Genomic DNA, 225,460 nt, shown 5'->3' with positions numbered 1-225,460 from the left:
TCCACTATCGACATATCAACTTGATCGAACCTAACGATCGAGATTATGCAGGTTTCCGATATGCCTATTTCAAGGCATGGAGTTTTGCAGTCGAGGTTGCGTTCGAGCGCCTCTTCCGCTTTGGCAAATTTTCATTGAGAGAAATTCTTCTCATGTCCAAGACCTTTATCGACCATATCAAGACCCGCCGCACGCAATATGCCCTGGGCAAGACGTTGCCCAAGAGCCAGGAAGAGATCTCACTGCTGATCCAGGACGTGATCAAGCACGTACCTTCCTCCTTCAACTCGCAGAGCTCGCGCGCCGTGATCCTGTTCGGCAAGCAGAGCGACAAGTTCTGGCACCTGACCAAGGAGATCCTGCGCAAGATCGTGCCGGCCGACAGCTTCGCCTCGACCGAGGCCAAGATGGACAGTTTCGCCGCCGGCGCTGGCACCGTGCTGTTCTTCGAGGACCAGAATGTGGTGAAGAACCTGCAGGAGCAGTTCCCGCTCTATGCCGACGCCTTCCCAGCCTTCTCCGAGCAGTCCGGCGGCATGGCCCAGTTCGCCGTGTGGACGGCGCTGGCCGAGCATGGCATCGGCGCCAGCCTGCAGCACTATGCACCGCTGGTCGACGAGGCCGTGCAGAAGGAATGGCATGTGCCGACGTCCTGGAAGCTGCGCGCCCAGATGCCCTTCGGCTCCAACGAGCAGCCCTTCCCCGAGAAGAACTTCATGAGCGACAACGATCGCTTCAAGGTCTACAGCTGAGATTCGTCGATACGGGCTGGCGCCGTGAACCGGCGCTATGAGCGAATGATTGCGAGATCGTCAGGCCCGGCCTTGTGCCGGGCCTTGTCACATCCAATGAAAAGCGTGTGGGTGGCCTTGATCCACGCCCGAGAAACAGGCTACAAGATCGCAGCAATCGCTACGCGGGTGTAGTTCAGAGGTAGAACGTCAGCTTCCCAAGCTGAATGTCGTGGGTTCGATTCCCATCGCCCGCTCCAAAACCCCCTTTAAAGATCAACAGCTAAACGACTATCGCGCATTTGGCGAAAGCAGGTTGAACAAGGGCCCAGACGCAAAAGGCACCCCTCCAACCCGAAGATCGAGGGGGCGGATATGCCGCTGTCCGCACGGCAATGAGCTATCGTCGACGCGGCGGAAGCTTTGGCTGTGCGTTGGCCTTTTCCGAGGCCAAGGAAGGCGCTGCAATCTTGGCGACTGATACCCTGGTCGTGCCCGTCTCGATCATCCCGACGGCCTTGGCGGCTCCGTAGGAAAGGTCGATCATGCGACCCCGCTTGTGAGGGCCTCGGTCGGTGACGCGGACGACAACGCTCCTGTGGTTCTTGAGATTGGTAACGCGCAGCTTCGTTCCGAAAGGTAAGGAGCGATGGGCCGCAGTCAGTCCTGCTGGATTGAAGCGTTCTCCGTTTGCGGTACGATATCCCTTCAGCTCCTGGCCATAAAAGGATGCCGTGCCTAGGGTTTCTGCATGTCCAGAGACCATAGCCATGAATATAATGATCATGGAAAAGCTGAAAATTCCGCTTATGATACGCATGCCCATCCAGTCAATTCCTTCTGTAATTGACGATTAATTACGGTAGGAATCGAATGGTTTCGATTTTATTACCTGCCAGTTGCGACCACTAACACGGCTCAAGAACTGCGAGGAGGTCCCCCCTAAGTCAAAATCACTACGGAACCTCGAAAGGACGCCAGCGTTTGTGAACTGGGGGTCTGCATTCAAGGGAGTAACCGAGTGAACAGCACAACGGACAAGGTCAAGGGTATCGCCAACAAGGTGGCGGGTTCGGTGAAGGAAGGCGTCGGCAAGGCGGTGGGTAATCAGGAGATGGAAGCCGACGGCGCGATTCAAAAAGCCAAAGGAGAGGTCCAGGAGGCCAAGGGCAAGGTCAAGGACGCGGTCAAGTCGGTAATCGACAAGGCGTGAATCCCAGACAATCCGATAGATGCAAAGGTGAATGAATGGATCGTCCCGAGGTTGGTTGGATCGCCGCGATAATCATTGGCGGCTTGGCCGGTTGGCTGGCTGAAATGTTCATGAAGAGCAATACCGGCGTCCTCATGAACATCATTCTTGGCATCGTAGGTGCGGCCCTCGCCAGCTTTCTGCTGGGCTTGCTAGGCGTGGGCTTCGGTGGGTGGCTGGGCTACCTTATCGCCGGCTTTATTGGCGCCTGCATCCTCATTGCCCTCGCGCGAATGCTCAGCGGTTCTCGCGTCTGATGCTCGAGGCCAGATGGGGCAAACGCCACCCCATCTGGCCTCTCTCGCGGCATACGACGGAAGATGCGCCTCGGCAGCGCCGAGCTTTTCCATTCAGCCTTGAAACGTCAGCATCGTATCGTTGCGGCCTTGACTATTTCACCCCCGGGTGTTACCGGTAAGTAACATCGATGGAGAATCAGAAGGCTTTCGGGGGAAGGGGGTTCTCGCCGATTCAAACGGCTCCAACAGCCGCCCAAACATGGATCTTTTCGCCTGCATTGCGCATGTTTGAGTATGCGCCCACTAGGCAAGGGCCAGGTCGTTTCTTATTCAATAACGAAATAATATTTAATTTTTAGCTTGCGTGAAATTTCATCGCGCTTGTGGAGCATAAAACCTCCTCTTTGGAAGCTTTATCTCCGTATATTTTCGAAAGATTCCAGAAATGAAGATTATCATCACGTCTATATTTCTACTTCTTAGCGCCGTTACGGCCATCACGCTCACCTCGGTCTCGGCTGAACCTGCCGGCGACAACACGGCCATTACGCATGGGCAGGCCCACGAAGCCACGCCGGACACGCGTTTGCTCGCCTGACCAGCCAACGCCCTCCGGATCGGTCCAGCAGCCGGAGGGCGCTCCTTTAGCCGAATACCGCTTTCGTCAGCTTGTCCCGGTCGTAATTGGCCCCGCACAGCACCACCACATTGACCTGTTCGCGGCAAGCGCTCGCAACCTTGGCGAATCCCGCCAAGGCCAGGCCGGCAGAGCCTTCCACCAGCATGTTTTCCTTGAAGGCGAGATCGCGGAGTGCTGCGACGATTTCCTCTTCCGTGCAGATGATCGTCTCATCGACCACCGACATTGCGAGACCAAGCGTCATCGTCTCCTCGGCGACACCGCCGGCGACGCCGTCGGCCAGCGTCTCCAGGTGCTCGGTCTCGACCACCTTGCCCGCCGCCATCGACATGGCGAAGGCGCAGGAATTGCGGGCTGCGATCCCATAGATGCGCGCGCCTGGCAGGAAGCTCTTCAACACGCTGCCGATCCCACTGATCAGCCCGCCCCCGCCCATCGCGATGAAGACATTGTCGATGGCGGGGTGCTGGTCGAGGAGTTCCAGCCCGATGGTGCCCTGCCCGGCCACCACATCGGGATCGTCATAGGCCGAGATATATTCATGACCCTTGTCACGGGCGAGCTCGAGCGCATGCTGCTCGGAATACCAGGTCTCGGCGCCGAACAGCCGCGTCTCCACGCCATAGGAACGGATACGGGCGAGCTTGGCGGCAGCGACCGTTTCAGGCAGTACCACGGTGAGGTCCCGCCCGAAGGAACGGGCAGCCTGGGACGAGCCGATGCCATGATTGCCGGACGAGGCCGTGACGAGATGGCGTCCCGGCGCCATGGCCGAAATCTTGGCGCTGGCGCCGCGGATCTTGAAGGAGCCCGTGAGCTGAAAATTCTCGGCCTTGAAGAAGAGCTGGCTGCCTGCTTCGGCGCCGATCTGCCGCGACGGCAGCAGAGGCGTTTCGTAGATATGGGCCTTGATGCGCTGGCGCGCCTGCACGGAGCGGGCGGCCGAAGCCAGAACGTCGGGGTTCATGACAGTCTACTCCTTGGCTGACACCCGATATCCAGATCAGTGCCGCGCGATCTGGTGCAGGAAATCCCGGGTGCGGGGATGCTGGGGATTTTCGAAAAAGGCCTTGGGTTCGGCGCTCTCGACGATGCGGCCACCATCGAGGAAGACCACGCGGTCGGCCACATTCCTGGCAAAGCCCATTTCATGGGTCACCACAACCATGGTCAGCCCCTCGCGCGACAGATCCACCATGACATCGAGCACCTCCTTCACCATTTCGGGGTCGAGGGCGGAAGTTGGCTCGTCGAACAGCATCACCTTGGGCGCCATGCAAAGCGCCCGGGCGATGGCCACGCGCTGCTGCTGGCCACCGGAGAGTTGGCCGGGGTAGGAAGCGGCCTTATCGGCGAGGCGCATGCGCTCCAGCATCGCCATGGCGAGATCAGCCGCCTCCTTGCGCGCGAGGCCGCGCACGCGGCGCGGTGCCAGAATCAGATTTTCCAGCGCGGTTTTGTGCGGGAACAGGTTGAACTGCTGGAACACCATGCCGACCTCGCCGGCGAGGTCGAGCACATTGGTGCAATCGGGCGCAAGATGGTGGCCAGCGATGCGGATATCGCCACCACTGCGCGTCTCCAGGCCATTGAGGCAGCGGATCAGGGTCGACTTGCCCGAGCCCGACGGACCGCATAACACCACCCGCTGGCCCTCCCCCACCGACAGGCTGACGCCCTTGAGCACGGTGTGGGGGCCATAGGCCTTGGTGAGATTGGAGGCCAGGATCATGGCGCGGCCTCCGCGGCCTGGCGGGAGGGCGCGCTCGCCTTGGACGACCCGAAGCCGGTCGAACGGAACAGCGCGCTCTCGCCGGCCCGGAAGATCAGGCTGAAGGCAAAGCCGACCAGGAGATAGACGAGGCCGGCGACGATGAACACTTCGAAGGGAGCATAGGTCTTGGCGGTAAAGGCACGCGCCGCGCCCGTCATCTCCATCACGGTCACGGCGCTCGCGAGCGAACTCGCCTTCAGGACGAGGATGAGCTCGTTGCCGATCGATGGGAAGATCGCCCGGTAGGCCTGAGGCAGCACAACATCGATAAAGGTGCGCCGGCGCGACAGGCCGAGCGACACGCAGGCCTCGAACTGCCCGGCCGGTATCTTGCGGATGCCGCCGGCGATCACCTCGGCGACATAGGCCGAGGAATTGATGCCGATCGCCAGGATGGCGCAATAGACGGGATCGCGCAGAACAGGCCACAGCACGCTGTTGCGAACCGCGGGAAACTGCGCCAGGCCGTAATAGAGAATGAAAAGCTGCACCAGCAACGGACTGCCGCGCAGCAGGAAGGTGTAGAGCCAGGTCGTCCCGCGCAGCAGGCGGAACTTCGAGACCCGGCCCAGGGCGACCGGCAGCGCCACGAACTGCCCGACCGCAAAGGCAGCCAACGTGATCAGCAGCGTCAGCTTGAGCCCGGTCAAAACGACGGGAATGGCGCGGAGCAGCATTTCCAGGGACATGTCGCCTCCTAGAGCAAAGCGCGTTCATGAACGCTTGTTTGCTCTAACTCTTTGTTTCGACGCGCTTTGCGGTTCCAGATGACTCCGTCAAATCGCAAAACGCTTTACCGCATCCAGGTCAGACGGCTGTTTCCGAAGCTCAGAACAGCGGTCGAGACGGTGGTGATCAGGATAAAAAGGGCCGCGACGATGAGATAGAAGGTCATCGGCTGGTGGGTGGCACCGGCCGCCACCACGCCCTTGCGCATCAATTCCTCCAGCCCGACGATGGAGACAAGCGCGCTTTCCTTCAGGATCACCAGCCACTGATTGCCGAGGCCGGGAAGCGCGTGGGAGAACATCTGCGGCAGGATGATCTTGCGGAACAATTGGCCCTGCTTCAGGCCGAGGCTGCGCGCCGCCTCCCATTGGCCCAGAGGAATGGTCTGCAGGGCGCCGCGCATGATCTCGGTCAGATAGGCGCCCGACACGAAGGACAGCGCCGCGATGCCCGCCGCCAGCGCGCTGACCTCGACATAGGCTCCGACCAGTCCGGTGAGCAGCACCGTCCCGCCATAGAACACCAGGAAGATCACCAGGAGTTCCGGCAGGCCACGAATGACGGCCACATAGGAGGCGACCAGCCAGCGCAGGGGCTTGGGACCCGAACTCCAGGCGAAGACGGCTGCTATGGCAAGAACGAACCCCACCATGAAGCTGCCGACAGCCACTTGCAGGGTGACGAGAAGCCCCTGGAGGAGTTGCGGGAGATAGGCTGAAACCACGGACATGGAAGAGATCTCGCTTCGGGAGCACGTTGGAGTGCCCGTCCCCCTCCCCTGAAGCGGGAGGGGGCGTGCATTACATTGGCTCTAGGCGGTGCTCAGCGGCGCCGGCGGGTACGCTCATTTCTTCTTGAAGGAGACGTCGTACTTGAACCACTTCTCCGAAAGCTTGGCGACCGTGCCGTCGGCAAGCATGGCGTTGACGGCCTCGTCGATCCGCTTCTTCAGATCGTCCCGGCCCTTCTTCAGGGCAATGGCCTGCCCCCGGCCGAACTCGGCATAATCGGCACTGGTGATCAGCGGACCGGCGATGGTGATACCGCTGTCCTTGCGGGACGACATCATGCCTTCCCAGGCGGAGCGCTCCATCAGTCCGGCATCGAGGCGACCGGCCACGATATCGTCGGCGACCTGCTCGGCCCGGTCATAGAGACGGACGTCGGCACCCTTGAAGTGAGCCCGGATCACGGCCTCGTGGGTCGAACCCGTCTGCGCGCCGATCACCTTGCCGGCCAGCCCTTCTTCGAGGGCCTTGGTATCCTTGGCCTGGGCCACGGGGCTCCCCGCAGCGACGACGATGTTGTTGGGCGCATCGGCATAGGGCGCCGAAAAATCGACCTGCTTCTCGCGCTCGTCATTGATCGACAAGCCCGACATGATCAGATCATATTTGCCGACCTGCAGCCCCGGTAGAAGGCCGTCGAAAGCCTGGTTGCCCCAGCTGCAGTCGGCGCCGATGCGCGTGCAGACCTCGTTGCCGATGTCGCGATCGAAGCCGACGATCTCGTTGGCGGCATCAACCGACTCCCAGGGCGGAAAATCCGCGCTGGAGGCGATGCGCAGGCTCTCCGCCTTCGCGGCCGAAACGCTCAGCAACGCGGCGAGCGAAACCATCAATAGTCTCTTCACGGCAGTCCCCTCTCAAAACAAACTTGAACGGATGTGGGCGTGGCAGCCGCCCGCCAAGACGATGAAAAACGCCCTCACATCACCAGATCGGGCACCCTCTGCAGGGCGGTCCTGGCGATGGCGATGTCCTGGGTGGCAAGACCGGTGAGGTCGGCAATGGTGATCGCGTCGCTCGAACTGCGGCCCGGCTTCGATCCGTTCAGGATGGCACCGAGTTCGAGGCAGTCCTCCTGGCGGAACAAGCCGTCCTGGAAGGCGGTGGCGAACTCGCCATGGTCGAGGCTCTGGCTGGCGAGATCGGCCACCAGCAGATCGGCCCTTGCGATCAGGGCCGGATCCAGTTCCTGCTTGCCAGGCGCATCCGCCCCGACAGCGGTGACATGGGTGCCGGGCGTGATCCATTCGCTCGCCACATAGGGTGCGGTCGCGGGCGTGGTGGCGATGATCACGTCGGCCGAGCGGCAGGCTTCCTCCAGATCCGCGGCCTGCGACACCTGGATGGCGGAGCCGGCGAATTCGGCGACGAGTTCTCTTGCCTTTTGCGCCGAGCGCCCCCAGACGAGAAATTGCACGGGGCGCTTGGCCAGCGCCGCGGCGGCGCGGATCTGGAAACGCGCCTGCGTGCCGGTACCGAGCACGGCAAAGACCTCGCTGTCCGGACGGCAGAGAGCGAAGGTGGCGACGGCGCCACCGATGCCGGTGCGCAGATTGGTGAGCCAACCCTCGTCGTTCAGGATGGCGACGGTGGCGCCGGTAGCAGCTGAAATCGCGATCATCATGCCGCTGCTGGACGGCAAGCCACGCTTGGGATTGTCATAGAAGCCGGAAGCGATCTTCACCACGAAGATCGGATCGCCGGCGATATAGCCATATTTGATGTGGCAATCGGCATTCTGCGCGCGCAGCTCGAGATAGCCGACCGGCGGCACGTTGGCCCGTCCGTCCGCCACGGCGACATAGGCATCGGTGATGGCTGATATGGCGGCGGCGTCGATCGAAACCAACTCCTGGAGCTGGGCCAGCGAAAGGCTAATCATTTTTCATTTCTCAAATATTTGTAGACGGTCGCGCGCCCCATGCCGAGCACGCGCGAAATATAGGCGGCGGCATTCTTGCCGCTGAACGCGCCGCTCTCGGCGAGCGCGACGACCAGGTCCTTGCGGTCGGCATGGGTCATCGCCGAAATCGCGACATTGCGCCCATGCGTCCATTGCCGGATGAACTCGTTGATTCTTTCGTGCCAGTCCTCCTTGAACAAGGCGTCCGGCCGATAATGCGGCTCCGGCACACGCACGAGCGCCGACAGCGTCTGCATGACGGCGTGGAAATCGGAGACGTTGACATTGATGCACATCACGCCGAGCGGGCTGCCCGCCTCATCGCGCAGTACGACGGTAATCGATTTGAGAGCCCGGCCATCCCAATTGACCTTCTCATAGGGACCGATCACCGGATTGTGGCTGTCGAAGTCGACCTCATGCAGCAGCGAGGGTTCCCCGGGGACGCGCTTGGAGAAATTGCCGGCAAAATAGACGGCCTTGTCGGTGGAGAGCTCGTGCAGCACCACTTCGACATAAGGCTGAAACAAAGCAGCGATGGCGTCGCAGATCGGGCGATAGCGATGAAGGCTGTCCATTTGATCCGAGCAGGCTCCCACCTCAATCCTGGCGGCCACTGGCGGCCACCTCCAGCCTCTTCCAACACCTAGGGTACTGGAAACAAAAAGTCTACAGAAGATTATTTGTCTACGATAGAGCTTGCTCGGCCGTTGCCACCAACAAGCGGACGCCGGTGCCTATGATGGCATCGTTGAAATCGTAGTCGGGCTGGTGAAGCCGGCCATGCTGCTCCGACGGACCATTGCCGATCCAGGCATAGGCGCCGGGCAGATGCTCGAGGAAGGCGCCGAAATCGTCGCCCGCCATGGTCGGCACGCCGACATGCAAGGCCGGGCTTCCGGGCAATGCACGCGCAGCTCGCCTCATGATCTCGGCTTCGGCCGGTGTGTTCACCACCGGCGGGCTCGGCAACTCGTCGAAGCCGATCTCGACCTCGGTCGAGGCGATCCTGGCGGCCGACTGAGCGATCTCCTCGATGCGCGTCCTCAGGAGAGCCAGAATGTCGGGGCGCAGGCCGCGGAAAGTGCCGGCCAGCGTAGCTTCGCGCGAAATCACGTTCTGAGCAAAACCACCCTGGAACGAGCCGACGGTGACGACGGCGGCATCGAGCGGATTGATGGCCCGGCCCACTGCCTGCTGGATGCCGGTGACGAAATGGCTGCCGGCCAGCACGGGATCGCCGGTCATGTGCGGCATGGCGGCGTGGCCGCCAGGCGCCTTGAACGTCAGGGTGAACTCCCCGGCCCCGGCCATCACCGGGCCGTCATGCACCACCACCTCGCCGGCCGGCACATCGGGCCAATTGTGCAGGCCGAAAATATTGCGGACGGGGAAGCGCTCGAGCAGGCCGGCATCAAGCATGAGTTGGGCGCCGCCATAGCGCTCTTCCGCCGGCTGGAACACCAGATAGACCGTGCCGCGGAAACGGCGGGTCTGCGAGAGATGGGAAGCCGCGCCCAGAAGCATGGTCATATGCCCGTCATGGCCGCAGGCATGCATGGCACCTTGTATCTGCGAGCGATGGGCGAAGCTGTTGTGCTCGTCCATGGCGAGAGCATCCATATCGGCGCGCAGGGCCACGCCCGGCCCCTCGCCGCTGCCCTCGACGACACCGACGACGCCATAGCCGCCGACACCGGTATGGACGGGAATTCCCATTTCGGTCAGGCGCTCGGCGACGAAGGCCGAGGTCCAGGCTTCCTCGCGGGAGATCTCCGGATGGCGGTGCAATTCGTGCCGCATCGCAATCAGGCGGGGCATGGCGTCGTCGACAATATCGGTCATCGCTGGAATCGTCCGTCAAATGGCAAGCATAGACGAACTAGTCCACAATGAATGTTTTGTCTATAAGTACGGGAGACGGTGATGCTGCCTCCACGGAGGCGGGCGCGAGATCGGTGTGCCGGCCCTGCTCCATCGGCATACCGATGGAGCAGGGCCGGCATATCGGATTTCGCACGCCTCACCCGCGCAGGCGCTTGCCGTTCTCGTCGAAGCGCAGGGTCCGTGCCGGATCCGGCGTGGCGTAGATGGCGGCACCCGGCTCAACCTGATACTCGCCCGAGAGACGCACCGTGATCGAGCCGGCCTTTTCGGTGTCGAGATAGAGATAGGTATCGGCGCCCAGATGCTCGGCATAGACCACAGTGCCCTTCCAGTCGCCGGCCTCGCGGCTGACGGTGACATGCTCGGGCCGCACACCGATGGTCTTCACGCTCTCGCCGAGGCGTCCGCCGTCGACGAAATTCATCTTGGGCGAGCCGATGAAGCCGGCGACGAAGGTGTTGTCAGGATCGTTGTAGAGCTGCATGGGCGCGCCGACCTGCTCGATATGGCCGCCATTCAGCACCACGATCTTGTCGGCCAGAGTCATGGCCTCGACCTGATCATGCGTCACATAGACCATCGTCGCCCTGAGGCGCTGGTGAAGCTGGGCAATCTCGATGCGGGTGTTAACACGGAGCGCTGCGTCGAGATTGGACAAGGGCTCGTCGAACAGGAAGAGCTTGGGCTCACGCACCACGGCACGGCCGATGGCGACGCGCTGGCGCTGGCCGCCGGAGAGCTCGGAGGGCCGGCGCTCGAGATAAGGCTCGAGAGCGAGCATGGTCGAGGCCTTCTTGATGCGCCTGTCGATCTCGGCCTTGTCTTCGCCAGCCTGCTTGAGGCCCAGACCCATATTGTTGCGCACGGTGAGGTGGGGATAGAGCGCATAGCTCTGGAACACCATGGCGATGCCGCGCTTGGCGGGCGGCACGTCATTGACGGGCTGGCCGTCGATCTTCACGGCGCCAGAGGTGGTGTCCTCCAACCCCGCGATGATGCGCAGCAGGGTGGACTTGCCGCAGCCCGACGGCCCCACGAAGACGACGAACTCGCCGTCTTTCACGTCCAGATTGATCCCCTTGAGGATGTCGACCGAACCGAACGACTTCTTCACATTCTCGATATTCAGCGAACCCATGATACTTCCCCTAAAGGTTGACGGTGGGGCGCATGCGCGCTTCTTCATCCGCTCGATGCGGACCACGAAAGAATTTCATTGCAGATTGGGGGGAGGCCGGATGCCCTTAAGCCGGCTCGTCACCGTGCCGTCTCGCGCTGAGCGGGGCGGCATGGCGTGGAGCCAGGCTCTACTTGACGGCGCCCGAGGTGATGCCGCGGATGAGCTGCCGCGAGAAGATCACATAGAGCACCAGCACCGGCAGGATCGCGAGTGACAGCGCCGCCAGTACGGCATTCCAATTGGTGACGAACTGCCCAATGAAGACCTGCGTACCGAGCGTGATGGTCTTGGTGCTCTCGCCCGGTGCCAGGATCAGCGGGAACCACAGATCGTTCCAGATCGGGATCATGGTGAAGACCGCAACCGTTGCCATGGCCGGCCGCACCAGCGGCAGGACGAGGCGGAAGAAGATACGGTATTCCGACAATCCGTCGATGCGACCGGCGTTCTTGAGATCGTCCGAGACCTGTTTCATGAACTCGGACAGGATGAATACGGCCAGCGGCAGACCCTGCGCCGTATAGACCAGGATGAGGGACGTCAGCGTGTTGACCAGACCGCTGGCGACCATGAGCTGCAGGATGGCGACGGTGCCAAGCCTGATCGGGATCATGATCCCAAGGGCCAAATAGAGGCCCATTAGCGTGTTGCCCTTGAAGCGATATTCGGCGAGCGCAAAGGCCGCCATGCCGCCAAGCAGCAGCACGAAGAACAGGGAGACCACCGTGACGATCATGCTGTTCTGGAAGTAGAGGAAGAAGTCGCCCTGGGCGAGCACGGTCTTGTAGCCGATGGCGTCGAAGGTGGCCGGTCCCGGCGGTGTCAGAGGCGAGCGGAAGATCGCATCCCTCGATTTGAAGGAGTTGATCAGGACCAGGATCACCGGGAACAGGGCGATCGCTGTGTAGACGATCAGCACCGTATGGGCGGCGATCGAACGGGCCGGAGAGTGCGTGGCTTTGCTCATGTCGATCTCCTCAGAACTGATACCGCCGCAGCCGTGTCTGGATGGCGAACAGATAGACGCACACGCCGGCCAGGATGATGAAGAACATCATGGAGGCGATGGTGGCGCCCATGTTCGGATCGCCGAGCTGCAGCTGGAAGCCGAAGAAGGTGCGGTAGAGAAAGGTGCCGAGAATGTCGGTCGAATAGTTCGGCCCGGCCAACGCTCCCTGCGCCGAGTAGATCAGGTCGAAGGCATTGAAATTGCCGACGAAGGTGAGGATCGAGATGATGCCGATCGAAGGCAGGATCAGCGGCAGCTTGATCTTCCAGAACTGAGCAACGCCGGTGATGCCGTCCATCTCGGCCGCCTCGACCACCTCCTCGGGGATCGATAGCAAGGCTGCATAGATCAGCATCATCGGAATGCCCACGAACTGCCAGACCGAGACGAGGCCGAGCGTGGTCAATGCATAGGCTTCCTTGCCGAGCAGCGGCGTGAACCAGCTCTTGAGGCCGATCAGGTCCAGCATCGAGGGCGCCACGCCCCAGAGCGGGGAGAGGATCAGCTTCCACACGAAGCCGACGATCACGAAGGACAGCACGGTCGGGATGAAAATCGCCGTGCGGTAGAAAGCCGCGAAGCGCAGCTTGGGATGGGAAAGCAGGGCCGCCAGCACGACGCCTATCGGGTTCTGGACCACCATGTGGATGAGGAAGAACCAGCAATTGTTGCGCAGGGCATTCCAGAAGCTCGAGGCCCAGCGCGGGTCGCCGAACAGCGTGCGGAAATTGTCGAGTCCCGCGAAATGCGACACACCATCGACGGTCCGGAACAGCGAAAGCTGCAGGGTGCCGATCAGCGGCAGGATCATCACGAGCGTGTAGATGATGACGGCTGGCGCCAGAAAAATCGGAATGTGCCAGCGAAACGCTTTTCTATTTGGTGAATCTTCGAGAGACATTGCAGCAATCCTCGCATGTGCGTTGCTGTTGTCGGAGACGGCGATGATGGAGGGGATGGCCGCGCCTTCTCGAGGCGCGGCCGAAGCAAGCTCTACTTAGCCGGCTTATACCAGCTGTCGAGACCCTTCTGGAGCTTCTCGGCAGCGACTTGCGGCGTGTCGGTGCCGTTGATCACATTGGCGGATTCGACCCAGGTCTCGTTCTCGAGATTGGGCGTGCCGCGCGACAGGATCTTGTAGGTTGAACGGATGGTCGACCTGCACTTGCCGCGCCAGGACACGAATTCCTGCGCCAGGGGATTGTCCAGCTTCACCTCGCTTTTGGCGAGACTGAAGAAACCCGGCAGCGCATTGGCATAGAGCGTGGCGAATTCCGGCGATGCCATCCAGGCCAGCAGCTTCTTGGCCGCTTCCGGATTCTTGCTCTTGGCGTTCAGGCCGAAACCGATGTCGTTGTGGTCGGAGATGTAGCAGGGATCACCAGCCTTGCGCACGGGCGGCGGGAAGGCGCCCATCTTGAACTGCGCCTGGGCGCCGAAGGGGGAGATCTCCCACGAACCTGCCGGATAGATGGCGGCGCGGCCGAGGGTGAACAGGTTCTGGCTGTCGGGATAAGTCTGCGCCTCGAAGCCGTCGCCCAGATAGGACTTCCACTTGGCCAGCGTGACGAAGGGCTCGACCCAATCGGCATCCGTCAGCTTCTGCGTGCCCTTGATCAGCGCCAGGCGACCGTCCTCACCCTTCCAATAGGTCGGGCCGATGTTCTGGTAGCCCATCGTGGCGGCTTCCCAGAGATCCTTGGTGCCCATCGCCATCGGGATATAGGTTCCGTCGGCCTTGATCTTGTCGAGCGCAGCGAAGAACTCTTCCTCGGTCTGCGGCGGCTTGAGGCCGAGCTTGTCGAAGGCTTCCTTGTTGTAGATGAAGCCGTGGATCACCGAGGCCACGGGCACGCAGAAGGTCGTTTTGGCGTCGTCGGTCTGCCAGGCGGCCTTGGCGGTGTCGGTGAAATTGTCCATACCCTGGAGAGCCGACAGATCCGTCAGATGCCCCTTCTTGTAGAGTTCGAGGGAAGCATCGAAGGGGCGGCAGGCGATCACATCGCCAGCCGAACCGGCATCGAGCTTTGCGTTCAACGCGGCATTGTATTCCGGCGGCGCCGAGGGCGTGAAATTCACCTTGACGCCGGGATTGGCCTTCTCGAAAGCGGGGATCAGTTTTTCCTGCCAGATGGCAAGGTCGTCATTGCGCCAGCTTTCGATCGTCAGCGTGGCGTCCTGCGCCGAAGCAGCCGTCGCCGCGAGAATGGTGGAGCCCAGGAATAGGGCCATCAAAAGTCGCTTCTTCATCCGTCTTCCTCCCTGTACCGGCCACTGCCAGGGCCGGCTCTGGTCGACTTGGGGGTCTCCAGCCCCAGCGGAACGCACGCTTTGCGCTGCCCTTCCGGCCGGCAACTGGCCTGTTGCCCGGAGGCCGATGAACTGCGCGACCGCAGCCGCCGCCTGGTGGCGCCAGCCTAGGCCCGGCACCGCCCCCTCCGATGGCCAGGACAATACCAAATAAATACCACTTGTCCAGAGGTCTTATGGCACTTTTCTCATCAAATTGCTTCAAATTGCATAATGCATTGATTTTGCTTAGTTTAATTTTTTTACCGCAATCACCACTTGACGAGTGGTAGCTTATTGGTATTGTCTTCTCATAAGGAGAAGACGGCGATGATGGTCCTTGGCGTCGATGGTGGAGGAACAAGCTGCAGGGCTGCGCTCGCAACAGCGCAGAGCCAGATCATCGGTCGCGCCAAGGCCGGGCCGGCGAACATCCGCACGGATCTGGACGGGGCCTGCGAGAACATCATGGCCGCTGTCCACCAGGCCTTCGCCGATGCGGGCCAGGATCCGGCTGGCATCCCCGACACGCCCATCGTGCTCGGCATGGCGGGTGCCAATATCGCCATCTATGCCACCAAGCTGCTCGCCCGCCTGCCCTTCCGCCATTGCCGCATCGAAACCGATGTCCTCATCGCCCTGGAGGGTGCGATCGGGGCGGGAGACGGCGCAATCGGCATCCTGGGGACCGGCAGCCATTATCTGGCCCGGCAATCGGGACAGGCACGCTATCTTGGCGGCTGGGGCCTCGCTGTCGGCGACCAGGGAAGCGGGGCGCGGATCGGACGCGACCTGCTGGAGGAGACACTGCTCGCCCATGACGGTATCGCCCCCCGCTCGCCCCTGGTCGAGGCGGTGCTGGCCGCCCACCACGACGATCCGCAGGAGATCGTCGAGTTCACCAAGACCGCCCAGCCGCGCGACTTCGGCACCTTCGCGCCGATTGTCTTCGACCATCTCGACCGTGGCGACCCGACTGCGGCCAGGATCGTCAATCGGGCCATCGCCGCGGTCGAGGTTTCGCTGGATGCCCTCGGGCTTGCCAATGCGACGCCCCGTTGCTTATTGGGCGGGCTGGCAACGCTGATCGGACCTCGCCTTTCCGCAAAACACCGGGAGCGGCTCGTACCGCCGCTGCAGGACGCCTTGGGCGGCGCAGTATCCATGGCTGCCCGACTATTCGGCCTCGAGCGGTCATTGTCGGATGGCAAACAAGGACTGATCCAGCCATGATCGCCAGAGCGTTGAGTCACGCCGAACTCTTGCCCTCCTTCAAGGGACAGGTCCGAGATTTCGGCTCGGAAAGGCAAGCCATGAGTGACGCCATCGACCTCATCTTCCGCTCCCTGGCCGATGCCAAGGGCAGCAATGCGCCGCTCTACCTGCAATTGCGCAAAACAATCGAAGAAGCGGTCCGGGACGGCGTGCTGACGCCCGGCGACGCACTTCCCTCCGAGCGGGACATTGCCGTCAAGGCCGACATCTCGCGTGTCACGGTGCGCAAGGCGCTGCAGAACCTGGTGGAACAGGGGGTGCTGATCCAGCGCCACGGCTCCGGCACCTTCGTGGCGCCCCGGGTCGAACGTGTCGAGCAATCCCTGTCACGCCTGACCTCCTTCACCGAGGATATGGCGCGGCGCGGCAAGCAGGTTCATTCGGTGTGGCTGGAGCGAGGCGTCTACGTCCCCTCGCCGCAGGAGACGATGGTGCTCGGCCTGACGGCCAACGAGATGGTGGCCCGCGTGAACCGCCTGCGCTTTGCCAATGAAACCGCCGTGGCGATCGAGCGCGCTTCCATCGCCGCTTCGCTGCTGCCGAATCCGGAAGAGGTCGGCTCTTCGCTCTATGCCGCCCTCGCCGAGCACGGCAACAAGCCGGTGCGCGCTGTCCAGCGCATCTCGGCCGCCAATCTCGGGCCGGAGGATGCCCAGCTCCTGCGCATTTCTCCAGGTGCCGCCACGCTCAATATCGAGCGCGTCTCATACCTGCCCGGCGGCAAGGTGGTTGAATTCACCCGGTCGATCTACCGGGGCGATACCTATGATTTCGTAGCAGAATTGCGGCTGGCCGAGCCCAGCGAAGGAGAAACATCGTGATGTCCGAAACCCATATGCGCCGCGAGGTGCTGGAAATTCCCCAAGCCGTCGCACGGCTGTTCGAACAATCGGCCGCTGAGATGGAGCGGGCAGGCACTGCGCTGAAGGACGTCGATCCACATGTCCTGGTCACCGTGGCCCGTGGCTCTTCCGACCATGCCGCCTCCTTCCTCAAATATGCGGTCGAGCTGACCACCGGCGTGCCGGTCGCCTCGCTCGGCCCTTCGATCGCCTCGATCTATGAGGCACCGCTCAAGCTCGCCGGCGCCGCCAGCCTGGCGATTTCGCAGTCGGGCAAGAGCCCCGACATCGTCGCCATGGCAGAGGCGGTGCGTCGCAGCGGCGCGGTCGCCATCGCCCTCACCAACACGGCAGGCTCGCCCCTGGCACTTGCGGCCGACCATGCGATCGACATCGCCGCCGGCACCGAGAAGAGCGTTGCCGCTACCAAGACTTTCGTGAATTCCGCCGTGGCCGGGCTCGGCGTCCTCGCTCATTGGGCCGGCGACAAGGCGTTGCTATCAGCCCTCCACGACCTGCCTCGTCATCTCGAGCAGGCCGTCGCCTGCGATTGGACCGCCTTTGCCGATGCCCTGGAAGGCACCTCTTCGGTCTTCGTCCTCGGCCGCGGGCCGGCCCTGGCAATCGCCAACGAGGTGGCGCTGAAGTTCAAGGAAACCTGCTCAGTGCACGCGGAAGCCTATAGCGGCGCCGAGGTGATGCATGGACCGATGGCGCTGGTGGGACCGGGTTTCCCGGTGCTGGCCCTGGCGGCCCGCGACAAGGCGGAAAGCTCGATCATCGGCGCCGCCGACGCCTTGGCCGCCAAGGGGGCAGCCGCCTTCATCACCGCCGACGGCGCCCACCAGGCCACCCGCCTGCCCTTCGCGGCCACCGGCCACCCATTGACCGACCCGCTGGTGCTAATCGCCTCCTTCTATGCCTTCGTCGAGGCCTTCGCCCGTCGTCGTGGCCTCAATCCCGACGAGCCCCGCAATCTGCGCAAGGTCACGGAGACGGTATGAGCACGCAATCGGCCCTGCTGGCCCCGCGCATCTTCGACGGCGAGGGCTGGCATCAGGATGCGGCCGTGATTGTCGATGGCGAGCGCATCGAGGCGATCGTGCCTCGCAGTGCCGTCCCGGCGGGCATCGCGGTCGAGACGGTGGAGGCCGGCTTCATCGCGCCCGGCTTCATCGACCTGCAGGTCAATGGCGGCGGCGGGGTAATGCTGAACGACCGCCGCAACGCCGAGACCATCGGCACGATCTGCGCAGCCCATGCGCAGTTCGGCACGACGGCCCTGCTCGCGACCCTGATCACCGATACGCCCGGTATCACCGCAGAGGCCCTCGAGGCCGGTGCGGAGGCCGCACGACGGAAGGTGCCGGGTTTCCTCGGCTTGCATATCGAGGGACCGCATCTCGCCGTTTCGCGCAAGGGCGCGCATGACCCGAAACTGATCCGCCCGATGGAGGAGACCGATCTCGCCAGGCTGGTTGCCGCCAGAAGCCGGGTTCCCGTCCTGCTCACGACGGTGGCCACGGAGTCAGTGACGCCGGCCCAGGTCCGTCGCCTCGCGGAGGCCGGCCTGGTCGTCAGCCTCGGCCATTGCGATGCCGAATATGGCGATGTGGTCGCGGCGACGGAGGCCGGCGCTTCCATGGCGACGCATCTGTTCAACGCCATGAGCCAGATCAAGAACCGCGAGCCGGGACTAGCCGGCACCGCGATCGCCCTTGGCGGCCTCTCCGCTGGCCTGGTGGCCGACGGCATCCATGTCGATCCCATCACCATCGACATCGCACTACGGGCCAAGAGAGAGCCCGGCCGGATCTTCCTGGTCACCGACGCCATGGCCACGATCGGCACGGACATGCAGCAGTTCACGCTCAATGGCCGGGTGATCAAGCGTGAGAACGGCCGCCTGACGCTGGATGACGGTACTCTCGCGGGTGCCGACCTCGACATGATTTCGGCCGTGCGTTTCGTGCATGAGAAGATCGGTGTCGATCTGGGCGAAGCCCTGCGCATGGCCTCGCTTTACCCGGCCATGGCCGTGAGCATGGATCGGCAGTATGGCCGTCTGCGCCAGGGCAGCAGATCCGACATGGTGGTGCTGACCGATGAGCTGGCGATTGCTTCCGTCTGGATCGGAGGGGCGGCCGCTTTTCGATCGAAAACACAGCACTGATATAATAGAGCATCGACCCGCACAGGGGCACCTTCTGAAGTTATAAATCAGGAGGTGTTCCTATCTTTATTTTACTCTCGGATTTTTTCAATAAACCTATATTATTTGCTATTGTTACCTTTACGGTAGATGGATGCATCTGCTTGTTGTTCGACTCAACAAATTTCTCAGATGATATATTTCGTATCACGCCCATGTCACAGCCCACCGTCATAGGGAAGGCAATTATTGGACTTGGCATTGGATGGTTGAATGAGCGTTCCTTCGGACCCGCTCGAAAGCGGAGACGGCTCGGTCGTCACGCCGCTTCTCACGAAATTTCGCGGCCTGACTTCGCCGGAGCATCGGCAATTTGCCGTAGCCGAATTCGAATTTGCGGATGGGGCCATCATCCGAATTCCAATCGCCAGCGACGCGGTCGCCTCCTTCAATGACGCGCTGGTGGTGTGGATGTCGAAAGGCAATCCGACCGGTGTGGTCGTGCATTAGCCATCTCATCGAAAAGCCCGAGGACTTTTCGGTCAAGAAAATGCGTCAAAACAAAAAATTGGAACAAAACGCATCCCTGGTGCCTAGAGCAGAGCGCGTTTAGACGGAAACGCTGTTTTGCTCTAGCTCTCTGATTCGGCGCGTCTTTGCGATTCTCGGTGATTCCACCAAAGCGCAAAACGCTTAAGGCTTGCCTTCAGCCATGCAGATGTCGCCTGCCCCATTTGCGTTCGGACAGCTCCGCATTGCAGCGTTCCTGCTTCCTATGCCAGAGATATCCCGACAGGATGACAGCGCCAATGGCCACATCGGCGGCCAGGATCTTGAGCAGGGCCGGCATCCAAAGGGCTGCCAGCAGCGCACTGACATCGATAGCAAGACTGGTCATCGGAACAACTCCCTCGATCGTCCCAAACCAGCCACAAACCTACGCCCCGACCCCGGCATTTTGATGTCGTAAACCATGAGGGCTGGAAAAATACCTCACAGCCCGCCGAGGAAGCTGGCGAGATTGTCGCCGAGCGCGTCGCAGACATAGCCGCCCTCCTGCACGATCGCCATCGGCAGCCCGAGGCTGGCAATACGGGCGGCAATGCGGACAAAGCCCTTGGTGGTCACCGTCAATTCCTGGAAGGGATCGCCCTCGAAGGCGTCGAGGCCGAGCGCCACCACCAATGCGCCTGGCGCGAAGGCAGCAATACGCTCCAGAGCCACATCGAGCGCGGCAAGGAAGCCCTCGTCCCCCGTCTTGCGCGGCAGAGGCAGATTGAGATTGTAGCCGAGCCCCTCGCCTTCGCCGCGCTCGTCCGAGTGCCCCCAGAAGAAAGGGTAGAAACGGATGGGATCGGCATGAACCGAAACGGTGAAGATGTCGGGGCGGCCATAGAACATGCCCTGGGTGCCGTTGCCGTGGTGCAGGTCGACATCGAGAATGGCGACGCGGTCGTAGCGGCTGCGCAGGGCCTGGGCCGCGATGCCGCTGTTGTTGAAGAAGCAGAAGCCACCGGCAAGATCGGCGAAGGCATGATGGCCCGGCGGACGGCAGAGAGCATAGGCTACATGCTCGCCTGCCAGCACCAGGCCGGCCGCATGATAGGCCGTGTGGGCGCTGGCCAGGGCCGCCTCATAGGTTCCGGACGAGATCGGGCAGGCCGTGTCGGCCATATGATAGCCCGCCTGCCCCACGGCGGAAGCGGGATAGGCCCCGTTGCGGCGATCGGGATGGATATTGGGGATCACCTCGGCCGAAGCCCCATCGATCTCGCGCCAGTGCGCATGGATATGGCGCAGGAAGTGAATGTAGTCGGGCTTGTGCACGGCTGCGACGGGCGCCAGCCCCGCATCGTCGGGGGCGACCTGTGTCAGGCCGGCGCCAAGGGCAGCCTGCAGCAGGATGTCACAGCGGCGCGGTATTTCCGGATTAGGCCGCTGCGTACCGCTCGATAGGAAGAAGGTCGGATCGTGGCGCCTCTGGGTTTCGCTGAATACGACTTTCATGCCCGATATTCCTCCCTCGGCTGCGACTCGATCCGCCCCTGTTTAGCCGATTTGGCTGTGACCGGCGAAACTGCCGTGCAGATCAACCGATGCGAAAAATAGACAGCATTTCCCCGAGGGCTTCCTTCATGCGTCCGAGTACGGGTTTCCTTGCGCTGCTGGCCCTCGGCTGCGCCATGCTGGTCTTTTTCGAGACGCGAGGACACTATCTGGCACGGCTGATCGACAGCCGGTTTCCCTGCCATCAGAATCCCGCCAATTCGGCACCCTGCTATGTGACGACGAGTCTCACCGTCATCGTCGCAGCCGCTGCCATCGGGCTGGCGGCCCTGGCCGTGGTGCTGGTGCGGGCCCTGATAGCCCGCCGCTCCTGACGTTCGGTCAATAGGTGGCGCGGCCGCCGGAAATGTCGAACACCGCGCCGGTGGTGAAAGAACATTCCTCGCTGGCGAGCCAGGTGATGATGGCAGCCAACTCCTCCACGGTGCCGAAACGGCCCATCGGAATCTTCGACAGCATGTAGTCGATATGGGCCTGGCTGACCTGCTGGAGGATCGGCGTATCGACCGTCGCCGGCGTGATGGCGTTGACGGTGATGCCTTCCTTCGACAATTCCTTGCCCAGCGATTTGGTGAGCCCGATCACCGCCGCCTTGGAAGAGGAATAGGCCGATGCCGTGGGATTGCCTTCCTTGCCGGCGATGGAGGCGACGTTCACGATGCGGCCATAGCCATGCTTCTGCATCAGCGACGCAACGAAGCGGTTGCAATAGAACAGGCCGTTGACATTGATGTCATAGACCCGCTTCCACTCCTCGATCGGATAATTGACCAGCAACTCGTTCTTGCCGGCCACGCCGGCGGAACAGACCAGGACGTCGATGCGGCCGAGTTGGCTTTCGGCCTGCTGTGCCGCCTTCTCGACGGCGGCAGGATCGGTGATGTCGATAGCGATGCCATGGGCCCGCGGCCCCAGCGCCTGGCGCACCGTCTCGACGCGGGCGGAATCCACATCCCAGATCGAGACCGAGCCGCCCTCGGCCACGATGCGCTCGGCCGTCTTGAGGCCAATGCCGGAGGCCCCGCCGGTGATGATGGCGCCGCGGCCCTCGAAGCGAATGATCGTGGTCATGCCGGTCCTTCCCCTGCCTTCCAAATGCCGGCCATCCTGCCGGCGCCTGCGTGTTTCCCGAGGCAATCGGGTGATATCGGATTATTTGTCAGACAACAAGAGAGCGAGGTTTCGAGAATTTGTAAACTTGACTGACAAGTTTCTTACGTCACTATTCCGCGCAACCAAACGCAGGAAGGACGAGGCATGGCATCTCCCCGCATCAAGCAGGTCAGGACCTATCTGGTCCGCAGCGAGGGTGGCGGCGATTATTTCAGCCAGAAACAGGGGCATTGGCTGATCGACACGCTGATCGCCAATCCGATGTCGGGCTATGCCGATTACAAGGCCTCGCGCACCAGCTGGGGGATCAATGTCATGGGCTCGATCGTGGTGGAGATCGAGACAGAAAGTGGCCATGTCGGCCTCGCCACGGGTTTTGGCGGCGAGCCGGCGTGCTGGCTGATCCAGCACCATTTCCGCCGCTTCCTCGATGGCGCCGATCCGCGCGACCTCAATCGCCTCTGGGACCAGATGTTCCGGGCCTCGATGTATTACGGTCGCAAGGGGCTGCCGCTCGCGACCATCTCCGTGGTGGATCTTGCCCTCTGGGACCTGATCGGCAAGCTGCGCGAGGAGCCGGTCTACAAGCTGATCGGCGGGCGCACCAAGGAGGAGATCCGCTTCTATTGCACCGGTCCGCGGCCGGAAGCGGCCCGCCGGCTCGGTTTCTGGGGCGGCAAGGTGCCCCTGCCCCACGGCCCGGCCGACAGCATCGACGGCCTGCGCGCCAATGTCGCCTTCCTCGCGGCGCATCGCGAAGCGGTCGGCCCCGACTACCCTCTGATGGTGGATTGCTACATGGCGCTCGACGTGCCCTATGCGATCGAGCTCGCCACCGCCTGCAGGGACCTCGACATCTATTGGTGGGAGGAGGTGCTGCATCCCGACGATATCGACGGCTATGCCCTGCTCAAGAGAGCTTTGCCGGCAACCAAATGGACCACGGGCGAGCATGAATATTCGCGCTACGGCTTCCGCAAGCTGATCGAGGGCCGTCACATCGACATATTGCAACCCGACGTGATGTGGGTCGGCGGTCTCACCGAATTGCTGCGAATCTCCGCCCATGCGAGCGCCTACGACATTCCGGTGGTGCCGCATGGCAGCGGCCCCTTCAGCTATCACTTCGTGATGTCGCAACCCCATTCGCCCTATTGCGAATATGTCGCCAACAGCGCCGATGGCCAGGATGTGTTGCCGGTGTTCGGCCCCCTCTTCACCAATGAGCCGGTGCCCCGAAACGGGCGTCTCGACGTTTCCGGCACGCCCGGTTTCGGCCTCACCCGCGATCCGTCGGCAGTACTGGTGGAAGCCGGGACATAGCGGGGCATGCGCCGTTCTGCTTCAGCGCTTGCCCTCGGGCTGCCAATGTGATCACAGTCAGCGATGAGCACCGATAGTCTCGCTGCCGTCGAACCGGCCGACACCGCGACCAATCCGCTACACCAGCAGGTCTACAGGACGCTGCGTGAGCAGTTGATCATCGGCAATTTCCATCCCGGCAAGAGCATGAGCCTGCGCGGCATCAGCGACATGCTGGGCGTGGGCGTGATGCCCTGCCGCGAAGCCATCCGCCGCCTGGCGGCCGAGAACGCCCTGGAAGTCCAGCAGAACAGGCGGGTCTGCGTGCCGCATCTCACCGTGGCCCGCTTCGAGGAGCTGATGAGCGCGCGACTCGCCCTCGAACCCCTCTGCGCCCGACGCGCTCTGCCTTTTGTCGACGGCGACAGGCTGGAGCGCATGATTGCCCATGACGAGACGATGAACCGGAACTACAAGACCGGCAACGCCGACGTCTACATGCTCGCCAACTATAACTTCCACTTCGAGCTCTATCGTGCCGGCAATTCCGACGTGCTGGTGCCGTTGCTCGAAAGCGTCTGGGTGCAGTTCGGCCCGTTCATGCGCACCATCTATGACGTGGTCGAAGGCGCCGAGATCATCGACAAGCACAAGATGGCGATCGAGGCGATCCGCCGGAACGACGCGGATTCTCTGCGCACCGCTATCGAGGCCGACATTCTCGATGGCATGTACCTGTTGCGTCATACGCTCGGCCTGGGAGCGAACTGAATCAGCCCTTGCGCTCCTGCAGGATGTTGCCGCCATCCACCACCAGCACGGAACCGTTGACGTAGCTCGCGCCGTCGGAGGCCAGAAACGCCACCGCTGCGGCGACCTCGTCAGGCGTTCCCGCCCGGCCCAGCGGCGTAGCGCGGGCGGCAACGCGCTCTTCCTCCGTGGAGGAGCCCGTCTCGATCCAGCCCGGAGCGACCGCGTTGACGGTGACGCCGTCCCCCGCCACTTCCAGAGCGAGGGCGTGAGTCAGTCCGACCATGCCCGCCTTCGCCGCCGAATAGGCCGCCTCGCCGGGATTGGAGACATAGGGGCCGGTGACCGAGGCGACATTGACGATGCGCCCATGGCGCTTCGCGATCATGGCGGGCAGGAAGGCCCGGGTTACCAGAAAGGCGGTGTTCAGGCTGACGTCGATGCCGCGATTCCATTCGGCCTCGTCGAGATCGACGAAGCGCTTCTGCACGGCCGGCTTCAGCACGCTGCCCATGCCGGCATTGTTGACGAGGATGTCGACGTCGCCGGCGGCTGCCCGCAATCTGCGTACTTCGTCCACCCGCGTGAGATCGGCAACGGCCGCCCAGGCTTCGATGCCCTCAGCCTCCAGTTCCGCCGCGCGGCGATAGATCCGGTCGCTCGAGGCCGTGATCGCGACCGACAATCCCGCTCCCCCGAGGGCCCTGGCGATAGCGAAGCCGATTCCGTCGGAAGCCCCGGCCCCCGTCACTAGGACGGAGCGTGAGCGGACGAAAGATCCCGAAGCCATCTCACCCTCCCGCCTGTTCGAAGCCGGTCAGGACGTTGACGGCGTTGACCCCGAGTGCACCGATGGCGTAGCCACCTTCCATCACGAACAGGGTCGGCAGGCCGAGCGCCGCGATCCGTGCACCGATTTCGCTGAAATGCTGGGTATCGAGCTTGAACTGCGAGATCGGATCGTCCTTGTAGGTATCGACGCCGAGGGAGACCACCAGGGCCTGCGCATCGAAGGCCTCGATCTTGCGGCAGGCATCCCCGAAGGCTGCGGACCATTCCGGCCATTGCGTGCCTGAAGGCAGGGGATAGTTGAGGTTGAAGCCCTCGCCGGCTCCTTCGCCACGCTCGCGGGCATAGCCAAGATGGAAGGGAAACTCGAAATCGGGATCGCCATGCATGGAAGCGACCAGCACGTCGGCCCTGTCGTAGAAGATCTCCTGCGTGCCGTTGCCGTGATGATAGTCGACGTCGAGCACCGCCACGCGGGAGCGGCCGGCATCGCGGAAACGCTGCACGGCGATGGCGGCATTGTTGAGGTAGCAATAGCCGCCGAAGAAGTCGCGTCCCGCATGATGGCCGGGCGGACGGCACAGCGAGAAGGCCGTGCGCTCGCCGGCGAGCACGGCATCGGCGCCGGCCAGTGCGGTGTCGGCGGCGCGCTTGGCCGCCTGCCAGGTGGTGGCGGTGATCGAACCGGCCATATCGAAGGAATAGTAGGAAAGGCGGGCATCGAGGCCGCTCGGCGCCTTGTCGATGGGGGGCATGGAACGGTGGCGCCAACTATAGGGCCAGACCTCGCCATCGCGGCCGGCCGCCTGCCATTCCTCATACACGCCCTTGAGGAAGTCGACGTAATCGGGCGTGTGGATACGCTTGAGCGACGCGATCTCATAGTCCTGCGGGGTCAGCACCGGCCCGAGGCCCACTTCCTTGACCCGCGCCAGGATGATCTCAGCGCGTTCTGGCTTTTCGAAAGTCTCGACGATCTTGCCGAAGGAAAGCTCCATGCCGCTGTGATGGAGATGGTGGTCGGTGGTGTAGAAGGTCTTCATGCCATAAGCTCGGGTTCAATAGCCTGCGGTAATGCCGAAATCGATTGGGAGGGCGGCGCCGGTGATCGGCGCAGCACCGGGCTGGCAGAGATAATGGATGAGGCCGGCAATCTCTTCGGCCTTGATGAAACGGGCGCTCTCGCCCTGCGGATAGTTGCCGAGCAGGCGGCGCTTATAGGCATCGGGGTCGCCGCCGCCATAGGTCGCGGCCTGGTATTCGATCATTGGCGTGGCGACGTCGCCGGGGCAGATCGCATTGACGCGGATGCCCTGCGGCGCGAGCTCGAGGGCCAGGGCCTTGCTGAGCAGCACCAGCCCGCCCTTGGAGGCGCAATAGACGGCCGCGCCTTTGTTGCCGACCAACCCCGCATCGGAGGCGATGTTGACGATCACGCCGCGAGAAGCGGCGAGATGGGGAATGGCCGCCGAGATCAGGAAGAACGCGCCCTTGAGGTTGACGTCGAGCACACGGTCCCAATCCTCCTCGCCGACCGACGTGGCGGGCCCTTCCAGCCAGACGCCCGCCGCATTGACGAGCACATCGAGACGGTCGGCCTCGGTCGCCTTCGCCACCGCCTCGCGGCAGGCCTGGGCGGAGCGCATGTCGAGCGCCAAGGCGAGCACCTCGGCACCCGCATCCACCACCTTCGCCCGAGCCTCTTCGAGACGCGGGCCGGGAAGATCCGCCAGGACCACGCGCGCGCCATCCTGGGCAAAGCGCAGGGCCGTCGCCAGACCCATTCCACCGGCGCCGCCGGCAATCAGAACGTTCCGCCTGGCCATCTCAGACGATCTCTCCATAAAGCTGCAGCTCCAATGCGGTGATATCGGCGGCAAAACGCCGGTATTCAGCCCGTTTGAGCGCCAGCAGCACGTGATGAAGGCGCTCGCCCAGCGCTTCCTTCAGGAAGGCGGAGCCTGCCGCCGCCTCGATGGCGCTGCGCCAATCGGCCGGCAGGGCATCGTCGGCCGCGCTCGCATAGGCGGAGGCCGGGGCCCCCGGATCGCGCTGGGCGGCAAGGCCGCGGCGAATGCCCGCCAGCACGACGGCGCCGACCAGATAAGGATTGGCATCGACCCCGGCGGCACGCTGCTCCAGGTGCCGGCCTTCCGGCGAGCCCGCGGGAACGCGCACGGCGACGGCCCGGTTGTTGACGCCCCAGCTCGGCGCCGTCGGCGCATAGCTCTGCGCCGCGAAGCGTCGCCACGAATTGAGGTGGGGCGCGAAGACCAGCATGCTCTCCGTCATGGTCTCCAGCAGACCGGTGATGGCGTGATGCAGGGCCGGCGCAAGCTCCCCATTCCGGTCGGCGAAGAGATTGGCACCGTCGCGGCCTGTCAGGCTGGCATGGGCGTGCATGCCCGAACCGGCGCGGCCGGCGAAGGGCTTGGCCATGAAGCAGGCCTTCATGCCGTGGCGCACGGCGAGCGCCCGCAGCAGCCGCTTCAGCATGATGAGATCGTCGGCGGCGCGCAGCGCATCCTCGCGATGGCGCAGGGTCAGTTCGAACTGGCCCGGCGCATATTCGGAGATCAGCGTCTGCACCGGCAGGGCCTGGGCCTCGGCGGCGCGATAGACCGCGTCAACGAAAGGCTCGAGACGGTCGAGCTCGTCGACGCTGTAGACGTGGATGCCATCAAGCCTTTCGCCGGTCAGCGGCATGCGGAGCGGCTGAGGCCGGCCATTCGCCGTTTCGCGGTCGAGCAAATAGAACTCGAGTTCGAAGGCCGCAACGGGCTGCCTGCCCTCGGCCTGCAGCAGAGCCTGCTGGCCGGCCAGGGCATGACGAGGGTCGGCGGCCATCGGCGAGCCGTCGAGCTCGAACAGCGACAGGCGCACCTCGCCGCGCGGCGGCGAGGTCCAGGGCAGCGGCACCAGAGAGCCGGCGATCGGCCAGGCGCGCCTGTCGGCATCGCCATCCGACCAGACCAGGCCGGTTTCCTCGACATCCTCGCCGGTGACGTCGAGGCCGAGAATGGAGCCGGGCAGATGCCGGCCACCACGGAACAGCGGCAGCAATTCCTCGCGCCGGATGATCTTGCCGCGGGCAATGCCGTTGATATCGATCAGCACCAGATCGAAGGCGCCGATCTCGGGGTGATCGGCCAGGAAGGCCTCGGCTTCGGCGATATCGGCCGCCTGGGCCGGCCGCGTCGACAGGGCGTCGGCCATCACGCCGCCTCCCCGGCCTGGCAGAAGCGGGCGAGGATCTCGCCATAGGCGGCAACCAGCGCGCGGGCTTCCGCCTCGGCCAAGGCCGGGCTGACCAGGATCATGTTGTGGAAGGGGGTGAGCAGGAAGCCGCGATTGAGCAGGGAGAGATGCAGGCCCTCCTCGATGACCGAGGAGGCGGCTTCCCGGGCCTCAGCCGCATTGCGCACCGGCTCTGAGCTGAACACCACTTCCAGCCGGGCGCCGACGCGGGTGACATGCCAGGGCAGCCCCTGCGCCCCTATGGCCTTGATGAGGCCCGCTTCGATGATGTCGGTTCGCGCGGCCATGGTGGCATAGGTCTCGGCCGTCATCACCTTTTCGAGGCTGGCCTTGAGGCAGGCCAACTGCAGCGCACTGCCGGACAAAGTGGTGCCGATGCCGGAATGGCCGTGGCTGTCGCGCGCGCGCCGCGCGCGGTCGAGGCCCTCGGCCACTGCGGCGCTCATGCCCCACACGCTCACCGGCACGCCGCCACCGATGGGCTTGCCCATCACCATCAGGTCCGGCTCCAGGCCGTGGAGCATCGTGTAGCCACCGAGGCCGGTGGAAATCGTGTGCGTCTCGTCGATCAGCAGCAGCGTGCCATGTTCGCGCGTCAGCCGCCGCAGCGTATCGTGGAAGCCGGGCGCAGGCAGGATCATGCCGCAATTGGTCATCACCGGCTCGGCCAGCACGCAGGCGACCTCGCCCGAAGCCAAAGCCCGACGCAGCGCCTCCTCGTCATTGAAGGGAATGGCGATGGTGGTCTCGCCGAGATCGACCACCTGTCCCAGCAGGCTGCGGCGGGAGAAGGTGCGTCCGTTGACGAGATCGACCAGCGTGTCGTCGACGGCGCCGTGATAGCAGCCATCGAAGACCAGGATCTTGCGTCGCCCTGTCACGGCCCGCGCCACACGGATGGCGAAGCGATTGGCATCGCTCGCCGTGGCACCGATCTGCCAATGCGGCAGGCCGAAACGGGCGGCCAGCAGTTCGCCGACGATCTCGGCATCGGCGGATGGCAGCATCGTCGTCAGGCCGCGATGACCGACGGCCCTGAGCACCTCCAGGATCGGCTCGGGCCCATGGCCGAACATGGCGCCGGTATCGCCGAGGCAGAGATCGACCACTGCATTGCCGTCGATGTCGGTGAGGTGCACGCCGCTCGCCTGCTCGATCACCATCGGGAAGGGCATCGGCCAATCAAGCATCCAGTGCATTGGAACATTGTCGAAGAGGCCCTTGCCCTTACGCTCGGCCATAGCCTGCGCCTTGGGACGGCGCTCGGCATAAAGCTGCAGTTCCACCGGCAGCAGGGTCCGCACCCGCGCCTCGATGGCTGCATTGTCGATCGGCGTGCTGGACACGAGAAACCTCCGCTGGATGGATTGGCGCGCCGCTCATCGCCTAGTGATGCCGCGCTTGATTGTGATCACAATCAGCAGAAAAATCGACGATATGTCAACAAATTTTGGGATAATTTTATATACTGTGATCACACTTTAATTGTGAGATCGACATTTCCTCCGCGGACAGCTCGCAGCAAAGCCCGGCCTGGAGGTCGAACGGCCCTCGGGCGCAACCCAGCCGGTCACGCTCTTCGGCGATCTACGACGGAAAGTCGGGGGCAGCCGTCTGGCCAGCCCGCCCGCTCAGGCGTGCGGCGGCAGGGACGCGCCGTCCATGCGCGTCTTCAGCCAGTCGCGCGCCCGGTAGTAGCGCAGCGTGAGCTGGGGCCCGAAGCTCATATAGAAGGGCGCCTTGTGCAGAGGCTCGACCTTGAGCGAAAGATCCTGCGCCGGCACGTCCAGCGCCCATTCCGAGAGGATGCCGCCGAGCATGCTGCCGGTGGGTACGCCTCGCCCCGAAAGGCCCGTAAGGGCGACGATGCCGGGCGCCAGGCCGTAGAGACGGGGAATCGTCCTCGCCTGCATGTCGAGCTCGCCGAACCAGAAATATTCCCAGCGGATCTCCTGCTTGATCTGCGGATGCAGCCATTTCAGGCGATCGCTCATCACCTGGTGCGTATAGGCAAGGTCACGCCCGCGTCGCCCCATCGGGAACATCGAGGCGACGATACGGCCCTCGGCATTGTATTTGTAGACATAGATGTCGCCGCGGCCGTCATGCATGGTGGTATTCTCAGGCAGGACGGAGCGGCGCTCCTCCTCGCTGAGCGGCTGTGTCGCCGCCACGAAGACGCGCATGATCTTGAAGCTCTGGTCGAGCTTCGGCCAGCCCTCCACCGTATAGGCGCCGGTGGTGAAGATCACCTTGTCTACAACCACGCTGCCATCAGCGGTGTGGGCCACCCAGCGCGTACCTTCGCGCGTGACGTTGGTCACCTTCGAGCCCGTATGCAGCACGCCGCCTTCCTGCTGCACCGCCCGCGCCAGGCCACGCGCATAGCCGAGCGGATTGAGATGGCCCGCCTCACCGTGGAACCAGCCGCCGTGGAAACGCGGGCTGCCGGTGATCGCTTCCACTTCCGTCTTGTCGACGAAGCGGGTGCGAGCGCCGACGGCGTTGTACTGCTCGACCTTGCGCTTGATGGCGTCGATGGCACCAGGCCGAGCGGCCGCCTGGACATAGCCGTTCTGCTGCCACTCGCATTGGATCTGGTAGCGCTCGATCATGGCGCTGACACGGGCATTGGCCTGGGTCTGCCGGGCGATCAGCCTTTCGGCCCAAGGCTCGCCGAGCAGCCGGCGCAATTCGGGCAGGCTGAAATGGGTGAAGGTCGGCGTACAGTGCCCGGCATTGCGGCCGGACCCGCCGAAACCGGCTTGCTCGGCCTCCAGCAGCACCACACTGACGCCCTTACGCACCAGTTCGAGCGCGGTGGTGAGGCCGGTATAGCCGGCACCCACGATGCAGACATCGGCCTGGACACGCCCGGTCAGCGGCATGGTCTGCGGCGCGGGAGCGGCCGTCGCATACCAGAGCGTCGCGTCGAAGGGAGAGAATTTCGACATGGCCACTCCTCAGTTCAGGTCGCTTCGGGCATCGAGGGCATCGCGCAACCCGTCGCCGATGAAGTTGAAGCTGGTGACGGCGAGCGTGATCGCCACGCCCGGCACGATGGCGAGCCAGGGCGCATTGGCCAGATATTGCTGTGCCCCGTTGAGCATGTTGCCCCAGCTCGGCAGCGGTGGCTGGATGCCATAGCCCAGAAAGCTCACATAGGCCTCCAGCAGGATGGCACGGGCCACCGTCAGCGTTGCCGCCACGATGATCGGGCCGATGACGTTGGGCAGCAATTCCCGGAACATGATCCAGCTGTTCGACAGCCCCACCATGCGCGCGGCCAGGACGAAGTCGCGTTCACGCAGCGAGCGCACTTCCGCCTCCACGATGCGCGCCACTTCCATCCAGCTGGTGACGGCGATGATCACCGTGATCATCAGCGGGCTCGGCTTGATGAAGGCCGCCAGCGTCAGCAAGAGGAAGATGCTCGGGAAGGAGAGGAAGGCATCGACGAAGCGCATGAGGGCCGAGCCGGCCAGGCCGCCATAATAGCCGGCGGTGACGCCGATCACCGTGCCGAGCGCCGTGCTCAGCAGCATGGCGAAGAAACCGACCAGCAACGAGATGCGCCCGGCCATGAACAGGCGGGCGGCAAGGTCGCGGCCGAGCGGATCGGTGCCGAAGATGTGGTAGCCGGTGAAGGGCGGCGCGAAACGAGCTCTCAGATCGATGAAGAGCTCGTCATAGGGCAGCAGGCGCGGACCGAGGATGCAGGCCAGCGTCAGGATGACGATCATCGCCACGCCCACCATGGCGAGCCTGTGCCGGCAAAAGCGCCGCACCGTGCGGTTGCGCCACCAGCGCGGCTTCGGAGAGGGCGATGCGGGGGAAAGGGTTGCTGAGGCCATCACTATTCTCCCTAACCGAGCCGGATGCGGGGATCGACGAAGGCGACGAGCAGATCGGCGATCAGATTGCCGATGAGCACCAGGATCGCCGAGAACATCAAAAGCCCCATGATCACCGGATAGTCGCTGTAGCCCAGGCTATCGAGGAACAGCCGGCCCATGCCCGGCCAGGTGAAGACGGTTTCCGTCACCAGCGCCCCGCTCAGGATGGTGGGTATCTGCAGGCCGGCCAGGGTGATCATCGGCAGGAGGGCGTTGCCGATCACATGCTTGACCAGCACGCGGCGTGGCTTCAGCCCCTTGGCCTTGGCGGTACGCACGAAATCCTGGTTGATCACATCGAGCGTCGCCGTGCGCATATAACGGCTCCACACCGCCACATTGACCAGCGCCAGCACGATGCTGGGCATGATGAGATGGATGGCATAGTCGGCGAAACTGCCGTCTCCCACCGTGAACATATTGCCCGCCGGCAGCCATTTCAGCTTGAGCGAGAAGAGGTAGATCGCCACCAGACCGAACCAGAATGTGGGGATGGAGAGCGCCACCATCGCGCCTACCGTCGCCAGCGTGTCGAACAGCGAATAGCGCCGCGTGGCGCCCATCACGCCGATCCAGGTGCCGAGGATGACGGAGATCAGGGTGGAAAAGCCCATCAGCAGCAGGGTGGCGAAGAGATGCCCGCCTATGATGGCGAGCACCGGCTGGCCGTCGCGGTAGGAGCGGCCCCAATCACCCTGCACGAGACGCCAGAGCCAGTCGAGATACTGGATCGGCAGCGGGCGATTCAGGCCCATCTGCTCGGCGATGCGATCAAGCGCCTCCTTGGTCATGCCCGGCGTGAGCGTATATTGGGAAAGCGGTCCGCCGGGTGCCAGGGTAAGCACCGCAAAACCAATGACCGAGACCAGCAGCAGCAGGATAAGGCTCTGCCACAGCCGGCCAGCGAGATAGCGCAGCATGGGATCGTCTCCACTCGGCCGGCCTTATGGGCCGGCTGTCAGCAGGGTGGCGGGCCAGGCCAACCACTTCGGGTTAACGCGGAGGCACCACTACCCTCCCCTGGAGGGGGAGGGTCGGCCTGAAAGGCCGGGGTGGGGTGAAGAGCGCTGACGTGATCATGCGAACAGGCCGCTAAGCGAAGAACCACCCCACCCCGAGGCTTTGCCTCGACCCTCCCCCTCCAGGGGAGGGTAAGACGGCGCTCATTTACCCGAGGCAGTTGCCCTGGGTGGCAGGCCTATTTGACCCAGTGCCAGGTGTTGACGTTCCAGCTGTCGATACGGTTGTTGATGTTGGGCAGGAAGCCTTCCACCCCCTTCTTGCGCCCGCGGACGGTGGCGTATTGATACATCGGCAGGAAGGGCAGGTCGGTCCGCATGATCTCCTGGATCTTGAAATAGAGCTTCCTGCGCTCCTCCGGCACGAAGAGATTGCCGGCCTCCTTCAGGAGCCTGTCCACTTCAGGATTGGCATATTGCCAGGTGTTCTGGCCGTTGCCGCCCTTGGCGCCGCTCGAGGTGGACATGAAATAGTCCGAGGTGTCGGGATCGGGGCCGGTGAGGAAGTTCAGGCCGACGACGACGCTGTCGAATTTCGACATCATCCAGTAGTCACCCCACATCACGGCTGGAGGCAGGTTGGAGATCGTCATCTCCACGCCGACATCCTTGAAGGACTGCTGCATGAATTGCTGCGCCTGCTCGCGCAGATGGTTGCCGGCCGTCGTCGAATTGCTGAACGACAGGCGCACGCCATCCTTGGCGCGGATGCCGTCGGCACCGGGCACCCAGCCCGCCTCGTCGAGCACCTTCTTGGCCTTTTCGGGGTCGTATTCCTGCTTGGGCAGGTCCGGATTGTAATAATAGGACTGCTGCGGCATGTAGGATTCGGTCGGAGTCGGCAGGCCGTAATAGAGCGCCTCGATGATCGTCTTCTTGTCCAGCGCATGATAGAGCGCCTTGCGGACGGCCGGATCCTTGAACTGCGGACGCTCCATGTTGAAGGCGACCGACTCGATGGTGCCATTCGGCACCACGGTGACGATCTTGCCCTCGAGGGTCTTGGCCTCCTCATAATGATCGGCCGTGATCCATTGCAGGCCGACCAGGTCGACGTCCCCGGTCTTGAACTGGGTGTACATCACCGTCATGTCGGGGATGTATTTGTAGACGACACGCTCCAGATAGGGCCCCTCACCGAAATAATCCTCGTTGGCGGCAAGCTCGATATAGTCGCCGGCAACGCGCTTGCTCCACTTGAACGGCCCGGTGCCGACCGGCGCATTGTTGAAGGGTGCCGTGTTCTTGTCGGCCGCCTCGCTCAGGATGTGCTTGGGCACGATAAAGGTGGAGGCCAGGATCGAGGGGTAGGGCGCGAAGGCCTTTTCCATGCGCCAGGTGATCTCGGTGGGCGACACCACCTTGATGTCGCGCACATGCTCATGGCCGGTGCGCCGCCAGCTGCGGAAGTTCGGGTCGACCATCAGTTCCAGCGTGAACTTGACGTCCTCGGCCGTGAAGGGCTTGCCGTCATGCCATTTCACGCCATCGCGCAGTTTCACCTTCCAGCTGAGACCGTCGGCGGAAATGCCGCCATTCTCCACGCTCGGCACCTCGACGGCGAGGGAGGGCGTGAACTTACCTTCGGGGTCCACGTCGAACAGCGGATTGAACACGCTGTAATGGATGCCCTCGTCCACTTCGATGTGGAGCAGATGCGGATTGAAGACGGTCGGCTCCTGCGAGAAGCTGATGACCATCTGGCCCGACGGCTTGTCCTTGCCGGCCGCCAGGGCCTCCTCCCGCCCGAGCAGGGCCGGCATCAGCAGCGCCGAGGCGCCCGTTGCTGCCATCAGGCCGAGAGCCTGCCGGCGATTAGGATGGGGGAACTGGTTTCGCTCTTGTTTCGACATGATGGGTTCCTCTGGAGAGTGACGAATTTTTTTATGATTGTTGCAGTCGTTTGCCGGTTCGGGACAGCCCCGAGCCGGCGGCTCAGAACCCGCTGATCAGCTCGATCTTTGATCCATCCGAGAAGCGGGAGAAACGGAAATTGGCTGGGTCGACCAAGGGCGGCCGACCCGTGACGAGATCGGCCATCAGCTTGCCGGCTGCCGGGCCGATGCCGAAGCCGTGGCCGGAAAAACCAGTGGCGATGTGAAAGCCGGGTATGGCCTCGACCGGTGAGATCACCGGCACAGCATCCGGCGTGACGTCGATATAGCCGGCCCAGCGCTGGGCGATCTCCGCCTTGGCAAAGACCGGGAAGGCCTTGGCGAGATTGGCCAGGGCGACGTCGGTCAATTCCTTCGCCGGCTCTGGATCCAGCACGCGGCAACGCTCGAAGGGGCTGACCTCGTCCATCGCCCATTGCTTGGGCACACGGGCTTCCTCGAAGAAACGGCCCCCGACCCTCAGATTGAGCGAGCGCCACTCCTTGCGCAGGGCCGGCAGGAAGTCGAAGAAGAAGCGGAAGCTGTTGGGCACGATGTCAACGACGTTCTCGTGCCCGGAGGCAATGGTGTAGCCGCCATCGGCACGCTTGCGCACGGCGAAGCCGTTGGACCAGATCGCCGGCCCCGGCCCGCCTTCGAGCGGCTTGGTGCGCAGGACCGAATTCTTCACCTGCAATTGCGGCAGGCGAATGCCGAAACGGCCCGAGAACAGGCTCGACCAGGCTCCGCCGGCCAGGACGACGGCGCTGCAGGCGATCGGGCCACGTTCGGTAACGACGCCGCTGATCGCTCCGCCCGATGTCTCCACGCCGCGCACGGCGCATTCGGTCAGGATGGCAGCACCCTTGCGCCGGGCGGCCTCGGCGATCAGAGGGGCGGCGCGCTGCGGCTCGGCCCGCCCGTCCTCGGCCGTAAACAGAGCGCCCTTGATGTCCATGGTCGTGCCGGGAAACATCCGCTTGTATTCGGTGCCCGAGATCATGCGGGAGTCGAGCTGGTAACCGTCGAGATTGCGGTTCCAGCGCTCGTGGTCGGCATATTCCTTGTCGTTCTCACAGGTGAACATGATGCCGGCGCGGGTATAGCCGGTGTCTCCCTCGACCCGCTGGTCGAGCGTCTTCCAGATCCTCAGCGCCTCGGCCATCAGCGGCACTTCACGCGGGTCACGACGCGAGATGCGCACCCAGCCCCAATTGCGGCTCGACTGCTCCTGGCCGATACCGCCCTTCTCGCAGAGCGCGACCTTGAGGCCGCGCTCGGCCAGTTCGAGCGCCGTCGAGGCGCCGATGATGCCGCCGCCGATGACGACGACATCGACCTTGGCGGGGAGCGTCGCATCGCCTTGAACGGGTATGACAGTGGGGCCGGGCATGTCAGTAGGACTCTTCGAGCTGGCAGTTGATGGTGAATTCGGCGACGCTGGCTTCGTTGGGCAGTTCGATCAGCATGGCAATGATGCGGGCGAGATCGTGCGGCGAGGTCATCTTCTCGGCGGCGCGGTCGGTCAGGCCGAGGGCCATGTCGGTGGCGACGAAGCCGGGGCAGATCGCGGTGGCGCGGATGCCGCGCTCGAAGCCCTCATGGCGGATGCCGTGCGCCAGTGCAACGGCCGCATATTTGGAGATCGAATAGAGCCCGGCGCGCGAGGATTTGACCCGCTTGCCTGACAGCGAAGCGATGACGATCACCCGCCCGCTCCCGCTTTCGGACAGCGCCTGCCAGGCTGCCTTGGCCAGACGCCGCGGCGCCTTGACGTTCACGGCCAGCATCGCGTCCAGGTCCTCGTCCTCGGCCTCGATGACGTTCTTGGGTATCATGATGCCAGCATTGGCGATAACAGCATCGATGCGCCCGAAACGCTGCAGGGCCGCCTCGGCCCAATCGGCCTCCGCCTGGGGATCGACAGCGTCATAGGCCTGCAAATGGACGTGGTCTGGATCCGCCCAGGTGGGTTGCTCCGGATGCCGCATGCCCAGTGAGAGCCGCCATCCCCGACGCGCGAGCTCGGCCGCCGCCGCCTGCCCTATGCCCCGATTGGCGCCCGAGATCAGGGCTACCCTCTGCTCACTCATGCCACTTGTCCTTCCTTGTCGGCACCGTTCCGAGGCGGCATGCCCACGAAACGGCAATAGGCCCGCTTCAGAATGTCCATCACCTGTCTCTGCTCATGCTCGGGAATGAAGTCGAAGAAGCGTTTCGACTGCTCCATCGCCAATACGCGCACCTTGGCGGCGAGCTCCGCGCCCGCCGGCGTGATGTAGAGTTCGTGTGCCCGGCTGTCGTTGGACGAGATCCTGCGGGTGAGCAGCCCCTGCTCTATCATGTGGTCGACCAGCCGCCCCATGGCGGAGCGGTCCTTCATCACCAGATGCGCGATCACCGAGGGGCGGATGCCGGGATGGCTGTCGACCAGCAGCAACGTGGTGACCTTACCGGTGCCCTTGGCCACTTCGAGCCCGTCGAGCCATTCGTCGAGGTCGCGCGACACGGCCAGGCTGATCACCCGGATATAGAAGCTCAGCGTATCCTCGAGCACGTCGAGGTCGATATGCTCGGGTAGCGTCGGCGGCTTGGCCCGTGTTTCCTTCATGCGGCAGGCTCCCATTCGCTGCCCGGAATGGCTGCCACCAGGCGCTTGGTGTAGTCGTTCTGCGGCCTGCGGAAGACCTGCGCCGGCGGCCCGGACTCGACGATCCGGCCCTTGAACATCACCGCGACCTCGTCGCAGATCTGGCTCGCGACGCGCAGATCATGGGTGATGAAGATCATGGCCAGATGCATCTCCTTCTGGATGCGTGCCAGCAATTGCAGGATCTGGGCCTGGATCGAGACGTCGAGCGCCGAGACCGCCTCGTCGGCGATCAGCAGGACGGGATCGAACATCAGCGCGCGGGCAATGCCGATGCGCTGGCGCTGGCCGCCGGAGAATTCATGAGGAAAGCGGTCATAGGCGCCAGCGTCGAGGCCGACGCGGCCGAGCAGGCCGACGGCCTTCTCCTTGGCCTTGCCCGCGGCCATGCCCTGCGCCATGGGGCCGACGGTGAGGATGCGCCCGACGGTGTGGCGGGGATTGAGCGAGGCATAGGGATCCTGGAAGATCATCTGGATGCGCGGACGCAGCGGCCGGAACTCGTCCTCGCGCAAGGGCGCGATGTCCCGCCCTTCGAACAGGATGCGGCCCCCATCGCTGCCCATCAGCTTCATCAGCACGCGCCCTAGCGATGACTTGCCCGAGCCCGACTCCCCGACGAGCCCGAGGGTGCAACCTTGCCGGACAGAGAAACTGACATCGTCGACGGCACGCACCGGCGTGCCCTTGGCGAAGAAGCGCCCCTGGCCCTGGTAGGTCTTGCTGATCCCATCGGCCTCCAGGATGACAGGGGGCAGTGCGGCAGGGATGGCATCCTCGGCCACCATGCGCGGCACGGCCGCGATCAGCGTCTTGGTATAGGGGTGCTGCGGGTCACGCAGGACCTGGGCAGCCGTGCCCTGCTCCACCAACCGGCCCTTTTCCATCACCACGACGCGGTCGGCAATTTCGGCCACCACGCCGAAATCATGGGTGATGAACATCACGCTCATGCCCTTGCGGCGCTGGATCTTGCGGATGAGCTCAAGGATCTGGGCCTGGGTGGTAACGTCGAGCGCCGTGGTCGGCTCATCGGCGATCAGCACGTCCGGATCGAGGGCCAGGGCAATGGCGATCATCACGCGCTGGCGCTGGCCGCCGGAGAGGCGAAAGGGATATTGATGGCGGATGGTGGTGGGATTGGGCAGCCCGACTTCGCCGAGGAGTTCGACGACCTTTTGCTGCCGCGCGGCCGGCGTGCCCACGCCATGGGCCTCCATCGCCTCGGAGATCTGGTCGCCGATGGTCATCAGCGGATTGAGCGCCGAGAGCGGATCCTGGAAGATGATCGAGACAGCCCGGCCCCTAAGGTCTCGCAGCTGTTCTTCCCGGGCCGCAAGCAGGTCCATGTTTTTGAACAGGATGCGCCCGCCCGTCACCGTCAGCGATGTCGACAGCAGGCCCATGATCGTGTTGGCGGTAACGGATTTGCCCGAGCCGGACTCACCGATGATGCAGAGGATCTCGCCGGCCTTGAGCTCGAAGGAAATGTCCTCGACGGCGTAGGGCCGTTCCATGTTGCGCGGCAGGCTGACGGTGAGCTTGTCCACCGACAGGATGGTCGCGCCCGGGGCTTTCGGCTCGGCGTCGGAGACCAGCATCGTGACCATCCTTCCCAATCACCGGCGGGGTGCTTGTACCCCGTCCTCGATATAGTGGACGATTACAACTAATTTTGTCGGCAGCGCCAAGCGGAAATTTCAGGCAGCGAAGATGTTGCGCTGCCGCAAACCGGGGCAGGCCGATCAGGCGGCCTTGGCCTGGATGCCGGAGAACGAACCTGGCAGCAGGCGGAAATAGGCCAGCCCCTGCCCCGCACCGCGCGCCACCAGGAAACCGATCAAGGCGAGCCACAAGCCATGATTGCCGAGGGGCTGCAGCAGCCACCACAGCCCGAAATAGCAGGCGAGCGCCAGCGCCATCAGGTTGCGCATGGCGCCGTTCCAGGTGGCACCGACATAGACACCGTCGAAGGTGAAGGCGAGCGCGCCCGCGACAGGCGTGACGGCGGCATAGGGCAGGAATTGCCGGGCCAGCTCGCGAACCGAGGTACTGGTGGTCATGAAATCGATGAAGGCCCCGCCCGCCACGAACAGCAGGGCTGACATGCCGATCGCCAGCGCCAAGCTCCAGATCACCGAATAGCGCACGGCCTTTTCGAAGGATGGCCGGTTGTTGGCACCGATCGAGCGCCCGCTGAGCTGTTCGGCCGCAGTGGCAATGCCATCGAGAAAATAGCCACCGACCAGGAAGAAATTGTTGAGGATGGCGTTGGCTGCCAGCGTCACATCGCCGGCCAGCGCGCCCTGGCGCCCAAAGAAGACGAAGGCTGCCAGCAAGGCGAAAGTGCGCAGCATGATGTCACGGTTGATCGCGATCATGCGCACGAATTTGGCCTTGTCGAAGACCAAGGTTCTGGGCACACCGAGCCGCCCGCCGAAATGAGCTGCGACCACGGCGAGGCCAGCGACGACGCCGGCCGTCTCCGCCAGGGTGGTGGCCCAGGCCGTACCCGCAACGCCCCAGCCCATCCCCAGCGTGAACACGACACAGAGCAGGATGTTGACGAGGTTGATGCCGATCTGCAGCAGCAGGCCGGTGGTGGTCCGGCCCAGCCCGATCAGCCAACCGAGCACGGCATAATTGGCAAAGGCGAAGGGCGCGGACCAGATGCGGATGGCGAAATAGATCTCCGCCGCATGGGTCACCTCGGGCGAGGCACCGAGCAGCGGGAAAGCGACCGCCGCAATTGCGCGCTGCAATGCCACCATGGCAAGGCCGAGCACGGCGGCCATCACCAGCGCCCGCAGGAACACCGCCCGCTGCTCCAGCCTGTCGTCGGCGCCGACCGCCTGCGCCGTCAGGCCGGCGGTGCCCATGCGCAGGAAGCCGAAGCCCCAGAACAGGAAGTCGAACAGGAGGGCATTGAGAGCCACCGCCCCGAGCAGGGCCTCGCTGCCGATCTGGCCGATCACGGCGGTGTCGACCAGCCCGAGCAGTGGCGTGGACAGATGCGCCAAGGTCATCGGCGCGGCGATGCCGATGACGATGCGGTGGCTGACGGGGACGGGACGAACGGGGGTATCGGGCGAAGCGACAGGCATGGGCGGTGATTTTCCTCACGCCTTGGTAGCCTCAATCAAGAGTCATTCCAAGGTGTTCGCCCAAGCCCGATTGCCGTTCCGGTCAGGTACCGCTTCCGGGAGCCGATTGCGCCAGGTGCAGCGCCCCCTGCCCCGCATCGTCCTTCTCGATCTCCTCGGTGAGTTCACGGCCCCGCGTCTCAGGCAGCAGGGCGATGGCGAGGAGCACGAAGAAATACGCGCTGACCGCGGTGACGGCCATGGCATCGCGCAGCAGGAGGACGCCACCTGCCGTCATCAGGCCGATGACCGTGGGAAAGAAGGCACCGGCGGCCCGGCCGAAATTATAGGCAAAACCCTGGCCGTTGCCCCGGATGGCGTTCGGAAACAATTCGGTGAAATAGGGCCCGAGCGCGCTGTAAATTCCCAGAGCGGCAAAGCCGAGCACGAAATCGAGCGCAAACATCACCACCCCGCCACCCGGCAGATAAAGGAAAGCCGGTATGAAGATCCAGTTCAGCAGGGCAAAGAGCAGGAAGTTGCGGCGGCGGCCGATGGCGTCGCACAGATAGGCGGCGACGATATAGCCGACGAAGGAGCCCACGGTGAGAACGAACATGTGATAGCCCACGCCCACCGTGGAGATTTCCCGTACCGTCTTCAGGAAGGTCGGCAGCCAGATCACCATGGAAAAGCCGCCCGCCTGCACGCCGAAGGCCAGGAACGAGGTCAGGCAGGTGGTGCGGAGATAGCGCCGGTGGAAGATCATGAACGGGCTGGCGGGCGCTTGCCCGGCCTTCACCCTCTTCTCCCTCGCCGCCAGAAAGACAGCGGGCTCGGGGACGCCGCGCAAGGCAAGCAGGACGAGAATGGCCGGCGCCGCGCCGAGCCAGAACATCCAGCGCCAGGCCTGCGTGTCCGGCAGGGTCGCGAACAGGATGGACGAGAGAACCGCCGCAATGGCATAGCCGATCGCATAGGCGCTCTGCACGGTTCCCACCGCCTTGCCGCGATATTCGGAACGGATGATCTCACCCATCAGGACCGAGCCTGCAGCCCATTCGCCGCCGAAGCCGATGCCCGACAGGATGCGGGCGGCGAGCAACTGCTCGAAGGAGTTGCAAAAACCGCTCAACACGGTGAAAAACGAAAACCAGAGGATGGCGAGCTTCATGACGCGCACGCGCCCGATCCGGTCGCTCAGGATGCCGGCCGCCCAGCCCCCGATGGCGGAGGAGATCAGGGCCGAGGTTCCGAGAAAGCCAGCCTCGGCATTCGTCATGCCCCACACTGCGATCAAAGTGGGGATGAGAAAACTGTAGAGCTGGGTGTCAAGCGCATCGACGGCCCATCCGCCGAAACAGGCATAGAGCGTCTTGCGCTCGGTACGATCGAGACTGGTAAACCAGGCGAACATGCATTCCTCCCTGCTTCCGGCCTTGTGTTGAAGGCTGCGCGTCCAGCTCAGTTGGCAGGCGCGAGCGTGGGGCCGGTTATGTCGGTACGCGTGGATCGGCGCGGCGCAGGCGCCCGCATTCGGGAACCCGAAGGCGCCACAGGAGCAGAACGCTGCCCTGGGGCGCTGCTCAGGCTGCCCGGAGGACGAGTTCCTCCAGGCCGAGCACACGCGCCGTATTGGTCGAAATCATCCGGCGGATCGCCTCGTCGGAATAGCCGAGCTCCAGGCACAGCCGGACGCCGCGCCGGAACCCTTCCAGCGGGCTGAACACACCGACCTGTCCGAGATCCGAACACAGGATGGTGCGGTCGATACCGGCCGCCTCGATCTGCTGGCGAAGATCCTCCGCCGAGCGGGTCTTGAACTTGGATCCTTCCAGAAACATGCAGAGCGAATGCTCCACATAGGCACCCATGGCGGCGATGCCCTTCACATCCTCCAGGCTCGCGCCGACGATGTCCTCGGGGTGCGTGAAAATCAGGCGCTCGACACCGCGGCGCTGGGCTTCCTCGAACAGGATCCAGGTCTCGCTGACATGCAGGTGGCCGCTGGCAAGCGCCATGCGGTTGCGGGCGATGACGTCCAGGACGTCCTTGACCTCATCGAGCACCTGCCTGTTGGCGTCGAGGACCGGGACCGCCCGGGCCGGCCGCATCTTCTGGGTCGAGGCCGGATGCGACCAGGAGGATGTCTTCTCCCATTCGAGATGATTCTCGGCGGCCAAGGTCGGCATCCAGACGACCTTGCCGCCCATCGCCGCCGTATGCTCGACGGCATGGGGGTTGATGCCCCCCACCACATTGTTGAGCACGATGCCGGAAAAGACCTTTGTCGTCAGTTCCGGATGGTGCCGGGAAATCAACGCCGCCGTCGCCACGCCGGCATAGTCATGGTCCTTGGTGACCACCGCCGCAAAGCCCGCCTCCGACATCTGGCGGGCCAGTTCCAGGTGGTCGAGGCCGCGCGGCGCGATCGAAGGCCCGCTATGCACATGGGGATCGATCGCACCCTTGAGCAGCGCGTCGATGCGCTGGGTATCCCCGGTCGATCCGGTATCGATGGTCAGTGCATCCATGGTCTTGGCTCCCTAGAGAAAAGCGCGTTCAAGAGTGAACGCCTATTTGCTCTAACTCCTTGTTCCGACGCGTCTTTGCGATTCCCGGTGATTCCACCAAATCGCAAAACGCCTTGGGCCTGCCGGCTCTGCCGTGCGATCAATGGGCTAAGAGAGGATGCCAGCACCCTCAGCCGGCATCGGGTAGTCGGCGGCGTTCAGCACCCAGCCGGGCTTCAGCGAGAAATCCAGGCGCGGCGGGCAGAAGATGTCGACGAGCTGGTTCACCCCGGCCAGCATGCCGCGGGAGGTATGGATGGCCGGCGGCGGGATCACCATCACCGAAGGCGCTTCGCAATATTCGTGCTGATCGTCGCGCCAGGCGTTGAGATCCGTGGTCCAGGGCCAGCGCAGGTGATGGGTGAAGGCGCCCTCCAGCGCGAGGGAGATCTGTTCGAAATCATCATGATGATGCGGCGAGAGCTTGGTCACGTCGCGCGGCCCGTGTTGCACCGGCAGGACATTCACCATCATGGTCGAGCCGCGCCAGATGCGCCCGAACCGCCCCGGCTCGTCCGGCACGTCGAGCGAATAGACATGCAGCTGGGGCCCACCCTGCGCCTGCGGCCAGGGCTGGAACGGCCCGACATTGGGATGCGCCGTCTCATAGGATGCCGCGTTCACGCAGCGGGCCGCGAGATCCTCGGCCCTGGAGGTGAACAAGCGCACGACCGCCCCCGATCCCATGATCCGGATCGTGCTCGGGCCGGGCGGAACGAAGGCGATGGAATAGCCCGGTACGCGCGCCTTGCCGTCGGCGGTCTCGACCTCGGCGCTCACGCCCGCCTCGGGCAGCAGCAGCACATATTCGTCGGCCTGTGCGGCGCGGCGGAAGCAGGCACCATCCAGCGCTTCTGTATAGGCAACCACGCAATGCTGGCTGCGGATGAGCCAGCTGCGGCCATTGGCATCGTACTCCTGGGGCGCGGCCTCGTAGAACTTACCGCAATCGGCACCGGCGAACTCGGTCGCCGCCGGCGCGGCGTGGACCGATGCCAGCGTCGAACGCGGATCCGAAGCGTCATACATGGCAACCTCCCAGCGGGACCCGACGCACTTTACGCTGCATCGATCGACTCGCTCTCATTGTTTCGTTAGTTGAAACGACGTTCTATTTATTTTTGAGACAAAGTTCTCCCTTGTCAAGAGGGCCACCAACGGCCGTCAATCGAGCACGTAGCCCAACGCTTCGGAAACCTGCTTTGCGGCCCTGACCGTTCGCTCGATCTGTTCGGCGGTGGGCGTTTCGGTAATGAACTGCACGGAGTCGACGATCGCCAGCGTGCCCACCAGGGAGCCGGCGGCATCGAAGACGGGTGCTGCCAGCGCATTCAGGCCGATCAGGATCTCGTTCGGTGCGGTGGCCCAGCCGGCCTGGCGCACGCGCTCGATCTCCTTGCGCAGGCCGCCGGGCGTGACGATCGTCGCCTGCGTACGGCGCTCCAAGCGCATGCCGAACACGGTGGCCCGCAAGGCATCATTGCCGAAGGCCAGGGCGATCTTGCCCTGGGCCGAACTGTGAAAATCGAGCAGAGATCCCGGCCGGACGCCGATCTCGACTGTGGATTTGCCCGGAACGGTGGTGAGTACACGCACCCCATCCGCTTCCAGCTGGGCAATCACCGCGGAATGGCCGAGACTGTCGCGCAATTCCCGCAGGGCCCGCGCGCTGGCCGAGACGATATCGCGCCCCTCCCCCACGGCCCGCCCCAGCTTGATCAGACGACTGCCGAGTTGGTAGCGCTCGGTCTCCGGCAGTTGGACGACGTAGCCGTGCTGCACCAGCGTCTGCAGATAGCGCCAGATCCGGCTCTTGGTGGTTTCCAGCGCGACGGCCATCGCCGACACGCCCATGGGCCGCCCCTCCTCCGCTAGCAATTCCAGGATGCGCATGGCCAGAACCACCGCCTGCACGCCGTCGCCACCCGGGCCGCTAACACGAGGCATTCTTCATTCCCTCACGAGGAAGGGCACATCTGCCCATTGACATGGGCGCCCTTTGAGTTGAACCTGATTATAGAAACGATGTTTCGACTAACGAAACAAGAGAAAACAATCCCATGCCTGCCAACAGCCTGTCACACCCCACAGACAATTTCCGCCAGCGCCTGCTTTCGCAAAAACCCCTCCTCGGATCGTTCATCAAGACACCGACCGTCCATGCAACCGAAATCCTCGGCGATCTCGGTTTCGACTTCGTTGTCGTGGACGAGGAACATGCCCCGTTCGACCGCGGCCAGACCGAACTGGTGCTGCTGGCAGCGCGCGCAGCCGGCACCGCCGCGATCGTCCGCGTGCCCGAGATCAGCCGCATCCTCGGCGCGCTGGACGACGGAGCGGCAGGGGTCCTCGTCCCGCACATCTCCTCCGCGGCCAAGGCCCGGGAAGCCGCCGAGGCCTGCCGCTATCGCGGTGGCCGGCGGGGCTTTTCCAATTCGCCGCGCGCCGGGCGCTATGGAGGCCTCGGCATGTGGCAGCATGTCGATCGACAGGACGCACATGTCAGTCTCATCGCGATGATCGAGGACCCGGAAGCGCTGGCGGAGATCGACGCCATCCTGGCCACAGAGGGCCTGGATGCCGTCTTCATCGGGCGGGGCGATCTTACGGTGGCGCTGCAGGCTGAGAGCACCGACGCGCCTGCCGTCCAAGCCGCCGTCGAGACGATCTGCACTGCGGCCGGACGGGCCGGCAAGCCCGTCTGCATGATGGTAGCCAGTGCGGCCGAAGCGAGGCGCTACCATGCCCTCGGTGCCTCCGCCTTCATCATGGCCTCCGACCAGGCCTTCATGCGCAAGGCAGCGGCCGAAAGCCTGGGTAGCTTTTCCAAGGAATTCGCCGCGTAACGGCACGCAGCGGCAACGGCTCTCGCAACTCTATTTGCGCCCGCCGGAGGGGGCGGATTTCAAGAGGCGCAGCACGAGCCAGATCGGAACCACGATCACCGCTCCGAGCAGGAAATAGCCGAACAGGTCCTTGATCATGCCGAAGCCCTGCGCCGACAGGCGCTCGAGGAAGTGCCGGAGCCTGGCAAGGAGTTCCCAGGGGGTGAGGTCGAGCCAGGCCAGCACGAGGCCCACGGCGACGGAAACCACCACCAGCTTGATAATCGTGCCCATCACCGAGCCGCCCATGAACTTCTCCAGCCCAGCCATACCTAATCTCCTGCCGTACCAGCCCCTATTTCGGGCGTGACGGCCCCGCGGTCAAGCAGGGCAGTGAGGCTTTCCAGCCTGTCCGCCTCGCTCGGCGGCTTGTCCCAGCGCAAGCGTGCCAGCCGAGGAAAGCGCATGGCGACGCCGGATTTGTGGCGGCTGGAACGCGCCAGTCCCTCGAAGGCAACTTCCACCACCAGGCCTTTCTCGGCGGTGTGGACAACCTCCCTCACTGGCCCGAAGCGGTTCACCGTGTTGTTGCGGACGAAACGGTCGATGTCGCGCAATTCCTCGTCGGTGAAGCCGAAATAGGCCTTGCCGACCGGCACCAGCTCCTCACCCTTCCACACACCGAACGTGTAGTCGGAATAGAAGGAGGAACGCTTGCCATGGCCGCGCTGGGCATACATCAGCACAGCGTCGATGCGGAACGGCTCGCGCTTCCACTTGAACCATAGCCCCTTCGGCCGGCCGGGCACATAGAGGCTGTCGCGCCGCTTCAGCATCAGCCCCTCGACCGCTTCGGCGTCAGGACCGGCCCCAGCGCTAGCGGGATTTTCCCGGGCCAACGCCAGGGCTTCCGGCCCGGCGAAGGCGACCAACGGCGAAAGGTCGAGGCGTGGCGAAGCCAGGCGTGCCACGAAAGTCTCCAGTCGGGCCCGCCTTTCGATGAAGGGACAATCGCGCAGATCCTCATCCCCTTCGGCCAGCAGATCGTAGGCCCTGATATGGGCGGGATAGTCGGCGACCAGCTTAGGCGTCACGCTCTTGCGGTTGAGCCTCTGCTGCAGGGCATTGAAATTCTCGATGCGGCCGGCACCATCCTCGCCGAGCCGCCGCACCAGCAATTCACCATCGATGGCGCCCTCGAAATTGAGGGCCTCGACGAGATCGGGAAAGGCCGGGGCAATATCCTCGCCGGTGCGGGAGTAAAGGCGCAGCACGGGTCCATTTTCAGTGAAAGCGCCGACGGCCTGGACGCGGATGCCGTCCCATTTCCATTCCGCGACATGGCTGTCCGGCAGGATGGCCGCAAGATCGCCCTCTTCCAGGGCATGGGCCAGCATCACCGGCCGAAACGGGGCGGGGTTGCCGCTCTCGGGCCGCTCGCCCCTGCCTTCCGCCCAGGCGAACAGCTCCTGATAGGGTGGCTGCAGGCCTGGCCAGGCCAGCTCGATGTCGTCGGCCGAGAGCTTGCCCAGCGCCGCAACGGCGCTCTTGGCGAGACGGGCGGAAGCGCCGATCCTCAACGCTCCGGTGATGAGCTTGAGGAATGCCCAGCGCCCCTTCTCGTCCAGCGCGTCGAGATGGCGGGCGATCAGGGCAGGCATTTCCGAGCGCCCGGCCTGGCTCAGAGCCTCCACCACTTCCGACAAGGTAGGCGCATGGTTCATGCCCGGCCGGGCCGGCCACATCAGCGCGATGGTCTCGGAAAGATCGCCGACATAGTCGTAGGACAGCGCAAAGAGTTCGGGATCGGCCCGTTCGCCGATCAACTCGCGCAGCAAGGCCGGCTTGGCGTTGCGGAAGGACAGCGCCCCGGTGATCGCCGCAAGCGCATAGCCGCGGTCCGGATCGGGCGTATCGCGGAAATAGCTCGTCAGCAGCCGCAGCTTGGCGTTGCGGCCCGGCTCATAGGCAAGGCGATCAAGCAGTTCGGCGAAGCGGTTCATGCCTCCTCCGCCTCCTCGTCGCCATAGCCGATCATGTGCAGGGGCTGGGCCTTCAGCCCCTGGCTGCCGGCCCAATGCACCAGTGCATCTTCCTGGCCGTGCGTGACCCAGAGCTCCGAGCAGCCCGTCTCCAGGATCGAGCGCTGCAGATCGGACCAATCGGCATGGTCGGAGATCACCAGCGGCAGTTCGGCGCCACTCTGGCGCGCCCGCGCCCGGATGCGCATCCAGCCCGAAGCGTAGACGCTGAGGGGATCCGGCATCTTGCGCGACCAGGCTTCCTGGGCCGCACTGGGCGGACAGAGCACGATGGCACCAGCCAGTTCGGCAGGCTTGACGTCGCGCACCAGTTGCAGCGTTCCGAGTTCGATGCCGAAGGCTTCATAGAGGCGCGTGACCTTCTCCATGGCGCCATGCAGATAGATCGGCGCCTGATGACCGGCCTGGCGGGCCATGGCGATGATGCGCTGGGCCTTGCCGAGGGAATAGGCGCCAACGAGATGGGCCCGCTCGGGAAACAGAGCCAGCGACCCGAGCAGCTTGCCGATCTCCTGCCGGGGATCGGGATGGCGGAACACCGGCAGGGCGAAGGTGGCTTCCGAGATGAAGACATCGCAGGGTACCGGCTCGAAGGGCAGGCAGGTCGGATCGGCCTGGCGCTTGTAGTCTCCCGAGGCGACGATGCGCAGGCTCTTTGCCTCGAAGGCAATCTGCGCCGAGCCCAGCACGTGGCCGGCGGGGTGAAACGTTACGCTCACGCCGCCGAGATCGAGCTTCTGGCCGAGAATGGCGGTCTGGCGCGTTTCGCAAAAATCCTCGCCATAGCGCGCCGCCATGATCGCCAGCGTCTCGGCGGTGGCCAGCACCTGGCGATGACCGGCGCGGGCATGATCGGAATGGGCGTGGGTGATCAGGGCCCGCTCGACCGGCCCGATGGGATCGACATGGACATCCGCCAGCGGGCAATACAGCCCCGACGGCGTCGGAATCAGCAAGTCAGAAGGCCGCATCGCGAGAACATAGGGTGAAAGCGGAACGGGGCCAAGGTGCGGGTGCCAGGAGGTGTGTGCCAGGAGGTGCGTGCCAGCGTCCTCCGGTTTTCAGGCTGGCATGGCCACGCCGAGCGCTTGTCCCGCCACTTCAAGTCCTGTCACTCCAAGTCAACTTGATTTGCTGTATCACTCGGGGGCAGTCCGGCACCGTGCCTATCTGGGGAGACAGACCGATGCCTCCCCCAAGGCCATCATCGCTCAGGTCACCAATCCATTGTGTGAACTGTTGCTCATTGCCGACATGAATCCGAACTCGAAGACCGGCTCAAGCCCAGCCTCGACCAGGGCGTCCATGAAGGCATATCTCGCGGCTTTGACTTTCCCCCCGTCGATCAACGCTTCAAGGCAGGCGCCTCGGGCAACCACATAGAGAGCTTCACCCATCTCAGGCCACCGATTGTCGAGAAAATCCAGTGCCTGCTGAACCGATCGGATCACAACCGTCCGATTGTGCCCGAGCTTGAACGAGACAGGATGATGGAAGGCAACTTCCGACATTTCACACCTCAACTAGTCCAATAAGTGTATGGCCGTTCGAAGCCGAGACAGAGATTTGAACCCGCAGCGCCGATTTCAAGGCGAATTCCCAAGCGCCGTCGGAAGCGGGTTTTTCTCCCCAAATTACGGATAAAATCAAAATATGCCCAACAGCTATGACGACAGCAGCAACGCTCCAAACCTGGTTGGGTTCCCGAGCATGCGTGGAAAGCGAAGGCCGTCATGACCTGCATGGTCGATGCCTTCGGGACACTGCGGTGCATCACCGGCGGTGGCAGCCCGAACAGGCAGCGGCTGGCCTGCCATCCTCGCCATATAGCGCGCCTGCCGGCTCAGCGCCCCCTTGACGCATCAAATATGAGGCCGAAGCTTGAACGTCTGACCGCGCGGCGCCTGAGTTTCCGGGCGATCCATTACTGATGCAGCGGCTCGCAGTTGGTGCGCCCAGACGTCACGCAATTCAACAGGTCATTGTCGGCCTTCAGGGTTTCGAAGACCCAAATACACGCAGCGAGCAAGAGTGCCACGAACACGAGCACCGCGATTTTACGAAGGTCATCAGGGTCCATAGGCGGGCGTCCAATCTCCGCACCAATAGGCTCCGGCTCGCCAAAAACCACAAGCGTCCCCCGCCAAGAAGCGGGAAAATTGAGCACGATCCGCCCTTCCTCAACTTTCTCGGCACTCCCATCCACAAATGATGAACAAAATGCGGCGTCACCATCATGTGGAACAGGATGACATCGCCCCGCCCATGCGATACCGGAGAGGGCAACCATGGAGATCCCTTCCAGATGCTGTTCAACCGGACGCCGACGCTGGCCAAGGCCCAATCGCGGGTGCCATCCGCAAGCAAATATCTTGTCGGCGCCGGCCTGGTGGCGGCACTGGCTCTCGTCTTCACTACCCATGTCAGCGCCGCCGAACGGATCGCCCCCAAGGTGATGGTGATCACCATGTTCGGCGAGGAAACCAAGCCCTGGCTCGAGGCCCGGAAACTGACGACGAAAATCAAGGTTCCCGGCCTGTCGCGGGAATATCCCGACGTCGCGTGCGATACCGACGGCCTGTGCGTGATGACGACGGCCATGGGCTATGCCAATGCGGCCAGCTCGACGGCAGCCCTCGTCCTCGGCGGCAAGTTCGACCTGAAGCAGACCTATTTCCTGATCGACGGCATTGCCGGCGTCGATCCCAAGGACGGCACGCTGGGATCGGCGCTGTGGGCGCGCTATGTCATCGATGGCGGCCTGCGCCACGATATCGACCCGCGCCAGATCCCCGCCGATTGGCCCGACGGCATGCTGCCCCTTGGCGCCGCCAAGCCGAGCGACAAGGCAGGCTGGAGCGCCGGTACCGAGGTCTATGCGCTCAATCCGAAACTGGCGGAAAAGGCCTTCGAGCTGACCCGCTCCGTCGAACTCGCAGACGGCAAGGACGCACAGAACTATCGCAGCCGCTATCAGGACGAAGCCGCCCGCGACAAACCGACAGTGAAGCTGTGCGATACCGTCTCGATCGACACCTATTGGCACGGATCCAGGATCGGCGAGGCCATGGAACGCTGGGCCAGGCATGCCACCGACGGCAAGGCGAATTACTGCACCACGCAGATGGAAGATAATGCCACGCTGACCGCCCTCAAGCGCGGCGCCGAAGCCGGCCTGCTCGACTTCGACCGCATCGCCGTGCTGCGCACCGCCTCCAACTTCGATCGCGAGGCGCCCGGCCAGAGCGCGGCAGAGTCGCTCAGCGCCAAGTCCGGCGGCTTCGGCCCGTCGGTTGCCAATGCTTATCGTGTCGGCTCGACCTTCGCCGACGCGGTCCTCAAGAACTGGCCGTCATGGTCAGCCGGCAGGCTGTAGGCGTCTTTTGGCGCTTCCAGGGACGTCGTCGTGCTCGCAATTTTGATGAGAGCTGCCGGCATCACGAACTCTACATGGCCCGACAGGCCGTTCTGTCCGCTCGGCTTTCTCCCGCAGCCCCACCATGCTCAAAGCCCGTTCCTCCGGCAATGCCATCGCCGACCGCCGTTTCGCCTATGCCATGGACTACAAGACCGGGGGCGATCCTGCATCGGCCGCCGAACTGGTGGCGCAGGCCCTTGATGAGGCGCCTGGCTGGGCCGCCGGCTGGCTGACGCTTGGCGATCTCAACGAGACACTCGGCCGTCTGAAAGAAGCCATCGAGGCCTTCCGAAGGTCCCTTTCCCTCGACCCGACGGATGAAGCAGGCGCTGGAGCACGTCTGGCCCGGCTCGGCGAGATGCCGGCCAATGGCGCGATGACGCCGGCCCATATCGCCGCCCTGTTCGACGAATATGCGCCGCGCTTCGAGCGCTCCCTGGTCGACAATCTCTCCTATCGTGGCCCTGCCCTGCTGCGCATGGCATTGGACGGACTTAGCCGACAAGGGCCGTTCGAACGCGCACTGGATCTGGGTTGCGGCACCGGTCTTGCGGGCGAGATCTTCCACCCCTACTGCCAAAATATCGTCGGCGTCGACCTCTCCGCCGCCATGCTTGCCAAGGCACGTGCCAAGCAGATCTATCGTGAGCTGGAACGAGCCGATATCGCCGATTTTCTCCTCCGGCAGGACGCGGGCAGCGCCGACCTGATCCTGGCCGCCGACGTGTTCATCTATCTCGGTGACCTCGACACCATTTTCCGGCAAGCCGCGCGCGTGCTGGTGCCCGGCGGGCTGTTCGCCTTCACGGTCCAGAGTCAGGACGGCCCTGCCGCCTTCATTCTCAATCACGATCTGCGCTACGCCCATTCGCGTGAAGGCATCGAGAGCTGGGTGGCCGCGGCCGGCCTGCAGCCACGCCATCTCGATGACGCCTGGGCTCGCACCGACCGAGGCGTTCCGGTGCCGGGCCTGGTGGTCGTGCTGGAACGCTGACCGGTCCGCAAGACAAGAAAACTTCGGCGCCACTCCTGGTACGTCGCGCGCCTTGGCAAAATTACTTCCCCAACGTAAGGATGGCTCGGGGGACTTGGTTGCTTGCCAACCAACGGAGAGTCATGCGCTTGAAGGGGGCACTATGTTTTCGAGAATTTCCGCGGTTGTCCTGGCGGGCCTTGCCTGTGCGAGCTGTGCAACCAGCGGTGGTCTGCAGACCCTGACGAGGACGGCTGACCAGACGCCGCGCGGCCGGGTCGTCAAGGACACCACTCGCATCACCGACGGCATCCTGGCCGGCAATCTGATGGTGTCGAATTTCTATTATGTGAGCCGGCCCCAGGCGGTGACGACGCCGATCCTGCGCGACATGGACATCCGGGCTCGCCGTGCCGGCTGCCTCGACGGCAATGTCCCTGTGCGCAGCAGCGTCAGCGCTCGCTGGGGCACCTATACCTCGGCCTATCGCATCATCACCCACTACGACTGCGATTGAACACCGGGCCGACGACCGACCCGCTTCAAGCGGGTTTTTGCGGAATCCGCCTCTGGTCTCCGGAGAAAGAGCATGTACTCGAAAATTCTCGCTATAGCCGTGGCAAGCCTCAGCCTTGCCAGTTGCGCCAGCCGAAGCGACCTGAACCTCATCACCCGCACCTCTCAGGAGACTTCGCGGGGCGACGTGGTCAAGCGCATTTCGCGTATTGGCGATGGTAGTCACGCTGGAGGGCTCATGGTCTCCAATTTTTACTATTGGCGCAGACCTCAACCCATCACACCCGCCATCATGCATGACCTGGATGCACGTGCTCGCCGGGAGGGGTGCGAGGGGGCACGCCCTCCCATCCGCTACAGCATCACCAATGATCCAGGCGCCTATGGCGAGGCCCATGCTATCATGGCAATCTATGATTGCCGCTAGCACCTTCAGGTCGATAGTGGACATCTGACCCCGGCAGGCCAATATCTCCGCAGGAATCGGCGATAGCGGCATGAATGAACAGATCGGGACGCGAGAGACAGGAGATCTGGGCTCCAGCTCGCCGCTCCCAACCCTTCCGGCGATCTTCGCAAACTGGTTTGCGGCCCGCGGCTGGACGCCGCGACCGCATCAGCTTCAGCTCGTCGAGAAGGCGCGCAGCGGGCGCTCGGCCCTGCTGATCGCCCCCACCGGCGCCGGCAAGACCCTGGCCGGCTTCCTGCCGAGCCTGATCGACCTCGCTCCTCGTCGCGCCAACGCCCCCTCTGCGCTCCACACGCTCTACATCTCGCCGCTCAAGGCGCTGGCCGTCGACGTCGCCCGCAACCTGGAGCGCCCGGCCGGCGAGATGGGGCTGCCCATCCGCATCGAGACTCGCACCGGCGACACGCCCCAGGCCAAGCGCCAACGCCAGAAGCGCGACCCGCCCGATATCTTGCTCACCACCCCCGAACAGCTTGCTCTGCTGCTGGCGAGCCGGGAGGCTGCCGACCTGTTCGGCGGTCTCAAGCGTGTGGTGCTGGACGAACTCCACTCTATCGTCACCTCCAAGCGCGGCGACCTGCTTGCCCTCGGCCTGGCGCGCCTGCGGTATTTCGTGCCGGATCTCGAAGTCGTCGGCCTCTCGGCCACGGTGCGCGACCCGGATGAACTCCGGCGTTGGATCGTGCCCCAATCCCCCGGCCACCAGATTCTGGGGGCCGACCGCCCAGCCATGGCCGACCTGGTGATCGCCGAAGGCGGTGCGGCGCCGGTGCTCGACATCCTGGAAACGGCCGAGCGTCTGCCCTGGGCCGGCCACACCGCCCGCCACGCCATGGCCGAGCTCTACGCCCTGATCAAGACCCACAAGACCACGCTCGTTTTCGTCAACACCCGCATGCAGGCCGAGTTCGTGTTCCAGGAACTCTGGCGGGTGAACGAGGAAAGCCTCGCCATCGCGCTCCATCACGGTTCGCTGGAAGTCGGCCAGCGTCGACGTGTCGAGGAAGCCATGGCCGCCGGACGGCTCAAGGCTGTGGTGTGTACCTCTACCCTCGACCTCGGCATCGACTGGGGCGATGTCGATCTCGTCATCAATGTCGGCGCGCCCAAGGGGGCCTCCCGCCTCCTCCAGCGCATCGGCCGTGCCAACCATCGCCTGGACGAGCCCTCGCAGGCGATCCTGGTGCCGACCAACCGCTTCGAGGTGCTGGAATGCAAGGCAGCGGTCGATGCCGCCAAGGCCGGCGAGCAGGACACGCCGATCGCCCGCACCGGCGCCCTCGACGTGCTGGCTCAGCACGTGCTCGGGGTTGCCTGCGGTGCTCCCTTCGACGCCGATGCGCTCTATCGGGAAATCGCCTCGACCGAAGCCTATGCTCAGCTCGACCGTTCGACCTTTGACGACGTCCTCGCTTTCGTGGCGACCGGCGGCTACGCCCTGAAGACCTACGATCGCTTCGCCAAGATCCGGCGGGGCAAGGATGGCCTCTGGCGCATCGCCAATCCCATGGTGGCGCAAGCCTATCGGCTCAATGTCGGCACCATCGTGGAGGAAGCCCTGCTCAAGGTGCGCCTTTCCAACAGAGGCCCTCGCGAGCCGACCCGCATGGCCGCCGACAAGCCGACGCCGTATCTGCCCTGGTTCATGGATCCCAAGGCTTCCGGCCCGCCCAAGCGCAAGCCGGGCGAAACATCGGCCCGGCGCGGCTTCGGACGCGTGTTGGGCGAGGTGGAGGAATATTTCGCCGAGGGACTTTCGGTCGGTGACACCTTCCTGTTCGCCGGGGAGATCCTGCGCTTCGAAGGCATCCAGGAGGAGGATGTGCTCGTCACCCGCGCGCCACCAGGCCGGGACCCGAAGATCCCCTCCTTCGCCGGTGGCAAATTCCCGCTTTCCACGCATCTGGCCGCCCGCGTCCGTTCGATACTGGCCAATCCCGACAGCTGGCCCGCCCTGCCCGATCAGGTCGCGGACTGGCTGCGCCTGCAGCGCGACATCTCCCGGATGCCGCCGGCCGGCGACCTCCTGGTCGAGACCTTTCCGCGCGGCAACCGCCATTATCTCGTCTGCTATCCCTTCGAGGGCCGCCTCGCCCATCAGACGCTCGGCATGCTGCTGACCCGCCGGCTGGAACGGGCGAAACTGAAGCCGATGGGCTTCGTCGCCAACGACTATGCACTGGCGGTGTGGGGCGTTTCCGACATGCACAGGGCCGCGATGGACCAGTTGTTCGACCAGGACATGCTGGGCGACGACCTCGAGGAATGGCTGGCGGAATCCGCCCTGATGAAGCGCATGTTCCGCACCTGTGCCATCATTTCAGGCCTGATCGAGCGCCGCGCTCCCGGCAAGGAGAAGACCGGGCGCCAGATCTCCGTCTCCACCGACCTCGTCTATGACGTGCTGCGCCAGCACGAGCCCAACCACATCCTGATGCGCGCCGCCTGGGAGGATGCGCGCACCGGACTGCTCGATCTCCAGCGCCTTTCCAGCATGCTCTCGCGCATCAGGGGCCGAATCATTCATAAGAGGCTCGATCGCATCTCGCCCTTGGCGGTGCCGATCATGCTGGAGATCGGCCGGGAGCCGGTTTACGGCGAGGCGACGGACAGCGTCCTCGCCGAGGCAGCGGATGATTTGATCGCGGAGGCCATGGTTGGACGGCAGGATCGAGCCGACGATAGAGGAAGCGCCTGAGATGATCCGGCGGGACGAAGCCGTGCTCGGCGTCGCCGGGGTGGAATTCCTCGCCACCGCCGACGGCGCGCTGGTCTGGCCCGAAGAAAGCCTGGTCGTCGTATCGGACCTGCACCTTGAAAAGGGCTCTTCCTTCGCCGAACGCCGCGTATTGCTGCCGCCCTACGATACCGCCGAGACCCTGAAACGCCTGGCGCGGCTCCTGTCTCGTTTCAGTGCAAGGCGGCTGATCTTCCTCGGCGACAGTTTCCACGATCGCCGTGCCGATACTCGCCTCGCCTCGCGCGACCGGGAAGCGCTACAGCGTTGCATCCACGGGCGCGAAATATTCTGGATCGCCGGCAACCATGATCCCGATCCCCCAACCGACCTTGGCGGCACGGCAACGCCGGAACTGGCCATCGGGCCGGTGCTGTTTCGACATGAGCCATCGGCAAGAGCCGAGCCTGGCGAGATCGCCGGTCACCTGCATCCCGTGGCCCGGGTAGCCACGCGCGGCCGCTCGCTGAGACGGCGCTGCTTTGCCGGCGACGGCAGGCGTGCCATCCTGCCGGCCTTCGGCGCCTATGCCGGCGGGCTGAACGTGCGCGACGCCGCCTTCGCGCCACTTTTCCCCGACGGCTTCACGGCCCATTTGATGGGCGACGAGCGCGTCTTCGCCTTCCCGAGAGCGCGCTGCCTGGGCGGGTGAGAGGGTGCCACTTCCTTCTCCCCTTGCGGGAGAAGGCTGGTTGCGCCTCATTTTGCTGGAATAACGCCCCTCAACAGGGATGATGCCCGGTCCTGCCCGCCTCGGCTGCAGCGCGTTGCGACGGCGACAGGCGCGGCTCGAGCTCGGCCAGCTTCATCAGGGCGTCCGCGTCACCCGCCGCCGCCGCAAGCGCGAGGAAGCGATAGGAAACGGCAAGATCGCGCGGCGTGCCGAGGCCCCGGGCTGCCAGCAGGGCGTAATTGTACTGACTGCCGACATGGCCCTTCTCGGCGGCCTGATGGAACCAGCGAGCGGCCTGTTCGTAATCGGGAGCGCCCATCACGGCGCCATTGGCATAGAGCACGGCAAGATTGTACATCGCGTTCACCGAGCCATGCTCGGCCGCGCGCTGATACCACAGTCCCGCCAGCACGGCGTCCTGACCGACCCCCCTGCCCTTGTCATAGGCCAGCCCCAGCAGGAACAGCGCCTGCGTATAGCCCATCTGGGCCGCCTGGCGATAAAGCCCGGCCGCCTTGGCGAGATCCTGGGTGGAGGCCTCGGGCCGATCGAGCCGGCGGGCCTCCTCGAACCAGGCTAGAGCCTGCCCGGCCTGTTCCGGCTTGGGAATGGTGATTGCCGGCCGCACCTGCTGAACCGCCGACGTGCTCAGGCGCGGTATCGGCCGGTTGCCGCTGGGAGCAGCGCCGGCTTTTCCACCCTGCAACGCGCCCAGCATCATGGTCACGGCCGCCAAGCCTAGCAGGATCGGGCGCTTGTGCCGCTTGTAGAAAGGTTCATCTCCGGTCACGGGATCGTTCTCCTCGCGCGTGATGGCCCCCTCGGCCTCATTTGCAGCACGCGCCGCCCGCCGGGCTGCGGCGATGAAGGCGCTGCGCGTTCCACTCGACGGCAACGGGCTGCCCGCCCCGAGGGCGGAAACCTGGCTGGGGCGGCCGATATTTTGGGGTGCCTCTGCGGATGAACTCCGGGATCCGTCGCCCGCAAGGGATCGCGGCAGATCGTCGGACCATGAAATGTCATCGGGCCGCTCGCGGCCGAACAAGGGCGCGATGCCGGACATGTTGGGCGGCCCGACGATGACCGATCCACCCCGGCTCCTGACCATGTCTTCGACTGCGGCCAGACTGTTGCCGAGTTGGTGCAGCAGCGATTGCAAGGCTTCGAGGGCCGTGCGCGTATCCCGGACATCGTCCTGCTGATATTGGCGCAATTCGCTATAGAAACGCTGCAGTTCTTCCGGCAAGGCCGCCAAAGCCGATCCGGCCAAAGCCTCACCAAAAGTTTCCCGCAATTGTGCGGCGCCAAGCGTTCCGCTGCCGAGCCCTTCGATGCTCCCCGCCATCGCCGTGATCTGCCGCTCCAGGGCGGAGAAGGCCGCCTCGTCGATGACGCGCCCATCCAGGCCTTCGAGCTTGGTCATCAGCCCCGTCAGCGACGCATTGGTCGAGGATTGCACATCGTCGACGGCCTGGCGCAGGGCATCGATCTTCTCGTGAAGATCGTGCACCCCCTCAGGCTGGCGAACAAGATCGCCAAGGCGGGCGCGGATGTCGGCCGTCTCACGCTGAAGAGCGGCCAGTACGGCCGGGTCCTGGGCCTGACGCGTCAGCAGATCGAGCTTCTTGTCGAGACGAGCGAACTGCTCGGGGGAGCGGATGTCGGCGATATGCCGGTTGAGATCCGCCATTTCCGTACGCAGGCCGGCGAGATCTTCCTGGCCGGGCGCGACGGCGGGATGGCTGCGGCGCAGTTCGGCGACCTCGCGTGTCAGCGCCGCGATCTGTTCGCTCAGATCGTCACGGGGCGCCGGCGAAACCGATGGTGCGGACGCAGACGGACCGAGCTTGGTGGCCATGCCGGCGATGCGCTGCTCCAGATCGCGTGCCAAATCGTCAAGACCATCGGTATCATCGACAGGCGCCGTAGTCGTGGGTCGAGACGCGAAACCGTCCACGAGGGCATCGACCAGGGTGGCCATCTGGGTCTCGCTCTGCTCCTGCCTGTGGATAAGTTGCTCGATCAGCCCCGCCATTCTGGTTTCGCTTGCTCGGATATGGCGCGCGAGCACGGACGCGCTGACCTCTACTGTCTGGATCCTGCGTTTCGGGTCACTCGAACCACTACCGGCATACCTTTCCTGGCTGGCTGCCAGCTTCCGTGCAATCGCAGCCAAGGGCGATTCCGGGAGATCGCTCTGCGTCTCGAAAAGAGACGGTTCATGCAGTTTTTGCTCGGCAACGGTCGATTTCAGCCATTGAGCAAGCGTCATGCCCGAGCGCCGTGCCAGAATGGCGGCAGCCTCGCGCGTCTGGGAATCGACGCCCTCGACACTCCATGACACTGCTTGGCTCATTTAGCTTCCCGTGCCGGCGAACGGCCTGATTCTCACGCCTCTGCCGTCCTCCGCCCCGGAAAACCGGGCCGGAAACACGGAAAGAGGGCGGCACGCAGTGCCCGCAGCAGCAGCTTTCGCGCAACAGGGTAAATATCCCCTTAACCGTCACTGCCCTAGCGCTCTTCCTGGCAGCAACAACATTGTAGAGCATCCAAAGCGCTTTTTTTACTAAAAACCCTACCACCCAAGCTCCCGAGCGGACAGGAAAGTGGGGTACCGTGCAAGAACCGACATTAGACTTTGCGACAAGGCTAGAATTCTCTTGATGCCCGTGTTGTTCGAAACGCTTAACGCGCGCTAATTTAATACGTTACCCTTGAAAGGAAGCAGAGCGGGGGCTATGATCTCCCTGCTGGAGATCTAGGCGTTCGCTTGGTAATATATTAATTGCTGACGCCCCCCGGATTTCGTATTATGGTACCTGTTGCAACGAACGAGTAGCGGCGCTGCTAGCCTGTAACGGGCGCGAGAGAGAGACCATGTCAAAGTTGGAAGCCAGGTCGGCGACAAACACAAAAGGCCAACCGGTGACGGTATTCGTAGCAGAGACAGAAAACGCCACGAATAGTACGGTCACCTATACAATAGGTGACCTTGCGCGAGAGTTTGGCGTTACCTTGCGAACCTTGCGCTTCTACGAGGACAAGGGCCTTCTCAATCCAACGCGCGACAACCTGACTCGGCTTTATAGTGCACGTGACCGCGAGCATCTGCAACTTATCCTTAAGGGTAAGCGGCTGGGTTTTACCCTGGTGGAAATCGGCGAGATGATCGCCCATCATGGGGAAGGCAAGACGGCAAGTCTCGACATCAGCGCCAGCACCGTCCGCGAGCAGATCGAGCATCTGGAGCGCCAGCGCCGCGAGATTGACGAAGCCTTGGCTGAATTGCGTCGCAGTTATGAGGGATTGGCCAACGCCCTGCCGCGCTAAGTGGTCGCACTCACCCGTCGGAAGTACCTGATCGGCGGCACAGGTTTCCTTGTGTTTGCTGGCCTTGGCTTATGGGCCCTCTTCCTATCCGAGCAGAAGGCTACCAGCGTGATCGGCAAGCCGTTCATGTTGACGGATGCCGATGGCAGAGCCTTCGACTTCAAGGAATTGCAGGGCAAGCCGAGCCTGATCTATTTTGGCTTCACGCACTGCCCCGACATCTGCCCAACGACCCTGTTCCTGCTCGCGCAGGTGATGAAGAAGCTGGGACCGGACGCCTCGCAGATCAACACGCTCTTCATCACCGTCGATCCCGACAGGGACACGCCCGAGCAATTGAAGGCCAGCCTTTCCACCTATGACCCGCATCTGCGCGGCCTGACGGGCGACCCAGCACAACTTGCCGCGGTACGCGACTTCTACAGCATAGAAGCAAGAATTTTGCCGGGAACAGGCAAGAATTACAATATCGATCACACCAACACTGTCCTTGTACTCGACAAGGATGGCCGCCTGCGTTCGAGCTTCGACTTGCACGCGTCGTCGGACGAGGTGGTTGCGCTCCTGGAAACTGTCATGCAGGGTCGATAGAGTGCGAGATCAAGGGTCGGCCTTGCGATGGATCGCCATGGACGGATCCGGCATTCCCGACCCAAACAATGATCAGCCCCGCTGCAATAGGAATTCGACCTGTTGAAATTCGGCGCCCTCTCGACGCTTCTCCTCGGATTGATGCTCGCCATATCAGCCTATGGCGACGCCAGGGCCGCCTCGACCACCACCGGTCCCTATGGCCTGTGGGATCCGCACCGGCGCCCCGAGCGGCCAGACCTGAAATCGGTGCGCCGGATCCGCTTCCTGACCGAGGACGATTTTCCGCCTTTCGACTTCCAGGGGTCGAGCGGCACTCTGGAAGGCTTCAATGTCGACCTTGCCCGCGCGGTCTGCCGGCAGCTGAAACTGTCCTGCACCATCCAGGCCCGGCGCTGGGACACCATCGTCGCGGCCCTGGAAGAGGGCCAGGCAGATGTCATCGCCGCCTCGCTCGTGCCGAGCAAGGAAGCCCGCGAGCGGCTGCAGTTCTCCCGCCCTTATTACATGCGTCCTGCCCGCTTCGCCATGCGGCGCAAGGATCCGCCGCCGGTCTTCACGCCGGAGGGGCTGGCTGGCCGCCATATCGGCATCGTCGCCGACACGGCGCATGCCGCCTACGCCAAAGCCTATCTCAAGACCGCCAATCTAGTGTCCTTCGTCAATGACGCGGCGCTGCGTGAAGCCCTCAAGCGCGGGGAGATCGACCTGATCTTCGCCGACGGCATCGGCCTGTCGCTCTGGCTCAACGGCTCGGACGCCGGCGATTGCTGCAGCTTCGTGGGCGCGCCCTATCTCGACAGCCACTTTTTCGGCGATGGCATCGGCATGGCCCTGCGACGCGAGGACGGCGATCTCAAGCAGGCGATCGACTATGCCCTTTTCCAGATCTGGGAGCAGGGCATCTATGCCGATCTCGTACGCCGCTGGTTTCCTGTCGATCCCTTTGCAGGGCTTCCGTGACGTAAACGGAAACTTATGCGCCCCCGCTGTTACCGAAAAGACTCACTTTGACGTCGAAGCTGGGGAAAACGCACACCGCGTCAGCAGGACTCTTGCGCTGGAGTCACTGCCTATTGTAGTTAAGGCTTCGTTAAGCACGACATCTCGTGCGGCGTCTCGTAACTCCTGTCAGCTCATGGCGTGCATGCGCAACGATGTTTTGTCGACATCGAGGCTGATGGGAAAGGATTCGGCGTAGCGAATTCGGGCGAAAACAAGGCGGAAGGCAGGAGAGGCTGATGCACTGGACAGACGAGCGGGTAGAACTTCTGAAAAAGCTGTGGTCAGAAGGCCTGTCTGCTAGCGCCATTGCCACAGAACTTGGCGGTGTCACGCGTAATGCCGTGATCGGTAAGGTGCATAGACTCGGCTTGTCTGGCCGGGCCAAGGCTCCTGCGCCGGCGCCACAGCGCCGTATCAAGCCCACCCGGGCTCCTTCGCACCCTCTCCGCACCCAGACTTCCGTGCCCGTGGTGCGGGGCAACACCGCCCTTGCTCCGCAGATGATGCCGCTTGTCGCCATCGAGGAACGTCCCGAACCTACGCTGCGTCCGGTCGAGGAAGTCGTCATCCCGATGTCCGAACGCGTCACCATCATGGAACTGCGCGAGCATATGTGCCGCTGGCCGCTGGGCGATCCCGGCCGCGAGGACTTCCGCTTCTGTGGAAGCCGTGTCGGGCCCTCGGGTCCGTACTGCCTCCATCATGCTTCGATCGCCTACCAGCCGGTGCTCGACCGCAGGCGCGATCGCGACAAGGAGCGTCGCGCTGCCCGCGCCTGATCTTCGCATCCCATCCTATCCATTCGAAGGCAGGGTTTTCCCTGCCTTTTCTTTTGCGGGGTACCAGTACCTTTCCCAAAGGGAAACCCTTGCTTTTGCAGGTTCATTAGCCTAAGGGCCAGCCTGCCCCCAAACTCTTGTTGCGCGGCGTTGCAAGACAACACACCGGAACCGGAGCAATGACACGGAATGCGGATGGGGCTTCCCCCGACATCGCGGCAAAAAGCGTAGCCATCGACGGCAACACACTGGTCGCCTGGGGCTTCAAGCCCGGCAAATGGTTCAGCCAGGGCTTGGCCGAGGCCAATCGCCTGCGCCGCGCTGGCGCGGATGACGACGCCATCTTCATCGCCCTGCAGGGCCTGCAGCCGGTCGAGACACTGCTGCGGACCAATGGCTTGCCCTATGGCGTCTTCCTGGATGCCGAAGGCGAACTCGAACGCGCCAACCTCGCCTCGGTAACCGCGCATATGGACGCGCTCATGCGGGTGCCGACTATCGTCGCCGGCGCTGTGATGCCGGACGCTTGCCCGTCCGGCACCGCCCTCGGGACAATCCCGGTCGGTGGCGCGGTGGCGTGCGAGGATGCCATCCATCCCGGCTTTCATTCCGCCGACATCTGCTGCTCGGTGGCGATCACCGTGTTCGCACGCAAGGACGATCCCAGGCGTATCCTCGACGCTGTCCAAGCCGTGACCCATTTCGGTCCCGGTGGGCGCAAGACGATGATCGTCCCGGATTTCGCGCCCGGCATCGACGCCACGTTGCAGGCCAATCCGTTCCTGCGCGGGCTCGGCAACATCGTGACAGGCCATTTCGGCTCGCAGGGCGATGGCAATCACTTCGCCTATGTCGGGCATCTGCGTTCCAGCGGCCAGCCGGCATTGGTGACCCATCATGGCTCGCGCGGGCTCGGCGCCCAGCTCTACAAGCGCGGCATGGCCGCAGCGCGCAAGCACACGCAGATCGTGGCACCGCGGGTGCCGGCCCACAATGCCTGGCTGAAGGCCTCGAGCGCGGAAGGGCAGGCCTATTGGCAGGCCCTGCAATTTGCGCGGAGCTGGACCAAGGCAAGCCATTTCGCCATTCACGATCATGCCGCCAGGTCGCTGGGCAACGCCGTGGCCGACCGGTTCTGGAACGAGCATAATTTCGTATTCCGGCGCGACGACGGGCTCTATTATCACGGCAAGGGCGCAACGCCTTCCTGGGCCGGCTTTTCGCAGGATGATGATGGCCGCACGCTAATCCCGCTCAACATGGCCGAACCGATCCTGATCACGGCGCATCGCGACCGCAAGGAGGCCCTCGGCTTCGCTCCACATGGGGCGGGCCGCAACCTCAGCCGCTCGGCCTTTCTGCGCCGTGAAAAGCCGGATCTGCCCGAGGGTATCGACGTGCGCTTCTACTGCGGCAAGCCGGATCTGTCCGAACTGCCGCAGGCCTACAAGAATGCCGCCTCGGTCCGGGCCCAGATCGACAAATACGGGCTCGCCGAGGTGATCGACGAGGTCGTGCCCTATGGCTCGATCATGGCCGGCGACTGGGAGCAGGACGCTCCCTGGCGCAAGCGGGGCTGAGCGAAGCGGCGGTACCTCACCGCCGCTTCCATCCATCACAGGCTGTTGAAGAAGGCGATCTCGTCGGCAAAGGCTTCGTGTGCCATCGGAAAATCGAAACCCTGGAAGACATGGCAGCCGCCCGGCCATAGCCTGAGCGTCGTATGGCTGCCGGCTGCCTCCCAGCGCCCCGCCATGAACACCGTGTCGTCGAGCAGGGCGTCATAGGTGCCGACAGAAAACAGGGCCGGCGGCATGCCTTCGAGATTGCCGTAGAGCGGCGAGACATCGGGCGAGCGCAGATCGACGCCGTCGGGCACGCAGGCCCGCACGAACAGTGCGATATCGCGCGACGTCAGGATAAGTCTGCCCCTGTCGAAATTGCGCGCGCTTGGAGTCATGCCGAGATCGTAGCAGCCGGCAATGAGATTGGCGCCGGCGAAGGGCCTGAGGCCATGCCGATCGCGCAGGCGCTGCAACGTCAGCGCGGAAAGGTGGGCGCCGGCGCTCTCGCCGCCGATGAAGAAACGTTCGGTGCGGAAGCGCTTGCGCCCCTCGGACACCAACCACAAGGCCGCCGCCTCGCAATCGTCCGGCCCGGCGGGAAAGGGATGTTCGGGCGCAAGGCGATATTCGACGGAGATGCAGGCCATGCCGGTGGCCTCGGCGATCTTCTCCAGCGTCTCGTCCTGGAAGTCGGACTGGTTGAACATCCAGCCGCCGCCATGGATGTGCATGTAGACCCCGGTCGGCACTTCCGGCGCAATGATGCGGATCGGCACCTTGCCCTGCCGGCCCTCGATTTCCAGCACCTGCGCCCGCGCGCTCTTGCCCTGCAGCGGGAAGATCCCCTTGCCCTGGCGCCGGGTCTCGCGGATCAGTTCGGGCGGAAAGGACCACAAATCCGGCAAGGCGCTCATCTTGGCGATGATATCGGCATTGAGGGCCGCCGTGGTTTCGGCCACGGCATCGGGAGCAAACACGGCAGGATCGACAGAGGGCATGAGCTTGAATCGCTTCTTTAGAATGTTTTGCAATTTGCCGAAATCAACGAGAATTGCCATGATAATTATTCAGGTGATTCCTGAGCTAAAACAATAAGCTCCGGTTCTGAAGGAATTCGTTCCAACATGGCCGCCATAGGCCGCTACAATGTGACACAGGGCAGTTACCTTGCCATTTAGCATCAAGTTCCCTATTTGTTCCAAGTCGTGCCAATGCTGAAACGTCTCCGCGACCCCATTCATGGGCTGATTACTTTCGACCTTGATGACGAAATTGACAGGGCGGCTTGGCGCCTCATCGACACACCGGAATTTCAACGTCTACGTCGAGTGAAGCAACTCGGTGTATCTGAATTTACATTTCCAGGCGCCACCCATACAAGGCTCGCTCATTCTATTGGTGTCTTTTATATTGCGCGCCTTCTTATGAAGGTTGCTGAGCGTTATGTTCCTCCGGATAAACAGAAGCCACATCGCAAACGGACTGCCCTAATTGCAGCGCTGCTTCATGATCTTGGACATGGCCCATTTAGTCATGCATTTGAGAATGCAGAAAAGGCACGAATTAAAGAGCGGGACGGCCTTTACAAGGACCATGAAGTTTGGACGGCTGAACTAATTCAGCGAAAGGATGGCAACATACGGCAGGTGCTAGCTGATCAATTTGGGAATCAAGGAGCAATTGCCGATGACATCGCTGATCTGCTCATGGGTAAGACTCAAGATCTCTATTCTGCTGTCGTTTCGAGCTCATTCGATGCCGACCGCCTCGACTATCTGAGACGAGATCGCATGATGACCGGCTCGGGGGCTGGCGCGATCGATTTTGATTGGTTGCTCGACAATTTGCGAGTGGTGGATGTGTCGCCAGATCTGGACGAGGATGCAGATGAAGCTTCCAGTACCGTCATTCAGACCTTTGCCTTTGAGGAAAAGGCTCTACAGGCGGTAGAAGGCTTCATACTGGCGCGGTTCCATCTTTATTCACAGGTCTATCTGCACCGCACCACGCGTGGCATCGAACAGATGCTTACGATGTTTCTTTTGGAATTCGCGCGGGAGGCCGCAAAGGGGAGCAAAGCAAAGTTACCCGTCCATAAGGATCATCCGCTTCGAGCATACTACCGTGATGCGGCGCCCGAACTCCGGCGATATGTAGCTCTGGACGACACCGTGGTCTGGAGTGCGTTGGAGATATGTGCGACTGATGGAGAAGGAATGATTCGTGATTTCGCAGACAGAATTTGTTCCCGAAAAATTTTGAAAGCTGTCTCGATCGATACGGTGAACCCGCAACTCGCGGATGTCGCGAGGCGCAAGTTCATTGAGAACGACATGAAGGATGAGATCGGTAAGACGGTGTTCCCTGATCGTGCTCCGCTTTCCATATACAAGGACCCGACTCGCGAAACCGTGTCGCCGCACAAGCGCGTTTACATCCGGCGAGAAGGTGGCCGAACTGTCGATATCACCTCGCTTTCCAAGCCAATTGCCGCACTTTTTGAAAGCCAGGACATTCTTCGTTTCTATTTCCTTAACCAAAAAGATCTCACAAAAATTCAGAAGATCACGGGGGAAAACAATGCCGCAACTTGACGAAATCGTCGTTAGCGCTGTCGCATTGTCCGGCGGTAGCCTTGTCGGACGCATCCGGCTGCAAAAAATAATCTATCTTCTCGATCAGCTCGGCCTCAGCAGTGGCGCACCGTTCGAGTATCATCACTACGGTCCCTATTCCGAAGCTGTATCTGATGCTGTCACAGACGCCAAATTCTGGAGCCGGCTTGAAGAAGCTACTGTTTTTAGAAAATCGGACGGGGCACCTTACAGCACGTTCAAGACGGAGGCAGTTGGAGACATGCCCGCTCTTGGCGGGATTGATACTGATCGTGCACGCACGCTTCTGATGCGCTTCGCTGGCGTGAGCTCGACCGTTCTTGAATTAGCTGCAACCGTTCACTGGCTCGCCTTTAACGAGAAGGTTGCTGACTGGCGCGCCGAGATCGAAGTCAGAAAGGCCGGCAAGACGGATAATGGCCGTCTGGAAAAGGCGGTGACTCTCTTGAAGGAATTGGGTATAGCTCCAGCTGGCGCATGACGTCCCTCCTGCTCCAGATATTGCCGGTATTACAATTTAACTTCGCGCCGCAGGCTGGGGCTTCGACCATGGATACTGCGCTTCAGCGCCTCTGGGTTGGCTTACTATCAAACTCGCGCCCCCAAGCTGCAGCGGCCCCATGCGCCGCGGCAACTCAACCTCTTCTCATCAGGGCGGAAAACCGCTATCCCTAGCACCTTGATAGGTGGCTATAGCGAGACCATGATTCCTGACGAGACCGAAAGCAAACGCCCGCAGAAACCGCATGGTGATGCCGGCTCCAGGGACACGCGCGCCAAGAACCTTCCGGCAGAGACCCTCGACCTCCCGACAAAGACCGTCTTCATCAAGTCCTATGGCTGCCAGATGAACGTCTATGACAGCCAGCGCATGGCCGATACGCTGGCACCGCAGGGCTACGTCGAGACCTCCAGCCCCGAAAATGCCGACCTCGTCATCCTCAACACCTGCCATATCCGCGAAAAGGCGGCGGAAAAGGTCTATTCGGAGATCGGCCGCCTGCGCGTGGCGCGCGACGAGCGCCGCCGCCAGGGCGGCGATCTGAAGATCGCCGTCGCCGGTTGCGTCGCCCAGGCCGAGGGCCGGGAGATCATGAGGCGCGCGCCCGCCGTCGATCTCGTGGTCGGGCCCCAGGCCTATCATCGCCTGCCGGACCTGCTCGCCAAAGTATCGACAGGCTTGGCCGATGGCACCAGCAAGCCTGTCGACACCGACTTCCCGGTCGAAGACAAGTTCGCCATCCTGCCCGCACCACGCCGGGAAAAGACCCTGGCGCGCGGGCCTTCCGCCTTCGTCACGGTGCAGGAAGGCTGCGACAAGTTCTGCACCTTCTGTGTGGTGCCCTATACGCGCGGTGCCGAGACCTCGCGGCCGGTCGCCGCCATCGTGGCAGAGGTCGAGCGCCTGGCCGAGGCGGGCGTGCGCGAGATCAGCCTGCTTGGCCAGAACGTCAACGCTTATCATGGCGAGGGGCCGGATGGACGCGACTGGACGCTCGGCCAACTCGTGCACCGCCTGGCCCGCATCGAGCCGGTGGTACGCCTGCGCTACACCACCTCTCATCCCCGCGACATGGACGACAGCCTGATCGAGGCCCATCGCGACCTGCCGGCGCTGATGCCTTTCCTGCATCTTCCGGTGCAATCGGGCTCGGACCGCATTCTGGATGTCATGAATCGCAAGCATACAGCAGCGGACTATCTCAAGCTCATCGAGAAGATTCGGCATGCCCGGCCCGACATGGCATTCTCCTCCGACTTCATCGTCGGCTTTCCCGGCGAGACCGATGCGGATTTCGAAGCGACCTTGCGGCTGATCGAAGAGGTCACTTATGTCTCGGCCTATTCGTTCAAATATTCGCCGCGTCCGGGCACACCGGGCGCTACGATGACCGACCAGGTCGACGAAGTGGCGAAGGCCGCGCGCCTCGCCAGGCTGCAGGCGCTCACCGAAGGCCAGCAGAAGGCCTTCAATCAGGCCAGCATCGGCCGCACCATGGATGTGCTCTTTGATCGCAAGGGCAAACGGCCAGGCCAGATCGCCGGCCGCACCCCCTATCTCCAAGCCGTGCAGATCGAGGCGGATGACAGCCTGATCGGTACGGTGGCGCCCGTCGAAATCACGGCCACGGGTGCCTGGTCGCTGCACGGCATACTGGCCGGCGCTGGATTCAGGGAGGCCGTTGCTTGAAGGTGGACGAGGAACGACGGACACACATGACAACGCAAACCCCATCCCTGCCGACGACGGACGCACCTGCGGAAATCGTCACGGCCTTCGAGGACAATCGCCTGGCCACGCTTCTCTTCGGCCAGCATGACCAGAACCTCGCCTTCATCGAGCGCAAGCTCGGCATCGAGGCGACGGCCCGTGGCAATCATGTCGCCCTGCGCGGTGCCAAGGACAGCGTGGAACAGGCCAAGCGCGTGCTGGAGAGCCTGTATCAACGCCTGCGCTCGGGCCAGCAGATAACGTTGGGCGATGTCGACGGCGCGCTGCGTATGGCTGGCTCGCAGGGTGTGCTGTTCACGCCGGAAGGCAAGCCGAAAGTGGCGCCGACCGGCGGCGCGGCCTCTGTCGGCACCCGCAAGAAGACGATCGCCGCCCGTACGCTGGCGCAGGACGCCTATATACGGGCGCTGCAGAAGCATGAACTCGTCTTCGCCACCGGTCCCGCCGGCACCGGCAAGACCTATCTTGCCGTGGCCCACGCTGCGGCGCTGATCGAGAAGGGCGAGGCCGACAGGCTGATCCTGTCCCGCCCCGCCGTCGAGGCGGGCGAGAGGCTCGGCTTCCTGCCCGGCGACATGCGCGAGAAGGTCGACCCCTATCTGCGCCCGCTCTATGACGCGCTCTACGACATGATGCCGCCTGAGCGCGTCGAACGAGGGCTGACCTCGGGCATGATCGAGGTGGCGCCGCTCGCCTTCATGCGCGGGCGCACGCTCGCCAATTCGGTGGTGCTGCTGGACGAGGCCCAGAACTGCACCTCGATGCAGATGAAGATGTTCCTCACGCGCCTGGGCGAAGGCTCGCGCATGATCATCACCGGTGATCCGACCCAGATCGACCTGCCTCCCGGGCAGAAATCGGGGCTGATCGAGGCCGTCGACCTGTTGAAAGACATACCCGAAATCGCCATTTGCCGATTCAACGCCGCCGACGTCGTGCGCCATGAACTGGTCGCCAAGATCGTGCGGGCCTATGAGGCCAGGGATTCGACCAGGCCTTTGGACGCTAGCAAGCCCTCGGGCGAAACCAAGTCATGAGTGACGCCGCCATCACCATCGAGATCGCTATCGAGAGCGATCTTTGGCAGGACCCCGATGCCATCGAGGCCTTGATCACGCGTGCAGTGGTCAAGAGCCTCGACGTCGCGGAGCTTGCGCATGCGCCGGGAGCCGAACTCTCGATCGTCCTGACCGACGATGCTTCGATCCGCGTCATCAACGCCGAGTGGCGCGGCAAGGACAAGCCCACCAACGTGCTGTCCTTCCCACAGGCTGTGGGAGACGCAATCGAGACGGCGCCGATGCTGGGCGACATCATCTTTGCCCATGAGACGATCGCGCGGGAAGCCGAGGAAACCTCCACGAGCTTTGCCGATCATCTCAGCCACCTCACCGTGCATGGCCTCCTGCATCTGTTCGGCCATGACCATTTGACCGATGCCGAGGCCGAGGTGATGGAGGCGCTGGAAGTGCGCATTCTCGCCGAACTCGGTATCGCCAATCCCTATGCCGACGCGCCCTTGTTGCGCGAAGCGAGCTAGAGGCTGTTATGGACCGTGGATGGGATTTTGATGAGGTCAAGACTGGCTGGATGGGAGGAGCAAGCGCTGCCAAGACTTCTGTCTTGGCAAGCGAAGCGACGCTGCAGGCGGCCAGTCTTCACCTCACCCCGCAGGAGCGCGGCGCTTTTGGCCGACGAGTACGTCCGATATCGTAGCAAGCCGAAAGGCTTGCGTCCTCACCCTCCCACGCACTTGCTTTGCAAGTGCGGACATCCTCGGCCAAAATCGCTCACGTCAAAACCCCATCCACGGTCCATAACAGCCTCTAACACACAGAGCCATGTCCGACAGCAACGATCGAAGTAGCAGCCAACCCAGCGCCTCCCAGGAGCCCCAGCACGAAGGCCTGCTGGGACGGATCAAGTCCGCGCTTGGGCTGAGATCCCAGCCCTCCATCCGCGACGATCTTGCCGATGCACTCGAGAATTCACGCGCTGCGGAAGATTCCAGCTTCTCCCCCGAAGAGCGTGCCATGCTCAAGAACATCCTCGGCCTGCGCGGCAAGCGTGTCGACGATGTGATGGTGCCGCGGGCCGACATCGTGGCCGTGCCGCTCGACATTTCGCTGGGCGACCTGCTCAAGGTATTCCAGACGGCGGGCCATTCGCGCCTGCCCGTTTATAACGAGACGCTGGATGATCCGCGCGGCATGGTCCACATCCGCGATTTCGTGGCCTGGCTGGCGTCGCGGGCCGCCATCGCCGCGCGGCGGAGCCGCAAGGTCCGCGAGAGCGACCTCGCCAAGGACGGCGAGACCGCCAAACCCTCGCCCAGGGAGGCCGCCCTCGCCTTGGGCAACATTACCCTCTCGACGCCGCTGAGCTCGGTGAAGTCGCTGACGCGCAACGTCCTGTTCGTGCCGCCTTCGATGCCCCCCATCGACCTTCTCGCCAAGATGCAGGCCACCCGCACCCAGCTCGCTTTGGTGATCGACGAGTATGGCGGCACGGATGGCCTGGTCTCGATGGAGGACATCGTCGAAATCGTGCTCGGCGACATCGAGGATGAGCATGACGAGGATGATGGCGACATGATCGTCGCCTCGGGCGAGGGCATCTTCACCGCCGATGCCCGTGCCGATCTCGACGACGTCGCCGCCGCCATCGGCCTGGAGATGCATGAGGACGAAATCGAGGCCGACGTCGATACGCTGGGTGGCTGGCTGGTGACGCTGGCCGGCCGCGTACCGGTGCGCGGCGAGATCGTGCAGGGGCCGGGCCAGCTCGAATTCGAAATTCTCGATGCCGATCCGCGCCGGGTGAAACGGGTGCGCATCCACACGGCCGGCAGCGGCATCGTCAGGCCGCGCGATGGGCGCAAGCGCGAGAAGAAGCTGACGCCTGCCGGCGATGAAGCGGCCATTGCCACCAATGGCGAGCGGAGCCCGGCGAGCGAAACCAGCGGCGACGGCGCCACGTGATCGCTGCGCTTGCGTCTCGCCTGGCCGGGTTGAAAGGCTGGCGCCGCATGGCCGTCGCCTTCCTGGCGGGCGCCCTGGCGGCGCTGGCCATGGCGCCCTTCAATGCCTTTCCGGTGCTGGCCGTCAGCTTTCCGGTCGCGATCTGGCTGCTGGATGGCATCGTCTTCCCGCCGGAGAACCCGGCTCCCGGGTTCTGGCGCAGCATCGGCGCGGCGGCCCGGCTCGGCTGGTGCTATGGTTTCGGCTATTTCCTGGCCGGGCTGTGGTGGATCGGCAATGCCTTCCTCGTCGATGCCGATCAGTTCGCCTGGCTGCTGCCCTTCGCCGTGCTGCTCCTGCCTGCCGGCCTTGCTTTCTTTCACGCGGCCGGGTTTGCCCTGGCGCGCCTGCTGTGGTCGCAGGGCAATGCCCGCATCCTCGCCTTTGCCGCCGCAATGGCTGCCTGCGAATGGCTGCGCGGCCATATCCTGACCGGCTTTCCCTGGAACCTGTTCGGCTACGCGCTCGCCGAGGAGCTTCATCTGGCGCAGAGCCTGTCCCTGATCGGAGCCTATGGGCTCACACTCGTGGCGCTCGTCCTGTTCTCCACGCCGGCGGCGCTGGTGCGGCGGGGTGGTTGGCGCTGGCCGGTCTTGTCCGTCGCCATTCTGGTCGCGATGGCCGCCTTCGGCGTGTGGCGGCTTGGCCAGCACCCCACCGGTTTCGTCGACGGAGTGCAACTGCGCATCATGCAGCCCGATCTGCCGCAAGACGCCAAGTTCAATCCGGCCCTGCGCAATGAAGTGCTGACGCGCTATCTGGCCTTGTCACGCCAACCGGCCGCCGACGGCAGTGACGGCCTTGCCAAAACAACCCATCTGATCTGGCCTGAATCGGCCTTCCCCTTCCTGGTGGCGCAGGATCCCGAAGCCCTCAAGGTGCTCGGGGACCTGGTTGCACCCAAGGCCGTGCTGCTGACGGGCGCCGGCCGGGCGGAGGAGAATCTCGACGACGGCGGCTGGCGCTTCTTCAATTCCCTGCATGTCATCGACGCCACCGGCACCATCATCGGCAATTACGACAAGGTGCACCTCGTCCCCTTCGGCGAATATCTGCCCTATCAGTCCGTGCTCGAATCCCTCGGCTTCGAGCAATTGACCAAGCAGCGCGGCGGCTTTTCGACGGGTCCGGGCTTGCGCACGCTCGATATTCCCAACGCGCCGCCCGCCGGCATCCTCATCTGCTATGAAGCAATCTTTCCGGGCGAGGTGATCGATCCGACCAACCGCCCCGGCTGGCTGCTCAACGTCACCAACGATGCCTGGTTCGGCATCACCCCGGGTCCCTACCAGCATTTCGCCGAGGTAAGGGCTCGCGCGATCGAGGAAGGGCTCCCCCTGGTCCGCGCCGGCAACAATGGCGTTTCCGCGGTGATCGATCCGGTGGGGCGCATCGTCGCCAGCCTGCCGCTGGGCACCAGCGGCGTTCTCGATTCGCGGCTTCCCACCACCCTGCCACCGCCGGTGTTCGCCACGGCCGGCACCGGCATTGTTACCGCATTGTTTCTGATTGCCTTAATCGGCGCCGGCCTTGGTTGCTTGAACCGACGCCGACAGCCCCGATAACACATATTTGTTACAACCGCGCCAAGCGGAAGGCGCGAGACCGACTGGATTTTCCCGCATAAGGAGGTATAGTCTCCCTGCTGGTTGCAGGATGCATTTGAACTACTTCAGATTGCGCCGCCGCAATTGTATCTCTGGCGCGCCGCGCTTCCGCCACGTTACGGCCGCAATTCATTTTCAAATTCGTCACTGTATTTTCAAATATTTGCTAGTGACCTGGAGTTAATATTATGATCAAGAAAGTTCCTAATCCCATTGATCAGCACGTTGGCAGCCGCGTCCGTATCAGGCGCGTCTTGGTGGGTATGAGCCAGGAGAAGCTCGGCGAGGCGCTTGGCCTCACCTTTCAGCAGGTACAAAAATACGAAAAGGGTACCAACCGCATCGGTGCGAGCCGGCTGCAGCAGATCGCCTCGATCCTGGGCGTCACCATTTCCTTCTTCTTTGAAGGCCTGCCGCCAGAAACCGGCTCCGTGCATACGGCTGAGCATGCCGGTGAGAGCGACACCTCCCATGTCATCGAGTTCCTGTCGACCACGGAAGGCCTGCAGCTGAACAAGGCCTTTGCCCGCATCAAGGATCCGAAGGTGCGGCGCCGGGTCGTCGACCTCGTCTCCACGCTCAGCCAGGAACACGCCGCCTGAGCCGCGAAGCGGCGCCCATCGGCGCCCTTTGGTTTCGATGCGCCCTGTGCGGTTTGGTGATGCCACCAAACCGCCGTACGCGGCGGAAAATCGCTCCAGCGTTCCTTTAAACGAACAAAACGTACGATTTGCCGCTTGACGGCGAAGCCTACCCTCGCCAAAACGGGACGATACCAAGTTCCATTTTGGCGTGGAGAAACATTCGTGTCCCGTTCCGACTATTTGTTTACCAGCGAGTCGGTCGCTGAAGGCCACCCCGACAAGGTCTGCGATCGCATCTCCGACGAAATCGTCGACCTGTTCTATCGCGAGGCGGCGAAGACCGGAATGGATCCCTCCCAGGTGCGCGTCGCCTGCGAAACCCTCGCCACCACCAACCGCCTGGTGATCGCCGGCGAATATCGCGGTCCCGACACCATCACCAAGGGCAAGATCAAGAGCGCCGCCCGCCGCGCCGTCAAGGCGATCGGCTATGAGCAGGAAGGCTTCCACTGGAAGAAGGCCAAGATCGAGGTCCTGCTGCACGGCCAGTCTCCCGATATCGCCCAGGGCGTCGACATTTCCGGCAACAAGGACGAAGGCGCCGGCGACCAGGGCATCATGTTCGGCTATGCCTGCCGCGAGACGCCGGAATTGATGCCGGCTCCGATCTACTACGCCCACAAGATCCTCGAGGACATCACCAAGGCCCGCAAGTCGGGTGACCTCGGCATGCTCGGCCCCGATGCCAAGAGCCAGGTCACGGTGAGGTATGAGGGCGGCAAGCCGGTCGGCGTGACGCAGATCGTGCTCTCCACCCAGCATCTCGACGAGACTCTGACCTCCGGCGACATCAAGAAGCTGGTTGAGCCCTATATCCGCAAGACCCTGCCGGAAGGCTGGATCGGCAAGGATACGGTCTGGCACGTCAACCCCACCGGTAAGTTCGTGGTCGGCGGTCCGGACGGCGATTGCGGCCTGACCGGCCGCAAGATCATCGTCGATACCTATGGCGGCGCAGCTCCCCACGGCGGTGGCGCCTTCTCTGGCAAGGACCCGACCAAGGTCGACCGTTCGGCGGCTTATGCGGCACGCTATCTCGCCAAGAACGTGGTCGCCGCCAAGCTGGCAGACCGCTGCACCATCCAGCTCGCTTACGCCATCGGTGTGTCCGAGCCCCTGGCTATTTATGTCGACCTGCACGGCACCGGCAATGTCGCCGAGGAGAAGATCGAGAAGGCTTTGCGCGACGTGATGAGCCTGACGCCTCGCGGCATCCGCGAGCACCTCAACCTCAACAAGCCGATCTATGCCCGCACCTCCGCCTATGGCCATTTCGGCCGCAAGTCGGCCCGCGACGGCGGCTTCTCCTGGGAGAAGACCGACCTCGCCGACGCGATCAAGAAGGCCGTGCGCGCCTGATCCGAGGCCGACAATAGACACAAAGCCTTTCCCGCTCGCCGGGAGAGGCTTTTTTCATAGCGCTTTGCTTCGGTGGGTATGGGTCGTGACTGAAGACGACAAGCACAAGTTCGGCGACGGTATGGATGCCCCGTCTCGGGGCCATGGCGCTTTCTTCGGCCGCCGCAAGGGCAAGACCTTGCGGCCGGGGCATGCAGACCTGATGTCCGGCGCGCTGCCGCATTTGCGCCTCGACCTGACCGCCCCGGCTCCCGCCGACCTTGCCGGCCTGTTTCCGGGGCCTGTGGATGACGTCTGGCTCGAAATCGGCTTCGGCGGCGGCGAACACCTCACCCAGCGTGCCGGCGAGAACCCGAACATCGGCTTCATCGGCTGCGAGGCCTATGTCAACGGCACCGCCAAGATGCTGGCCCAGATCGAGCAGAACGGGCTTGCCAATATTCGCCTGTGGGACAACGACGCCAAGCAAGTGGTGGATTGGCTGCCGGCCGGCTCGATCGGGCGCATCTATCTGCTCTATCCCGATCCCTGGCCCAAGCGCCGCCATCGCAAGCGACGCTTCCTGGGCGAGGAAATGCTGACGCATCTGGCCCATGCTCTCAGGCCTGGGGGCGAACTGCGTTTTGCCACCGACATTGACGACTATGCCGCCTATGCCCTGGCGCGCGTGGCACGCTCGTCCGACTTCGAATGGACGGCCGAGCGCCAGGCCGACTGGCTGACGCCCTGGGACGGCTGGCGCTCCACCCGCTACGAAGCCAAGGCATTGCGGGAGGGCCGGCGCGGCGCCTATTTCACCTTCAGGAGAGTTTAGGTCTTCCCGGGGACCACCCCAGGCGGGCTGCCTCTATTGGGCTGTCAGCCGGGCCAGCACGCCTTCCAGGGCGGCATCGAAAGCCCCGTCTCCTCCTCCCTTGAGAGGCCGGTCGAGTTGCCCCGCCAGCAGGAGATGGGCATAGCCGTGCACGAGCGACCAGACATGCAGCAAGGTGTCGAGCCGCTCGCCCTCGAGCGGGCCTTCGCCCGCCCTGGTTACCAGGCGAATCGCGGTCTCGAGCTCGGCGAAGGCCTCCTGCCCGGCAGCCCTTAGGGCCGGATCCTCGATGTTGAGCCGATGCCGGTTGAAGGTGAGCCGGAACCTCTCCGGATATCGGCGGGCGAAGGCGACATAGCCGCGGCCGATCGCCCGCAATCGGGCCTGGGGCTCGTCGATGCCAGCGCGGGCCTCGCGCATGAACAGCGTGAGCGTTTCGAATCCTAGCGCCGCTACCGCGGTCAGGAGACCGGCGACATCACCGAAATGATGCGCGGGAGCGGCATGGGAGACGCCCGCCCGCCGGGCGCATTCGCGAAGGGTGAAGCCCTCGACACCCCGTTCGGCCAGGACGAGTTCAGCCGCGAGGAGCAGCGCGGCCCGCAGATCACCATGATGATAGCTAGCCTTGTGCGCCGTCGATTCCTGCTCCACTTCGTTTTCGCTCCGCATCATCAACACCACCGCGCCGCACCGTAGGGTCGGCATCACTATCCATCACGATCTTGACAATGTCAAAATTGCTGCCATCCTTATCTTGACACTGTCAAGTTGGAGATGCCGACATGACTCTCGATCAAGCTTTCACGCTCGACAACGTCTTTTCCTGGGCTGGCATCCTCGCTCTCTGTGGCTGGATCGTCCTTGCCCTCTCTCCCTTGCGTCCGGCCCTGGCCCAGGCGATTGCCGGCAGAATCATTCCGATCGCGCTTGGCCTTGCCTATGCCGCCTTGCTCCTTCGCTTCTGGGGCGAAGCTGCAGGCGGCTTTGGTTCTCTCAGCGATGTCGCCGCGCTGTTCGGCCATCGCGGCCTGCTCCTGGCCGGCTGGCTGCATTACCTCGCCTTCGACCTGCTGATCGGAGCCTGGGAGGTGCGCGAGGCGAAACGGGCCGGAGTGCCGCAGCTGGCCGTCCTGCCCTGTCTCGCCCTCACTTTCCTATTCGGTCCCGTCGGCTTCCTGACCTTCCTGGCCCTGCGCAACGTCTGGCTCCGCGGCTTCTCCCGCCGTCAAGGAGAACCCGCATGACGACGAACATCTCCAGCCTGCGCCTTGCCTGCCGTCCCCATGCGCTTGCCTGGAGAGTGGCGGATGATCTGCTTCGACGCGAGCGCCGGCTGGCGCGCGGCGGCTTCGTCATCCTGGCGCTGATGGTCCCGACCCTCGCGGCCCTGATGATCGACGACAGGATGCTCAACGGCATCTCCGTTTGGATCAAGCCGCTGAAATTCCAGCTCTCGGTCGGCCTCTATCTCCTGACCGTGGCCTGGTTCGTCGGCGCCTTGCCGAAACAGGCACGCCACGGGCGGGCGGTGCGGGTCCTCGTCGTCCTCGCTTTGGCAGCGAGCACGTTCGAGATCGGCTACATCATGCTGCAAGCGGCGCAGGGCCTCGCCTCGCACTACAACGTGGCCGATCCCTTCCACCGGCTGATGTACACGTTGATGGGCATCGGCGCGGTGACGCTCACGGCCGTGAGCCCTGCCTTGGCAGTCTTGCTGCTGCGACACCGCCCGCAAGCCTGGTCGACCGCCTTCTGGTTGTCGGTCCTGCTCGGGCTAACGCTCACTTTCGTGCTCGGCGCAGGCTCGGGCAGCGTTCTTTCCGCCGGCAATGGCCATTGGATCGGCGGCGCGCGCACGGACGCGACGGGCGTGCCGATCTTCGGCTGGTCGCGTACGGGCGGCGACCTGCGGGTGGCTCATTTCCTCGGCCTGCACGTCTTGCAGATCATGCCCGTCCTGGGCCTGATTGCAGAGCGCTGGGCCAGCGGCCGCATTGCCGCTGTCATTGTCTGCGCCGCCGCGCTCGCCTATGGAGCAGTCACGCTCTTCGTCTTCGTGCAGGCCTTGCTGGGCCTTCCCTTCATACCTGCGTGAGAACGAGCGAACGGCTCACTTCTTGCGGCCGAACCAGCCCTTCTTTTCCGGTTCGGCGGGGGCTTCCTCGCCTTCCGGCTTGGGCGAGATCGCCTGGCCGAACTTCTCGAAGAAATCGCCAGCGAGTTTCTTGGCCGTGCCATCGATCAGGCGCGCGCCGAGCTGGGCGATCTTGCCGCCGACATCGGCCTTGGCGTCATAGTGAAGGATTGTAGCCTCTTCGCCATCGGCCTCGAGACGCACGGTGGCGCCGCCCTTGGCAAAGCCGGCGACGCCGCCCTGGCCTTCGCCGGAAATGGTGTAGCCATTGGGCGGATCGAGGTCAGACAACGTCACCTTGCCGTTGAAGGTGGCCTTGACCGGCCCGATCTTCAGCACGGCCTTGGCGGTCATCTCGGTCGGCGAGACCAGTTCGATCGCTTCGCAGCCCGGAATGCACTGTTTGAGGACCTCGGGATTGTTCAGGCCCTCCCAGACCTTCTCGCGCGAAGCCTCGATGCGCTGCGAACCGCTCATATCCATGGAACTGCTCCTCCCGGGCCATATGCCCCTTTGCTTCATAGATCATGACCGACGGCCGCGGAGCAAGACAGGGATGTAAAATTGCTGCTGCCTGCTGTCGTCGCTCCCCACTCCCGTAATCCAGCCGCAACCCTTGTTTCCTATCGATGAGCCACAACAAGGACATTTCGAATCATGAATCGGAACACATCGCTTCGCGGATGGGTGGCCGTGGCACTCTGCGCCCTGGGTCTGCTGCCACCGAGCGGTCTCGCTTTCGCCCAGACGTCCCCGATTGCCAGCGGCGGCGAGACCGTGGCAGTTGCCGGCATCGAAAACATCCTGATCCGTCATGCCAATGCCAAGGGCAACCTCATCCTGCTCACCGGCGGTGACGGCCGGCTCGATGTCGGGCCCAACGGCCAGTTTCGCAGCGGTGCCGACAATGTGCTCATCCGCAACCGCGACGCCTTTGCCGCCAAGGGCTATAACGTCCTGCTCGTGGACAAAGGCACCAACCTCGCCACAGCGGTCGAAACCATGGCAGGCCTCAAGCGGCCCGTCACGGTCGTGGCCACCTCCGCCGGCACGCCCCGGGCCGCCGAAGGCTTGGTAAAGGGCGCCAAGCCGGACCGACTGGTACTGACCTCAGCTTTCCTCAGCAAGGAGTCCGGTCCCTCCCCGAGCGTCATGGCCATACTCGGCTCCCCCAGGCGGCTGCCTCCCACCCTCGTGGTGCATCACCGGCAGGATGGCTGCCGCTTCACCAGGCCGGCCGGCGTCGCGCCCTTCCAGGCCTGGGCCGGCGAGCGGGTCACGGTGAAATGGCTGGAGGGCGGCCTGCAAACCGGCAATCCCTGCCGGTCCCGCGCGCATCATGGCTTCAACGGCCAGGATACGGAGCTGGTGGCGCTCATCACCTCATTTGCCGGGCAATAGCGCCTTCGGGCACGTCATTCGCCGAAACCGAACGCACCTTCGGGATCCATGGCCTGATGCAGCCGTCCTGCTGCCAGGCGGGCGAGCTGCAGGGTCAGGACCTTGCGCGTCGGCGCCGCAAGGCGCTGCTCGGGAGCGTCCCGCAGCAATGTGCCGCCATAGGCGTCGGCCACGATGCTGCCGGCTTCCTCGGGAAGCAGAGCCAGTGGGAAATCCGGACCGACGGCGAAGAACAGCCGGTCGCAATAGGTGAGATAATCAGGCCATTTGTGGTCGACCTGGAAGTCGATCACCGAGGACTTGATCTCCACGATCCAGATCTCGCCCTTGCGGCCGACGGCGAGCAGATCGGCGCGGCGGCCATTGGGCAGCGTCACCTCTGGTACTGGCGTCAGGCCGTATTGGCGCAGGAGCCGGCTGGCACCGCGCTGGATCGTCAGGGCCGCGGCGGACTGGCGGCCGTCTAAGGGCAGGACCGGCAAACCGCTCATCATCGTCCCGCCTTCTCCCGCCGCCTTTCCACCGAGGAGGCGATCCGCATGGATTCGCGATATTTGGCGACGGTACGCCGGGCAATGTCGATGCCGTCCTTGCGCAGCAACGCAACGATGGTGTCGTCGGAGAGGATGGCATTGGGTGCTTCGGCATCGATCATCTGGCGGATGCGATGGCGCACCGCCTCGGCCGAATGTGCCTCCCCCCCTTCGGCATTGGAGATCGAGGCGGTGAAGAAATATTTGAGCTCGAACAGGCCGCGGGCCGAGGCGATGAACTTGTTGGCGGTAACGCGCGACACCGTCGATTCATGCATGCCGATGGCATCAGCCACGGTCTTGAGATTGAGCGGACGCAGATATTGCACGCCGAGGGAGAAGAAGGCGTCCTGCTGGCGCACGATCTCGGTGGCGACCTTGAGGATGGTGCGTGCGCGCTGCTCCAGGCTGCGGGTCAGCCAGTTTGCCGTCTGCAAGGCCTCGGTCAGGAAGGTCTTGTCCGTCTCGCTACGAGCCGTCCGTGCCACGCGGGCATAGTAGTTCTGATTGACCAGCACGCGCGGCAAGGTGTCGGGGTTCAGTTCCACCATCCAGGTCCCGTCCGGTGCGGCGCGCAAGAGGACGTCGGGCACCACCGGCTGAACCGGCGTGGAGCCGAAGGCCAGGCCTGGCTTGGGCGTGAGGCCACGCAGTTCGGCGATCATCTCCGTCACGTCCTCCTCGTCGACACCACATAGGCGCCGGAGAGCCGGGATGTTGCGCTTGGCCACCAGCTCCAGATTGTCGAGCAGTGCGGCCATGGCCGGGTCGAACCGATTGCGCTCCTTGAGCTGGAGCGCCAGGCACTCCTTCAGCGAACGAGCCCCGACACCGCTCGGCTCGAAGCCCTGCACGATGGCGAGCACGGCCTCCACCTCCTGGAGCGCCGCCGCCAGGCGTTCGGCCAGATCGGCCAGATCGCCGACGAGATAGCCGCTCTCGTCGATCATATCGATGATGAAGCGGCCGATCAGCCGGTGCCTGGGATCCCGAGTTGCCAGATCAAGCTGCGTCTCCAGATGATCGGCCAGCGAAATACCGGCCGCGGCCATGCTCTCGTAATTGACGTCATCGTCACCGCCATGGCCGCCCGCACCGACATTCGACCAGGACGAGACATAGGGATCGCTCCCGGCTAGCTGCTCGATCGCCGCCGGCGCTTCCTGCCTGTCGGCGGGCCGCTCGTCGGGAAAGACATTGTCGAGATCGGTGCCGAGCCCCTGCTCCATCGCCTCGCGGGAGGGCGCCATGTCATCTTTCAGCCAATCGCCCGCGGCGGGATCGACAGGCGCTGTCGCAAGCGTCTCGGGTTCGCGCGAGATCTCACCATCGGCGCGCTCCAGGATCGGGTTGCGCTCCAATTCCGCGTCGACATAGGCCGTGAGATCGAGATTGGACAGTTGCAGAAGCTTGATCGCCTGCATCAACTGCGGCGTCATCACCAGCGACTGGGTCTGGCGGAACTCAAGCCTTTGCGACAACGCCATGAACGCGGACGATCCTGATTATCAGTCTTGTTGCGGGCAGCATCCTGCATGGACGGCGGCCAGAAGCAAGTTTCACGCCAGATTTTTCGGCAGGCAAGCCGACAAAAAGAGGAAGACCGGAGGCACAACCTGACGCCGAGGGCGATGAAAGGCGTGGAAGGCGCATTATGATGCCTTACCCCGGCCGAGAAATCGGCTAGGTAAGGGCAGAATGTGAAGAAGGGGAACTCCGATGGAAGGCGTGATAGTCGTCGATCACCCGCTGGTGCAGCACAAGCTCACTTTGATGCGCGACAAGAATCGCTCGACCAAGGGGTTCCGGCAGTTACTCAACGAGATCGGGCGCCTGCTCTGCTACGAGGTCACCCGTGACCTGCCGCTGGAAATGGTCGAGATCGAGACGCCCCTGACCAAGATGCAGGCGCCGCGCGTGGCCGGCAAGAAACTGGTACTGGCGCCGATCCTGCGTGCCGGCGAGGGTTTCCTCGAAGGCATGCTGGACCTCGTGCCCTCGGCCCGCGTCGCCCATATCGGTCTCTACCGCGATCCCGCCACGCTGCAGGCCGTGGAATATTACTTCAAGGCCCCGCCTGATGTGGCGGAGCGCCTGGTGATCGTGCTCGACCCGATGCTGGCCACGGCCAACTCCGCCGTCGCTGCCATCGAGCGGCTGAAGGCCCGCGACGTCAAGGACATCCGCTTCGTCTGCCTGCTCGCCGCCCCCGAGGGCATCAAGCATCTGCGCGAGGCCCATCCCGACGTGACGATCTGGACGGCGGCGATCGACAGCCATCTCAACGACCACGGCTATATCGTGCCGGGCCTGGGCGATGCCGGCGACCGCATCTACGGGACGAAGTAGGCGGGAATACCTGGCGCGCTCCAAGGACGTTCCTGGGGCGTTTCCTTGATCAGCCCTCAATTGATTGCCATCCTCGCCGAGTTCACCCTGTTTCCACGGCGGCCCCATGCGCATTCTTCTGATCGAGGACGACCCGATGATCGGAAAGGCGCTGCTGCAGGCACTCGGCGATGCCGGCATGGCGGTGGACTGGGCCCGGGACGGTGCCGACGGCGAGGCCGCCCTGCAACGCCACGGCTATGGTGTAGTCCTGCTCGACAACGGCCTGCCCGGCAAGAGCGGCTTTGAATTGCTGCGCGATCTCAGGCGGGCCGGCGACACCACGCCCGTCCTGATCATCACCGCCAGGGACGACCTCGACCATCGCGTCGACGGCCTCGACCTCGGCGCCGACGACTATATCGTCAAGCCTTTCGAAATGCGCGAGCTGCTCGCCCGAATTCGCGCCGTACTGCGTCGCCGCCATGGCGGCCAGGCCGTCTCCACGCTGGTCCATGGCGATCTCGAACTCGATCTCGAAAGCCATCGTGTCACCTATCGCGGCCAAAGCCATGTGCTGACCGCACGAGTCTTTTCCCTGATACTGGTGCTGATGGAGCGTCCCGGCGCGATCGTCTCGCGCAGCCAGCTGGAGGAACGCCTCTATGGCTGGGGCGAGGAGGTCGAGAGCAACGCCGTCGAGGTCTTGATCCACTCCATCCGCAAGAAATTCGGCAAGGACATCATCCGCAATTCGCGCGGAGCGGGCTGGATGATCGAAAAGGACGCTCCCTGATGTCGTTGCGCTGGTCGAGCCTTACAGCCATCGCCGCCGTGCTGCTGGTGGTCGGCATCGGCGCGGCCCTCGCCTCCTACTTCGCCGTACGGCGTGAAGCCCATCGCTTTCTCGACAAGCAGCTGCAGCAAGTGGCCGTCTATGCCCTGGAAGCGCGCAATCTGCGCCCCGCCATCAAGAGCACCCGCAACCGCGAGGACGATCTGCTCGTCCAGGTCTGGGATGACGCCGGCGCGCCGATGCGCTCGACCAATCCCGCCATTGCCATTCCGCGCGGCGAAGGTACCGGCTTCTCGAACGAGATCGTCGCCGGGCATGAATGGCGGGTCTACACTCTCGCCGAGGGAGAACGCACGGCTCAGATCGCCCAGCAAATCGAGGCACGTACCGAGCTGGCCGAGCATGCGGCCCTCGGTGCCGTTCTGCCGATCATCATTCTCATCCCTGTCGCCTGGCTCTTCCTCGGCCTGGTCATCTATGTGGTGATGAAGCCGCTCGGCCGCATCGCGGCGACCCTGTCGGAGAGATCCGTCGCCGATACCATGCCCATCCCCGTGACGGGCGTGCCTTCGGAGGTCCTGCCGCTCGTTGCTGCGATGAACCGCGCGCTATCCCGTCTGCAGCAGACGCTGGAACGTCAGCGCCGTTTCATCTCCGATGCCGCCCATGAGCTGCGTACCCCGCTCGCCGCTCTCACCCTGCAGATCGGCAATCTCAGGCCTCTTGCCCGAGGCAAGGAACTGAACACCAGGCTCGACGACCTGGAGGCAGGCGCCAGGCGCGCCACCCATCTCACCAACCAGATGCTGCAGCTGGCCCGCCTGGAATCCGGTGCCAGCGGGCAGCAACGCACGCCTGTCGATCTCGGCGCACTGGCCGAGGCTTGCGTGGCCGATCTCGAGCCGATCGCCAAGGCTGGGGGGTTGCATCTGAGCTTGCGGCGAAACAGCGAGGTTCCCCTGGCCGGCGACACCAGGCAACTACGGACACTGCTCACCAATTTGATCGAAAACGCCCTGCACTACACCCAACCGGGTGGCGAAGTCACGGTCGAAACCATCGACGAAGGGCGTGGGATACGCATCACCGATACCGGGCCGGGGCTCGATCCGGACCTGCTCGGACGTGTCTTCGAACGCTTCTTCCGGGCCGCGCCGCAGCACGTCGAAGGCACCGGATTGGGGCTGGCGATCGCTAGATCCATCGCCAACGGCCATGGTATCGCCCTCTCTCTGGCCAATCGGGTGGATCGCAGCGGCCTGGTGGCCGAACTCCTGGTCTCGGCTCACCTGGACGGCGAGATCGCGAATGCCCCGACAGGGGCCTGAAATATGCCGCGGCCAGGCTGGTCGTGAGCTTCCTTCGTTGCCACATAATCGGCATATCCGGTTTGGTGATTGGAGCGATCATGAGTGCGGACTGGCTTGATACCATCGGCATCGCGGTCGAGCGCCGCGACATTGCCGCCGGCCTCACACAGGTGCCGGCATCCCCCTTCCATCGGCTAGGCGTTCATGTCGGCAGGCCGGTCAACGCATCCTGCCGCTGCGACGGCCAGCGCCACATCCGAATCCAGTCCGACGGCGATATCGACATCGTTCCGGCAGGATTGGATGGCGAGTGGGAGGATGACGCCGATTGCACCATCCTGCGCCTATGGGTAAGCCCTGCCCTCCTGCGCAAGGCTGCCGAGGACCTGGAGATCGATTCCGACCGCGTCAGGCTGATACCGCGTTTCCAGTGCCGCGACTCCAGGATCGAATATATTGCCAAGGCCCTGGCCGAGCCGGCGCGGCAGATCCCGACCGACCGCCTGGTTGCCGAAGGCCTCGGTTCCGCCCTTGCCGTCCGCCTCATCGACGGACATGCGAGGCTGGCCGCCATTTCGGCAAGACAGACACTGTCGGCAAGGCAGCGCAATCGTCTGGTCGAATTCATCGAAAGCCACCTCGAACACAATCTCTCCCTCGCGGTGTTGGCGGGGATCGCCGGCATCAGCGTGCCGCACCTCAAGGTCCTGTTCCGGCGCTCGTTCGGCCTGCCGGTGCACCAATACGTTATCCGGCGCCGGGTGGAGCATGCCAGGCAATTGCTCGCTGATGGCGAACTGCCGATCAGCCAGGTCGCCCTGAGCGCCGGCTTTGCCCATCAAAGCCATCTCGCTCACGCCATGAAGCGCGTCCTGGGCGTGACGCCGGCCGGCCTCGTCCGCCTGAGGCGGGAGCGAGCGGCCTGACCGCAAAGAGCCCTTTTTCCATCCCTTTCTGCTCCTCGCCATCCCTTTGCGTGCGACGACACCTGCCGAAACGGCTTCCAATCGCGCCTCGACAGCAAGCGAGGACAGACACGATGTTCGTCATTCTGGGCGCCAACGGCAAAGTCGGCCGCCATTCGATCGAAGCGCTCCGCCGGCTCGGCGCACCGGTGAGGGCCGTCATTCGAAACGCAGGCCATGCGGCGGCCCTGCAAGCCCTCGGCTGCGACATCGCCATGGCCGATATCCATGACGGCGAGGCCCTGCACCACGCCCTGCGGGAGGCGCAGGCGGTTCAGATCATCTGCCCCATCAGCCCGCGCAGCGACGATGCCAGCGCGGAGATGCAGGCCTCGATCGAGGCGATCAGCGCAGCCCTGGCCAACGCCGGTCCGGGATCCGTGCTGGCGATTTCCGACTATGGCGCCCATCACACCCGCGATACCGGCATTGCCCTGACCTTCCACCATCTGGAAGCGGCTCTTCGCGGTCTGGGCCTGCCCTTGACCCTGGTAAGATCGGCCGAGCACATGCAGAACTGGGCCCGCCTGTTACCGCGGGCGATCGAAACGGGCGTACTGCCAAGCCTGCACCATCCCGTGACCAAGCTGTTCCCCACCATCTCGGCCGCCGACCTCGGAGAGATTGCCGCCCAGCTGCTGACGACCGGCGCCAAAGACGGGCTTCGTATCTTTCACGCGGAGGGCCCGGAGCGCTACAGCACGGCGGATGTCGCCTCGGCGCTGGCCACCCTCACCGGCCGGGAAATCGTGGCACGGGCGCTGCCGCGCGCCCAATGGCTACCCGCGCTGGCACAGGGCGGGCTGAGTACGAGCTATGCCCAGCTCGTCGCCGACATGTATGATGCCCACAATGCCGGACGCATCGACGTGGAGGCGGCCATCGGGAATGTCAGGCGCGGCGACACCGGCCTGCACCAGGCCCTGGCGGCCATGCTCGGCCCCCCTAAGTCTACCCTAATTCCACAGGGCTAGAACACGCCGACGACAAGTGGTCGGAGGCGAAGGTTGAGCAACGGTTCTGCGTATGAAATCCCTTTCGGGCGCCGCGCAATGAGCACCGCCCGGTTGCGGAGTGCTCTCCTGACTGCGGTTCTCACCTGTGTTGCCCTCCTGGCCGTCGGCGCAACCTATCTCGGCCTGCAATATCTCGGCGGCAATTTCCACACCGTGGTCGCCGGTGAGCTCTATCGCTCGGGTCAACCCACGCCCGGGCGGCTCAGGCACTATGTCCGCGAGGCGGGCATCCGCACGGTGATCAATCTGCGCGGCAGAAATGCCGGCACCGCCTGGTACGATGCCGAGATCGCCGAATCAGCCCGGCTCGGCGTCACGCATGTCGATTTCGCCATGTCAGCGTCACGCCAATTGAGCGGCCTCCAGGCGGACGCCCTGGTGCAATTGCTGCGCAATGCGGAAAAACCCATCCTGATCCATTGCGAAGGCGGCGCGGACCGCAGCGGCCTGGCCGCCGCCCTCTATCTCGCCGCGATCACGAAGGTGAGCGAAGCGCAGGCGGAAAGCCAGATGTCGCTGCGCTTCGGGCATTTCTCGCTGCCTTTCCTGCGCAGCTACGCCATGGACGACACCTTCGAGAACCTCGAGGCCAGCCTGGGCTATTCGAAGAGCTGAGCCGGCTACACCCACTCGCCCTTGCGCATCAGGGGTTCGGCCTTGCCGTCGGCACCGATGCCGTCAATGTCGATCTCGCCCGAGCCGATCATCCAGTCGATATGGATCAGGCTGTTGTTGGCGCCGCGCGCTGCCAGCTCTTCCGGGCTGAGCGATCCGCCATTGACGAAGCATTGGCTGTATGACTGGCCGAGCGCGATATGGCTGGCGGCATTCTCGTCGAACAGCGTGTTGTAGAACAACAGGCCGCTCTGGGAGATCGGCGAGGAAAACGGCACCAGCGCCACTTCACCGAGATGACTGGCCCCCGCATCGGTCTCCAGCACCTTGGCGAGCACGTCCTTGCCGCTTGCGGCGTCGGCATCGACGATGCGTCCCTCCTCGAAGCGCACGGCAATCTTGTCGATCAGCGTGCCCTGATAGGACAGCGGCTTGGTGGAGGAGACATAGCCGCTCACCCGGTCGCGATGCGGCGTGGTGAAGACTTCCTCCGTCGGGATATTGGGATTGCAGGTGATGCCGTTCTTGGCCTTGGACGAGCCGCCGAGCCATTCATGCCCATCGGCGAGGCCGATGATGAGATCGGTGCCCGGCCCGGTATAGTGGAGGGCGGCATAGCGCTTGTCGTTCAGATAGGCGGCGCGGGCATGCAGGTTGTGATTATGCTCCGCCCAGGCGGCGACCGGGTCATTCGAATCGATGCGGGAGGCGGCGAAGATGGCGTCCCACAGCCTGGCGACGGCAACCTCCTCCGGCTCGTTGGGAAACACGGCCTTGGCCCAGGCCGATGACGCGTAGGAGACGATATTCCAGTTGATGTCGAAGCCGACGATGCGCTTCTGTGCCGGCTTGTAGGCGGCCGAGCGCGCTTGATTGGCCCGCGCGATCCTGGCCGGATCCTGGCCTGCCAGCAGCGAGGGGTCCTCGCCGGCGATGGCGAGGCGGGCGGCGCCCCGGTCGAAGGCCGCGGCCATGCCGTCGAACAGCCAGCCCGAGGCAGTGTCGAAAGCGGCATCCGGCGCGAAGCGATAGCGCGCCAGCGTCGACTCTTCGTCGGAGAACAGGGTGGTGACCAGGCTCGCACCGGCCTTGTACGCGTGCTCAGTGATCCGTCTCACAAGCGGCAGGGCCTCGATCGAGGCCGTCATCACCAATTCCTGGCCGGGCGCGAGACCGAGGCCGACCTTCACGGCCGTCTCGGCAAGCTTGTCGAGACGCTTGGAATGGCTCTCGGAGGAAATGGACATGGCAAACCTCAAAAGGGGAACAATCGAGCGCGCAGACCATCAATGATGCCCCGCGCCGTCAAGCCCTTTGTCGGCACAACCGACAAGAGAGGAAGATTAGGCCAGTCCACGACGGTCTGGAACTTGACAGCTCCGGCTTTCGCGCGGCATTTGCGGCAAGATTGTGTGAGGATACGCCATGGAAATCGCCCGCCTGCAGACCGTGATCGACGCCGCCTGGGAAGACCGGGCCCAGTGCAATTTCGAGACCAAGGGCGAAGTCCGGGCAGCCGTCAACCATACGCTCGGCCTGCTCGACGAAGGCAAGCTGCGCGTGGCCGAGAAAGTCCCCGGCGCGACCGGCCGGGAATCCTGGCATACCCATCAATGGCTGAAGAAGGCGGTGCTGCTCTCCTTCCGCCTCAACGACATGACCACCATCGCGGGCGGCCCGGGCGGCACTCTGTGGTGGGACAAGGTCCCCTCCAAGTTCGAGGGCTGGAGCACAACGGAATTCCGCCAGGCCGGCTTCCGCGCGGTGCCCAATTGCGTGGTGCGTCACTCGGCCTATATCGCGCCCGGCGTGGTGCTGATGCCATCCTTCGTCAATCTCGGCGCCTATGTTTCCACCGGCTCCATGGTCGATACCTGGTCGACCGTCGGCTCCTGCGCCCAGATCGGCAAGAACGTGCATCTGTCCGGCGGCGTCGGCATTGGCGGCGTGCTGGAACCGCTGCAGGCCAATCCGACCATCATCGAGGACGACTGCTTCATCGGCGCCCGCTCCGAAGTGGTCGAGGGCGTGATCATCGGCGAAGGCTCGGTGATCTCGATGGGCGTCTATATCGGCGCATCCACCACCATCATCGATCGGGCCACCGGCCAGATCTACAAGGGCTATGTGCCGCCCTATTCAGTGGTGGTTTCCGGCAACCTGCCGGGCAAGCCGCTGCCGGACGGCCGCCCCGGCCCCTCGCTCTATTGCGCGGTGATCGTCAAGACGGTCGATGCGCAGACGCGTTCCAAGACCAGCATCAACGAATTGCTGCGCGACGGAAACCACTGAGCCTTGGAAGCTCCCCGTTTTACCCTCCCCAGGAGGGGGTAGGGTCGGCCTGCAAGGCCGGGGTGGGGTGAAAATACGCAGATCTTGCCGCAATTGGTGACAACTCATTTTTACGGAGAAGTCACCCCACCCCGACGCTTCGCGTCGACCCTCCCCCACCAGGGGAGGGTAAAGGGAGCCCCATGACCGATCTCACCTTCGACCCCCGCGATCCTGTCGCGCTCACCCAAGCCCTCATCCGCTGCCCCTCCGTCACGCCGGCGGAAGGCGGTGCCTTGACGCTGCTGGCCGATGTGCTGCAGGCAAACGGCTTCACCACCCATCTGGTGCCGTTCAGCGACGAGGACACCCCGGATGTCCTCAATCTCTACGCGCGCATCGGACCACCAGACAAGCCGGCCCTGATGTTCGCCGGCCATACCGACGTGGTGCCGCCGGGCGACGAGGCACGCTGGCGCCATCAGCCCTTCTCGGGCGACATCGTCAACGGACAGCTCTATGGGCGCGGCGCGGTGGACATGAAGGGCGGCGTCGCCGCCAGCGTCGCGGCGAGCCTGCGTCATCTCGACATCAATCCCGACGCGCCGATCGCCTTCCTGATCACCGGCGACGAGGAAGGCCCAGCCATCAACGGCACCGTGAAACTGCTGGACTGGGCCGTCGCCAAGGGCGACCGCATCGGCCATTGCATTCTCGGCGAACCGACCAACCCCGACGCTCTCGGCGACATGGTCAAGATCGGCCGGCGCGGCTCGCTGTCAGGCATCATCACCGTGCATGGCAAGCAGGGGCATGTCGCCTATCCGCATCTGGCCATGAATCCCGTGCCGCAGATGGTGCGCCTGCTCGCCGCCCTCACCCAAAGCGAGCTCGACCATGGCAGCGACCATTTCGACGCCTCCAATCTCGAGGTGGTGTCGGTGGATGTCGGCAATCCCGCCTTCAACGTCATTCCCGCCGACGCTCGCGCGACCTTCAATATCCGCTTCAACGACCGCTGGACCCGGCAAAGCCTGGAAGAGTGGGTGCGGGCCAAGCTCGACGGCGCCGCGGGCAACGAGGTCGCCTATGACCTCGTCTTCGAGCGCTCGGCTTCCGAATCCTTCTTCACCCCGCCCGGTGCCTTCGTCGATGCGATCGTCACGTCGATCGAGGCGGAAACCGGCCGCCGGCCGGTGCTGTCGACCTCCGGCGGCACCTCGGATGCCCGCTTCATCAAGAATGTCTGCCCGGTGGTGGAATTCGGCTTGGTCGGCAAGACGATGCACCAGATCGACGAACGCGTCGATATCCTCGACCTGGAGAGCCTGACCCGGATCTACCAGCGCATCCTCGGGCAGTATTTCGGGTGATTTGGAGCACGGACACCACAGCCCCATGAAGTCATGGGGCGATGTCCGCTCCTGAAACCGGCGCGCTGGCGGAAAAGAGCGGACATCACGATATGCTGTGCATATCGCTGAGCTGTCAGCGCTCCTCTTCCACGCTCCTTTAAAGAGCCTTCACCGTCGGCCATGGCGCGTCCACGCGCCTGATCGGATTGGCAAGCGGCAGCCCGAACGGCTCGGCCGAAATCTCGAAGACGTCACCCGGTTCGGTCACCACGCCATCGGAGACGCTTAGCGTCGCCGTGCCGTAATAATGCACGTTTACATGCCCGGGCTGGCGGAACAGCTGGTATTTGAAGTGATGGCCCTCGAGGTTGGCAATGGTGTGCGACATGTTCGCCTCGCCGGTGAGGAAGGGCTTTTCCCAGATCACCTTGCCCTGGCGTAGAATGCGCGAGGTGCCGCGGATGTCGGCAGGCGCCTCGCCGACCAGAAGCTCCGGCCCGATGGCGGAGACGCGCAGCTTGGAATGGGCGAGATAGAGATAGTTCTGCCGCTCGGTGACGTGGTCGGAGAATTCGTTGCCGAGCGCAAAGCCGATGCGCCAGGGTGAGCCGTCGGGGCCGTTGACATAGATGCCGGCCAGTTCCGGTTCCTCGCCGGCGTCGAGGGCGAAGGATGGCGACGGCAAGGCACCTTGCGGGGGAATCAGCGTCGAGCCATCGCCCTTGTAGAACCATTCGGGCTGCACGCCTTCCTTGCCCGGCGCCGGCCGGCCGCCATCGAGCCCCATGCGGAACATCTTCATCGAATCGGTGGCCTTCGACAGGTCAGCCAGATCCTGATGCATCTTGTCGCGCCCCTCGGCGCTGCCGAGATGGGTCAGCCCGGTGCCGGCAACCATGACATGGCTGGGATCAGGATGGTCGATCGGCGCCAGTATCTCGCCGGCGGCAAGCGCAGCCGCAAGGTCGACAGTTCCCCCCAGGCCTCGCCGCTCGATTTCGGCCCGCAGGCTGTGACCCGAAGCGATCGCGGCATTGGCAAGGTCCAGTACCGACTCAATATCGCGGATGAGGCGAGAAACACCATCGTTTGTGGCGACGACAGCGCGCCGACCCTGATGGCGCAATTGGGCAAGACGTAAGGGAGTGGGAGACACCAGGCACATTCCTCAGACAAATTCGCAGAGGCGCATCATAGAAAGCATTCGACAGAGCGCAACGGTAAAATAGCGGCGGCGATCAATTGGCGGAGCAAGACGATCGGGCGAATTCTGATGCCCGGACAATATTCGGGGCCAGCGCTGACCCGCGCGGTTTTGATTTTGTTTAGGACGTGCAGAAAAACAATTGCATCCCTGCTCAAATTGCGTTCAATTTGGGAACGGATCGTGTCGAATCTGCCAGCCGGCAAGTGGTGGTCCTCCCTGCACGGCAACAGTGGCAGGCGACCGAACGGGCTCCAGCGATGCGAATCCGCCAGGGTTTTTGCAGATGTTTATTCTAGATACTATGTTGAAGCGCCTGATTAAAAAGGGTGCACTTACGGTTATTGATCCCGAAGGCCACGTTCATACCTACGGATCTGATCAAGGTTTTTCCAGCACGATACGAATCGAGGACAAGGCGACAGCCTGGAAGCTACTCACCAACCCGGAACTGGAGGTCGGCGAAGCTTTCATGGACGGCCGGCTCGTCATCGAGAAGGGCGACGTCTATGAGATGCTTGCCCTGTTCATGCAGAATATCGGCTGGTCTGTTTCGATCGGGCCATTGAGCAACATTGCCTCCGCTGCTCGCAAGATCGGCCGGCGCATTGCTCAGTATAATCCGGCCGGAAAGTCGAAGAACAATGTCGCCCATCACTACGATCTGAGGGACGAATTGTTCGACCTCTTCCTGGATGTGGATCGGCAGTATAGCTGCGCCTATTTTCCCAGCCTCGACATCACGCTGGAAGAAGCGCAGGCATACAAGAAGCGGCATATCGCCGCCAAGCTGCTGCTGAAACCAGGCGTGAAAGTCCTCGACATCGGCTCGGGCTGGGGAGGCATGGGCCTCTACATCTCCGAGGTGACCAAGGCGGATGTCACCGGCATCACCCTGTCGGAGGAGCAGCACCGGGTTTCCAACGCCCGGGCTCAGGCCGCCGGCATCGCCGACCGTGTGCGCTTCGAACTGATCGACTACCGCGCTCTCGACCGGAAATTCGACCGCATCGTCTCGGTCGGCATGTTCGAGCACGTCGGCGTCAATCATTACGATGCCTATTTCCGCAAGATCGCCGCGCTGTTGAACGATGACGGCGTGGGCCTCGTGCATGCCATCGGTCGGTCGGACGGGCCCGGCGCCACCAATCCGTGGATTCAGAAATATATCTTCCCGGGCGGCTATTCGCCGGCGCTGTCGGAAGTCTTGCCGGCAATCGAACGCGCCGGCCTGATCGTCACCGACATCGAGATCCTGAGGATCCACTATGCGGAGACGCTCAAGCATTGGCGCGAGCGCTTCAACCACCACCGCGACCAGATCCGCTCCTTCTATGATGACCGCTTCTGCCGGATGTGGGAGATGTATCTGGCGGCCTCCGAGGCCACCTTCCGGTGGGGCGGCCACATGGTCTTCCAGATCCAGGTGGCCAAGTCGATCAACGCCGTGCCGCTGACGCGTGACTATATAGGCGACGCCGAACGCCGATTGCCGCTCGATCTGCAGCCGGTTCCCGCGCCGGCCCGCGAGGCGGCCGAGTAGGCGCAGGAGCATCATCCGCCGCCGCTGGATCGGATGATGCTCGGAATTAAAAAAAGGCAGACGCGTCCTTCCGATCCAACCGGATCGAAAAGACGCTCTCGCAACCGATTATCGATGGCGGGTCGCCAGAGCATAAACCCAAAGAGTTGCACGACTTTTTGGACAAGACTATGCGTTCAAGCAGAGACTTGATGAACATGATCCGATCGTCTTGATCGGATCATGTTCCAGAGAACGCCATTCAAGCCATTTACAAGAAGAGGCGGGTCTTCGGGCCCGCCTCTTCTTTCCGCTCTATGAAACAGGAAGCCGCGATCGAGCTTCCGGAAAGCCGTTATGACCCAGTCCGAACAGGCCAGTTCCGCACTGAGCCCCCACGAGATACGCTCGATCATCATCGGCGTGCTGGTGGCGATGTTCCTTGCGGCGCTCGACCAGACCATCGTCGCCACGGCGATGCCGACGATCGGCCGTGTGCTCGGCGATTTCGAGAATCTGCCCTGGGTCGTTACCATCTATCTGCTGACCTCGACGGCGGTGACGCCGCTCTATGGCAAGATGGCTGATATCAACGGCCGACGCGTAACGCTGCTGGTGGCGATCGGCACCTTCATGGCGGGCTCGATCCTGTGCGCCCTCGCCCCGACCATGCTCACCCTGATCCTGGCGCGGGCCCTGCAGGGCCTCGGCGGCGGCGGGCTGATCTCCCTGGCACAGACCATCATCGCCGATATCATTCCGCCGCGGGAACGGGCTCGTTACCAGGCCTATTTTGCTACCGTCTTCGTCGCCTCGAGTATCGCCGGGCCTGTGCTCGGCGGCTTCATGGCCGAAAAGCTCCACTGGTCGGTGATCTTCTGGATCAATCTGCCGCTCGGCCTGCTCGCCTTCGGGATGACGAATTCCGTGCTCAAGAAGCTGCCGCGCCATGAAAGGCCGCATAAGCTCGATTTCCTCGGCGCGGGGCTGATGGCCGTGGCGACCATCGCCCTGCTGCTCGCCCTCAGTCTGGGCGGCCCGCATTATGCCTGGACCTCGGCGCCGATCCTCGGGCTGTTCGGCCTCTCGGTCCTATTCTGGATCGCCTTCGTCATTCGCCTGCGCACCGCGCCCGAGCCGCTGATCCCTACCGAAATCCTCGCCAATCCGGTGGTGGCGGCAGGTACCATCGCCGCCTGTTTCGGCATGGGCGTGTTCATCGGCATGACGATCTACATGCCGATCCTCCTGGAAGGCGTCTATGGGTTGACGGCCAGCCAGTCGGGCCTGGCCTTGATACCGATGATGGTCGGCACCGTCACCGGGGCAACGCTGTCTGGCCGCTTGATGGCGCGCATAACGCACTATAAGCGCCCGCCATTGGTCGGTCTCGCCGTCTCGACCCTCGCCTTCGCCCTGATCTCGATCAACCCGCAGGCCCTCCCGCTGGCGGTGCTTGAAATCCTGCTGACGTTAGCCTCGCTGGGCATCGGCACCATGCTGCCGGTCACCACGGTTGCGATCCAGAACGCCGTGCTGCAGCATCAGATGGGCACGGCAACCGGGGCCATGAACTTCTTCCGTTCGCTCGGCGGCGCCTTGATCGTGGCGGTGTTCGGGGCGATCGTGATGGGAGGCCTGCCGGCTGACCTCGCCGCCAACGTCACCATCGAGACGCTGGCGACATCGATCGCCGTGGCCGGCAGCGATATCGGCTCGGTGTTCCGCTGGGTATTCCTGGCCGCCGCGCTCGGATCGCTCGCCACGCTCTGCGCCCTGTTTCGCATGGAAGAGCGGCCGTTGCGGACCAAGGTCGAGCCGGCTTCGATGGCGATGGAGTGACCGCCCGAGCGCTGTGCGGTCTCGTGGAATCACCGGGAATCGCAAAACGCGCCGACGCACATTCGAAAGCAAAGAGCCATTTCCGCCTGAACGCGTTTTGCTTTCGTGCCAATCGCCTCTTTTCATGCCCGCAACATGCTGTAAAAGCGCTTCCAGTCTCTTTCGGATCCCCCAGCCATGAGCCCTAATTTGAGCGTCCACGACAAGGCCGAAATCCTTTCCGAAGCCCTGCCCTACATGCAGCAGCACGACGATGCCACCATCGTCGTCAAATATGGCGGCCATGCCATGGGCAGCGAGCAGGTTGCCCGCGACTTCGCCCGCGACATCGTGCTGCTCGAACAGGCCGGCCTCAATCCGGTGGTGGTGCATGGCGGCGGCCCGCAGATTTCGGAAATGCTGGAACGTCTTGGCATCAAGTCTGAATTCGCCGCCGGCCATCGCATCACCGACGCCGCCAGCGTCGAAGTGGTCGAGATGGTGCTGGCCGGCTCGATCAACAAGCAGCTCGTCGGCTTCATCAACGCCGCCGGCGGGCGTGCCGTCGGGCTATCAGGCAAGGATGGCCGCATGCTCACCGCCAAGAAGGCGACGCGCACGGTCTACGATCCCGATTCCGCCATTGAGAAAGTTGTCGATCTTGGCTTCGTGGGCGAGCCCGACAAGGTCGACACCACCGTGCTCGACCAGATCATCCATTCCCAGATCATCCCCGTCCTGGCACCGGTGGCGGCGTCGGATGATGGCGGCACCTTCAACGTCAATGCCGACACCTTTGCGGGCGCCATCGCGGGGGCGCTCGGCGCGACTCGCCTTTTGCTGATGACCGACGTGCCCGGCATCCTCGACAAGGACAAGAACCTGATCGAGGAAATCGACGTGGAAGGCATCCGCCGCCTGATCGCCGACGGCACCATCACCGGCGGCATGATTCCCAAGGTCGAAACCTGCATCTATGCGCTCGAAAAGGGCGTCGAAGCGGTTGTCATCATGGACGGCAAGGTGCCGCACGCCGTGCTGCTGGAACTTCTCACCAATCACGGCGCCGGCACGCTGATCCGGCGCTGAGGCGCTTCGTCAAGTCCTGGGAGAGCGGACATCACGACATGCTTTCATGTCGTCGAGATGTCCGCTCTCCCAGGAACCGGCAATCCATCCTTAACTTTGCCACCGGATGCTGCGATAAGGATGGTAGAGACGAGCATGGATCAGAGCGTAGCCACAATCAGGGAAAAGCTGTCGGCGGATTTCGCCCATGTCGACACATGGGTCTTCGATCTCGACAATACGCTCTACCCCCACCACGCCAATCTGTGGGAGCAGGTCGACAACCGCATCACCACCTGGATGGCGAATTACTATGGCGTCGATGGCCTCACCGCGCGCGGGCTGCAGAAATACTACTATCAGCGCTATGGCACCTCGCTGCGCGGCCTGATGATCGATGAAGGCGTGGACCCCGCGCATTTCCTCGAATTTGCCCATGACATCGACCATTCGCCGCTGGAGCCCAACCCGCTGCTCGGCACGGCGCTCAGCCTGCTGCCCGGCCGCAAGCTGATCTTCACCTCCGGCACTACCCGGCACGCCTTGAACATCGTCAAGCGCCTGGGTGTCGAGGAGCATTTCGCCGATGTCTTCGACATCGTCTCAGCCGACTATCTGCCCAAGCCCGCCGCCGACACCTATGCGAGCTTCTTCGCCCGCCACGACGTCGACCCGGCCCGTGCTGCCATGTTCGAGGATCTTTCGCGCAATTTGATCGTGCCGCATGATCGGGGCATGCGCACCGTGCTGGTCGTGCCCAAGCACAATGCCGAGATCGTGCGCGATGCCTGGGAAATCGAGCGCGTCCAGGCCGAGCACATCGACTACATCACGGACGACATTGCCGGTTTCCTGACCGATCTGTCGGCTTCGCTCTGAAGCACCGCTGCTGGCAATCTACCAAATAATACCGAAATAATCGGCTTGCCCGCTTGGCGAGGGCGCCCGCCCGTTGCATTGTCGGCCGGGTCAGGCCGCTCCGGCTTTCCCTCAGGGCGGCTTCCACCGCACGGGGTTGCATGATGCCCTTACCTCAGCCCGATATGACAGGCCTCCTCATTCGTATCCCACGCCTGATCCGGGCCCTGCTCGTCGCCGCTTTAGCCAGCAGCGGCATCCTCCTGCTGGCAAGCGGCGCGCAGGCGGCCGTCCGGGGCTATGCCACCGCCAATGTCAATCTGCGTGCCGGACCCGGCACCCAATATCCGGCCGTCACCACCTTGCGTCCAGGCGAATCCGTGCTCATCCATGGCTGCCTGAGCGACCGATCCTGGTGCGATATATCGGTGCGCGGAGAGCGGGGCTGGTCGGCGAACAAATATCTGTCCGCTGCGGCGAACCGCAATGTCGGTATCGGCGCGCTGGCGATCCCGGCCATCGTCTTCAGCTATGCCTATTGGGACCGCTATTATGCGCGGCGTCCCTGGTACAACACCTGGTGGGGCCATGGCCGACCGCGGCCGCCGCATCACGGGCCGGGCTGGCGCCCGCGTCCGCCCGTCATAGGCCCGCCCGGGACACGTCCTCCGGTGGTCCGCCCTCCTGGCGTTCGTCCACCTGGCGTTCGCCCGCCCGGCGTCCGGCCACCTCATCATGGCGGCCCGCGTCCGAAGCCGGTCTTCCGCCCCGGCCGGCCGGGAAGGCCGATCGGCAGCACGCGGCCGATTATTCCGCAATGAGGGCAGCGTCACTCACCCGGGGTGGTGGCTGTCGAAAAAAAGAACGCAATCCTTGTCATTGCCGGGCTTGACCCGGCAATCCAGTCTAGCGCTGTGAATGCCGGACGTCTGGATGCCCCGGTCAAGTCCGGGCATGACAAACACTGATGCTTCTATTGTTGCAAATCAGAGGCTTCAATCAGCCACGAAGCGCTCACGCATCCGCGTCGAAACAGGCGCGGATGCCTTCGCGATAGGTCGGATAGCGTAGCGCATAACCCAGCTCCTCGCGGACCCGGCGGTTCGAGACGCGCTTGTTCTCGCCGTAGAAGGAGCGGCCCATCGGCGTCATCTGCGCCTCGTCATAGGCGATCTCGGCCGGCGGCGCCACGCCGAGCAAACCGGCCGCGTAGGTGACTACATCCTGGGGGGGCGCCGGCTCATTGTCGGTGACGTTGAAGGCGGGCCCGGCGTCGGGTTTCTCCATGCCGGCCGCAACCGCACCCGCGATGTCCTCGACATGAATGCGGTTGAACACCTGTCCCGGCTTGACGATGCGCCGGGCAGTGCCCCGCTTCAAATTGACGACGGCGTTGCGTCCCGGCCCGTAAATGCCGGCCAGCCGGAAAAGCTGCACCGGCACGTCCCTGCCACGGCCAAGATCGAGCCATTCCTTCTCGACATCGACCCGCATGGCATTGCGCTCCATGGTCGGGCGCAGCGGCGCGGTCTCGTCGATCCAGGCGCCCCCGGCATCGCCATAGACCCCGACGGTGGAGAGATAACCGATCCATTGCAGCTTCGGTGCCTGCCGCAGGGCGGCACCGAAATGCCGCAATACGGAATCGCCGTCATCATCGGGGGCGATGGACGTGAGGATATGCGTCGCCTCGGCAATGGCGGCATCGACCGCCGGCGAGCCTGCCAGGCCGTCATAGGCCAGACGCGTGGCACCAGGCAGCTCCGGCAATTTCTCGTGGGGCGCCGACGAGCGGAAGGTACCAGTGATCTTGGCGAAGCGGTCGCCGTAGCGAGCTGCAAAATGCGAGGCGGTGTAGCCGAGGCCGAAGATCAGGAGATTCATGCAATACATTCCCGCCGTTTCGGGGGGCGGGTCTTCAGACCCGCCAGTCTCCCTTCCGGCCTCACGATAAAGGCGGGTCTGAAGACCCGCCCCTCATTACTGTCCGAGCCCGTCGAAGAAATCACGGACCTTGGCGAAGAAACCGGCGCTTTCTGGCTGTGTCTCCTTCGACGACTGCTCGTCGAACTCCGCCAGCAATTCGCGCTGGCGGCGCGTGAGATTCTTGGGTGTCTCGACAAAGAACTGGACATACATGTCGCCATGCTCGCGCGCACGAAGCACCGGCATGCCCTTGCCGCGCAGGCGCACCTGCCGCCCGGTCTGCGTACCTTCGGGCACTGCCACCTTGGCTTTGCTGCCATCGACGGTGGGCACCTGGAACTCTCCGCCGAGGGCGGCCGTCACCATCGAAATCGGTACGCGGCAATGTAGATCCGCGCCGTCGCGCTGGAAGAATTCGTGCGAAGCCAGCGACAGGAAGATGTAGAGATCGCCCGAAGGCCCGCCCCGCGCGCCGGCCTCGCCCTCATTGGCGAGACGGATGCGCGTGCCGTCCTCCACGCCGGCGGGAATATTGACCGAAAGGGTGCGCTCGCGCGTGGTGCGGCCGGCACCGCCGCAGGAAGGACAGGGATTGTCGATGACCTCGCCACGGCCCTGGCAGGTCGGGCAGGTGCGCTCGATAGAGAAGAAGCCCTGGGTGGCGCGCACGCGGCCATGGCCGGCGCAGGTTCCGCAGGTCTTGGGCTTGGACCCAGCCTTGGCACCGGAACCGGAACAGGAATCGCAGGTGACGGATGTGGGGATCTTGATGGTGGCGGTCTTGCCGTTGAAGGCCTCCTCCAGCGTGATCTCCATGTTGTAGCGCAGATCCGCGCCGCGCTCGCGCCCGCCCGAATTGCTGCGCCCGCGGCCGCGCCCGGCCAGATCCTCGAAGATATCGTTGAAGATGTCGGAGAAGGAACCGAAGCCACCGCCTGCGCCGAAACCGCCGCCTCCGCCTCCCATGCCGCCCTGCTCGAAGGCGGCGTGCCCGAAGCGGTCATAAGCCGCGCGCTTTTGCGGATCCTTCAGGGCTTCATAGGCCTCGTTCACTTCCTTGAACTTGGCCTCGGCATCCTTGTCACCGGCATTGCGGTCGGGATGGTGCTTCATCGCCTGCTTGCGGAAAGCAACCTTGAGTTCGACTTCGGTTACTTCGCGAGTAACCTCGAGCACTTCGTAATAGTCACGCTTGGCCATCGGAATCGCTCAAAGCACCCCAGCGAAGGCGTTTTGCGATGGTGGAATCACCGAGACCGCAAAGACGCGTTGAAATAACGAGTTCGAGCACTGTGCGTTTCCGCTGGAACACACTCTGCTCTGGAGGTGTGCGAAAGCCCCCGCCATATCCGATGCAGACCTTTCGGCCTGCATCGTTTGGCGAGGGCTCGCACAAGATCGTCGAAGATTACGCACGCTTCTTGCTGTCGTCGACTTCCTCGAAGTCGGCGTCAACAACATCGTCATTCTTCGTACCGGCTTCGTCGCCCGGGGCGCCCGCGGCCTGCTGCTGATAGAGGGCTTCGCCCAGCTTCATGGCAGCCTGCTGCAGATCGTTGGTGCGGGTCTTGATCAGCTCGACATCCTCGCCTTCCAGCGCGGACTTGAGCGCGGTAACCGCTGCCTCGACGGTCGACTTGTCGGCCTCGGAGATCTTGTCGCCAAGCTCCTTGATCGACTTCTCGGCCTGGTGCACCGCCGCATCCGCATGGTTGCGGACCTCGACGAGCTCGCGCCGCTTCTTGTCTTCCTCGGCATTGGCCTGGGCGTCCTTGACCATCTTCTCGATGTCGGCATCGGAAAGACCGCCGGAAGCCTGGATGCGGATCTGCTGCTCCTTGCTCGTCGCCTTATCCTTGGCCGAGACATTGACGATGCCGTTGGCATCGATGTCGAAGGTCACCTCGATCTGCGGCATGCCGCGGGGCGCCGGCGGAATGCCGACGAGGTCGAACTGGCCGAGCGCCTTGTTGTCCTGGGCCATTTCACGCTCGCCCTGGAAGACGCGGATGGTCACGGCCGTCTGGCCGTCCTCGGCGGTCGAGAAGGTCTGGCTCTTCTTGGTCGGGATCGTGGTGTTGCGCTCGATCAGGCGGGTGAAGACACCGCCCAGCGTCTCGATGCCCAGCGACAGCGGGGTCACGTCGAGCAACAGCACGTCCTTGACGTCGCCCTGCAGCACGCCGGCCTGGACCGCGGCGCCGATGGCGACCACTTCGTCCGGGTTGACGCCCTTATGGGGCTCCTTGCCGAAGAACTGCTTCACGACTTCCTGGATCTTGGGCATGCGGGTCATGCCGCCGACCAGCACCACTTCGTCGATCTGACCAGCGGCCAGGCCGGCATCCTTCAAGGCCTTGCGGCAGGGCTCGATGGTGCGCTGGACGAAATCGTCGACCAGGCTTTCGAACTTGGAGCGCGAGAGCTTGAGCGCCAGATGCTTCGGACCCGAAGCGTCAGCGGTGATGTAGGGCAGGTTGATCTCGGTCTGCGCCGTGGAGGATAGCTCGATCTTGGCCTTCTCGGCCGCTTCCTTCAGGCGCTGGAGAGCGAGCTTGTCCTTCTTGAGGTCGATGCCCTGCTCGCGCTTGAACTCGTCCGCCAGATACTCGACCAGGCGCATGTCGAAGTCCTCGCCACCGAGGAAGGTGTCGCCATTGGTCGACTTCACCTCGAACACGCCGTCGCCGATCTCCAGGATCGAGACGTCGAAGGTGCCGCCGCCGAGGTCATAGACCGCAATGGTGCCGGCCTTCTTCTTGTCGAGGCCATAGGCGAGCGCAGCCGCCGTCGGCTCGTTGATGATGCGCAGCACTTCGAGGCCGGCGATCTTGCCGGCATCCTTGGTGGCCTGGCGCTGGGCGTCGTTGAAGTAGGCGGGAACGGTGATGACGGCCTGCGTCACCGGCTGGCCCAGATGAGCCTCGGCCGTTTCCTTCATCTTCTGCAGGGTGAACGCCGAAATCTGCGACGGGGAGTAGGACTTGCCGTCCGCCTCGACCCAGGCATCGCCATTGTTGGCCTTGACGATCTTGTAGGGCACCAGGCCGATGTCCTTCTTGGTCATCGGATCGTCATAGGTGCGGCCGATCAGGCGCTTGATCGCAAAGAAAGTGCGCTCAGGGTTGGTGACAGCCTGGCGCTTGGCCGGCTGGCCCACGAGGCGCTCACCATCATCGGTGAAAGCCACGATGGAGGGCGTGGTGCGCATGCCCTCGGAATTCTCGATGACCCGGGCACTCGTGCCCTCCATGACGGCTACGCACGAATTGGTGGTGCCGAGGTCGATACCAATAACTTTAGCCATAGTTTCTCATCCTTCCTATTCAGCAGACCGACGCGCCCCGAAGCAGCAGCGCCTAGGCCGGGAAAGCCCTCAGGAACCCGGCCGGTCCCTATCGGAAACCCCGTGATTGCGTTGGGATTAATCACGGGTTCGGCGGGTATATAAGGGGGGCTTTCACGGGCCGCAAGGCGCGAAAGCTGCCTGTCCGCTAAGGAATTTGCGTCTTCGTCACAATTCTTCGATGAAGTGCCCGGCCGGGTCCGGCTGGGACGAGCCAACAGGCGGTATAGCGATACATCAGCCTTTCTCCATGGTCACCCGGTTTTGGTGAGCTCCATCCGCCTCCAGCAGGCAACGCTGCCCCGGCGGCCGCACACAAAAAACTTGACTATAACAATTATGTTATATAACATAATTGTTATAAATAAAACTCGGTCACCTCCATGCCCCACCTCGACGACACCTTTGCGGCCCTGTCCGATCCGACTCGCCGGGCGATCCTCAGCCGCCTGGCTCTCGGGGAGGCGACGGTGATGCAGCTGGCGGAACCCTTCGCGATGACGCAGCCCGCCGTCTCGCGCCATCTCAAGGTTCTCGAAGGCGCCGGGCTGATCGTCCGCCGCGCCGAGGGGACGAAGCGGCCCTGCCGGCTCGCCCCGGAAGGCATCGCGGCCATCGACCAATGGCTGGGCATGCTGCGCGAGGCCCTGGCCCGCAATTACGACCGGCTGGACGCGCTCCTGGCCGCAGGACTTCCCGAAAAAGAAGAGGACAACCCATGACCAAATTGACGATCCGCACCGAAGGCGACACCCATGTCGTGGTCGCCAGGCGCTTCGCCGCCTCCCCCGAGGCGGTCTACCGCGCCCACACCGAGCCCAAACTCATCCAGAAATGGATGCTGGGGCCTGATGGATACACCATGCCCGTCTGCATCAGTGAGGCCCGGCCCGGCGGCAAGATCCGCTTCGAATGGCAGGACGGCTCCGGAGGCGGTTTCTCGCTGACGGGCGAATATATCGAGCTCGAGCCTCACAGCCGCATCGTGCATGTCGAGCGCATGCACCTGCCCGACCCAACGCCCGACAACCATGTCGAGACCCGCTTCGAAGCGGACGGCGCGGGCACGCTGATGACCTTGCGCATGACTTTGCCGAGCGCAGAGGTGCGCGAGCAGATGCTGGCGACCGGCATGGAGCACGGCATGGAAGCCAGCTATGTCAGGCTCGAAGGCATTCTGTGAGGGCTTGGGTCATTCCGGACGCGCTGCAGCACGAAGTGATGCTGCGAAGATCCGGAATCGCGACGAGACCTGCCTCCTTTAGCGAACGGTCCCGCGTCTGCGGCGCAGCATTCCATGCCGCACCGCGCACGGGATGACCCCCACCCTCAATCCACCAATTGCCCCACGATCATGTGCGCCGTCGCGGCATTGAGTGCCATGGGGATGTCATAGACCAGGGCAAGCCTGGTCAGGGCCTTGACGTCGACATCATGCGGCAGGGGCGAGAGCGGATCGACGAAGAAGAACAGGCCATGGACCTGCCCCTCGGCGATCAAGGCGCCGATCTGCTGGTCGCCGCCGAGCGGCCCGCTCTTCAGCGGGGTCAGCGACAGCTCCGGGCAGGCGGCCAATATGCGGCCACCTGTCGTGCCGGTGGCAACGAGGTTGAAGCGCGCCAGAATGGCCCGGTGCGTGAGCGCGAACTCGACCATTTCGTCTTTCTTGAGATCATGCGCGACGAGCGCCAGAGTGCGCCTGACCAGCTTCGACATCGGGTATCCTCATTTCAGATCGGCGTTTCCCATCTGATTCCATGTGAAAATCTGGGGCAACCGCACAACGCCTCTTCTCAATAGCGCAATCGGCGTGCCATGTTGACCATAAGGTCTGCATGGGAAGCCTTTCTCACGCGGCCTCCATCCAAGAGCGAGAACAAGCGCGGGAGAGCGTGATGAAATCGACCCTTCTTGGCCTGGCTGCCCTGCTGGCAGCCGGCGTTGCGGGATTTGGCACGGCACAGGCAGCCGACAAGCCCGGTCCGGCAGTCATCTATGATTTGGGCGGCAAATTCGACAAGTCCTTCAACGAGGCGGCCTATGACGGGGCCGAGCGCTGGAAGAAGGAAAGCGGCAAGACCTATCGCGAGTTCGAAGTCACCAACGCCTCGCAACGCGAGCAGGCGCTGCGCCGTTTCGCCAAGGACGGCAACAACCCCGTTATCGTGATGGGCTTCAGCTATGCCGACGTGCTGGAAAAGGTAGCCAAGGCCTATCCCAAGGTGAATTTCGGCATCGTCGACAGCGTCGTCGATTTGCCCAATGTCGCTTCTTACGTCTATCGGGCCGACGAGGGCTCCTACCTTGCCGGCTATCTCGCCGCCAAGACCAGCAAGACCGGCACGATCGGCTTCATCGGCGGCATGGACGTGCCCCTCATCCGCAATTTCGGCTGTGGCTACGCGCAGGGCGCCAAAGCCGCCAATCCCCAGATCAAGGTCATCCAGAACATGACCGGCACCACGCCCGCCGCCTGGAACGACCCGGGTCGCGGCGCCGAGCTGACCAAGGCGCAGATCTCGCAAGGGGCCGATATCGTCTATGCAGCGGCCGGCCAGACCGGTATCGGTGTCCTGCAGGCAGCCGCCGATGGCGGCAAGCTCGGCATTGGCGTCGATTCCAACCAGAACGGCCTGCATCCCGGCAAGGTGCTGACCTCGGTGCTCAAGCGCGTGGACGAAGCGGTCTATCAGGGCTTCAAGGACGGTGAGGCCGGCCAGTTCAAGCCGGGAACGCATGTGCTCGGCATCAAGGACAATGGCGTCGCCCTGGCCATGGACGACAACAACAAGCCCCTGATCGACGAGGCCAACAAGGCCGCGATCGCGGCGGTGACCAAGGACATCGCCGACGGCAAGGTGGTGGTGCACAATTACGAGAAGGACAATGTCTGCCCGGTGAACTGAGCGGGCGGCAGACTGATTTTCGTGGCGTAAAAGGCGGGTCCAAGGATCTAATGCAGTTCACTTGGACGTCTTCGAGTTAGCACGACATTTGTCATTGCCGGGTCAAGCCCGGCAATGACAATTCGAAGCGTAGGTTCCTTAAGTGAGCCGCATTAGGTCCAAGGATCCGCCTTTCGCCCATGACCTACCGTTTTCGCCGATCCGGGATCGGCCCCCTATTGCTCCCGCGAGGCTCCCTTTGCCAACTGCCCTCGAACTGAAGCAAATCGACAAACGTTTCGGCCCCGTCCACGCCAACAAGGCGATCGACCTCGTGGTCGAGACAGGCACCATCCACGGCATCATCGGCGAGAACGGCGCCGGCAAATCCACGCTGATGTCGATCATCTACGGTTTCTACGAGGCCGATAGCGGCGAGACCCATGTCAACGGCACCCGGAAGGCGATCCGCTCCTCGCAGGATGCCATCGATGCGGGCATCGGCATGGTGCACCAGCATTTCATGCTCGTCGATCCCTTCACCGTGCTGGAGAACGTCATGCTCGGCGCCGAGGGCGGCGGCCTGCTGGCGAGAGGACGCGACCACGCTCGTACCGAATTGGCGCGGCTGGAGGAAAGCTATCACCTGGAGGTCGATCCGGATGCCGTGGTGGGCGAACTGCCCGTCGGCGCCCAGCAGCGCGTCGAGATTCTCAAGGCGCTCTATCGCGGCGCCGATATCCTCATCCTGGACGAGCCGACGGGCGTGCTGACGCCCGCCGAAGCCGACCAGCTCTTCGAAATCCTGAAGGTCCTGCGCGAGCAGGGCAAGACCATCCTGCTGATCACCCACAAGCTGCGCGAGATCATGGCGATCACCGATCGCGTCTCGGTGATGCGGCGCGGCGAGATGGTGGCCACCGTCGACACCGCCAAGACCAACCCCACCGAGCTCGCCGAGCTGATGGTGGGCCGCCGCGTACTGCTGCGCGTCGACAAGGCGGAGGCCAGGCCCGGCGACGTCATCCTCGAAGTGAAAAACCTCACGGTAAAGGACGAGAAGGGCATCACCCGCGTCGACGACGTCTCCTTCACCGTGCGGTCCGGCGAGATCGTCGGCGTCGCAGGCGTGGCCGGCAACGGCCAGTCGGAGCTGCTCGAGGCCATTGCCGGCATCCGGCCGGTCCATTCGGGCGAAATCAGGCTGCGCGGCGCCAATACCGCCGCGGCGGACCCGGCGGAGCTGCGCGAGCTCGGCCTGGCCCATGTGCCCGAGGACCGCATGAAGATGGGCCTCGTCAAACCCTTCGCGGCCTATGAGAGCGCCATCCTGGGCTACCAGAAGGACCGCAAGCTCGGCAGCGGCCCCTTCCTCAATTACCGGCGCATCATCGCCGACCTCACCGACAAGATGGAACGCTTCGACGTGCGTCCGCGTGACCCGAAGCTGAAGACGGCCAATTTCTCGGGCGGCAACGCCCAGAAGATCGTGCTGGCCCGCGAGATGGAGCGCGATCCCGCCTTGCTGATCGTGGGACAACCGACCCGTGGCGTCGACATCGGCGCCATCGAGTTCATCCACCGCCGCCTGATCGCCATGCGCGACGCCGGCAAGGGCATTCTGGTGGTTTCGGTCGAGCTCGACGAGATCATGGGCCTGTCCGACCGCATCCTGGTGATGTGCGGCGGACGCGTCACCGGCGAATGCCTGGCCAAGGATGCCACGGAGAACGGACTCGGCCTGTTGATGGCCGGCGTGTCGGGGGAGGCGGCATGAGCGGTCAGACCACCACGCCATCAGCCCTTCTGGGCGCGCTCTTCTCCAGGCGCAGCAGCGCCAGCCTCGTCACCCTGCCCTGGTGGGCCGACACCGTCGTGCTGCCGCTGCTCAATGTGGTGGTGGCCTTCCTCGTCTCCGGCATAGCGGTCTGGGTCATCGTGGGCGCCGATCCGCTGACGGTTGGCGTCACCATGATCACGGGCGCATTCGGCGACGCCAACGCCGTGGGGACAACGCTCTATTACGCCACCACCTTCATCTTCGCCGGCCTTGCCGTGGCCGTCGCTTTCCATGCCGGCCTGTTCAATATCGGCGTGGACGGGCAAGGCCAGATCGCTGGCATCGGCATCGCCCTCGCCTGCCTGCATCTGGGCAGCGTTCCCTGGTTCCTCGCCATTCCGCTCGGCATGATGGCCGGCATGCTCTTCGGCGCCGCCTGGGCCTTCATTCCCGGCTATCTGCAGGCCACGCGCGGCAGCCACGTCGTCATCACCACCATCATGTTCAACTACATCGCCACGGCGCTGGTGCAGTATCTCCTGGTGAACGTGATGATGAAGCCGGGCTCCGGCGAGCCGAAATCCGAGCTCTTCGCCGATTCGACCGGCCTGCCGCTGATCAGCGATATCCTGGCAGGCATCGGCATCCAGCTCGACCTCACGCTGGTCAATCTCGCCTTCCCGATCGCGCTGCTTGCCGCCATCCTGGTCTGGGCCCTGATCTGGCGGACAAGGCTGGGCTACGCCATGCGCACAGTCGGCCACAACAAGACCGCTGCCGTCTATGCCGGCATTTCCCCGGCCAAGATCATCGTCATCGCCATGTTGATCTCGGGCGCCCTGGCCGGCCTGATGGGTACCAATGTGCTGATGGGTGAACAGCACCGCATGATCATCGACTACACCGCCGGCGCCGGCTTCATCGGCATCGCCGTCTCGCTGATGGGCCGCTCCCATCCGGCTGGCATCGTGCTCGCCTCCATCCTGTTCGGCGCGCTGATCCAGGGCGGCCAGGAACTCTCCTTCGAAAACCCCGTCTTCGACAAGAACATGATCGTGATGATCCAGGGCATCATCATCCTCTTCGTCGGCGCCCTCGAACTGATGTTCCGGCCGCAGCTTGCCATGCTGTTCCAGCTCTTCACCCCTGCCTCCAAGGGAGCATGATGCCATGGATACCGTGATCATGCTCGCCAGCGTGGCGGCCGCCGCCATCCGCATCTCCACGCCCTATCTGCTGTGCGCCCTCGCCGGCCTCTATTCGGAACGTTCGGGCATCGTCGACATCGGCCTCGAAGGCAAGATGCTGGTGGGCGCCTTCGCAGCCGCGGTCACCGCAGCGACCTATGGTTCGGCCTGGCTCGGCCTCGTCATGGCGATCATCGTCTCCATCGGCTTTGCACTGCTGCACGGCATTGCCTCCATCCGCTATCGCGGCAACCAGATCGTCTCGGGCGTCGCCATCAACATCCTGGCGCTCGGCTTGACCGCCTTCATCGGCAATGCCTGGTATGGCGAGGGCGGGCGTACCCCCAGCCTGATCGGCGCCGCGCGCTTCCAGCCGATCGAGCTGCCGGGGGCGGAGGCGATCAGGGGCGTACCGGTGCTCGGCCAGCTCTATGCCGACGTGCTGTCGGGCCATTCGATCCTGGTCTATTTCGCCTTCGCCTGCGTCCCGGTAACGGCCTGGGTCCTCTACAAGACCCGCTTCGGCCTGCGCCTGCGCGCCGTCGGCGAGAACCCGCAGGCCGTCGACACCGCCGGCATCTCGGTGGCCTGGCTGCGCTATCGCGCCGTGCTGATCTGCGGCCTGCTCACCGGCGTCGCCGGCGCCTATCTCTCCACCGCCGATTCGGCCGCCTTCGTCTCCAACATGACGGGCGGGCGCGGCTATATGGGCCTGGCCGCCTTGATCTTCGCCAAATGGCGGCCCTGGCCGGCGCTCGGCGCCTGCCTGCTCTTCGGCCTGCTCGATGCGATCTCGATCCGCATGGGCTCGAGCTTCGTGATCGCCGGCATGCGGGTACCCTCCGAGTTGGTCTCGGCCCTGCCCTATATCCTCACCGTGTTCATGCTGGCCGGCTTCGTCGGCGCGGCGACGCCCCCCAAGGCCGCGGGCGTTCCCTATCTCAAGGAACGCTGATGGACGCGCTCGCCGATCTGTTCGAGGCTGCCAGAGCCGTGCGCGAGAAGGCGCATGCGCCCTATTCTCGCTTCAAGGTGGGAGCGGCCATCCGTGGCCGCTCGGGCCGGATCTATGCCGGCTGCAATGTCGAGAACGCCGCCTATCCGGTCGGTGCCTGCGCCGAAGGCGGTGCCATCTCGGCCATGGTGGCGGATGGCGAGACGGGAATCGCCGAAATCCTGGTGCTGGGCTGGACCGATGCCCATCCCGAAGCTCCCGGCCTGACCACGCCCTGCGGGGGCTGCCGCCAGCGCATCCGCGAATTCGCAAAGCCGTCGACTTCAATCCATGTCGCCGGCCCCGAAGGCATCCGCCGCAGCTTCACGCTCGACGAGCTGCTGCCCGAGAGCTTCGGCCCGGAAAATCTGGGTTGATCGATTAGATCGACACCAGGTCGAGGAAACTGGCTGCCAGCAGCAGGACGGTGGCGACGGCAAGCGTCAGCCCGACCCAGAACTGGGCCCTGTCTTCGGCTGATATGCCGCCCTTGAGAACCATCTGCATACGCTCGATCATCAAACAACCCACCTCGAAACCGGGTCATGATGAAAGCGTCGCAGGTGCTCCGGCGTTAACGCGGCGCGAATTCGCCGCGCCGTCTGGAATCATGGTTGAGAAGAGGTGAGCGGGTCTCCGGGTGCGCAAGCATCTTGCCCGCTTCTCCCCTCGGCCGGGGCGACGCCCTTCCAAAAGCAGCCATGCATCCAAGATGCCCATAGGCGCTAACTTTGGGTGGTGGCACCAGTTTGGAGGGTCGATCTCCAGATCGACCATCTTGGAAATGTCGAGCGAGTTAAAGGACAAAGGTGGTCGATCTCGCTCCATCAATTGATGGAGCTGTGGAGATCGACCCTCCACGCTACCCGCGCCTCTGGCCGCAACGTTAGCGCCTATGGGCAAGATGCCCGCGCACCCGGAACTACAAAAACGACTTCCCGGCCCCCTGCCAGTCCAGCCTGAGATGCTCCGCCACGCTGGCAGCCATGTCGGCGAAGCTGTCCCGCCGCCCGATCGGTCCCGTGCGCTTGCCGAGGCGCGCCAGCACTGGCACGAATTCGCGCGTGTGGTCCGTTCCCGTCCAGGACGGGTCGCAGCCATGGTCGGCCGTGATGATCAGGAGGTCATCCTCACCCAGCCGCGAGAGGATCTGCGGCAGCCGCATGTCGAATTGCTCCAGGGCACCGGCATAGCCGGGAATATCCCGGCGATGGCCATAGAGCGTATCGAAATCGACATAGTTGGCAAAGAGCAGGCCGCCTTCGGGCAGGCGCCCCATCGCTTCGAGCGTGCGATCGATCAAGGCATCGTTGCTCGGGCCCTTGACGCTCTCGCCGGTGCCGCGATGCGCGAAGATGTCGCCGATCTTGCCGATGGTGATGACGCCCCGTCCGGCGCGTTCGGCCACATCCAGCAGAGTATCGGCCGGCGGCGGCACGGCATAGTCACGCCGGTTGGCAGTGCGCGTGAAGCCACCGACGGCATCGCCGACGAAAGGCCGCGCGATCACCCGGCCGATGTTGAGATGGTCGACATGGCGGCGGGCGATCTCGCACAGGGACAGCAGCCTCTCCAGCCCGAACGCCTCCTCATGAGCAGCGATCTGCAGCACGCTGTCGGTGGAGGTGTAGAAGATCGGCTTGCCGGTCTCGATACTCTCGGCGCCGAGTTCGGCAATGATCTGCGTCCCCGAGGCATGGCGCTGGCCGAGCACGCCGGGAAGCTCGGCTTCCTTGACGATGGCGGCGATCAGGCGGGCGGGAAAACACGGCACTTCCTTGGGGAAATAGCCCCAGTCGAACGGCACGGGATAGCCGGCGATCTCCCAATGGCCCGAGGGCGTGTCCTTGCCCTTGGAGACCTCGGCCGCATAGCCCCACAGAGCCTCAGCCACGCCGCCTTCCAGGCCGGGCGGCAGCGTACCCGTTGCCGCTTGCGCAGCCACCCCGAGGCCAAGGCTGGCCAGCACGGGCAGGCGCAGAGGCCCGGTGCGATGCTCGTTTTCGCCCGCCCGCCCCGCCGCACAGGCGGCGGCGATATGGCCGAGCGTATCGGCCCCCGCATCACCATAGTGTTCGGCGTCTTCGGCTGCGCCGATGCCAAAGGAATCCATCACCAGAAGGAGCGCGCGACCCATCTCAGCTTCCTCCAATGCGTTCGAGCACCGGCGGCAGGGCTTCCTCACCCTCTCCGGTGCGATAGGCCGCTCGCAGGCCAGCCGCTGCGGCCTCGGCCGCCGCGTCGCTGCGAGCATGCACGAAGCCCAGGGGACGGTCGGGCCCGACCTCGGCGCCAAGCTCCGCCAGCCCGGTGAGGCCCACGGCGTGGTCGATGGCATCCTGCGGGCGGGTGCGTCCTCCGCCCAAGGCCACCACCGCGAGGCCGACGGCCCGCGTATCGATGCTGTCGACCCGCCCCGCTTGCTCGGCGAAGACGGGCTTCACCACCGGCGCGGCCGGCAGATAGCGCTCGGGCTGCTCGACGAAATCGGCCGGGCCGCCCAACACCGCGACCATGCGGGCGAAATGTTCGGCCGCCCGCCCGCTCGCCAGGGCCTGCTCGATGCGGGCCTGTCCCTCGGCGGTGTCGCGGGCAAGCTTGCCGAGCACCAGCATCTCGGCACACAGGTCGACGGTGACTTCGAGCAGGCGCACGTCCCGATGCGCCCCGGTGAGAAAATCCACCGCGTTGCGGACTTCCAGGGCATTGCCGGCGGCACTGGCAAGAGGCTGGTCCATGGCCGTGATCAGCGCGGTGGTCGGCAATCCGGCTCCCGTGGCGACGGTCGCGATCGATTCGGCCAGCTCGCGTGAGCCCTCCAGCGTCGGCATGAAGGCGCCCGAACCCGTCTTCACATCCATCACCAGGGCCTGCAGCCCGGCCGCGAGCTTCTTCGACAGGATCGAGGCGGTGATCAGCGGGATCGATTCGACCGTGGCCGTGACGTCTCGGATCGAATAGACGGTCTTATCGGCCGGAGCGAGGTCGGCGGTCTGGCCGATGATCGCGGTGCCGGCCTCGCGCACGGCGCGGCGGAACAGGGCGAGGTCGGGCTGGGTCGCATAGCCCGGAACCGAATCGAGCTTGTCGAGAGTGCCGCCGGTGTGGCCGAGGCCGCGGCCTGAAATCATCGGCACGAAGCCGCCGCAGGCCGCCACCAGCGGCCCGAGCATCAGGCTGACATTGTCGCCGACGCCGCCGGTCGAGTGCTTGTCCACCACCGGCCCCGGCAGGTCGAGGCCACGCCAGTCGAGCACGGTGCCGGATCGGGTCATGGCCCGCGTCAGCGCGATGCGCTCGTCCATCGCCATGCCGCGGAAGAACACTGCCATGGCAAAGGCCGCGACCTGGGCATGGGTGACGCTGCCGGCGACCAGCCCTTGCACGAAACTCTCGATTTCGGCCGCGGATAGAGCCGCGCCATCGCGCTTCTTGCGGATGATTTCCTGGGGAAGAAGGGTCACGAACTGGGCTCCCTGGAGCAGAACGGGGTCAAGCTGAATGCATCCTTGCGATTCCTGGCCGATAGGCCAGATCGCAAAACGCCTTGGCGGCCCCGTCCCTGCGTGGCCTTTCGATTTCGGGCCGCGACGATAGCCTCCACGATCCACGAAGGAAAGTCATGCGAAGGAAAGTGTCCGAGCGTTTACAAATCTATTGCGAGCTGACCTAAGCCCCGGTGCCCTGACGATGCCGTCCCACGCCCTGTTCCCCCTCGAACTGGCCAGCACCCGGCGGGCATGCCACAATCGATCCGGTGCTGCCGTGAATCCGGGATGGGGCGATGATCCGGCGTTGCTTGATGTTGTTGTGCCTGTTCTGGCTGGCCAGCGCCACGGCGGCGGTCGCCGACAAGCGTGTCGCGCTCGTCATCGGCAATGGCGACTATCGCACGCTCGGCCGTCTCGCCAATCCCGTGGCCGATGCCGACGCCATGGCCGCACTGCTGGCCGGAGGAACGCTCGGCTTCAAGGTGATCCGCGCCACGAATGCCGACCACGCCGTCATGCTGCGGGCGATGGCCGAATTCGGCAATGAAGCCACCGATGCCGATATCGCGCTGGTGTTCTATGCCGGCCACGGCATGCAGGTCGACCAGCGCAATTTCCTCATTCCCATCGGCGCCGACATCAAGAGCCGCGTCGATCTCGCCACCCAGACGGTCAGGCTCGACGACATCAGCGACATCCTGAGCGCCTCGGGCGCCAAGGCCAAGATCCTGCTCGTCGATGCCTGCCGCAACAATCCCCTGCCGGCGAGCGCAAGCCGCGGCGCCTCGCGTGGCCTGGCTCGTCTCGACGCCGCCAGTACCGGCACACTGGTCGCCTTCGCCACAGGCCCCAATGCCGTCGCCGATGACGGGGACGGCGCCCATTCCCCTTTCGCGGCCGCCTTGCTGAAGCGGTTGCCCGAAGCCGGCATCGAGATCCGGCGGATGCTGGCGCTGGTGCGCCAGGACGTTCATGCCGCGACGAACCAGCGCCAGACGCCCTGGGTCGACGAGGCCCTGCTCGGTGATCTCTATCTCGGCGGGAGCGCTGCCCCGGCCACGCCGCCCGGCACCGCACAGCCGCTCCCAGCAATTCCGGTGAGCCCGTCCCTCGACAAGGCCGACATGGCGGCCTGCAGCGATCTCGGCATCGATCCCACGCCGATCAAGCTCGAAGCCTATCTCGACAATTTTCCCAAGGGCTATTGCGCCGCATCGGTGCGCCGGCGGCTGGATGCCCAGGCCAAGCTCACGGGTGGGCAGGCCCCGATCGCCACCTCACCTCAGTCCGAACCGGCTCGATCCAACCTGCCGCCCTATACGGTCTCGAGTTATTGGGACCATAACGGCTCGCGCGTCGCTCTTTCAGCCAGCGAAGGCAATCGCCTGTTCTATTACGAGGCACCCCGATCAGGCCTTGCCGAGGCCGGGGTGCGCAAGGGAGCACTGCTGTTCAAGGGAACGGCCACCGGCGGCGTCTATCGCGGCCAGGCCTATGTCTTCTCGCGCGAATGCGGGCCGATCTCCTACCGAGTCGAAGGCTCGTCTGCCGGGGAACCGCCGACCATCACCCTGCGTGGAAAGGTGCCCCGGCGTTCCAAGGACTGTTCACAGACCGGCTGGCGCGACGACACGCTGGTGTTTCGCTACGATTCGGCGGCGCGATAGCAGGCGCTACCCTGGCCGCCAGCCGATCCGTGGTCCGACAAGACCGCTTGAGTCCTTTTTAAGGGGGCAACATCGCGCCCACGACCCTCCCCCCGCTTTCGGCTGCGGGATTGCTATGTTAAGGGGAGGCCGTGGTGCGGGCAGGCTCGCCTGTTCGGCCACGCGATTTTGACTGGTCGATGAGGACTGAGACGCAATGGCGGAACGCCGTTCGAGCTTTGAATATGAAGATCTCCTCGCCTGCGGGCGCGGCGAGATGTTCGGACCCGGCAATGCGCAATTGCCCCTTCCCCCCATGCTGATGTTCGATCGCATCCCGGAGATCTCCGAGACCGGCGGACCGAACGGCAAAGGCTGCGTACGTGCCACGCTCGAGGTCAAACCGGATCTGTGGTTCTTCTCCTGCCATTTCCAGGGCGATCCGGTGATGCCGGGCTGCCTCGGCCTCGACGCCCTCTGGCAGATGACCGGCTTTTTCCTGGGCTGGCTCGGCCAGTCCGGACGGGGCCGCGCCCTCGGTGTGGGAGAGGTCAAATTTACCGACCAGGTGCTGCCCAGCGTCAAACAGGTCGAATATGGCGTCGATCTCAAGCGGGTTTTCAAGGGTAAATTGATTCTCGGCATCGCGGATGGCTGGCTAAAGGCCGATGGCCGTACCATCTATGAAGCCAAGGATCTGCGCGTCGGCCTGTTCCAAGCTTGAGTTCCAGGCCTGATTTCTGGCCTCCACGCGGTACGGATCGAGCGCATTTCCGGTCGAGCCGGCCATTGGCTTGCCTATTGCAATGTGCTTTGAAACATGCAGGGTGCGGCCCCGACGACGCTCGACGCGCCGACGGGGTTGATGCTTTGTAGGTCGTCCGTGATTGGGTCCTGCCCCTTCACGGGCAGCGAGCACAATTTCCGAGCTTGCCCAAAACCGGGCCGCTTGCGAAATTCTGCTCAAGCGTTTTGCGATCGGACGGAATTGCCTGAAGTCGCAAAGATGCTCTGGCCAATCCGTTGGATTGGCCAGGAAACAGAGAGCCAGAGCAAACGAGCGTTTCTGTCTAAACGCGCTTTGCTCTAGGGAACGCAGTGCCGGCCTGGCGGTCCCCTCGGAGAGGATCGTGGGTCGGTTACGAAACTGGAAGGGATCGCCATGAGACGTGTCGTCGTTACCGGCATGGGTATCGTGTCTTCGATCGGCAATTCGACGCAGGAGGTTCTCTCCAGCCTGCACGAGGCCAGATCCGGTATCACGCGCGCCGAGCAGTTCGCCCAATACGGCTTCCGCTCACAGGTTTATGGCGCACCCACGCTCGACCCCGCTTCAGTGGTCGATCGCCGCGCCATGCGCTTCCATGGCGGCGGCACCGCCTGGAACCATGTAGCGATGGAGCAGGCCATCCTCGATTCCGGCCTCGAGGCCAACGAGGTTTCCAACGAGCGCACCGGTATCATCATGGGGTCGGGCGGTCCCTCCACCCGCACCATTGTCGAGGCTGCCGACAAGGCGCGCGAGTCGGGCAGCTCCAAGAAGGTCGGTCCCTTCGCCGTTCCCAAGGCGATGTCCTCCACCGCCTCCGCCACGCTCTCGACCTGGTTCAAGATCAAGGGCATCAACTATTCCATCTCCTCGGCCTGCGCGACCTCGAACCATTGCATCGGCAATGCTTATGAGCAGATCCAGTACGGCAAGCAGGACGTGATGTTTGCCGGCGGCTGCGAGGAGCTCGACTGGACGCTCGCCGTGCTGTTCGACGGCATGGGCGCGATGTCGTCCAAATACAACGACACCCCTTCCACGGCCTCCCGCCCCTACGACAAGAACCGCGACGGCTTCGTGATCTCCGCCGGTGCCGGCGTGCTGGTGCTGGAAGAGCTGGAGCATGCCAAGGCTCGCGGCGCCCGCATCTATGGCGAGATCGCCGGCTATGGCGCCACCTCCGACGGCCATGACATGGTCGCCCCCTCGGGTGAGGGCGCCGAGCGCTGCATGCGCATGGCGCTGGCCAACATCAAGGCGCCGATCGACTACATCAACCCGCACGCCACCTCGACGCCGGCAGGCGATCCTCCCGAGATCGAGGCCATCCGCAAGGTGTTCGGCGCGGGTGACAAGTGCCCGCCGATCGCCGCGACCAAGGCACTGACCGGTCATTCGCAGGGTGCGACCGGCGTGCAGGAAGCAATTTATTCACTACTCATGATGAATAATGGCTTCATCTGCGAGAGTGCGCATATCGAGGAGTTGGATCCGGCCTTTGCCGACATGCCGATCGTCCGCAAGCGTATCGACAATGCCAAGCTCAGCCATGTCCTGTCCAATTCCTTCGGATTCGGCGGCACCAACGCGGCCCTGGTCTTCAAGCGCCTCGACGCCTGAGATTGGTCACCGCCTGTTTCGACCGGACTATCCGGGGCAAGCGCTCGTCCAGAGTTTGAGGACCGTGGATGAGCATGCCCGGTAACAAAGAGACAGATAAAGTGATCCGGGACCTGCGCAAATCCCCGGCTGCTTTGTCAAAACGTGGTAAAGAGGCGGAAATGCGGGCTGATCGGCCGATTCTGGTCTGATTGAGCCCCAAAGGGTTTTGCGATTTGACGGAATCGCGTCAAATCGCAAAACGCCTCGAACCTAGGAGCTGGAGCAAAGCAACGTTCACACAAAAACGCGCTTTGCTCTAGTGACTGATGACCAGGATTTGGAGTTGCAGGCCATGACAGGGCTCATGCAAGGTAAGCGCGGTCTGATCATGGGCGTAGCCAATGATCATTCGATCGCCTGGGGTATCGCCAAGAGCCTTGCCGCCCAAGGCGCCCAATTGGCATTCACCTATCAGGGCGATGCCCTGCGCAAGCGCGTGGAGCCGCTCGCCAACAGCGTCGGCTCCAGCCTGCTGGTGCCGTGCGACGTCGAGAATATCGCTTCCGTCGACGGCGTCTTCGCCACGCTGGCGCGGGAATGGGGCAAGATCGACTTCCTCGTCCATGCCATCGCCTATTCGGACAAGAGCGAGCTCAAGGGCCGCTACGCCGACACCACCCGCGACAATTTCGCCAAGACAATGGTGATCTCCTGCTTCTCCTTCACCGAGATCGCCAAGCGCGCCGCCGACCTGATGCATGATGGCGGCTCGATCCTCACCCTCACCTATGGTGGCTCCACGCGGGTGATGCCGAACTACAATGTCATGGGCGTGGCCAAGGCTGCGCTCGAGGCTTCGGTGCGCTACCTTGCCTCCGATTTCGGCCCGCAGGCCGTCAGGGTCAATGCGATCTCGGCCGGGCCGATCCGCACCCTCGCCGGCGCTGGCATTTCCGATGCCCGGCTGATGTTCAACTATCAGCGCGCCCACGCGCCGCTGCGTCGCACCGTGAGCATCGAGGAGGTCGGCGGTTCTGCGCTCTATCTGCTCTCCGATCTCTCGACCGGCGTCACCGGCGAAGTGCATTTCGTCGATTCCGGCTACAACATCATCTCGATGCCGCATCCCGAGGCCCTCAAGGCCCAGGAAGCCGCCGAAGCGAGCGTGACGACGAAGGCTGCCGCCGAATAGGCCGGCCTATCCCCGTCGCGGAAGCGCTGGAAGCGAAGTATCCATGGAGATGCGGGCGTCGTCGCCCGCATTTTCTTTTCCATAAGCACAGAGCTTCCAGACGCGAACGAGAACGTCGGCATTTCCAGGAAACAGCCAGCTACAGCCCGCTGAACCAGTTATAGCCCTGGGCTTCCCAGGTGCCGCCGACATAGTCGTTGCCGACCTCGATCTCGCCGATATGCTTGGGATTCTTGAAGCCGAGCTTGGTCGGCACGCGCAGCTTCATCGGAAAACCATAGGCACGCGGCAATACCTGGCCGTCGAACCAGAAAGTCAGCTGTGTCTGCGGATGCAGGGCGGTGGGCATGTCGATGCTGGTGACGTAGTTGTCGTCGCAGCGGAAGGTGACGTATTTCGCGCCGAGATCGGCCCCGACGTGGCGCAGAAAATGCGAGAAGGGCACCCCCGACCAACTGCCGATCGCGCTCCAGCCTTCTATGCAGATATGGCGGGTGATCTGGGTGATGCGCGGCAGAGCATGCAGCTCCGGCAGTGTCCAATCCGCCCGGCGCTCGACCAGTCCGGTGACGTTCAGGCGATAGGCCTCGGGATCGATCACCGGCGCCTGTTCCGGCGTGTTGGGCTGATAGAATGAATTGAACGGGAAAGGCCTGGTGATCGCGCTCGGCGAATATTCCCGCGCCAGGCGGACGGGCGAGAACAGCCAGGCCTGAACGCGATCGTTGAAGTCGGAGATACGCCCCAGCATGGCTTCGGCACTATAGCCGTCGGTGACATCGCAGCCGGCCAGCAGCGTCAGGGTTCCCAGGCCGAGCGCCTGACGCAGGAAGTGGCGCCGGGTGGGCCTATCGAGCCGGCCTGCCGCCTCGCGCAGGATCACGCCGGTATCGGGATGGGATCTTCGCGGCTGGCGGGACATGGCAATCTCCCTCTCTCAGCGCCCGCGAACCATGGCCAGCAGGCTGCGCGGCACCAGCAGGGCCATAACGACATGCACGATAAGAAAGCCGACGATGATCGACATCGCACCAAAATGGATAAGACGCGCCGTATCGAAATCGCCCAGCAGCATCAAGAGCGGGCGCAGTTGCACGGGCTTCCAGATCGCCAGACCCGACAGCACCACCAGCACGCCATCAACGATCACGCCCAGATAGAGCAGGCGCTGCACGCCATTGTAGCCGCCGAGATCCGCATGGCCGAGCCGGCCGGCCAGAGCCGCCTTGAGATCGGCAAACACCGCCCCGGGCGAGATCGGCAGCAATTTTCGGTAAAACCGCCCCGAGGCCAAGCCATAGACGAGATAGATCAGGCCGTTGGCCATCACCAGCCACATCGCGGCGAAATGCCATTGCAGGCCGCCGATCAGCGAACCGCCGAGCGTGAGGGCGGAGGGAAAGAGGAAAGGCAGAGTGGGATAGGCATTATGGATGGCCCAGCCACTGGAGATCATCATCAGTATCGCAACGGCGTTGGTCCAATGCGTAATCCTCACGATGGTCGGATGGATCGGCGCGATGACAGGTTGGGAACGAGAGATGGGTTCGCTCATGACGAAAGGCCTCCCCGAAGAGGATGAGGGTGGCACCGGACCGCGGCAGAGCGTTTTTCAGAAAAGTTGATCGGTATTTGCTCCCCCTACCGTCGAGGTCGCGCAGCCCCTCACCTTGCCTCGCCCCGTGCTTACGGGGAGAGGATAGAGGTGAGGAGCGACACCCCTGAGCAATTACGTTGATAGACTTTTCGATCAAGAAAACGCGTTAAAACAAACAGTTAGAGAAAAGGCGCGATTCAGTGAAATCGCACTTTGCTCTAGAAAGCGCGGTCCGGCGCGGTCCGTTATTGCGGCAGCAGCACGGTATCGATGACGTGGATGACGCCATTGCTCTGGTTGACGTCGGGGATGGTCACGGTCGCCTTGTCACCCTTGGCATCGGTGATGTCGAGCTTGCGGCCGACCTGCGTGACCGTCAGCGTGCCGCCCTGCACGGTCTTCAAGGTGGCCTTGCCACCGCCAGCCTTGACCTCGGACATCAGCTCTGCGGCCGAATGCTTGCCGGGGACGACATGATAGGTAAGCACAGCCGTCAACGTCGCCTTGTTCTCAGGCTTGAGCAGTGTCTCGACGGTTCCCTTCGGCAGCTTGCCGAACGCCTTGTTCACCGGCGCGAAGACCGTGAACGGCCCGGGGGTCATCAAGGTATCGACAAGGCCGGCTGCCTTGACCGCCGCAACCAGGGTGGTGTGGTCCTTCGAATTGACGGCATTCTGGATGATGTTCTTGGAGGGATACATCGGGGCGCCGCCGACATTGACAGTGGTCTCGGCCCGGGCTGCGCCCAGCGTGTAGAACACGGATGCGGCAAGAACGACGCCGATGGCGGCTGCATAGGAGGAAGTGCGACGGGTCATGGCAGATCTCCGGAAGGCAAGGTTGCACCGATCGTCGAGACCGGTGGAGAGCGAAACTGTTCGTGTCTCGTGAAGATCTACGCCTCGACTTTCCGAAGGTTTCAGTTTTCGAAAATATTCTTTTTTGAATTAAGAAAATATTTCATCGCACAAAAATAAACATATACGATACGATCGAGATAGGGTTTCATCATAAAGAATAAAAATATTCTTTTCTTCGGCTGAAACCTTTCAACGTCCACGACGTACTGAGTCACCCCGCCTGGAAGCCAAGATTCTTTTAGACGAAATCTGTTCCATCCAGATCGATTTTATTGTTTGATCGCAGCAGAAATCATTCCTGCGCCAGTGGGGAACCGGGAAAGTCGGTTTGATCAGCACCAAAAGCTTCGAGGCAAAAGAAGGGACACTGGAAAGCCTGATGCGCGCCGTCGCCTCGGGCGACAGGGCTGCGTTCCGCAGCCTCTATGATGCGACCCAGGCGAAACTTTATGGGGTGGTCCTTCGTATCCTGCGCCAGAGAGCCACGGCCGAAGATGCATTGCAGGAGATTTATGTGAGGATCTGGGACAAGGCGGCGGATTTCGATCCCGGCAAGGCCTCCGCCATGACCTGGATGGCGACGATCGCCCGCAACCGCGCGATCGACATTCTGCGCAGTACACGGCACGCGGCCAATGCCGGTACCCAGGATCTCGACGAGTTGCCGGCCGAAAGCCTCGAACCACTTGAGGGCCGTCAACGCAGCGAGGAACTGCGACGCCTCATCGCCTGCCTCGCCGGCCTCGATGAGGAGCGGCGCCAGATGATCCTGCTCGCCTATTACCGAGGCACCTCGCGCGAAGCCCTCTCCCGGCGCTTCGAGCGGCCGGTCCCGACAGTAAAGACGTTGCTCCACCGTGGCCTCGCCCAGTTGAGGGAGTGTCTCGGTCATGACTGATCCCGACGACCTCGATCTGCTGGCAGGCGAATACGTATTGGGCACGCTTGATGCGGCGGAGCGGGCCGCCGTTGCGGCGCGGCGCCAGCGCGAACCGGCTCTCGATGTCGCCATCATGGCCTGGGAACGGAGCCTGGCACCCCTGGCCGAAACCATAGCGCCCGTGGAGGCGCCGGCCTCCTTGCTGCCAAGCATCCTGGCTCGCCTCGACAGTGGAACGGACAAGCTGGTTCCCCTGCTCGAAAGGCGCCTGCGGCGCTGGCGGATGACCGCCTTGGGTACCGGCGCGCTGGCCGCGGGGCTGGCCCTCTTCGCCCTCACGCCCATGCTGCACAATCCTGTGCAACCAGGCAGTTTCGTCGCCGTGCTGCAGAAGGACGCCGCCTCCCCCGCCTTCATCGTCTCGGTGAATGTCGAGGCGCGCTCCCTCACCATCCGGCCGGTAGCGGCCAGGCCTCAACCGAACAAATCCTATGAATTGTGGTTGGTGAACGACAAGCTCCCCGGCCCACGATCGCTCGGCGTGATCGGCGACCAGCCCTTCACGGTGGAGAAGGCGCGGCTGACCAGTCTGCCCGAACAGGTGGTGCAGCAGGCTGTCCTGGCCGTGACCCTGGAGCCGGAAGGCGGCTCCCCCTCAGGCCAACCCACCGGCCCTATCCTCTATTCCGGCACCTTGGTACAGGCGACGCCCTGATCCTCTGGCTGAGCGGACGTCTTGTTCGCGAACGGGACGTCCGCGCAGCCAGAGGATATTCGGGCAAAGAATTTATGCAAATCGATTTGCAAATGCATTCATCTTAGCTATCATGCCCAAGTGAGCACGATATCGAAAGTTGCCGAGAGAGCTGGCGTTTCACGCACGACCGTGTCGCATGCGATCAATCATGCCGATCGCGTCTCCAGGGAATTGCGCGAGCGCGTCGAGCAGGCGATCCGCGAATTGGGCTACCAACCCAATCCCCAGGCACGCAGCCTACGCACCGGGCGCACCGATACCGTCGCCATGCTGATCCCCGACATTCGCAACCCCTTCTATCCCGAACTGGTGAAGACGGCGCAGTCCGAGCTGGAGAATGTCGGCCTGGACATGCTGATCTTCAACACGGACGTGCCGGGCGGCCACTCCCAGGACCATGGCCGCGAATATCTCCAGCAGATCCGCAACCGCCGGGTCGATGGCCTCATCGTGGGCGATTTCGCCCTGCACGGCATGCATGACGTATTGGTGGGCATCGACATTCCCACTGTCTTCATCGGCCATTTGCCCAATCAAGCTGTCGACAGCATCAGGCTGGACGATTTCGGCGGCGGCTATCTGATGGGCGAATACCTCGCCCGCCAGGGACACAGGCGCATCGCCCATGTCACCGGCCCTGCCTTCTTCTCCGAGGCGATGGCGCGAGCCGACGGCTTCGAGAAGGCCCTGAGCGACAACGGCGTCACCATCGATCCCGCCTTGCGCTTTACCGGCAGCTATCTCGCGCCATCGGGCCGCGAGGCCGCCGCCTGGCTCAAGCGCGAGCATGGCCATGCCCTGCCAACGGCCGTCTTCTTCGCCAACTACCTGATGGCTTCAGGCGCCCTCACCGAATTCTACGACAGCGACATTTCGGTGCCCGATGACATCGCCGTGTCCGTCTTCGACGACCTGCCGCAGCTCGAATATGTCCGCCCCCGCCTGACCAGGGTGGGCAACAGCCCGGCCGCCCTCGCCCGGCAGGCCACCGCCATGCTGCTGGAACGCCTGAGCGGCAGCTTCACCGGCGCGCCACGCACCACAACCGTGCCATCCATCCTGCACCCCTTCGATTCAGCCTGACGGGAACGCGGCGCGAGCCGCATCCGTTGAGAACGACAAGCCGGAGGCAAAACAGCCGGCAATAGGGAGGAAATCATGACTGTAAAGGCCGTGCGTCCCGAAAATCGCGTGGAAAAGGCCGGCATCAGCCGTCGCAGCCTGCTCGTCGCCGGCGCTGGCTTGGCAGGCGGGTTCCTGAACGCACCCTATCTCAACCGTTCCGGAGCCCAGGCCCAGGACGCCACCCTGAAATTCTGGCAGTTCTACGCGCCCGGTGGCGACGTAAAGCCCCAGGTCAAATGGTTCCAGGATCTGGTGGCAGCCTGGAATTCCGATCATTCCCCCAAAGTCGAACTCGAATATATCGTCAACAGCGAATACATCTCCGGCTCCAAGCTCGCCACCGCTTTCGCCTCCGGCCAGGGCCCCGACATCTTCCTGATCAGTCCCGGCGACTTTCTGCGCTACTACAATGGCGGCGTGCTGGCGGACCTGACACCCCATATCGAGGAAGCGGCCCGCACCGACTTTCCCGACAGCGTGATTGCCAACCGCAAGGTCGACGGCAAGATCTATGGCGTGCCCATGGAGGTCGAGCCGATGGCCTTCTATTATTCGGTCAAGGCCTTCGAGGAAGCCAAGCTGAACGAGAACGACGTTCCCAAGACCTGGGACGAGCTCCTCGAGCTTGCCAAGAAGCTGACGACGTCGAACCGCTATGGCGTGCTGTTCGAGACCACGCCCGGCTATTACCAGAACTTCACCTGGTACCCCTTCCTCTGGCAGGGCGGCGGCGAGATTCAGGGCAAGGACGGCAAGAGCGCCTTCGACTCGCCCGCCACCGTGCAGGCCCTCAAGCTCTGGCAGGATGCCATCCAGTCGGGCTCCGCGCCCCGACAGGTGGTCAGCGGCGGCTTCGACATCGTCTCCAATCTCGGTGCCGGCCTGACCGCCATGCAGAATGTCGGCATCTGGGGCATAGCCGCCATGGAGAACAATGCCAAGGACACGCCCTATGGCGTGTTCAAGCTGCCGATTCCGGCGAGTGGAAAGTATGTCACCGTCGGCGGCGGCTGGGCCTTCGTTGCCAATGCCAAGGGCCAGAATCCCGACGCGGCGGCCAAATTCTGCGCCTGGGCCCTGGCCTCTATGGACAAGGGATCGGTTCAACGGGTCGTCGACTGGTGCACGACCGCCAAGAGCGACATGCCGCCGCGCGCCAGCGCTCTTGCCGCCGGTTCCGCGGCCTTCCAAGCTGGCAGGATGGGCCTTTTCGCCAAGGAGATCTATCCGGGCACACGGGCCGAGCCGCGCGTGCCGCCCGAGGTCTACAAGATCATCTCCGACGCGATCCAGGCCACCCAGCTCGGCGGCACCGATCCCCGGGAAGCGGCAACGGCAGCCAGCCAGCAGCTCGACGCCTTCCTCGCCGGCTATAGCGGCGCGCCGATCCTGTGAGGGGCGGAGTGGGCTTTTTCCAGCCGAAATGCGCAAGGCGCGACCAGCCTTCTCCCCTTGCGGGTATCGTCCACTCCATTTGGAGTGGACTGGGTGCCCCGAAGGGGTGGATGAGGGGTGTTGGCAAAGACCTTGCAAGGCTGCGTATCTCCCCTCATCCGACATCGCCCCGCTCGGCCACCTTCTCCCACGAGGGGAGAAGGCTGGTCGCGCTTCATTCCGATCGCTCCGCCACGAGGCAAGGAGCCGCGCCATGACATCCACCCGCGCCTCCCGCCGCGATGTCCTCGCCGGCTATCTCTTCGTGCTGCCCGACGCCCTGGGCCTTGCCGTCTTCGTCGGCCTGCCGATGCTGCTCGCCCTCGCCATCGGCTTTTATGAGGTCGACGGTTTCGGCGGCTATCGTTTCGTCGGCTTGGCCAATTACTGGCGCATGTGGCGTGACCCGCTGTTCTGGACCTCGCTCAGGGTGACACTGCTCTATGCCGCCCTGCTGGTGCCCGCGCTCTATGTCTGCGGGCTCGGCCTCGCCTTGCTGGTGCAGCGTGGCGGGCGGTTCGAGACGATGATCCGCTCGATGTTCTTTGCCCCGCAAATGGTCAGCCTGGTGGTGGTCGCCATGGTCTGGCAGATCCTGCTGGTGGAGAAAGTCGGCATCCTCTCCCGCCTCCTCGGCTGGCTCGGCCTGCCCGGGCTCTCGCTGCTGGGCGATTCGAATCTGGCGTTATCAACTCTCGTGGCCGTCAGCGTCTGGTTCATGATGGGCTTCTACATGCTGATCTTCCTCGGCGGCCTGCAGGATATCCCGGCCGAATATTACGAGGCGGCCGAACTCGACGGCGCCGGCCCACTCGCCCGTTTTCGCTACATCACCTTACCCCTGCTGCGGCCGACCAGCTTTTTCGTAGTCCTCGTCTCGGTGGTGACAGCGGCGGCCGGTGGCCAGGTCTTCGATCTCATCTATGTCATGACCAAGGGCGGCCCGGCCAATGCCACCTCGGCCCTGATCGTCTACATCTATCGCCAGGCCTTCCAGTTTGGCGCCTTCGGCTATGCTTCGGCCATGGCATCGCTGCTGGTGGCGCTGCTGATGACCGTGACCCTCATCCTGTTCAGGCTGACGCGGGGCGGGCGCTTCCATCATGCCTGAGCGCAACGCCCCTGCCCTCGCCCCGCCGGGCCAGCTCGTGCGCTTCCTGTGGATGCTGGTCAGCCTGGTGCTGGCGCTGATGACGGTGTTTCCGCTGGTGTGGATGCTGGTGGTCGCCTTCAAGCCACCGGCCGAAGTGTTCCTGCCCGATCTCGTGCCGCAGCGGCCCACCATCGGCAATTTCCTTTATGTGCTGACCGAAATCCCCTTCCTGCGCTACCTCCTCAATTCCTTCCTGGTCTCGGCGATCGTCACCATCGTCGCGCTGTTCTTCCATTCCATGGCGGGCTACGCGCTGGCCCGGCTGCATTTCCCGGGGCGGGACGCGATCTTCCTCGCCATGTTCTCCACCTTCCTGGTCTCGCTGCCGGTGATCATCGTGCCGCTCTTCATCCTGGTCCGGGCGATGGGCATGCTGAATTCCTACGCCGGGCTGATCGTACCTTCGATCTTCAACGCCTTCGGCATCTTCCTCCTGCGGCAATATTACCTGTCGCTGCCGCGCGAATTGGAGGAAGCAGCCTTGATCGACGGCGCCGGGCGCTGGCGCATCTATTGGAGCATCGTGCTGCCGCTGAGCCGGCCGATCCTGGCGGCGCTGGCCATATTGTTCTTCCTGGCCAACTGGAACGCCTTCCTCTGGCCGCTCACGGTCGCCTCCGATTCCAGCCTGTGGGTGGTCCAGGTCGCGATTGCCAATTTCCGCAGCCAGTATGCCGGCGCCTGGAACTATGTGATGGCGGCCTCGACCATTGTCGCGCTGCCGATGCTGATCCTCTTTGCTGTGTTCCAGCGCCAAATCACCGAATCCATCAAGACCAGCGGCCTGAAATGAGCCGAATTGTACGATCCCAAAAGCTGTCATTCCCGGCGTTGCCGCAGGCAACGGGAAGGGAATCCAGGGGCCATTACTCGGCAGCCCTGGATTCCCTTCCCTCGCCACTATGTGGCTCGCCGGGAATGACAGCGGTATTTCAAATACCGTCCCATTGAGGAAGTGAGCATGACCCAGTCCGGACTTTCGCCCCTGCGTGGCCTCGCTAAACTGCGCGAAGGCCGCTCCCGCCGCTTCTCGAGCTATGACCGCACCGGCGGCAATGACGACAGGCTGCATATCGAGCCGGGGCAGACGGTTGTTATCGCCGAGCATGCCGGCACCGGCATCGTCACCCATATCTGGGCCACCCTCGCCTGCAAGAGCGAATTGTTCCTGCGCAAGATCGTGCTCCGGGCCTATTGGGACGGCGAGGAGCATCCGAGCGTCGAGACGCCGATCGGCGATTTCTTCGGCATGGGGCATGCCGCCACGCGCAACTTCGCCAGCCTGCCGGTGCAGGCCAGCCCCGAGGACGGCAAGGCCTTCAACTGCTATTTCCCGATGCCGTTCGCCGGCCACATGAAGCTGACTGTCACCAACGAGGCCGAGGACGACCTGCTGTTCTACTATTATGTCGACCTCGAACTGCACGATGAGCTCGAGCCGGGGCTCGGCCGCTTCCATGCCCAGTATCGCCAGGACCGTCCCCAAGGCATGGACGAGGCGGGCCTCGCCAACGAGCAGTTCCTGTTCGGCGGCGAGACCGTCGACGGCAAGGACAACTACACCATCCTGGAGGCGGAGGGACACGGCCATTATGTCGGCGTGCTCTACAGCGTCTATTCGCGCCGCCGCTCGGACCTTTGGGACTGGTATGGCGAGGGCGACGACATGATTTTCGTCGATGGCGAGCCGGGCCTGTCGGTCCCCGACACCGTGCGCAAGCCCGATCCGCGCATCGGACCCAAGGCCGAGCCGATCGCGCCGCGCAACGAGAGCAGCCCCGGCGCCAACGATGCCTGGCCGCCCACTTTGCATGGTACCGGCACGGAGGACTACTTCAATACGGCCTGGTGCCCGACGCAGGACTACAGCGCGCCCTATCACGGCATCATCGCCGCCGGCGGCCCGAACTGGACCGAACCGGTGACGCTCTATCGCTGGCACATCGAGGACCCGGTGATCTTCTACAGATCGATCCGGGTCAGCATTGAGCACGGCCACGCCAACCGGCGTTCGGACGACCTCTCCTCGGTGGCGTTCTGGTATCAGGCCGAGCCGCACAAGCCCTTCGCGCCGCTACCCCCCATGACGGAGCGCCTGCCGACCTTCCGCCGCCCCTACGAGACCTGGAACCTGCGCATGGATGGTGGGAGCTGAGGAAGCGGGTTCGGAAGAGAGGTGACCTGCTGCTCACAAGAAGCCGTCAGGACTCCGCCGGGGCCCCCCTCCCCGAAACCGGGGAGGGATTCACCCGCCTCTTCCGGCAGCGATGAGGTCGTCCTTGCCGACCATTACTCCGCCGCGACAGCCACGGCTTCACCGCCGATCATCGCCAGCACGTTCTCGATCATCCGTCGGCCGATCTCGGGCCTCGTCATCACCGATTCCGGGTGGAACTGCACGGCGGCCAACGGCAGGGTGGCATGCTCCACCGCCATGATGACGCCGTTTGCGTCGCGCGCGGTAACCCGCAGTTCCGGCGGCAGGTCGTGCGCATCAGCATGGATGGAGTGATAGCGCCCTACCGAAAAGCTGCCGGGCAGGCCGGCGAAGAGCTGTCCATCCCCAGCTTCGATGCGTGAGGCCTTGCCATGCACGGGTTTCGGGAGCAGGTCGAGCCGGCCGCCGAAGTATTCGACCATGCCCTGCAGGCCGAGGCAGACTCCGAAAACCGGCAGCCCGCGCTGCAAGGCAAGCTCCAGGGTCCGGTGCATGGCGAAATCCTCGGGCCGCCCGGGCCCGGGCGAGAGCACTAGGAGGTCCACCGGCTCCCCATCCGCGAGCTTCTGCCGCGCCAGAGCCGGGCGCAGGGTTACGACCCCGGCACCGGCGGCGCGGAAATAGCCGGCCAGCGTGTGCACGAAACTGTCCTCATGATCGATCAGCAGCAGGCGCGGCCCGGACCCGGCCCTGCGTACCGGAGCTGCCGGCCGATCGGCCCGGACAGCATCCTCCTCGAGCACAGCCAGCATGGCGGAGGCCTTGAGCCGGGTCTCCGCCTCTTCCTCCCGGGGATCGCTGTCATGCAGCAAGGTGGCACCGACACGCAATTCTGCGATGCCGTCCTGCATACGGATGGTGCGCAGCGTCAGGCCGGTATTCATGGCGCCGTCGAAGGTGACCGCCCCGAAGGCCCCGCCATACCAGCGGCGGGCGCTCTTCTCCTCGGCCTCGATATGGCGGATCGCACCGCGCTTGGGCGCCCCGGTCACCGTCACCGCCCAGGCATGACTGAGGAAGGCATCAAGCGTGTCGTAGCCCGGCCGTATCACCCCCTCGACATGGTCGACGGTATGGATGAGGCGCGAATAGAGTTCGATCTGGCGCCGCCCGATCACCTTGACGCTGCCGGGCTCGCAGATGCGCGATTTATCGTTGCGGTCGACATCGGTGCACATGGTGAGTTCCGCCTCGTCCTTGACGGAATTCAGGAGTTCGCGGATGCGCTCGGCATCCTCCAGGGCATCGGCCCCGCGGCGGATGGTGCCCGAGATCGGGCATGTCTCGACACGCCGGCCGTCAACACGCACGAACATTTCCGGCGAGGCCGCCACCAGGAACTCGCCCTCGCCCAGATTGATCAGGGCGCCGAAGGGCGAGGGATTGGCGGCGGCAAGCCGGCGGAAGATCGTGCTGGGTTTTTCTGCACAGGCCACCGACAGCAATTGCCCCAGCACCACCTCGAACAGGTCACCCCGGGCGAAGGCGGCTCTGGCCCGTTCGACCATGGCGGCATACTCGCCGGGCGCATGATCGCTCTCGGGCGGCAGATCCGGGCCGGCCAGTTGGCGATAGGGATGGGGTTCGGTGGCACGAGGCAGGTTTCGGGTCGAGCGTCCGTCCACGCTGAAATCATAGCTCAGCCGTTGCGCCCGCTGGCGTGCATGATCGACCACCACCAGTTCGTCGGGCAGATAGAGCAGGAGATCGCGCTGATCCTCGGCCCGTGGCAACCGGAGATCCATCGGCTCGAACTGGAAGACGAGATCGTAGCCGAAGGCGCCATAGAGACCGAGATAGGGGTCGTCGGGCGCGGCGAAGAGTTCGATCACCGCCCGCAGCAACGAGAACAGGCTGGGCTGGCGGCTGCGCTCCTCCTCGGCAAACGCGCCTTGCGCCTCGCGCACCGTGCCCCCCAGATATCCCTCACCCGCGGCGAAAGTCTCGAAGAGGCCGAGCGAGCGCAAGCGACCCTCGATCGTCGGCAGCAGGCAAGCGCCGCGCTGGTTGAGAGCCTCGATCCGAAAGCTCCGGCCCTTGCCGGTGATGACCAGCGGCGGATCGGCAAAGCCGACCTCCCCGCGCCGATAGCGCCCCGGCACCTCGCAGCCGGAGGAAAACACAGCGCCGCGCTGCTGGTCCAGGCTATCAGCGAGAGCGGACATGTTATGGGGGTAGTCGAGGTCGCGGCAGGCGCGATGGATCCGGATGCCGCCGGCCGAGTGGTAGATATGGTCCGTCATGGAACCAACTCCGAGTTGGGGCCGTCTCGGGTTGGGTGCTCCTGCGCTGATCTTTAAAAAATCAAAAGCCGCCCCTCCCGGGACGGCCAGATGAGCAATGATCATGTGTGGCCGTCCGTGCTTAGACGGGCCACCACCAGCTTGCTGAGAAAGACGAGATACGCATCAACGGATGCTAGCAGCCATGCCCAGCGAGAACAATCCCCTCCGGGAGGCCGAGCACGGCATTTTTGTCTATTTTGTCTACAATCTTTATGTATTAATGAAACAAGGATCTGTTTTCGGAGATATGCCGTGTCCCGCCCCGCTTTGCCGACCCGACGCCATTTCATTGCCGGCCTTGCCTCCCTCGTCGCGGGCGGCCTCGCGGCACCTCGGATCGCCAGAGCCGCCGACAATCCGTCCGAGCTACGGATCGACTATGCCACCTACAATCCCGTCGGCCTGCTGATCCGCGGCAAGGGTTGGCTGGAGGAGGAGCTCAAGGCCGACGGCATCGCAGTGCGCTGGGTCCAGTCCCTCGGCTCCAACAAGGCCCTCGAATTCCTCAATGCCAGCAGCATCGATTTCGGATCGACGGCGGGGGCGGCAGCCCTGGTCGGCCGCGTCAACGGCAACCCGATCAAATCCGTATATGTCTATTCGCGCCCGGAATGGACGGCGCTGGTAACGCGTCCCGACGCCGGCATTGCCAGCGTCGCCGATCTCAAGGGCCGGCGCGTGGCGGCGACGCGCGGTACCGATCCTCACATCTTCCTCATCCGCGCGCTGGCTTCGGCCGGGCTGAAGGAGAAGGACATCGCGCTCGTGCCACTTCAGCATGGTGACGGCAAGGCTGCCCTGATCCGCGGCGACGTTGACGCCTGGGCGGGGCTCGATCCGATCATGGCCGGCGCCGAGGTCGAAAATGGCGCCAAACTCTTCTTCCGCGATCCCGCGCTCAACAGCTGGGGCGTCTTGAATGTGCGCGAGGCCTTTGCCGCCGCCCATCCCGAGCTCGTGCACCGCGTGCTGGCCGTCTATGAAAAGGGCCGCCAGCATGCCCTCGCCAACCCCGCCGATCTCAAGCGGAGCCTGATCGCAGCCGCCAAGCTGCCCGATGCGGTGATCGAGCGCCAGCTCACCCGCACGGACCTGTCTACCGGCACCATCGGGGACGCCCAGCGACAGACGCTGATGGCCGCCGGGCAAGCCCTGCAGGGCGCCGGCGTGATCAAGGCCGAGATCGACGTGCCCGCGGCGGTGAACGGGCTGATCGACCCGCGTTTCGGCGCCCAGACGCAATAGGCCGGGCCATGACGGCACTCGAAAGCCCTGTCGCGCCGGAGGCGTTGAAAGAGCGGCGCCCGGCGACCAGGCCCTCTCTTCGCCATGTCCGGCCTTATGTCGGGCTGCTTCTGCCCCTCGCCCTCGCCTTGGCATGGGAATATGCCGTCCATGCCGGCTGGAGTGACGGACGACTGTTGCCGCCACCGAGCCGCATCGCCGCGACGCTGCTGGAGCTAGCGCGCAACGGCGACCTCACCACCCACATCCTCGCAACCCTGGCCCGTGTCGGGGCCGGCTTCTTCTTCGGCGCTCTCGCCGGCATCGCGCTCGGAGCTGCCTCCGGCTACTCGTCCTTGTTCCGAACCCTGGTCGATCCGACCCTGCAGGGCCTGCGCGCCATTCCCTCGCTGGCCTGGGTGCCGCTCTTCATCCTGTGGTTCGGCATTTTTGAGGAATCGAAAATCATCCTCATTGCCGTCGGCGTGTTCTTTCCGGTTTATCTAGGCGTCTCCAGCGCGATCCGCTCCGTCGACCGCAAGATCGTCGAGGTCGGTCAGGTCTTCCGGCTGAAGGGGCTGCGGCTGGTGCGACGCATCCTCCTGCCCGCCATCCTGCCACAGGTGGTCACGGCCCTGAGGGTCGGCCTTGGCCTCGGCTGGATGTTCGTGGTGGCTGCCGAGATCATGGGAGCTTCCGAAGGGCTCGGCTATCTACTCGTCGATGGCCAGCAACTGGGCAAACCCGATGAGATCGTCGCCACGATCATCCTGTTCGCGCTGATCGGCAAGGCGAGCGACATGATCCTGGTCGCGCTCAGCCGTCCCTTCCTGCGCCATGAAGACAGTTTCGCCGGCGAGGATCGCTGATGCTGTCGCTACGCAATCTCGACAAGATCTATGCCAATGGCACGCAAGCGTTGCGTGGCATCGACCTGTCCGTCGCGGCAGGAGAGGCCGTCGCCATCATCGGCGGTTCGGGAAGCGGCAAGAGCACACTTTTGCGCCTGGTCGGCGGCCTGGAGGCTGCGACCCGTGGACGGGTGGAGATCGAGGGCGCCCATCTCCGCGGCCCGGCCGAAACCGTCGGCTTCGTCTTCCAGGAACCTCGCCTGCTGCCCTGGCTGAGCGTTGCCGGAAACGTCGCCTTTGGCCTGGACGGCCTGCCCAGGAAGGAGCGCGACAGGTGGGTGGAAGAAGTTCTCGCACGCGTCGACCTGGAGGGACTGGGCGGAAGATGGCCCAAGGAATTGTCCGGCGGCATGGCCCAGCGCGTGGCCCTCGCCCGCACCCTGGCGGCACGGCCGCACATCCTTCTCCTGGACGAACCCTTCTCCGCCCTCGACGCGCTGACCCGCGCGAGCCTGCAGGATCATGTCGCCCGGCTTTGGCTGGAGGATCGGCAGACTCTCCTTCTCGTCACGCATGACATCGAAGAAGCGCTGCTGCTCGCCGATCGTGTCGTCATCCTCACGCCGAAACCGGGGCGCATCGAAGAAATAGTCACCGTAGACCTGCCCCGACCGCGAGACCGTGACGGCGCAGCCTTCGAACAGGCCAAGCGCTATTTGCGCAAGGCGCTCGATCGCTCCCTGCACGGCCAAGTGCCCGCCTTGGTCTGAAGCCTGCCTATGCCTGAAGCTGGTGGGATTCGATCTGCCCCTCAAAAGCAGAACGCGCCACCTTCAGGAAAGAAGGCGGCGCGTTCGAAATTCGTCCGTCGACGGAAGGCGGTGCTCAGGCAGCCTGGGCACCGTAGACCTGCTGGCGAGCGTGACGGATCATCTCCATACGGTCGGCGCGCAGATCACGCAGATCGCGGTCCGACAGGCTGTTGATCTCGTCGAGCAGGCGCAGGAACTCGGCCTGCTTGGCCATGCGGTCCTTGAAATAAGCAATGATGCTTGCGAAAATCATGATGATTACTCCTTTGTTGTTGGGGAGTATCCACCTTCTCATATTGCGGTGCAACATACATCGTCGCAATGCCGAATTGCATGGCTCGCATGGCTAACTGGCCGATTATGGCGAATTCTTAGCCAATTCGCTCAACACGTATGCAATATTGCATTCCTGACATAAATCCGCAACGCAATTGACATCTTCGCAGGCAGGCTGTGCCGCTGATTGCAGCACCCTGCCGCCTCAATGCCGATATAGCTCATTGCTTGGCGGCAGCGAGCTCCGCCTCGATGGTGGCGATCGATTCACGCAGCTTGGCCACGCGTTCTTCCGCCTCTCGAGCCAGGCGCTCGTAATGGGCGCCGCGATTCTTCTGCACCGCCAGGACCTTGGCTTGCTTCTGGATGCTGGCGATCTCCGCGAGCATGCGAGCCTTCTTCATGGGCCGATCATCCATCGCGCCACTCCTTCATTCAATTTCGATAAGCCCTCCCTAAAGCAAAGCGCCTTTCGGTAGAAACGCTTTTTGCTCCGGAGCCGGAATGGAATGCGGCCAGCCTTTCTCCGCGAAAGGCATGTCCTATTGGATAAAATTCACATCAGCCGTTGGCTTTCGGCGCCCGGGGAGCTAATCCGGCATTCGACATCCCCAAGCGTTTTGCGATTTGCCGGTAACGGCAGGAAATGCAAGGACGCGTCGAAACGAAAAGACCGAGCAATGAAGCGTCGCGTCATGACGCTCCTTGCTCCAGGAGAGACAAAAGATGACCGATACCCTGCCCGATCGCCTCGCCTCCAATCCCGACAGCCCCTTCTTCGACCAGGCTCTGATGGAACGCGGCGTCGGTATCCGCTTCAACGGCGCCGAGAAGACGAATGTCGAGGAATATTGCGTCAGCGAGGGCTGGATCCGGGTCGCGGCCGGCAATGCCAAGGACCGGCGCGGCAATCCCCTGACCATCAAGCTCAAGGGCACGGTCGAACCCTATTTCCGCGACGAGGCGTGACTCTCGCGCCCCGACTCGTCCCCCGCCCGCACCAGATCGAGGCTGCTGAAGCAATCCTCGCCGCCCGGCGCGCGGGGCGGCCGGGCTTTCTCTTGGGGGATCTGACAGGTCTCGGCAAGACGCTATCGGCCTGGCTGGCGCTGAGCGCCATGCCCGAGCCGGAGATCCTGGTGATCTGCCCCAAGGGCGCCATCCCGCAATGGCGCCTGACCATGGCGCAGGCCGGCCTGCCGGCCAAGGCGGTCACCGTGATGAATTTCGAGCGCACGAAGACGCTGATGGCGCCGCCCGCCACCAGCACCAAGCGCTCGACCCGGGCCAAGAACAACGAGCTCGCCAAGCTCGGTACGCCCAAGCGCATCTGGCCACTGGTGGTCATCGACGAGGCGCATCGCATCCGCAACCCCAACTCGCAGCAGGGCCTGGTGTGCCGCCAAATGGCGGCGGCTGCCACTTTCACGCTCTATATGAGCGCCACAGCCGGCCAGGCGCCGCATGAACTCTCCTATCTCGCCCGCCTGCTCGCACGAGAAGACGACAAGAGGAAGGGCGAAGGCCTTAGCGGCGATCTCGACGGCTTTCGGGCCCTGATGAAGCGGCTCGGGATGGGGCGCGCCAAGGGGCGCTGGAAGAACTGGTCCTGGGAGCCCAACGAGGACGACCGCCGTACCATGTCCTCCCTGCTCTACAAGGGACACGATGCCATCGGCCTGCGCCGTCGCCCCGAAGAGATCGCGGGATGGCCGGAAGTGCAGCGCGAGGTGACCCCGACCGCACTCGATGCCGAAAGCCGGCGTCTCTACGAGGCAACCTGGCGCGAATTCCGCCGGGAACTCGGGCTGGCCGGCGGCTCGACGCGCCGGGCGGCGGGCTGGGCTGCCGATCTGCGCTTTCGCCAGAAAGGCAGCCTGCTGCGCATTGCCGGTACCGCCGATTTCGCCGACGACCTGATCGGCAACGGCCAGCAGGTGGCCATATCCGTCGCCTTCCTGGAGACGAGTGCCCTCCTGGTCGAGAAATTGCGGGGCCATGGCTGGCGCGTCGATGCCATCAACGGCACGCAGAGCGGCGAACGCAACGAGGCGGTGCGCCTTGCCTTCCAGCGCGGCGAACTCGATGCCGTGGTGTTCACCGTCACCGAGGCGATCTCCCTCCATCGCGGCGAAATGCCGGGCGGGGAACGCGAGCGCTCGCTGGTGGTGCACGACATGCGCCACAGCGCCATCCAGCTCCAGCAGATCGAAGGACGCTGCCATCGCGACGGCCAGCGCGCGGTGATCTATTACGCCTATGCCGAGAACACGGTGGAGGAAAACATCGCCGCCACCGTGATCGGCCGCATGGCCGACATGGACGGCATGGCCGGCGACGATACCGCCATGCTCGATGCCATCGCCGGGGTGATCGAGGAAGCCGCCGAAGCGCGATAGTCTCGGCCAGTCACGGCCCGCGCCGATAGCGCAGGGCTTCGACCAGCACGGCGAAAGCCGGGGACGCCTGGCGGCGGCTCGGATAATAGAGATGGTAGCCGGCAAAAGAAGCGCACCAGTCGTCGAGCACCCGGACGAGGCTGCCCTGTGCGATCAAATCCTGCACGGCGTCTTCCGGAACATAGGCGAGCCCCAGGCCGCCCAATGCCCCTTTCAGGCGCAAGGCGAGATTGTTGAAGACCAGCGGCCCCTCGACCCGCACCTTGAGTTCACGCCCTTCCTTCTCGAACTCCCAGGCGAATAGGCCGCCATAGGTCGGCAGCCGCATGTTGATGCAGCGGTGAGCGGTGAGATCCTGCGGCGTCACCGGCTTCGGCCGCCGGGCAAAATAGGCGGGCGATCCGACCACCGCCATGCGCATGTCTGGACCGATCCGCACCGCGATCATGTCCTTGGCGACCTGCTCGCCGAGCCGCACGCCGGCATCGTAACGCTCCGCCACGATGTCGGTGAGACCGTAGTCGACGATGATCTCGATATGAACGTCCGGATAGGCCGGCAGCAGACGTTCCACTGCGGGCCAGAGCACGGTTTCGGCGGCGTGCTCGCCCGCCGTGAGGCGGATCGTGCCGGCCGGCTTGTCGCGAAACGCGCTGAGGGCTGCGAGTTCGGCCTCGATTTCCTCGAAGCGCGGCCCGAGATTCGACAACAGGCGCTCGCCGGCTTCGGTCGGCGCGACGTTGCGCGTGGTGCGGACCAACAGCCGCAGGCCCAGCCTTTCCTCGAGGCCACGCATGGCATGGCTCAGAGCCGATTGCGAGACGCCGAGCTGTGCCGCGGCCCGGGTGAAGCTGCGTGCTCTTGCGACGGCCAGGAAGGCAACCAGATCGTTGAGGTTCTCGCGCATCACTCATGAACTCTCCTCATGATTACATGCCGATTTATCCGCCTAATCGCAAGCTCCGCCTTGGCCTAGAGTCCGCGGCACATGGAACCAACACAACGAAACAGGACGAAAACCATGCAAAGACGCATTCTTGGACACGGCGGATTGGAGGTCTCGGCCATCGGCCTCGGCTGCATGGGGCTCAGCTATGGCTATGGGCCGGCCGTCGAACGGCAGGCCGGCATCGCTCTCATCCGTGCAGCGGTGGAGCGGGGGGTCACCTTCTTCGATACGGCCGAGGCCTATGGCCCCTTCGTCAACGAGGAACTGATCGGCGAGGCTCTGGCGCCCTTCCGCGACCATGTCGTGATCGCCACCAAGTTCGGTTTCAAGGACGGCGACGTCCAAGCCGGACTGGACAGCCGCCCAGAGCGCATCCGGGCCGTGGCCGAGGCCGCCCTCACCCGCCTCAGGACCGATCGCATCGACCTGTTCTACCAGCATCGCGTCGATCCGGCCGTGCCGATCGAGGATGTCGCCGGCACCGTCCGGGATCTGATCCGCGAGGGCAAGGTCAAGCATTTCGGCCTGTCGGAGGCCGGCGCGAAGACGATCCGGCGTGCTCACGCAGTTCAGCCGGTCGCTGCTCTGCAGAGCGAATATTCGTTGTGGTGGCGGGAGCCCGAACGGGAGATCCTGCCGACACTCGAGGAACTCGGCATTGGCTTCGTGCCTTTCAGCCCGCTCGGCAAGGGTTTCCTCACCGGGGCGATCACCGAGCGCACGAGCTTCGACAGCAGCGATTTCCGCACCATCGTGCCGCGCTTCTCTGCGGAGGCACGCAAGGCAAACCAGGTGCTGGTGGACCTGCTCACGCAGCTGGCGAAACAGAGATCAGCCATGCCGGCGCAGATCGCGCTGGCCTGGCTGCTGGCACGCAAACCGTGGATCGTGCCGATCCCCGGCACCACCAAGCAGCATCGGCTGGAGGAGAACGTCGGAGCGATCGACATCGAACTGTCGCCGGCCGACCTCGCCGAGATCGAAGCGGCGGTCTCCGGGATTGCCGTGCAGGGTGATCGATATCCGGCGCATTTGCAGGCGCGAGTGGATCGCTGAGCGCTATTGGCTTACCCGAGCGGGTCGTAGCCGGGCTTCTTATAGACGAGGTCCGGCTTGTCCTTGATGTCGGGGATATAAACCTTCTGGGTCCACTCGTCCTCCGGCACATCCTCGATCGAGACCGAAATCGACTTGTCGTGGCTGTTCAGGCTGTCGATCACGGCCCGGGTCAAGGCGTCGGCGAGCTTGCGCTTCTGGTCCTCGGATCTGCCGGGCAGCATCTTCACGATGATGTGGGGCATGGCTCTCTCCGCTTTCCGGTGCCCGGCGAATACAGGCACGATTCCAGCAGCGCTCATAGACCGGTTGAGCCGGCCAAGCCAGGGCCCCTTACGGGGCGCCGTCTCGGAGGGCGGAAAAACGCGCCATCGCACCGATCCTCAATTGATCGCGGTAAAGGCCGCGACCAGCAGCATGCAGGTGCCGAAGGCCCAGCCCTGGGTCCGCTGGGCGCGCTCGGAGCGGAAGCGTCCGAGCAGGCTGGCGCCGGCATAGATCCATAGGAAGTGGCAGAGCACCGAGATCAGCACGAAGCCCGTCGTGAGCTGGATGACGGTGCTGGTGACCCCGGCGGCCGGATCCAGGAACTGCGTGAACATCGCCAGAACCATCGAATGGATCTTGGGATTGACGGCAACGGCCAGGATGCCGTCGACGAGGCCGAGATGCGGCTGAAGCCTGCGCTCCAGACTGGCGGCATGGCTCGCCGACCGGAAGAAGCTCCAGGCCAGATAGAGGAGATAGGCAATGCCCGCCAGTTTCAGCCCGAATGCGAAACCGGGATGGGCGCGGACGACCTCGCCAAGGCCAAAGCCATAGATCAGGCAAAGCGCCAGATTGCCGATCTCGAACCCCACCCAGAAGCGTACCGAACCGCGCACGCCATGCTGGGCGCCCATGGCGGTGAGCACGGTATTGCCCGGTCCGGGGCTGATGACCAGCGGCACCGCGTAACCGACGAAGAGAATCCAGACATTCCAGACGAGCATGGCGATCTCATTTCAACGAGCCGAACCGGGCGAGGCGCCGGTGCACTGAAGCGTTTTGCGATTTGGTGGAATCATCAAGAATCGCAAAGACGCTCCAGCCAATCCTACGGATTGGCTTGGGAACAGGGAGCTGGAGCAAATGGGCGTTCACGCTTGAACGCACTTTGCTCTAGGGGATGGAAACACCACTTTTCGGGCCCGACAAAACGATCTATTTTCACCGCCTCCATGAACTGGATTCATCGAGCATGCGTCGCCTTCCGCCGCTTGTGGCTGTCCGCGCCTTCGAGGCCGGTGCCCGGCACCTCAGCTTCACCCGGGCCGCCGACGAACTATGCGTGACCCAGACGGCGATAAGCCATCAGGTGCGCCAGCTCGAGACCTGGCTGGGCGTGCGGCTGTTCGAGCGCTCTGGCCACGCCTTGCGGTTGACCGAGGCCGGGCGCACTTTTCTTGCCGAAGCCGGCGAGTTGCTCGATCGGCTGGCCGCGGTAACCGAGCGCTTGCGCGGCCGTCGTGACGGCCCCCTGCGCATCACGGTGCTGCCTTCCTTCGCCACCTGTTGGCTGGTCCCCCGGCTCGGGCGCTTTCGCCAGAGCCATCCCAATGTCGAATTGAAGCTGACGAGTTCGCCGGAAGCATGGGCTTTCACCGAGGATCGTTTCGATCTCGGCATCCGCTCCGGCCTCGGCCGCTGGCCGGGGCTCAAGGCCGATCTGATCGCGCAGGAAGCACTCAGCCCGGTCTGCAGTCCGAAGGTCGCGGCAGATCTGCCCTCCCCCTGCACGCCTTCGGACCTGCTCGCCAGCCATCTGCTGCACGACACGCCCAAGGACGCGTGGTCGCGCTGGTTCCGCCATGCCGGCCTGCCCGAAGCCACCATTGCCGCGGGACATGCCTTCGACGATCATAGTCATCTGCTGCAAGCCGCCGCGCAAGGACAGGGCATGGCACTCGGCAAGCTCTTCCTCGCCGAGCATGCCTTGCAGGAAGGCAGCCTGGTACGCCCGGTCGATACGATCCTGCCCAACGACTACAGCTATTGGCTGGTCTATCCCCGCACCGTCGCCGGACGGCCGGAGGTCACCCTCTTCCGCAACTGGCTGTTGGCGGAAGCCAAGGCCACCACGGCCCATCTCGCGATTCAGGGCGCGTAGATCACATCACAGACTTCCAGCTCACTTGCCGATCTCAGCGCATTTTTAATCGCTTGAGTTGCGCGGAGACGGCACGCAGCGGCTTCGTCAATCGCCAACTCGCGGACCCCCGCATGAGCGATGTAACCCGCTGCAACTGGGCATTCTCCTGCTGCAGAATGTCGATTTGAGCTTCCAGACGCGCACTGCGAGGCTCCAGATCCCCAATATAAGCTTCCAGTTTTGCAATGTGGGCCTCCAGGCTTGGGAGATGCTCGACCCAATCCACGGCGGTTCCCTCTTTGGAAGCCCTATAGCCAGAACTCCGGCTTCGAACATGGAGCGCGGCCATGTCGGCCGGCATTGCCGGCGCCACAGTTTCCTCGTCTTTTACAAGGGGCCCGAACATGGACCAGGCTTCCATCTGCTCCCAAATGCGTTGAAGCTGCAGGCGGCGGCGGATGGCCTGATAGGCTTCCTCCGACAGCGGCATACCGCCACCTTTCCTGAGCATGACGAGAAACTCGCAGCCCCGTGCCCGCGTGAGCGTTTCAACGGTTGCATCCAGAATTTCATATTGACGCAATTCCAGCAGAATCAGAGCCAACGCCGATGGCGTCAGATAATATTCATGGCTGTCGACATAATCCGGTGCCGCTGATGACGCCTCGGCAGTGGAGCAACGATTGCGATCAAAGGAAGCAGCGAAGGCGAAGTCCTTGACCCACCCTTGCCCCCAGGCAATATCGGCCCTATCGCCCGAAAGGACCTCGATATTGGTTCCCCAGCGATAAAAAGCCTCGAAGGTGTGACGTGAGCGGTTTCTCCTATAGTCCGACATGACTTTGGCGATATCGGTCGTGGGTTGAAAGAAGTCGAAACAATATCGCTTGTCAGGAACGATAAGGGCCAGCCCGCCACCTTGCGAAAGCAAAGCCATGCAGTCGACGAGGAATCCGGCAAGATTGGTCGTGTGTTCCACGACGTGAGAAGCAAGGACCAGGTTGAACCGTCCTTCGCCGGTGAGGGCCGATATCGGGCCGCCGGTCCACACGTGATCGACGGTCTCGATCAGGGCAACATCAACACCGTGTGCCATGTATATGCGCTGCAGCGTCTCCTGATCGGCGTGGTCGACTGTCTCGACATTGAAGCCTCGCGATTTCGGCAGCACGGGCCTGTAGCTCGGACCGATCTCAAGGACCGGCTCGAGCGAGGATACGCTGCTCCGAATAAAATCACGGAAATCACCGATGAGGCGATCCTGTTCGGCGTCGCTGTCGCGGGAGAAGAAAATAGAGGAGCCGCCCGCATGATCTCGAGTTTGGGTCGTTTCGCCGCCCATGCCAATCCTCAGCCCTTACCTGTCAGAACTCTCCACCCTCCAAACAAATATAGCCAGATTCACTTGTTCGCACATGGCGCCTGATACTGGCCTCCGGGATTACCAGTGGCTTTGTTATCGCGGGCTCGAAAAATCATCTCGGGTTCGGGCCCCAAGAGCCTGGGATCAGGTTTAAGCCGGAGACCGACCTCGCCGCTCTCGCGCGCTTCCTCGGCGCCCTGGTCCAGGGCATGTCCGTGCAGGCGCAGGACGGCGCCAGCGCCGACGACCTCGCCGGCATAGCGCGGATCGGCATTGCTCAACTGGAACAATATCGGGCTTGATCGCAGGCCAGCCACCTCAAACGTAAAACGGGGCGCCGAAGCGCCCCGTGTATGATCGAGCCCATGCGGCCTTGTCAGAGAACGAAATACCAGTTCGCCAGTAGCACCACCGCCAGGCCGGCCACGAGCGTGAGATAGGGCAGGATGCCAGCCTTTTTCTGCTGAAGGTCGACGGACCGTAGACCGAGGTCGTCGAGCATATGCTCGGGGAACTTGCCACCATCCTGGATATAGTGCCGATAGCAGAACACCGGGATGATGAGGGCGGCGGTAAAAAGGCCGGCCCACAGCGCCAGAGGATTCCAGACCTTCGCGCCCGCCCCCATGAACATCGCATTCACATAGGCGAAGATGGCACCGATGGCGATGACGAAGGTCGGCGCCTTCCAGGGCCTGTTGATGTGGCCATTGTCCATGCGATGGATCCAGCCGGCGTTGAGGTTGAGGAAATTGAAGATGATGTAGCCGCAATTCGACACGGCCAGGATGAAGAAGAAGCTGGTGGCGTCAGCCGCGGCGATGGCGAGCAGCAGCAGATTGAAGATGAGGTCGGTCCACATCGCCCGCGTCGGAGCGCCGTGCGAGTTCACATGGCTCAGATATTTGGGCAGCCAGCCATCCACCGAGCCCTGGTAGAGCGTACGGGAGGAACCGGCCATCGCGGTCATGATGGCCAGGATCAGTGCGAGGATCATCAGCATGACCAGGAGCTGGCTGATGATGGCGCCGCCATGCACCATGTCGGCCATGGCTGCCGCCACGCCCGAGCCGTCCACGATGGGGGTAGCGAGCATGCCGTTCAATCCGAGCACGCCCTGGAAGGTGAAGGGCACCAGGATGAACAGCAGCATGCACAGCAGGCCGGAATAGAAGATGGCCTTGAAGGTATCCCGGCCCGGGTCCTTGAACTCGCTGGTGTAGCAGACCGCGGTTTCGAACCCATAGGTCGACCAGGCGGCAATGAACATGCCGCCGAGCACCAGGGTCCAGCCCGCGACGTTCCAGCTACCCGGCGCCGGCGCATAGGCCGTGGCGAGCGGCACCAATGGTGAATAGTTGGCCCAATTGATCTGGCCGGTGACGATCGGCACGATGCCGACGATCAGCATCGGGATGATCACGACCAGGCCGATGATCTTCTGGGTGTTGGCGGTGCCGAGAATGCCGCGATGCTGGATCGCGAAGGTCAGAAGCATCAGCGCGGCACCGATGAAGAAGACCGAATTGAGGGAGAAGCCGAAGAGCGGGAAGGTATGGCTGAACAGCGTCCAGGTGCGGATCGCCGGGGTCGCCGCCGCCGTCACTGCCGTGATCGCATCGGCCGGCACCGTGCCGGCATGGGCAGCGATATAGGCTAAAACTTCGGGCGAACTGTCCGTAAAGACCGGAATCGGGAAGAGAGCATTGAGAATATAGCCGGCGGCGATCGAGCAGCCGAGGGACAGCACGGGCGACCAGGCGAACCAATTGCACCATACCGACAAGGGCGCGATGAACTTGGAGTAACGCAGCCACGCCGTGGCGCCATAGACGGAAGAACCACCCGATTTGTTGGGAAACAGGCCGGCGATCTCGGCATAGGTGAAGGACTGGATGAAGCCCATGATCATGGAGGCCGTCCAGATCAGGAAGGCCGGCGTGCCCGTCGTGCCGGCGATGCCGCCGATCGAGAACAGCACCAGCGGCGGCACGCCGCTTGCAACCCAGAAGGCTCCTCGCCAATCGATATGGCGCAGCAATTGGCTGTCGCCGCTCGCGCTCGTGTTTGCGTCAGTTGTCGCCGTCATTGTGTTCCCCGGATCTGATCGAATGCACTGGATGCTGGGGCGGTACTGGCTGCGAGAGTTCCATAACGGCTCTCGTCTTCACCCACCGTCTCTATTTTTTTCCTGCGAGTGAAGAGTGACACACTCTCAGGAAGCGTCAACCTTTAGTTTTCTGCGTTTCCTTCTCAAATGACGGTTTTTTGCTTATTTTTTGAGCATTCGCGCATTCCGGCCAAAACGATGCAAACGTCGTCCTGCAAAAAGAATCCGGGCCGATAAAATTTCCTGCTGGACAAACTTGTTTCTTCTCTGGAAACTTCATCTGTCACCATGCGAGTAAAAAGCATGGGACCGAACCATTCGAAGGATGCCCATATGTCGTCACGCAAGATGTGGGGGAATGAGCCGTTCTGGGGCCTCGGTTTCGAGTGGGATCCGCAATGGATGCTGACCGAGCGCCAGAAGACGTTGCAGGCCAAGCTCATCGAGCTGTGCCAGACGGAGATGCGCGCCAACGCCATCGAAAGTGACAGGAACCGCGCCTATCCGCGCAAGAATTTCCAGATCCTGGCCGAGCACGGCTTTCTGGGTCTGATCGTGCCCAAGGAGCTCGGAGGCCAGGGCGAGAATCATATTTGCGTCGCCATGGTGGTGGAGACCATCGCCCGCTATGGCTGCGCCTCCACGGCGATGTGCTATACCATGCATACCGGCGCCGTCGCCGCCGCCCTGCTGCGCCATCACGACAATGCGGCCCTCAAGGACATCCTCCGCCGTCTCGACAAGGACTGCCTGATCGGGACGCTGTCCTATTCCGATCCGGAAACCGGCTCGCATTTCTGGTATCCGATCTCTTCCAGCGTCGAGGAGACCAAGGAAGGCTGGCACGTCCGCAAGAAGGCGTCCTGGACCACCTCCGGCGGTTTTGCCGACTGGTACATCGTCCAAACGACCTCTCCCAATTTCAACGGCAATTACGCCGACCTCTCCTGTTTCCTCATCCTCGGCGACGAGATCACCAACGATCCCGGCAGCTGGAACGGCCTCGGCCTGCGCGGCAACCAGTCCGGCCCGCTGGAAGTCAACAAGGTGGTGCCGCGCAACCGTCTGGTCGGCCCGATCGGGGACGGCGCGCGCTCCAATGACGAGGTGGTCGATCCCTTCTTCCTGCTCTGCTCCTCCGCCTGCTGGAGCGGCATCGCCATGGGCATGATCGACATCGCCAAGGCCCATACCACCAAGAAGACCCACAAGGATGTCGGCATGCGGGTGGCCGACTACGCCACCATTCAGGACTATGTCGGCGAAGCCATCATCGACACCAACGTGGTGCGCTCGATGGATTTCCTCATCGCCAAGGCGCTGGACGACGCCACCGGCAACAATGACTGGTCCGTTCACAAGAACGATGTGTCCTTCCTGCCGCGTGCCGGCCTGCTGCACTGGCTCTGGCAGCTGAAATTCGCTGCCGCCAAGAACGTTGCCGCCGTTTCCGACAAGATGCTGCATGCCTGCGGCGGCACCGGCTACAAGCCCGAGCTGCAGATCGAGCGCTATCTGCGCGACGCCAAGGCCGGCTGGGTGATGGGGCCCACCAACGAGGTACTGCGCCAATTTGTCGGCAAGACCTCGCTGCTCGGCTTCGAGGCGGTCGATTATTGGAACACCTCGATCAACGAGCGCGTTCTCAACAACGAGATCAAGAAGATGGATGTGGACGCCAAGCGCGCTCTGGCCGAGCGGCTACTGGCGGAAATCAATCCCCCAGCCATTCGGAAGACGGCGTAAGATGGGGGCCCCTATGACGCGATCCTCGGCGGGACGTGCGGTCCGTCATGATGCCCTCGCCGGCAGAGCGACGACGGCGTCGAGCGGCCTCCCGGATTCACGCGAATCCGGAGTATACCGGGATCGGCGCGCAAGCGCCGGCGACGGTAAGGGTGTGAGGCAAGATGGTCCAGGGTTCTGCAAAAAAGCCGGAGACGGCGGATATCGTCCAGGAATCCATCGATCCGCTGCGCTTTCGCGGGGCACTCGGGCTGTTTGCCACCGGCGTCACCGTGGTGACGGCCACCCATCCGACCGCCGGGCTGATCGGCATCACCGCCAATTCCTTTTCCTCGGTCTCGCTCGATCCGCCACTGGTGCTGTTTTCCATCGCCAACACGGCGCGCAGCCTGTCGGCCTTCCTGGAAGCGCCGGGCTTCTGCGTGAACGTGCTGCGCAAGGAACAACGCGCCCTTTCCGCCCGCTTCGCCCGGCAGAACCAGGACAAATGGACGGGCGTGGCCTACACGGCAGGGCGCTTTGGAGCGCCGATCCTGCCCGAGACCATGGCGGCCTTCGACTGCCTGCATCACGCCCAGTACGAGGGCGGCGACCATCGCATCATCGTCGGCCGGGTGGTCGACATGGAGCACAATGTCGAAGGCGAGCCGCTGCTCTTCTTCGGTGGCCGCTACCGGGTGCTGGGAGAGGAAGCCCAATAGGACTGCATATCGCCAATCATTCGGGCTCTTCCCGCCCGTTCGCTTGCTTGTAGGAGTGGTTTGCCATGCCTGAAGCCGAAATGCTTCGCGTCGCCGGCGGATCGAGCCAGGTCTTCGCCCTCGGCAAAGGGGATCGCCTGCGCCTGACCAATCTGGAAGGCGGCCAGAACGCCCTGCTTTATGCCTTCGCAGCGCAGGAAAGCCTGCCATCCGACCATCCCGCCGCTCCGCGCGATGCGCTGGCGGGCCTGATCGCGGCCAATGAGAATGCCGCGGCCACCCATCACCAGCTCGCCGGCCACGATCTTGCCAGCGCCAGCGGCATCGTGTTGTCGGGACCGGACACCCAGGCGGGCGAGGCCTTCACTTTGTCCGCCGCTCACGACATGACCTGCGTGCTCATCGTGCCCGCCGGGTCTTCGACGGCGGATGCGGTGGTGCCCGCGACCGATTTCTCCCTGGAAATCGCGCGCAGCGACGATACCACCAAGCGCGCGCCGCAAAGCCTGCCCGCGCCGCCCCTCGCCACCCCAGTCCAGGACTTCCGGGTGAAGGCCGCGACCGCGGAGCGTTTCGAAGTCAAGGCTGGCCAATATATCCAGATCATGGACATCGACGGCCGCCAATGCTCGGATTTCCTCGCCTTCGACACTGAGCTGCTCAAGCAGGGCATCGAATGCGGCCTCGACGCCACCGCGACCCGCACCTTGATGGGACGCGCCTATCCGGGCCCGGGCCTGTTCTCGAAATTCTTCGACCAGCGCATGCGCGCCACGGTGGAGGTGGTGCAGGACACCTGCGGGCGGCACGACACCTTCGGCCTCGCCTGCACCATGAAATATTACGACGACATGGGTTATCCGGGCCATGATTCCTGCTCGGAGAACTTCAACAGGGTCCTGGCGCAGGACGGCATCGTGCCTCGCCCCGGCTGGCCGGCGATCAATTTCTTCTTCAACACGCAAGTCAACCATGACGGCACCATCAGCGCCGACGAGCCGTGGTCGCGTCCCGGCGACTATGTGCTGATGCGCGCGTTGATCGACCTCACCTGTGCCGCCTCTTCCTGTGCCGACGACATCGACCCCGCCAATGGCTGGAACCCCACCGACATCCAGGTCCGCGTCTATGACGCGCATCACGAATTTCCCAAGGCGATTGCTACGCGCATGACACCCGATTCCCCTCCGGTCTTCACCAAGGAGACGGCGTTCCATTCGAAGGTCGCTCCTCTTTCGCGCCGCATGGTCGAATATCGCGGCTATTGGCTCGCCAATTCCTTCCTCGCCGACGGCGCGGTGGCCGAATATTGGGCCTGCCGCGAAAAGGTGGCGGTGATCGACCTTTCCGCCCTGCGCAAGTTCGAGGTGCTCGGCCCCGATGCCGAGGCGCTGCTCGACTATGCCGTGACGCGCGACATCACCAAGCTTTCGGTCGGCCAGGTCGTCTACACCGCCATCTGCTATCCGCATGGCGGCATGCTGGATGACGGCACCGTGTTTCGCCTCGGGCCGCAGCAGTTCCGCCTCGTCTGCGGCGATCCCTATGTCGGCGTGCATCTGCGCCAGCTCGCCGAAGAAAAGGGCTTCAAGGTCTGGATCCGCTCCTCGACCGACCAGCTTCACAATCTCGCCGTGCAGGGCCCGAAAAGCCGTGACCTCATCAGCAAGATCATCTGGACGCCGCCGGCCCAGCCGGCTGCGAACGAAATCGGGGTGTTCCGTTCCACCGTCGGCCGGCTCGGTCACGCCCAGGGCCCTGCCGTGGTGGTCTCGCGCACCGGCTATACCGGCGAGCTCGGCTACGAGATCTTCTGCCATCCGCGCGATGGCGAGGCTGTGTGGGATGCCGTCTTCAAGGCCGGCAAGCCGCTCGGCGTGGTACCGATGGGGCTCGAAGCGCTCGACATGCTGCGCATCGAGGCCGGGCTGATCTTCGCCCATTACGAATTCTCCGACGAGACCGACCCGTTCGAGGCCGGCATCGCCTTCACCGTGCCGCTGGTCTCCAAGAAGGGCGATTTTGTCGGCAAGGAGGCCCTGGTCAAGCGCAAGGCCGAACCCCAGCGCAAGCTTGTCGGCCTGGAGATCGAGGGACGCGAAACAGCCCATCACGGCGATCATGTCTATGCCGGGCGCGCCCGCATCGGCGTGGTCACCTCCGGCATGCGCTCGCCGATCCTCGACGCGACCATCGCCCTCGCCCGCGTCGACATCGGCTCGGCCGAGATCGGCACGGAACTCGAAATCGGCAAGCTCGACGGCCATCAGAAGCGCCTCAAGGCCAAGGTCGTTCGCTTTGCCCATTACGACCCGGACAAGACGAGGGTGAGGATGTAGCGCAGCCTCATTCCTCCGGCCTTGCCAGCCCAACCGCGCCGGTCCGAAGACCGGCCCACCGATCACAGAAGGGAACATCCATGAGTGTCATGTCCTGGCGGCGTTCGCCGCTCGCAGCCCGCCATCGAGCCCTCGGCTCCACCCTGGAAGACTGGAACGGGATGGAGACGGCCTGGACCTATACCAAGTCGGACCTCGCCGACGAGCATGAGGCGATCCGCACCAAGGCGGCGCTGATGGACGTATCAGGCCTGCGCAAATCCCATCTGGTCGGCCCGCATTCGCATCAGGTTCTGCAGCGCCTGACTACGCGCGACGTGCGCAAGATCGTGCCCGGCAAGTCGGCCTATGCCTGCGTGCTCAACGATGCCGGCAAGTTCACCGACGACTGCATCCTTTATCGCACCGGCCCCAACAGCTGGATGACGGTCTATGGTTCGGGCACCGGCTTCGAGGACATGGCGCGCGATGCGGCCGGCAAGAACGTCGCCGTCATCTTCGACGACGATTTGCAGGACCTGTCGCTTCAGGGCCCGCTGGCGGTGAAATATCTTTCAAAGCATGTGCCTGGGATCAAGGACCTCAAATATTTCCACCACATGCAGACCACGCTGTTCGGCAAGCCGGTGATGATCTCGCGCACCGGCTATACCGGCGAGCGCGGCTACGAGATCTTCTGCAAGTCCGAGGACGCCGTCGAGATCTGGGACACCATCCTGAAGGAAGGCAAGCGCATGGGCATCGTGCCCGCCTCCTTCACCGCGCTCGACTGGCTCAGGGTGGAGAGCTATCTGCTGTTCTATCCCTACGACAATTCGCAGATGTATCCCTTCGAGAATGAAGGCCCCGGCGACACGCTGTGGGAACTCGGTCTCACCTTCACCGTCTCGCCCGGCAAGACCGGCTTCCGCGGCGCCGAGGAGCATTACCGCCTCAAGGGCAAGGAGCGCTTCAAGATCTTCGGCGTCCTCGCCGACACCGACAAGATCCTCGATGCCGGCGACGAGCTCTGGGCCGGCGGCAAGAAGGTGGGCGTGGTCACCTGCGGCATGTATTCGCGCCTGACCAACCGGTCCATGGCAATCGCCCGCATGGCGGTCGACGTTGCCAAGCAGGGCACCAAGCTTGAGGTCAAGGGCAAGAACGTGCAGTGCTCCGCCATCGCGCACACCATCACCTTCGACGATCCGGAGAAGAAGAAGCGTACGGCGCTGTAAGGAAATACCCTCCCCTGGAGGGATCGGCACTTCCTCTTGGAAGTGCCTGGGGTCGGCCTGAAAGGCCGGGGTGGGGTGAAAACCACCACCTCGGCTGATCGAGGCCCGGTTTCGCGATCCTAGCAATTCTTGCGGAGCCACCCCACCCCGACGCTTCGCGTCGACCCTCCCCCTCCAGGGGAGGGTAAAACAAGGGCCTGATCCACTTCGTTCGCGCTGGAGTTTCGATAGAACCATGCTCGTATCCGGCATCAAGAGCCGTCCTGTCTATGGCACCCTTGCCATCCGCCCCGGCGCCAAGCGGCACCTCTTCGTGGCGGATGCCGAGGGTGCGCAGGCAATCCTGGACGCGACCGAAACGGCCGAGGCTCCTTTCCTCGACAAGGCTCACATCATCTATGTACCCGGGCACATCGACGATGTGCCCGGCGGGGCCGCTCCCAAGAATTTCGGCGAGGCGCTCCGGGCACTCGGCCCCGACATGTTCTATGAAGGCCCGAGCATCGCCGCCGCCCTGCCACGCCTGGCCCAGACGTTGGCGACGGCCCATATGGGCACCCAGATCTATCTGGCAGGCACGGAAGGCCTGATCGGCCAGGCCATGAAGCTTGCGATCGAGGCCGGCGTTGACCATCTCTCCATCCAGACCGAGCATCGCGGCTCGGAAGAACGACGGGTGCAATGCGTGCATTGCAAGGGCATCACCGAGCATGTGCGCACGCAGCCGGTCAAATGTGCCCATTGCGGCCTGACTCTGTTGGTCCGGGACCATTATTCGCGCCGCATCGCCGCATTCCAGGGCGTGTGCATCGACGCCGAAGAGCCCGGCGTGGTGCCGCCGACCGAGGAGGCCTTTCCATGAGCGACAAGACACCCAAGATCGAGGTGCGCGTCAGCGAGATCCACCAGGTCACGCCCGAGATCAAGCGCTTCCATTTCAAGCCCGTCGACGGCTCCCTTCTGCCCAATTTCTCCGGCGGCGCCCATGTGGTGGTGGAGATGGAGGACGGCGCCACGCTGCGGCGCAACCCCTATTCGCTGATGAGCCGCCCGGGCGACACCGCCTGCTACACCATCAGCGTGCGGCGCGACGACAAGGGCCGTGGCGGCTCGATGTTCCTGCATGGCAAGGTCCGGCCCGGCGATGTCATCCGCATCAGTCATCCCGTCAACCTGTTCCCGCCGGACCAGCGCGCCAGGAAACACCTGCTCTTCGCCGGCGGCATCGGCATCACGCCCTTCATGGCGATGATGGCGCAGCTTTCCGACGAGGACCGCCCCTTCGAGCTGCATTACGCCGTGCGTTCGGACGAGCATGGCGCCTATCTTGCCCACCTGGCCGAACGTTACGGTCGCCGGGTGCACATCTATCGCGACGACAAGGGTGAGGCGATCGCGCTCGCCGAGTTGCTCGCGCGCCAGCCCCTCGGCACGCATCTCTATGTCTGCGGGCCCGGCGGTATGATCAAATGGGTGCTCAACACCGCCCGCAACGAGGGCTGGCCCGACCAGAACCTGCATGACGAGCAGTTCATCGCCCCGGCTTCCGGCAAGCCTTACGAGATCATCCTGGCCCTCTCAGGCAAGCGGGCCAAGGTCGGTCCGCACCAGAGCATGCTGGAGGCGATCGAGGCCGCCGGCGTCGATGCGCCTTATCTCTGCCGCGGCGGAGCCTGCGGCCAGTGCGAGACACGGGTGCTCTCCTGCGACGGCACGCTCATGCACAACGACCACTACCTCTCGGAGGCCGACAAGGCCTCCGGCGCCAAGGTCATGCCCTGCGTCTCGCGCTTCGAAGGCCGGGAACTGGTGCTGGATTTGTAACTGCTGGATTTGCAATTCCTGGGATCGCCGGCTTCTCAACGACATGCCTGCATGTCGTGGATACCGGCTCTTCCGGGGCCTTCGTTTCAAGAGCCGGCAGGAAGCCGGCGATCCCAGGAGCTTCACAATGGGCATCCAATTCCGCCAGGAAACCTTCCGCGACGACTTTACCTTCCGCAATTCGGAGGCAGCGATCCGCCGCTTTCCCTTTCCCTTCGACAAGGACAACTACATGTATGCGGTCAATATCGAACCGCATATTTCAGGCCCGGAGGGTTCGGCCTTCGAGCATCCCATCGACGTCGACGAGCATTATGTCTCGGAGATGGCCGACCGGGCGCTGGTGCTGAAGGAAGACCCGCTGCGCTGCCAGTCCCTGCCGCATATGACACTGGCGGGATGGGACCTGCTCGAACTCCTGATGGAGAGCATGTCGACCTCCTATCCCGAGCATTTCACGCTCGAGCGGGACGGCGACCAGTGGCACTGGATCAACCGGCCGCTGGGCATCGACGACCGCTTCACCTTCGGTGACGTCGCCACCCTGCCCTATGGGCCGATGGAATACATCACCCGCCAGGCCCAGGGCGATTTCTGCCTGCTCGACCAGCGCGATGGCAATCTGTGGATGGATGCGGGCATCGTCACCACCCAGGCCGACTGGTCGCTCGATTTCGACATCGGCATGAATTTCATGGAATGGCACGGCCCGGTGCCGCTGGCCCACCAGCTCGGCGTGTTCGAGCGGGCTCTCAAATTCATGCTCAACCTGCGTCAGGGCTCGCCCACCAGGCGGCTCAACTGGACGATGACGGTCAATCCGCGGCTCGATACCTCGCCCGAGAACTATCACAAATGGGGCAAGGACCGCGCCACGCTGACTCCCGAAAACATCGGCAACAAGCTGCATCTGCGCGTCGAACTGCAGACTTTCTTCCGCCTGCCGCGTTCCAACGCCATTGTCTTCCCGATCCGCTGCTACCTGATCAAGCTTGAGGAACTGGTGACGGTGCCCAAATGGGGCCGGCGCCTGCACCGTGTGCTGCAGACCTTGCCGCCCGAACTGGTGGACTACAAGGGCCTCACCCGTTTCCGCGACACGGCATTGGAGTGGCTGTCGAAATATGACGACGGCGCCGAGACCAGCCCGGGCGGTTGGCCGGATTGATGGACGGAAGTGAAAGCTCTTCCTGGGTCGCCGGTGTCGTGCTGGCAATCCCAGGAAGACGCGGACAGACCCCCATAGCGTTTTTCTATTTGGTGGAAACGTAAAGACGTGTCGGAACAATGAGTTAGAGAAAAGCAGCGGTTACGTGGAAACGCGCTTTGCTCCGGTCACGGCATTGGGTGCGCAACACGGACAGCTCGATCATAACGGAAGGCCGCTTCAGCTTGGCCGTTCTGTGTCGACCAGCTCTCTGGCAAGCCCGTGAGGTTGTTGACGTAGACCGTCAGGAATGTGCGCCCCTGCGCAATCCCGAACACGGAATGCCAGACACCCTTTTTGGGCGTGGACCCCATACAACTGGCTTGCCGAACATCTTTCGCGGAGAAAGGACGCCATTAGAAAGAGACATACGATATCGACCGCTCGTAGTCTCTCTCATCCAGCAACTTCCAGCCTTCACCACGATCAGACCAACGTTTGCCGCCAATATTGACCAAATCGATCGTTCCCCTGCCGTGACCTTCGAATCTCAGGTGAGCGCGAAAGACGTCGGGTCGTTCCTGATCATAAATGAGATAGGTGATTGTATTAGCGGCGGCCGAACGTGTCTCGGCCGTAAACGGCTGTGCGTTCAGCCTATCGAACGCCTGCGCAAGATAGTCCTGGCAAGCAGCACCGGCGCTGCCAAGGGATATCACTAGCAGCAGGACTGCCGTACAAAAGCGGCGCACGAGGCCTCGACTGGTCCACATAACCGAAGAGATATGCTGCCATCATTTCCAAAATGCCAGCCCAATCGGTCAATGCCGATGCAAATCAGTGATCGGGAGAGCTCGCCTGGCGCTTTCCCCTTTTTGGCCTTGCCTTGGAATGACCTGGCTAGAGGCTGCAATTCAGTGGATCCAGCAAAGGACCACTACCGCTTGATGCCGATGCTGCGCCCGGCATCCTTCGGCATCGGCAGGGTAGCGTGCTCCTTTAGCAGGCCCTCCAGCACTGCAGCGCTCTGCGGCAGCCAGGGCGCCGCATGGGGCTGCTCGGTCTGGTCGATCGACATCAAGAGCTGCTCGGAGGTCGCCACCACGAGATTGCGCACCTTGTCGTACATGCTCAGGAAGATGCGGACGCGCTTGGTGTCGAGGTCCAGCACCTGGCAGGTTACAGAGACGGGCGTGCCGAGCTTGACCTCCCACAGGAAGCGGACATGGGTCTCCATCGTATAGATGGTATGGCGCGTCGTCTCGCGCACGGCGGCGGTGAGGCAGACGCGACCGAGGAACTCGTCGACGGCCTTGGCGAAGATCACCGCGTAATAGCCGTCATAGAGATGGCCGTTATAGTCGATCCATTCCGGGCGGACGGTTTCGTCGAGAAGGTGCATGGGAATCCCCAAAGCGTTTTGTGATTTCTCGGAATCACCGAGAATCGCAAAGACGCGTCGAAACAAAGAGATGGAGCAAACAAGCGTTCACCTGTGAACGCTTGTTTGCTCTGGGATCGCAGGCGTCTCGCCTGCATCGCCTATCCTGCAAGTGTGACGGTTCCTAGAGCAGGCTGGAAGCCTGCGATCCCGGGAATCAGACCCTTCCTTCGAGTCCTTCGGCCTCCGGCCAGTATTTCTTGGCCAGCGCCATCACTTCGATGAGGAAGTCGTCGCGGCGGCGCTCCAGCGCCTTGATCGAGCGGCCGGCGGCCTGGTGCTCGCAGCCATCGGCGACGCGGTCGATCAGTTCTTCCGTCAGCTCGGGGGCCGTGAGCTTGGTCCAGGGCAGTTTCAGGGCCGGCCCAAACTGGTGCAGCATGTGGCGCATGCCGCCTTCGCCGCCGGCGAGATGGAAAGTGAGGAAGGTGCCCATCAGCGACCAGCGCAGGCCACAGCCATAGACGACGGCCGCGTCGACCTCCTCGGTGGTGGCGACGCCGTCATTGACCAGCCAGAGCGCCTCGCGCCAGAGCGCTTCCATCAGGCGGTCCGCGATGAAGCCTTCGATCTCCACCCTGACATGCAGCGGGCGCATGCCGATCGAGGCATAGAAGGCCTTGGCGGCCTCGACCGTCTCGGCCGAAGTCTTGCTGCCGCCGAGCACTTCCACCAGCGGCAGGAGATAGACAGGGTTGAAGGGATGGCCCACCACCAGCCGGGTCGGATCGGCCATCTTGGCCTGCAGCAAGCTCGGCAACAGGCCCGAGGTGGAGGAGCCGATGATGGCGCCGGGCTTGGCGGCGACGTCGATCTCGGCCAGCAGCGATTGCTTGAGTTCCTCGCGCTCCGGGGCGTTTTCCTGGATGAAGTCGGCCTGGCCGGCGGCCTCGGCCACGGAGTTGGCGAAGCTCAGACGCTTGCGGTCGGCACCGGCGGCCAATCCCTGCTTCTCCAGGGCCGGCCAGGCATTGTCGATGGCCGCACGCAGCTTTTCCTCGGCGCCCGAGGCCGGATCGTAGGCGACGACATCCAGACCGTGTGCGAGCGCCCGCGCCGCCCACCCCGCGCCGATCACGCCGGTACCGATAATTGCGAATGTCTTGATTGCAGACGTCTTGGATGTCGTGGCCATCGCTGTTCTCCCTGTCGGCGCGACTAGACAAGGCCTTGCCGAAAAGGCCTTTGCATGGCGCGACATCGCAGGTGCCAAACGCGACGGAAATATAGTCAACCATCTGGTTGACAGTTGGCCGATGAAGGCAGATGTTCAACCGTATGGTTGAATATAAAGATCCTCTCGATGCCATCTTTCATGCCCTGGCCGATCCGACCAGGCGGGCCATGCTGCGCAACCTCGCTGCCGAGCCCCGCAAGGTGGGCGAACTCGCCCATCCCTTCGCCATCTCGCTGGCAGCCGCCTCCAAGCACATCAAGGTCCTGGAGAAGGCCGGCCTGGTGGAACGCAGTGTCGAAGGACGCACCCACACCTGCCGGCTGAACCCGCGGCCTCTGCATGCCGGCCTGGAATGGATGCGCTTTTACGAAAAACTCTGGAATCAGCGACTCGACACCCTCGATGCCCTGCTGATTGCGGATGCAATCGCCAATCCTCAGAGGAGCTGAACCCGAAGCGCCTTGCAATTTGCCGGAATACAGGACGCTCTGGCCAATCCACCGGATAGGCTTGGAAACAAAAAGTTAGAGAAAACAAGCGTTCAGCCATGAACGCGCTTCACTCTAGGGAGCTGAACCATGTCCGACTACGGCGTGATCATCGACACCGAGACCGTGCGTATCGAACGCGTTCTTTCCGGACAGATCGAACGCGTCTGGGCCTTCCTGACCGAGGCCGAGAAGCGCCAGCAATGGCTGGCCGGCGGCGAAATGGAATTGCAGCCAGGTGGACGGGTCAACCATGTCTTCCGCAATGGCGACCTGTCGGCACCCGATGATCCGCCGCCGCCCAAATATCTGCATCTGAACGACACGGTCGAGATGCATGGACGGGTGATCGCCTGCGAACCGCCGACCTTGATCGAATATGCCTGGGGTGACGGCTCGCAGGTCCGTATCGACCTCAAGCCGGAGCTCGGGCGCACCCATATCACCATTACCCATAGCCGCCTGCTCGCCCGCGATGAACTGATTAGCGTCGCCGCCGGCTGGCACACCCATCTCGATATCCTCGCCGCCCGCCTCGGAGGACAGACACCGCCTAGCTTCTGGGGTCTGCATACGCAACTCGAGGCCGATTACGAGAGCAGGATGAGCACAAGCTGAACCATGTTCGACGCCTCGCGCCGGTGCCGGACGGCAGCTGATGCTCGCAAAAAACGGCGGGGCGCGCTCGATCGCGCGAAGATCGATCGAGGAACGTCGGGACAGCGGATGAAGTGTGGGAAACACTCTCTTCGTCATCAAGCTTTTCTTGTCGTTCAAGATAGCTTTCCTCCCTTGAACGAAGCATCTGAAACAAGGAGATTGCGGCTGACCACACCTTCATCGGCCCGTTGGGAGTGCCGCTGAAAATCATGTGAGTTGCGTCCTCCCACCCCTGGTTTTCCGATGTCCGCCATCACCGCCTCGTCCGACGCCCGTTCCGTCCATCGGCTCGGTGTTTTTCTCGTCGTCGCTTCCGCTGTCGCCTGGAGCATCAGCGGCATCTTCGCCCGCATGCTGACGGTGGATGCCTGGACGACCGTGTCGCTGCGCGCGGCGATCGGGGCGATCTACATGGCGGCCGGTCTTGTCTATGTGCACCGCGCCGACAGCCTGGCGGCGATCCGCTCGATCGGCTGGTTCGGGCTCATCATTGCGGCCTGCGCCTCGCTGTCCATGCTGTTCTATGTCGGCGCGCTCTATCACACCACAATCGCCAATGTGGCGGTGATCTATGCCACCACGCCCTTCCTGGCGGCCGGCCTCGCCTGGCTGATCATGCGCGAGAGGGTCACCCGGCGCACGCTGATCGCCTCTGGTGGCGCACTCGTCGGCGTGGTCGTGATGGTGGGCGGCTCCTTCGGATCCAGCCATCTCTTCGGCGATGCCATGGCGCTCGGCATGGCTGCCTCCTTTGCCATCGTGGCGGTGGTGGCGCGGGCGCGCCCGAAGCTGGAAATGCTGCCGGTCAACCTGTTCTGTTGCCTGTTCACGGCGCTGGTAGGCCTGCCCTTCGCTTCGCCTGCCGCGGCAACAGCCCAGGATTGGCTGGTCCTGGCCGTGTTTGCCTTCACCTCGATTCCACTCGCCTTCTTCATGTTCCTGGCCGGCGCGCGCCGGATCCCTGCTGCAGAAGCCGGTCTGATCTCCACGCTCGACGTGGTGCTGGCACCGCTCTGGGTCTATCTGCTTTTCGCCGAGGATCCGGGTACGGCCGCAATCGTCGGCGGTGCCATCGTGCTCGCGGCCGTGGTCTGGCACATTCTCGGCGGCTTGCGCATCAGGTCGTCCTGAACCGGCGGAGCCAGCTCGATCAAACCGAGGCGCGCGCTGCCACTTCCGCTTCCTCTTCGCGCGTAAAATTGCGTCCCAGGGCAGCGACAAGCACGCCGGCAAGCAGCACGGCACCACCCAGGATCGTGGTCAAGCGCGGCGCCTCGCCGAAGAAGAGATAGACCCAGACGGGCCCGAGAATCATTTCGGTCTGGGCCAACAAGGTGAGTTGCCCGGCGCCGACATGGCGAGCTGCTGCATTGAGCAGATACATGCCGCCGCCGATGAACACGGCGCCATGGATCATGGCATAGGTATTTTCCAGCATCGGCGTGGCGATGGTGACGCCATGCAACAGCATGAAGGCGCCGCAGGTGAGGATGGTCAGCGCCGCCCAGCCCAGCACCACGCCCGACATGTCCCTGTCGCGGCCGAGCCGGGCAATGATGGAATAGAGCCCATAGGCAAAGCCCACGCCGAAGCCGGCGAGATTGCCGATGGCATTGCCGCTGCCCAGTTCCCCCCAGGTCATGACCAGCAGGCCCGCGATGCCGATCGCGATGCCGCACCAAGTGGCGACAAGGATGCGTTCCTTCAGGATCACGCGGGCCAGGATGGCGCCGATCAGCGGCGCCGCGCTCGAAAACAGCAGAGCATTGGCGATAGTCGTCGTCTTCATGGCGAAGATGAACAAATCAGCCATCACCGTCATGCACAGCGCGCCGCCGAGCCCGAGCCAGCCGCCCGAAACCATCTGGCGCAGCGGCGACTTGCCCTGCAGCAGCGCCACCCCGAGCACCAGCGGCAGCAGGCCGAAGCTGCGCCAGATGAGATATTGCACGGCGTCGAGATGCGGCGACTCGCGAATGGTGACGCTGCCAAACGAAAACACCGTTCCCGCCGAGAGGGCGAGGAACGCACCGACAAGGTGAGAGCCACGGGAAGACATGACGGTGACGCAACCAAGAGGAAGGACCTTCACAATGCCGGGAATGCGAACATCGAATAGTCCAGGCACGACATTTCTGGCTGATCCGGACCGCAAGTGAGATGGTAGCCTTCCTGGGAGCGGGGACGTCCGCGTTCCAAGGAGTCACGTCCCTGCCTTGCCAGCTACGGTCCCTCTTTCTATTGTCCGACAAGATGGGCGCCGCCAGAGCGCGACGGAAGTGGGAAACGCCATGCTGCTGGGGGCCTTCGGAGACGACTTCACCGGTGCGAGCGACCTCGCCAATACGCTGGCGCGGGCCGGCATGCGCACCTCGCTCACTCTGGGCATTCCCGCCGGCACGGCCCCGGCCGGTGACGACGCGGTGGTGGTCGCGCTGAAATCCCGCTCCATCGACCCGGCCGAGGCGGTGCGTCTTTCGCTGAGCGCGACCGCCTGGCTGAAGGCGAACGGCGCCCGCCAGATCCTGTTCAAATATTGCTCGACCTTCGACTCGACCCCCTCAGGCAATATCGGCCCTGTCGCGGAGTCGGTGCTCGCCGTGCTCAACGCCCCCCTGGCTCTGGTCTGTCCGGCCTTTCCCGGCACGGGCCGCACGCTGTACCAGGGCCATCTTTTCGTTCATGACCGCCTCCTGTCGGAATCCGGCATGGAGCGCCATCCGCTCACCCCGATGACCGATCCCGACATCCGCCGTTGGCTGCAGCTCCAGACGCCGCTGAAGGTCGGCCATCTGCCGCACGCCGTTGTGCGGGCCGGGATTTCGTCTATCAGGACCGCGTTGGCGCACGCCGCGGGCCGCGGCGAACGCCTCATCGTGGCCGATGCAACCAGCAATGAGGATCTGCTCGCACTCGGCGCCAGCCTTGCCGATCATGCCTTCATCACCGGCGCCTCCGGCATCGCCATGGGCCTGCCTGCCAATTATGGCATTGCGCCGGGCCGCACCACGCCGGCCTTCGCCGGGGCTGACGGCCCGGCCGTCATCCTTTCGGGCAGTTGTTCCGAGGCGACCCGCCGGCAGGTTGGCCTCTATGCCCAGAACCACCCGCATATGGCCATCGAGGCCGACGCGGTGATGAATGGCAGCCTCGGGCTCGATACCCTCGTCGATTTCCTCGAAGCCCACCGGGATGCCGCGCCGATGCTCTATTCCTCGGCCGATCCGGAGGTCGTGGCATCAGCCCAGGCGCGCCATGGCCGCGAGGCCCTCGCCCAACGCATCGAAGGCCTGTTCGCCGAACTCGCCCGCGCGGCCCTCAAGCACGGCTTTACCAGGATCGTGGCCGCCGGCGGCGAGACATCCGGTGCCGTCGCCGGCACGCTCGGCAATGCCGTCCTCGCCATCGGGCCGGAAATCGACCCCGGCGTGCCCGCCTTGCAATTGCGGGGGACGAAACCGGTGGCGATCGCGCTCAAATCCGGCAATTTCGGCGCGCCGGACTTCTTCGCCAAGGCCGTGGCCCTGCTGGCCGGAAAGGCGTGAGCATGTCAGGAGACGAAAACCGCCTGCGCGAACAGCTCTGCTTCCTGGCCAAATCCCTGTTCGATCGCGGCTTCACCGTGGGCTCGAGCGGCAATATCAGCGTACGCCTGCCCGACGGCTACCTGGTGACCCCGACCAATTCCTGCCTGGGGCGGCTCGACCCGGCCAGGCTTTCGCGCCTCGATACGGAATGGCGGCATCGGGATGGCGACAAGCCGACCAAGGAAATTCCGCTCCATCGCGCCATGCTCGCCGCAAGGCCGCAGGCCGGGGCCGTCGTCCATCTGCATTCGACCTATGCGACGGCGGTCTCCTGCCTCGACGATGTCGATCCCGTCGATGCCTTGCCGCCGCTCACGCCCTATTTCGTCATGCGGATCGGGCGCCTTGCCATCGTGCCCTACACCGCGCCCGGCGATCCGGCCGTGGAGCACCACATCGCCGCAGCAGCGCCCCGCCACAAGGCGATCCTGCTCGCCAATCACGGCCCGGTCATCGCCGACACTACGCTGGAAGCCGCCGTCCATGCGGCAGAGGAGCTGGAGGAAAGCGCTCGCCTCTTCATCGTCACCCGCGGCATGGCGGTGCGAGCGCTGACGCCGGCGCAGGTCGGCGCGCTGGAAAGCCAATTCGGCAAGGCCTGAAGATCGCTCGTCACCCAACAACCGCTTCAGGTTAGCAAAGCGCGGATTTCTACCCTCCCCTGTAGGGGGAGGGTCGGCCTGAAAGGCCGGGGTGGGGTGAAAATACGCAGCTCGAGACGACAGCGACTATCATTCTTGCAAAGGCGCCACCCCACCCCGACGCATCGCGTCGACCTCAGGCCATTCCAAGAGGAATGGCCGATCCCTCCAGGGGAGGATAAAAAGCGCGCTCGCTTTCGATAGGAACTCATCGCTGCTCGCCGGGGGCGATAGCCCCGTCCATCACCCCTCGAAGCCGCGATAGCGCCGCTTGTAGTCGGTGTCGTAGAGCGCGCTCTCGCGAAAATCCTCGGTGGCGAGCGTACGCCCGATCAGGATCAAAGCGGTGCGCTCCATCGGCTCGGCCGCGATCTTGCCTTCGATGTCGCCGAGCGTGCCGGTGACGACACGCTCATCCGGCCAGCTCGCCCGGAAGACCACCGCAACCGGGCAGCCGCTGCCGTAATGCGGCGTCGTCTCCGCCACCACGCGGGCCAGCGCATGGATGGAAAGATGCACCGCCAGCGTCGCACCGGTCTGCGCGAAGGCCTCGAGCGTCTCGCCCTCCGGCATCGCCGAGGCCCGGCCCGAAGTGCGCGTCAGCACCACCGATTGCGCCACTTCCGGCAGCGTGAGCTCCTTGCCGAGCACCGCGGCGGCAGCCGCAAAGGACGGCACACCCGGGGTAATGGTATAAGGAATGCCGAGGGCCCTGAGGCGGCGGGTCTGCTCGCCCAGCGCGCTCCAGATCGAAAGATCCCCTGAATGCAGCCTGCTCACGTCGAGGCCTTCGGCATGCGCCCGTTCGATCTCGGCCATGATCAGGTCGAGCGTCAGGGGCGCGGTATCGACCACGCGTGCATCCCCAGGCGCCAGCGCAATGATTTCCGGTGGCACCAGGGAGCCGGCATAGAGGCAGACCGGACAGCGCGCCACGAGATCGCGGCCGCGCACGGTGATGAGGTCGGGCGCGCCGGGACCGGCGCCGATGAAATGAACGGTCATGTCAGGCCTCGTTGACGGCGATGGCGCAGGTGGCATTCGCACTGGCGATGCGCGCCCGCTTGAGTATGGATTGCGGACCGGCGCCGGCGAGCGCTGCCGTCTCGGCCACGCTGCCGAGACCGGTCAGGGCGACCACGCGCTCCGAACGGGTCAGCACACGTGGCTCGGCGGCCTCCAGCGCGGCTTGCGGAACCAGCACGAGCGGTACGCCGAGGCTGGCGGCGGCTTCCGCCAACCCCGCCTCGCCCTGCTTGAAGGCCGGTGCGAACAGGCCCGAAAGCGCCGAGAGCTCAAAGCCGGCCTCCTGCAGGGCCAACCGGACGAGATCGGCGATTTCATCGGCCGGACACCCTTTCCGGCAGCCGAGACCGGCGGCGACGAACAGCTTCACGGCTTGACCACGCTCCATTGCGTCACCGGCATGGCGGGGCGCCAGCCATGCATGCTGCCGACGGGCACCAGCCGCTCTACGCCGAGACGGATCAGATCGCCGCCATGCTGGGTGAAACGCCGGGCCAGGGCCTGCTCGCTTTCCAGCGTAACGGCATTGGCGACGAGGCGCCCCCCGGGGCGCAGGGCAGCCCAGGCGGCCTCGAACACGCCGTCATCCCCCGTTCCCCCACCGATGAAGACGGCATCGGGGCGGTCCAGTGCGACCAGCGCGGCCGGCGCCGCGCCAGTGACGAGGCGCAGATGCGGCACTCCGAGATTGATGGCATTGACCAGTGCCCGCGCTGCCCTGTCGGCATTTTCCTCAATGCCGATGGCCCGGTTGGACGGGTGGCGCAACAGCCATTCGATGGCAACCGAACCGGCTCCCAGGCCGATATCCCAGAGCAATTGGCCCTTGAGCGGGGCCAGCGCCGACAGGGTCACGGCACGGATCTCTCGTTTGGTGAGCTGTCCGTCATGCTCGAAGAACGCGTCGGGCAGGCCAGTGGCAAGCGGCAATGGGCGGGCATCCGGGCCGGCAACCACCTCGATGGCCAGGACATTAAGCGGATCGATCCCGTGGAGATCGAAGGCTTCTGCCCGGGCGGAGCGGATCCTCTCGCCGGTCCCGCCGATGCGCTCCAGCACGGTCAGGCGGGACAAGCCGAATCCGAGCTCGGTAAGGCGGGCAGCCGCCTTGGCGGCCGTGCGGCCATCCCAGGTCAGGGCCAGGATGCGGGCATCGGGCTGGACATGCGGTATCAGCGTCTCGAACGGCCGGCCATGCAGCGAGATCAGGGCGCACTCCTGCTGTGCCCAGCCGAGCCGCGCCGCTGCCAGGGAGAAGGACGAGGGCGCGGGATGGCAGGCGATCTCCTCGGGCGGGATGAAACGCGCCAGCGTGACGCCGACACCCCACAGGAACGGATCCCCGGAGGCCAGCACGACGACCCGGCGCCCTCGAGCCGCCTTGATCGGGCCGATGGCATCGGTCAGAGGGCTCGGCCAAGTCAGCCTTTCCGCCAGCCTTTCGGCCGTTCCTTCCGGCACCATCGCCAGGTGCCTGGCGCCACCGACCAGCAGTTCGGCCCTGTCAACCACGGCGGCCGCCAGCGGCGACAAGCCGGCCATGCCGTCCTCGCCGATGCCGACGATCGACAGCCAGCGATCCGAGTGCTTGATAGGGCTCATCCGACCCTCACGAGACGACAGCGCATTTCAGTTCCAACGCAATTCACTTAAGAAGAAACGCTCCGGTTTGTCATAGCCGGGCTTGACCCGGCTATCCAGAAGCCACTCGCAATCGGGCAAAAAGCTGGATTGCCGGGTCAAGCCCGGCAATGACAAAGGTCGAACCAACGTGAGTGACGCTTAAGTGACCCGCACCAATTCCCGTCCCCATGTCCTGCTGCTCGGCGGCACCAGCGAGGCTTCGGCCCTGGCTAGGCTGCTGGCCGCGCGCCCCGACATTCCGGCCATGGTGTCCCTTGCCGGGCGGACGATCAATCCCATCGAGCCACCGATCGCCTATCGTATCGGCGGCTTCGGCGGCGTCGAGGGGCTTTGCGCCTTTCTCGACGAGCATGCGGTCACCGCGCTCGTCGATGCCACCCATCCCTTCGCCGAACGCATGTCGGCCAATGCGGTCGAGGCAGCCCGGCGCATGGGCGTGCCCCTGCTTGCCTTGCGGCGTCCTGCCTGGCAGGCGGCGGACGGCGATCGCTGGAGCGAAGTGGCGGACGCCGAGGCCGCGGTTCAGGCGCTGGGCGCCGCGCCGCGGCGCGTCTTCCTGACCACCGGCCGCCTCGAACTGCCGGCCTTCCTCGCCGCGCCCCAGCATTTCTATCTGGTCCGTTCGGTCGATCCGCCGGACGAGCTGCCGCCGCGCGCCAAGCTGATCCTTGCCCGCGGCCCCTTCGCGGAGACGGACGAAATCGGCCTCATGCGGGAAGAGGCCGTCGATATCGTGGTCACCAAGAATTCCGGCGGCAGCGCCACCTATGGCAAGATCGCCGCCGCGCGGCGCCTCAGCCTGCCGGTCATCCTGCTGCGCCGGCCTGAGACGGCCGAGGTGAAGACGGTGGCGACGGCGCAGGAGGCCTTGGCCTGGATCGAGCGGCAGGGATAGCCGGCCTGCCCAGGGGGTCACGCTTCCCATCTCCGGGGTGAATAGATCCAGGGCTCCGCATTGCCGCGCTCGATCAGCCGGGTCTGGGAGGAGCCGATCAGCACGAGCGTGCGCATATCGACTTCTTCTGGCTTCACTGCCGACAGGCTGGTCAGGATGATCTCCTCGTCCGGCCGGCCGACGGCCTTGGCGAGCACGACGACGCGCTCGCCGGCTTGGCGGCGCAGCACGTCGAATGCCTTGCCGATCTGCTCGGGCCGGGCCTTCGAGGCCGGGTTGTAGAAGGCGAGCACGAAATCACCCTCCACCGCCGCAATCAGCCGTTTCTCGATGATGGACCAGGGCTTGAGATTGTCGGACAGCGAGACCACGCAGAAATCATGCCCGAGCGGTGCGCCGAGCCGCGCGGCAGCGGCCAGGACAGCGGTGACGCCGGGAGCGACCATGATGTCGAGGTCACGCCAGGCCGGATCCCCCGCCTCGACCGCCTCGAAGACCGCCGCCGCCATGGCGAAGACGCCGGGATCCCCGCCCGAGACCACGGCAACGCGTGCCCCGCCGGCTGCGAGTTCGAGCGCGTGGCGGGCACGATCGACCTCGACCCTGTTGTCGCTGGCATGGCGCTTCGCCGGGCTTGCCGGCACGCGGTCGACATAGGGGCCGTAGCCGATGATATCGGTCGCCTCCGCCAGCAACGCGCTGGCTTCGGGCGTGACCCACTTCGCCGGCCCTGGCCCGAGGCCGATGATCATGACGCGGCCGGTCACAGCCGCCGCCCCTGGCCGGGCACCAGCAGCATGGCGAAATAGGGCGCACCGGTGAAATTGGCTGGCGGCAGCTTCATGATCTTCTCGCCGGCCATGGTGCCGCGTTCGACATAGACGGTGCGCTCGGCGAGATTCAGTTCCTCCAGCACGGCGCGAACTTTCGAAAAATGCCGGCCGAGCTTCATGATCACCGCCGCGTCCGCAAGTTCGAGATGGCGCCTGAGCGCCGCCTCGTCCAGCGTCGCGGGCAGGACGGTGAGGATATCGTCGCCATAGGTGATAGGCGTGCGGGCCCGTGTCCAGCAGCCCGCCATGCCCGAAACGCCGGCGACAACCTCGGTCTCGTAGGAGGGAGCCAGACGATGGAAGATCGGCATGAAGGAGCCGTAGAAGAAGGGATCGCCCTCCGACACCACCACGACATCGCGACCGGCATCGAGGTGATCGGCCAGCCGGCGCGCCGATTCGTCATAGAAGCCGCCGAGCGCCGAATGGTAGACCGGATCGGCGGCGGACACTTCCGTCGTCATCGGATAGGCCAGTTTTTCCTCAATGACGCCATCGGCAAGAAAGCCTTCGATGATGGTGCGGCCATGGCCGCGCTGCCCCTGCTTGCAGAAATAGGCAATGACGGGCGCGGCGCGGATGAGGCGCGCCGCCTTCAGGGTCATCAACTCGGGATCGCCGGGGCCGACGCCAACGCCATAGAGACGACCCAAGGGAGACGTCGGGCTATTCATTCGATTTCGCTCGCCAGGGCGTTGATCGACGCCGCTGTCATGGCGCTGCCGCCCTTGCGGCCCCGCACGATCAGCCAGGGCACCTTGCCCCAGGCCTTGAGGTCGTCCTTGGATTCGGCGGCACCGACGAAACCGACGGGAATGCCGAGAATGGCAGCGGGCCTGGGCGCACCGCGGTCGATCATGTCCATGAGATGGTAGAGCGCGGTCGGCGCATTGCCGATGGCAACCACGGCGCCGCCGAGACGCTCACGCCAGAGTTCCATGGCCGCCGCAGTGCGGGTGTTGCCGATCTTGCGGGCAAGATCGGGCGTGCGTGGATCGTCGAGCGTGCAGATCACGTCATTGTCAACAGGCAGGCGGGCGCGGGTCACTCCATTGGCCACCATCTTCGAATCGCACAACAAGGGCGCGCCGGCCCTGAGCGCAGCGCGCGCGCTCGATACCAAGTCGGAAGACATCTCGACATCGGCAGCGACCTCGACCATGCCGCAGGCATGGATGATGCGCACGACGACGGGGGCCTCGAGGGCCGAAAAGCGCGACAGGTCGCTTTCGGCACGGATCATCGCGAAGGAGCGGCGATAGATCTCGGCACCGTCACGGATATAGTCGCGTTCAGACATGGTCACAGCTCTTGAAACTCTTTTCGGCTGGAAGAAACTGCAATTCCATCGAATCGCAACTGTCTCCAACTCCTTGTTCTAGCGCATTTTCTTAATCGGAAAGTCGCTCAACTTTTCTGGAAAATGCTGTAGTCGCTTGGCCAAAAACGCCGTCAATTCGCCCAAGGACATCGGTTCCGTCTCGCTCGGCGCCTTGCTGTCGGCGTCGAAGGCGATGCCGTAGCGTCCGCCCTGCCCCACCAGCGTGATCGAGGCTGGCGCGCGCCGCGCGCAGCCCTTGGCACAGCCCGAGACATGCACGCTCGCCCCCCTTTCGATAAAACCGGCCAGTGCCGGCGCCAACCTGGCAGCATCGGCTTGTGCCGGCGCTTCGCCGGATAGACAAGAAGGGCTGCCGGGGCAAGCGGCGATGGCAAGTCGCGGATCGTTGGGATCGACGACGAGGCCTAGGGACGACACCTCCGTGGCGATGTCGACGGCAAGCGGCGCCAGCAGGATGGCGCGCCAGGGCGTCAGGCGCAGCGTAGCGCCATGACGCGCCGCGATGGCAGCGAGGCCTTCGAGCTGGCCGGCATCGAGCCGCCCGAACGGAGCCGCGGCGGTAAAGAAGCCCGCGTCGTGGGGGCCGGCGAGACGAGTGGGTGCAACTGCCTTCTCCACGAAGTGGGGAAGGTGGCCCGACGAAGTCGGGCCGGATGGGGTGGGGTTCGCTAGAAGCATATTATCCGGATAGAGTGCCGCTAGCGGGCCACACCCCATCCGTCGTTGCTTCGCAACGCCACCTTCCCCACTTCGTGGAGAAGGTAAGTGTGCCTCATCCTGCAACCGCCTCACCAGATCGCGCATGCGGCGTTCATCGGGCTGGCGCAAAGCGAGGAAGCGCTCGGCAACGCCGAGGGCCGCCTCCAGGGCTTCTTCCACCCTCACCCGTCCGAGTACTTCCCCACCGGCTTCCAGGCGGAGATGCCCGTCATCCTCGGGCCGGAGGGCGATATCGGCCTCGACGCCGTCAAGCGGCAGCACGCCGCCGCCGTCGAGCAGAAAGCCGAACTTGGCCGGGAGAGAATGGAAACGCTCGTTTCCAATCAGCCTCAGCTCCAGCGCTCGGATCATAGGGTGCACGTCAACAGGCGCGCTCGGATCGAGCCCGGCGAGCGGGCTTGCAATCACGTTGCGGACCTGTTCGGCGGCAGCACTGGCATCGAGCAGGCCCAGTTCGGCAAGCCGGTCGAGCAAAGGCTGCAGGGTTTCGTCGCTGACGCCGCGCATCTGCAGATTGGCACGGGAGGTCAGATCGATCAGGCCATTGCCGAAGCGCCGGGCAGCCTCGGCCAGCGCGGCCGCGCGTTCCGGGCTGAGATCCCCACCGGTGAGACGTACCCGCACGATCAGCCCGTCCCCCGAGCGCATCGGCCTGAGCGCCCCCGGACACCAGCCCTTGACCTGATTGGACGGCTCGCTCACGCCGCTCTCCCAGCTTCGTCCAGCAGGCGGCTGGCCGAATTGCGACGCGGCTGCCACAGCCCCCGGCGGATCGCTTCCGCCAGCCGCGCCCGGATCGCCCGACCCGCAGCGGGATTGGCTGAAGCGAGGAAGGCCGCAACCTCCTCGTCCTCGACATAGGCTTCGTGCATGCGATCGAAGGCGGCGTTGGTGACGATGCCGGCCGTCGCCGAGAAGGCGAACAGCGAATCCATGGCATTGGCCATCTCGGCGGCCCCGGCATAGCCATGCACCATCATGCCGTCGATCCAGCGCCGGCTGGCGGCCCGGCCATGCACGAGGCGGCCGACCTCCTCGCCGAGGCTGCGCAAACGTGGCGCCTGCGGATTGGAGAGATCGGCGTGATAGAGGGCGGCCTTGGCACCGAGTGCTTCCAGCGCCGCCGCAAAACCGCCCTGGTAGGCCGCGAAGGTGACGTCGTCGAGGATGTCGATCTCGCGATGATCCTGGCCATGGACATGGGCATCGGCCGAGGCGACCCGCTCGGCGAAGACAGCCGGTACGGCATCGCCCTCGATGCCGGCGCCATAGGCATGGCCGCTCGCGGCGAGATAATCACGCCCGAGATCGGCCCGCGTCTCCCAGGCTCCCCGCGCGATACGGTCGGTGATCCCCGCGCCATAGGCTGATGGGGCAGCGCCGAAGATGCGCAGCGGGCGCTCGCCGCTCGCCTTCGCCGTGGCGGCCAGCGGATTCCATTCCGCGCTTTCCTCCAGGGCGGCGACGGCCCTGACCGCTTCGTCGAACAGCGCGATCTGCTGGGCGAACACATCGCGGAACAGGCCTGATATGCGCAGGGTCACGTCGACGCGCGGCCGGTCGAGCCGCGCCTGCGGCAGGATCTCGAAGCCCGAGACGCGATTGGAGCCGTTGTCCCACACCGGCTTGACGCCCAGCAGGGCCAATCCTTGAGCGAGATCGTCGCCACCGGTGCGCATGGTCGCCGAGCCCCAGAGGTCGAGCACGATACGTTTGGGATAATCGCCGTGATCCTGCAGATAGCGCTGGATCAAGGCATCCGCCGCACGCGATCCAATCGCGTAGGCGGCGCGGGTCGGAACCGCCCGTGGGTCTGTTGTGGTGAGGTTACGTCCGGTCGGCAGCACGTCGGCGCGCCCGCGCGTCGGCGCCCCGGCGGGGCCGGGCCGCACGAAAAATCCGTCGAGGCCGGCGAGAAGGCTTGCCATTTCGCTGTCACCGCAACTGTCGAGCCGAGCGGCCAAAACCGGACGCTCCTCCTCGCCGCAGGAGGCAGCCAGGACATCGAGGAGGTGGGCGCTCTCCTCCGGCCGACGCCCGAAGACATGCAGCCCGTCGCGGATCTGCAATTCCTTGACGTCGCACAGGAAGGCATCGAGGCGCGCCAGCGTCTCGTCCTCGTCGAGGCCGGGAGCGATGCCGCATTCGGCGCTCAGGCCTGTTTCGACGGCTCGCTCGAGGATCTCGCGCCTGAGATAGGCCATGCGGCGCTGGTCGAGGCCATCGGCGCTGGCATATTCGTCGATCAGGCGCTCGACCTCGATGGCCCCGCCGGAAAGGCCAGCCTCCCGCAAGGGCGGGGTGAGATGGCCGATGGTGACGGCGCCGAGCCTGCGCTTGGCCTGTGCCGCCTCGCCGGGATTGTTGACGATGAAGGGATAGAGCACCGGCACGGACCCTGCAGCCAGTTCCGGAAAGCACTGGGCAGATAGGGCCGCCGCCTTGCCTGGCAGCCATTCCAGCGTGCCATGCGTGCCGAGATGGATCATCGCGTCGATGCCGAAAACCTGGCGCAACCACAGATAGAAGGCGAGATAGGCATGGCGCGGCGGCAGATCGGGCGAATGGTGGTCGCCCTTGCGGTCAAGGGCCGAGCCGCGATCGGGCTGCACTGCCACCGCGACATGGCCGCAGAGATGGCCCGCAAAGCGGAAGGCGCCGTCGAGGCAAAGCGGATCGGCTGATGGATCGCCCCACTGGGCCGCGAGCTTGTCCCGGAGGGTAACGGGAAGGGTGTCGAGCCAACTCCGGTAAACCGCGAGCGGGAGGGAAAGCTCCCTGGGATCGGAGGCTTCCGGCGTGCTCTTATCGGCCGTGTTTCCGAGGGCAGGCTCGAGGCTTGCAATCCCAGGAAGAGATCGGCCCAACCGCTCCAGCAGATCGGCACCGCTTTGTGGCAGATCACCAACTACATACCCCTCGTCGCGAAGCCGCTCCAGGATCGCCAGGGCCGAGGCGGGCGCATCGAGGCCAACGGCATGGGCGAGACGGCCGTCTGCACCCGGATAGTTCGAGAGGATCAGGCCGAGCCTGCGCTCCGTCCGCGCCTTGGCGGCGAGACGGGCCCAGGCGGCGGCCTTGGCGGCCACGGCGGCGATGCGCTCGTGATGGGGAGCATGGGCGAGACGGCTGAAGGTGCCCTCCTCGCGTTCGGCCTTGAAGGAGATCACGCCAGCCGAAAGGCGGCCATCGAGTTCCGGCAAGGCGACATGCATGGCAAGGTCGCTGGCCGACAGCCCGCGGGTCGAGGCTTCCCAGGCCTCCTGCGCCGAGGAGGAGGTGATCACCTGCAGGACGGGGCAGCCGGCCACGTCCAGCGGCGAAGCACCGTCGTCGGCCAGGGCCGAGAAGGCAGTGGCATTGAGGATCACCCGGGGCTGAAGGTCCTCAAGCTGCCGGCGCACCCATGCCGCCGTTTCCCCATCCTTGAGCGAACCGACATAGAGGGCGGATACGGCGAGGCCCTCGGCACCGAGGGCCAGCGTCAAGGCCTCGATGGGAGCAGTGTCGGCTGAGAGCAGGATGGAGCGATAGAAGAGGATGACAGCGCGCCCATACCCTCTCCTCGATGGGGAGGGTCGAGGCGAGGACGCCTGCGCTCCAAGGAACACCCCATATTTCAGCACGGCGACCGGTGCTTCCGGCTCGCCGAAATCGAAACCGCCCAGCCTTGCGGCATAAAGCAGCGAGGCATGGGCATTTTGCGGGCCGCCTTCACGCCAGTAATGCGCGAGCCGGTCCAGGGCATCCTGGGGCACGGTGGAGAGCTGGGACAGGCGTCCATCGGGCCTATCGTCACCGGGAATCAAGGCGAGCGCAATGCCATTGTTGCGTGCCGTCGCGGCCAGTTCCTCCGCGCCATAGCGCCAATAATCGAGTCCGCCGAGCAGGCGCACCACGATCACCCTGGCATGGCGAGCAGTCTTCTCGATATAGAGGTCAACAGACATCGGATGGCGCAGCTTCTGCAACGGCGCCAGGCGCAAATCGTCAAGGCCGGAAGCGGCCGCCAGAGCGAGGTCGCTATCGGTCAGCGAGGCGAACACGATCGCGCCGGGTGCCTGACCCAGATCGATGGCGGCCTCGCTGGCGTCGAGCGAACGCGTATCGGCCGGCAGCAGATGCATCAGCCCTCCAGCGTCTTGCGGATGCCGGCCTGGTCGATACCCTTCTCGCCGATGATGACGAGGCGGCTCGAACGGGTTTCCTCCGGCGCCCAGGCGCGGTCGAAATGCTGCGAGAAACGGGCGCCGACGCCCTGGACCAAGAGGCGCATCGGCTTGCCGTCGACAGCGACGAAGCCCTTGATGCGCAGGATATCATGTTCCTCGGCCGCCGCCTTCAGCTTGTCCACCAGGGCATCGGCATCGAGAATGGCGGGCAGGTCGACGATGAAGGTATCGAAGTCGTCGTGGTCGTGCTCGGCCTCGTGGTCGTGGTGGGAGGGACGCGCCTCCAGATCGTTCTCGGCCGCGGCCCCGAGGCCGAGCAGCACGGCGGCATCGATGCGGCCCTCGGAGGTGCGCACCACCTTGACGGCGCGCGGCACCGTCTTCTCGATGTCCTTCTCCACGCTGTCGGCTTCGCCGGCGGAAAGGAGATCGGCCTTGTTGAGCACGACGAGGTCGGCGCAGAGGAGCTGGTCCTCATAGACCTCCTCGAGCGGATTGTCGTGGTCGAGGGAGGCGTCGCCCTCGGCCTGGCGCTTGAGCTCTTCCGGATCATCGGCAAAGCGTCCGGCCGCAACCGCGGCGCCGTCGACCACGGCGATGACGCCGTCGACGGTGACACGCGAACGGATCGCCGGCCAGTTGAAGGCCTTGACCAGCGGCTTGGGCAGAGCGAGGCCAGAGGTCTCGATCACGATATGCTCGGGCGGGTTGGGGCGCGACAGCAACATTTCCAGCGCCGGCACGAAATCATCCGCCACGGTGCAGCAGATGCAGCCATTGGCGAGTTCGACGATGGCGTCTTCCGGGCAGCTCTCGATGCCGCAGGACTTCAGGATATCGCCGTCGACGCCGACATCGCCGAACTCGTTGACGATCAGCGCCAGCCTGCGGCCATTGGCGGTGGCCAGCAGATTGCGGATCAGCGTTGTCTTGCCGGCTCCGAGAAAGCCGGTGACGATGGTGCAGGGAACTTTGGTGTGCGCGTTCATTCGGCGGCGTCCTTGAGTGTTGGCATGGGTGGGATGCGCGCGATCATGCTGCGCTTGAAGACTTCAGGACGGCCGCGCCAGGGCATCAGGCCGTCGGTGGAATGGGCCAGCAGGCTGACGCCGGTGAGGACGTCGGGGCCGCTCTCGGCACTGAGATCACCGAAGACATAGGTCCAGGTACCTTCGGCCGTGAGCGCCACCGTGCAGGAACGCTTGCAATTGCCCAGACATTCGACCGGCTGCAACTCGACGCCTTCAGGCAGCATGCCGGCGAGCGCATCGCGCAGCCGTGCCCCCTGGCGCGGCGCGTCGGGATCGTCGCCCTCGCGCCTGCAGGTCACGCAGACGAGCAGCCGAACTGGAAGAGGTGTTTGTGGCATCGGCCCTGTTCATCGCCGCCGAAGCGGATGGAGGGCGCGGGACCGACGGCGAGGCCGACGATCGTCCGGGAAAACGGAACCGGCCTCCGAGGCGCCCCGCCCGGACCGGTGACAAGGTTGCGAACGGCAGGTCTCCTGGCTCGCAGCTCATCGCCCCCCGCCGCCTTCCCGGTTACCCAGTGGCCTCGAGGCGGGGCGCTCGCCGCTTACAGTTGCGGGGGCAGCCGCGGCTTTGGCATCCAAGGCAGCCATCGACTGGCCGCTCTTCATCCGCACCGCATTCCCTCTTCTCTCATAACGAGAGACCGATCGTGGCTGACATAAGGGGTGTGCGGACGGGCTTGTCAATGTTCCCGCTTCCAAAGCACGCGCAAAATCCGGCATAAAGGGCGGCGACGTCGCCACACCAACGAGGTTGCCATGCCCGAAGAGAAGCTGCCGCCGATACCGTCATCCGAGCCGCAGAAGATCGACGTCATCTTCCGTGGCGGTTCGGTGACGGCCATCGGCGTCGTGCTCGCCTTCTCGCTGGGCTTTCTCAACAACTGGGCATCGCAGCCAGGAACCTGGATCCCGGAAGACCTGGCCGCCGTCTTTCTCATCGGGGGCGGCATCATCTTCCAAGTCTGGGCGCTGGCCGGCATGCTCTCGGTCAAATCACTGGAGGCGCCAGTCTATCGCCGCATCGTGCGCACCTTCATGATCGGCCTCATCCTCGTCTCGGTCGGCGTCCTCGTCGCCATCGCCGGCGACGCGCTCGGCTATAGCCGGATCTGGTTCAAGCAATAGGCCGGGGGCCCCTTCGCAACTGGCGGCCACATTTCTCGACCGTTTCCAGACTGCACAAACTCTCACGTCTGCGTTACCCGTCACCCCGCCGCCATGATTGCCGCCACAATTCTGCCTTCCCGCAATCGCCCACCAGAAGGCCGACGCCGATGGGCCCGGCACTTCTGCCCGGCATCAGCCGCTGGAAGGCCTGCCCATGGTTGCCATCACCGTCAATTCGACCGTCCACCGGCTCGACATCGAGCCCGAGACCCCTCTGCTCTGGGTCCTGCGCGATGAACTCGGCCTCACCGGCACCAAGTTCGGCTGCGGCATCGCCCAATGCGGCGCTTGCACCGTCCATGTGAACGGCGCCGCCATCCGTTCCTGCCAGACCCAGATCGGTGACGTCGACGGCGCCACCATCACCACGATCGAAGGCCTGTCGGCGGACGGCAAGCATCCGGTCCAGCAGGCCTGGCTCGCCGAGGACGTGCCGCAATGCGGCTATTGCCAGTCGGGCCAGATCATGGCCGCCGTCGCCTTCCTGAAGGATACGCCCACCCCCACCGACGCGGATATCGACAACGGCATCACCAATATCTGCCGTTGCGGCACCTATCCGCGCATTCGCGCCGCCATCCATCGCGCCGCCGAACTGATGAAGGGATGAGGCCATGAACGCGATCGACCGCACGTCCACCGCGCTGAGCCGGCGCAGCTTTCTCGCCATCGGCTTCTCTGCCGCCGGCGGCCTGATGATCGGCGGGTTCATCCCCGCTGCATCACAGGCCCTTGATATCGCCGACCAACCCTGGGGCGGTGCTTCCACCGACGGCGAGATCAATGCCTGGATCCTGATCGAGCCCGACGACACCGTGATCATCCGCGTGGCGCAATCGGAAATGGGCGAAGGCATCTTCACGGCCCTGCCGATGATCGTCGCCGAGGAACTCGGTTGCGACTGGGCCAAGGTGAAGCCCGAATACGCCTCGGCCAACCGGAATTTGCGCGAGAACACCGTCTACAAGCGCATGGGTACCGGCGGTTCGGGCGCCGTGCGCCGCTCGCGCGAATTCCTGCAGGCAGCCGGCGCCAATGCCCGCGAAAGGCTGGTGCAGGCTGCTGCCTCGCGCTGGCAGGTGGCGGCCGAAAGCTGCAGCGTCGATGCCGGCAAGGTGCTGCATCAGGCCAGCAATCGCAGCCTGCGCTTTGGCGAGCTGGCCGGCGAGGCTGCCAAGGTCACGCTGACGAGGGAGCCGGCCATCAAGACGCCCGAACAGTTCACGCTGATCGGCAAGCCGCTGGCGCGTCTGGATACGCCGCCCAAGCTGACGGGGGCGGCGCAATTCGGCATCGATATCCGCCTGCCTGACATGGTCTATGCCGCCGTGGTGACCTGTCCCGTCTTCGGCGGCCGCGTGAAATCCCATGACGAAGCCGCCATCAAGGGGCGCCGCGGCATCCTGGCGGTGGTGCCGATCGAGGGCGGCCTCGCCGTGGTGGCCGACCGGTTCTGGCGCGCCAAGGAAGCGGCACTCGCCTTGCCCGTGATATGGGAAGAAGGCTCGGCCGCCGATACGGACAGCAAGGGTTTTGATGCCGACTATGTCGCAGCCCTCGACGGCCCCGCCGTCACGGCGCGCAAGGAAGGCGATGTCGACGCCGCCCTCGCTCGCGGCAAGCGTGTCGACGCCCTCTACCAGGCGCCGCATCTGGCCCATGCGCCGATGGAACCGCTCAACTGCACCGCCCATGTCCATGACGGCAAGGTCGAGGTCTGGATGGGCACGCAGAATCCCGACATGGCGCTCCAGCTCGCCGCCAAGGCGGCCGGTGTCGCGCCCTCCGAGGTGGAGATTCACAATTGCTTCCTCGGCGGCGGCTTCGGCCGGCGCGCCGTCAACGACGAACTCGTGCAGGCCGTGACGGTGTCGAAGGCGGTGGGCAAGCCGGTGAAGCTGGTGTGGACGCGCGAGGAGGACATGCGCCACGACCGCTATCGCCCGCAGGCCGCCATCCGCTTCCAGGCGTCCCTCGGTGACGACGGCCTGCCGGCCGCAATCCATGTCCGCACAGCCGTGGGTTCCATCCAGCGTTCGCTCGGCTGGGGCAAGGTGGAGAACGGGGTCGAACCTTCCGCGGTCGAGGGCCTTGCCAACATGCCCTACCGCTCCGGCGCGGCCCAGGTCGACTGCATCCTCAAGAACACCCATGTGCCGGTGATGTTCTGGCGTTCGGTCGGCTCGTCGCAGAATGCCTTCGCCCTGGAGAGCTTCATCGACGAACTCGCGCTGGCCGCCGGCCAGGATCCGTATCGCTTCAGGCGCAAGCTCCTCGAGGGCAAGCCTGATTTTCTCGCCGTGCTCGATAGGCTGGCTCAGAAGAGCGATTGGGGCAAGCCGCTGCCCAAGGGCCAGGGGCGCGGCATCGCCATCCATGAATCCTTCGGCACCATCGTCGGCGAGGTCGTCGAGCTCGCCGTCAGCCCGCAGGGTGAGGTGAAGGTTCAGCGCGTGGTAGCAGCCGTCGATTGCGGCCATGTCGTCAATCCGCTCACCGTGGAGATGCAGATCGAGAGCGCGGTGATCTATGGCCTCTCGGCCGCCCTGTTCGGCGAGATCACCATCGAGAAGGGCGCGGTGGTGCAGGGCAATTTCGACGACTACCAGGTCGCCCGCCTTGCCGATACGCCTGTCATCGAGACCCATCTTGTGCTCAGCGGCGGCAAGAAATGGGGCGGGATCGGTGAGCCCGGCACGCCGCCGATCGCCCCGGCGGTCTGCAATGCGATCTTCGCCGCTACCGGCAAGCGCATCCGCAGCCTGCCGGTTAGGAACACCGACCTGAAATGGGGACCGGTGTGAGCTTGTTCGGAGCGCGGACTTCCAGTCCGCATCTTGGAAACCTCGCGCTTGCGGTAGAGGAAGATGCGGACTGGAAGTCCGCGCTCCACTTGCCTTCCTGCCCAAGACCCGGCAGGAAGGCTCCATGTCCCAGCCTCGACTCACCCTGGTCCTCGGCGGCGCGCGTTCCGGCAAGAGCCGGCATGCGGAGAACCTGATATCGGCCCATCCCGCCCCCTGGACCTATATCGCCACCGCCGAGACCTTCGACGACGAGATGCGGGCCCGTATCGGCGAGCATCAGGCCCGGCGCGACGCCAATTGGCGCACGGTCGATGCCCCTCTCGCCCTACCCGGAGCACTCGCGGCAACGCAGGGCCCCGTGCTGGTCGACTGCCTGACGCTCTGGCTCACCAACCTCATGCTCGGCGGCCACGACCTCAAATCCGCCTTCCTCCGGCTTCAGGAGAGTCTCGGGGCGACGTCCGGCCCGGTGGTGATGGTCTCCAACGAGGTCGGTCTTTCCATCGTGCCTGACAACGCCCTGGGCCGCGCCTTCCGCGACGAGCAGGGCCGGCTCAATCAACAGATCGCAGCCCTCGCCGACCAGGTGATCTTCATGGTGGCAGGCCTGCCGATGGTGGTGAAGTGATTGGATGCTGACATGACCGACGATGCCGCGCGCCACAAGGCGAAGATGGAAAAGCGCAAGGCGGTGCAGGACGCCGAGGTCGCCTCCAAGACCATCACCGAAAAGGGCCTCTTGATCGTCAATACCGGTCCCGGCAAAGGCAAGTCCACAGCCGCCTTCGGCCTGATCATGCGCGCGCTCGGCCATGGCTGGCAGATCGGCGTGGTGCAGTTCATCAAGGGCGCCTGGTCGACCGGCGAGCGCAAGGCGCTGGAACGCTTCGAGGATCTGGTGACCTGGAAGAGCATGGGCGAGGGCTTCACCTGGGAGACCCAGGACCGCGAGCGCGACGTCGCCGCCGCCGGCCGCGCCTGGGAGGCGGCCAAGGCGATGCTGGCAGACCCCGCCATTCGCCTCGTCGTGCTCGACGAGATCAACATCGCGCTACGCTACGACTATCTCGACCTCACCGAGGTCGTCGAGACCCTGAAGGCACGCCGGCCGGACCTGCATGTCGTCGTCACCGGCCGCAACGCCAAGCCGGAGCTGATCGAGGCCGCCGACCTGGTGACGGAGATGACTCTGGTGAAGCATCATTTCGCCGCCGGGGTGAAGGCCCAGCAAGGCATCGAGTTTTAATGATTCGATACGATACTTGTCATCCCCGGCAAGGCCGCAGGCCTTGGGAAGGGGATCCAGGGGTTGCAGGCAGCGCTTTTAGGCCCCTGGATCCCTTTCCCCTCACGTTCACAAGCAAGCTTGTAAACGCTCGGCCGGGAATGACAGCCGGCTCCAGCGTCTTCATCGTTAGCAGAGCCTCGCAATCCTCATGATCCAACAGCATCCCGAGCGCTCGGCGCTGGTCGCCATCCTTTGCGTCGCCGGCGCGGCCCTGATCTTTGCCGTGCTAGCCGGCCTGGTCACGCAGGGAGGCACGGAAGCCTTCGATCGCGCCATTCTCCTGATGATGCGCAATCCCGCTGATCTCACCGATCCGCTCGGGCCGGGCTGGCTCGAGGAAATGATGCGCGATTTCACCGGCCTGGGCGGCGTCGGCGTGCTGACGCTGACCACCCTGGTCGTAGCGGGTTTTCTTGCGCTTTCGGGATCGCCGCGCAGTGCCGTCTTCGTCATCCTCGCCATCGGCAGCGGCATTCTGATGAGCTCGCTCTTGAAATACGGCTTCGACCGGCCGAGGCCGGACCTGGTGGCGCATGGGTCCAGGGTCTACACGTCGAGCTTTCCCAGCGGCCATTCGTTCATGTCCGCCACCGTCTATTTCACGCTCGGCATCATGCTGGCCCGCAGCTTTCCCTCGGGAGCCCTGTCGATCTACATCATGGTGGTGTGCACGCTGCTGACCTTCGTGGTCGGCATCAGCCGCGTCTATCTCGGGGTGCACTGGCCCACCGACGTGATCGCCGGCTGGGTGATCGGCGCCGGCTGGGCCCTGTTCTGCTCGCTCCTGGCGCAGCGTCTGTCGGGACATTGATCAGCCAGACTTCGCCGGCGGCGCATAGACTTCGATGGCGTGGCGCCGGAGCTTGAAATGCGCCGGCGTCCAGGTGGTAAGCTCGCCGTCGGTGTTGACCGGGCGCGGCCGGTTGGTGCGGATCACCAGTTCGGTGGTAGCGAAGGCCCGCACATCGTCCCACTGGCCATGGGTACCCTTGCGCAGGCTCGGCAGCAGCTTGAGCAGGCGCCACCAATGATCGACCTCCAGGCTGTAGAAATCCAGCTTGCCGTCGTCTGCCGTGGCGGTTTGCTCGACGCTCATGCCGCCACCGTAATATTTGCCGTTGCCGACCGAGACCTGCAGGGTCTTGATCCTCTCGGTGTGGCCGTCATGGTCGAGATAGGCGGTGAAAAGCTGCGAGCGCGCCAAGAGCCGGGCCGCCACGATGCCATAGCCGAGCTTGCCGAACATCTTCTTGGCCTTCTCGGAGAGCTCGGCGGCAAGGTCGGCACTGAAGCCGATGCTGGCCACGTTGAAATAGAGCTGGCCATTGACTTCGCCCAGGTCCATGGGTCTGGGCTGCCCCGATACGATGAGCTCGGCAGCTTGCACAGGATCGGCCGGGATCTCGACCGTGCGGGCGAAATCGTTGGCGGTGCCGAGCGGCAGCACACCCAGCGGCAGGCCCGCCTCCATCAGCCCCCGGGCGGCGGCGTTGAGGCTGCCGTCGCCACCACCGACGATGACGAGGTCGCATTCCTCCCGGCGCCGCAGGATCACGTCGGCGATCTTCTCATCCCCTTCCGGGCTCGCCTCGAGGAGATCGATGCCGCCCGTCTCCAGCACCTTGCGGATCGCATCGGTGCCCTTGCCGCCATTGCGCGCGTTGGGATTGACGATGAAAAGGGCACGCCTGCCCTGTCGTGAATCAACCATACTCTTCCCCAGTGCCCCTCGCGCAGGGCGCGAGACCTAAAACCGAATTGCCTAATCGGCAATCTGGCGCATTCCGTGGCCATGGCACGGCGAAGTTCGGGATCTCGGGCCTGTCGAAAAGCGCGGCATCCGGTGTGCCGGCCACGCTCCATCGGCCTGATGGAGCTGGGAAGACCTATTCCGCCGCCTCGGCCTTCGTCGCCTCGTCCGCCTCGATATGACCGGAACGGATGCGAATCATGCGGTCGCAGCGGGCGGCAAGACCGAGGTCGTGCGTAACCAGCACGAGGGTGGCGCCGCGCTCGCGCTTCAAACGGAACATCAGCTCGACGATGCCCGCGCCGGTGCCCTCGTCGAGATTGCCGGTCGGCTCGTCGGCGATCAGGATGGCCGGCTCGGGCGCCAGGGCGCGGGCCAGCGCCACGCGCTGCTGCTCGCCGCCCGAGAGCTGGGCCGGATAATGGGCTTTGCGTGCCCCGAGCCCCACAGCCTCCAATTCGGCTTCCGCCCTGGCGAAGGCATCGCGCCGACCGGCCAGTTCCAGCGGCACGGCGACATTTTCGAGCGCCGTCATGGTGGGGATGAGGTGGAAGGACTGGAAGACGATCCCGATATGCCGCCCGCGGAACTTGGCGAGGCCATCCTCGTCGAGGACACCAAGATCCCGCCCGGCGATGCGGATGCTGCCGCTGTCGGGCCGCTCCAGGCCGCCCAGCGTCATCAAAAGCGTGGATTTGCCCGAACCGGAAGGACCGACGAGGCCAACCGCTTCCCCCTGCCTTATTTTCAGCGTAACGCCCTTGAGAATGTGAACGCGCGCCGCACCGGTGCCGAGGCTGAGATGGACATCAGCCAGATCGATCGCTTCGCTCATTCGCATCCTGCCTGAAAGGTTTTCGTGATCGTGTATCGTATCTATGCATCGATTGTGGCAATTCTCACATTGCTTGTCATGACCCCGCTCACGAGCGTGTCGGCGGCCGCCGAACCGCTGCGGCTGGTGGCCCTGGGCGACAGCCTCACCGCCGGGCTTGGCCTGGAAGCCAAGGATGCCTATCCCGCCAAGCTGCAGGCCGCCCTCGCCAAGCTCGGCGTCGAGGTGGTGATCGACAATGCCGGCGTCTCCGGCGATACCACCGATGGCGGCCTCGCCCGGCTCGACTGGTCGGTGCCCGACGGTACCAAGGCGGTGCTGATCGAACTCGGCGCCAACGACATGCTGCGCGGGCTCGATCCCAAGCTCGCCCGGGCCAATCTCGCCGCCATGCTGGAGCGCCTCAAGGAGCGCAAGATCCCGGTCCTGCTCATGGGCATGCGCGCCGCGCCCAATCTCGGCGCCGACTATCAGAAGGCGTTCGATGCTGTTTATCCCGATCTCGCAAGCCAATATGGGGCTGTACTCTATCCCTTCTTCCTGGATGGCGTCGCTGGCACACCGGGCCTCAATCAGGCCGACGGCATGCATCCGACCGCCGCCGGCGTCGACGTGATCGTTACAAGGCTGGCGCCGGTGGTAGCGGAGTTCGTTAGAAAATTGCGATAAGGCTGGGCACCAAGGCCGAGCGCGTCTAGTGCCGGGGCAATTTCAAGGGAGGCGGCACGAATGGGCATCGAGGAGCGAGCGAAAGGTGAGCTGCGGCTCATTCCGGCCCGCAAGGGCGTGGCCGAGCGGGTGAAGGCCGGGCAGACTGTGACGGTGATCAACACCCATGGCAGCCAGGTCGTCGACAGTTGGGCCTTCAATGCCGAGGATCCCGGCGAGTTCATGTCGATGGAGCACAGCCGCGGCGCCATGCTGCGCGTCAATCCCCAGGTCGGAGACACGCTGCGCAGCAATCGCCGCCGCCCCATGCTCACCTTGACCGAGGACAATTCCGGCGGCATCCACGACACGCTGATCGCCGCCTGCGATCGCTATCGTTATGAGCAGCTAGGCCATGTTGGCCATCACGACAGTTGCACCGACAATCTGGCGAATGCCCTGGCTTCGGTCGGCGTCACCGACGCGGAGACACCGAGCCCGCTCAACCTGTTCATGAACATCCCGGTCGGTGAAGACGGCAGCGTCTCCTTCCAGCCGCCGGTGTCGACGCCGGGATCCCATGTCCGCCTCAGGGCCGAGATGGACCTGATCATCGTTTTCTCGGCCTGTCCCCAGGACCTGGTGCCGGTAAACGGCGCCGACTGCATCCCCCAGGATGCGCATTACACCATCGACTGACCGCCTCAGGCGCGGCTTGAGAGCAGAGTGCTCTGTCATCCCCGGCGCCGCCATAGGCGGCGGGAAGGGGATCCAGGGGCCGAAAGGACTTCGCCTGGAATTCCTGGATCCCCTTTCCTCGCCACTGCGTGGCTCTCCGGGGATGATAATCTCTTCGATATAACCCTTCAGATAAGAGCCCTCTGGCTCCCCGGACAGGAACGAAAAAGTGAGCAGCAACAATTCCTTCCAGCCGCTCGATTCGGGCGTGGTGCCGCGCTTTGCCGGCCCCTCCACCTTCATGCGCCTGCCCATGGCAAGACCGGAGGAGGTCGAGATCGCCCTGGTCGGCATTCCCTTCGATGGTGGCGCGACCAATCGTACCGGCGCTCGGCACGGCCCCCGTGAGATCCGCAACCAGTCGAGCCTGGTGCGGCGGGTGCACCACGTCACCGGCATCTCGCCCTTCGACCGGGTACGGGCGGGCGATTGCGGCGATGCGCCGATCAATCCGCTCGATCTCATGGCCAGCCTGGAGAGCATCGAGGCCTTCTATGCCGAGATCCATGCCGCCGGCGCCCGCCCATTGACGGCGGGAGGCGACCATCTCACCACCCTGCCCATCCTGCGCGCTTTGGCAAAGCAGGCCCCGGTGGGCCTCATCCAGTTCGACGCTCATTCCGACACCTATGACAGCTTCTTCGGCAGCCGCTACAACCACGGCACGCCGTTCCGCCGCGCCATCGAGGAAGGACTGGTCGATCCCAAGCGCATGATCCAGATCGGTATTCGCGGGGCGATCTCCGACGCAGCCAATTACGACTTCGCCCGCGCCGCGGGCGTCCGCATCGTATTCATCGAGGAGTTCATGGCCCGCGGCGTGGCCGATGTCATGACCGAAGCGCGCGCCATCATCGGCGAGCACCCCGCCTATCTCACCTTCGACATTGACGCGCTCGATCCTTCCTTCGCGCCTGGCACGGGCACGCCGGAGATCGGCGGGATCTCCTCGCGCGAAGCCCAGGCGATGATCCGCCTGATGGAAGGCGCCAATCTGGTCGGCGCGGACCTGGTGGAAGTCTCTCCGCCACTCGACCCCTCGGGCCTCACCGCCCTGACCGGCGCAACGCTGATGTTCGAGCTGCTCTGCGTGATGGCGAGTGGCGGCTGAGGTAATCCTGTTTTACGGTTATCCCGGATCTGCGGCGCAACACTGCATGCCGCACCGCGCGAGGGATGACCGACGTCCTCACACCACCAGGCGCAGCGGCTTGTCGATGGCCTGCAGCACGCGCGCCAGATCGTGGCCGCGCTTGAGGATCATGCCGGTCGGCGCCAACACGCTATAGGCGCCCTGGCGCTGGGCGAGCGAGGGATCCTTGACGATGCGATAGAGCGGCATCTCCGAGGCGCGCCGAAAGATGGAAAACACGGCCTTGTCGCGCAGGAAATCGATGGCGTAGTCGCGCCATTCGCCATGGGAGACCATGCGACCGTAGAGATTCATGATCTGGCGCAGTTCGTGCCGGTCGAAGGCGATGGCTGGTGGATCGGGGCGGCGCGAAGCGGGAAGGTGCGCGACATCTGCGCTTTCGCTTCGCGAAAACAGCGATCCAGGCGGATCAGCCTCCGTCATGACGCCTCCTGTGTAAGCGGCTTGTCGTCACAATGTCATGATTGCGCCGATCCGCCTCCCATTCAAGTTTTATTGCCTCCCGAACCGGTCATCGCAGGGGAAGACTGCCGTCTCCGGTGGAAAGCCGGCCGTAAAGCTCGGGCCGGCGATCGCGGAACAGCCCCCAGGCAGCGCGTTCGGCACGAATCGCCTCAAGATCGAAGCTTGCCGTCAGCACGGCCTCGCCGGAGCGGCCGGCCTCCGCCACCAGCTCTCCATGCTGGCCGGCAATGAAGGAAGAACCGTAGAAGGTCAGATCCTGCTCGCCGAAGCGCTCGACACCAATGCGGTTGGCCGCCATCACCGGCATGATATTGGCGCCGGCATGGCCGCGCATCACCGTGCGCCAATGCTCCATCGAATCGAAGCCGGTGGCGGGCTCGGAGCCGATCGCGGTGGGATAGAGCAGTGCATCCGCACCCATCAGCGCCATGGACCGCGCCGCTTCGGGGAACCACTGGTCCCAGCAGATGCCGACGCCGATGGTGCCGAAACGGGTAGGCCAGACCTTGAAGCCGGTATCGCCGGGCCGGAAATAGAACTTCTCCTCATAGCCCGGCCCGTCCGGAATATGGGACTTGCGATAGAGGCCGAGGACGCCACCATCGGCGTCCACCATGACGAGGCTGTTGTAATAGGCTTGGTTGGCCCGCTCGAACAGGCTGACCGGCAGGACCACGCCGAGCTCGGCGGCAAGGGCGCGCATGGCCTTGAGGGTCGGATGATCCTGGTCCAGCGTGCGCGCCTTGGCGAAATGCTCGGCCTTCTCCTCCTGGCAGAAATAGAGATCCTCGAACAGTTCCTGCACGAGCACGATTTGGGCACCAGCACCGGCCGCCTCGCGCACCAGCCGCGTTGCCGTGGCCACATTGTCGTCAACGCTGTCGGTGCAGGCGAACTGCACCACGCCGAAGGTCGTTTTGGCCATCATACCTCCTCGAAGCCGGTGAGGACGCCAACCGCATTCACCGCGATTTCGGCCACGGCATAACCGCCTTCCATCACGAAGAGCGTCGGCAGCCCGAGCTTGGCGATTCGCGCGCCGATGAGCGGATAATGCTCGGTCTTCAGCTTGAAGGCGCTGATCGGGTCCTTCTCGAAGGTATCGACCCCGAGCGAGACCAGGAGCACGTCAGGCTTGTAGGCGGCCGCCTTGGCGCAGGCATCGTCCAGTGCGGCGCCCCAGACCTCGAAGGTGGTACCTGCCGGCATGGGATAGTTGACGTTGAAGCCCACACCCTTGCCGGCGCCTGTCTCGTCAGCATGGCCGAGGAAGAAGGGATATTCGTTGGCGGGGTCGCCATGCAGGTTGAGCACCAGTACGTCGTCGCGCTCGTAGAAGATCTCCTGCGTGCCATTGCCGTGATGATAGTCGACGTCGAGGATGGCGACCTTGCGAGCGCCATTGTCCAGGAACCATTGCGCCGCCACGGCCGCATTGTTGATGAAGCAATAGCCGCCCATGAAACCGGAACCGGCATGATGGCCGGGCGGACGGCAGAGGGCGAAGGCCGACTTCTCGCCACCCTTGACCAGTCCGGCAGCCGTCAGCGCCACCTCATAGGAGGATTTGATCGCGTCCCAGGTGCCCTCCACGAAGGTCGCCCCGGCGTCGAAGGAATAATAGCCGAGCAGCGCCTCGATCGATTCCGGCGGCTTGTCACCCCTCAGGCCGCGCGTCGGCCAGGTAAAGGGCATCGCCGTGCCCTCGCGCCCGGCAGCCTTCCACATCGGATAGGCCCGCCCGAGGAAATCGATGAAATCAGGCTTGTGCACGCGCAAGGCGGCATCGAGCGAATGGGTTTGCGGCGCCAGCACCGGGCCGAGCCCGACCGCGTCGATGCGGGCGCGGATGAATTCGGCACGCGAGGGCATCTCGAAGGCCGGCACGATGGCGCCGGCCACCAGTTCGACATTGCCGGCATGGCCCTTGTGACGCTCGGAATAGACGGATTTCATCGGGGAGCGGGTTCCAGTGACTGTTCCTGGAATTGTGATCACAATTTCCAGGCCTTAGCAAGGGCAACCAGATCGAAGGGGACAACCGGCGCCATTCTGCCCCTATTGCTTTTACCTAGGGGCAATGTTTCATTCGCCGGACGGGATGACATTTGCATGATACGAGCTAAGAAGCATTCCGATACCACCCAGGGAGGTTCTATGCGTTTCGTAAAATTCGCGGCCGGCGCATTGGCGCTGATGGCCAGCATGGGCATGGCCAGCGCCAAGGATTGGTCGACCATCAAGATCGGCACCGAGGGGGCCTATCCTCCCTTCAACAGCCTGACGCCATCGGGTGAGATCGTCGGCTTCGACGTCGACATCGCCAAGGCCGTCTGCGAGAAACTGAAAGCAAAATGCACCGTCGTCGCACAGGATTGGGATGGCATCATTCCCGGCCTGAAGGCCGGCAAATACGATGCCATTTTCGCCTCGATGTCGATCACGGACGAGCGCAAGAAACAGGTCGATTTTTCCAGGTCCTATTACCAGACGCCGGCCGTCTGGGTCGCTCCCAAGGACAGCAAGATCAAATCCTTCGACTCCGAAGGCCTGAAGAGCGCCATCGTCGGCACCCAGTCCTCCACCATCCATTCCAACTTCCTGGAGGGTGAGATCGGCACCGGCGGCGCGCAGGTGAAGCTCTATCCCGCCCAGGATGAGGCCAATGCTGACCTGGCCGCAGGGCGTATCGACGCCGTCGAGGCCGACAAGAGCGCCATGACGGAGTGGCTCAAATCCGATGCCGGCAAGTGCTGCGAGATCAAGGCCGAGATCGACATCAAGAAATATGTGAAATATTTCGGCACTGGCGTCGGCGCGGCCGTGCGCAAGGAGGATACGGATCTTCGCGACGCCATCAGCAAGGCGATCGAGGAAATCCACGCCGACGGCACCTACCAGAAGCTGAACGCCAAGTATTTTCCGTTCGACCTCTGGGTGCCCTGACGCCACCGCCTGAGACGCGTGACGCATAGGCCGCTGGCCCCGTATGAGGCCAACGGCCATGACGTGACGGCGCATTGATCGGCCTGGCATCGAATCCGGTGCCAGTGCCCTATCCCGATGGCTCGGCGGCGGGGAGACGGAATGGAACTTCTGGGATTTGGTGCAACGGGATGGGGCCCCCCGCTGCTGCAAGGGGCCATGATGACCCTGGGCCTGGCCTTGTGCACCCTGCCTTTCGGCCTGCTGCTTGGACTCGCCGTGGCGATGGCCAAGAATGGCGGCCCCATATGGCTCGGCGTCGTCTGCGGCATCTATACCTCGCTGTTTCGCGCCTTGCCCGAGCTTCTCACCATCCTGATTGTCTATTTTCTGGGCCAATCCGCCATCAATGCGCTTCTGACGGCCCTGGGGATCGGCATCCAGATCGAAGTCAGCGGTTTTGCCGCCGGTTTCATGGCCCTCGGCCTGGTGCTCGGCGCCTTTTCCAGCGAGGTCTGGCTCGGCGCCCTGCGCAGCCTTTCCAGAGGACAGAGCGAGGGCGCGGCCGCACTGGGCCTCAGCCGCGGCCAGACATTCCGCATGATCATCCTGCCGCAACTGATCCGCACGGCCCTGCCCGGCCTCGGCAACAATTGGATGGCGCTCCTCAAGGACACCTCGCTCGTCTCCGCCATCGCCGTCAGCGAACTGATGTACATGACCAACCGAGCCGTGTTTGCGACCAAGCAGCCCTTGATGTTCTATGCAGCCTGCTGCCTGCTCTATCTGGTGATGGCCATCCTGTCCGGCGTCGCTCAGACGATGCTGGAAAGGTATTTTAATCGCGGCCAGAACCTGGCGAGGGCTTGAGCATGGATACGCTCTGGTCCGGTTTTCTCGGCCTCGTCGGTGATATCGGCCTCAACGCCGATCTGCTGGCGACCTACGGCCCGCGCTTCCTGGCCGGCCTGCGCCTGACGCTGCTGCTGGTCGCCCTGGCAATGGTGCTCGGCGCCTTGCTGTCCTTCCCGATCGCTCTGGCGCGCATGTCGCGCAATTCGATCCTGAGGGGGCTGGCCTATGGCTATATCTATTTCTTTCGCGGCACGCCGCTGCTGGCGCAGGTCTATCTGATCTACAACGGCCTTGGCATCTTCCTTGGTACCCACAAATCCTTCTTCGAGGATCTCGGCCTGTGGTGGCTACTGCGCGACGGTTTTTACTACGCGGTGGTGGCCTTCACCCTGAATACTGCCGCCTATCAGGCCGAAATCCTGCGCGGCGGCATCGAGTCGTTGCCGAGGGGCCAGACCGAGGGAGGCCTCGCCCTTGGCCTGCATGCAGGCCAGATTTTCCGCAAGATCATTCTACCCCAGGCCCTGATGGTGAGCCTGCGCCCCTATGGCAACGAGTTGATCCTGATGCTCAAGGCGAGTTCGGTCGCCGCCCTTGTGGCGGTACCGGAACTGATGGGCGTGACACGTCTTGCCTTCTCGCGCACATTCGATTTCCAGGCCTATATGTGGACCGCGATCATCTACCTGATCATGGTCTTCGCCATCGCCCATGTCTGGAACCTTCTGGAGAAGCGGCTGACGCGGCACCTGCATCGTGCCATGCCGCAACTGGCGGCGACCGCTCAGGCGCATTGAGTCCCGGCGTGCCGGTCTTCTCGGCTCCGTCGAGAGATGGAGCGGAACCGGCACACCAAAGCTAGATCCTGTCGACCAGGGTGGCGCCAGCCTGCCGCATGGCGTCAATCCCCGCAGCGACGGAACCATCGAGATCGATGCCGCGGCAGGCATCGAGTACGACGATGGTCTCGAAGCCCAGGCGCCTGGCATCCTCGGCCGAGAAGCGCACGCAGAAATCGGTGGCGAGGCCGACGCAGAACAGCCGGCCGAGACCGCGCTCCCTGAGATAGCCAGAGAGCCCGGTCGGGGTTTTGCGATCGTTCTCGAAGAAGGCCGAATAGCTGTCGATGGCGCGATTGTAGCCCTTGCGGATGATCATCTCCGCCCTGGGCAGGGCCAGGCCGGGATGGAATTCGGCCCCCTGGCTGCCCTGGATGCAATGATCGGGCCAGAGCGTCTGCTCGCCATAGAGCATGGTCGTCGTGGTGAACGGCGCCTTGCCCGGATGGCTGGAAGCAAAGGAGGAGTGGCCGGGCGGGTGCCAGTCCTGCGTCAGCACGCAATGGGCGAAATCCACGGCCATCCGGTTGATATCAGGCACCACTGAATCACCGTCGGGCACGGCCAGAGCCCCGCCCGGGCAGAAGTCGTTCTGCACGTCGATCACCAACAGGACGTCGTTCGGGCCGGGCTTCATGAAATCTCTCTCTTCACGGCGTTATGCCTCTATCTTGATCACCCCGGCTGGAAGATCAACTTGCCTTTGATTCTCAGGGAGCTACACAGAAGAATAGGCTGCGGATTGCGACTCGCGGCCGGCAAAGGCAGGACCCCATGCGTCCAGATTTCTCTCCCGCCATCGTCGACGCCGAGCACAGCTATTTGCTGCATGGCCAGCGCTTGACCGCCCCCTCCCTGTTGCCGGGTCTCCATGTGGTGGCGACGCCCATCGGCAATCTTTCGGACATCACGCTTCGGGCGCTGACCACGCTGGCGGCCGCCGATCTCATCGTCTGCGAAGATACGCGCGTCACCAGCCGCCTCACCAATCATTATGGCATCAGCGCCCAGCTCCTGGCCTATAACGACCACAACGCGCCCCGCGTACGGCCCCAGATCCTGGAGCGCCTTACCAGCGGCCAGGGCGTCGCCCTGGTTTCGGACGCCGGCACGCCGATGGTGTCGGATCCCGGCTTCAAGCTGGTGCGCGAAGCGATCGAAGAGGAAATTCCCGTCTTCGCGGCGCCCGGCCCCTCCGCCGCGCTTGCGGCGCTGGCCGTCGCAGGCCTGCCGACCGACAGCTTCTTTTTCGAGGGCTTCCTGCCCAACAAGGACGGTGCCCGGTCCAACCGCCTCGCCGAGCTCAAGACCATTCCCGCCACCCTGATCTTCTACGAAAGCGGCCCGCGTCTCGCCGACAGCCTAGCCGCCATGGCGACGGCACTCGGCGACCGAGCAGCGACCGTGGCGCGGGAACTGACCAAGGCCTATGAGACCGTCTATCGCGGCACGCTGGTGTCGCTGGCCACTGATTTCGCCATTGCCGACGAGCCGCGAGGCGAGATCGTCGTGGTGGTCGGCCCGCCCGTCGAGGAACCAGCCAGCGCCGACGACATCGAGGCATCGCTCGCCGCTGCCCTCGAGACGCTTTCGGTGAAGGATGCCGCCGCCGCGGTCTCGGCCCGCCTCGGCCTGTCCAAGCGCGACGTCTATGCCCGCGCCGTCGAGATGGCCTCGGAGCGCCGCAGCAGGGCCTCTTGAGCAGGCTCGAACGCCAGGCTGCCTTCCGTGTCGGCCTCAATGCCGAGACAAAAGCGGCCTGGGTGCTGCGCCTCAAGGGCTATCGCCTGCTCGCCCGCCGCTTCAAGGTGCCGGGCGGCGAGATCGACCTGATCGCCCTGCGCGGCAGCACGCTGGTGTTCGTTGAAGTCAAGGCACGAGCGGATCTGGCGGTGGCGCTCGAAGCGATCACGCCCACCCAGCAGCGGCGTATAGCCACCGCCGCCCGGGCCTGGCTGGCGCGCCATCCCGATCAGGCCCAGCTCACCCAGCGTTTCGATGCGGTCTTCGTGATGCCACGGCGCTGGCCGCGACACCTGGAGAACTGGTTCGAAATGGATCTGGGATAAGGGGAGCTGATCTTCAAACGACTGCGTCACGAATGAGGCACGACCCCACCCTCCCCACGAAGCTGGGGAAGGATTACCGCGCCCTACCAGCAACCGCCACATTGCAGGCCGGTCCTGCAAACCAGTCCTCCAAGACTTACCGCCCCAGTACCCGGTTCAGCCAATCCGCGATCGGCCGGCCGGTGTTCCGCGGCGCATTGGCCGTCATCACCGGCTCGACAGCCACCGGCTGGTCCTCCGGCGCTCCGTCGAATTGCGGCTGCGCCGCGATGACGTCCTCCGGCGGCGGCGCCTCGCGCACCCAGGGCTTGCCGGGCAACGGCGCCGGCGACACGCCCTTGTGGGCACCGCGCATGAACTCGTTCCAGATCTGGGCCGGCAGGCTGCCGCCGGTCATGCGCGAGGTGGAAGTGCCGTCGTCGTTGCCGAGCCAGACGGCCGTCACCATGTGGCTGGTATAACCGATGAACCAGGCATCGCGATAATTCTGGCTGGTGCCGCTCTTGCCGGCCGATTGCCAGCCTGGCAGGCCATATTTGCGCGCCGTGCCGACCGTCAGCGTCTGGCTCATCATCGCATTCATCATGCCGACCTTGTCGTCCTCGATGACGCGCTGATTGCCGGGAGCCTGGCGCTGGAATAGCACCTTGCCCTTCTCGGTCTTGATGCTCCTGACCACATAGGGGATCACCATGCGCCCGCCATTGGCGAAAGTGGCATAGGCCGAGGTGATCTCCAGCGGTGTGACTTCCGAGGTGCCGAGGGCGATGGAGGGATTGGGCTCGAGATTGGAATTGATGCCGAGGCTGTGGGCAACCGCCACCACCGCCTTGGGGCCTACTTCGGCGCACAGGCGCACCGCGACCGTATTGAGCGAGAGGGCAAGCGCTGTGGTCAGCGAGACCGGGCCGCGATATTCGCGCGAGAAGTCCTTCGGGCTCCAGCCCGCCAGAGTGATCGGCGCATCGTCACGTACGGTTTCGGGCGTGGCGCCGTTCATCAGCGCGGCGAGATAGACGAAAGGCTTGAAGGTGGAGCCGGGCTGGCGATAGGCCGAGATCGCCCGGTTGAACTGGCTTTCGGCATAGGAGCGCCCGCCCACCATGGCGCGCACGGCGCCATCGGGATCCATCGCAACCAGGGCCCCCTGGCTCACGCGCAGCTTGCCGCCGGACTTGTCGAGGCCCTGGCGCAGGGATTGCTCGGCAAGGTTCTGCAGCTTGGCGTCGATGGTGGTCTCCACCACCACGTCGGTGTCGAGCGGGCCAGTGAGATCGCTGAGCTGGTTGGAAATCCAGTCGGCCGGATAATTGCCGGAAGAGCGAACCGCCAATTTGGAAACCTTGACCGCCGTGGCCTGAGCCGCCTTCTCGTCCTGTGCGGAAATCGCCCCGGTATCGACCATGGCGTCGAGCACGAGCTGGGCCCGGTCATGCGCACCCTTGGGGTTCTTGGTCGGGTCGAGTGACGACGGAGCCTTGACCAGGCCGGCCAGGGTCGCGGCTTCGGCAATGGTGAGATTCTTGGCAGGTTTGCGGAAATAACGCTGCGCCGCCGCCTCGATGCCATAGGCACCCGCGCCGAAATAGACGCGGTTGATATACATCTCCAGGATCTGGTTCTTGGAGAATTTGCGCTCGAGATAGACGGCGAGGATGGCCTCCTGGATCTTGCGGCGCAGGCTGCGTTCCGGCGTCAGGAAGACGTTCTTGGCCAGCTGCTGGGTCAGCGTCGAGCCGCCTTGGGTCAGGCGATGGGTGGTGAGATAGACATAACCGGCGCGGGCCAAGCCCTGCGGGTCGACGCCGTAATGGGAATAGAAGCGCCGATCCTCGATGGCGACGAAGGCCAGAGGCACATATTTCGGCAGATCCTTGAGCGAGACGGCGGCGCCGCCCATTTCGCCCTGATTGGCGAGCACGGTGCCATCAGCCGAGACGATCTTCACATTGGGCGGCCGCGGCGGCACTTCCAGGTTCTGGATCGGCGGCAAATTGGCGGCATACCAGGCCACCACGCCGCCAACGCCGAGCAGGCCCCACATGCACATCACGAAGGACCAATAGGTCAGGCGGTAGAGCATCGAGCGGCGGCGCTTGGGCTTGCGTCCTCCGCCGCCAGAACTACCACCGCCTCCGCCGCGGCGGGACGAACCACCGCCACTTCGAGAGGAGGATCCGCCGAACAGGCTCCAGCCCTTCTTCGAACGCACGGCCTTGGCGCGCGAGGGCGCGCGATCGCGCTGCTCCAGCGGTACGGGCGCGGGCCGATCTTCCCGGGTCAGGCGAAACGTATCGCCCTGATCGGCCTCCTCGCCTGCTTCCGGCTCGAAACGCGGCTCGACCCGCTCAACCATGCGCCGTTGCCCTTGCGCCATCCTTGCCTTCCAAAACTCCAGAACAAAGCGCGTTCAAGCGTGGACGCTCCCTTGCTCTAACTCATCATTTCCAGCCGATCCGACGGATTGGCTATCGCGTCATTACGATTGTCTTGCCAATTCTTGGCGATACCGCCAATCGCAAGACGCCCCTGCAATCAGACCAGTCATAGCAGCGTTGGGTTAACAACGGTTACCACCGGAATTTCCTCCTGCTTTCCGCTGCGCGAAAGGCATGAACAAGGCGTCAATCCGTCATTGTCGTGGCGCATTCAAGCATCGATGCCGTGCAAAGCGTGGAAAAACCGTGCAGGCCGCGGCAGGCGAGAGCAAAACGCGTTTGGACGCAAACGCTTCTTCGCCCTCGCTCTATGTTTTGACGCGTCATTGCGATTCTTGGCGATTCCGCCAAATCGCAAAACGCTTTGGCCCTTTCGTAAAATCTCCGCGCCTTGTAGGAGACGTTTCCTGGAGCGTTTTGCGACACTTGGCTATTCAGCCAAATCGCAAAACGCTCCAGGAAACGGCAGGAGGATCTATGGCGCTCATCTACAAGATCTTGACGGCGCAACAATGGCGCAATGCCGAGGCCAGCGGGCGCTTCGATGGGGCGCCCGTCGATGTCCAGGATGGCTACATCCATTTTTCCTCCGCCGAGACAGCGCAGGAGACGGCCGCCCGGCATTTTGCCGGGCAGGACGATCTCATTCTCGCCGCCGTCGAGGCTGACAGGCTGGGCGAGGCCCTCAAATGGGAAGTCTCGCGCGGCGGTGCCCTGTTCCCGCATCTTTATGCCGCCCTGCCCCTCGATTTGGTCGAATGGACGGCGCCCCTGCCGCTCGGAGCGGACGGCCACCATGTCTTCCCGCTCGAGTTCCTTTCGAGCCAGCAGCCATGATCGGCGCAGCCTTCGCCCTGATCCGTCCCCGCTTGTTCCGGATGGATCCCGAGCAAGCGCATGAGGCTACGCTCTCCGCCCTGCGCAGCCTGCCGATGCCGCCTTCCCTCCCCGATCCGGCCTCGCTCAAGGTGAAGGCCTTCGGGCTCGATTTCCCCAATCCGGTCGGCGTGGCCGCCGGCTTCGACAAGAATGCCGAGGTCGTCGATCCGCTGTTCAAGCTTGGCTTCGGCTTCGTGGAGATCGGCAGCGTCACGCCGAGGCCGCAGGATGGCAATCCCCGCCCCCGCCTGTTCCGCCTGCCGGCGGACGAGGGTGTGATCAACCGCTTCGGCTTCAACAATCAGGGCCATGCCGCCGTACTGGCCCGCCTCAAAGCCCGCAAGGGCCGCGGCATCCTGGGTGTCAATGTCGGCGCCAACAAGGACAGCGAGGACAAGGCCGCCGACTATGCCGCCGGCATCATCGTCTTCGCCCCGGTCGCTTCCTATTTCACCCTCAATATTTCCTCGCCCAACACACCGGGCCTGCGCAATTTGCAAAAGCGCGAGGCGCTCGACGAATTGCTGGCCCGTGCGGTGGAAGCGCGCGATACGGCCGCGCTCATCGGGCCGCGTCGCCCGCTTCTTCTCAAGATCGCGCCCGACGTCACCATGTTCGAACTCGACGACATCGTCGACCGCGCCCTCGCCCACAAGCTCGACGGCATGATCGTCTCAAACACCACGATCTCCAGGCCCGAGACGCTCAAGGAGCGTGAGACGGCCAAGGAAACCGGCGGCCTGTCGGGAGCGCCCTTGTTCGAACTCTCCACGCAGGTGCTGGCCGAAACGGCGCGGCGTGTCGGTGGCCGTTTCCCCCTGATCGGGGTCGGCGGCATTCATTCAGCCAGGACCGCCAAGGCCAAGCTCGAGGCCGGCGCCACGCTGGTGCAGCTCTATTCGAGCCTGGTCTACAAAGGCCCCGGCCTGATCCGGCAGATCAAGAAGGGACTGCGGTAATCGTCTGGGATCGCAGGCATCCTTGCCCGCGATCCCAGAAGTCATTACGCCGCCTTCTTCTCCGGCTTGAAGCGCTGGTAGAAACGCTCGTCCTTGGCGGCCATGTCGCGCAGCAGCTTGTTGGGCTGGAAGCGCGGGCCAAAGGTGGCTGCCAGCTTATCGCACAGGGCCACGAAGGCCTTGCTGCCCATGCCGTCGATATAGGACAGGGCTCCCCCCGTGAACGGCGCAAAGCCGAAGCCGAGGATGGAGCCGACATCCGCCTCGCGCATGTCGGTGATGATGCCGTCCTCCACGGTACGAGCCGCTTCCAGTGCCTGGACCACGAGGAAACGGTGCTTCAGGGTCTCCTTGTCGATGGTGTCGGGATCGAGTTTCACCGCCTGGAGATCCGACAGGCCCGGCCATAGCCGCTTGGAGGCGCCGGCGGGATAATCGTAGAAGCCCTTGCCGTTCTTGCGGCCGAGGCGGCCATGCTGATTGAGCAAAGCATCGAGCAGCTTCTCCTGCGCCGGATCGATGGCGGCCTCACCGAGATCCTTTTTGGTGGCCTGCAGGATCTTCCATGCCAGGTCGATGGCGATCTCGTCGTTGAGCGAGAGCGGCCCAACCGGCATGCCGGCCGCGCGGGCGACGTTCTCGATCATCGCCGGCGGCACGCCCTCGCCCAGCATCAGATGGCCTTCGCGGATATAGTTGAGCACGCAGCGATTGGCGAAGAAGCCGCGGCCGTCATTGACCAGGATCGGCGTCTTCCTGATCGCCCGCACGAAGTCGAACGCCACGGCGATGGCCTTGTCACCGGTCCTGGCACCCTTGATCACCTCGACCAGCAGCATCTTGTCGACCGGCGAGAAGAAATGCACGCCGACGAACTGTTCGGGACGGGCCGAGTTCTCGGCCAGCGAGGAGATCGGCAGCGTGGAGGTATTCGATGCGAAGACGGTATCCTCGCTGATCACTGCCTGGATCTTCTTGATCACCTCGGCCTTGACGGTGCGATCCTCGAACACGGCCTCGACGATGAGGTCGACGCCGGCGAGCGCGTTGAAATCGGCCGTGGCGGTGATCCGGCCGAGCAGGGCTTCCTTATCGGCCATCGAGGCGCGGCCCTTCTTGATCTGGCCGGTGATCAGGCCGTCGGAATGGGCCTTGCCCTTGTCGGCGGCTTCCTGATCGCGGTCAACAAGCACCACGTCGAGCCCGGCCAGTGCCGAGACATAGGCGATGCCTGCGCCCATGAAGCCGGCGCCGACCACGCCGACGCGCTTGAGGTTAGACGGCGGCAGGGCCGGACGGCGCGCGCCCTTGTTCAACTCCTGCATGGAGACGAACAGAGTGCGGATCATCGAGCGCGCCTCGGTCGAGCGCAGCACATGGGCGAAATAGCGCGATTCCACCGTGAGCGCGCGGTCGAAGGGCAGCTGGAGGCCCTCATAGACCGATTGCAGAATGGCCCGGGCGGCGGGATAATTGTCGTATGTCTCGCGGCGATAGAGCGCGTTCGCCGGCGGGAACACCATCATGCCGGCCTTGGAATAGACCGGGCCGGCCGGCAGGCGGAAGCCTTCGACATCCCAGGGCGCCACCGGCGAGCCACCGTCCCTGATCCATTCCTTGGCCTTTACAACCAATTCCTCACGCGGCGCGACGGCATGCAGCAAACCCATCTTCTGGGCCTGGCTGATGCGCAGTTGATCGCCCTTGAGCAGCATCTGCAGGGCCTGGTCCGGCTTCATCAGGCGGGACACGCGGGTGGTGCCGCCGGCACCGGGGAACAGGCCGACCTTGACTTCGGGCAGGCCGACGCGGGCCTTGTCATTGTCGGAGGCGCCGATGCGATAATGGCAGGCCAAGGTAAGCTCGAAAGCGCCACCCAGGCAGACGCCGTTGATGGCGGCAGCGAAGGGCTTGCCTGCGGTTTCGATGCGTCGATAGAGCTGAGAGAGAAAGCGGCTCTCGGCGAAGAAGGTCTCCATCGCCTTCTCTTCGCCGAGCTCGGCGCGCGCCTTGGCATAGCGCTGGCCCATGCCCTCGAGCATGGTGAGGTCGGCGCCGCCGGAAAAAGCGTCCTTGCCCGAGGCGATCACGCAACCCTTGATGGCGGCATCGGAGGTCACGCGATCGAGGATCTGGCCGAGTTCCTCCATCACCTCCACGGTGATGACGTTCATCGAGCGGCCGGGCATGTTCCAGGTGGCGAGAGCGATACCGTCGCTATCGACATCGAAGCGGAAATTGTTCATCTCAGATCCTCTCGATGATGGTGGCGGCGCCCATGCCGGCGGCAACGCACAGCGTGATCAGGGCGGTCGACTTGCCGGTGCGCTCGAGTTCGTCGAGAGCGGTGCCCAGGATCATTGCACCGGTGGCGCCGAGCGGATGGCCCATGGCGATGGCGCCGCCGCAGGGATTGACCTTGGCGGGATCGAGATCGAAGGCCTGCATGTAGCGCAGCACCACCGAGGAGAAGGCCTCGTTGATCTCAAACAGATCGATGTCGGCCTTGCTCATGCCGGCCTTGCGCAGCAAGAGTTCGGTGACGTCGACGGGACCGGTCAGCATCAGGGCGGTATCCGAGCCGATCGAGGCAGCTGCCCGGAGACGGGCGCGCGGCTTGAGGCCGAAGCGCTTGCCGGCCTCGGCCGAACCGATCAGCACGGCGGAAGCACCATCGACAATGCCGGAGGAATTGCCGGCGTGATGGACGTGGCTGACCTTCTCGACTTCCGGATGCGACTGTACCGCGACCGCGTCAAAGCCACCCATCTCGCCCATCTGCACGAAAGAGGCATTGAGCGAGGCCAGGGACTGCATGGTGGTGGACGGGCGCATATGCTCGTCCTTGTCCAGGATGGTCAGGCCGTTGATGTCCTTGACGGCGATGACGGAGTTGGCGAAGCGCCCCTCGCTCCAGGACTGGGCGGTACGGCGCTGCGATTCCACCGCATAGCCGTCGACGTCGTCACGCGAGAAACCATATTTGGTGGCGATCAGATCGGCGGAAATGCCCTGGGGCATGAACCAGGTCGGCACCGCGCTGGAGGGGTCGAGCGCCCAGGCACCACCCGAGGCCATCATGCCGATGCGCGACATGCTCTCGACGCCGCCGGCAACGACGAGGTCCTTCTGGCCGCCGGCGATCTGGCCGGCCGCAAGGTTCACTGCATCCAGGCCCGACGCGCAGAAACGGTTGATCTGCACACCCGGTACCTTCTCGCCAAGGCCTGCATGCAGGGCCGCGATGCGGGCGATGTCGCCGCCGGCCTCGCCGATCGGATCGACGCAGCCGAGGATGACGTCCTCCACCGCATTCTCCGGCAGCTCGTTGCGCTTGGCCACGGCCCTCAGCGTCTGGCTCGCCAGCGACAGGCTGGTGACCTCGTGCAGGGCGCCATCGGCCTTGCCCTTCCCGCGCGGCGTACGCACGGCGTCGTAAATGAAGGCTTCGCTCATTGGGTCTCTCCCTGGGAGCGCGAGCATCTTGCCCGCTTTTCCCGATCAGACATACAGCTTACAAGAGCGGACATCGCGACATGTCTGCATGTCGCCGAGATGGCCGCGCTCCAATCAAAACGCCTCGGCTTCCAGAGCCATCACGTCGCCGGCACCAGCCGTGACACGGGCCAGGCGCAGCCCGGTTTCCGGCAGCAGCCTGTCCGCGAAGAACCTGGCCGTCACCAGCTTGTTCCTGGCAAAGGCATCGTCTCCCTTCGCCAGCGCCGCCTTCGCCATCTGCGCCCACATCTGGCCGAGCGCGACCAGGCCGAAAAGGTGGAGATAATCGGTCGAAGCCGCGCCGGCATTGTCCGGCTTGGCCAGGGCATTCTGCATCAGCCACATCGTGGCCTGCTGCAGGTGGCCGGCCGAAGCCTTCAAGGGAGCAATATAGGGCTTGAGCGCCTCGTCTGCCTCATGGGCCTTGAGAAAACCGTTCAATTCCCCCAGATAGGCCATCATGGCGCGGCCACCGTCGCGCGGCAGCTTGCGCCCGACGAGGTCGAGAGCCTGAATACCGTTGGCGCCTTCATAGATCAGGGTGATGCGCGCATCCCGCACGAACTGCTCGACGCCGACCTCGGCGATATAGCCGTGACCGCCAAACATTTGCTGGCTATTGATCGCATTCTGCAGGCCGTTTTCGGTAAGGACGGCCTTGACGATCGGCGTCAGCAGGCCAAGCCGGTCATCGGCCGCCTGGCGCGCGGCCGCATCGGGGGAACGACGATGGATATCGGCCTGGAGCGCAGTGGCGAGCGCCAAAGCGCGGCCGCCTTCGTTGAGGGCCCGGGCGGTCATCAAGGTGCGCCGCACGTCGGGATGCACGATGATGGGATCGGCCGCCTTGCCCGCTTCCTTGGCGCCGGTGAGGGCCCGGCCCTGTAGACGGTCGCGGGCATAGGCAGCTGCGTTCTGGGTGGCGACATCGCCGAGCGCCAGACCCTGCATGCCGACCGCCAGGCGCGCCTCGTTCATCATCACGAACATGGCGGCGAGGCCCTTGTTCTCGGCACCGACGAGATAACCAATGGCCTCTTCATAGTTCATCACGCAGGTCGAATTGGCGTGAATGCCCATCTTCTCCTCGATCTTGCCGCAGGAGACCTTGTTGCGGTCACCGAGGGAGCCATCGGCGTTGACCAGAACTTTCGGGCACACGAACAACGAGATGCCCTTGGTGCCTTCAGGCGCGCCCTCGATGCGAGCGAGCACCAGATGCACGATGTTGTCGGCCAGGTCATGCTCGCCGGCGGAGATGAAGATCTTGGTGCCGGAGATCTTGTAGGAGCCATCGCCGACGGGCACGGCCTTGGTGCGGATCAGGCCGAGATCGGTGCCGCAATGCGGTTCGGTGAGGTTCATCGTGCCGGTCCATTCGCCGGCTATCATCTTGGGCAGGTAGGCCTGCTTCTGCTCATCGCTGCCATGCTCCAGGAGAGCGGCGATGGCGCCTTGGGTCAGTCCCGGATACATGCCGAAGGCCAGATTGGCGCCCGACACGAATTCCTGCATCACCGAGTTGAGCACAGCCGGCAGGCCGGCGCCGCCATATTCCGCCGGGGCCGGCAAGCCGACCCAGCCGCCTTCGCGATAGGCTTGATAAGCCTGCTTGAAACCATCCGGCGTCGTCACCGCGCCATCGTCGGAGCGAATGCAGCCCTCGCGGTCGCCGCTGACATTGAGAGGCTGCAGCAGCTCCTCGCACATCTTGGCGCCTTCGCCGAGAATGGCGCCGACGGTTTCCGGGGAGACGTCCTCGAAGCCGGGAAGATTGTTGTACTTGTTGATGTCGAGCACGTCGTTGAGGAGGAACATCACATCCTCCACGGGAGCCTTGTAGCTGGGCATCTGTCTGTTCCTGTTCGACTATTTCTGCTGACGGGCGAGGCGGCTGCGCACGGTGTCGCGCGCATGGCTGAGTTCGGCATAAGCGTGGTCGATGTCGCGACGGCGACGGTCGAGCTCGGCGAGCTTCTCTTCGAACCGCTCGAGGGCGACGCGCAACTGCGTGGCCTGGCCATCGCCGAGATCATAGAGGTCGAGCATCGACTTGACCTCCTCGAGCGAGAAGCCGACGCTCTTGCCCATCAGGACAAGCTTGAGGCGTGCGCGATCACGACGGGAATAAATACGCTCCTGGCCCCGCCTCGTGGGGGTCAGCAGGTCCTTTTCTTCGTAGAAACGCAGGGTACGCGAAGTCACCTCGAACTCGGTGACCAGTTCATGGATGGTGAACTGCTCCTTGCGCTGTCCACCCTTCCGCAGGTCGGCGGCTTCATCGGAGAAGGCCATCTCGCTCAGTGACATCGTACACCTCTGCATCGCGGATGAGGAGGAAATACATTCAGTTTACGTTAACGTCAAGATGCGGTCGCAAGAATGTGAAGCCCGCGAGGTCGAGGATTCACTCCGCCCAACCCTGCCCTCCGTGTTTTATCGGCGCCGTTGCCCATAGAGTTCGTAGAGCGCTCCGCTATGGGGCGGCGGCAGGCTGGTCGACCCCAACCGCTGCGGACCAAGCCTTCTGGCTACGGCGATGGGGGCCGCGTTGTCGGGATGGATGACATGGACGATCTCCTGCCATCCGAGCTCCTCTAGACCCAGGTGACGCAGCGCGCCGCAGCCTCCGTGGCATAGCCCTTGCCCCAATGGGAACGATACAGCGCCCAGCCGATTTCCGTGCCTGGCCAGCCTTCGGGCTGCCAGGGGCCGACGCGGCCGACCCACTGGCCCATCGCCGTCTCTACACCGACACGCGCCGGTCATCAAAGTCATCGCCCGCCACGCCGGCGCGCGCTCCATCAGGCCGCCAATGTAGCGCGCCGTCTGCGGAACCACCATCATCGCGGCCCATGGCTCGAAAATCCTCCGGCCCCGGCGGGCGCAGGACAGGCCTGGCTGTCTCGAGTGCGGGTCCCAGCATGGCTGCCTCAATGTCCCCCGTCGCCATGCCCGCAGCCGCCATGGCCATCCCCACAGCCGACTGGAGCATCGGCACCGCCAGCATCCCACTCCGATGCGGCAAAAACGAAAAAGAGCGGGCGCAAGCGACGCCGCCTGTAAAGCTGCCGCCGCCTTTCCCAGGCCGCAGACCCCCACAGGATGGCAACTACCAGCCCCAAACCGGCGAACAGGCCGCCGATGGCCAGCAAGGTCGTCGCGTAAACGTCGGTCGCCATGCTGCCTCCCGGCTTCACCCTGAGAACAAAGAGACGCCTCTCGGGAATCCTAACCGAAATCGACGCAGGGTCCAGAGCAACGCGTGGTGACGACCAGACGATCTTGGCTCCAACGCCTTGCTTCGACGCACCCTTGCGTTTCCCGGTGGCTCCGCCGAGCCGCAAAACGCCCTAGAGTCAGCGCTACATTTGACGTAAACGCGGCCGTGCTGCTGGCCGAACGCGGCTATCGGGTCCAGGGCATCGACATCTCGCCAACGGCCATCGCCTGGGCCAATGAGATCTTCAAGGCCGCCGGGCATGCCGGCCGTTTCGTCCAGGGCGATGTCCGCGCCATACTCGACATCGGAGCCGCGTCCTTTGCCCTGGTCTTCGGCGCCTGCCTGCATTGCCTGATCGGCGCCGACCGCTGCCTCTGCCTGGCAGAGGTGCGCCGCCTTCCAGCTGGATAGCGTCTTCATCGCCAGCACCATATGCGGCCCGCCGCACTCGTCAGGGGCCTGCGCCCGCTACGATGCCGCTCATCAATGCCTCGTCGAGGATGGCGTTCCCACACGCACCCTCAGACCGCTGCCCGCTCTCCTGGCGGAACTGGAGGAGGCCGGCTTCGAGGTGATCGACCATCGTATCCGCCGCAATCCCTGGTGTGACTGCGCCACAATCGTCACCCCCTCGCATCCCTTGCTCAGAACTTGTAGCTCACGCCGAGCAGCGCCGTGGTTTCGTTGAAGCGGACCTTGCCGGAGGGATTGCCGCGCAGCCGCCATTTGCCGAAATCGGAATAGCGCACCTCGCCGCGCACCGACCAGTTCTCGTCGATCGCATATTCGAGGCCGGCGCCCACAGTCCAGCCCACGCGAGTGGTGCTCTGCGATGACACGCCAGCCGGTATGGTGACGCGGTATTTCTCATCGGCAAAGGCGACGCCCGCGGTCAGATAGGGCAGGAAACGATCGAAAGCGTAGCCGAGGCGGCCGCGGACGGACCCCTGCCACTCGCTCTTGAAGCGGACGGCGTAGGGCGTGGCGGCGGCGATGCCATGGCGCGTCTTGGAAAGGGAGCTATAGTCGATGTCACCTTCCAGGCCGACCACGATATGGTTGTCGAACTGGTAGTTGTAGCCGGCATGCAGGCCCCCGACGAAGCCGACATTGTTGAAGCCCTGGCGATAGCCGTCGCTCGAGGTGATCTTGGCATTGCCGAAGGCAGCGCCGGCATGGGCACCGACATAGAAACCGGTCCAGCTATAGGGGGCGACCGGCGCGATCGGCTCGGCGGTGGCATAGCCAAGGTCGGCGGCCAGAACCGGAGTGGCACTCGCCAGGAGGGCGGCTAGGGCAAGACGCAGGCGCATGGGACAATCCAGGTTGAGCGTTCGATATCAACACTCATGCCACGAGCGGCGGCGGCTGTTTGTATCGGGAGAAACAGGAGAGGTTTTCGAGGCAAGGAAGGGCGGACGAGACGTCCGCCTCTTTCTTGCCTCAACCCACTCCCGTGAGATCGACGAGCAGGCTTTCGGCCTTCAGGCGCGCCTTGCCGACGGTTCCACCGGCCCGGCCGACGCGCAGGGCATTGATCAGCCGCCGCCCGTCCCCAATGCCGAAACGGCGCCGGCATTCGCCGGCACAATCGGGATCATCGGCGAGAACAGCCATCGGCCAGGCCGACAAGCCCACGCGGGTCAGTTCCAGCCAGCAGCGATGGAAAGCCCGGCCCGATTGCAGCGCTGTTTCCTCGAAGGGCCGGTGAAACAGCACGATGCCAGCGGCACTGAGCGTCTTGCCGCGCTCCCCGAAGAGGGCGGGTGCGAGCTTGAGACGATCGACCAGCGAGAACAGGCCTCCGCCCATTACCTGGCGCGCCAGGAAGCCTTCGATCGGGCTGAGGTGCAAGGCATCAAGATTCATGCCGTCCTCGCCATAGGCCGGATCGGACCTCGACAGCCGCATCCAGCTCAACAGTTCCAGGCGAAAAGCCCTGTCGCGGAGGAGATGCAGGCTCGCCTCGTCCGCGAGGCCGGCGAGAAACGCCCTGTGTTCCGGTGCTGCCACCAGCGTGACGTCGGGCCGTTCACCGGCCCAGGTTTGCAAATCACGCGCCTTGCTTGTCTCGACTGCGAGAAAGGGCGCGCGCCAGGTGACCCGGCTGCGCAAGGCCTCGGCCATGCCGGACGGCTGCGTGCCTTCCGTCACCTCGAAGCGTGCCAGCCGCCGCAATCCGCCCGGGCCATCTTCATCGACTTCCGCAATGGTGCCGGCGCCAAGGCCGAGTTCGGCGAGGGTGATCAGCATACCCTCCAGCGCAGCGCCGCAGGAAACCGCTAAATCGCGTCCCTCCGGATCCCCCACGGCGAGGCGTCGGGCAGGATCGGCCAGGAGCGCGATGGAGCCATCGGCCTCGAAGCACCAGCGCGCCGGCTGGGTGTTGTGCACCGACGGCGCGAGGTTCGCACCTCCAACCAATCGTCGCTGCGTGGCGGCATCGAACATGGGTCACAGGACCTTGCGATAGAGGTGGAGGCGATGCAGCTGGCGGGCGCCGGCCTTCTCGGCCTGGCGCAGGCTTGCCCGGTTCACATCGGCGATCCAGGTGCCGCCGACGCTGCGATAGCCCGCCGCCTTCATGGCGGAGACGACATGGTGCAGCATCAGCGGGTTGACGCCCTCGCCGTGATAGGCCGGCAGCACACCCTGGAAGATGATCACGGCACGCGTGCGGGTCAGGCGATAGCGCAAATAATGCCAGGGCGTCGTGAGCTTGAAACGTGCGCCTGTCGCCCGGACGAGTGGGTTGAGATCGGGGATGGCGATCACGGCCCCGATCGGTTCGCCGCGCCTCTGCATCACCACGGAAATGCGCGGATCGATGATGGTCTTCATGTCGCGCGCCTGGAACTCGAATTCCTCCCAGCTCAGCGGCACGAACATCGGATTGTCGGCGAAGGATGCGTTGAGGATGGCATGCGCATCCTTAAGCCGCGCCGGCAGGGTCTTGCGATCGACCGGCGCGAAGGCATAGTCGCCACTCGCCAGCAGGGCCCGTTGCTTGGGGCCGAGCAGCATCGCCGGATCGATGGTGGTGAGGTCGAGCGCGGTGGTGCTCATCGGAAATTCCGCGCGGTAGCCGGCCCCCTCCAGCAGCTTCATCACGTGAGGCGGGCTGTAGATCTGGTCGGTATAGGGGGCCTGCTCAAACCCGCCGGTCTGGACGCCGGCCTGCTGCATCGCCGTCAGGTTGAAGTTGCCGATCAATTCGTCGAGGCCGCGCTCGCGCGCCCAGGCTTCCGCCTCGCCCAGCAAGGCCCGCGCGGCATCGGCATCGTCGGCACAGTCGAAATAGCCGAAAAGGCCGCGCTTCTGCCCGTAACGCTCGTTCGAGGCCCTATGGACATGGGCCGTGATCCGCCCCAGCACCCGCCCGCCCGCATGGGCGGTAAAGAAGGCCAGGTCGTCCCGCCCCGAGAACAGCGGATTCTCGCGCACCGACAGGAAGCGCTGGAGATCGTTCCGCATCGGCGAGACATAGAGCGTCTGCCTGCCATAGGCCTCGAAGGGAGCCGCAAAGAAAGCGTCGAAATCGCCTCTACGAATGGTGACCATCATGTCTCTCCGACAAGAGCATGGCGACACGCTGCATCGCCCTGAGCTCGGTCTCGATTGCCCTTCCCGACACCATGCCGGGGATCTTCAGGGCGAGCAGCGTCAAAGGCTGCCGGTCGGCCATCAGAATATGCGTGGCGCCATAGCGCTCGAACAAGGCCGCCATCTGTTCCTCGGGGCTGCCGGCCGCCCATGTCGCTCGAAAATCTCCGGCCCGGCGCACGGGGTCACGCTCGAACAAAGCCGCGAGGGCCTGCCCGTCGAAATCCTTGAGGTCGGCGGCCTCCAGGGTCAGCGCGTCCTCCACCAGCCAGATACGCCGCAGCATGGCCAGGAAGCCCGCAGCATCCATCGTGCCCTGGCCGGCGATATGGGCGAGCAGGCTTCTCTGGCGTTCGGCCGAGGCCAGGTGCTGGCTGTCGCTGAAGATGGCGGCGAGCAGGCAGGCGGCAAAGATCACGGCCACGGTCTGGACGCCGCCCGTGAGGCTCAATCCCTCCATGACGGCGACGCCGATGCCCGCAGCGCAGGCCGAGGCCGCGAGTACGAGAAAGGCCCGGATGGTCTCGCTTTGGCTGAAATGGCCACGACCCATGCCCACCACGATCCAGCAGGTGAAGAGAATGGCGATGCCGCCCAGCCGCACCGGAAGATCGAAGCCGTCGAAGCGGAAATCCGTCAGCAGTAATGGCAGGATCAGCACCAGCGGCAGGATCATGCGGTCGACAAGCCAGTTCTCGCTTGCCGTGAGCGAGGCTCTGTCACGGCGCAGCAGCATCCAGCCCGCCAGGGCGAAGCCGGCGAGCTGGGCAGCGCACAGGAACCAGGAACGTCCGGGCTCGACCAGGCTTTCGGGGCAGAGCGCCAGCACCAGCAGGACGATCGTCGCCGCCAGACTGGCATATTTGACCGTTGGCCCAGCATGGCGGCGCAGCAGTCCTTCCGCAATCATGATGGTTGCAAGCGGCATCAGGGCCGCCGCGATGAACATCGCCGCCGAGAACAGGCCGATGCCGGTGAGCCAGCTCAGCACCCGGGCGCCGAGCAGGATCATCACCAGCCAGAGTCCGAACCGGACCCGGCGCGTCGCGATGTCGGTGCTGCCGCCTCGCCGCAGGACGGATGTCACCACGGCAAGCCCGCCGATGGCCGATATCGACACCAGGCTGTCGGCAATGAGCTGGGCCCGCGTCATGCTCCGCCCGTGAGCTTGCCGAGAAAGCGCCGCACCACCGGGCGCAGCAGCGCCGCCACCACGGCATTGCGCGGGTGTTCGACGCGCGCGCGATAGGGGTTGAAGAACCAGCCCCGGCAGTCGGTGGCGGTATGCCGGCCGAGGATGAGTTCGATCGTCTCATAGGCCATCAGCATGCCGGTGGTCACCACCATAGGGGCAAAGGACATGCGGCTGCGCTTGCCCGCCGCCACCTCCCCCGCCAGGGCAAGATCGATGTGATGCCGCGAGGAGGAGTGCACCATGACATGCTCCGCCTCGCGCAGGAACGCCTGGCTGCGCTGCTCGGGACTCACCTGGTTCCACTGTGTCGCCAGCGTAGGATAGCCCAGCCTCTCCTCCGGCATGGGATCGCCGGGCCGGGTGACATAGACGGAGGGCAAGGGCGAGGCATAGGCATCGACGACCGTCTTGCCGAGCGCTTTCGCACGCCGGTAGAGCAGGAGCGAGGCGGAAAGGTCGTCGGTGCCGTTCACGACAACGTCGCAGCGGGCGATCAGAGCGTCGGCGCTGCCTGGCCAATCGCGGCCATGTACCTCGATGAGGAGATCCGGATTGATCCGGTGGCACTGGTCGCGCGTCGCCTCGGCCTTGGGACGGCCGATTGTGTCGAGATTGGCGAAGACCTGGCGGTTGAGGTTGGAAAGCTCGAATGCATCGAGGTCGGCTAGATCAAGCCCGCCGACCCCGGCTCGCGCCAGAGCGAGCACGCAGCCGCCGCCCATGCCGCCGGTGCCGCAGACGAAGATGCGGGCATTGCGCAGCCGCTCCTGCTCCGCTTCGGTGACGAAGCCGATATTGCGGGTGATGAAGCGCCCATAGTCGAAATCCTCGTGGCCCTCAGGCCTTGCCAGGTCCGGCTTGGCTATTTCCGGCATGGACGCAGCTCCCCCCATTGACGATGCGGCGCCAGCCAATAGACCAAGGGCAGGATCAGGCCCTGCAGCCCGGCGAAGGCGGCGGAGAGCAGGAGGCCACGCAGCGATTCGCGCGGCACGCTCTCGGTGAGATACCGGCGGGCCGCCCCGATATCCATGACGCCGAGCTGGAGAATGTCGTCACCACGCTCATAATCCAGCACAGTACGGCAATAGTCGTTGAAACGCGTGTCGCGATGCTTGGCGGCCTGTTCGAAGCTCTTTTTCAGGGCATCGGACCCGCCGGTATAGGCATTGGCGATCACGAAGCGCTCCTCGTCGAATTCAGCCTCCTCGCCCACGCCGAAGACAGCGCGGTGGCGCTGCAGGATCTGTCGGGCCAGCAGAAGATGGGTGAAGCCGCGCCCGTCGGTACCGGCCGGATTCGGAAAGCTTCGCGAATAGCCCTCCGCCACCAGGCCGATCACGGCGGGCACCTGGGTGACGTTGGAGATCCAGAATGGCCTGAGCTGGTTGCGGGCCAGCAGGAGGAGGCTGGTCAGGCCGTAGAGAACCCAGGAAAGACCCTGGCTGCGCTCGGCCGGATCGACCATCACCAGGCCGAGATGGATAACGCGTTCCGGGCGGCCGTTGAGGTCGACATCCATCATCGCCAGGGCGTTGAAGGCAACCGGGCGCGGATTCTCTCCCCGGCGATAGACGATCGTGACGATGCTACTGCCCAGGGCCCGGCGGCCGCCGGCGAAGACGCCATAGTTGAGAACCTGCCCCGGCAGATTGGCCGCCGCCACGGCGGACAGGTCCTGCCGCACGCCTTCGAGCGCGTCATCGTCCATCCACAGGCCCGGACGCTCGAGGATGCGGACCTCCAGGCTCGCGCCCGCGCGCAGGCCGAGGTCGAGGTAGACCTGGGTCAGGGATTGCAGCCAGACGCCGAGCATGGATGGCTCCTCAGGCGCTTCGCACGAAGAGGGGCATGCCGCCGCGGGGCCTCAACGTGATGCTCATTTGCGGATAGATGGCATGATCGGGGTCGGGCGCAAAGCGCAATTCCCGCATCAGCGTGGCCAGCAGCACCGTCGCCTCCATGGTCGCCAGCTTCATGCCGATGCAGATGCGCGCGCCACCACCGAACGGCATGTAGGCGAAGCGATGGCGCTTGCGGATTTCCGCTTCGTCGAAGCGATCGGGGTCGAAGCCAGCCGGATCGTGCCAGTGCTTGGCATGGCGCTGGAGGACATAGGCGGCGATGGTCAGGTGATCGCCCTTGCCGATGGTCAGGTCTCCCAGCCTGGTGGAACGGATGGCCGTCCGACCGACAGCCGGTGTCGGCGGATAGAGGCGCATAGTCTCCTGGATGACGCGCCGATGCAGGTCGAGCCGATCGATCGCCTCGGCGGTGACCGGGTCCTTCCCGCATATCTCCTCGGCCTCGGCGTGCAGTTGCTCCTGCAACTGGGGTAGATTGGCAAGGATGCTGAGCGCCCAGGTGACCGCCAAGGCTGTGGTCTCGTGACCAGCACCGACGAAGGTCACGACATTGTCGACCACCTCCTCCAACCGCAAGGCCTTGCCTGTTTGCGGATCAACGGCCCGGCCGATCAGGCTGGTGAGACTGTCCATCCCATCGACAGGCGTCGCTCGCGACTCGGCGAAGGCCCGGGCGGTCTCCCGCAAGCGCCGGATCGCGCCTCTTCCGCGATGACGCAGGCGCGGGAACCATTCGGGGAGGCCGACATAGTCGGAAAACCCCACCACGCCATGCGTCCGGAAATAGCGGTCGACGTCCTCGATGGTCCTGTCACGGTCGTAATGGGGGCCGGGATCCCCGAACAACGTCTCGACCACGATGTCCAGCGTGGTGGCCATCATGACCTGCATGACATCCACGCGGCTGCCATCCGGCAAGGCCCGCAACGCAGCGGCCGTCTGGCCGACGAATTTGCTCATCGACGGCACGAGGGGAACCAGTTTTTCGTGCCGGAACACAGGAGAGGCGGCTCGCCTTTGTGCACGCCAGGCCTCGCCTTCCGCCGTCAGCAGCCCTTCTCCCATCGCTGGCTTGAGGATCCGGTTCACCAGGGTCGACTTGACGTAGGACCCGGCATCGTCGAGCAGCACCTGTCTGGCGAGCTCGGGGCTGGTCACCGTGATGAAGCGCCCACCCGGCCAGCGCATCACGCTGACATCGGTCTCGAACATGTCGGCAGACCACATTTCCAGCGGATTCTTCAACGCGGCAGCCAAACTCCGCCACGTCCCGAGCGGTGCGGGCGGCGGCGTGACGGTTGAGGGATAGAAGGTCATCGAGCGCAAGCCCGGGCGCGCCCAGCGCCATAACCACTGCGATTTGGGAGACCTCGATTTTCCGACCCTATCGAATAGGACTCTGATTTTCCGAGGGCGCCTACGAAACGGACGGGTTGCGATGCCTGAATCGTCATTTCGCCAGCACGAAGGCTTGCAGCGCTGCCAGCGTATCGGCCCCATAGCTGCCATCCGCAGCACGATTGAGCAGGCCCGCCTTGGCCAGCCGCTGTTCGACGGCCTTGCGCAGTTGCGGCGTGAGCGAGGTCGAGGCCTTGTCGATCAGAAGACCGCGTGCCACCGGCGAGCCACCCCTCAAGGCTTCCAGACCATAATCGGCAGCCTTGCCGGGATCACGCTTGATGCCGCCCGCGCCCGCCATCAGGAAAGGGATCAGGCTGGCCTTGGCATTGAGGTTGCCGATCGCAGCTGCTCTCTCGAAGAAATCCGCGGCCTTGCCGAAATCACGCAGCCCGCCAATGCCATTGGCCGCCATGTTGCCGAGCATGACGTTGCCGTCGCCGTCGCCCAGTTCGGCGGCGCGTTGGAACAGCTTGCGGGCCGTGGCGAAGTCCTTCACCGCGCCGGTCTGACCCAGCAGCACATAGCCGACCCGCAGCATGGTCTGGGTGTGCTCGGTCTCGACGAGCCGGTCGATCCATTGGCGCGCCTCGCCCGCGTTTTTAGGAACTCCCGTGCCCTGCAGGTAGAGCACGGCGAGGAAACCCATCGCCTGCGGATCGCCGGTATCGGCCGCCTTCCTGTACCACTGCGCCGCCTGCACTGCGTCGCGTGGGCGGCCAGTGCCGTTTTCGAACTCGATGGCGATGTTGCGGATCGCCGAGACGTTGCCGGCCGCTGCCGCCTGATCGAACAGGCTCACGGCACGCGCCAGGTCGACAGGTCCGCCCTCGCCCGTCTCCAGCATCAGTGCCAGATCCGACATGGCCGAAACCGAACCCGCAGCGGCGGCCTTCGTCAGCAGGTCCCGAGCCTCGGTATCGCTGCCGGCGACATCGAGCGCTCGCGCCAGCTGGAACTGCACACGCCGATCCTCGGGAGCGGCCGCGAGTGCCGCCCGGCAGGCCTCGACGGCCAGGCGGGGCTGGATGCGGTTGAACTCGACACCGGGCACGCCCGAAGGGCGGTCCATGTCCTGCGGCGAAGCCGCCATCTTGTCGCATCCTTCCACAGCAGCCCGCGCCCCGGCATCCAGCGGCGCCGGCGTGGGCGTTTGTGGCGCCACCGTCGTCGGAGTGCTGGGCGCGGAGATCGCAGGAGCGGTCGTAGCCCCGCCGGCAAAATAGAAATCGCCCAGCAGCGAGAAGGTGACCTCGGGCAGTTGCCGCTCATTGGTGGCCTTGTAGACATTGGCGGCGACACGGCGGAACAGCGCGCCGATTTCGACGCCCGGCTTGTCGACTTCTCCCAGAAAGGCTGCCGCAAAGGGGCTGTTGCGGCCGCCTCCATCGGCGGCAACGGCCCCCGGCTGGGTGGAATAGGCGATCACGCTGCCCGCCGTCTGCTGGATGCGGGCCAGCCCCCGGCTGACGCCGAGGGAGCGGGTCGGGCTGGCCTTGGACAAAAGCTGCTGGGCCAGGGGGTTGTCGCGGCAGGCATCGAGCATGACGATGCGCACGCCGTTGGCACGCTGCAAGTCGGACAGGATGTCGTCGACCCGCGCCATCTCGTAATTGACGTCACCGACCCCGGTCAGCTTGGCATCCACCGGCATCAGATAGTTCGAGCCCTGGAACTGGAAACCGTGGCCGCCATAGTAGAACAGCGCCGCGTCAGCGCCGTCGGCTTCATTGGCGAAGCGCCTGAAGGCATCGTCCATGCCGCGCTTGTCGAGATCATAGCCCTCGACCACCGTAAAGCCGACCGCCTTCAGGGCCTTGGCGACATCGGTGGCATCGTTGCGGGGATTGGGCAGCGGCACCGTATTGCGATAGGCCGAATTGCCGATCACCAGGGCGATACGCTTGTCCGCCAGTGCGGGGGTGGAAAGCGCCGTACAGCAGATAAGGACAAACGCGAGGCCGGCGAGCACGGGCCGCAGAGGAAATCGCATCGTCGAAGCTCCCTGTCGCTCTTGCGCCGGACCGTCGACCGAAGCCGCATAATCGACAATGCCCAAGGGAACAGATCGTTGATGGCGGCGTCAAGGCCATCATGCGAGGCCTGGGAAACACCGCGACTGGGACCGCGGACGTCCCGTCCGTCTCTTCCTTTCCCGCAAACGCCGCGGTTCCAAGGAGCGGACGAGGACGTCCGCGGTCCCAGCCGTGTCGCTTGTTGATCCCCTACCGCAAGCCGTCCTCGCCCTTGATCTCGGCCTTGGTCAGGCCGCCGACACGCGGCAGGGGACGGCCGCTGTCGGTGACGACGATCGCCACCAAGATCTCGTCGGCACGCGGCGCGTCGGGCACGCGCACTTCCATGGCATCGAAATGGCTGCGCACATAGGCAGCGTCCTTGTGGCCGAGCGGCACGTCGAGCACGCCGCCGAGGCCGCAGCGCTTCTTGGCCGACGGGATCAGCGCCGCGCCCTTGCCGAGTACCTTGCGCACCGGCGTGCCCATCCTGGGATGCAGGATGGCGGCAGCATGTTCGAGCTCGCCATTCTCGCCCACGGCCGCGGCCTTGCCATAGCTCTCGGCATCAGGCCCCTCGATGCCGAGGGCGGCGACCGCCCGCTCAGTCAGCAAGGCGCCGAGCTCCTCGCCGATCTCCATCAGCGGCGTGAGATCCTCGACATAGCGGCCGGCGAAGGGATTGGCGATCACCGCGATCGCCGCCGCCCGCCGGGTCGGCGGCTCGACGGGGCGGTCCATCTCGCGGCGGACTTCCTCAACGAAGGTGACGAGCTTGCGGATGCTGACCGGCATGACAGCGTTTCCTTTCCAGAACAGAGTTACCGCAGCCCATCCACGCCCTTGACGTCTTTGGCCGCGAGGCCGCCGACGCGGGCATGGATGCGTGCTCCGGTAGTCATCACCAGAACCAGCAGGAGTTCGTCCGCCTTGGGCCCGTCGGCGAGCCCCACTTCCATGGCGTCGAAATGGCTGCGCACATAGGAGGCGTTGATATGGGTGACGGGCACGTCGAGCCGCGTGCCGGGTCCGCCGAGCTTCTTGGCCGAGGGCACGATCGCCTTGGCGTCCCCCAGGATCTCGCGCATGGCGTAGCCGCCGGGTACATGCCAGAGCGCGCCATGCTCGAGTTCGCCCGCGGCGCCGACGATGGCGCCCTTGCCATAGCCCTCGACCTCCCCGGCCTTGCCGCCGAGCGCCGCCAGCAGTGCCTCGGCCATCTCCACGCCGAGCGGCTTGAGCTCCTCCATGAAGGGCGCGATCTCCTCGACATAGCGGCCTGCAAAGGGATTGCGGATCACGCTCAGAATGGCGCCGCGCTTCAGCGGCACGGCGCTGACGGGGCCGCCCTCGTGGAAAATCTCTTCGACGATGATGGCGCGCTTGCGCAGAACGATTTCGGGCATGTCAGGCGGCTTTCGGTTGCAGCAAAGTGTTGTCAGTCGACACCAGCGCGGTGACGCCGGCAAGATGGAGGGCGGCGGCGCGGATCAGCCCATCGTCGAGTAGACCGCGAGCCTTCGCCTCCCCCGCCCGCAGCGCGGCGGTTATGTCCTCATGCGTGAGGGAGCCGACATCCCGCGTCACCAGGCGTTCCCCGAGATCGCTGTCGGGCTGCAGTGAGGACGCCGGCACCCGCAGGATGCCGGGATGGCCGAGGATATCAACCGCATTGGCGATGATGGTGGCCGCCGCATCCGCCGCCGCCGCATCGGCGGCCAGAACGGTAACAGCGTCGGCAATACCCAGGGAGAAGCTGCGCCCACGCCAGCCGGAGGTGGCGATGCCACCGATCCCCTCGCCCGCCCGTATATGGCTGCGGGCGAACAGACCAGGCCTGTCGGGGCGGTCGACAAGGCCGATGGCGAAGTCCTCGCCCTCGGCCAGATGCACGGCAATGTCGCCGCCATTGTTGACGAAGGCGCGGCGCAGGGGCGCCGCCGCCCGCATCGCCGACAGGATCTCATCCGCCACGGCACCGGCCACCGCCGCCATCGGCGTGATGAAATGGCTGCCGGCATGGGGGGAGACCGCGGCCTGCATGCGCCGTGCAACCACGCCCTGCGCCGGCAGGCTCCTCGCAGTCTGAGGCGATCGCAGGAGGGGGAGTTCCTCGCAGAGTGTCTCGAGCAGACCGTCGAAACGCTGCATCGCGGCGCCATAGGCTGATTGCACCGCCTCAGTCTCGGCCTGTGCCTCGATGATGAGATCGATCGGGCCATGCTGCAGGTGCAGGCGCCTGTTATCGCCCAGGAATGCGGCCTGCGGCCCGGCCCTCATCCGTGCGACCTCCGGGCCGCATGCGGGGCGAAAGGCCAGGGATTGTCGGCGCGCTGGGCGAGATCGACCCCTTCGCGCAGGCTGGAGAGTGGCCTGATATGGCCCATATGCCCACCCATCGCCTCGTAATCGTCGAGCCGCAGCGTGAACTCGATCGGCGCCACCAAAGCCGGCGTCGGTACATAGCCGAAGGCGTTGTCCGGCAGGCGGGTGACGTCGACCATGAAGGTGATGCCGCCGCCCGGCCAGACATAAACAGGCGCACCGCCGCAGGTGACATAGGTCAGGGCATCCTTGACCGAACGGGTCAGCCGCACCGGGTTTTCGGTGACACCCGCCCTCAGGGACCCGCCGGCGCCGCCGATAAACAGCACCGTAGCGAGAGCCGGCTCGCAATTTTCGGCAATGCGCTCCACCGATTCGACCAGGGATGTCGGCAGGTCCCGCCGCACCGGCCGCAGCGTCTCGTCGAGTTCGTAATAGCCGTGATGCTCGCCGGTAGTGCTCACCATCAGCAGGCGCAGGCCCGGCCAGGCCGTCTTGGGGTCGAATGGGCCTAGAATGGCGAGAGGATCATCGATATTGGTGCCGCCCCAGCCGGTACCGGGCTCCGCCACCTGGAAATAGCGCCCGGGCGTGGAGCGCCGCCCCTTGAGCTTGATGCCGGTGTCGGGGATGTCGAGCAGCTTGCCGGCCTGATGCTCGGACAGAACGCCGGTGATGTGATCGTCAACCACCACCACCTCGTCAGCCTTGCCGAGCCATTGCCGCGCGAAAATGCCGATGGTGGCCGAACCGCAGCCGACGCGCATGCGCTGTTCGAGCTGCCCATTGACCACTGGCGCCTTGCCGGCCTCGATGACCAGGGTGGCGCCACCATCCACGGTCATCTCGATCGGCTTGCGGTTGCATAGGTCCAGCAGGGCGTCGCAGGTGACGCGCCCCTCCTTCTTGGAGCCGCCGGTGAGATGATGCACGCCTCCCAGCGACAGCATCTGCGAGCCATATTCGCCGGTGGTGACGTGGCCGACCGCTTCCCCGTTCACCCGCACCGTGCTCTGCTCGGGCCCGACGAAGCGATCCGTGTCGATCTTCACCTTGACGCCGCAATAGGAGAAGATGCCCTCGGTCACCACCGTGACCATGTCGACGCCCTCGACCTGCGAGGACACGATGAAGGGCGCCGGCTTGTAGTCGGGATAGGTGGTGCCCGCGCCGATGGCGGTGACGAATTTTTCGGGACTCGGTACCAAAGAGCCGTCCCATCCCCTCGCGCTGCCGAAGGGCACGAGGTCACCACCTTCGGAAACAGTACGCTCCAGGAGGATGTGCGGATCGACCCGGACCAGCGTGCCATTGTCATTGGCATAGCGGTCGCAGGCCCCCGCCATGCCCGGCTTGATGTAGCACATCACCGGACAGGCATCGCAGCGGATCTTGCCGTCTGCCGAGACTGCCGGAGCCGGCGTCTCGAACTCGCTATGGGCGGAAAACTCACTGTAGGACGGCATGGAGCGAGCCCCCGAAGGCGGGTCAAATTCGTTTGTATACTAACGATAGTCGACCCGGACTCCCCTTTTGTCAAGACTGCGGGCAAAGCCTTCTGCGATGCCTGCCCGGTGATGTGCTCCACCCAGCCGGCCATGACTGGATAGCACCTATTGCCCGAAGCCGCTTTCCTCAGCGGATATATCCTTGCAGGCGCCGCGATCCTTCTCCCCCACCATCCTCTTGTCGCGGATGACAGCCCGTCTGGACAGATCGATCTCCCACGCCACAAAGCCCTCATTCGCCGTGACCGTGCTCGCGCCGAACACCGCCCTCACCTTTCTCTCGCTGCCGGTCTCGGGAACATGGACCCCAAGCGTTCCCGATGACGCATCGAGGGCGAAATTGAAGATCTGTGGCTCTTTCGGGGGATTGGGGAAACTGCACGACAGATAGGTCGGCGCCCCTAAGGCAACGGAGACCGGCAGCATTGTCAGGCAGATGGTCAGGCCGGCTCGCGAAAGCAGTTTCATGCGACAAGCTCTCAATTGGCAGGTTGATATCGGCGAGGCCAAACATTGACCGACATCCGTCATTGCGCGCGCAGCGAAGCAATGACGTCGGCCGCTGCGCCTACCCCGTTTTCTCCGGTCCCTTCTCGATCAAGGTGGTGACGTCCTGCAGGATGTGCGGCAAGGCAAAGCCCGCCGTACAGGCAAGATAGCGCGGCTCGAAGCGGGGATTGAAGCGGGCCTTGAAACCGCGCAGCGCGTCGAAATTGGCGATGTGATCACCGAAGCGGAACAGCAGCGGTGTGACGCGTTGCCAGGCCGGGCCGAGATTCTCGCCGGCCTGCGCCGGGTTGGGCGTCAGGCCGAGATCGAAACGCCGGGCGCCCCGGGCCTTGGCGAGACGCAACAGGCGCAGCAGCATGAAATCGAGCGTCGAGATGCCGAGTTCCGGCAGATAGCGCAGGATGTCGACCGCCCATTCCTCATTGTCGGCACTGCGCATCACCACGGCAAAGCCGACGATCTCGCCCGCCCGGCGCAGGATGGCGCAGTCATTGGTCCGGATCCAGCCGGGCGAGAAGCGTCCGACAACGAAATGGCCTTCGCTTCGGCCGGTGCCCGCGAGCCAGGAACGGGACACGGCTTCCAGCGTCGGCATGATCGCGGCCGTGGCGCCGGCGGGAACCAGATCCAGACTGAGGGCATGGATATCGGCCCAGGAGAAAATAGCATTGGCGCCGCTATAGGGCTCTTCCGCCAGGCCGGCGAGATCGAGCGTGGCGTGATCGCCGATCGGCGTCAGCGTCAGGCCGGCCTCGAGATAATCAGCCCGCATCCGCGGCGAGGCCGAAAGGATTACCGGCCACAATCTTTGCTGCTCGGCCCTCTCGCCGAAGACCCACAGCAGATCCTGCACCAAGGCGGGATCACCCATGGGATCGCCCAGCGCGATCGAGGACGCCCCGGCGCGGGCCACCACCATGGCAGCGTTGCCCTGATCGTTGGCGAGCAGCATCTGGCCGGGCAGCAAGGCAAGCCGGGCCTCCGCCGAAGGCACCCGCGCGACCAGGCCGGATATATCGATCGAAGCTGATGGCACCAAGCCGATACCGCCCTTCCAATAGGCACTGAGAATGCCGATGACGATGGCGGCTGTGACAGCCAGGCTGGTCGAGCGCAGGAAGCGCGACATCTCATCGCCATAGCCGAAGGCGACCCACAGCTCCGGCGTGTAGTCGACGAAGCGGAAGGCAAAGAAGCCGATCCACACCGTCACCGCCAGCATGGCCGTGATGGCGCCGAGCAGGAGCGGCGAATAATCGATGCCGAACACACGCGAGCCACGGGGAAAGGCCGGACGGCTGAGGGCAAGCACCAGCAAGGCGCAGCACAAGGTCAGCATGAAGCGCCAATCGGCGCTGCGCAGCAAGGTGGCGACGGTGGCGATCACGAGGACGAGCATCGCCGCGCGCCAGGCGGCCTCCATGCGCCGGATCAGGCCTCGCGCCAGGAACAGCAGTGCCACGCCCGACAGCGACGCGATGATGTGGGCCGTTTCCACCACCGGCAGCGGCACCAGGTTGGAGAGCAGGATGCGCCGGGCTTCGGTGGCCGGCACCGCGCCGGTGATCAGCAGGGCGCCGCCGGCAAGGAACATGGCGCCCGCCACCAGGATCGGAGCGAGCGGCTTCATGATGCTGGCGACCTGGTCCACCATCTTGCCGACGACATGGCGCCGGCGCGCCAGCTCATAGGCCCCCAGAATCGCCAGAGCCAGGGCGAAGGGCACGAAGTAATAGATGACGCGGTAGAGAATGATGCGGCCGAGCAGATCATCCTTGGCGATCATCGGCAGCGCGATCAGCATCGTGGTCTCGAACACCCCGATGCCGCCCGGTGCATGGCTGAGCACGCCGAGAAAGGCTGCCAGCACATAAATCACCATGAAGGTGAAGAAGGGCACGTTCGCCGCCTGATCCGGCAGCAGAATGTAGAGCGCGCCGGCGCCGGCACAGACGTCGAAGACACCGAGCACGATCTGGGCGACGGTGACCTTCCCGCCCGGCAGCGGCATCGACCAGCCCTCGACCGCCACCACGCGCTTGCCCGTCGAGACATAGCCGACATAGCCGACGATCACGGCAATGATGGCGACGCCGATCGACATGTTGAGGGACAACGGCAAATGGTCGACGCCGGCCACCGACCCCGGCACCAGCACCAGGCCGAACGCCAGGACAGCTCCCATGCCGAGCCAGAAGGTCAGCGTGCACACCAGGGTCAGGGCGGCGATCTGCGGCGCAGACAACCCCGCGCCGCCATAGACCCGGTAGCGCACCGCGCCGGCGGTCAGCAGGGGCACGCCGAGCGTGTAGCTGATCGCATAGGAGGTGAAGGAGCCGATGGCGGCGGTGGAATAGGGAATGTCCTTGGCGCCGATCTGGCGCAGCGCCAGGCCGTCATAGCCGGTCAAGGCTAGATAAGACAGCGCCGTGAACAGGATCGAGAGGGCGATCGCCGTCGTCGGCGTGGCGGTGAAGGCGGCCACCACCTTCTCCGGCTCGACGCCGCGCAGGATCGACGCCAGCACGATGAGCGCACCGACGAACAGCCCGATCGACAGGATCGGCCCGACATAGCGCCAAGGCACGCGGCGCAGCAGCCGCCGAAAGGTGGAGTGCTTCTCATTCCCGGGCGGCAGGACGAGCAATCGCGCGGCCGGCTTGTTCTCGTCCTTGTTCGCCGTCACATACCAACTCCCGAGCTACTCGAACGGCTTGCCTTATGCGCGCAGGAAGACCGAATTGTGAAGAGGGGCGTGATGCGATTTGGCACGCCTGGATATCCGGCCTTCATGTTCCATCGATCGCCTTCAACCGGGCCAGCATCGCCTCGACCTCGGCCTCGGGCAGTTTCGCGATGTCCTGGGCCAGCCGGTTGGCAAGCTCTGTGGCCTGTGGCGACAGACCGGCGGTATCGACCACGACGCGTGGGTCGGACAGCGCAGCCAGGCGCTGCAGGTCCTCGGCTTCGTCCCAGATGATATTGAAATGGGTGATGATCCGCTGCAGCAAGATCCAGGTCGGTTGCCCGCGCTTGCCATGCTCCAGGGCCGACAGATAGGCGGCCGAGACGCCGAGCGCCTCCGCCATCTCCTTGAGGCTCTGGCCGCGAGCGGCGCGCAGGGCGCGTAATCGGGCACCAAAGGGGGTCATCGTTCGCCAAGCCTGCGGATGCGGCGCAGACGGACATAGAGGGCGCCGCTGCCGCCATGCCCGTGATGCGCCTCCTCGAAGCCGAGAATCAGGGGCCTGAGATCGGGCATGCGCAGCCATTGCGGCACGACGCGGCGCAGCACCCCGCGCTCATCGCCCGAAAACGCCATATCGCCGCCACCGCCCTTGCCGGTGATGACCAGCACCATGGAATAACCACGCATCTGGGCAATGGCGAGAAAGCCCCGCAGGGCGCCGTGAGCCTCGACCTGGCGCATGCCGTGCAAATCGATCCTGGCATCGATGGCTCGCGTGCCGCGCACGACCTGGCGCCGCTCATTTTTGTCGATGGGTGCTATCGGCGGTATCGGCGGTGCGGGAGGGGGCTTGACCGGACGGCTGGCCGCGGCTTTCGGCTTCGCCGCAGGCCTGGCGGGCGGTGAAGCAGGCTCCGGTGGCGTTTCCGCCGCCTTGGCTACAGCCGTGGCCAGCTTGCGGCGGCGGCGTTTCAGCGGGATGATTTCCCGGGTGACGAAGGCCCAAAGTTCGCTGTCCTCGGCGGTTAGCCCCTTGCGGCGGGTCATGGCCGCGCCTCGGGGCCATTATCCGTACTGGGGGAGGATTTGGGCCACAGCACGTAGAAGCCGCCGCCATGGCGGACCGCACCGGCAACCGCACCGGCCTTGGCGCCCGATCCGAAGAAAATGTCGGCCCGCGCCGGCCCGATGATGGCCGATCCGGTGTCCTGGGCGATCATCAGCTTGCGGACAGGTTCAGGTTTCACACCGCCGCCGACATTGGGAATTGCCGTCTCGACGAAGACGGGCAGGCCGTAGGGCCAGATCTTGCGATCGATGGCGATGGAGCGCAGCGGCGTCACCGGCAGCCCCTCGCCGCCGATCGGGCCGGCATCGGCGCCAAGGAAGGGGGCCACCTTGAAGAAGACGAAGGATTTGTTGTGCCACATCACCTCGCGCGCAACCTGGGGGTCGCGCGCCAGGAAATCCCTGAGGCCTGCCATGGTGACGTCGCGGGGCGGGATGTTGAGCCTATCAGCCACCGCCTTGCCAATGGCGGAATAGGGCTGGCCGTTCTTGCCCGCATAGGCAAAGCGCACCACGCTGCCCGTCGGCAGCCGCAGGCGTCCCGAGCCTTGCACCTGCATGAAGAAGCGGTCGACGGGATCGGCGACATAGGCAATCTCGAGCCCTCGCCCGTCCAGGGCTCCCTCTTCGATCGCCTTGCGGTCCGGATAGATCTCCAGGCTGCCGTCGAGCTTTCGCCGGGCTGCGCTGTAGCCTTCGAAACCGGGCGGTATGGCGTTGGGTTCGAAGCTGACGAGATCCGCCGGCCGGTCATAGAGCGGGGTCTGGAACTCGCCTTCGCGCACCAGCGATCCCCGGAGCTCAGGTTCGTAATAACCGGTGTAGAATGCTTTTCCGCCGGTGGGCCCGCTGCCCTTCTGCGTGGTGATGCGCCAGGCATTGAAATGGGCCTGGAAGAACGCGCGGGCCGCCGGGCCATCCAGCGCTCCGCGCTTCAGGGCTTCGCGGCAAAGGCCGGCCAGATCTGTCGGGACCGGCACGCCGGCATCGAGGGCGGGATTGTTCGCGGCCTGCGAGCGACAGGATGCGAGCCAGACCTGCCAAGCCTCGGCGTGATCGTCCCGTTTCCAACCCGGAAGCTTGCCGAAGGGCACTAGCGCGGCCGTCGCTCCCGCCGGAAGCGGAGGCGGCAGCGGACGTTCGCCGGCCCAGGCTAGGCCGGCCGCAACGAAGAAAGCGGCGAAGGGCCCGATTCGGCGCAAGATTCCCATGACATCGATACCGTGGCCCGCCCGCCTCTATCCGACCGCGCTCAACCGCCGGTCGCCACGAGGCGCCAATTCGGGTCCTTGGTGCTGGTATCGCGCGCGAATGTCCAGGTATCGGAGACGGTCGCGACCTGATCGGCGCTGCCATCGACGACCGCGCCGTTCCTGTCCTTGGTGGCGCTGATCATCTGCGAGACGAAGCTGACGGTCAGTTCGGCAACGCGCCCCTTGACGCCGGCGGCGACGATGTCGGCCTTGTCGATCGAGACGAAATTGGCCTGCACCGTCTCGCCACGCGCCTCGCGCTCGGTGATGTCCTGGGAGAACGCGTCGAAATTCTCGCGCGACAGCAGGTTCTTCAGTGTCTTGCGGTCACCATTGTTGAAGGCGGTAACGATCATCTCATAGGCCGCCTTGGCGCCCGGGACGAAGCTCTGCGGCTGGAAGCTCGGATCGACGACGGCAATCGCATCGAACCCTGCCGCCAAGGGGGTGTCCTTCTCGGCGAAACCTTCCCACGGGAAAGCGGGTGTCGGCGCCTGGGCTTCGATAGGGGATTCGGCCTCGCGCTGCGGCGGGTTTACGGCCCTGTCGTCGCGGGTCGCAGGCTGGGCGTCTCGCCGCAACCCTTCGAATGTTGGAGGCTCGGCGCCGGTGCGCTCCCCAAGCACGGAACGGAGTTTGAAGATCACGAACACCGCGAGCCCCAGAAACACCAGCGTGATGATATCGAAACTACCCATTTGTGCCTTCAGCATCCCCACCGACCGAGTGACGACTCGAAATAACGGCTCAAGTCCCCTGTGGCAATGCCACAATCCTCACCTATATGGTGTTTATCGAGCAGTTTGCCAGCTTCATGCTACCATGAAGGGCAAACATGGCCAGCATGCGGCGTGTGCCGCTGCGCAAGGCCCAAACAGAGTTTCCCGATGGGGCCGACGACGGCCCCATCGGGAAACTCTGCAAATGTTTGATATCTTGCAGGGGGCTCCGACAAAGCGGTTGCTGTTTGGCGGGACCACCAAGACCCGCAAGGACGCATTTTCGGCAAACGCGTCCTTGCTTCAGGAGAAAAGACACCGATGATCGCACGCAGCTTCAATGTTCCCGCTGGCTGGGCTTGGCTCGGCCTGGCCGGACTTGTGATCCTGCCTTTTGCGGAAATCGCCGCCTTCGTCTGGGTCGCGGGCCGGATCGGCATCGCCCTGGCGCTGATCGCCCTGGTGGCGACCTCCTTCATCGGTGCCTCGCTGCTGCGCCGGCAGGGCGGAAGCGTGTTCTCGCGCCTGCTGCGTGCGATGCAGGGCGGCGAGCCAAGCAACGGCGCAGCCCGCGAGAGCATGATGGTGGCGCTCGGCGGCGTGCTGATGATCATCCCCGGCTTCGTTACCGACATCATCGGCTTCGCGCTCCTTCTACCGAGCCTGCTGCGGCAATGGCGTGAAGGCCCCGTTCCGGCCCCGCAGGGTCGCGCCAGCACCGCGAGCAGCGATCCCAAGGTCATCGACCTCGGACGCGACGAATGGAAGCCGGTGGACGAATAGGACCGGCCTCCCCCTCAGCAAATTTCAGGCCAGAAGCCCCCTCGCCTCCTCGTCACCGAGCGGCGCGGGCCGCTCGCAACCCTGCTCGATCAGCACCGGCCGCTTCTGCTCGGCAGCGGTGAGGACACCTTCCATCACGGCGAGGACATGCAAGCCGATATCGCCGTTGGCGCGATGAGGGCGGCCGTCGATGATGCCGCGTGCCATGTCGGCAAGGCCGAGACCGCGATAATTGGCATTGACGGGATGTTCCGCCGGCCAGTTCGGTTGGCCGAAACGGTCACCGGACGAAGCATGGCTTTCCCAGGCCTCGCGCGGGCGGGCCAGCGAGACCTCGCCGCCGAACCAGTTCGGATCGGGCACGCGCAGCGACGCATCGGTGCCGTGGAGCTCGATCGGCAACTGGCCATGGGCCCAGACGTCCCAGCTTGCCAGGAAGGTGATCTGCGCACCGGACTTGAAGGCGAGCAGCGCCTGGATGCTGGTCGGCGTCTCTACCGCGATGCTCTGCCCCTTGAACGGCGAGCCCTCGGTGGTCACCACCCGCTCCTCAAAGCCGCTCTGGCTCAAGGCCATCACCGAAGCGACCGGTCCGAGCAGATTGACGAGGGTGGAGAGGTAGTAGGGACCCATGTCGAAGACCGGGCCGGCGCCCGGCTTGAAGAAGAACTCCGGATTGGGGTGCCAGTGCTCCATGCCGTGCCCGAGTACCGCGGCGGTACCGATCAGCGGCCGGCCGATCTCGCCGGCATCGATACGCAGCCTTGCCTGCTGGATGGCGGCGCCGAGCACCGTATCGGGTGCGCAGCCGACCCTCAGTCCCTTCGACTTCGCCGCCTCCATCAGCGCGATGCCATCGGTGAGGCGCGTGGCGAGCGGCTTTTCGCCATAGACGTGCTTGCCAGCCGCAATCGCGGCGCGGGAGACCTCGGCATGCGCCTCGGGCACGGTGAGGTTGAGCACGATGTCGACATCGTCGCTCGCCAGCAGCGCTTCGATGCTGCGCCGCTGCAGATTGTATTTCTGGGCCTGTTTCTTCGCCGCCTCCTCCCTGAGGTCGGCGCAGGCGACGAAATCGAAATCGCGAAACAAGGCGGAGTTGAGAAGATAGATGTCCGATATATTGCCGCAGCCGATCAATCCGACGCGCAATGGCATGGGAAGCTCCTGAATATCTGGGGTGCCGATCTCCTCAGCGACATCGACGGCAGTCGGTGGCGCGGGATCGGCATTGAATTTGAAAGTTATGAACTGGTCGCGGCTTCATAATCTGTCATCCCCGGCCGAGCCGCTCGCGAGCGCAGCGAGAGAGGGCGAGGGGATCCAGGGGCTGAAGGGCTCGATCTGTGGCCCCTGGATCCCCTTCCCGCCGCCTGCGGTGGCGCCGGGGATGACAGCTTTTCCCGCTCACACTCCGGCGAGCTTGCGCATCGCCTCGGCACTCACCGTGGCAAAACGCCTGAGGTCAGAGGGATTGTCGTGTTCGGCGACCATGATCTCGGCGCCCGCAGCCACACAGAGCGGCCAGATCGTCGCCCAGTCGACCACGCCGGTGCCGACATCGGCCCAGCCATCCTCGTTGACCTTCTCGCCGGCCGGCGCGATGTCCTTGACGTGGACAAGCGGCATGATGGCGCCATAGCGCGCGATCCAGGGCTTGGGATCGGCATTGGCGCGCACGATCCAGGCGATGTCCGCTTCCCATTTCACACCGTCGACCAGCAGATGTTCGATCGGATAGGAGCCATCCGGCAGGGCGATGAACTCGAAATCATGGTTATGCCAGGCAAAGGTGTAACCGGCCTCACCGGCCTTGCGCGCCACCGCCGCCAAGCGATTGCCGAATGCCTTCCAGCCCGCCGCATCCCTGGGGCGGGCATCGGGCATCAGATAGGGCGCCACGATCGTGCCGATGCCGAGCGCTTCGGCGATGCGCAGATTGCCGTCGAGATCTGCCTCCAGGCCATCGATACCGAAATGGCCGCTCTTGGCCGTCAGGCCGAACTCCTTGAACAGGCGGGCAGCGGCGGGCACGTCCTGGTAGAAGGCGCCGTAGGGCTCGACATTGCTGAAGCCAGCCTCGGCGATCGTCCTGAGCTGCCCCTCGAGTGGCGGGAAGTTGCGGCCCGAATAGAGCTGGAAAGACAGGGGATATTGCAGAGCCATGACAGATCCTTTCATGAAATGAGAAAAATCAACGGGTTGGGTGGCAATCGCGGCTGGGCTTTTTCACAGGCGCTCTCCGCTTTCCGCGTCGAACAGCGAGGCACGCCCGACGTCGAAATGAAAACCGATCTCGTCGCCGGGCCCGCTTTCATTGTCGCCGTCGACGCGAATGGTGGCGGGCTTCCCGGCAAAGCTGGTCCACAGCACCGTCTCGGCGCCCATCGGCTCGACGATGTCGATCCTGCCGCGGGCGGCATGTCTTCCCGCCGATGCAGGGCCGACGTCGATATGCTCGGGCCGAATGCCAAGCACGGCCTTGCGCACACCCGGTTCCACCGAGAACGCATAGGCCGCAAGGTCGATGCTCTCGCCATCCGCCTCGAAACGCCAGTGTCCCGGCGCCCCCGAAAGCTGGCCCTCGATGAAATTCATGCCGGGCGAGCCGATGAAGCCAGCCACGAACTGGTTGGCCGGCTTGTGATAGATCTCAAGCGGGCTGGCGAGTTGCTGGATGACGCCGCCCTTCATCACGGCGATGCGGTCGGCCAGGGTCAACGCCTCGATCTGGTCATGCGTGACGTAAATCATGGTGTTGCCGAGGCTTTGGTGGAGCTTCTTGATCTCCACCCTCAGTTCGTTACGCAGCTTGGCGTCGAGATTGGACAGGGGTTCGTCGAACAGGAAGACGTCGACATTGCGCACCAGAGCGCGGCCGATGGCGACGCGCTGGCGCTGGCCGCCCGACAATTCGGAAGGCTTTCGCTGGAGCAAGGCATCGAGTTGCAGGAGCTTGGAGGCCTTGGCGACGCGCTCGGCAATCTCGGTCTTGGGCACGCGAGCCATTTTCAGGCCGAAGGACATGTTGCCCTCCACGCTCATGCGCGGATAGAGCGCGTAGGACTGGAACACCATGCCGATGCCGCGATCGGCCGGCTCGGCCCAGGTAACGTTCTTGCCCGAAATCCAGATCTCGCCATCGCTGATCTCCAGGAGGCCGGCGATGGCATTGAGCAAGGTGGACTTGCCGCAGCCCGAGGGCCCGAGCAGCACGATGAACTCGCCCTGGCGGATGTCGAGCTGGAGATCGTCGATGACAGCCACCGCGCCGTAGCGGATCGCCAGATCCTTCACCGAGACCGAGACGTCCTTCACCGAGGCAGATGCATTCGCGGAAACGTTCATGATGCTTACCCCTTGACCGCGCCGGCGGCGATACCGCGCACGAACCAACGACCGGAGATGAAGTAGACGACGAGCGGTACGGCGGCCGTGAGCAGGGTCGCCGCCATGTTGACATTGTAGGCCCGCTCGCCCGTGGTCGAATTGACGATGTTGTTGAGCTGTACCGTCATCGGCGAATTGGCGCCGCCCGCGAAGGTGAGGCCGAGGATGAAGTCATTCCAGATGCCGGTGACCT

221 protein-coding genes, 1 tRNA gene and 1 riboswitch (1 of these 223 running past the window's edge) are annotated in these 225,460 nt (G+C 64.1%); of the genes, 107 read left to right on the top strand and 115 right to left on the bottom strand.

Annotated features, from left to right (window positions below):
• Positions 1-152 precede the first annotated feature (152 nt).
• Complete coding sequence (locus AB4037_RS01365) at positions 153-752, top strand: nitroreductase family protein (RefSeq protein ID WP_434957863.1); 600 nt, start codon at positions 153-155, stop codon at positions 750-752.
• 164 nt (positions 753-916) lie between these two features.
• Positions 917-991: transfer RNA gene (locus tag AB4037_RS01360), tRNA-Gly, on the top strand.
• Between the two features lie 140 nt (positions 992-1,131).
• Here AB4037_RS01360 and AB4037_RS01355 read toward each other — a convergent pair.
• Positions 1,132-1,557, bottom strand: a complete 426-nt coding sequence (locus AB4037_RS01355; RefSeq protein WP_441770282.1) for a septal ring lytic transglycosylase RlpA family protein — start codon at positions 1,555-1,557, stop codon at positions 1,132-1,134.
• A gap of 195 nt (positions 1,558-1,752) precedes the next feature.
• On the opposite strand from AB4037_RS01355, the gene AB4037_RS01350 reads away from it, so the two are divergent.
• From AB4037_RS01350 to AB4037_RS01340, 3 genes are all read left to right on the top strand, one after another.
• On the top strand, positions 1,753-1,944 hold the full coding sequence (locus AB4037_RS01350) for a CsbD family protein (RefSeq protein WP_434957865.1): 192 nt from the start codon (positions 1,753-1,755) through the stop codon (positions 1,942-1,944).
• Positions 1,945-1,979: 35 nt separating this feature from the next.
• On the top strand, positions 1,980-2,240 hold the full coding sequence (locus AB4037_RS01345; RefSeq protein WP_068288273.1) for a GlsB/YeaQ/YmgE family stress response membrane protein: 261 nt from the start codon (positions 1,980-1,982) through the stop codon (positions 2,238-2,240).
• A gap of 427 nt (positions 2,241-2,667) precedes the next feature.
• A complete protein-coding gene (locus AB4037_RS01340) occupies positions 2,668-2,820 on the top strand; it encodes a hypothetical protein (protein WP_434957866.1) in 153 nt (50 codons plus the stop codon).
• A 46-nt stretch (positions 2,821-2,866) separates the two neighbouring features.
• On the opposite strand, the gene AB4037_RS01335 is transcribed toward AB4037_RS01340, so the two are convergent.
• From AB4037_RS01335 to AB4037_RS01280, 12 genes are all read right to left on the bottom strand, one after another.
• A complete protein-coding gene (locus AB4037_RS01335) occupies positions 2,867-3,829 on the bottom strand; it encodes a pyridoxal-phosphate dependent enzyme (RefSeq protein ID WP_434957867.1) in 963 nt (320 codons plus the stop codon).
• Between the two features lie 36 nt (positions 3,830-3,865).
• Entirely contained in the window at positions 3,866-4,594 is a 729-nt protein-coding gene (locus AB4037_RS01330; protein WP_434957868.1) for an amino acid ABC transporter ATP-binding protein, read from the bottom strand.
• Positions 4,591-5,325, bottom strand: coding sequence for an ABC transporter permease (locus tag AB4037_RS01325; RefSeq protein ID WP_441770281.1), 735 nt, complete (start codon positions 5,323-5,325; stop codon positions 4,591-4,593). Before AB4037_RS01325 ends, AB4037_RS01330 begins: the two co-directional genes overlap by 4 nt.
• 104 nt (positions 5,326-5,429) lie before the next feature.
• Positions 5,430-6,095, bottom strand: coding sequence for an ABC transporter permease (locus tag AB4037_RS01320; protein WP_441770280.1), 666 nt, complete (start codon positions 6,093-6,095; stop codon positions 5,430-5,432).
• Between the two features lie 114 nt (positions 6,096-6,209).
• Positions 6,210-6,998, bottom strand: coding sequence for a transporter substrate-binding domain-containing protein (locus AB4037_RS01315; RefSeq protein WP_441770279.1), 789 nt, complete (start codon positions 6,996-6,998; stop codon positions 6,210-6,212).
• Between the two features lie 74 nt (positions 6,999-7,072).
• Positions 7,073-8,035, bottom strand: a complete 963-nt coding sequence (locus tag AB4037_RS01310) for an ornithine cyclodeaminase family protein (RefSeq protein ID WP_434957872.1) — start codon at positions 8,033-8,035, stop codon at positions 7,073-7,075.
• The gene (locus AB4037_RS01305) at positions 8,032-8,634 is read right to left on the bottom strand and encodes a helix-turn-helix transcriptional regulator (protein WP_441770278.1); all 603 of its coding nucleotides are present in this window, start codon (positions 8,632-8,634) and stop codon (positions 8,032-8,034) included. Before AB4037_RS01305 ends, AB4037_RS01310 begins: the two co-directional genes overlap by 4 nt.
• A 109-nt stretch (positions 8,635-8,743) precedes the next feature.
• Entirely contained in the window at positions 8,744-9,901 is a 1,158-nt protein-coding gene (locus AB4037_RS01300) for a M20 metallopeptidase family protein (RefSeq protein ID WP_441770277.1), read from the bottom strand.
• Positions 9,902-10,079: 178 nt separating this feature from the next.
• Positions 10,080-11,081: an ABC transporter ATP-binding protein gene (locus AB4037_RS01295; protein WP_441770276.1), complete on the bottom strand. Its 1,002-nt coding sequence runs from the start codon at positions 11,079-11,081 to the stop codon at positions 10,080-10,082.
• A gap of 169 nt (positions 11,082-11,250) precedes the next feature.
• Entirely contained in the window at positions 11,251-12,090 is an 840-nt protein-coding gene (locus AB4037_RS01290; protein WP_441770275.1) for a carbohydrate ABC transporter permease, read from the bottom strand.
• Between the two features lie 10 nt (positions 12,091-12,100).
• Positions 12,101-13,033: a carbohydrate ABC transporter permease gene (locus AB4037_RS01285; RefSeq protein ID WP_434957877.1), complete on the bottom strand. Its 933-nt coding sequence runs from the start codon at positions 13,031-13,033 to the stop codon at positions 12,101-12,103.
• A 92-nt stretch (positions 13,034-13,125) separates the two neighbouring features.
• Entirely contained in the window at positions 13,126-14,382 is a 1,257-nt protein-coding gene (locus tag AB4037_RS01280) for an ABC transporter substrate-binding protein (RefSeq protein ID WP_441770274.1), read from the bottom strand.
• Between the two features lie 369 nt (positions 14,383-14,751).
• On the opposite strand from AB4037_RS01280, the gene AB4037_RS01275 reads away from it, so the two are divergent.
• From AB4037_RS01275 to AB4037_RS01255, 5 genes are all read left to right on the top strand, one after another.
• Entirely contained in the window at positions 14,752-15,654 is a 903-nt protein-coding gene (locus AB4037_RS01275) for a BadF/BadG/BcrA/BcrD ATPase family protein (protein ID WP_441770273.1), read from the top strand.
• A gap of 80 nt (positions 15,655-15,734) precedes the next feature.
• Complete coding sequence (locus AB4037_RS01270) at positions 15,735-16,517, top strand: GntR family transcriptional regulator (protein ID WP_434957880.1); 783 nt, start codon at positions 15,735-15,737, stop codon at positions 16,515-16,517.
• Entirely contained in the window at positions 16,517-17,542 is a 1,026-nt protein-coding gene (locus tag AB4037_RS01265; protein ID WP_441770272.1) for an SIS domain-containing protein, read from the top strand. Before AB4037_RS01270 ends, AB4037_RS01265 begins: the two co-directional genes overlap by 1 nt.
• Positions 17,539-18,711: an N-acetylglucosamine-6-phosphate deacetylase gene (nagA, locus tag AB4037_RS01260; protein WP_441770271.1), complete on the top strand. Its 1,173-nt coding sequence runs from the start codon at positions 17,539-17,541 to the stop codon at positions 18,709-18,711. The genes AB4037_RS01265 and nagA overlap by 4 nt, the downstream gene beginning before the upstream one ends.
• Before the next feature lie 252 nt (positions 18,712-18,963).
• Positions 18,964-19,200 (top strand): hypothetical protein, encoded by a 237-nt coding sequence (locus tag AB4037_RS01255; protein WP_434957883.1) that lies wholly within the window; start codon positions 18,964-18,966, stop codon positions 19,198-19,200.
• 196 nt (positions 19,201-19,396) lie between these two features.
• Here AB4037_RS01255 and AB4037_RS01250 read toward each other — a convergent pair whose 3' ends face one another.
• Positions 19,397-19,588 carry a hypothetical protein gene (locus AB4037_RS01250; protein WP_434957884.1) on the bottom strand — a complete coding sequence of 64 codons (192 nt, stop codon included), beginning with the start codon at positions 19,586-19,588 and terminating at the stop codon, positions 19,397-19,399.
• A 95-nt stretch (positions 19,589-19,683) separates the two neighbouring features.
• Positions 19,684-20,697: a histone deacetylase family protein gene (locus tag AB4037_RS01245; RefSeq protein ID WP_441770270.1), complete on the bottom strand. Its 1,014-nt coding sequence runs from the start codon at positions 20,695-20,697 to the stop codon at positions 19,684-19,686.
• Positions 20,698-20,825: 128 nt separating this feature from the next.
• Here AB4037_RS01245 and AB4037_RS01240 point away from each other — a divergent pair, with 128 nt between their 5' ends.
• Complete coding sequence (locus AB4037_RS01240; RefSeq protein ID WP_441770269.1) at positions 20,826-21,071, top strand: hypothetical protein; 246 nt, start codon at positions 20,826-20,828, stop codon at positions 21,069-21,071.
• Positions 21,072-21,078: 7 nt separating this feature from the next.
• Here AB4037_RS01240 and AB4037_RS01235 read toward each other — a convergent pair whose 3' ends face one another.
• Entirely contained in the window at positions 21,079-21,828 is a 750-nt protein-coding gene (locus AB4037_RS01235; protein ID WP_441770268.1) for an SDR family NAD(P)-dependent oxidoreductase, read from the bottom strand.
• 186 nt (positions 21,829-22,014) lie between these two features.
• Between AB4037_RS01235 and rhmD the strand changes: the two genes are divergently transcribed.
• Both rhmD and AB4037_RS01225 read left to right on the top strand, forming a co-directional pair.
• Entirely contained in the window at positions 22,015-23,193 is a 1,179-nt protein-coding gene (rhmD, locus tag AB4037_RS01230; protein ID WP_441770267.1) for an L-rhamnonate dehydratase, read from the top strand.
• Positions 23,194-23,256: 63 nt separating this feature from the next.
• Positions 23,257-23,943 (top strand): GntR family transcriptional regulator, encoded by a 687-nt coding sequence (locus tag AB4037_RS01225; protein ID WP_434957889.1) that lies wholly within the window; start codon positions 23,257-23,259, stop codon positions 23,941-23,943.
• A 1-nt stretch (position 23,944) separates the two neighbouring features.
• On the opposite strand, the gene AB4037_RS01220 is transcribed toward AB4037_RS01225, so the two are convergent.
• The 18 genes from AB4037_RS01220 to AB4037_RS01135 form a co-directional block, all read right to left on the bottom strand.
• Positions 23,945-24,712, bottom strand: a complete 768-nt coding sequence (locus tag AB4037_RS01220) for an SDR family NAD(P)-dependent oxidoreductase (protein WP_441770266.1) — start codon at positions 24,710-24,712, stop codon at positions 23,945-23,947.
• 1 nt (position 24,713) lies between these two features.
• A complete protein-coding gene (locus AB4037_RS01215) occupies positions 24,714-25,754 on the bottom strand; it encodes a histone deacetylase family protein (RefSeq protein ID WP_441770265.1) in 1,041 nt (346 codons plus the stop codon).
• Positions 25,755-25,769: 15 nt separating this feature from the next.
• Positions 25,770-26,537 (bottom strand): SDR family NAD(P)-dependent oxidoreductase, encoded by a 768-nt coding sequence (locus AB4037_RS01210; RefSeq protein ID WP_434957892.1) that lies wholly within the window; start codon positions 26,535-26,537, stop codon positions 25,770-25,772.
• 1 nt (position 26,538) lies between these two features.
• Complete coding sequence (locus AB4037_RS01205) at positions 26,539-27,927, bottom strand: glutamine synthetase family protein (protein WP_441770264.1); 1,389 nt, start codon at positions 27,925-27,927, stop codon at positions 26,539-26,541.
• Positions 27,927-29,315: a transaminase gene (locus tag AB4037_RS01200; RefSeq protein WP_441770263.1), complete on the bottom strand. Its 1,389-nt coding sequence runs from the start codon at positions 29,313-29,315 to the stop codon at positions 27,927-27,929. Before AB4037_RS01200 ends, AB4037_RS01205 begins: the two co-directional genes overlap by 1 nt.
• A 285-nt stretch (positions 29,316-29,600) precedes the next feature.
• Entirely contained in the window at positions 29,601-30,923 is a 1,323-nt protein-coding gene (locus tag AB4037_RS01195) for an NAD(P)/FAD-dependent oxidoreductase (RefSeq protein WP_441770262.1), read from the bottom strand.
• 9 nt (positions 30,924-30,932) lie between these two features.
• On the bottom strand, positions 30,933-31,823 hold the full coding sequence (locus AB4037_RS01190; protein WP_441770261.1) for an ABC transporter permease: 891 nt from the start codon (positions 31,821-31,823) through the stop codon (positions 30,933-30,935).
• An 11-nt stretch (positions 31,824-31,834) separates the two neighbouring features.
• The gene (locus tag AB4037_RS01185) at positions 31,835-32,785 is read right to left on the bottom strand and encodes an ABC transporter permease (RefSeq protein ID WP_441770260.1); all 951 of its coding nucleotides are present in this window, start codon (positions 32,783-32,785) and stop codon (positions 31,835-31,837) included.
• A gap of 278 nt (positions 32,786-33,063) precedes the next feature.
• Positions 33,064-34,737: a peptide ABC transporter substrate-binding protein gene (locus AB4037_RS01180; protein WP_441770259.1), complete on the bottom strand. Its 1,674-nt coding sequence runs from the start codon at positions 34,735-34,737 to the stop codon at positions 33,064-33,066.
• A gap of 82 nt (positions 34,738-34,819) precedes the next feature.
• Positions 34,820-36,151, bottom strand: coding sequence for an NAD(P)/FAD-dependent oxidoreductase (locus tag AB4037_RS01175; RefSeq protein WP_441770258.1), 1,332 nt, complete (start codon positions 36,149-36,151; stop codon positions 34,820-34,822).
• A gap of 1 nt (position 36,152) precedes the next feature.
• Complete coding sequence (locus tag AB4037_RS01170) at positions 36,153-36,851, bottom strand: SDR family NAD(P)-dependent oxidoreductase (RefSeq protein ID WP_441770257.1); 699 nt, start codon at positions 36,849-36,851, stop codon at positions 36,153-36,155.
• Positions 36,848-37,369, bottom strand: coding sequence for a MarR family winged helix-turn-helix transcriptional regulator (locus AB4037_RS01165; RefSeq protein ID WP_441770256.1), 522 nt, complete (start codon positions 37,367-37,369; stop codon positions 36,848-36,850). Before AB4037_RS01165 ends, AB4037_RS01170 begins: the two co-directional genes overlap by 4 nt.
• On the bottom strand, positions 37,366-39,009 hold the full coding sequence (locus AB4037_RS01160; RefSeq protein WP_434957902.1) for an ABC transporter ATP-binding protein: 1,644 nt from the start codon (positions 39,007-39,009) through the stop codon (positions 37,366-37,368). The genes AB4037_RS01165 and AB4037_RS01160 overlap by 4 nt, the downstream gene beginning before the upstream one ends.
• 144 nt (positions 39,010-39,153) lie before the next feature.
• On the bottom strand, positions 39,154-40,512 hold the full coding sequence (locus AB4037_RS01155; protein WP_441770255.1) for an MATE family efflux transporter: 1,359 nt from the start codon (positions 40,510-40,512) through the stop codon (positions 39,154-39,156).
• Positions 40,513-40,594: 82 nt separating this feature from the next.
• Positions 40,595-41,908: an MFS transporter gene (locus tag AB4037_RS01150; RefSeq protein WP_441770254.1), complete on the bottom strand. Its 1,314-nt coding sequence runs from the start codon at positions 41,906-41,908 to the stop codon at positions 40,595-40,597.
• Positions 41,909-42,077: 169 nt separating this feature from the next.
• On the bottom strand, positions 42,078-43,025 hold the full coding sequence (locus AB4037_RS01145) for a DUF6282 family protein (protein WP_434957905.1): 948 nt from the start codon (positions 43,023-43,025) through the stop codon (positions 42,078-42,080).
• A gap of 147 nt (positions 43,026-43,172) precedes the next feature.
• Positions 43,173-44,093, bottom strand: coding sequence for a hypothetical protein (locus tag AB4037_RS01140; RefSeq protein WP_441770253.1), 921 nt, complete (start codon positions 44,091-44,093; stop codon positions 43,173-43,175).
• A gap of 135 nt (positions 44,094-44,228) precedes the next feature.
• Entirely contained in the window at positions 44,229-45,011 is a 783-nt protein-coding gene (locus tag AB4037_RS01135; protein WP_441770252.1) for an IclR family transcriptional regulator, read from the bottom strand.
• A 113-nt stretch (positions 45,012-45,124) separates the two neighbouring features.
• Here AB4037_RS01135 and AB4037_RS01130 point away from each other — a divergent pair, with 113 nt between their 5' ends.
• Complete coding sequence (locus AB4037_RS01130) at positions 45,125-45,910, top strand: HpcH/HpaI aldolase family protein (RefSeq protein ID WP_441770251.1); 786 nt, start codon at positions 45,125-45,127, stop codon at positions 45,908-45,910.
• 30 nt (positions 45,911-45,940) lie between these two features.
• Here AB4037_RS01130 and AB4037_RS01125 read toward each other — a convergent pair whose 3' ends face one another.
• The 5 genes from AB4037_RS01125 to AB4037_RS01105 all read right to left on the bottom strand — a co-directional run bounded on the left by AB4037_RS01125 (position 45,941) and on the right by AB4037_RS01105 (position 50,221).
• Positions 45,941-46,219 carry a DUF6460 domain-containing protein gene (locus tag AB4037_RS01125; protein WP_149253881.1) on the bottom strand — a complete coding sequence of 93 codons (279 nt, stop codon included), beginning with the start codon at positions 46,217-46,219 and terminating at the stop codon, positions 45,941-45,943.
• A 2-nt stretch (positions 46,220-46,221) separates the two neighbouring features.
• Positions 46,222-47,892, bottom strand: a complete 1,671-nt coding sequence (locus AB4037_RS01120; protein ID WP_441770250.1) for a cisplatin damage response ATP-dependent DNA ligase — start codon at positions 47,890-47,892, stop codon at positions 46,222-46,224.
• Complete coding sequence (locus AB4037_RS01115; protein WP_441770249.1) at positions 47,889-48,902, bottom strand: ligase-associated DNA damage response exonuclease; 1,014 nt, start codon at positions 48,900-48,902, stop codon at positions 47,889-47,891. The genes AB4037_RS01120 and AB4037_RS01115 overlap by 4 nt, the downstream gene beginning before the upstream one ends.
• 240 nt (positions 48,903-49,142) lie before the next feature.
• Complete coding sequence (locus AB4037_RS01110) at positions 49,143-49,442, bottom strand: DUF982 domain-containing protein (protein ID WP_441770248.1); 300 nt, start codon at positions 49,440-49,442, stop codon at positions 49,143-49,145.
• A 413-nt stretch (positions 49,443-49,855) separates the two neighbouring features.
• Positions 49,856-50,221: a hypothetical protein gene (locus AB4037_RS01105; protein ID WP_441770247.1), complete on the bottom strand. Its 366-nt coding sequence runs from the start codon at positions 50,219-50,221 to the stop codon at positions 49,856-49,858.
• A 15-nt stretch (positions 50,222-50,236) separates the two neighbouring features.
• Between AB4037_RS01105 and AB4037_RS01100 the strand changes: the two genes are divergently transcribed.
• The 6 genes from AB4037_RS01100 (at position 50,237) to pdeM (ending at position 56,696) form a co-directional block, all read left to right on the top strand.
• Positions 50,237-51,307, top strand: coding sequence for a purine-nucleoside phosphorylase (locus AB4037_RS01100; protein ID WP_441770246.1), 1,071 nt, complete (start codon positions 50,237-50,239; stop codon positions 51,305-51,307).
• 124 nt (positions 51,308-51,431) lie between these two features.
• Complete coding sequence (locus AB4037_RS01095) at positions 51,432-52,343, top strand: methyltransferase domain-containing protein (RefSeq protein WP_441770245.1); 912 nt, start codon at positions 51,432-51,434, stop codon at positions 52,341-52,343.
• A 142-nt stretch (positions 52,344-52,485) separates the two neighbouring features.
• The gene (locus AB4037_RS01090) at positions 52,486-52,839 is read left to right on the top strand and encodes a hypothetical protein (RefSeq protein ID WP_441770244.1); all 354 of its coding nucleotides are present in this window, start codon (positions 52,486-52,488) and stop codon (positions 52,837-52,839) included.
• A 72-nt stretch (positions 52,840-52,911) separates the two neighbouring features.
• Entirely contained in the window at positions 52,912-53,265 is a 354-nt protein-coding gene (locus AB4037_RS01085; RefSeq protein ID WP_441770243.1) for a hypothetical protein, read from the top strand.
• A 70-nt stretch (positions 53,266-53,335) separates the two neighbouring features.
• Positions 53,336-56,005, top strand: coding sequence for a ligase-associated DNA damage response DEXH box helicase (locus tag AB4037_RS01080; protein WP_441770242.1), 2,670 nt, complete (start codon positions 53,336-53,338; stop codon positions 56,003-56,005).
• 1 nt (position 56,006) lies between these two features.
• Positions 56,007-56,696 (top strand): ligase-associated DNA damage response endonuclease PdeM, encoded by a 690-nt coding sequence (pdeM, locus tag AB4037_RS01075; RefSeq protein ID WP_434957918.1) that lies wholly within the window; start codon positions 56,007-56,009, stop codon positions 56,694-56,696.
• A 70-nt stretch (positions 56,697-56,766) separates the two neighbouring features.
• Here pdeM and AB4037_RS01070 read toward each other — a convergent pair whose 3' ends face one another.
• On the bottom strand, positions 56,767-59,073 hold the full coding sequence (locus AB4037_RS01070) for a hypothetical protein (RefSeq protein ID WP_441770241.1): 2,307 nt from the start codon (positions 59,071-59,073) through the stop codon (positions 56,767-56,769).
• A gap of 521 nt (positions 59,074-59,594) precedes the next feature.
• Here AB4037_RS01070 and AB4037_RS01065 point away from each other — a divergent pair.
• From AB4037_RS01065 to AB4037_RS01045, 5 genes are all read left to right on the top strand, one after another.
• Complete coding sequence (locus AB4037_RS01065) at positions 59,595-60,047, top strand: MerR family transcriptional regulator (RefSeq protein ID WP_434957920.1); 453 nt, start codon at positions 59,595-59,597, stop codon at positions 60,045-60,047.
• Positions 60,048-60,638: an SCO family protein gene (locus AB4037_RS01060; protein WP_434957921.1), complete on the top strand. Its 591-nt coding sequence runs from the start codon at positions 60,048-60,050 to the stop codon at positions 60,636-60,638.
• A gap of 102 nt (positions 60,639-60,740) precedes the next feature.
• Entirely contained in the window at positions 60,741-61,601 is an 861-nt protein-coding gene (locus AB4037_RS01055; protein ID WP_441770240.1) for a transporter substrate-binding domain-containing protein, read from the top strand.
• Between the two features lie 278 nt (positions 61,602-61,879).
• A complete protein-coding gene (locus AB4037_RS01050) occupies positions 61,880-62,422 on the top strand; it encodes a GcrA family cell cycle regulator (RefSeq protein ID WP_434957923.1) in 543 nt (180 codons plus the stop codon).
• 179 nt (positions 62,423-62,601) lie between these two features.
• Entirely contained in the window at positions 62,602-64,002 is a 1,401-nt protein-coding gene (locus AB4037_RS01045) for an RtcB family protein (protein WP_441770239.1), read from the top strand.
• Between the two features lie 35 nt (positions 64,003-64,037).
• Here the strand turns inward: AB4037_RS01045 and AB4037_RS01040 are convergent, their stop codons facing one another.
• Positions 64,038-64,985 (bottom strand): alpha/beta hydrolase, encoded by a 948-nt coding sequence (locus AB4037_RS01040; RefSeq protein ID WP_441770238.1) that lies wholly within the window; start codon positions 64,983-64,985, stop codon positions 64,038-64,040.
• 213 nt (positions 64,986-65,198) lie between these two features.
• On the opposite strand from AB4037_RS01040, the gene AB4037_RS01035 reads away from it, so the two are divergent.
• The 10 genes from AB4037_RS01035 to trmB all read left to right on the top strand — a co-directional run bounded on the left by AB4037_RS01035 (position 65,199) and on the right by trmB (position 76,279).
• On the top strand, positions 65,199-66,581 hold the full coding sequence (locus tag AB4037_RS01035) for an HD domain-containing protein (RefSeq protein WP_441770237.1): 1,383 nt from the start codon (positions 65,199-65,201) through the stop codon (positions 66,579-66,581).
• Positions 66,568-67,083 carry a hypothetical protein gene (locus AB4037_RS01030; RefSeq protein ID WP_441770236.1) on the top strand — a complete coding sequence of 172 codons (516 nt, stop codon included), beginning with the start codon at positions 66,568-66,570 and terminating at the stop codon, positions 67,081-67,083. The genes AB4037_RS01035 and AB4037_RS01030 overlap by 14 nt, the downstream gene beginning before the upstream one ends.
• Before the next feature lie 222 nt (positions 67,084-67,305).
• A complete protein-coding gene (gene miaB, locus AB4037_RS01025; protein ID WP_441770235.1) occupies positions 67,306-68,793 on the top strand; it encodes a tRNA (N6-isopentenyl adenosine(37)-C2)-methylthiotransferase MiaB in 1,488 nt (495 codons plus the stop codon).
• Positions 68,794-68,819: 26 nt separating this feature from the next.
• Positions 68,820-69,872, top strand: coding sequence for a PhoH family protein (locus AB4037_RS01020; RefSeq protein ID WP_441770234.1), 1,053 nt, complete (start codon positions 68,820-68,822; stop codon positions 69,870-69,872).
• A complete protein-coding gene (gene ybeY / locus AB4037_RS01015; RefSeq protein ID WP_441770233.1) occupies positions 69,869-70,375 on the top strand; it encodes an rRNA maturation RNase YbeY in 507 nt (168 codons plus the stop codon). The genes AB4037_RS01020 and ybeY overlap by 4 nt, the downstream gene beginning before the upstream one ends.
• 301 nt (positions 70,376-70,676) lie before the next feature.
• Positions 70,677-71,816 carry a transporter associated domain-containing protein gene (locus tag AB4037_RS01010; protein WP_441770232.1) on the top strand — a complete coding sequence of 380 codons (1,140 nt, stop codon included), beginning with the start codon at positions 70,677-70,679 and terminating at the stop codon, positions 71,814-71,816.
• 47 nt (positions 71,817-71,863) lie between these two features.
• Positions 71,864-73,420 (top strand): apolipoprotein N-acyltransferase, encoded by a 1,557-nt coding sequence (gene lnt / locus AB4037_RS01005; RefSeq protein WP_441770526.1) that lies wholly within the window; start codon positions 71,864-71,866, stop codon positions 73,418-73,420.
• Positions 73,421-73,650: 230 nt separating this feature from the next.
• Positions 73,651-74,064 (top strand): helix-turn-helix domain-containing protein, encoded by a 414-nt coding sequence (locus tag AB4037_RS01000; protein ID WP_434957930.1) that lies wholly within the window; start codon positions 73,651-73,653, stop codon positions 74,062-74,064.
• A 204-nt stretch (positions 74,065-74,268) separates the two neighbouring features.
• The gene (metK, locus tag AB4037_RS00995; protein ID WP_434957931.1) at positions 74,269-75,465 is read left to right on the top strand and encodes a methionine adenosyltransferase; all 1,197 of its coding nucleotides are present in this window, start codon (positions 74,269-74,271) and stop codon (positions 75,463-75,465) included.
• Between the two features lie 85 nt (positions 75,466-75,550).
• A complete protein-coding gene (trmB, locus tag AB4037_RS00990; protein ID WP_441770231.1) occupies positions 75,551-76,279 on the top strand; it encodes a tRNA (guanosine(46)-N7)-methyltransferase TrmB in 729 nt (242 codons plus the stop codon).
• A gap of 33 nt (positions 76,280-76,312) precedes the next feature.
• On the opposite strand, the gene AB4037_RS00985 is transcribed toward trmB, so the two are convergent.
• On the bottom strand, positions 76,313-76,987 hold the full coding sequence (locus tag AB4037_RS00985) for a TetR/AcrR family transcriptional regulator (RefSeq protein ID WP_441770230.1): 675 nt from the start codon (positions 76,985-76,987) through the stop codon (positions 76,313-76,315).
• Between the two features lie 77 nt (positions 76,988-77,064).
• Here AB4037_RS00985 and AB4037_RS00980 point away from each other — a divergent pair, with 77 nt between their 5' ends.
• Positions 77,065-77,526 (top strand): ABA4-like family protein, encoded by a 462-nt coding sequence (locus tag AB4037_RS00980; RefSeq protein ID WP_441770229.1) that lies wholly within the window; start codon positions 77,065-77,067, stop codon positions 77,524-77,526.
• On the top strand, positions 77,523-78,377 hold the full coding sequence (locus AB4037_RS00975; protein ID WP_441770228.1) for a hypothetical protein: 855 nt from the start codon (positions 77,523-77,525) through the stop codon (positions 78,375-78,377). The genes AB4037_RS00980 and AB4037_RS00975 overlap by 4 nt, the downstream gene beginning before the upstream one ends.
• 15 nt (positions 78,378-78,392) lie before the next feature.
• Here AB4037_RS00975 and AB4037_RS00970 read toward each other — a convergent pair whose 3' ends face one another.
• A complete protein-coding gene (locus AB4037_RS00970) occupies positions 78,393-78,899 on the bottom strand; it encodes an SRPBCC family protein (RefSeq protein WP_434957935.1) in 507 nt (168 codons plus the stop codon).
• Positions 78,900-79,073: 174 nt separating this feature from the next.
• Between AB4037_RS00970 and AB4037_RS00965 the strand changes: the two genes are divergently transcribed.
• Positions 79,074-79,817 (top strand): alpha/beta hydrolase, encoded by a 744-nt coding sequence (locus AB4037_RS00965; protein ID WP_441770227.1) that lies wholly within the window; start codon positions 79,074-79,076, stop codon positions 79,815-79,817.
• A gap of 14 nt (positions 79,818-79,831) precedes the next feature.
• Here AB4037_RS00965 and AB4037_RS00960 read toward each other — a convergent pair whose 3' ends face one another.
• Both AB4037_RS00960 and rpoN read right to left on the bottom strand, forming a co-directional pair.
• The gene (locus AB4037_RS00960) at positions 79,832-80,311 is read right to left on the bottom strand and encodes an MmcB family DNA repair protein (RefSeq protein WP_441770226.1); all 480 of its coding nucleotides are present in this window, start codon (positions 80,309-80,311) and stop codon (positions 79,832-79,834) included.
• Complete coding sequence (rpoN, locus tag AB4037_RS00955; protein WP_441770225.1) at positions 80,308-81,837, bottom strand: RNA polymerase factor sigma-54; 1,530 nt, start codon at positions 81,835-81,837, stop codon at positions 80,308-80,310. The genes AB4037_RS00960 and rpoN overlap by 4 nt, the downstream gene beginning before the upstream one ends.
• A gap of 232 nt (positions 81,838-82,069) precedes the next feature.
• Between rpoN and upp the strand changes: the two genes are divergently transcribed.
• From upp to AB4037_RS00925, 6 genes are all read left to right on the top strand, one after another.
• Positions 82,070-82,699 (top strand): uracil phosphoribosyltransferase, encoded by a 630-nt coding sequence (gene upp, locus AB4037_RS00950; protein ID WP_434957938.1) that lies wholly within the window; start codon positions 82,070-82,072, stop codon positions 82,697-82,699.
• A 106-nt stretch (positions 82,700-82,805) separates the two neighbouring features.
• Positions 82,806-83,474 (top strand): response regulator transcription factor, encoded by a 669-nt coding sequence (locus AB4037_RS00945; protein ID WP_434957939.1) that lies wholly within the window; start codon positions 82,806-82,808, stop codon positions 83,472-83,474.
• Complete coding sequence (locus AB4037_RS00940) at positions 83,474-84,802, top strand: ATP-binding protein (protein ID WP_434957940.1); 1,329 nt, start codon at positions 83,474-83,476, stop codon at positions 84,800-84,802. Before AB4037_RS00945 ends, AB4037_RS00940 begins: the two co-directional genes overlap by 1 nt.
• 80 nt (positions 84,803-84,882) lie before the next feature.
• Positions 84,883-85,710, top strand: coding sequence for a helix-turn-helix transcriptional regulator (locus AB4037_RS00935; protein WP_441770224.1), 828 nt, complete (start codon positions 84,883-84,885; stop codon positions 85,708-85,710).
• Between the two features lie 113 nt (positions 85,711-85,823).
• The gene (locus AB4037_RS00930) at positions 85,824-86,723 is read left to right on the top strand and encodes an NmrA family NAD(P)-binding protein (RefSeq protein WP_441770223.1); all 900 of its coding nucleotides are present in this window, start codon (positions 85,824-85,826) and stop codon (positions 86,721-86,723) included.
• A gap of 78 nt (positions 86,724-86,801) precedes the next feature.
• Positions 86,802-87,380 (top strand): phosphatase domain-containing protein, encoded by a 579-nt coding sequence (locus tag AB4037_RS00925; protein WP_434957943.1) that lies wholly within the window; start codon positions 86,802-86,804, stop codon positions 87,378-87,380.
• A 5-nt stretch (positions 87,381-87,385) separates the two neighbouring features.
• Here AB4037_RS00925 and AB4037_RS00920 read toward each other — a convergent pair whose 3' ends face one another.
• The gene (locus tag AB4037_RS00920) at positions 87,386-88,627 is read right to left on the bottom strand and encodes an aminopeptidase (RefSeq protein WP_441770222.1); all 1,242 of its coding nucleotides are present in this window, start codon (positions 88,625-88,627) and stop codon (positions 87,386-87,388) included.
• Between the two features lie 178 nt (positions 88,628-88,805).
• Here AB4037_RS00920 and dapD point away from each other — a divergent pair, with 178 nt between their 5' ends.
• Both dapD and dapE read left to right on the top strand, forming a co-directional pair.
• On the top strand, positions 88,806-89,672 hold the full coding sequence (gene dapD, locus AB4037_RS00915; protein WP_434957945.1) for a 2,3,4,5-tetrahydropyridine-2,6-dicarboxylate N-succinyltransferase: 867 nt from the start codon (positions 88,806-88,808) through the stop codon (positions 89,670-89,672).
• 182 nt (positions 89,673-89,854) lie between these two features.
• On the top strand, positions 89,855-91,024 hold the full coding sequence (dapE, locus tag AB4037_RS00910) for a succinyl-diaminopimelate desuccinylase (protein ID WP_434957946.1): 1,170 nt from the start codon (positions 89,855-89,857) through the stop codon (positions 91,022-91,024).
• Between the two features lie 139 nt (positions 91,025-91,163).
• Here the strand turns inward: dapE and araD1 are convergent, their stop codons facing one another.
• Complete coding sequence (araD1, locus tag AB4037_RS00905; RefSeq protein ID WP_441770221.1) at positions 91,164-92,171, bottom strand: AraD1 family protein; 1,008 nt, start codon at positions 92,169-92,171, stop codon at positions 91,164-91,166.
• Positions 92,172-92,496: 325 nt separating this feature from the next.
• Between araD1 and AB4037_RS00900 the strand changes: the two genes are divergently transcribed.
• From AB4037_RS00900 to AB4037_RS00880, 5 genes are all read left to right on the top strand, one after another.
• Entirely contained in the window at positions 92,497-93,753 is a 1,257-nt protein-coding gene (locus tag AB4037_RS00900) for a class I SAM-dependent methyltransferase (RefSeq protein WP_441770220.1), read from the top strand.
• Between the two features lie 336 nt (positions 93,754-94,089).
• Positions 94,090-95,574: an MDR family MFS transporter gene (locus tag AB4037_RS00895; RefSeq protein ID WP_441770219.1), complete on the top strand. Its 1,485-nt coding sequence runs from the start codon at positions 94,090-94,092 to the stop codon at positions 95,572-95,574.
• A gap of 177 nt (positions 95,575-95,751) precedes the next feature.
• A complete protein-coding gene (gene argB / locus AB4037_RS00890) occupies positions 95,752-96,642 on the top strand; it encodes an acetylglutamate kinase (RefSeq protein ID WP_149253841.1) in 891 nt (296 codons plus the stop codon).
• A 135-nt stretch (positions 96,643-96,777) separates the two neighbouring features.
• Complete coding sequence (locus AB4037_RS00885; protein WP_434957951.1) at positions 96,778-97,500, top strand: pyrimidine 5'-nucleotidase; 723 nt, start codon at positions 96,778-96,780, stop codon at positions 97,498-97,500.
• 140 nt (positions 97,501-97,640) lie between these two features.
• Complete coding sequence (locus AB4037_RS00880) at positions 97,641-98,300, top strand: SH3 domain-containing protein (protein WP_441770218.1); 660 nt, start codon at positions 97,641-97,643, stop codon at positions 98,298-98,300.
• A 193-nt stretch (positions 98,301-98,493) separates the two neighbouring features.
• Here the strand turns inward: AB4037_RS00880 and AB4037_RS00875 are convergent, their stop codons facing one another.
• The 3 genes from AB4037_RS00875 to dnaK form a co-directional block, all read right to left on the bottom strand.
• Positions 98,494-99,363, bottom strand: coding sequence for an SDR family oxidoreductase (locus AB4037_RS00875; protein ID WP_434957953.1), 870 nt, complete (start codon positions 99,361-99,363; stop codon positions 98,494-98,496).
• A gap of 96 nt (positions 99,364-99,459) precedes the next feature.
• Positions 99,460-100,605, bottom strand: a complete 1,146-nt coding sequence (gene dnaJ / locus AB4037_RS00870) for a molecular chaperone DnaJ (protein ID WP_441770217.1) — start codon at positions 100,603-100,605, stop codon at positions 99,460-99,462.
• A gap of 208 nt (positions 100,606-100,813) precedes the next feature.
• The gene (gene dnaK / locus AB4037_RS00865) at positions 100,814-102,712 is read right to left on the bottom strand and encodes a molecular chaperone DnaK (protein ID WP_441770216.1); all 1,899 of its coding nucleotides are present in this window, start codon (positions 102,710-102,712) and stop codon (positions 100,814-100,816) included.
• Positions 102,713-103,134: 422 nt separating this feature from the next.
• Between dnaK and AB4037_RS00860 the strand changes: the two genes are divergently transcribed.
• Positions 103,135-103,473: an ArsR/SmtB family transcription factor gene (locus AB4037_RS00860; protein WP_441770215.1), complete on the top strand. Its 339-nt coding sequence runs from the start codon at positions 103,135-103,137 to the stop codon at positions 103,471-103,473.
• Positions 103,470-103,934 (top strand): SRPBCC domain-containing protein, encoded by a 465-nt coding sequence (locus AB4037_RS00855; RefSeq protein ID WP_441770214.1) that lies wholly within the window; start codon positions 103,470-103,472, stop codon positions 103,932-103,934. Before AB4037_RS00860 ends, AB4037_RS00855 begins: the two co-directional genes overlap by 4 nt.
• 146 nt (positions 103,935-104,080) lie before the next feature.
• Here the strand turns inward: AB4037_RS00855 and AB4037_RS00850 are convergent, their stop codons facing one another.
• On the bottom strand, positions 104,081-104,467 hold the full coding sequence (locus AB4037_RS00850; RefSeq protein WP_434957958.1) for a methylglyoxal synthase: 387 nt from the start codon (positions 104,465-104,467) through the stop codon (positions 104,081-104,083).
• Between the two features lie 179 nt (positions 104,468-104,646).
• Between AB4037_RS00850 and AB4037_RS00845 the strand changes: the two genes are divergently transcribed.
• From AB4037_RS00845 to AB4037_RS00825, 5 genes are all read left to right on the top strand, one after another.
• Positions 104,647-105,657, top strand: coding sequence for a BMP family lipoprotein (locus tag AB4037_RS00845; RefSeq protein ID WP_434957959.1), 1,011 nt, complete (start codon positions 104,647-104,649; stop codon positions 105,655-105,657).
• A gap of 238 nt (positions 105,658-105,895) precedes the next feature.
• Positions 105,896-107,413 carry an ABC transporter ATP-binding protein gene (locus AB4037_RS00840; protein WP_441770213.1) on the top strand — a complete coding sequence of 506 codons (1,518 nt, stop codon included), beginning with the start codon at positions 105,896-105,898 and terminating at the stop codon, positions 107,411-107,413.
• A complete protein-coding gene (locus AB4037_RS00835; protein ID WP_441770212.1) occupies positions 107,410-108,582 on the top strand; it encodes an ABC transporter permease in 1,173 nt (390 codons plus the stop codon). Before AB4037_RS00840 ends, AB4037_RS00835 begins: the two co-directional genes overlap by 4 nt.
• A gap of 4 nt (positions 108,583-108,586) precedes the next feature.
• Positions 108,587-109,558 (top strand): ABC transporter permease, encoded by a 972-nt coding sequence (locus AB4037_RS00830; RefSeq protein ID WP_441770211.1) that lies wholly within the window; start codon positions 108,587-108,589, stop codon positions 109,556-109,558.
• Complete coding sequence (locus tag AB4037_RS00825) at positions 109,558-109,974, top strand: cytidine deaminase (RefSeq protein WP_434957963.1); 417 nt, start codon at positions 109,558-109,560, stop codon at positions 109,972-109,974. The genes AB4037_RS00830 and AB4037_RS00825 overlap by 1 nt, the downstream gene beginning before the upstream one ends.
• A 4-nt stretch (positions 109,975-109,978) precedes the next feature.
• On the opposite strand, the gene AB4037_RS00820 is transcribed toward AB4037_RS00825, so the two are convergent.
• From AB4037_RS00820 to deoA, 3 genes are all read right to left on the bottom strand, one after another.
• Positions 109,979-110,116: a hypothetical protein gene (locus AB4037_RS00820; protein ID WP_187829587.1), complete on the bottom strand. Its 138-nt coding sequence runs from the start codon at positions 110,114-110,116 to the stop codon at positions 109,979-109,981.
• A gap of 403 nt (positions 110,117-110,519) precedes the next feature.
• A complete protein-coding gene (locus AB4037_RS00815; protein ID WP_434957964.1) occupies positions 110,520-111,734 on the bottom strand; it encodes a phosphopentomutase in 1,215 nt (404 codons plus the stop codon).
• Between the two features lies 1 nt (position 111,735).
• Positions 111,736-113,061, bottom strand: a complete 1,326-nt coding sequence (deoA, locus tag AB4037_RS00810; RefSeq protein ID WP_441770210.1) for a thymidine phosphorylase — start codon at positions 113,059-113,061, stop codon at positions 111,736-111,738.
• A 320-nt stretch (positions 113,062-113,381) separates the two neighbouring features.
• On the opposite strand from deoA, the gene AB4037_RS00805 reads away from it, so the two are divergent.
• The 4 genes from AB4037_RS00805 (at position 113,382) to fabI (ending at position 118,297) form a co-directional block, all read left to right on the top strand.
• Complete coding sequence (locus AB4037_RS00805; RefSeq protein ID WP_441770209.1) at positions 113,382-114,755, top strand: caspase family protein; 1,374 nt, start codon at positions 113,382-113,384, stop codon at positions 114,753-114,755.
• Positions 114,756-114,951: 196 nt separating this feature from the next.
• Positions 114,952-115,458 carry a 3-hydroxyacyl-[acyl-carrier-protein] dehydratase FabA gene (fabA, locus tag AB4037_RS00800; protein ID WP_434957967.1) on the top strand — a complete coding sequence of 169 codons (507 nt, stop codon included), beginning with the start codon at positions 114,952-114,954 and terminating at the stop codon, positions 115,456-115,458.
• Between the two features lie 438 nt (positions 115,459-115,896).
• Entirely contained in the window at positions 115,897-117,123 is a 1,227-nt protein-coding gene (gene fabB / locus AB4037_RS00795) for a beta-ketoacyl-ACP synthase I (protein ID WP_434957968.1), read from the top strand.
• Positions 117,124-117,457: 334 nt separating this feature from the next.
• The gene (fabI, locus tag AB4037_RS00790) at positions 117,458-118,297 is read left to right on the top strand and encodes an enoyl-ACP reductase FabI (protein WP_441770208.1); all 840 of its coding nucleotides are present in this window, start codon (positions 117,458-117,460) and stop codon (positions 118,295-118,297) included.
• A gap of 139 nt (positions 118,298-118,436) precedes the next feature.
• Here the strand turns inward: fabI and AB4037_RS00785 are convergent, their stop codons facing one another.
• The 3 genes from AB4037_RS00785 to AB4037_RS00775 form a co-directional block, all read right to left on the bottom strand.
• Positions 118,437-119,219 carry a molybdopterin-dependent oxidoreductase gene (locus tag AB4037_RS00785; protein WP_441770207.1) on the bottom strand — a complete coding sequence of 261 codons (783 nt, stop codon included), beginning with the start codon at positions 119,217-119,219 and terminating at the stop codon, positions 118,437-118,439.
• Between the two features lie 15 nt (positions 119,220-119,234).
• The gene (locus AB4037_RS00780; protein WP_441770206.1) at positions 119,235-119,852 is read right to left on the bottom strand and encodes a cytochrome b/b6 domain-containing protein; all 618 of its coding nucleotides are present in this window, start codon (positions 119,850-119,852) and stop codon (positions 119,235-119,237) included.
• Between the two features lie 287 nt (positions 119,853-120,139).
• On the bottom strand, positions 120,140-120,712 hold the full coding sequence (locus tag AB4037_RS00775; protein WP_434957972.1) for a fasciclin domain-containing protein: 573 nt from the start codon (positions 120,710-120,712) through the stop codon (positions 120,140-120,142).
• 421 nt (positions 120,713-121,133) lie between these two features.
• Between AB4037_RS00775 and AB4037_RS00770 the strand changes: the two genes are divergently transcribed.
• From AB4037_RS00770 to AB4037_RS00740, 7 genes are all read left to right on the top strand, one after another.
• A complete protein-coding gene (locus AB4037_RS00770) occupies positions 121,134-121,652 on the top strand; it encodes a sigma-70 family RNA polymerase sigma factor (protein ID WP_441770525.1) in 519 nt (172 codons plus the stop codon).
• Positions 121,645-122,349 carry an anti-sigma factor gene (locus AB4037_RS00765; RefSeq protein WP_434957974.1) on the top strand — a complete coding sequence of 235 codons (705 nt, stop codon included), beginning with the start codon at positions 121,645-121,647 and terminating at the stop codon, positions 122,347-122,349. The genes AB4037_RS00770 and AB4037_RS00765 overlap by 8 nt, the downstream gene beginning before the upstream one ends.
• A gap of 120 nt (positions 122,350-122,469) precedes the next feature.
• Positions 122,470-123,474: a LacI family DNA-binding transcriptional regulator gene (locus AB4037_RS00760; protein ID WP_434957975.1), complete on the top strand. Its 1,005-nt coding sequence runs from the start codon at positions 122,470-122,472 to the stop codon at positions 123,472-123,474.
• Positions 123,475-123,549: 75 nt separating this feature from the next.
• Entirely contained in the window at positions 123,550-124,911 is a 1,362-nt protein-coding gene (locus AB4037_RS00755) for an ABC transporter substrate-binding protein (RefSeq protein ID WP_434957976.1), read from the top strand.
• Between the two features lie 253 nt (positions 124,912-125,164).
• The gene (locus AB4037_RS00750) at positions 125,165-126,061 is read left to right on the top strand and encodes a carbohydrate ABC transporter permease (protein WP_441770205.1); all 897 of its coding nucleotides are present in this window, start codon (positions 125,165-125,167) and stop codon (positions 126,059-126,061) included.
• Complete coding sequence (locus tag AB4037_RS00745; RefSeq protein WP_434957978.1) at positions 126,054-126,896, top strand: carbohydrate ABC transporter permease; 843 nt, start codon at positions 126,054-126,056, stop codon at positions 126,894-126,896. Before AB4037_RS00750 ends, AB4037_RS00745 begins: the two co-directional genes overlap by 8 nt.
• Positions 126,897-127,064: 168 nt before the next feature.
• A complete protein-coding gene (locus AB4037_RS00740; RefSeq protein WP_441770204.1) occupies positions 127,065-128,258 on the top strand; it encodes a glycoside hydrolase family 172 protein in 1,194 nt (397 codons plus the stop codon).
• 134 nt (positions 128,259-128,392) lie between these two features.
• Here AB4037_RS00740 and AB4037_RS00735 read toward each other — a convergent pair whose 3' ends face one another.
• Positions 128,393-130,564: an anthranilate synthase component I gene (locus tag AB4037_RS00735; protein WP_441770203.1), complete on the bottom strand. Its 2,172-nt coding sequence runs from the start codon at positions 130,562-130,564 to the stop codon at positions 128,393-128,395.
• 309 nt (positions 130,565-130,873) lie between these two features.
• On the opposite strand from AB4037_RS00735, the gene AB4037_RS00730 reads away from it, so the two are divergent.
• Genes AB4037_RS00730 through AB4037_RS00720 form a run of 3 tightly spaced genes read left to right on the top strand, consistent with a single transcriptional unit; the run spans position 130,874 to position 133,451 of the window.
• Complete coding sequence (locus tag AB4037_RS00730) at positions 130,874-131,851, top strand: aliphatic sulfonate ABC transporter substrate-binding protein (protein WP_441770524.1); 978 nt, start codon at positions 130,874-130,876, stop codon at positions 131,849-131,851.
• 8 nt (positions 131,852-131,859) lie between these two features.
• Positions 131,860-132,699, top strand: a complete 840-nt coding sequence (locus AB4037_RS00725) for an ABC transporter permease (RefSeq protein WP_441770202.1) — start codon at positions 131,860-131,862, stop codon at positions 132,697-132,699.
• A complete protein-coding gene (locus tag AB4037_RS00720) occupies positions 132,699-133,451 on the top strand; it encodes an ABC transporter ATP-binding protein (protein ID WP_441770201.1) in 753 nt (250 codons plus the stop codon). The genes AB4037_RS00725 and AB4037_RS00720 overlap by 1 nt, the downstream gene beginning before the upstream one ends.
• Before the next feature lie 115 nt (positions 133,452-133,566).
• On the opposite strand, the gene AB4037_RS00715 is transcribed toward AB4037_RS00720, so the two are convergent.
• On the bottom strand, positions 133,567-133,746 hold the full coding sequence (locus AB4037_RS00715; RefSeq protein ID WP_149253802.1) for a hypothetical protein: 180 nt from the start codon (positions 133,744-133,746) through the stop codon (positions 133,567-133,569).
• Between the two features lie 244 nt (positions 133,747-133,990).
• A complete protein-coding gene (locus AB4037_RS00710) occupies positions 133,991-134,188 on the bottom strand; it encodes a hypothetical protein (protein ID WP_434957984.1) in 198 nt (65 codons plus the stop codon).
• A gap of 307 nt (positions 134,189-134,495) precedes the next feature.
• On the opposite strand from AB4037_RS00710, the gene AB4037_RS00705 reads away from it, so the two are divergent.
• The gene (locus AB4037_RS00705; protein WP_149253800.1) at positions 134,496-134,738 is read left to right on the top strand and encodes a DUF3297 family protein; all 243 of its coding nucleotides are present in this window, start codon (positions 134,496-134,498) and stop codon (positions 134,736-134,738) included.
• Positions 134,735-136,168, top strand: a complete 1,434-nt coding sequence (locus tag AB4037_RS00700; RefSeq protein ID WP_441770200.1) for a DEAD/DEAH box helicase family protein — start codon at positions 134,735-134,737, stop codon at positions 136,166-136,168. The genes AB4037_RS00705 and AB4037_RS00700 overlap by 4 nt, the downstream gene beginning before the upstream one ends.
• Before the next feature lie 10 nt (positions 136,169-136,178).
• On the opposite strand, the gene AB4037_RS00695 is transcribed toward AB4037_RS00700, so the two are convergent.
• Positions 136,179-137,075, bottom strand: a complete 897-nt coding sequence (locus tag AB4037_RS00695; protein WP_441770523.1) for a LysR family transcriptional regulator — start codon at positions 137,073-137,075, stop codon at positions 136,179-136,181.
• A 114-nt stretch (positions 137,076-137,189) separates the two neighbouring features.
• On the opposite strand from AB4037_RS00695, the gene AB4037_RS00690 reads away from it, so the two are divergent.
• Positions 137,190-138,173 carry an aldo/keto reductase gene (locus AB4037_RS00690; RefSeq protein ID WP_441770199.1) on the top strand — a complete coding sequence of 328 codons (984 nt, stop codon included), beginning with the start codon at positions 137,190-137,192 and terminating at the stop codon, positions 138,171-138,173.
• Between the two features lie 11 nt (positions 138,174-138,184).
• On the opposite strand, the gene AB4037_RS00685 is transcribed toward AB4037_RS00690, so the two are convergent.
• A complete protein-coding gene (locus AB4037_RS00685) occupies positions 138,185-138,418 on the bottom strand; it encodes a tautomerase family protein (RefSeq protein ID WP_441770198.1) in 234 nt (77 codons plus the stop codon).
• A gap of 138 nt (positions 138,419-138,556) precedes the next feature.
• On the bottom strand, positions 138,557-139,165 hold the full coding sequence (locus AB4037_RS00680; protein WP_441770197.1) for a LysE family translocator: 609 nt from the start codon (positions 139,163-139,165) through the stop codon (positions 138,557-138,559).
• Positions 139,166-139,413: 248 nt separating this feature from the next.
• On the opposite strand from AB4037_RS00680, the gene gcvA reads away from it, so the two are divergent.
• The gene (gene gcvA / locus AB4037_RS00675; RefSeq protein WP_441770196.1) at positions 139,414-140,322 is read left to right on the top strand and encodes a transcriptional regulator GcvA; all 909 of its coding nucleotides are present in this window, start codon (positions 139,414-139,416) and stop codon (positions 140,320-140,322) included.
• Positions 140,323-140,356: 34 nt separating this feature from the next.
• Here the strand turns inward: gcvA and AB4037_RS00670 are convergent, their stop codons facing one another.
• The 3 genes from AB4037_RS00670 to AB4037_RS00660 all read right to left on the bottom strand — a co-directional run bounded on the left by AB4037_RS00670 (position 140,357) and on the right by AB4037_RS00660 (position 143,756).
• Positions 140,357-141,646, bottom strand: a complete 1,290-nt coding sequence (locus tag AB4037_RS00670; RefSeq protein WP_441770195.1) for a hypothetical protein — start codon at positions 141,644-141,646, stop codon at positions 140,357-140,359.
• A gap of 59 nt (positions 141,647-141,705) precedes the next feature.
• Positions 141,706-141,948, bottom strand: a complete 243-nt coding sequence (locus AB4037_RS00665) for a hypothetical protein (protein ID WP_441770194.1) — start codon at positions 141,946-141,948, stop codon at positions 141,706-141,708.
• 95 nt (positions 141,949-142,043) lie between these two features.
• Positions 142,044-143,756: an APC family permease gene (locus AB4037_RS00660; protein WP_441770193.1), complete on the bottom strand. Its 1,713-nt coding sequence runs from the start codon at positions 143,754-143,756 to the stop codon at positions 142,044-142,046.
• Positions 143,757-144,110: 354 nt separating this feature from the next.
• Between AB4037_RS00660 and AB4037_RS00655 the strand changes: the two genes are divergently transcribed.
• The 7 genes from AB4037_RS00655 (at position 144,111) to AB4037_RS00625 (ending at position 152,772) form a co-directional block, all read left to right on the top strand.
• Positions 144,111-145,523, top strand: a complete 1,413-nt coding sequence (locus AB4037_RS00655; protein WP_441770192.1) for an acyl-CoA dehydrogenase family protein — start codon at positions 144,111-144,113, stop codon at positions 145,521-145,523.
• A gap of 164 nt (positions 145,524-145,687) precedes the next feature.
• Positions 145,688-146,224, top strand: a complete 537-nt coding sequence (locus AB4037_RS00650; RefSeq protein WP_434957994.1) for a flavin reductase family protein — start codon at positions 145,688-145,690, stop codon at positions 146,222-146,224.
• A 65-nt stretch (positions 146,225-146,289) separates the two neighbouring features.
• Complete coding sequence (locus AB4037_RS00645; protein ID WP_441770191.1) at positions 146,290-148,563, top strand: DUF1989 domain-containing protein; 2,274 nt, start codon at positions 146,290-146,292, stop codon at positions 148,561-148,563.
• A gap of 89 nt (positions 148,564-148,652) precedes the next feature.
• Positions 148,653-149,780: an aminomethyltransferase family protein gene (locus AB4037_RS00640; RefSeq protein ID WP_068288288.1), complete on the top strand. Its 1,128-nt coding sequence runs from the start codon at positions 148,653-148,655 to the stop codon at positions 149,778-149,780.
• 235 nt (positions 149,781-150,015) lie between these two features.
• Positions 150,016-150,642, top strand: a complete 627-nt coding sequence (locus AB4037_RS00635) for a dimethylamine monooxygenase subunit DmmA family protein (protein ID WP_441770190.1) — start codon at positions 150,016-150,018, stop codon at positions 150,640-150,642.
• On the top strand, positions 150,639-151,604 hold the full coding sequence (locus tag AB4037_RS00630; RefSeq protein ID WP_441770189.1) for a PDR/VanB family oxidoreductase: 966 nt from the start codon (positions 150,639-150,641) through the stop codon (positions 151,602-151,604). Before AB4037_RS00635 ends, AB4037_RS00630 begins: the two co-directional genes overlap by 4 nt.
• A gap of 127 nt (positions 151,605-151,731) precedes the next feature.
• Positions 151,732-152,772, top strand: a complete 1,041-nt coding sequence (locus AB4037_RS00625; RefSeq protein WP_441770188.1) for a heme-dependent oxidative N-demethylase family protein — start codon at positions 151,732-151,734, stop codon at positions 152,770-152,772.
• A 916-nt stretch (positions 152,773-153,688) separates the two neighbouring features.
• On the opposite strand, the gene AB4037_RS00620 is transcribed toward AB4037_RS00625, so the two are convergent.
• Together AB4037_RS00620 and AB4037_RS00615 are read right to left on the bottom strand one after the other, a co-directional pair.
• Positions 153,689-154,153 carry a thioesterase family protein gene (locus tag AB4037_RS00620; protein WP_434957999.1) on the bottom strand — a complete coding sequence of 155 codons (465 nt, stop codon included), beginning with the start codon at positions 154,151-154,153 and terminating at the stop codon, positions 153,689-153,691.
• 196 nt (positions 154,154-154,349) lie between these two features.
• Entirely contained in the window at positions 154,350-155,327 is a 978-nt protein-coding gene (locus AB4037_RS00615; protein WP_441770187.1) for an L-carnitine dehydrogenase, read from the bottom strand.
• Positions 155,328-155,470: 143 nt separating this feature from the next.
• Between AB4037_RS00615 and AB4037_RS00610 the strand changes: the two genes are divergently transcribed.
• From AB4037_RS00610 to AB4037_RS00600, 3 genes are all read left to right on the top strand, one after another.
• On the top strand, positions 155,471-155,818 hold the full coding sequence (locus AB4037_RS00610; RefSeq protein WP_434958001.1) for an ArsR/SmtB family transcription factor: 348 nt from the start codon (positions 155,471-155,473) through the stop codon (positions 155,816-155,818).
• Between the two features lie 129 nt (positions 155,819-155,947).
• Positions 155,948-156,475, top strand: coding sequence for an SRPBCC family protein (locus AB4037_RS00605; protein WP_434958002.1), 528 nt, complete (start codon positions 155,948-155,950; stop codon positions 156,473-156,475).
• Positions 156,476-156,760: 285 nt separating this feature from the next.
• Positions 156,761-157,648, top strand: a complete 888-nt coding sequence (locus tag AB4037_RS00600; RefSeq protein ID WP_434958003.1) for a DMT family transporter — start codon at positions 156,761-156,763, stop codon at positions 157,646-157,648.
• A gap of 19 nt (positions 157,649-157,667) precedes the next feature.
• On the opposite strand, the gene AB4037_RS00595 is transcribed toward AB4037_RS00600, so the two are convergent.
• Entirely contained in the window at positions 157,668-158,645 is a 978-nt protein-coding gene (locus AB4037_RS00595) for a DMT family transporter (RefSeq protein WP_441770186.1), read from the bottom strand.
• A 163-nt stretch (positions 158,646-158,808) separates the two neighbouring features.
• Between AB4037_RS00595 and otnK the strand changes: the two genes are divergently transcribed.
• Together otnK and otnC are read left to right on the top strand one after the other, a co-directional pair.
• Complete coding sequence (gene otnK, locus AB4037_RS00590) at positions 158,809-160,062, top strand: 3-oxo-tetronate kinase (RefSeq protein ID WP_441770185.1); 1,254 nt, start codon at positions 158,809-158,811, stop codon at positions 160,060-160,062.
• Positions 160,063-160,064: 2 nt separating this feature from the next.
• Positions 160,065-160,706: a 3-oxo-tetronate 4-phosphate decarboxylase gene (otnC, locus tag AB4037_RS00585; RefSeq protein WP_441770184.1), complete on the top strand. Its 642-nt coding sequence runs from the start codon at positions 160,065-160,067 to the stop codon at positions 160,704-160,706.
• 282 nt (positions 160,707-160,988) lie between these two features.
• On the opposite strand, the gene cobM is transcribed toward otnC, so the two are convergent.
• From cobM to cbiE, 3 genes are read right to left on the bottom strand one after another with little or no spacing between them, the layout of a single operon-like run.
• A complete protein-coding gene (gene cobM, locus AB4037_RS00580) occupies positions 160,989-161,750 on the bottom strand; it encodes a precorrin-4 C(11)-methyltransferase (protein ID WP_441770183.1) in 762 nt (253 codons plus the stop codon).
• A 1-nt stretch (position 161,751) separates the two neighbouring features.
• On the bottom strand, positions 161,752-162,141 hold the full coding sequence (locus AB4037_RS00575) for a cobalamin biosynthesis protein (protein ID WP_441770182.1): 390 nt from the start codon (positions 162,139-162,141) through the stop codon (positions 161,752-161,754).
• The gene (cbiE, locus tag AB4037_RS00570) at positions 162,138-163,373 is read right to left on the bottom strand and encodes a precorrin-6y C5,15-methyltransferase (decarboxylating) subunit CbiE (protein ID WP_441770181.1); all 1,236 of its coding nucleotides are present in this window, start codon (positions 163,371-163,373) and stop codon (positions 162,138-162,140) included. The genes AB4037_RS00575 and cbiE overlap by 4 nt, the downstream gene beginning before the upstream one ends.
• A 184-nt stretch (positions 163,374-163,557) precedes the next feature.
• On the opposite strand from cbiE, the gene AB4037_RS00565 reads away from it, so the two are divergent.
• Complete coding sequence (locus AB4037_RS00565) at positions 163,558-164,310, top strand: cobalt-precorrin-6A reductase (RefSeq protein WP_441770180.1); 753 nt, start codon at positions 163,558-163,560, stop codon at positions 164,308-164,310.
• A 17-nt stretch (positions 164,311-164,327) separates the two neighbouring features.
• Here AB4037_RS00565 and cobJ read toward each other — a convergent pair whose 3' ends face one another.
• The 7 genes from cobJ to AB4037_RS00530 form a co-directional block, all read right to left on the bottom strand.
• Positions 164,328-165,077 (bottom strand): precorrin-3B C(17)-methyltransferase, encoded by a 750-nt coding sequence (gene cobJ / locus AB4037_RS00560; RefSeq protein ID WP_441770179.1) that lies wholly within the window; start codon positions 165,075-165,077, stop codon positions 164,328-164,330.
• Entirely contained in the window at positions 165,074-165,817 is a 744-nt protein-coding gene (locus tag AB4037_RS00555) for a precorrin-2 C(20)-methyltransferase (RefSeq protein WP_441770178.1), read from the bottom strand. Before AB4037_RS00555 ends, cobJ begins: the two co-directional genes overlap by 4 nt.
• A complete protein-coding gene (locus AB4037_RS00550; RefSeq protein WP_441770177.1) occupies positions 165,814-166,443 on the bottom strand; it encodes a precorrin-8X methylmutase in 630 nt (209 codons plus the stop codon). Before AB4037_RS00550 ends, AB4037_RS00555 begins: the two co-directional genes overlap by 4 nt.
• 78 nt (positions 166,444-166,521) lie before the next feature.
• Positions 166,522-167,907, bottom strand: a complete 1,386-nt coding sequence (cobG, locus tag AB4037_RS00545; protein WP_441770176.1) for a precorrin-3B synthase — start codon at positions 167,905-167,907, stop codon at positions 166,522-166,524.
• On the bottom strand, positions 167,904-171,332 hold the full coding sequence (gene cobN / locus AB4037_RS00540; protein ID WP_441770175.1) for a cobaltochelatase subunit CobN: 3,429 nt from the start codon (positions 171,330-171,332) through the stop codon (positions 167,904-167,906). The genes cobG and cobN overlap by 4 nt, the downstream gene beginning before the upstream one ends.
• The gene (cobW, locus tag AB4037_RS00535) at positions 171,332-172,366 is read right to left on the bottom strand and encodes a cobalamin biosynthesis protein CobW (protein WP_434958016.1); all 1,035 of its coding nucleotides are present in this window, start codon (positions 172,364-172,366) and stop codon (positions 171,332-171,334) included. The genes cobN and cobW overlap by 1 nt, the downstream gene beginning before the upstream one ends.
• The gene (locus AB4037_RS00530) at positions 172,363-172,746 is read right to left on the bottom strand and encodes a DUF1636 family protein (protein ID WP_434958017.1); all 384 of its coding nucleotides are present in this window, start codon (positions 172,744-172,746) and stop codon (positions 172,363-172,365) included. The genes cobW and AB4037_RS00530 overlap by 4 nt, the downstream gene beginning before the upstream one ends.
• A gap of 108 nt (positions 172,747-172,854) precedes the next feature.
• Positions 172,855-173,071, bottom strand: a riboswitch (cobalamin riboswitch).
• Positions 173,072-173,166: 95 nt separating this feature from the next.
• Here AB4037_RS00530 and AB4037_RS00525 point away from each other — a divergent pair.
• From AB4037_RS00525 to AB4037_RS00500, 6 genes are all read left to right on the top strand, one after another.
• A complete protein-coding gene (locus AB4037_RS00525; protein ID WP_434958018.1) occupies positions 173,167-173,535 on the top strand; it encodes a hypothetical protein in 369 nt (122 codons plus the stop codon).
• Positions 173,536-173,731: 196 nt separating this feature from the next.
• The gene (locus tag AB4037_RS00520; RefSeq protein ID WP_434958019.1) at positions 173,732-174,187 is read left to right on the top strand and encodes a (2Fe-2S)-binding protein; all 456 of its coding nucleotides are present in this window, start codon (positions 173,732-173,734) and stop codon (positions 174,185-174,187) included.
• 4 nt (positions 174,188-174,191) lie between these two features.
• On the top strand, positions 174,192-176,381 hold the full coding sequence (locus AB4037_RS00515; RefSeq protein ID WP_441770174.1) for a molybdopterin cofactor-binding domain-containing protein: 2,190 nt from the start codon (positions 174,192-174,194) through the stop codon (positions 176,379-176,381).
• Positions 176,382-176,505: 124 nt separating this feature from the next.
• Entirely contained in the window at positions 176,506-177,012 is a 507-nt protein-coding gene (cobU, locus tag AB4037_RS00510; RefSeq protein WP_441770173.1) for a bifunctional adenosylcobinamide kinase/adenosylcobinamide-phosphate guanylyltransferase, read from the top strand.
• Between the two features lie 12 nt (positions 177,013-177,024).
• The gene (gene cobO, locus AB4037_RS00505; RefSeq protein ID WP_434958022.1) at positions 177,025-177,630 is read left to right on the top strand and encodes a cob(I)yrinic acid a,c-diamide adenosyltransferase; all 606 of its coding nucleotides are present in this window, start codon (positions 177,025-177,027) and stop codon (positions 177,628-177,630) included.
• Positions 177,631-177,820: 190 nt separating this feature from the next.
• Positions 177,821-178,483: a phosphatase PAP2 family protein gene (locus tag AB4037_RS00500; protein WP_441770172.1), complete on the top strand. Its 663-nt coding sequence runs from the start codon at positions 177,821-177,823 to the stop codon at positions 178,481-178,483.
• Here AB4037_RS00500 and AB4037_RS00495 read toward each other — a convergent pair whose 3' ends face one another.
• Both AB4037_RS00495 and AB4037_RS00490 read right to left on the bottom strand, forming a co-directional pair.
• A complete protein-coding gene (locus AB4037_RS00495; protein WP_434958024.1) occupies positions 178,484-179,383 on the bottom strand; it encodes a lipid kinase in 900 nt (299 codons plus the stop codon).
• A gap of 175 nt (positions 179,384-179,558) precedes the next feature.
• Positions 179,559-180,257, bottom strand: coding sequence for an ABC transporter ATP-binding protein (locus AB4037_RS00490; protein WP_441770171.1), 699 nt, complete (start codon positions 180,255-180,257; stop codon positions 179,559-179,561).
• A 78-nt stretch (positions 180,258-180,335) separates the two neighbouring features.
• Here AB4037_RS00490 and AB4037_RS00485 point away from each other — a divergent pair, with 78 nt between their 5' ends.
• From AB4037_RS00485 to speB, 3 genes are all read left to right on the top strand, one after another.
• Positions 180,336-180,926, top strand: coding sequence for an arylesterase (locus AB4037_RS00485; RefSeq protein ID WP_441770170.1), 591 nt, complete (start codon positions 180,336-180,338; stop codon positions 180,924-180,926).
• Between the two features lie 60 nt (positions 180,927-180,986).
• Positions 180,987-181,604, top strand: coding sequence for a DUF1989 domain-containing protein (locus tag AB4037_RS00480; protein ID WP_441770169.1), 618 nt, complete (start codon positions 180,987-180,989; stop codon positions 181,602-181,604).
• A gap of 280 nt (positions 181,605-181,884) precedes the next feature.
• On the top strand, positions 181,885-182,754 hold the full coding sequence (speB, locus tag AB4037_RS00475) for an agmatinase (RefSeq protein ID WP_441770522.1): 870 nt from the start codon (positions 181,885-181,887) through the stop codon (positions 182,752-182,754).
• Positions 182,755-182,832: 78 nt separating this feature from the next.
• Here speB and AB4037_RS00470 read toward each other — a convergent pair whose 3' ends face one another.
• The 3 genes from AB4037_RS00470 to AB4037_RS00460 all read right to left on the bottom strand — a co-directional run bounded on the left by AB4037_RS00470 (position 182,833) and on the right by AB4037_RS00460 (position 185,217).
• Positions 182,833-183,219 carry a DUF2794 domain-containing protein gene (locus AB4037_RS00470; protein ID WP_311940882.1) on the bottom strand — a complete coding sequence of 129 codons (387 nt, stop codon included), beginning with the start codon at positions 183,217-183,219 and terminating at the stop codon, positions 182,833-182,835.
• An 88-nt stretch (positions 183,220-183,307) separates the two neighbouring features.
• Positions 183,308-184,186 carry an N-carbamoylputrescine amidase gene (aguB, locus tag AB4037_RS00465; RefSeq protein ID WP_434959696.1) on the bottom strand — a complete coding sequence of 293 codons (879 nt, stop codon included), beginning with the start codon at positions 184,184-184,186 and terminating at the stop codon, positions 183,308-183,310.
• Positions 184,186-185,217, bottom strand: coding sequence for a histone deacetylase family protein (locus AB4037_RS00460; protein WP_434958028.1), 1,032 nt, complete (start codon positions 185,215-185,217; stop codon positions 184,186-184,188). Before AB4037_RS00460 ends, aguB begins: the two co-directional genes overlap by 1 nt.
• A 201-nt stretch (positions 185,218-185,418) precedes the next feature.
• Here AB4037_RS00460 and AB4037_RS00455 point away from each other — a divergent pair, with 201 nt between their 5' ends.
• The 3 genes from AB4037_RS00455 to AB4037_RS00445 all read left to right on the top strand — a co-directional run bounded on the left by AB4037_RS00455 (position 185,419) and on the right by AB4037_RS00445 (position 187,838).
• On the top strand, positions 185,419-186,207 hold the full coding sequence (locus AB4037_RS00455) for a transporter substrate-binding domain-containing protein (protein WP_434958029.1): 789 nt from the start codon (positions 185,419-185,421) through the stop codon (positions 186,205-186,207).
• Positions 186,208-186,324: 117 nt separating this feature from the next.
• Positions 186,325-187,056, top strand: a complete 732-nt coding sequence (locus tag AB4037_RS00450) for an ABC transporter permease (protein WP_441770168.1) — start codon at positions 186,325-186,327, stop codon at positions 187,054-187,056.
• A 2-nt stretch (positions 187,057-187,058) separates the two neighbouring features.
• The gene (locus AB4037_RS00445) at positions 187,059-187,838 is read left to right on the top strand and encodes an ABC transporter permease (protein ID WP_434958031.1); all 780 of its coding nucleotides are present in this window, start codon (positions 187,059-187,061) and stop codon (positions 187,836-187,838) included.
• Positions 187,839-187,899: 61 nt separating this feature from the next.
• Here AB4037_RS00445 and pncA read toward each other — a convergent pair whose 3' ends face one another.
• Entirely contained in the window at positions 187,900-188,517 is a 618-nt protein-coding gene (gene pncA / locus AB4037_RS00440; protein WP_441770167.1) for a bifunctional nicotinamidase/pyrazinamidase, read from the bottom strand.
• Positions 188,518-188,654: 137 nt separating this feature from the next.
• On the opposite strand from pncA, the gene rsmI reads away from it, so the two are divergent.
• Both rsmI and AB4037_RS00430 read left to right on the top strand, forming a co-directional pair.
• Positions 188,655-189,581 (top strand): 16S rRNA (cytidine(1402)-2'-O)-methyltransferase, encoded by a 927-nt coding sequence (gene rsmI, locus AB4037_RS00435; protein ID WP_434958033.1) that lies wholly within the window; start codon positions 188,655-188,657, stop codon positions 189,579-189,581.
• Positions 189,578-189,949 carry a YraN family protein gene (locus AB4037_RS00430; RefSeq protein ID WP_441770166.1) on the top strand — a complete coding sequence of 124 codons (372 nt, stop codon included), beginning with the start codon at positions 189,578-189,580 and terminating at the stop codon, positions 189,947-189,949. Before rsmI ends, AB4037_RS00430 begins: the two co-directional genes overlap by 4 nt.
• A 136-nt stretch (positions 189,950-190,085) precedes the next feature.
• On the opposite strand, the gene AB4037_RS00425 is transcribed toward AB4037_RS00430, so the two are convergent.
• Entirely contained in the window at positions 190,086-192,326 is a 2,241-nt protein-coding gene (locus AB4037_RS00425; RefSeq protein ID WP_441770165.1) for a transglycosylase domain-containing protein, read from the bottom strand.
• 538 nt (positions 192,327-192,864) lie between these two features.
• Here AB4037_RS00425 and AB4037_RS00420 point away from each other — a divergent pair.
• Both AB4037_RS00420 and AB4037_RS00415 read left to right on the top strand, forming a co-directional pair.
• Positions 192,865-193,224, top strand: coding sequence for a DUF952 domain-containing protein (locus tag AB4037_RS00420; protein ID WP_434958036.1), 360 nt, complete (start codon positions 192,865-192,867; stop codon positions 193,222-193,224).
• Positions 193,221-194,225, top strand: coding sequence for a quinone-dependent dihydroorotate dehydrogenase (locus AB4037_RS00415; protein ID WP_434958037.1), 1,005 nt, complete (start codon positions 193,221-193,223; stop codon positions 194,223-194,225). The genes AB4037_RS00420 and AB4037_RS00415 overlap by 4 nt, the downstream gene beginning before the upstream one ends.
• A 44-nt stretch (positions 194,226-194,269) precedes the next feature.
• Here AB4037_RS00415 and AB4037_RS00410 read toward each other — a convergent pair whose 3' ends face one another.
• The 7 genes from AB4037_RS00410 to AB4037_RS00380 form a co-directional block, all read right to left on the bottom strand.
• Positions 194,270-196,471 (bottom strand): FAD-dependent oxidoreductase, encoded by a 2,202-nt coding sequence (locus AB4037_RS00410; protein WP_441770164.1) that lies wholly within the window; start codon positions 196,469-196,471, stop codon positions 194,270-194,272.
• 1 nt (position 196,472) lies between these two features.
• Positions 196,473-197,681 (bottom strand): acetyl-CoA C-acetyltransferase, encoded by a 1,209-nt coding sequence (locus tag AB4037_RS00405; RefSeq protein WP_434958039.1) that lies wholly within the window; start codon positions 197,679-197,681, stop codon positions 196,473-196,475.
• Positions 197,682-197,795: 114 nt separating this feature from the next.
• Positions 197,796-199,574: an acyl-CoA dehydrogenase C-terminal domain-containing protein gene (locus AB4037_RS00400; protein ID WP_441770163.1), complete on the bottom strand. Its 1,779-nt coding sequence runs from the start codon at positions 199,572-199,574 to the stop codon at positions 197,796-197,798.
• Between the two features lie 18 nt (positions 199,575-199,592).
• Positions 199,593-200,033 carry a MerR family transcriptional regulator gene (locus AB4037_RS00395; RefSeq protein WP_434958041.1) on the bottom strand — a complete coding sequence of 147 codons (441 nt, stop codon included), beginning with the start codon at positions 200,031-200,033 and terminating at the stop codon, positions 199,593-199,595.
• A 287-nt stretch (positions 200,034-200,320) separates the two neighbouring features.
• Positions 200,321-200,461 (bottom strand): GNAT family N-acetyltransferase, encoded by a 141-nt coding sequence (locus AB4037_RS00390; RefSeq protein ID WP_441770162.1) that lies wholly within the window; start codon positions 200,459-200,461, stop codon positions 200,321-200,323.
• Positions 200,462-200,469: 8 nt separating this feature from the next.
• The gene (locus AB4037_RS00385) at positions 200,470-200,649 is read right to left on the bottom strand and encodes a hypothetical protein (RefSeq protein WP_441770161.1); all 180 of its coding nucleotides are present in this window, start codon (positions 200,647-200,649) and stop codon (positions 200,470-200,472) included.
• 7 nt (positions 200,650-200,656) lie between these two features.
• Positions 200,657-200,905 carry a hypothetical protein gene (locus AB4037_RS00380; RefSeq protein ID WP_441770160.1) on the bottom strand — a complete coding sequence of 83 codons (249 nt, stop codon included), beginning with the start codon at positions 200,903-200,905 and terminating at the stop codon, positions 200,657-200,659.
• 206 nt (positions 200,906-201,111) lie between these two features.
• Here AB4037_RS00380 and AB4037_RS00375 point away from each other — a divergent pair, with 206 nt between their 5' ends.
• Positions 201,112-201,357 carry a class I SAM-dependent methyltransferase gene (locus tag AB4037_RS00375; protein WP_434958045.1) on the top strand — a complete coding sequence of 82 codons (246 nt, stop codon included), beginning with the start codon at positions 201,112-201,114 and terminating at the stop codon, positions 201,355-201,357.
• A gap of 233 nt (positions 201,358-201,590) precedes the next feature.
• Here the strand turns inward: AB4037_RS00375 and AB4037_RS00370 are convergent, their stop codons facing one another.
• From AB4037_RS00370 to AB4037_RS00285, 18 genes are all read right to left on the bottom strand, one after another.
• Entirely contained in the window at positions 201,591-202,259 is a 669-nt protein-coding gene (locus AB4037_RS00370; RefSeq protein WP_441770159.1) for an outer membrane protein, read from the bottom strand.
• Positions 202,260-202,389: 130 nt separating this feature from the next.
• Positions 202,390-203,397 (bottom strand): hypothetical protein, encoded by a 1,008-nt coding sequence (locus AB4037_RS00365; RefSeq protein WP_434958048.1) that lies wholly within the window; start codon positions 203,395-203,397, stop codon positions 202,390-202,392.
• Between the two features lie 3 nt (positions 203,398-203,400).
• Positions 203,401-204,510, bottom strand: coding sequence for a GNAT family N-acetyltransferase (locus AB4037_RS00360; RefSeq protein WP_441770158.1), 1,110 nt, complete (start codon positions 204,508-204,510; stop codon positions 203,401-203,403).
• Positions 204,491-205,702, bottom strand: a complete 1,212-nt coding sequence (locus AB4037_RS00355; protein ID WP_441770157.1) for a hypothetical protein — start codon at positions 205,700-205,702, stop codon at positions 204,491-204,493. The genes AB4037_RS00360 and AB4037_RS00355 overlap by 20 nt, the downstream gene beginning before the upstream one ends.
• Positions 205,699-206,619: a HesA/MoeB/ThiF family protein gene (locus tag AB4037_RS00350; protein WP_441770156.1), complete on the bottom strand. Its 921-nt coding sequence runs from the start codon at positions 206,617-206,619 to the stop codon at positions 205,699-205,701. The genes AB4037_RS00355 and AB4037_RS00350 overlap by 4 nt, the downstream gene beginning before the upstream one ends.
• A complete protein-coding gene (locus AB4037_RS00345) occupies positions 206,607-207,560 on the bottom strand; it encodes a hypothetical protein (RefSeq protein WP_441770155.1) in 954 nt (317 codons plus the stop codon). Before AB4037_RS00345 ends, AB4037_RS00350 begins: the two co-directional genes overlap by 13 nt.
• A 10-nt stretch (positions 207,561-207,570) precedes the next feature.
• Positions 207,571-208,926 carry a cytochrome P450 gene (locus AB4037_RS00340; protein ID WP_441770154.1) on the bottom strand — a complete coding sequence of 452 codons (1,356 nt, stop codon included), beginning with the start codon at positions 208,924-208,926 and terminating at the stop codon, positions 207,571-207,573.
• Between the two features lie 133 nt (positions 208,927-209,059).
• The gene (locus tag AB4037_RS00335; RefSeq protein ID WP_441770153.1) at positions 209,060-211,000 is read right to left on the bottom strand and encodes a caspase family protein; all 1,941 of its coding nucleotides are present in this window, start codon (positions 210,998-211,000) and stop codon (positions 209,060-209,062) included.
• A gap of 232 nt (positions 211,001-211,232) precedes the next feature.
• Positions 211,233-211,817, bottom strand: a complete 585-nt coding sequence (locus tag AB4037_RS00330) for an amino acid synthesis family protein (RefSeq protein ID WP_441770152.1) — start codon at positions 211,815-211,817, stop codon at positions 211,233-211,235.
• A gap of 26 nt (positions 211,818-211,843) precedes the next feature.
• On the bottom strand, positions 211,844-212,428 hold the full coding sequence (locus AB4037_RS00325; protein WP_434958056.1) for an amino acid synthesis family protein: 585 nt from the start codon (positions 212,426-212,428) through the stop codon (positions 211,844-211,846).
• A 1-nt stretch (position 212,429) separates the two neighbouring features.
• Positions 212,430-213,302, bottom strand: a complete 873-nt coding sequence (locus tag AB4037_RS00320; RefSeq protein WP_441770151.1) for a UPF0280 family protein — start codon at positions 213,300-213,302, stop codon at positions 212,430-212,432.
• Positions 213,299-214,813, bottom strand: coding sequence for a 6-hydroxynicotinate reductase (locus tag AB4037_RS00315; RefSeq protein WP_434958058.1), 1,515 nt, complete (start codon positions 214,811-214,813; stop codon positions 213,299-213,301). Before AB4037_RS00315 ends, AB4037_RS00320 begins: the two co-directional genes overlap by 4 nt.
• A 147-nt stretch (positions 214,814-214,960) precedes the next feature.
• Complete coding sequence (locus AB4037_RS00310; RefSeq protein WP_441770150.1) at positions 214,961-215,323, bottom strand: hypothetical protein; 363 nt, start codon at positions 215,321-215,323, stop codon at positions 214,961-214,963.
• A gap of 100 nt (positions 215,324-215,423) precedes the next feature.
• Positions 215,424-218,051 carry a bifunctional lysylphosphatidylglycerol flippase/synthetase MprF gene (gene mprF, locus AB4037_RS00305; protein WP_434958060.1) on the bottom strand — a complete coding sequence of 876 codons (2,628 nt, stop codon included), beginning with the start codon at positions 218,049-218,051 and terminating at the stop codon, positions 215,424-215,426.
• Between the two features lie 103 nt (positions 218,052-218,154).
• Entirely contained in the window at positions 218,155-218,517 is a 363-nt protein-coding gene (locus tag AB4037_RS00300) for a helix-turn-helix domain-containing protein (protein ID WP_434958061.1), read from the bottom strand.
• On the bottom strand, positions 218,514-219,101 hold the full coding sequence (locus AB4037_RS00295) for a Smr/MutS family protein (RefSeq protein WP_441770149.1): 588 nt from the start codon (positions 219,099-219,101) through the stop codon (positions 218,514-218,516). The genes AB4037_RS00300 and AB4037_RS00295 overlap by 4 nt, the downstream gene beginning before the upstream one ends.
• Positions 219,098-220,333, bottom strand: coding sequence for a murein transglycosylase A (gene mltA, locus AB4037_RS00290; protein WP_434958063.1), 1,236 nt, complete (start codon positions 220,331-220,333; stop codon positions 219,098-219,100). Before mltA ends, AB4037_RS00295 begins: the two co-directional genes overlap by 4 nt.
• 41 nt (positions 220,334-220,374) lie before the next feature.
• On the bottom strand, positions 220,375-221,073 hold the full coding sequence (locus AB4037_RS00285) for a Tim44/TimA family putative adaptor protein (RefSeq protein WP_434958064.1): 699 nt from the start codon (positions 221,071-221,073) through the stop codon (positions 220,375-220,377).
• A gap of 342 nt (positions 221,074-221,415) precedes the next feature.
• Here AB4037_RS00285 and AB4037_RS00280 point away from each other — a divergent pair, with 342 nt between their 5' ends.
• Positions 221,416-221,877 carry an FxsA family protein gene (locus AB4037_RS00280; RefSeq protein WP_434958065.1) on the top strand — a complete coding sequence of 154 codons (462 nt, stop codon included), beginning with the start codon at positions 221,416-221,418 and terminating at the stop codon, positions 221,875-221,877.
• A gap of 24 nt (positions 221,878-221,901) precedes the next feature.
• On the opposite strand, the gene AB4037_RS00275 is transcribed toward AB4037_RS00280, so the two are convergent.
• The 4 genes from AB4037_RS00275 to AB4037_RS00260 all read right to left on the bottom strand — a co-directional run.
• On the bottom strand, positions 221,902-223,035 hold the full coding sequence (locus AB4037_RS00275; protein WP_441770148.1) for a Gfo/Idh/MocA family protein: 1,134 nt from the start codon (positions 223,033-223,035) through the stop codon (positions 221,902-221,904).
• A 249-nt stretch (positions 223,036-223,284) separates the two neighbouring features.
• Positions 223,285-224,043, bottom strand: coding sequence for a sugar phosphate isomerase/epimerase family protein (locus AB4037_RS00270; RefSeq protein WP_434958067.1), 759 nt, complete (start codon positions 224,041-224,043; stop codon positions 223,285-223,287).
• 63 nt (positions 224,044-224,106) lie between these two features.
• A complete protein-coding gene (locus AB4037_RS00265) occupies positions 224,107-225,225 on the bottom strand; it encodes an ABC transporter ATP-binding protein (protein ID WP_441770147.1) in 1,119 nt (372 codons plus the stop codon).
• A gap of 5 nt (positions 225,226-225,230) precedes the next feature.
• A protein-coding gene (locus AB4037_RS00260; protein ID WP_434958069.1) for a carbohydrate ABC transporter permease crosses the window boundary here: on the bottom strand, positions 225,231-225,460 show its end. It continues 658 nt past the right edge of the window; the window shows 230 of its 888 coding nt (coding positions 659-888); the start codon falls outside the window, past its right edge; it ends in the stop codon at positions 225,231-225,233.

The sequence above is a fragment of the Labrys sp. KB_33_2 genome (assembly GCF_052114505.1).
GTDB lineage: Bacteria > Pseudomonadota > Alphaproteobacteria > Rhizobiales > Labraceae > Labrys.
The sequence above is the reverse complement of the archived record's forward strand: the minus strand, read 5'-3'. Positions and strand labels throughout refer to the sequence as shown.

Excerpts from the sequence above, each read along its gene's own strand:
- AB4037_RS01365 (WP_434957863.1), top strand. The coding sequence starts at position 153 with ATGTCCAAGACCTTTATCGACCATATCAAGACCCGCCGCACGCAATAT.
- AB4037_RS01355 (WP_441770282.1), bottom strand. The coding sequence starts at position 1,557 with ATGGGCATGCGTATCATAAGCGGAATTTTCAGCTTTTCCATGATCATT.
- AB4037_RS01345 (WP_068288273.1), top strand. The coding sequence starts at position 1,980 with ATGGATCGTCCCGAGGTTGGTTGGATCGCCGCGATAATCATTGGCGGC.
- AB4037_RS01340 (WP_434957866.1), top strand. The coding sequence starts at position 2,668 with ATGAAGATTATCATCACGTCTATATTTCTACTTCTTAGCGCCGTTACG.
- AB4037_RS01335 (WP_434957867.1), bottom strand. The coding sequence starts at position 3,829 with ATGAACCCCGACGTTCTGGCTTCGGCCGCCCGCTCCGTGCAGGCGCGC.
- AB4037_RS01330 (WP_434957868.1), bottom strand. The coding sequence starts at position 4,594 with ATGATCCTGGCCTCCAATCTCACCAAGGCCTATGGCCCCCACACCGTG.
- AB4037_RS01325 (WP_441770281.1), bottom strand. The coding sequence starts at position 5,325 with ATGTCCCTGGAAATGCTGCTCCGCGCCATTCCCGTCGTTTTGACCGGG.
- AB4037_RS01320 (WP_441770280.1), bottom strand. The coding sequence starts at position 6,095 with ATGTCCGTGGTTTCAGCCTATCTCCCGCAACTCCTCCAGGGGCTTCTC.
- AB4037_RS01310 (WP_434957872.1), bottom strand. The coding sequence starts at position 8,035 with ATGATTAGCCTTTCGCTGGCCCAGCTCCAGGAGTTGGTTTCGATCGAC.
- AB4037_RS01305 (WP_441770278.1), bottom strand. The coding sequence starts at position 8,634 with ATGGACAGCCTTCATCGCTATCGCCCGATCTGCGACGCCATCGCTGCT.
- AB4037_RS01300 (WP_441770277.1), bottom strand. The coding sequence starts at position 9,901 with ATGACCGATATTGTCGACGACGCCATGCCCCGCCTGATTGCGATGCGG.
- AB4037_RS01295 (WP_441770276.1), bottom strand. The coding sequence starts at position 11,081 with ATGGGTTCGCTGAATATCGAGAATGTGAAGAAGTCGTTCGGTTCGGTC.
- AB4037_RS01290 (WP_441770275.1), bottom strand. The coding sequence starts at position 12,090 with ATGAGCAAAGCCACGCACTCTCCGGCCCGTTCGATCGCCGCCCATACG.
- AB4037_RS01285 (WP_434957877.1), bottom strand. The coding sequence starts at position 13,033 with ATGTCTCTCGAAGATTCACCAAATAGAAAAGCGTTTCGCTGGCACATT.
- AB4037_RS01280 (WP_441770274.1), bottom strand. The coding sequence starts at position 14,382 with ATGAAGAAGCGACTTTTGATGGCCCTATTCCTGGGCTCCACCATTCTC.
- AB4037_RS01275 (WP_441770273.1), top strand. The coding sequence starts at position 14,752 with ATGATGGTCCTTGGCGTCGATGGTGGAGGAACAAGCTGCAGGGCTGCG.
- AB4037_RS01270 (WP_434957880.1), top strand. The coding sequence starts at position 15,735 with ATGAGTGACGCCATCGACCTCATCTTCCGCTCCCTGGCCGATGCCAAG.
- AB4037_RS01265 (WP_441770272.1), top strand. The coding sequence starts at position 16,517 with ATGTCCGAAACCCATATGCGCCGCGAGGTGCTGGAAATTCCCCAAGCC.
- nagA (WP_441770271.1), top strand. The coding sequence starts at position 17,539 with ATGAGCACGCAATCGGCCCTGCTGGCCCCGCGCATCTTCGACGGCGAG.
- AB4037_RS01255 (WP_434957883.1), top strand. The coding sequence starts at position 18,964 with ATGAGCGTTCCTTCGGACCCGCTCGAAAGCGGAGACGGCTCGGTCGTC.
- AB4037_RS01250 (WP_434957884.1), bottom strand. The coding sequence starts at position 19,588 with ATGACCAGTCTTGCTATCGATGTCAGTGCGCTGCTGGCAGCCCTTTGG.
- AB4037_RS01245 (WP_441770270.1), bottom strand. The coding sequence starts at position 20,697 with ATGAAAGTCGTATTCAGCGAAACCCAGAGGCGCCACGATCCGACCTTC.
- AB4037_RS01240 (WP_441770269.1), top strand. The coding sequence starts at position 20,826 with ATGCGTCCGAGTACGGGTTTCCTTGCGCTGCTGGCCCTCGGCTGCGCC.
- AB4037_RS01235 (WP_441770268.1), bottom strand. The coding sequence starts at position 21,828 with ATGACCACGATCATTCGCTTCGAGGGCCGCGGCGCCATCATCACCGGC.
- rhmD (WP_441770267.1), top strand. The coding sequence starts at position 22,015 with ATGGCATCTCCCCGCATCAAGCAGGTCAGGACCTATCTGGTCCGCAGC.
- AB4037_RS01225 (WP_434957889.1), top strand. The coding sequence starts at position 23,257 with ATGAGCACCGATAGTCTCGCTGCCGTCGAACCGGCCGACACCGCGACC.
- AB4037_RS01220 (WP_441770266.1), bottom strand. The coding sequence starts at position 24,712 with ATGGCTTCGGGATCTTTCGTCCGCTCACGCTCCGTCCTAGTGACGGGG.
- AB4037_RS01215 (WP_441770265.1), bottom strand. The coding sequence starts at position 25,754 with ATGAAGACCTTCTACACCACCGACCACCATCTCCATCACAGCGGCATG.
- AB4037_RS01210 (WP_434957892.1), bottom strand. The coding sequence starts at position 26,537 with ATGGCCAGGCGGAACGTTCTGATTGCCGGCGGCGCCGGTGGAATGGGT.
- AB4037_RS01205 (WP_441770264.1), bottom strand. The coding sequence starts at position 27,927 with ATGGCCGACGCCCTGTCGACGCGGCCGGCCCAGGCGGCCGATATCGCC.
- AB4037_RS01195 (WP_441770262.1), bottom strand. The coding sequence starts at position 30,923 with ATGTCGAAATTCTCTCCCTTCGACGCGACGCTCTGGTATGCGACGGCC.
- AB4037_RS01190 (WP_441770261.1), bottom strand. The coding sequence starts at position 31,823 with ATGGCCTCAGCAACCCTTTCCCCCGCATCGCCCTCTCCGAAGCCGCGC.
- AB4037_RS01185 (WP_441770260.1), bottom strand. The coding sequence starts at position 32,785 with ATGCTGCGCTATCTCGCTGGCCGGCTGTGGCAGAGCCTTATCCTGCTG.
- AB4037_RS01180 (WP_441770259.1), bottom strand. The coding sequence starts at position 34,737 with ATGTCGAAACAAGAGCGAAACCAGTTCCCCCATCCTAATCGCCGGCAG.
- AB4037_RS01175 (WP_441770258.1), bottom strand. The coding sequence starts at position 36,151 with ATGCCCGGCCCCACTGTCATACCCGTTCAAGGCGATGCGACGCTCCCC.
- AB4037_RS01170 (WP_441770257.1), bottom strand. The coding sequence starts at position 36,851 with ATGAGTGAGCAGAGGGTAGCCCTGATCTCGGGCGCCAATCGGGGCATA.
- AB4037_RS01165 (WP_441770256.1), bottom strand. The coding sequence starts at position 37,369 with ATGAAGGAAACACGGGCCAAGCCGCCGACGCTACCCGAGCATATCGAC.
- AB4037_RS01160 (WP_434957902.1), bottom strand. The coding sequence starts at position 39,009 with ATGCTGGTCTCCGACGCCGAGCCGAAAGCCCCGGGCGCGACCATCCTG.
- AB4037_RS01155 (WP_441770255.1), bottom strand. The coding sequence starts at position 40,512 with ATGCCTGTCGCTTCGCCCGATACCCCCGTTCGTCCCGTCCCCGTCAGC.
- AB4037_RS01150 (WP_441770254.1), bottom strand. The coding sequence starts at position 41,908 with ATGTTCGCCTGGTTTACCAGTCTCGATCGTACCGAGCGCAAGACGCTC.
- AB4037_RS01145 (WP_434957905.1), bottom strand. The coding sequence starts at position 43,025 with ATGGATGCACTGACCATCGATACCGGATCGACCGGGGATACCCAGCGC.
- AB4037_RS01140 (WP_441770253.1), bottom strand. The coding sequence starts at position 44,093 with ATGTATGACGCTTCGGATCCGCGTTCGACGCTGGCATCGGTCCACGCC.
- AB4037_RS01135 (WP_441770252.1), bottom strand. The coding sequence starts at position 45,011 with ATGCCTCGTGTTAGCGGCCCGGGTGGCGACGGCGTGCAGGCGGTGGTT.
- AB4037_RS01130 (WP_441770251.1), top strand. The coding sequence starts at position 45,125 with ATGCCTGCCAACAGCCTGTCACACCCCACAGACAATTTCCGCCAGCGC.
- AB4037_RS01125 (WP_149253881.1), bottom strand. The coding sequence starts at position 46,219 with ATGGCTGGGCTGGAGAAGTTCATGGGCGGCTCGGTGATGGGCACGATT.
- AB4037_RS01120 (WP_441770250.1), bottom strand. The coding sequence starts at position 47,892 with ATGAACCGCTTCGCCGAACTGCTTGATCGCCTTGCCTATGAGCCGGGC.
- AB4037_RS01115 (WP_441770249.1), bottom strand. The coding sequence starts at position 48,902 with ATGCGGCCTTCTGACTTGCTGATTCCGACGCCGTCGGGGCTGTATTGC.
- AB4037_RS01110 (WP_441770248.1), bottom strand. The coding sequence starts at position 49,442 with ATGTCGGAAGTTGCCTTCCATCATCCTGTCTCGTTCAAGCTCGGGCAC.
- AB4037_RS01105 (WP_441770247.1), bottom strand. The coding sequence starts at position 50,221 with ATGGTTGCCCTCTCCGGTATCGCATGGGCGGGGCGATGTCATCCTGTT.
- AB4037_RS01100 (WP_441770246.1), top strand. The coding sequence starts at position 50,237 with ATGCTGTTCAACCGGACGCCGACGCTGGCCAAGGCCCAATCGCGGGTG.
- AB4037_RS01095 (WP_441770245.1), top strand. The coding sequence starts at position 51,432 with ATGCTCAAAGCCCGTTCCTCCGGCAATGCCATCGCCGACCGCCGTTTC.
- AB4037_RS01090 (WP_441770244.1), top strand. The coding sequence starts at position 52,486 with ATGTTTTCGAGAATTTCCGCGGTTGTCCTGGCGGGCCTTGCCTGTGCG.
- AB4037_RS01085 (WP_441770243.1), top strand. The coding sequence starts at position 52,912 with ATGTACTCGAAAATTCTCGCTATAGCCGTGGCAAGCCTCAGCCTTGCC.
- AB4037_RS01080 (WP_441770242.1), top strand. The coding sequence starts at position 53,336 with ATGAATGAACAGATCGGGACGCGAGAGACAGGAGATCTGGGCTCCAGC.
- pdeM (WP_434957918.1), top strand. The coding sequence starts at position 56,007 with ATGATCCGGCGGGACGAAGCCGTGCTCGGCGTCGCCGGGGTGGAATTC.
- AB4037_RS01070 (WP_441770241.1), bottom strand. The coding sequence starts at position 59,073 with ATGAGCCAAGCAGTGTCATGGAGTGTCGAGGGCGTCGATTCCCAGACG.
- AB4037_RS01065 (WP_434957920.1), top strand. The coding sequence starts at position 59,595 with ATGTCAAAGTTGGAAGCCAGGTCGGCGACAAACACAAAAGGCCAACCG.
- AB4037_RS01050 (WP_434957923.1), top strand. The coding sequence starts at position 61,880 with ATGCACTGGACAGACGAGCGGGTAGAACTTCTGAAAAAGCTGTGGTCA.
- AB4037_RS01045 (WP_441770239.1), top strand. The coding sequence starts at position 62,602 with ATGACACGGAATGCGGATGGGGCTTCCCCCGACATCGCGGCAAAAAGC.
- AB4037_RS01040 (WP_441770238.1), bottom strand. The coding sequence starts at position 64,985 with ATGCCCTCTGTCGATCCTGCCGTGTTTGCTCCCGATGCCGTGGCCGAA.
- AB4037_RS01035 (WP_441770237.1), top strand. The coding sequence starts at position 65,199 with ATGCTGAAACGTCTCCGCGACCCCATTCATGGGCTGATTACTTTCGAC.
- AB4037_RS01030 (WP_441770236.1), top strand. The coding sequence starts at position 66,568 with ATGCCGCAACTTGACGAAATCGTCGTTAGCGCTGTCGCATTGTCCGGC.
- miaB (WP_441770235.1), top strand. The coding sequence starts at position 67,306 with ATGATTCCTGACGAGACCGAAAGCAAACGCCCGCAGAAACCGCATGGT.
- AB4037_RS01020 (WP_441770234.1), top strand. The coding sequence starts at position 68,820 with ATGACAACGCAAACCCCATCCCTGCCGACGACGGACGCACCTGCGGAA.
- ybeY (WP_441770233.1), top strand. The coding sequence starts at position 69,869 with ATGAGTGACGCCGCCATCACCATCGAGATCGCTATCGAGAGCGATCTT.
- AB4037_RS01010 (WP_441770232.1), top strand. The coding sequence starts at position 70,677 with ATGTCCGACAGCAACGATCGAAGTAGCAGCCAACCCAGCGCCTCCCAG.
- lnt (WP_441770526.1), top strand. The coding sequence starts at position 71,864 with ATGGCCGTCGCCTTCCTGGCGGGCGCCCTGGCGGCGCTGGCCATGGCG.
- AB4037_RS01000 (WP_434957930.1), top strand. The coding sequence starts at position 73,651 with ATGATCAAGAAAGTTCCTAATCCCATTGATCAGCACGTTGGCAGCCGC.
- AB4037_RS00985 (WP_441770230.1), bottom strand. The coding sequence starts at position 76,987 with ATGCCGACCCTACGGTGCGGCGCGGTGGTGTTGATGATGCGGAGCGAA.
- AB4037_RS00980 (WP_441770229.1), top strand. The coding sequence starts at position 77,065 with ATGACTCTCGATCAAGCTTTCACGCTCGACAACGTCTTTTCCTGGGCT.
- AB4037_RS00975 (WP_441770228.1), top strand. The coding sequence starts at position 77,523 with ATGACGACGAACATCTCCAGCCTGCGCCTTGCCTGCCGTCCCCATGCG.
- AB4037_RS00970 (WP_434957935.1), bottom strand. The coding sequence starts at position 78,899 with ATGGATATGAGCGGTTCGCAGCGCATCGAGGCTTCGCGCGAGAAGGTC.
- AB4037_RS00965 (WP_441770227.1), top strand. The coding sequence starts at position 79,074 with ATGAATCGGAACACATCGCTTCGCGGATGGGTGGCCGTGGCACTCTGC.
- AB4037_RS00960 (WP_441770226.1), bottom strand. The coding sequence starts at position 80,311 with ATGATGAGCGGTTTGCCGGTCCTGCCCTTAGACGGCCGCCAGTCCGCC.
- rpoN (WP_441770225.1), bottom strand. The coding sequence starts at position 81,837 with ATGGCGTTGTCGCAAAGGCTTGAGTTCCGCCAGACCCAGTCGCTGGTG.
- upp (WP_434957938.1), top strand. The coding sequence starts at position 82,070 with ATGGAAGGCGTGATAGTCGTCGATCACCCGCTGGTGCAGCACAAGCTC.
- AB4037_RS00945 (WP_434957939.1), top strand. The coding sequence starts at position 82,806 with ATGCGCATTCTTCTGATCGAGGACGACCCGATGATCGGAAAGGCGCTG.
- AB4037_RS00940 (WP_434957940.1), top strand. The coding sequence starts at position 83,474 with ATGTCGTTGCGCTGGTCGAGCCTTACAGCCATCGCCGCCGTGCTGCTG.
- AB4037_RS00935 (WP_441770224.1), top strand. The coding sequence starts at position 84,883 with ATGAGTGCGGACTGGCTTGATACCATCGGCATCGCGGTCGAGCGCCGC.
- AB4037_RS00930 (WP_441770223.1), top strand. The coding sequence starts at position 85,824 with ATGTTCGTCATTCTGGGCGCCAACGGCAAAGTCGGCCGCCATTCGATC.
- AB4037_RS00925 (WP_434957943.1), top strand. The coding sequence starts at position 86,802 with ATGAGCACCGCCCGGTTGCGGAGTGCTCTCCTGACTGCGGTTCTCACC.
- AB4037_RS00920 (WP_441770222.1), bottom strand. The coding sequence starts at position 88,627 with ATGTCCATTTCCTCCGAGAGCCATTCCAAGCGTCTCGACAAGCTTGCC.
- dapD (WP_434957945.1), top strand. The coding sequence starts at position 88,806 with ATGGAAATCGCCCGCCTGCAGACCGTGATCGACGCCGCCTGGGAAGAC.
- dapE (WP_434957946.1), top strand. The coding sequence starts at position 89,855 with ATGACCGATCTCACCTTCGACCCCCGCGATCCTGTCGCGCTCACCCAA.
- araD1 (WP_441770221.1), bottom strand. The coding sequence starts at position 92,171 with ATGTGCCTGGTGTCTCCCACTCCCTTACGTCTTGCCCAATTGCGCCAT.
- AB4037_RS00900 (WP_441770220.1), top strand. The coding sequence starts at position 92,497 with ATGTTTATTCTAGATACTATGTTGAAGCGCCTGATTAAAAAGGGTGCA.
- AB4037_RS00895 (WP_441770219.1), top strand. The coding sequence starts at position 94,090 with ATGACCCAGTCCGAACAGGCCAGTTCCGCACTGAGCCCCCACGAGATA.
- argB (WP_149253841.1), top strand. The coding sequence starts at position 95,752 with ATGAGCCCTAATTTGAGCGTCCACGACAAGGCCGAAATCCTTTCCGAA.
- AB4037_RS00885 (WP_434957951.1), top strand. The coding sequence starts at position 96,778 with ATGGATCAGAGCGTAGCCACAATCAGGGAAAAGCTGTCGGCGGATTTC.
- AB4037_RS00880 (WP_441770218.1), top strand. The coding sequence starts at position 97,641 with ATGATGCCCTTACCTCAGCCCGATATGACAGGCCTCCTCATTCGTATC.
- AB4037_RS00875 (WP_434957953.1), bottom strand. The coding sequence starts at position 99,363 with ATGAATCTCCTGATCTTCGGCCTCGGCTACACCGCCTCGCATTTTGCA.
- dnaJ (WP_441770217.1), bottom strand. The coding sequence starts at position 100,605 with ATGGCCAAGCGTGACTATTACGAAGTGCTCGAGGTTACTCGCGAAGTA.
- dnaK (WP_441770216.1), bottom strand. The coding sequence starts at position 102,712 with ATGGCTAAAGTTATTGGTATCGACCTCGGCACCACCAATTCGTGCGTA.
- AB4037_RS00860 (WP_441770215.1), top strand. The coding sequence starts at position 103,135 with ATGCCCCACCTCGACGACACCTTTGCGGCCCTGTCCGATCCGACTCGC.
- AB4037_RS00855 (WP_441770214.1), top strand. The coding sequence starts at position 103,470 with ATGACCAAATTGACGATCCGCACCGAAGGCGACACCCATGTCGTGGTC.
- AB4037_RS00850 (WP_434957958.1), bottom strand. The coding sequence starts at position 104,467 with ATGTCGAAGCTGGTCAGGCGCACTCTGGCGCTCGTCGCGCATGATCTC.
- AB4037_RS00845 (WP_434957959.1), top strand. The coding sequence starts at position 104,647 with ATGAAATCGACCCTTCTTGGCCTGGCTGCCCTGCTGGCAGCCGGCGTT.
- AB4037_RS00835 (WP_441770212.1), top strand. The coding sequence starts at position 107,410 with ATGAGCGGTCAGACCACCACGCCATCAGCCCTTCTGGGCGCGCTCTTC.
- AB4037_RS00830 (WP_441770211.1), top strand. The coding sequence starts at position 108,587 with ATGGATACCGTGATCATGCTCGCCAGCGTGGCGGCCGCCGCCATCCGC.
- AB4037_RS00825 (WP_434957963.1), top strand. The coding sequence starts at position 109,558 with ATGGACGCGCTCGCCGATCTGTTCGAGGCTGCCAGAGCCGTGCGCGAG.
- AB4037_RS00820 (WP_187829587.1), bottom strand. The coding sequence starts at position 110,116 with ATGATCGAGCGTATGCAGATGGTTCTCAAGGGCGGCATATCAGCCGAA.
- AB4037_RS00815 (WP_434957964.1), bottom strand. The coding sequence starts at position 111,734 with ATGGGTCGCGCGCTCCTTCTGGTGATGGATTCCTTTGGCATCGGCGCA.
- AB4037_RS00805 (WP_441770209.1), top strand. The coding sequence starts at position 113,382 with ATGATCCGGCGTTGCTTGATGTTGTTGTGCCTGTTCTGGCTGGCCAGC.
- fabA (WP_434957967.1), top strand. The coding sequence starts at position 114,952 with ATGGCGGAACGCCGTTCGAGCTTTGAATATGAAGATCTCCTCGCCTGC.
- fabB (WP_434957968.1), top strand. The coding sequence starts at position 115,897 with ATGAGACGTGTCGTCGTTACCGGCATGGGTATCGTGTCTTCGATCGGC.
- fabI (WP_441770208.1), top strand. The coding sequence starts at position 117,458 with ATGACAGGGCTCATGCAAGGTAAGCGCGGTCTGATCATGGGCGTAGCC.
- AB4037_RS00785 (WP_441770207.1), bottom strand. The coding sequence starts at position 119,219 with ATGTCCCGCCAGCCGCGAAGATCCCATCCCGATACCGGCGTGATCCTG.
- AB4037_RS00780 (WP_441770206.1), bottom strand. The coding sequence starts at position 119,852 with ATGAGCGAACCCATCTCTCGTTCCCAACCTGTCATCGCGCCGATCCAT.
- AB4037_RS00775 (WP_434957972.1), bottom strand. The coding sequence starts at position 120,712 with ATGACCCGTCGCACTTCCTCCTATGCAGCCGCCATCGGCGTCGTTCTT.
- AB4037_RS00770 (WP_441770525.1), top strand. The coding sequence starts at position 121,134 with ATGCGCGCCGTCGCCTCGGGCGACAGGGCTGCGTTCCGCAGCCTCTAT.
- AB4037_RS00765 (WP_434957974.1), top strand. The coding sequence starts at position 121,645 with ATGACTGATCCCGACGACCTCGATCTGCTGGCAGGCGAATACGTATTG.
- AB4037_RS00755 (WP_434957976.1), top strand. The coding sequence starts at position 123,550 with ATGACTGTAAAGGCCGTGCGTCCCGAAAATCGCGTGGAAAAGGCCGGC.
- AB4037_RS00750 (WP_441770205.1), top strand. The coding sequence starts at position 125,165 with ATGACATCCACCCGCGCCTCCCGCCGCGATGTCCTCGCCGGCTATCTC.
- AB4037_RS00745 (WP_434957978.1), top strand. The coding sequence starts at position 126,054 with ATGCCTGAGCGCAACGCCCCTGCCCTCGCCCCGCCGGGCCAGCTCGTG.
- AB4037_RS00740 (WP_441770204.1), top strand. The coding sequence starts at position 127,065 with ATGACCCAGTCCGGACTTTCGCCCCTGCGTGGCCTCGCTAAACTGCGC.
- AB4037_RS00735 (WP_441770203.1), bottom strand. The coding sequence starts at position 130,564 with ATGACGGACCATATCTACCACTCGGCCGGCGGCATCCGGATCCATCGC.
- AB4037_RS00725 (WP_441770202.1), top strand. The coding sequence starts at position 131,860 with ATGACGGCACTCGAAAGCCCTGTCGCGCCGGAGGCGTTGAAAGAGCGG.
- AB4037_RS00720 (WP_441770201.1), top strand. The coding sequence starts at position 132,699 with ATGCTGTCGCTACGCAATCTCGACAAGATCTATGCCAATGGCACGCAA.
- AB4037_RS00715 (WP_149253802.1), bottom strand. The coding sequence starts at position 133,746 with ATGATTTTCGCAAGCATCATTGCTTATTTCAAGGACCGCATGGCCAAG.
- AB4037_RS00710 (WP_434957984.1), bottom strand. The coding sequence starts at position 134,188 with ATGGATGATCGGCCCATGAAGAAGGCTCGCATGCTCGCGGAGATCGCC.
- AB4037_RS00705 (WP_149253800.1), top strand. The coding sequence starts at position 134,496 with ATGACCGATACCCTGCCCGATCGCCTCGCCTCCAATCCCGACAGCCCC.
- AB4037_RS00695 (WP_441770523.1), bottom strand. The coding sequence starts at position 137,075 with ATGCGCGAGAACCTCAACGATCTGGTTGCCTTCCTGGCCGTCGCAAGA.
- AB4037_RS00690 (WP_441770199.1), top strand. The coding sequence starts at position 137,190 with ATGCAAAGACGCATTCTTGGACACGGCGGATTGGAGGTCTCGGCCATC.
- AB4037_RS00685 (WP_441770198.1), bottom strand. The coding sequence starts at position 138,418 with ATGCCCCACATCATCGTGAAGATGCTGCCCGGCAGATCCGAGGACCAG.
- AB4037_RS00680 (WP_441770197.1), bottom strand. The coding sequence starts at position 139,165 with ATGCTCGTCTGGAATGTCTGGATTCTCTTCGTCGGTTACGCGGTGCCG.
- gcvA (WP_441770196.1), top strand. The coding sequence starts at position 139,414 with ATGCGTCGCCTTCCGCCGCTTGTGGCTGTCCGCGCCTTCGAGGCCGGT.
- AB4037_RS00670 (WP_441770195.1), bottom strand. The coding sequence starts at position 141,646 with ATGGGCGGCGAAACGACCCAAACTCGAGATCATGCGGGCGGCTCCTCT.
- AB4037_RS00660 (WP_441770193.1), bottom strand. The coding sequence starts at position 143,756 with ATGACGGCGACAACTGACGCAAACACGAGCGCGAGCGGCGACAGCCAA.
- AB4037_RS00655 (WP_441770192.1), top strand. The coding sequence starts at position 144,111 with ATGTCGTCACGCAAGATGTGGGGGAATGAGCCGTTCTGGGGCCTCGGT.
- AB4037_RS00650 (WP_434957994.1), top strand. The coding sequence starts at position 145,688 with ATGGTCCAGGGTTCTGCAAAAAAGCCGGAGACGGCGGATATCGTCCAG.
- AB4037_RS00645 (WP_441770191.1), top strand. The coding sequence starts at position 146,290 with ATGCCTGAAGCCGAAATGCTTCGCGTCGCCGGCGGATCGAGCCAGGTC.
- AB4037_RS00640 (WP_068288288.1), top strand. The coding sequence starts at position 148,653 with ATGTCCTGGCGGCGTTCGCCGCTCGCAGCCCGCCATCGAGCCCTCGGC.
- AB4037_RS00635 (WP_441770190.1), top strand. The coding sequence starts at position 150,016 with ATGCTCGTATCCGGCATCAAGAGCCGTCCTGTCTATGGCACCCTTGCC.
- AB4037_RS00630 (WP_441770189.1), top strand. The coding sequence starts at position 150,639 with ATGAGCGACAAGACACCCAAGATCGAGGTGCGCGTCAGCGAGATCCAC.
- AB4037_RS00625 (WP_441770188.1), top strand. The coding sequence starts at position 151,732 with ATGGGCATCCAATTCCGCCAGGAAACCTTCCGCGACGACTTTACCTTC.
- AB4037_RS00620 (WP_434957999.1), bottom strand. The coding sequence starts at position 154,153 with ATGCACCTTCTCGACGAAACCGTCCGCCCGGAATGGATCGACTATAAC.
- AB4037_RS00615 (WP_441770187.1), bottom strand. The coding sequence starts at position 155,327 with ATGGCCACGACATCCAAGACGTCTGCAATCAAGACATTCGCAATTATC.
- AB4037_RS00610 (WP_434958001.1), top strand. The coding sequence starts at position 155,471 with ATGGTTGAATATAAAGATCCTCTCGATGCCATCTTTCATGCCCTGGCC.
- AB4037_RS00605 (WP_434958002.1), top strand. The coding sequence starts at position 155,948 with ATGTCCGACTACGGCGTGATCATCGACACCGAGACCGTGCGTATCGAA.
- AB4037_RS00600 (WP_434958003.1), top strand. The coding sequence starts at position 156,761 with ATGTCCGCCATCACCGCCTCGTCCGACGCCCGTTCCGTCCATCGGCTC.
- otnK (WP_441770185.1), top strand. The coding sequence starts at position 158,809 with ATGCTGCTGGGGGCCTTCGGAGACGACTTCACCGGTGCGAGCGACCTC.
- otnC (WP_441770184.1), top strand. The coding sequence starts at position 160,065 with ATGTCAGGAGACGAAAACCGCCTGCGCGAACAGCTCTGCTTCCTGGCC.
- cobM (WP_441770183.1), bottom strand. The coding sequence starts at position 161,750 with ATGACCGTTCATTTCATCGGCGCCGGTCCCGGCGCGCCCGACCTCATC.
- cbiE (WP_441770181.1), bottom strand. The coding sequence starts at position 163,373 with ATGAGCCCTATCAAGCACTCGGATCGCTGGCTGTCGATCGTCGGCATC.
- AB4037_RS00555 (WP_441770178.1), bottom strand. The coding sequence starts at position 165,817 with ATGAATAGCCCGACGTCTCCCTTGGGTCGTCTCTATGGCGTTGGCGTC.
- AB4037_RS00550 (WP_441770177.1), bottom strand. The coding sequence starts at position 166,443 with ATGTCTGAACGCGACTATATCCGTGACGGTGCCGAGATCTATCGCCGC.
- cobN (WP_441770175.1), bottom strand. The coding sequence starts at position 171,332 with ATGCATCTGCTGCCGGCCGATACGCGTTCGCTCGACGCCAGCGAGGCC.
- cobW (WP_434958016.1), bottom strand. The coding sequence starts at position 172,366 with ATGAACGCGCACACCAAAGTTCCCTGCACCATCGTCACCGGCTTTCTC.
- AB4037_RS00530 (WP_434958017.1), bottom strand. The coding sequence starts at position 172,746 with ATGCCACAAACACCTCTTCCAGTTCGGCTGCTCGTCTGCGTGACCTGC.
- AB4037_RS00525 (WP_434958018.1), top strand. The coding sequence starts at position 173,167 with ATGCCCGAAGAGAAGCTGCCGCCGATACCGTCATCCGAGCCGCAGAAG.
- AB4037_RS00520 (WP_434958019.1), top strand. The coding sequence starts at position 173,732 with ATGGTTGCCATCACCGTCAATTCGACCGTCCACCGGCTCGACATCGAG.
- AB4037_RS00515 (WP_441770174.1), top strand. The coding sequence starts at position 174,192 with ATGAACGCGATCGACCGCACGTCCACCGCGCTGAGCCGGCGCAGCTTT.
- cobU (WP_441770173.1), top strand. The coding sequence starts at position 176,506 with ATGTCCCAGCCTCGACTCACCCTGGTCCTCGGCGGCGCGCGTTCCGGC.
- cobO (WP_434958022.1), top strand. The coding sequence starts at position 177,025 with ATGACCGACGATGCCGCGCGCCACAAGGCGAAGATGGAAAAGCGCAAG.
- AB4037_RS00500 (WP_441770172.1), top strand. The coding sequence starts at position 177,821 with ATGATCCAACAGCATCCCGAGCGCTCGGCGCTGGTCGCCATCCTTTGC.
- AB4037_RS00495 (WP_434958024.1), bottom strand. The coding sequence starts at position 179,383 with ATGGTTGATTCACGACAGGGCAGGCGTGCCCTTTTCATCGTCAATCCC.
- AB4037_RS00490 (WP_441770171.1), bottom strand. The coding sequence starts at position 180,257 with ATGAGCGAAGCGATCGATCTGGCTGATGTCCATCTCAGCCTCGGCACC.
- AB4037_RS00485 (WP_441770170.1), top strand. The coding sequence starts at position 180,336 with ATGACCCCGCTCACGAGCGTGTCGGCGGCCGCCGAACCGCTGCGGCTG.
- AB4037_RS00480 (WP_441770169.1), top strand. The coding sequence starts at position 180,987 with ATGGGCATCGAGGAGCGAGCGAAAGGTGAGCTGCGGCTCATTCCGGCC.
- speB (WP_441770522.1), top strand. The coding sequence starts at position 181,885 with ATGCGCCTGCCCATGGCAAGACCGGAGGAGGTCGAGATCGCCCTGGTC.
- AB4037_RS00470 (WP_311940882.1), bottom strand. The coding sequence starts at position 183,219 with ATGACGGAGGCTGATCCGCCTGGATCGCTGTTTTCGCGAAGCGAAAGC.
- aguB (WP_434959696.1), bottom strand. The coding sequence starts at position 184,186 with ATGGCCAAAACGACCTTCGGCGTGGTGCAGTTCGCCTGCACCGACAGC.
- AB4037_RS00460 (WP_434958028.1), bottom strand. The coding sequence starts at position 185,217 with ATGAAATCCGTCTATTCCGAGCGTCACAAGGGCCATGCCGGCAATGTC.
- AB4037_RS00455 (WP_434958029.1), top strand. The coding sequence starts at position 185,419 with ATGCGTTTCGTAAAATTCGCGGCCGGCGCATTGGCGCTGATGGCCAGC.
- AB4037_RS00450 (WP_441770168.1), top strand. The coding sequence starts at position 186,325 with ATGGCTCGGCGGCGGGGAGACGGAATGGAACTTCTGGGATTTGGTGCA.
- AB4037_RS00445 (WP_434958031.1), top strand. The coding sequence starts at position 187,059 with ATGGATACGCTCTGGTCCGGTTTTCTCGGCCTCGTCGGTGATATCGGC.
- pncA (WP_441770167.1), bottom strand. The coding sequence starts at position 188,517 with ATGAAGCCCGGCCCGAACGACGTCCTGTTGGTGATCGACGTGCAGAAC.
- rsmI (WP_434958033.1), top strand. The coding sequence starts at position 188,655 with ATGCGTCCAGATTTCTCTCCCGCCATCGTCGACGCCGAGCACAGCTAT.
- AB4037_RS00425 (WP_441770165.1), bottom strand. The coding sequence starts at position 192,326 with ATGGCGCAAGGGCAACGGCGCATGGTTGAGCGGGTCGAGCCGCGTTTC.
- AB4037_RS00420 (WP_434958036.1), top strand. The coding sequence starts at position 192,865 with ATGGCGCTCATCTACAAGATCTTGACGGCGCAACAATGGCGCAATGCC.
- AB4037_RS00415 (WP_434958037.1), top strand. The coding sequence starts at position 193,221 with ATGATCGGCGCAGCCTTCGCCCTGATCCGTCCCCGCTTGTTCCGGATG.
- AB4037_RS00410 (WP_441770164.1), bottom strand. The coding sequence starts at position 196,471 with ATGAACAATTTCCGCTTCGATGTCGATAGCGACGGTATCGCTCTCGCC.
- AB4037_RS00405 (WP_434958039.1), bottom strand. The coding sequence starts at position 197,681 with ATGAGCGAAGCCTTCATTTACGACGCCGTGCGTACGCCGCGCGGGAAG.
- AB4037_RS00400 (WP_441770163.1), bottom strand. The coding sequence starts at position 199,574 with ATGCCCAGCTACAAGGCTCCCGTGGAGGATGTGATGTTCCTCCTCAAC.
- AB4037_RS00395 (WP_434958041.1), bottom strand. The coding sequence starts at position 200,033 with ATGTCACTGAGCGAGATGGCCTTCTCCGATGAAGCCGCCGACCTGCGG.
- AB4037_RS00390 (WP_441770162.1), bottom strand. The coding sequence starts at position 200,461 with ATGGGCCAGTGGGTCGGCCGCGTCGGCCCCTGGCAGCCCGAAGGCTGG.
- AB4037_RS00385 (WP_441770161.1), bottom strand. The coding sequence starts at position 200,649 with ATGCTGGGACCCGCACTCGAGACAGCCAGGCCTGTCCTGCGCCCGCCG.
- AB4037_RS00380 (WP_441770160.1), bottom strand. The coding sequence starts at position 200,905 with ATGGCGACCGACGTTTACGCGACGACCTTGCTGGCCATCGGCGGCCTG.
- AB4037_RS00370 (WP_441770159.1), bottom strand. The coding sequence starts at position 202,259 with ATGCGCCTGCGTCTTGCCCTAGCCGCCCTCCTGGCGAGTGCCACTCCG.
- AB4037_RS00365 (WP_434958048.1), bottom strand. The coding sequence starts at position 203,397 with ATGTTCGATGCCGCCACGCAGCGACGATTGGTTGGAGGTGCGAACCTC.
- AB4037_RS00360 (WP_441770158.1), bottom strand. The coding sequence starts at position 204,510 with ATGATGGTCACCATTCGTAGAGGCGATTTCGACGCTTTCTTTGCGGCT.
- AB4037_RS00355 (WP_441770157.1), bottom strand. The coding sequence starts at position 205,702 with ATGACGCGGGCCCAGCTCATTGCCGACAGCCTGGTGTCGATATCGGCC.
- AB4037_RS00350 (WP_441770156.1), bottom strand. The coding sequence starts at position 206,619 with ATGCCGGAAATAGCCAAGCCGGACCTGGCAAGGCCTGAGGGCCACGAG.
- AB4037_RS00345 (WP_441770155.1), bottom strand. The coding sequence starts at position 207,560 with ATGCTCGGCGTCTGGCTGCAATCCCTGACCCAGGTCTACCTCGACCTC.
- AB4037_RS00340 (WP_441770154.1), bottom strand. The coding sequence starts at position 208,926 with ATGACCTTCTATCCCTCAACCGTCACGCCGCCGCCCGCACCGCTCGGG.
- AB4037_RS00335 (WP_441770153.1), bottom strand. The coding sequence starts at position 211,000 with ATGCGATTTCCTCTGCGGCCCGTGCTCGCCGGCCTCGCGTTTGTCCTT.
- AB4037_RS00330 (WP_441770152.1), bottom strand. The coding sequence starts at position 211,817 with ATGCCGGTCAGCATCCGCAAGCTCGTCACCTTCGTTGAGGAAGTCCGC.
- AB4037_RS00325 (WP_434958056.1), bottom strand. The coding sequence starts at position 212,428 with ATGCCCGAAATCGTTCTGCGCAAGCGCGCCATCATCGTCGAAGAGATT.
- AB4037_RS00320 (WP_441770151.1), bottom strand. The coding sequence starts at position 213,302 with ATGAGGGCCGGGCCGCAGGCCGCATTCCTGGGCGATAACAGGCGCCTG.
- AB4037_RS00315 (WP_434958058.1), bottom strand. The coding sequence starts at position 214,813 with ATGCCGTCCTACAGTGAGTTTTCCGCCCATAGCGAGTTCGAGACGCCG.
- AB4037_RS00310 (WP_441770150.1), bottom strand. The coding sequence starts at position 215,323 with ATGAAACTGCTTTCGCGAGCCGGCCTGACCATCTGCCTGACAATGCTG.
- AB4037_RS00300 (WP_434958061.1), bottom strand. The coding sequence starts at position 218,517 with ATGACCCCCTTTGGTGCCCGATTACGCGCCCTGCGCGCCGCTCGCGGC.
- AB4037_RS00295 (WP_441770149.1), bottom strand. The coding sequence starts at position 219,101 with ATGACCCGCCGCAAGGGGCTAACCGCCGAGGACAGCGAACTTTGGGCC.
- mltA (WP_434958063.1), bottom strand. The coding sequence starts at position 220,333 with ATGGGAATCTTGCGCCGAATCGGGCCCTTCGCCGCTTTCTTCGTTGCG.
- AB4037_RS00285 (WP_434958064.1), bottom strand. The coding sequence starts at position 221,073 with ATGGGTAGTTTCGATATCATCACGCTGGTGTTTCTGGGGCTCGCGGTG.
- AB4037_RS00280 (WP_434958065.1), top strand. The coding sequence starts at position 221,416 with ATGATCGCACGCAGCTTCAATGTTCCCGCTGGCTGGGCTTGGCTCGGC.
- AB4037_RS00275 (WP_441770148.1), bottom strand. The coding sequence starts at position 223,035 with ATGCCATTGCGCGTCGGATTGATCGGCTGCGGCAATATATCGGACATC.
- AB4037_RS00270 (WP_434958067.1), bottom strand. The coding sequence starts at position 224,043 with ATGGCTCTGCAATATCCCCTGTCTTTCCAGCTCTATTCGGGCCGCAAC.
- AB4037_RS00265 (WP_441770147.1), bottom strand. The coding sequence starts at position 225,225 with ATGAACGTTTCCGCGAATGCATCTGCCTCGGTGAAGGACGTCTCGGTC.